Annotated in this window: 197 protein-coding genes, 3 tRNA genes, 1 pseudogene and 1 riboswitch (1 of these 202 only partly in view); of the genes and pseudogenes, 80 read left to right on the top strand and 121 right to left on the bottom strand. The window is 67.9% G+C overall.

Annotated features, from left to right (window positions below; all coding sequences use genetic code 11):
• Positions 1-327: the 3' end of an adenylosuccinate lyase gene (gene purB / locus AC3WQA_RS16315; RefSeq protein WP_492676081.1), read on the top strand. The gene continues 1041 nt to the left of window position 1, outside the view; the window shows 327 of its 1368 coding nt (coding positions 1042-1368); the start codon falls outside the window, past its left edge; it ends in the stop codon at positions 325-327.
• A gap of 82 nt (positions 328-409) precedes the next feature.
• On the opposite strand, the gene gstA is transcribed toward purB, so the two are convergent.
• Positions 410-1018, bottom strand: coding sequence for a glutathione transferase GstA (gstA, locus tag AC3WQA_RS16310; protein ID WP_492676080.1), 609 nt, complete (start codon positions 1016-1018; stop codon positions 410-412).
• Positions 1019-1164: 146 nt separating this feature from the next.
• Here gstA and AC3WQA_RS16305 point away from each other — a divergent pair, with 146 nt between their 5' ends.
• Positions 1165-1545 carry a winged helix-turn-helix transcriptional regulator gene (locus AC3WQA_RS16305; protein ID WP_492676079.1) on the top strand — a complete coding sequence of 127 codons (381 nt, stop codon included), beginning with the start codon at positions 1165-1167 and terminating at the stop codon, positions 1543-1545.
• A 70-nt stretch (positions 1546-1615) separates the two neighbouring features.
• Here AC3WQA_RS16305 and cysK read toward each other — a convergent pair whose 3' ends face one another.
• Together cysK and cysG (AC3WQA_RS16295) are read right to left on the bottom strand one after the other, a co-directional pair.
• A complete protein-coding gene (gene cysK, locus AC3WQA_RS16300; RefSeq protein ID WP_492676078.1) occupies positions 1616-2554 on the bottom strand; it encodes a cysteine synthase A in 939 nt (312 codons plus the stop codon).
• A 58-nt stretch (positions 2555-2612) separates the two neighbouring features.
• Positions 2613-4061, bottom strand: coding sequence for a siroheme synthase CysG (cysG, locus tag AC3WQA_RS16295; protein ID WP_492676077.1), 1449 nt, complete (start codon positions 4059-4061; stop codon positions 2613-2615).
• A gap of 320 nt (positions 4062-4381) precedes the next feature.
• On the opposite strand from cysG (AC3WQA_RS16295), the gene AC3WQA_RS16290 reads away from it, so the two are divergent.
• The gene (locus AC3WQA_RS16290) at positions 4382-5419 is read left to right on the top strand and encodes a LysR substrate-binding domain-containing protein (RefSeq protein ID WP_492676076.1); all 1038 of its coding nucleotides are present in this window, start codon (positions 4382-4384) and stop codon (positions 5417-5419) included.
• On the opposite strand, the gene AC3WQA_RS16285 is transcribed toward AC3WQA_RS16290, so the two are convergent.
• The 3 genes from AC3WQA_RS16285 to AC3WQA_RS16275 all read right to left on the bottom strand — a co-directional run bounded on the left by AC3WQA_RS16285 (position 5385) and on the right by AC3WQA_RS16275 (position 9911).
• Positions 5385-6263, bottom strand: coding sequence for a phosphoadenylyl-sulfate reductase (locus AC3WQA_RS16285; RefSeq protein ID WP_492676075.1), 879 nt, complete (start codon positions 6261-6263; stop codon positions 5385-5387). The two genes, AC3WQA_RS16290 and AC3WQA_RS16285, sit on opposite strands and share 35 nt — an antisense overlap.
• Positions 6260-7945: an assimilatory sulfite reductase (NADPH) hemoprotein subunit gene (gene cysI, locus AC3WQA_RS16280; protein ID WP_492676074.1), complete on the bottom strand. Its 1686-nt coding sequence runs from the start codon at positions 7943-7945 to the stop codon at positions 6260-6262. The genes AC3WQA_RS16285 and cysI overlap by 4 nt, the downstream gene beginning before the upstream one ends.
• A gap of 145 nt (positions 7946-8090) precedes the next feature.
• Positions 8091-9911, bottom strand: a complete 1821-nt coding sequence (locus AC3WQA_RS16275) for an assimilatory sulfite reductase (NADPH) flavoprotein subunit (protein ID WP_492676073.1) — start codon at positions 9909-9911, stop codon at positions 8091-8093.
• A gap of 158 nt (positions 9912-10069) precedes the next feature.
• Between AC3WQA_RS16275 and AC3WQA_RS16270 the strand changes: the two genes are divergently transcribed.
• From AC3WQA_RS16270 to pilH, 9 genes are all read left to right on the top strand, one after another.
• Complete coding sequence (locus tag AC3WQA_RS16270) at positions 10070-10819, top strand: sulfite exporter TauE/SafE family protein (RefSeq protein WP_492676072.1); 750 nt, start codon at positions 10070-10072, stop codon at positions 10817-10819.
• Positions 10820-10857: 38 nt separating this feature from the next.
• On the top strand, positions 10858-12066 hold the full coding sequence (locus AC3WQA_RS16265) for a JmjC domain-containing protein (protein ID WP_492676071.1): 1209 nt from the start codon (positions 10858-10860) through the stop codon (positions 12064-12066).
• A complete protein-coding gene (locus AC3WQA_RS16260) occupies positions 12063-12569 on the top strand; it encodes a DUF7931 domain-containing protein (protein ID WP_492676070.1) in 507 nt (168 codons plus the stop codon). Before AC3WQA_RS16265 ends, AC3WQA_RS16260 begins: the two co-directional genes overlap by 4 nt.
• Before the next feature lie 223 nt (positions 12570-12792).
• The gene (locus tag AC3WQA_RS16255) at positions 12793-15627 is read left to right on the top strand and encodes a 2-oxoglutarate dehydrogenase E1 component (protein ID WP_492676069.1); all 2835 of its coding nucleotides are present in this window, start codon (positions 12793-12795) and stop codon (positions 15625-15627) included.
• 81 nt (positions 15628-15708) lie between these two features.
• On the top strand, positions 15709-16908 hold the full coding sequence (odhB, locus tag AC3WQA_RS16250) for a 2-oxoglutarate dehydrogenase complex dihydrolipoyllysine-residue succinyltransferase (protein ID WP_492676068.1): 1200 nt from the start codon (positions 15709-15711) through the stop codon (positions 16906-16908).
• A gap of 143 nt (positions 16909-17051) precedes the next feature.
• Positions 17052-18476 carry a dihydrolipoyl dehydrogenase gene (gene lpdA / locus AC3WQA_RS16245; protein ID WP_492676067.1) on the top strand — a complete coding sequence of 475 codons (1425 nt, stop codon included), beginning with the start codon at positions 17052-17054 and terminating at the stop codon, positions 18474-18476.
• Between the two features lie 165 nt (positions 18477-18641).
• Entirely contained in the window at positions 18642-19238 is a 597-nt protein-coding gene (locus tag AC3WQA_RS16240; RefSeq protein WP_492676066.1) for an LOG family protein, read from the top strand.
• Between the two features lie 14 nt (positions 19239-19252).
• A complete protein-coding gene (locus AC3WQA_RS16235) occupies positions 19253-20248 on the top strand; it encodes an acrylyl-CoA reductase family protein (RefSeq protein WP_492676065.1) in 996 nt (331 codons plus the stop codon).
• A gap of 68 nt (positions 20249-20316) precedes the next feature.
• Entirely contained in the window at positions 20317-20682 is a 366-nt protein-coding gene (gene pilH, locus AC3WQA_RS16230) for a twitching motility response regulator PilH (protein ID WP_492676064.1), read from the top strand.
• A gap of 68 nt (positions 20683-20750) precedes the next feature.
• Here pilH and AC3WQA_RS16225 read toward each other — a convergent pair whose 3' ends face one another.
• From AC3WQA_RS16225 to AC3WQA_RS16135, 19 genes are all read right to left on the bottom strand, one after another.
• The gene (locus AC3WQA_RS16225) at positions 20751-21647 is read right to left on the bottom strand and encodes a DnaJ C-terminal domain-containing protein (protein ID WP_492676063.1); all 897 of its coding nucleotides are present in this window, start codon (positions 21645-21647) and stop codon (positions 20751-20753) included.
• A 90-nt stretch (positions 21648-21737) separates the two neighbouring features.
• The gene (locus AC3WQA_RS16220) at positions 21738-22175 is read right to left on the bottom strand and encodes an Hsp20/alpha crystallin family protein (RefSeq protein WP_492676062.1); all 438 of its coding nucleotides are present in this window, start codon (positions 22173-22175) and stop codon (positions 21738-21740) included.
• Between the two features lie 86 nt (positions 22176-22261).
• Positions 22262-24640 (bottom strand): TonB-dependent siderophore receptor, encoded by a 2379-nt coding sequence (locus tag AC3WQA_RS16215; protein WP_492676061.1) that lies wholly within the window; start codon positions 24638-24640, stop codon positions 22262-22264.
• Positions 24641-24731: 91 nt separating this feature from the next.
• Positions 24732-25709 (bottom strand): FecR family protein, encoded by a 978-nt coding sequence (locus AC3WQA_RS16210; protein WP_492676060.1) that lies wholly within the window; start codon positions 25707-25709, stop codon positions 24732-24734.
• Positions 25710-25717: 8 nt separating this feature from the next.
• The gene (locus AC3WQA_RS16205; protein WP_492676059.1) at positions 25718-26278 is read right to left on the bottom strand and encodes an RNA polymerase sigma factor; all 561 of its coding nucleotides are present in this window, start codon (positions 26276-26278) and stop codon (positions 25718-25720) included.
• Positions 26279-26312: 34 nt separating this feature from the next.
• A complete protein-coding gene (locus AC3WQA_RS16200) occupies positions 26313-27320 on the bottom strand; it encodes a VirK/YbjX family protein (protein WP_492676058.1) in 1008 nt (335 codons plus the stop codon).
• 139 nt (positions 27321-27459) lie between these two features.
• Complete coding sequence (gene gyrA, locus AC3WQA_RS16195) at positions 27460-30048, bottom strand: DNA gyrase subunit A (RefSeq protein ID WP_492676057.1); 2589 nt, start codon at positions 30046-30048, stop codon at positions 27460-27462.
• Positions 30049-30261: 213 nt separating this feature from the next.
• Positions 30262-31275, bottom strand: coding sequence for an S-methyl-5-thioribose-1-phosphate isomerase (gene mtnA, locus AC3WQA_RS16190; RefSeq protein ID WP_492676056.1), 1014 nt, complete (start codon positions 31273-31275; stop codon positions 30262-30264).
• Positions 31276-31307: 32 nt separating this feature from the next.
• A complete protein-coding gene (locus tag AC3WQA_RS16185; RefSeq protein ID WP_492676055.1) occupies positions 31308-31493 on the bottom strand; it encodes a PspC domain-containing protein in 186 nt (61 codons plus the stop codon).
• A 17-nt stretch (positions 31494-31510) separates the two neighbouring features.
• On the bottom strand, positions 31511-32578 hold the full coding sequence (phaC, locus tag AC3WQA_RS16180; protein WP_492676054.1) for a class III poly(R)-hydroxyalkanoic acid synthase subunit PhaC: 1068 nt from the start codon (positions 32576-32578) through the stop codon (positions 31511-31513).
• A 15-nt stretch (positions 32579-32593) separates the two neighbouring features.
• On the bottom strand, positions 32594-33586 hold the full coding sequence (locus tag AC3WQA_RS16175; protein ID WP_492676053.1) for a poly(R)-hydroxyalkanoic acid synthase subunit PhaE: 993 nt from the start codon (positions 33584-33586) through the stop codon (positions 32594-32596).
• A 189-nt stretch (positions 33587-33775) separates the two neighbouring features.
• A complete protein-coding gene (gene pnp / locus AC3WQA_RS16170; protein WP_492676052.1) occupies positions 33776-35872 on the bottom strand; it encodes a polyribonucleotide nucleotidyltransferase in 2097 nt (698 codons plus the stop codon).
• Positions 35873-36072: 200 nt separating this feature from the next.
• Entirely contained in the window at positions 36073-36342 is a 270-nt protein-coding gene (gene rpsO / locus AC3WQA_RS16165; protein ID WP_492676051.1) for a 30S ribosomal protein S15, read from the bottom strand.
• A gap of 162 nt (positions 36343-36504) precedes the next feature.
• Entirely contained in the window at positions 36505-37434 is a 930-nt protein-coding gene (truB, locus tag AC3WQA_RS16160; protein WP_492676050.1) for a tRNA pseudouridine(55) synthase TruB, read from the bottom strand.
• Positions 37435-37444: 10 nt separating this feature from the next.
• Positions 37445-37819: a 30S ribosome-binding factor RbfA gene (gene rbfA, locus AC3WQA_RS16155; RefSeq protein ID WP_492676049.1), complete on the bottom strand. Its 375-nt coding sequence runs from the start codon at positions 37817-37819 to the stop codon at positions 37445-37447.
• 187 nt (positions 37820-38006) lie between these two features.
• The gene (gene infB, locus AC3WQA_RS16150) at positions 38007-40817 is read right to left on the bottom strand and encodes a translation initiation factor IF-2 (protein WP_492676382.1); all 2811 of its coding nucleotides are present in this window, start codon (positions 40815-40817) and stop codon (positions 38007-38009) included.
• Positions 40818-40944: 127 nt separating this feature from the next.
• Entirely contained in the window at positions 40945-42450 is a 1506-nt protein-coding gene (gene nusA / locus AC3WQA_RS16145; protein ID WP_492676048.1) for a transcription termination factor NusA, read from the bottom strand.
• 100 nt (positions 42451-42550) lie between these two features.
• Positions 42551-43090 carry a ribosome maturation factor RimP gene (gene rimP, locus AC3WQA_RS16140; RefSeq protein WP_492676047.1) on the bottom strand — a complete coding sequence of 180 codons (540 nt, stop codon included), beginning with the start codon at positions 43088-43090 and terminating at the stop codon, positions 42551-42553.
• A gap of 194 nt (positions 43091-43284) precedes the next feature.
• Positions 43285-43361, bottom strand: a tRNA-Met gene (locus AC3WQA_RS16135).
• Positions 43362-43550: 189 nt separating this feature from the next.
• On the opposite strand from AC3WQA_RS16135, the gene tssA reads away from it, so the two are divergent.
• On the top strand, positions 43551-44597 hold the full coding sequence (gene tssA / locus AC3WQA_RS16130; RefSeq protein WP_492676046.1) for a type VI secretion system protein TssA: 1047 nt from the start codon (positions 43551-43553) through the stop codon (positions 44595-44597).
• Between the two features lie 99 nt (positions 44598-44696).
• Here the strand turns inward: tssA and AC3WQA_RS16125 are convergent, their stop codons facing one another.
• The 29 genes and pseudogenes from AC3WQA_RS16125 to tssB form a co-directional block, all read right to left on the bottom strand.
• Entirely contained in the window at positions 44697-45776 is a 1080-nt protein-coding gene (locus AC3WQA_RS16125) for a hypothetical protein (protein WP_492676045.1), read from the bottom strand.
• A gap of 55 nt (positions 45777-45831) precedes the next feature.
• Entirely contained in the window at positions 45832-56382 is a 10551-nt protein-coding gene (locus tag AC3WQA_RS16120) for a filamentous hemagglutinin N-terminal domain-containing protein (protein ID WP_492676044.1), read from the bottom strand.
• Positions 56383-56393: 11 nt separating this feature from the next.
• Complete coding sequence (locus AC3WQA_RS16115; RefSeq protein ID WP_492676043.1) at positions 56394-58436, bottom strand: ShlB/FhaC/HecB family hemolysin secretion/activation protein; 2043 nt, start codon at positions 58434-58436, stop codon at positions 56394-56396.
• Positions 58437-58709: 273 nt separating this feature from the next.
• A complete protein-coding gene (locus tag AC3WQA_RS16110; protein ID WP_492676042.1) occupies positions 58710-59033 on the bottom strand; it encodes a hypothetical protein in 324 nt (107 codons plus the stop codon).
• Complete coding sequence (locus AC3WQA_RS16105; protein ID WP_492676041.1) at positions 59030-62761, bottom strand: protein kinase domain-containing protein; 3732 nt, start codon at positions 62759-62761, stop codon at positions 59030-59032. The genes AC3WQA_RS16110 and AC3WQA_RS16105 overlap by 4 nt, the downstream gene beginning before the upstream one ends.
• A gap of 425 nt (positions 62762-63186) precedes the next feature.
• Positions 63187-64719, bottom strand: a pseudogene (locus tag AC3WQA_RS16100) (serine/threonine-protein kinase); the annotation flags it as partial.
• Between the two features lie 138 nt (positions 64720-64857).
• Positions 64858-65577, bottom strand: coding sequence for a PP2C family protein-serine/threonine phosphatase (locus tag AC3WQA_RS16095; protein WP_492676040.1), 720 nt, complete (start codon positions 65575-65577; stop codon positions 64858-64860).
• Positions 65574-67169, bottom strand: a complete 1596-nt coding sequence (gene tagF / locus AC3WQA_RS16090; RefSeq protein WP_492676039.1) for a type VI secretion system-associated protein TagF — start codon at positions 67167-67169, stop codon at positions 65574-65576. Before tagF ends, AC3WQA_RS16095 begins: the two co-directional genes overlap by 4 nt.
• 4 nt (positions 67170-67173) lie before the next feature.
• A complete protein-coding gene (gene tssM / locus AC3WQA_RS16085; protein ID WP_492676038.1) occupies positions 67174-70695 on the bottom strand; it encodes a type VI secretion system membrane subunit TssM in 3522 nt (1173 codons plus the stop codon).
• A gap of 4 nt (positions 70696-70699) precedes the next feature.
• Positions 70700-72013 carry a type IVB secretion system protein IcmH/DotU gene (gene icmH / locus AC3WQA_RS16080; protein WP_492676381.1) on the bottom strand — a complete coding sequence of 438 codons (1314 nt, stop codon included), beginning with the start codon at positions 72011-72013 and terminating at the stop codon, positions 70700-70702.
• Between the two features lie 37 nt (positions 72014-72050).
• Complete coding sequence (gene tssK / locus AC3WQA_RS16075) at positions 72051-73391, bottom strand: type VI secretion system baseplate subunit TssK (protein WP_492676037.1); 1341 nt, start codon at positions 73389-73391, stop codon at positions 72051-72053.
• Positions 73392-73433: 42 nt separating this feature from the next.
• Positions 73434-74876 carry a type VI secretion system-associated FHA domain protein TagH gene (gene tagH, locus AC3WQA_RS16070; RefSeq protein ID WP_492676380.1) on the bottom strand — a complete coding sequence of 481 codons (1443 nt, stop codon included), beginning with the start codon at positions 74874-74876 and terminating at the stop codon, positions 73434-73436.
• Positions 74877-74878: 2 nt separating this feature from the next.
• Positions 74879-75430, bottom strand: a complete 552-nt coding sequence (locus AC3WQA_RS16065) for a DUF6931 family protein (protein WP_492676036.1) — start codon at positions 75428-75430, stop codon at positions 74879-74881.
• Positions 75431-75443: 13 nt separating this feature from the next.
• Entirely contained in the window at positions 75444-77468 is a 2025-nt protein-coding gene (locus AC3WQA_RS16060; protein WP_492676035.1) for a type VI secretion system Vgr family protein, read from the bottom strand.
• Positions 77469-77831: 363 nt separating this feature from the next.
• On the bottom strand, positions 77832-78776 hold the full coding sequence (locus AC3WQA_RS16055; RefSeq protein WP_492676034.1) for a hypothetical protein: 945 nt from the start codon (positions 78774-78776) through the stop codon (positions 77832-77834).
• Complete coding sequence (locus AC3WQA_RS16050; RefSeq protein ID WP_492676033.1) at positions 78773-79285, bottom strand: hypothetical protein; 513 nt, start codon at positions 79283-79285, stop codon at positions 78773-78775. The genes AC3WQA_RS16055 and AC3WQA_RS16050 overlap by 4 nt, the downstream gene beginning before the upstream one ends.
• 107 nt (positions 79286-79392) lie before the next feature.
• Entirely contained in the window at positions 79393-80688 is a 1296-nt protein-coding gene (locus tag AC3WQA_RS16045; RefSeq protein WP_492676379.1) for a class I SAM-dependent DNA methyltransferase, read from the bottom strand.
• A gap of 95 nt (positions 80689-80783) precedes the next feature.
• Positions 80784-81080: a PAAR domain-containing protein gene (locus AC3WQA_RS16040; protein ID WP_492676032.1), complete on the bottom strand. Its 297-nt coding sequence runs from the start codon at positions 81078-81080 to the stop codon at positions 80784-80786.
• Positions 81081-81200: 120 nt separating this feature from the next.
• Positions 81201-81884, bottom strand: coding sequence for a hypothetical protein (locus AC3WQA_RS16035; protein WP_492676031.1), 684 nt, complete (start codon positions 81882-81884; stop codon positions 81201-81203).
• Between the two features lie 193 nt (positions 81885-82077).
• On the bottom strand, positions 82078-83058 hold the full coding sequence (locus AC3WQA_RS16030; protein ID WP_492676030.1) for an IQM protein middle domain-containing protein: 981 nt from the start codon (positions 83056-83058) through the stop codon (positions 82078-82080).
• A 437-nt stretch (positions 83059-83495) separates the two neighbouring features.
• A complete protein-coding gene (locus AC3WQA_RS16025; RefSeq protein WP_492676029.1) occupies positions 83496-84266 on the bottom strand; it encodes a hypothetical protein in 771 nt (256 codons plus the stop codon).
• A 233-nt stretch (positions 84267-84499) separates the two neighbouring features.
• Positions 84500-87244, bottom strand: coding sequence for a type VI secretion system ATPase TssH (tssH, locus tag AC3WQA_RS16020; protein ID WP_492676028.1), 2745 nt, complete (start codon positions 87242-87244; stop codon positions 84500-84502).
• 321 nt (positions 87245-87565) lie between these two features.
• Positions 87566-88603, bottom strand: a complete 1038-nt coding sequence (tssG, locus tag AC3WQA_RS16015; RefSeq protein WP_492676027.1) for a type VI secretion system baseplate subunit TssG — start codon at positions 88601-88603, stop codon at positions 87566-87568.
• Complete coding sequence (tssF, locus tag AC3WQA_RS16010; RefSeq protein WP_492676026.1) at positions 88567-90450, bottom strand: type VI secretion system baseplate subunit TssF; 1884 nt, start codon at positions 90448-90450, stop codon at positions 88567-88569. The genes tssG and tssF overlap by 37 nt, the downstream gene beginning before the upstream one ends.
• Before the next feature lie 12 nt (positions 90451-90462).
• Positions 90463-90966, bottom strand: a complete 504-nt coding sequence (gene tssE, locus AC3WQA_RS16005) for a type VI secretion system baseplate subunit TssE (RefSeq protein ID WP_492676025.1) — start codon at positions 90964-90966, stop codon at positions 90463-90465.
• A 13-nt stretch (positions 90967-90979) separates the two neighbouring features.
• Positions 90980-91780 carry a type VI secretion system accessory protein TagJ gene (locus AC3WQA_RS16000; protein WP_492676024.1) on the bottom strand — a complete coding sequence of 267 codons (801 nt, stop codon included), beginning with the start codon at positions 91778-91780 and terminating at the stop codon, positions 90980-90982.
• 280 nt (positions 91781-92060) lie between these two features.
• A complete protein-coding gene (locus AC3WQA_RS15995; RefSeq protein WP_492676023.1) occupies positions 92061-92564 on the bottom strand; it encodes an Hcp family type VI secretion system effector in 504 nt (167 codons plus the stop codon).
• A 194-nt stretch (positions 92565-92758) separates the two neighbouring features.
• Positions 92759-94255: a type VI secretion system contractile sheath large subunit gene (gene tssC, locus AC3WQA_RS15990; protein ID WP_492676022.1), complete on the bottom strand. Its 1497-nt coding sequence runs from the start codon at positions 94253-94255 to the stop codon at positions 92759-92761.
• 6 nt (positions 94256-94261) lie between these two features.
• Positions 94262-94780 (bottom strand): type VI secretion system contractile sheath small subunit, encoded by a 519-nt coding sequence (tssB, locus tag AC3WQA_RS15985; protein ID WP_492676021.1) that lies wholly within the window; start codon positions 94778-94780, stop codon positions 94262-94264.
• A 398-nt stretch (positions 94781-95178) separates the two neighbouring features.
• Between tssB and AC3WQA_RS15980 the strand changes: the two genes are divergently transcribed.
• The 16 genes from AC3WQA_RS15980 (at position 95179) to AC3WQA_RS15905 (ending at position 108558) form a co-directional block, all read left to right on the top strand.
• Positions 95179-96282, top strand: a complete 1104-nt coding sequence (locus AC3WQA_RS15980) for a Glu/Leu/Phe/Val dehydrogenase dimerization domain-containing protein (RefSeq protein ID WP_492676020.1) — start codon at positions 95179-95181, stop codon at positions 96280-96282.
• A gap of 264 nt (positions 96283-96546) precedes the next feature.
• Positions 96547-96816: an acyl carrier protein gene (locus tag AC3WQA_RS15975; RefSeq protein ID WP_492676019.1), complete on the top strand. Its 270-nt coding sequence runs from the start codon at positions 96547-96549 to the stop codon at positions 96814-96816.
• 11 nt (positions 96817-96827) lie between these two features.
• Positions 96828-97601 carry a glycosyltransferase family 2 protein gene (locus AC3WQA_RS15970; protein WP_492676018.1) on the top strand — a complete coding sequence of 258 codons (774 nt, stop codon included), beginning with the start codon at positions 96828-96830 and terminating at the stop codon, positions 97599-97601.
• The gene (locus AC3WQA_RS15965; protein ID WP_492676017.1) at positions 97589-98200 is read left to right on the top strand and encodes a LolA family protein; all 612 of its coding nucleotides are present in this window, start codon (positions 97589-97591) and stop codon (positions 98198-98200) included. Before AC3WQA_RS15970 ends, AC3WQA_RS15965 begins: the two co-directional genes overlap by 13 nt.
• Positions 98197-100575 (top strand): MMPL family transporter, encoded by a 2379-nt coding sequence (locus AC3WQA_RS15960; protein WP_492676016.1) that lies wholly within the window; start codon positions 98197-98199, stop codon positions 100573-100575. Before AC3WQA_RS15965 ends, AC3WQA_RS15960 begins: the two co-directional genes overlap by 4 nt.
• 126 nt (positions 100576-100701) lie before the next feature.
• Complete coding sequence (locus tag AC3WQA_RS15955; protein ID WP_492676015.1) at positions 100702-101523, top strand: CsgG/HfaB family protein; 822 nt, start codon at positions 100702-100704, stop codon at positions 101521-101523.
• Between the two features lie 241 nt (positions 101524-101764).
• On the top strand, positions 101765-102508 hold the full coding sequence (locus AC3WQA_RS15950) for a beta-ketoacyl synthase chain length factor (RefSeq protein ID WP_492676014.1): 744 nt from the start codon (positions 101765-101767) through the stop codon (positions 102506-102508).
• 103 nt (positions 102509-102611) lie between these two features.
• Entirely contained in the window at positions 102612-103157 is a 546-nt protein-coding gene (locus tag AC3WQA_RS15945; protein ID WP_492676013.1) for a COG4648 family protein, read from the top strand.
• A complete protein-coding gene (locus AC3WQA_RS15940; protein ID WP_492676012.1) occupies positions 103154-103513 on the top strand; it encodes a 3-hydroxyacyl-ACP dehydratase FabZ family protein in 360 nt (119 codons plus the stop codon). Before AC3WQA_RS15945 ends, AC3WQA_RS15940 begins: the two co-directional genes overlap by 4 nt.
• The gene (locus AC3WQA_RS15935) at positions 103510-104445 is read left to right on the top strand and encodes a lysophospholipid acyltransferase family protein (protein WP_492676011.1); all 936 of its coding nucleotides are present in this window, start codon (positions 103510-103512) and stop codon (positions 104443-104445) included. Before AC3WQA_RS15940 ends, AC3WQA_RS15935 begins: the two co-directional genes overlap by 4 nt.
• A complete protein-coding gene (locus tag AC3WQA_RS15930; RefSeq protein ID WP_492676010.1) occupies positions 104435-104890 on the top strand; it encodes an acyl-CoA thioesterase in 456 nt (151 codons plus the stop codon). The genes AC3WQA_RS15935 and AC3WQA_RS15930 overlap by 11 nt, the downstream gene beginning before the upstream one ends.
• Positions 104891-105017: 127 nt before the next feature.
• Entirely contained in the window at positions 105018-105731 is a 714-nt protein-coding gene (locus AC3WQA_RS15925) for a class I SAM-dependent methyltransferase (protein ID WP_492676009.1), read from the top strand.
• Positions 105728-106906 (top strand): beta-ketoacyl-ACP synthase, encoded by a 1179-nt coding sequence (locus AC3WQA_RS15920; RefSeq protein ID WP_492676008.1) that lies wholly within the window; start codon positions 105728-105730, stop codon positions 106904-106906. Before AC3WQA_RS15925 ends, AC3WQA_RS15920 begins: the two co-directional genes overlap by 4 nt.
• Positions 106903-107355, top strand: coding sequence for a hotdog family protein (locus AC3WQA_RS15915; RefSeq protein WP_492676007.1), 453 nt, complete (start codon positions 106903-106905; stop codon positions 107353-107355). Before AC3WQA_RS15920 ends, AC3WQA_RS15915 begins: the two co-directional genes overlap by 4 nt.
• The gene (fabG, locus tag AC3WQA_RS15910) at positions 107352-108080 is read left to right on the top strand and encodes a 3-oxoacyl-ACP reductase FabG (protein ID WP_492676006.1); all 729 of its coding nucleotides are present in this window, start codon (positions 107352-107354) and stop codon (positions 108078-108080) included. Before AC3WQA_RS15915 ends, fabG begins: the two co-directional genes overlap by 4 nt.
• A 37-nt stretch (positions 108081-108117) precedes the next feature.
• Positions 108118-108558 carry an excinuclease gene (locus AC3WQA_RS15905; RefSeq protein ID WP_492676005.1) on the top strand — a complete coding sequence of 147 codons (441 nt, stop codon included), beginning with the start codon at positions 108118-108120 and terminating at the stop codon, positions 108556-108558.
• Between the two features lie 188 nt (positions 108559-108746).
• On the opposite strand, the gene panE is transcribed toward AC3WQA_RS15905, so the two are convergent.
• On the bottom strand, positions 108747-109670 hold the full coding sequence (gene panE, locus AC3WQA_RS15900; RefSeq protein WP_492676004.1) for a 2-dehydropantoate 2-reductase: 924 nt from the start codon (positions 109668-109670) through the stop codon (positions 108747-108749).
• 264 nt (positions 109671-109934) lie between these two features.
• Here panE and AC3WQA_RS15895 point away from each other — a divergent pair, with 264 nt between their 5' ends.
• Positions 109935-112280 (top strand): catecholate siderophore receptor Fiu, encoded by a 2346-nt coding sequence (locus AC3WQA_RS15895; protein ID WP_492676003.1) that lies wholly within the window; start codon positions 109935-109937, stop codon positions 112278-112280.
• Between the two features lie 113 nt (positions 112281-112393).
• The gene (locus tag AC3WQA_RS15890) at positions 112394-113071 is read left to right on the top strand and encodes a Fe2+-dependent dioxygenase (protein ID WP_492676002.1); all 678 of its coding nucleotides are present in this window, start codon (positions 112394-112396) and stop codon (positions 113069-113071) included.
• Positions 113072-113232: 161 nt separating this feature from the next.
• On the opposite strand, the gene AC3WQA_RS15885 is transcribed toward AC3WQA_RS15890, so the two are convergent.
• Together AC3WQA_RS15885 and AC3WQA_RS15880 are read right to left on the bottom strand one after the other, a co-directional pair.
• A complete protein-coding gene (locus tag AC3WQA_RS15885; protein WP_492676001.1) occupies positions 113233-114246 on the bottom strand; it encodes an isocitrate dehydrogenase in 1014 nt (337 codons plus the stop codon).
• 157 nt (positions 114247-114403) lie between these two features.
• Positions 114404-115192: a tRNA threonylcarbamoyladenosine dehydratase gene (locus tag AC3WQA_RS15880; protein ID WP_492676000.1), complete on the bottom strand. Its 789-nt coding sequence runs from the start codon at positions 115190-115192 to the stop codon at positions 114404-114406.
• 103 nt (positions 115193-115295) lie between these two features.
• Here AC3WQA_RS15880 and AC3WQA_RS15875 point away from each other — a divergent pair, with 103 nt between their 5' ends.
• Positions 115296-115685, top strand: a complete 390-nt coding sequence (locus tag AC3WQA_RS15875; RefSeq protein WP_492675999.1) for a cytochrome c — start codon at positions 115296-115298, stop codon at positions 115683-115685.
• A 30-nt stretch (positions 115686-115715) separates the two neighbouring features.
• On the opposite strand, the gene AC3WQA_RS15870 is transcribed toward AC3WQA_RS15875, so the two are convergent.
• The 13 genes from AC3WQA_RS15870 to xerD form a co-directional block, all read right to left on the bottom strand.
• Positions 115716-116018: an Mpo1-like protein gene (locus AC3WQA_RS15870; RefSeq protein ID WP_492675998.1), complete on the bottom strand. Its 303-nt coding sequence runs from the start codon at positions 116016-116018 to the stop codon at positions 115716-115718.
• A gap of 10 nt (positions 116019-116028) precedes the next feature.
• Positions 116029-116904, bottom strand: a complete 876-nt coding sequence (locus AC3WQA_RS15865; protein WP_492675997.1) for a pirin family protein — start codon at positions 116902-116904, stop codon at positions 116029-116031.
• A gap of 13 nt (positions 116905-116917) precedes the next feature.
• Positions 116918-117976, bottom strand: a complete 1059-nt coding sequence (locus AC3WQA_RS15860) for an NADH:flavin oxidoreductase/NADH oxidase (protein WP_492675996.1) — start codon at positions 117974-117976, stop codon at positions 116918-116920.
• Positions 117977-118026: 50 nt separating this feature from the next.
• Entirely contained in the window at positions 118027-118896 is an 870-nt protein-coding gene (locus AC3WQA_RS15855; RefSeq protein WP_492675995.1) for an alpha/beta hydrolase family protein, read from the bottom strand.
• Positions 118897-118959: 63 nt separating this feature from the next.
• Positions 118960-119169 carry a cold-shock protein gene (locus AC3WQA_RS15850; protein WP_492675994.1) on the bottom strand — a complete coding sequence of 70 codons (210 nt, stop codon included), beginning with the start codon at positions 119167-119169 and terminating at the stop codon, positions 118960-118962.
• A gap of 303 nt (positions 119170-119472) precedes the next feature.
• Positions 119473-120399: a C40 family peptidase gene (locus AC3WQA_RS15845; protein WP_492675993.1), complete on the bottom strand. Its 927-nt coding sequence runs from the start codon at positions 120397-120399 to the stop codon at positions 119473-119475.
• 4 nt (positions 120400-120403) lie between these two features.
• Positions 120404-121129, bottom strand: coding sequence for a YggS family pyridoxal phosphate-dependent enzyme (locus tag AC3WQA_RS15840; protein WP_492675992.1), 726 nt, complete (start codon positions 121127-121129; stop codon positions 120404-120406).
• Between the two features lie 27 nt (positions 121130-121156).
• Positions 121157-122551, bottom strand: a complete 1395-nt coding sequence (locus tag AC3WQA_RS15835) for a replicative DNA helicase (RefSeq protein WP_492675991.1) — start codon at positions 122549-122551, stop codon at positions 121157-121159.
• Positions 122552-122820: 269 nt separating this feature from the next.
• Positions 122821-123270: a 50S ribosomal protein L9 gene (rplI, locus tag AC3WQA_RS15830; RefSeq protein WP_492675990.1), complete on the bottom strand. Its 450-nt coding sequence runs from the start codon at positions 123268-123270 to the stop codon at positions 122821-122823.
• A 220-nt stretch (positions 123271-123490) separates the two neighbouring features.
• Entirely contained in the window at positions 123491-123721 is a 231-nt protein-coding gene (rpsR, locus tag AC3WQA_RS15825; RefSeq protein WP_077483437.1) for a 30S ribosomal protein S18, read from the bottom strand.
• 14 nt (positions 123722-123735) lie between these two features.
• Positions 123736-124134, bottom strand: a complete 399-nt coding sequence (gene rpsF / locus AC3WQA_RS15820) for a 30S ribosomal protein S6 (protein WP_492675989.1) — start codon at positions 124132-124134, stop codon at positions 123736-123738.
• A gap of 157 nt (positions 124135-124291) precedes the next feature.
• Positions 124292-125089 carry a DsbC family protein gene (locus AC3WQA_RS15815; protein WP_492675988.1) on the bottom strand — a complete coding sequence of 266 codons (798 nt, stop codon included), beginning with the start codon at positions 125087-125089 and terminating at the stop codon, positions 124292-124294.
• Positions 125090-125168: 79 nt separating this feature from the next.
• Complete coding sequence (xerD, locus tag AC3WQA_RS15810; protein WP_492675987.1) at positions 125169-126071, bottom strand: site-specific tyrosine recombinase XerD; 903 nt, start codon at positions 126069-126071, stop codon at positions 125169-125171.
• Between the two features lie 18 nt (positions 126072-126089).
• On the opposite strand from xerD, the gene AC3WQA_RS15805 reads away from it, so the two are divergent.
• The 4 genes from AC3WQA_RS15805 to AC3WQA_RS15790 all read left to right on the top strand — a co-directional run bounded on the left by AC3WQA_RS15805 (position 126090) and on the right by AC3WQA_RS15790 (position 130157).
• Positions 126090-126611 (top strand): RDD family protein, encoded by a 522-nt coding sequence (locus AC3WQA_RS15805; RefSeq protein ID WP_492675986.1) that lies wholly within the window; start codon positions 126090-126092, stop codon positions 126609-126611.
• 80 nt (positions 126612-126691) lie between these two features.
• Positions 126692-127945, top strand: coding sequence for a polyhydroxyalkanoate depolymerase (locus AC3WQA_RS15800; protein ID WP_492675985.1), 1254 nt, complete (start codon positions 126692-126694; stop codon positions 127943-127945).
• Between the two features lie 54 nt (positions 127946-127999).
• Entirely contained in the window at positions 128000-129637 is a 1638-nt protein-coding gene (locus AC3WQA_RS15795; RefSeq protein WP_492675984.1) for an acyl-CoA dehydrogenase family protein, read from the top strand.
• Positions 129638-129668: 31 nt separating this feature from the next.
• Positions 129669-130157 (top strand): asparaginase domain-containing protein, encoded by a 489-nt coding sequence (locus tag AC3WQA_RS15790; RefSeq protein WP_492676378.1) that lies wholly within the window; start codon positions 129669-129671, stop codon positions 130155-130157.
• A gap of 120 nt (positions 130158-130277) precedes the next feature.
• On the opposite strand, the gene AC3WQA_RS15785 is transcribed toward AC3WQA_RS15790, so the two are convergent.
• Positions 130278-132449: a M4 family metallopeptidase gene (locus AC3WQA_RS15785; protein WP_492675983.1), complete on the bottom strand. Its 2172-nt coding sequence runs from the start codon at positions 132447-132449 to the stop codon at positions 130278-130280.
• 488 nt (positions 132450-132937) lie between these two features.
• The gene (locus AC3WQA_RS15780) at positions 132938-133264 is read right to left on the bottom strand and encodes a HesB/IscA family protein (protein ID WP_492675982.1); all 327 of its coding nucleotides are present in this window, start codon (positions 133262-133264) and stop codon (positions 132938-132940) included.
• A gap of 154 nt (positions 133265-133418) precedes the next feature.
• On the opposite strand from AC3WQA_RS15780, the gene asnS reads away from it, so the two are divergent.
• The 7 genes from asnS (at position 133419) to AC3WQA_RS15745 (ending at position 139667) form a co-directional block, all read left to right on the top strand.
• On the top strand, positions 133419-134831 hold the full coding sequence (gene asnS, locus AC3WQA_RS15775; RefSeq protein ID WP_492675981.1) for an asparagine--tRNA ligase: 1413 nt from the start codon (positions 133419-133421) through the stop codon (positions 134829-134831).
• 7 nt (positions 134832-134838) lie between these two features.
• The gene (locus AC3WQA_RS15770; protein ID WP_492675980.1) at positions 134839-135726 is read left to right on the top strand and encodes a hypothetical protein; all 888 of its coding nucleotides are present in this window, start codon (positions 134839-134841) and stop codon (positions 135724-135726) included.
• Position 135727: 1 nt separating this feature from the next.
• Positions 135728-136042 carry a hypothetical protein gene (locus AC3WQA_RS15765; protein WP_492675979.1) on the top strand — a complete coding sequence of 105 codons (315 nt, stop codon included), beginning with the start codon at positions 135728-135730 and terminating at the stop codon, positions 136040-136042.
• A gap of 31 nt (positions 136043-136073) precedes the next feature.
• Positions 136074-136862: an SDR family oxidoreductase gene (locus tag AC3WQA_RS15760; RefSeq protein WP_492675978.1), complete on the top strand. Its 789-nt coding sequence runs from the start codon at positions 136074-136076 to the stop codon at positions 136860-136862.
• A 234-nt stretch (positions 136863-137096) separates the two neighbouring features.
• Positions 137097-138563, top strand: a complete 1467-nt coding sequence (locus AC3WQA_RS15755; RefSeq protein ID WP_492675977.1) for an aldehyde dehydrogenase — start codon at positions 137097-137099, stop codon at positions 138561-138563.
• A 10-nt stretch (positions 138564-138573) separates the two neighbouring features.
• Positions 138574-139236, top strand: coding sequence for a carbonate dehydratase (gene can, locus AC3WQA_RS15750; protein WP_492675976.1), 663 nt, complete (start codon positions 138574-138576; stop codon positions 139234-139236).
• The gene (locus AC3WQA_RS15745; RefSeq protein WP_492675975.1) at positions 139233-139667 is read left to right on the top strand and encodes a RidA family protein; all 435 of its coding nucleotides are present in this window, start codon (positions 139233-139235) and stop codon (positions 139665-139667) included. The genes can and AC3WQA_RS15745 overlap by 4 nt, the downstream gene beginning before the upstream one ends.
• On the opposite strand, the gene AC3WQA_RS15740 is transcribed toward AC3WQA_RS15745, so the two are convergent.
• The 3 genes from AC3WQA_RS15740 to AC3WQA_RS15730 are packed head-to-tail and all read right to left on the bottom strand — an operon-like array spanning position 139642 to position 144363.
• The gene (locus AC3WQA_RS15740; protein ID WP_492675974.1) at positions 139642-141216 is read right to left on the bottom strand and encodes an FGGY-family carbohydrate kinase; all 1575 of its coding nucleotides are present in this window, start codon (positions 141214-141216) and stop codon (positions 139642-139644) included. The genes AC3WQA_RS15745 and AC3WQA_RS15740 overlap by 26 nt on opposite strands.
• A 7-nt stretch (positions 141217-141223) precedes the next feature.
• Entirely contained in the window at positions 141224-142765 is a 1542-nt protein-coding gene (locus AC3WQA_RS15735) for a glycerol-3-phosphate dehydrogenase/oxidase (RefSeq protein WP_492675973.1), read from the bottom strand.
• Positions 142762-144363 carry an FAD-binding oxidoreductase gene (locus AC3WQA_RS15730; protein ID WP_492675972.1) on the bottom strand — a complete coding sequence of 534 codons (1602 nt, stop codon included), beginning with the start codon at positions 144361-144363 and terminating at the stop codon, positions 142762-142764. Before AC3WQA_RS15730 ends, AC3WQA_RS15735 begins: the two co-directional genes overlap by 4 nt.
• A gap of 97 nt (positions 144364-144460) precedes the next feature.
• On the opposite strand from AC3WQA_RS15730, the gene AC3WQA_RS15725 reads away from it, so the two are divergent.
• On the top strand, positions 144461-145516 hold the full coding sequence (locus tag AC3WQA_RS15725; protein ID WP_492675971.1) for an AraC family transcriptional regulator: 1056 nt from the start codon (positions 144461-144463) through the stop codon (positions 145514-145516).
• Between the two features lie 155 nt (positions 145517-145671).
• Here AC3WQA_RS15725 and AC3WQA_RS15720 read toward each other — a convergent pair whose 3' ends face one another.
• Both AC3WQA_RS15720 and AC3WQA_RS15715 read right to left on the bottom strand, forming a co-directional pair.
• Positions 145672-146970 carry an MFS transporter gene (locus tag AC3WQA_RS15720; RefSeq protein WP_492675970.1) on the bottom strand — a complete coding sequence of 433 codons (1299 nt, stop codon included), beginning with the start codon at positions 146968-146970 and terminating at the stop codon, positions 145672-145674.
• A 63-nt stretch (positions 146971-147033) separates the two neighbouring features.
• Entirely contained in the window at positions 147034-148047 is a 1014-nt protein-coding gene (locus AC3WQA_RS15715; RefSeq protein WP_492676377.1) for a LacI family DNA-binding transcriptional regulator, read from the bottom strand.
• A 457-nt stretch (positions 148048-148504) separates the two neighbouring features.
• On the opposite strand from AC3WQA_RS15715, the gene AC3WQA_RS15710 reads away from it, so the two are divergent.
• Positions 148505-151747: a TonB-dependent receptor gene (locus tag AC3WQA_RS15710; protein ID WP_492675969.1), complete on the top strand. Its 3243-nt coding sequence runs from the start codon at positions 148505-148507 to the stop codon at positions 151745-151747.
• A gap of 435 nt (positions 151748-152182) precedes the next feature.
• On the top strand, positions 152183-154480 hold the full coding sequence (locus AC3WQA_RS15705) for a beta-glucosidase (RefSeq protein WP_492675968.1): 2298 nt from the start codon (positions 152183-152185) through the stop codon (positions 154478-154480).
• A gap of 229 nt (positions 154481-154709) precedes the next feature.
• Here the strand turns inward: AC3WQA_RS15705 and AC3WQA_RS15700 are convergent, their stop codons facing one another.
• Together AC3WQA_RS15700 and AC3WQA_RS15695 are read right to left on the bottom strand one after the other, a co-directional pair.
• Positions 154710-156110 (bottom strand): aspartate aminotransferase family protein, encoded by a 1401-nt coding sequence (locus tag AC3WQA_RS15700; RefSeq protein WP_492675967.1) that lies wholly within the window; start codon positions 156108-156110, stop codon positions 154710-154712.
• A 55-nt stretch (positions 156111-156165) separates the two neighbouring features.
• Positions 156166-156864 (bottom strand): MtnX-like HAD-IB family phosphatase, encoded by a 699-nt coding sequence (locus AC3WQA_RS15695; protein ID WP_492675966.1) that lies wholly within the window; start codon positions 156862-156864, stop codon positions 156166-156168.
• A gap of 130 nt (positions 156865-156994) precedes the next feature.
• On the opposite strand from AC3WQA_RS15695, the gene AC3WQA_RS15690 reads away from it, so the two are divergent.
• A complete protein-coding gene (locus AC3WQA_RS15690; protein WP_492675965.1) occupies positions 156995-157762 on the top strand; it encodes a MipA/OmpV family protein in 768 nt (255 codons plus the stop codon).
• Between the two features lie 70 nt (positions 157763-157832).
• On the opposite strand, the gene AC3WQA_RS15685 is transcribed toward AC3WQA_RS15690, so the two are convergent.
• From AC3WQA_RS15685 to nirB, 12 genes are all read right to left on the bottom strand, one after another.
• A complete protein-coding gene (locus AC3WQA_RS15685) occupies positions 157833-158159 on the bottom strand; it encodes a non-heme iron oxygenase ferredoxin subunit (protein ID WP_492675964.1) in 327 nt (108 codons plus the stop codon).
• Complete coding sequence (locus tag AC3WQA_RS15680) at positions 158156-158704, bottom strand: GNAT family N-acetyltransferase (protein WP_492675963.1); 549 nt, start codon at positions 158702-158704, stop codon at positions 158156-158158. The genes AC3WQA_RS15685 and AC3WQA_RS15680 overlap by 4 nt, the downstream gene beginning before the upstream one ends.
• A gap of 95 nt (positions 158705-158799) precedes the next feature.
• A tRNA-Ser gene (locus AC3WQA_RS15675) sits at positions 158800-158892 on the bottom strand.
• Positions 158893-158963: 71 nt separating this feature from the next.
• Positions 158964-159167: a carbon storage regulator CsrA gene (csrA, locus tag AC3WQA_RS15670; RefSeq protein ID WP_492675962.1), complete on the bottom strand. Its 204-nt coding sequence runs from the start codon at positions 159165-159167 to the stop codon at positions 158964-158966.
• Between the two features lie 247 nt (positions 159168-159414).
• The gene (gene alaS, locus AC3WQA_RS15665) at positions 159415-162054 is read right to left on the bottom strand and encodes an alanine--tRNA ligase (protein WP_492676376.1); all 2640 of its coding nucleotides are present in this window, start codon (positions 162052-162054) and stop codon (positions 159415-159417) included.
• 60 nt (positions 162055-162114) lie between these two features.
• Entirely contained in the window at positions 162115-162606 is a 492-nt protein-coding gene (locus AC3WQA_RS15660; RefSeq protein WP_492675961.1) for a regulatory protein RecX, read from the bottom strand.
• Positions 162607-162665: 59 nt separating this feature from the next.
• Positions 162666-163703: a recombinase RecA gene (gene recA, locus AC3WQA_RS15655; RefSeq protein WP_492675960.1), complete on the bottom strand. Its 1038-nt coding sequence runs from the start codon at positions 163701-163703 to the stop codon at positions 162666-162668.
• Positions 163704-164096: 393 nt separating this feature from the next.
• Positions 164097-164603, bottom strand: coding sequence for a CinA family protein (locus tag AC3WQA_RS15650; protein WP_492675959.1), 507 nt, complete (start codon positions 164601-164603; stop codon positions 164097-164099).
• 78 nt (positions 164604-164681) lie between these two features.
• Positions 164682-165548 carry a uroporphyrinogen-III synthase gene (locus AC3WQA_RS15645; RefSeq protein ID WP_492675958.1) on the bottom strand — a complete coding sequence of 289 codons (867 nt, stop codon included), beginning with the start codon at positions 165546-165548 and terminating at the stop codon, positions 164682-164684.
• Positions 165548-166990 carry a siroheme synthase CysG gene (cysG, locus tag AC3WQA_RS15640; protein ID WP_492675957.1) on the bottom strand — a complete coding sequence of 481 codons (1443 nt, stop codon included), beginning with the start codon at positions 166988-166990 and terminating at the stop codon, positions 165548-165550. The genes AC3WQA_RS15645 and cysG (AC3WQA_RS15640) overlap by 1 nt, the downstream gene beginning before the upstream one ends.
• A gap of 19 nt (positions 166991-167009) precedes the next feature.
• Complete coding sequence (nirD, locus tag AC3WQA_RS15635; protein ID WP_492675956.1) at positions 167010-167360, bottom strand: nitrite reductase small subunit NirD; 351 nt, start codon at positions 167358-167360, stop codon at positions 167010-167012.
• A 4-nt stretch (positions 167361-167364) separates the two neighbouring features.
• Positions 167365-169935: a nitrite reductase large subunit NirB gene (nirB, locus tag AC3WQA_RS15630; protein ID WP_492675955.1), complete on the bottom strand. Its 2571-nt coding sequence runs from the start codon at positions 169933-169935 to the stop codon at positions 167365-167367.
• A gap of 294 nt (positions 169936-170229) precedes the next feature.
• Between nirB and mutS the strand changes: the two genes are divergently transcribed.
• Positions 170230-172833, top strand: coding sequence for a DNA mismatch repair protein MutS (gene mutS / locus AC3WQA_RS15625; protein WP_492675954.1), 2604 nt, complete (start codon positions 170230-170232; stop codon positions 172831-172833).
• Positions 172834-172856: 23 nt separating this feature from the next.
• On the opposite strand, the gene AC3WQA_RS15620 is transcribed toward mutS, so the two are convergent.
• The 4 genes from AC3WQA_RS15620 to AC3WQA_RS15605 form a co-directional block, all read right to left on the bottom strand.
• Positions 172857-174059 carry a response regulator transcription factor gene (locus AC3WQA_RS15620; RefSeq protein WP_492675953.1) on the bottom strand — a complete coding sequence of 401 codons (1203 nt, stop codon included), beginning with the start codon at positions 174057-174059 and terminating at the stop codon, positions 172857-172859.
• Between the two features lie 267 nt (positions 174060-174326).
• A complete protein-coding gene (locus AC3WQA_RS15615) occupies positions 174327-174854 on the bottom strand; it encodes a response regulator (RefSeq protein WP_492676375.1) in 528 nt (175 codons plus the stop codon).
• A gap of 130 nt (positions 174855-174984) precedes the next feature.
• Complete coding sequence (locus tag AC3WQA_RS15610; RefSeq protein ID WP_492675952.1) at positions 174985-175383, bottom strand: RNA-binding S4 domain-containing protein; 399 nt, start codon at positions 175381-175383, stop codon at positions 174985-174987.
• Complete coding sequence (locus AC3WQA_RS15605; protein WP_492675951.1) at positions 175380-176282, bottom strand: AEC family transporter; 903 nt, start codon at positions 176280-176282, stop codon at positions 175380-175382. The genes AC3WQA_RS15610 and AC3WQA_RS15605 overlap by 4 nt, the downstream gene beginning before the upstream one ends.
• Before the next feature lie 111 nt (positions 176283-176393).
• On the opposite strand from AC3WQA_RS15605, the gene AC3WQA_RS15600 reads away from it, so the two are divergent.
• From AC3WQA_RS15600 to AC3WQA_RS15575, 6 genes are all read left to right on the top strand, one after another.
• A complete protein-coding gene (locus AC3WQA_RS15600) occupies positions 176394-177524 on the top strand; it encodes a phosphotransferase enzyme family protein (RefSeq protein ID WP_492675950.1) in 1131 nt (376 codons plus the stop codon).
• A gap of 30 nt (positions 177525-177554) precedes the next feature.
• A riboswitch (TPP riboswitch) is annotated at positions 177555-177650 on the top strand.
• Between the two features lie 65 nt (positions 177651-177715).
• Entirely contained in the window at positions 177716-179872 is a 2157-nt protein-coding gene (locus tag AC3WQA_RS15595; protein ID WP_492675949.1) for a TonB-dependent receptor, read from the top strand.
• A gap of 1 nt (position 179873) precedes the next feature.
• Complete coding sequence (gene pnuC, locus AC3WQA_RS15590; protein ID WP_492675948.1) at positions 179874-180467, top strand: nicotinamide riboside transporter PnuC; 594 nt, start codon at positions 179874-179876, stop codon at positions 180465-180467.
• A 6-nt stretch (positions 180468-180473) separates the two neighbouring features.
• Complete coding sequence (locus tag AC3WQA_RS15585; RefSeq protein ID WP_492675947.1) at positions 180474-180752, top strand: 2-hydroxyacyl-CoA dehydratase; 279 nt, start codon at positions 180474-180476, stop codon at positions 180750-180752.
• 53 nt (positions 180753-180805) lie between these two features.
• Entirely contained in the window at positions 180806-181459 is a 654-nt protein-coding gene (locus AC3WQA_RS15580) for a DUF4124 domain-containing protein (RefSeq protein ID WP_492675946.1), read from the top strand.
• A gap of 152 nt (positions 181460-181611) precedes the next feature.
• A complete protein-coding gene (locus tag AC3WQA_RS15575; protein WP_492675945.1) occupies positions 181612-183219 on the top strand; it encodes a carboxyl transferase domain-containing protein in 1608 nt (535 codons plus the stop codon).
• Between the two features lie 17 nt (positions 183220-183236).
• On the opposite strand, the gene AC3WQA_RS15570 is transcribed toward AC3WQA_RS15575, so the two are convergent.
• From AC3WQA_RS15570 to AC3WQA_RS15545, 6 genes are all read right to left on the bottom strand, one after another.
• Positions 183237-183974 (bottom strand): hypothetical protein, encoded by a 738-nt coding sequence (locus AC3WQA_RS15570; RefSeq protein ID WP_492675944.1) that lies wholly within the window; start codon positions 183972-183974, stop codon positions 183237-183239.
• A gap of 93 nt (positions 183975-184067) precedes the next feature.
• A complete protein-coding gene (locus AC3WQA_RS15565; RefSeq protein WP_492675943.1) occupies positions 184068-184922 on the bottom strand; it encodes an FTR1 family iron permease in 855 nt (284 codons plus the stop codon).
• A 4-nt stretch (positions 184923-184926) separates the two neighbouring features.
• Positions 184927-185238 carry a cupredoxin domain-containing protein gene (locus AC3WQA_RS15560; RefSeq protein ID WP_492675942.1) on the bottom strand — a complete coding sequence of 104 codons (312 nt, stop codon included), beginning with the start codon at positions 185236-185238 and terminating at the stop codon, positions 184927-184929.
• A 155-nt stretch (positions 185239-185393) separates the two neighbouring features.
• Positions 185394-185708, bottom strand: a complete 315-nt coding sequence (locus AC3WQA_RS15555; protein WP_492675941.1) for a DUF6587 family protein — start codon at positions 185706-185708, stop codon at positions 185394-185396.
• Entirely contained in the window at positions 185705-187540 is a 1836-nt protein-coding gene (gene feoB / locus AC3WQA_RS15550; RefSeq protein ID WP_492675940.1) for a ferrous iron transporter B, read from the bottom strand. The genes AC3WQA_RS15555 and feoB overlap by 4 nt, the downstream gene beginning before the upstream one ends.
• Positions 187537-187788 carry a FeoA family protein gene (locus AC3WQA_RS15545; protein ID WP_492676374.1) on the bottom strand — a complete coding sequence of 84 codons (252 nt, stop codon included), beginning with the start codon at positions 187786-187788 and terminating at the stop codon, positions 187537-187539. The genes feoB and AC3WQA_RS15545 overlap by 4 nt, the downstream gene beginning before the upstream one ends.
• Before the next feature lie 121 nt (positions 187789-187909).
• On the opposite strand from AC3WQA_RS15545, the gene AC3WQA_RS15540 reads away from it, so the two are divergent.
• The 3 genes from AC3WQA_RS15540 (at position 187910) to AC3WQA_RS15530 (ending at position 191944) form a co-directional block, all read left to right on the top strand.
• Positions 187910-188704 (top strand): enoyl-CoA hydratase-related protein, encoded by a 795-nt coding sequence (locus AC3WQA_RS15540; protein ID WP_492675939.1) that lies wholly within the window; start codon positions 187910-187912, stop codon positions 188702-188704.
• A 178-nt stretch (positions 188705-188882) separates the two neighbouring features.
• Positions 188883-190871, top strand: a complete 1989-nt coding sequence (locus tag AC3WQA_RS15535; RefSeq protein WP_492675938.1) for an acetyl/propionyl/methylcrotonyl-CoA carboxylase subunit alpha — start codon at positions 188883-188885, stop codon at positions 190869-190871.
• Positions 190872-191044: 173 nt separating this feature from the next.
• Positions 191045-191944 (top strand): hydroxymethylglutaryl-CoA lyase, encoded by a 900-nt coding sequence (locus tag AC3WQA_RS15530; protein WP_492675937.1) that lies wholly within the window; start codon positions 191045-191047, stop codon positions 191942-191944.
• A gap of 74 nt (positions 191945-192018) precedes the next feature.
• Here the strand turns inward: AC3WQA_RS15530 and lpxK are convergent, their stop codons facing one another.
• The 14 genes from lpxK to AC3WQA_RS15460 all read right to left on the bottom strand — a co-directional run bounded on the left by lpxK (position 192019) and on the right by AC3WQA_RS15460 (position 205291).
• Positions 192019-193023: a tetraacyldisaccharide 4'-kinase gene (gene lpxK / locus AC3WQA_RS15525; RefSeq protein ID WP_492675936.1), complete on the bottom strand. Its 1005-nt coding sequence runs from the start codon at positions 193021-193023 to the stop codon at positions 192019-192021.
• A 7-nt stretch (positions 193024-193030) separates the two neighbouring features.
• Positions 193031-194809, bottom strand: coding sequence for a lipid A export permease/ATP-binding protein MsbA (gene msbA, locus AC3WQA_RS15520; RefSeq protein WP_492675935.1), 1779 nt, complete (start codon positions 194807-194809; stop codon positions 193031-193033).
• The gene (locus AC3WQA_RS15515; protein ID WP_492675934.1) at positions 194806-195237 is read right to left on the bottom strand and encodes an ExbD/TolR family protein; all 432 of its coding nucleotides are present in this window, start codon (positions 195235-195237) and stop codon (positions 194806-194808) included. Before AC3WQA_RS15515 ends, msbA begins: the two co-directional genes overlap by 4 nt.
• Before the next feature lie 4 nt (positions 195238-195241).
• A complete protein-coding gene (locus AC3WQA_RS15510) occupies positions 195242-195892 on the bottom strand; it encodes a MotA/TolQ/ExbB proton channel family protein (RefSeq protein ID WP_492676373.1) in 651 nt (216 codons plus the stop codon).
• A gap of 104 nt (positions 195893-195996) precedes the next feature.
• On the bottom strand, positions 195997-198315 hold the full coding sequence (locus AC3WQA_RS15505; RefSeq protein WP_492675933.1) for a DNA internalization-related competence protein ComEC/Rec2: 2319 nt from the start codon (positions 198313-198315) through the stop codon (positions 195997-195999).
• A gap of 451 nt (positions 198316-198766) precedes the next feature.
• Complete coding sequence (gene lolD, locus AC3WQA_RS15500) at positions 198767-199495, bottom strand: lipoprotein-releasing ABC transporter ATP-binding protein LolD (protein WP_492675932.1); 729 nt, start codon at positions 199493-199495, stop codon at positions 198767-198769.
• Positions 199488-200729 carry a lipoprotein-releasing ABC transporter permease subunit gene (locus tag AC3WQA_RS15495; protein WP_492675931.1) on the bottom strand — a complete coding sequence of 414 codons (1242 nt, stop codon included), beginning with the start codon at positions 200727-200729 and terminating at the stop codon, positions 199488-199490. The genes lolD and AC3WQA_RS15495 overlap by 8 nt, the downstream gene beginning before the upstream one ends.
• A gap of 107 nt (positions 200730-200836) precedes the next feature.
• Entirely contained in the window at positions 200837-201274 is a 438-nt protein-coding gene (locus tag AC3WQA_RS15490; protein ID WP_492675930.1) for a protein YgfX, read from the bottom strand.
• Complete coding sequence (locus AC3WQA_RS15485) at positions 201246-201494, bottom strand: FAD assembly factor SdhE (RefSeq protein WP_492675929.1); 249 nt, start codon at positions 201492-201494, stop codon at positions 201246-201248. Before AC3WQA_RS15485 ends, AC3WQA_RS15490 begins: the two co-directional genes overlap by 29 nt.
• Before the next feature lie 97 nt (positions 201495-201591).
• Positions 201592-202374: a succinate dehydrogenase iron-sulfur subunit gene (locus AC3WQA_RS15480; protein ID WP_492675928.1), complete on the bottom strand. Its 783-nt coding sequence runs from the start codon at positions 202372-202374 to the stop codon at positions 201592-201594.
• Positions 202375-202394: 20 nt separating this feature from the next.
• Positions 202395-204182, bottom strand: a complete 1788-nt coding sequence (sdhA, locus tag AC3WQA_RS15475) for a succinate dehydrogenase flavoprotein subunit (protein ID WP_492675927.1) — start codon at positions 204180-204182, stop codon at positions 202395-202397.
• A 5-nt stretch (positions 204183-204187) separates the two neighbouring features.
• The gene (sdhD, locus tag AC3WQA_RS15470; RefSeq protein ID WP_492675926.1) at positions 204188-204601 is read right to left on the bottom strand and encodes a succinate dehydrogenase, hydrophobic membrane anchor protein; all 414 of its coding nucleotides are present in this window, start codon (positions 204599-204601) and stop codon (positions 204188-204190) included.
• On the bottom strand, positions 204598-204993 hold the full coding sequence (gene sdhC, locus AC3WQA_RS15465) for a succinate dehydrogenase, cytochrome b556 subunit (RefSeq protein WP_492675925.1): 396 nt from the start codon (positions 204991-204993) through the stop codon (positions 204598-204600). The genes sdhD and sdhC overlap by 4 nt, the downstream gene beginning before the upstream one ends.
• An 88-nt stretch (positions 204994-205081) precedes the next feature.
• Positions 205082-205291 (bottom strand): DUF1674 domain-containing protein, encoded by a 210-nt coding sequence (locus tag AC3WQA_RS15460; protein WP_492675924.1) that lies wholly within the window; start codon positions 205289-205291, stop codon positions 205082-205084.
• A gap of 91 nt (positions 205292-205382) precedes the next feature.
• Between AC3WQA_RS15460 and ygfZ the strand changes: the two genes are divergently transcribed.
• Positions 205383-206180 (top strand): CAF17-like 4Fe-4S cluster assembly/insertion protein YgfZ, encoded by a 798-nt coding sequence (gene ygfZ, locus AC3WQA_RS15455; protein WP_492675923.1) that lies wholly within the window; start codon positions 205383-205385, stop codon positions 206178-206180.
• A 462-nt stretch (positions 206181-206642) separates the two neighbouring features.
• Positions 206643-207077, top strand: a complete 435-nt coding sequence (locus tag AC3WQA_RS15450; protein WP_492675922.1) for a cell wall hydrolase — start codon at positions 206643-206645, stop codon at positions 207075-207077.
• A 98-nt stretch (positions 207078-207175) separates the two neighbouring features.
• Here AC3WQA_RS15450 and AC3WQA_RS15445 read toward each other — a convergent pair whose 3' ends face one another.
• Positions 207176-207757, bottom strand: a complete 582-nt coding sequence (locus AC3WQA_RS15445; protein ID WP_492675921.1) for a glycine zipper 2TM domain-containing protein — start codon at positions 207755-207757, stop codon at positions 207176-207178.
• 173 nt (positions 207758-207930) lie between these two features.
• Here AC3WQA_RS15445 and AC3WQA_RS15440 point away from each other — a divergent pair, with 173 nt between their 5' ends.
• From AC3WQA_RS15440 to phbB, 7 genes are all read left to right on the top strand, one after another.
• A complete protein-coding gene (locus AC3WQA_RS15440; protein ID WP_492675920.1) occupies positions 207931-208704 on the top strand; it encodes a TatD family hydrolase in 774 nt (257 codons plus the stop codon).
• A 110-nt stretch (positions 208705-208814) separates the two neighbouring features.
• A complete protein-coding gene (locus AC3WQA_RS15435; protein ID WP_492675919.1) occupies positions 208815-209339 on the top strand; it encodes a MarR family winged helix-turn-helix transcriptional regulator in 525 nt (174 codons plus the stop codon).
• 11 nt (positions 209340-209350) lie between these two features.
• On the top strand, positions 209351-210880 hold the full coding sequence (locus AC3WQA_RS15430) for an efflux transporter outer membrane subunit (RefSeq protein ID WP_492675918.1): 1530 nt from the start codon (positions 209351-209353) through the stop codon (positions 210878-210880).
• Positions 210877-212070, top strand: a complete 1194-nt coding sequence (locus AC3WQA_RS15425) for an HlyD family secretion protein (RefSeq protein WP_492675917.1) — start codon at positions 210877-210879, stop codon at positions 212068-212070. The genes AC3WQA_RS15430 and AC3WQA_RS15425 overlap by 4 nt, the downstream gene beginning before the upstream one ends.
• A 54-nt stretch (positions 212071-212124) precedes the next feature.
• Entirely contained in the window at positions 212125-213678 is a 1554-nt protein-coding gene (locus AC3WQA_RS15420) for a DHA2 family efflux MFS transporter permease subunit (protein WP_492675916.1), read from the top strand.
• Between the two features lie 126 nt (positions 213679-213804).
• The gene (phaR, locus tag AC3WQA_RS15415) at positions 213805-214305 is read left to right on the top strand and encodes a polyhydroxyalkanoate synthesis repressor PhaR (RefSeq protein WP_492675915.1); all 501 of its coding nucleotides are present in this window, start codon (positions 213805-213807) and stop codon (positions 214303-214305) included.
• A 67-nt stretch (positions 214306-214372) separates the two neighbouring features.
• Complete coding sequence (gene phbB / locus AC3WQA_RS15410) at positions 214373-215128, top strand: acetoacetyl-CoA reductase (RefSeq protein ID WP_492675914.1); 756 nt, start codon at positions 214373-214375, stop codon at positions 215126-215128.
• A 67-nt stretch (positions 215129-215195) separates the two neighbouring features.
• Here the strand turns inward: phbB and AC3WQA_RS15405 are convergent, their stop codons facing one another.
• Positions 215196-215954: a hypothetical protein gene (locus AC3WQA_RS15405; protein WP_492675913.1), complete on the bottom strand. Its 759-nt coding sequence runs from the start codon at positions 215952-215954 to the stop codon at positions 215196-215198.
• 173 nt (positions 215955-216127) lie between these two features.
• Between AC3WQA_RS15405 and AC3WQA_RS15400 the strand changes: the two genes are divergently transcribed.
• From AC3WQA_RS15400 to AC3WQA_RS15335, 14 genes are all read left to right on the top strand, one after another.
• A complete protein-coding gene (locus AC3WQA_RS15400; protein ID WP_492675912.1) occupies positions 216128-217534 on the top strand; it encodes an FAD-dependent oxidoreductase in 1407 nt (468 codons plus the stop codon).
• A complete protein-coding gene (locus tag AC3WQA_RS15395; RefSeq protein ID WP_492675911.1) occupies positions 217527-217934 on the top strand; it encodes a DUF3293 domain-containing protein in 408 nt (135 codons plus the stop codon). Before AC3WQA_RS15400 ends, AC3WQA_RS15395 begins: the two co-directional genes overlap by 8 nt.
• A gap of 65 nt (positions 217935-217999) precedes the next feature.
• Positions 218000-218635, top strand: a complete 636-nt coding sequence (gene ccmA / locus AC3WQA_RS15390; protein WP_492675910.1) for a cytochrome c biogenesis heme-transporting ATPase CcmA — start codon at positions 218000-218002, stop codon at positions 218633-218635.
• A gap of 99 nt (positions 218636-218734) precedes the next feature.
• Positions 218735-219421, top strand: a complete 687-nt coding sequence (gene ccmB / locus AC3WQA_RS15385; RefSeq protein WP_492675909.1) for a heme exporter protein CcmB — start codon at positions 218735-218737, stop codon at positions 219419-219421.
• Positions 219422-219424: 3 nt separating this feature from the next.
• Entirely contained in the window at positions 219425-220183 is a 759-nt protein-coding gene (locus AC3WQA_RS15380; protein ID WP_492675908.1) for a heme ABC transporter permease, read from the top strand.
• Complete coding sequence (gene ccmD, locus AC3WQA_RS15375; RefSeq protein ID WP_492675907.1) at positions 220180-220389, top strand: heme exporter protein CcmD; 210 nt, start codon at positions 220180-220182, stop codon at positions 220387-220389. Before AC3WQA_RS15380 ends, ccmD begins: the two co-directional genes overlap by 4 nt.
• 22 nt (positions 220390-220411) lie before the next feature.
• Positions 220412-220888, top strand: coding sequence for a cytochrome c maturation protein CcmE (gene ccmE, locus AC3WQA_RS15370; RefSeq protein ID WP_492676372.1), 477 nt, complete (start codon positions 220412-220414; stop codon positions 220886-220888).
• A gap of 90 nt (positions 220889-220978) precedes the next feature.
• The gene (locus tag AC3WQA_RS15365) at positions 220979-222967 is read left to right on the top strand and encodes a heme lyase CcmF/NrfE family subunit (protein ID WP_492675906.1); all 1989 of its coding nucleotides are present in this window, start codon (positions 220979-220981) and stop codon (positions 222965-222967) included.
• Complete coding sequence (locus tag AC3WQA_RS15360; RefSeq protein WP_492675905.1) at positions 222964-223506, top strand: DsbE family thiol:disulfide interchange protein; 543 nt, start codon at positions 222964-222966, stop codon at positions 223504-223506. The genes AC3WQA_RS15365 and AC3WQA_RS15360 overlap by 4 nt, the downstream gene beginning before the upstream one ends.
• The gene (locus AC3WQA_RS15355) at positions 223503-223961 is read left to right on the top strand and encodes a cytochrome c-type biogenesis protein (RefSeq protein ID WP_492675904.1); all 459 of its coding nucleotides are present in this window, start codon (positions 223503-223505) and stop codon (positions 223959-223961) included. The genes AC3WQA_RS15360 and AC3WQA_RS15355 overlap by 4 nt, the downstream gene beginning before the upstream one ends.
• Positions 223958-224983, top strand: a complete 1026-nt coding sequence (locus AC3WQA_RS15350) for a tetratricopeptide repeat protein (protein ID WP_492675903.1) — start codon at positions 223958-223960, stop codon at positions 224981-224983. Before AC3WQA_RS15355 ends, AC3WQA_RS15350 begins: the two co-directional genes overlap by 4 nt.
• 3 nt (positions 224984-224986) lie before the next feature.
• A complete protein-coding gene (locus AC3WQA_RS15345) occupies positions 224987-226162 on the top strand; it encodes a homoserine O-acetyltransferase family protein (RefSeq protein WP_492675902.1) in 1176 nt (391 codons plus the stop codon).
• Positions 226163-226216: 54 nt separating this feature from the next.
• Complete coding sequence (locus AC3WQA_RS15340; protein WP_492675901.1) at positions 226217-226798, top strand: cysteine dioxygenase family protein; 582 nt, start codon at positions 226217-226219, stop codon at positions 226796-226798.
• Positions 226799-226823: 25 nt separating this feature from the next.
• A tRNA-Leu gene (locus AC3WQA_RS15335) sits at positions 226824-226909 on the top strand.
• 184 nt (positions 226910-227093) lie between these two features.
• On the opposite strand, the gene AC3WQA_RS15330 is transcribed toward AC3WQA_RS15335, so the two are convergent.
• From AC3WQA_RS15330 to AC3WQA_RS15315, 4 genes are all read right to left on the bottom strand, one after another.
• Complete coding sequence (locus tag AC3WQA_RS15330; RefSeq protein ID WP_492675900.1) at positions 227094-228359, bottom strand: threonine/serine exporter family protein; 1266 nt, start codon at positions 228357-228359, stop codon at positions 227094-227096.
• On the bottom strand, positions 228356-228805 hold the full coding sequence (locus AC3WQA_RS15325) for an NfeD family protein (protein ID WP_492675899.1): 450 nt from the start codon (positions 228803-228805) through the stop codon (positions 228356-228358). The genes AC3WQA_RS15330 and AC3WQA_RS15325 overlap by 4 nt, the downstream gene beginning before the upstream one ends.
• Before the next feature lie 165 nt (positions 228806-228970).
• Positions 228971-229333 carry an endonuclease domain-containing protein gene (locus AC3WQA_RS15320; RefSeq protein ID WP_492675898.1) on the bottom strand — a complete coding sequence of 121 codons (363 nt, stop codon included), beginning with the start codon at positions 229331-229333 and terminating at the stop codon, positions 228971-228973.
• A 246-nt stretch (positions 229334-229579) separates the two neighbouring features.
• Positions 229580-230527, bottom strand: coding sequence for an SPFH domain-containing protein (locus AC3WQA_RS15315; RefSeq protein ID WP_492675897.1), 948 nt, complete (start codon positions 230525-230527; stop codon positions 229580-229582).
• Positions 230528-230686 lie beyond the last annotated feature (159 nt).

Raw genomic sequence — 230686 nt, 5'->3', positions numbered from 1 at the left:
GTCGCCTTCGGCCACACCCTGGTCGCGCTGGAATCGCTGAAGAAGGGTCTGGGCAAGCTCAGCGTGAATGCCGACCGCCTCGCTGCCGACCTCGACGCCAGCTGGGAAGTGCTGGCCGAGGCCGTGCAGACGGTGATGCGCCGCTACGGCCTGCCGCAGCCCTACGAGCAGCTCAAGGCGCTGACCCGCGGGCAGGGCATCACGAAGGCATCCATGCGCGAGTTCATCAGCAAGCTGGAACTGCCCGCCGAAGCGAAGCAGCGCCTGCTCGAGCTCACCCCTGGCAGCTACATCGGCCTGGCCGAAGGTCTGGCGCGGGAGATCTGAAACTCCTGCTCCCCGCAGGGCGGGTGTTGCTGCTTTGCTCCCTCTCCCCCGAATCATTCGGGGGAGGGTTCCAAGCGCCGGCCTACTTCAGCAAGCCTTCCGCCTTCATCGCCGCCTGCACCGCAGGCCGCGCGGCCACGCGTACCTGGAATGCCTGCAGCGCCGGGAAGCCGGACAGGTCCAGCCCCACGTGGGCCGCCCAGTTGGTGACGGTGAACAGGTAGGCATCGGCCACGCTGAACTGCTCGCCGAGCAGGAACGGCTGCTTGGCCAGCGCCGCCTCGATGATCTGGTAGCGGCGCGCGAGGTAGTCCTTGCGCTCGGCGCGGGTGGCGTCGGACGTGGCAGGATTGAACAGCGGGCTGTAGCTCTTGTGGATCTCGGAGTTGATGTAGCCCAGCCACTCCTGCAGGCGATAACGCCCCAGCGTGCCGTGGGCAGGCGCGAGATGACCGGCCGGCCGCTGGTCGGCCAGGTACTGCACCACGGCCGTGCCCTCGGTCAGCACTTCGCCATCGTCCAGCGCCAGCGCCGGCACGTAACCCTTGGGGTTGATCTGCCAGAAGTCGGCGCCGCCCTCGGTGTGCTTGGCGCCGAGATCGACCTTCTCCAGCTGCAAGGCGATACCGGCTTCCTCCGCCACGATATGCGAGGCAAGCGAGCAGGCGCCCGGCGAGTAGTAAAGCTTCATGCGATGACTCCTTGGGATGGGGACGCAGGCGCAGACTTGGGCGCCTGACCCGTCCATGCTAGCCAACCAAGGTTACTCATGGATACCATCTAACCAACAGTTAGCCCTAGAATGCGGTAACTCCCCGGTTACCGAAGACCACCCGCATGGGCCTGCCCGTACGCAAGAGCAGGGTGCTGCCGCCGCCCGCCTGCCCGCTCACCGCCAGCCTCACCCTGCTGCGCGGCGCCTGGGCGCCCAACGTGATCTGGTACCTGAGCGGCGAGCCGCGACGGTTCGGCGAGCTGCGCCACGACATCCCGCGCATCTCCGCCCGTGTGCTCAGCGCCCGCCTGCGCGAGCTGGAATCGCGCGGCATGGTCAGCCGCCGCCTGCTGGACACCTCGCCGCCCTCCGCCGAATACGCGCTCACCGCGCTGGGCCGCGAGCTGTTGCCGGCGATCCAGGCGCTGGCGCAGGTAGGCCAGAAGCTGATCGCGCAGTGCGAGGGCAAGCACGCCAGCCCGCCGCAGCGACGCCGGGCCTGAGCAACCGCCACGCGGTCAGGCCGGGCCGCAAGACGACCCGGCTTGAGGCACGGCGGCGGATGAAGCTTCGTTACACCTCGTCCGACCCCTCGTTGACGCCTTCGAACAGGAAGGTCGACAGATAGCGTTCGCCGGTGTCGGGCAGCATGGCCAGCAGCACCGAGCCGGCGGGCGCGCTTTCGGCCACCTGCAGCGCGGCGGCCAGGGTGGCGCCGGAGGACAGGCCCGCGAAGATGCCTTCCTGCTGCGCCAGTGCACGCGCGGTGTCGCGGGCCACCACGTCGTCCACCCCCAGCAGCTGGTCGACCACCTTGCCGTTCAGTACACCGGGCAGGAAATCCGGCGTCCAGCCCTGGATCTTGTGCGAGGCCCAGGCCTTGCCGGCGAGCAGCGAGGCAGCGGCGGGCTCGGCGCCGATCACTTTTACCTCGGGGCGGGCCACCTTGAGCACTTCGCCCACGCCGGTGAGCGTGCCGCCGGTGCCCCAGCCGCTGACGAAGTAGTCGAGCCGGCGGCCGGCGAAGTCGCTGATGATTTCGGCGGCGGTGGTCTGGCGGTGGTAGGCCGGGTTGGCCGGGTTGTCGAACTGGTTGGCGAGGAACCAGCCGTGCTTGTCGGCCAGCTCCTGCGCCTTCGCCGACGCGCCGCTGCCGCGCAAGGCGGCCGGGGTGAGCAGCACCTTGCCGCCGTAGGCGCGGATCAACTTGCGCCGCTCGATGGAGAAGGAATCCGGCAGCACCGCCACGAAGGGGTAGCCGCGCGCCGCGCACACCGCCGCCAGCGCCACGCCGGTGTTGCCAGAGGTGGATTCCACCACGGTCTGACCGGGCTTGAGCACGCCGCGCTGCTCGGCATCCAGGATGATCGCCAGCGCGAGGCGATCCTTCACCGAACCGGCCGGGTTGAAGGCCTCCACCTTCACGTACAGCTCCACGTGCCTGGGCACGAGACGATGCAGGCGCACGATGGGGGTGCGGCCGATGGTGTCGGTGATGCTGTTGTAGATCATGGGTGGCTCCGGTTGAAAGGCCGCACGCGAGTTTGCGCGCGGCGGTGCTAAGGCGAGGTCAAGCGCGCCGGCGCAGCTGGCCAGCGGCGCGGGAGGGATGATGTCCGGCCAGGGGCTCGCCCAGCGGCGGCGCGCCGAACCAGGCCAGGCGCTCGGCCAGCGCGGCCACCTCGCCCACGATCAGCAGCGCGGGCGAAACCACGGCGTGCGCGGCGGCGCGTTCGGGCAGGTTGGCCAGGGTGCCGGTGACCACGCGCTGGTTGGCGCGCGAGCCGTTCTCGATGAGGGCGAATGGCGTGGCGGCGGCGCGGCCATGGGCGATCAGCCGCGTGCGCAGCCGCTCCAGCCCGGCAACGCCCATGTAGATCGCCAGTGTCTGGTGCTCCTGCGCCAGCGCCTGCCAGTCGAGGCCGTCGCCTGATTCGCGGCAGTGCGCGGTGACGAAACGCACCGACTGCGCGTGGTCGCGATGGGTGAGCGGCACACCGGCATGCGCGGCGCAGGCCAGCGCGGCGGTGACGCCGGGCACCACTTCGTAGGGAATGCCGTGGGCGCGCAGGAACTCCAGCTCCTCGCCGCCACGGCCGAACACGAACGGATCACCGCCCTTCAACCGCACCACGCGGCGGCCGGCGCGCGCATGTTCCAGCAGCAGCGCATGGATTTCGTCCTGCGTGACGTGATGGTTGCCAGCCTGTTTGCCCACCTCGATGAACTCGGCATCGCGGCGCGCCAGCTCCAGTACTTCGGCGCTGACCAGATGATCGTGCAGGATCACGTCGGCCTCGTTCAGCGCGCGCAGCGCGCGCAGGGTGAGCAGGCCGGGATCGCCGGGGCCGGCGCCCACCAGCGCCACCGAACCGCCGGCGGCGACACGCGGCGCGCGCAGCGCCTGCTCGGCGGCGGCGGCAGCCGGCGCATCCTGGCCCTTGCGCAGCAACTCCGCCACCGGGCCGCGCAACAGCTCCGTATAGAAGCGGCGGCGTTCGGCCAGGTCGGGATAACGACGCCGGATACGCTTGCGCAGCCGCGCGGCCAAGCGGGCCAGTGGGCCCAGCGAGTGGTCGAGCAGGGTTTCCAGTTGCTCGCGCACCAGGCGCGCCAGCATCGGCGCGGTGCCGCCGCTGGAGATCGCCACCACCAGCGGCGCGCGGTCGATCACCGCCGGCACCTGGAAACTGGAGAGTCCGGCATCGTCCACCACGTTGACAAACACGCGGCGCAACTGGGCCAACTCGGCCACGCGCGCATTCAGCGCGCGGTCGTCGGTGGCGGCCACCACCAGCCACACGTAGTCGAGCCAGTGCGGCTCGAACTCGCCGGCATGGTGGGCAAGGCGACCGGCGCGCGCCAGCGCGGCCAGCGGCGGCGCCAGCGTGGGCGCCCCCACCGTCACCTGGGCGCCGGCCGCCAGCAGCGCCGCCGTCTTGCGCGCGGCCACCGCACCGCCGCCCACCACCAGCACGGCGCGGCGGGACAAGTCGGCAAACAGCGGATAAGGCCTCATGGATGGCAAGCACCGGATCGAAACGATGGCAGCCACGCTACGCAGCGCGGCGCACCGGGGGAAATGACTTTACGCAAGCACATATGCCGCATCGGCATGTAGACTTGGCTCGTCATTCAAGACACCGTGAGCTGCCAATAGCATTCGCACGTTTATCCGTATAGACGTCCGAATGACGTTGCTTATAGACTAACCGTCATGACCACCGTCGACGCCATCCAAACACCCAGCACCGGCGCATGCAGCGCGGCCCGCATGCCGCGATGTCTTCGCCTGTCGCGCGCGCTGCCACGTCCCTTCGCCGCCCCCGCTGGATCGTCATGACCCTCACCCAACTGCGCTACCTCATCGCCATCGCCGATTGCCGGCTCAACATCACCGCCGCCGCCGAGCACGTGCACGCCACCCAGCCGGGCATCAGCAAGCAGCTGAAGCAACTGGAGGACGAGCTCGGCCTGCAGCTGTTCATCCGCAAGGGCAAGAGCCTGGACTCGGTCACCGACGCCGGCGCGCGGGTGATCGAGCGCGCCCGCATCATCCTGGCCGAGGCGCGCAACATCCGCTCCATCGCCGCCAACCTGCGCAACGACGCGCAGGGTGCGCTGCGCATCGCCACCACCCACACCCAGGCGCGCTTCGCCCTGCCCGCTTCCATCGCCGCGCTGAGCCGCAACTATCCGCAGGTCAGCGTGCACCTGCAGCCCTGCGGCGATGCCGAGGTGCTTGGCCTGCTGGAAAGCGGCCGGGTGGATCTGGCCGTGGTCAGCACCTCGGGTGCGGCCCCCACCGGCGGCGTGGCGCTGCCCGCCTACCGCTGGAGCCGCGTGGTGCTGGTGCCGCGCGAACACCCGCTGGCCAAGCTGGGCCGCGCGCCCACCCTGGCCGAGCTGGCGGCGCAGCCGCTGGTGAGTTACGACTCTTCCAAGCGCCCGGAATCCTCGCTGCGCCGCGCCTTCGCCAGCGCCGACCTCGAACCGCAGATCGCGGTGACCGCCGCCGACGCCGACCTCATCAAGACCTATGTGCGCGCCGGCCTGGGCGTGGGCGTGCTGGCCGAAATGGCACTGCGCCCGGGCGAGGATGCCGACCTGTGCGTGGTGGCCGCCGACGCGCTGCTGCCGCTGTGCACCACCTGGATCGTGCTGCGCCGGGACAGCGTGCTGCGCGACTACACGCTGGACTGGATCGTGCAATTCGCGCCGCACCTGGATCGCAACGATGTGCGCCGCCAGCTCACCCTGGGCATCGCGCCAGAAACCCCGCCCAGCGTGCCGCATTGGCGCGACCGTGTGCAGGAGGAATACGTCACCGCGGCGCCGCCGGTCAAGGCAGCTCGTGCAGGCCACACTCGCGCTTGAGGCCGAAGAAGCGGGTGTCCTCGGCATCCATGCCAGGCTCCCAGCGGCGCGTGGTGTGGGTGTCGCCAATGGAGACATAGCCCTGTTCCCATAGCGGGTGATAGGGCAAGCCGTGCCGCTTGAGGTAACGCCCCACGTCACGGTCGCTCCAGTCGGCGATGGGATGCAGTTTCCAGCGGCCTGCACCTGAATTTCGAAGATGCGCTTTCCCGGCGCCGCTTCCAATCGGCGCGTCCGGCACATGTCCGGACGCGCCTCCGTCCAGCGCGCCTGCGCGCGCCGGACGCGATGAGCCATCCATGACTCGTTCGCCGCCATGGGTTTCAGCCGATGGACTGGGACGCCACTGGACGAAGTCAACGGCACGCCGGCTGCGCGACTGGCTGCGGCGCAGGCCGGCGAACCAGCCATGCACCTCCAGCTCGGCCAGCGCGCGCTGCATCGGCTCCACCTTGCGCAGGTGGTTGTAGCGCTCGATGCCCTCCAGGCCCTGCTCCCACAGCTTGCCGTAGCGTGCCTCGGCCCAGGCGCGATCGATGGTCGGGCGATAGACCTTGAGGTTCAGCGCCAGCCGCTCGCTGAGCGTGTCGACGAACCGGTAGGTTTCGGGAAACAGGTAGCCGGTGTCGATCAGGATGACCGGGATGGTCGGCGCCTGGCTGGCCAGCAGGTGCAGGGACACCGCCGCCTGCGCGCCGAAGCTGGACGAGAGCGCGTGCGCGCCGGGCACGTGATCCAGCATCCAGCGCACCCGCACCTCGGCAACCTGCCCCGCCAGCCAGTCGTTGAGGCGACGCAGGGCGGCGACATCGTGGCCATCGACGGGGAGCCGGGGGGCGTTCACGCCGCTGCCTCCGCCGCGCCCGGCTTCGGCGCGATCACCCCTGCGCGCAGCAGGAAATCGCCGAAGTATTCGCCTGCGGCGCGCTCGCCGGCGTAGCGGGCGAACAGGCCTTCCAGCGTTTCCAGGATGGCGGGCTCGTCGATGTTCTCGCGATAGACCTGGTTGAGCCGCCGGCCCTGGAAATCCGCCGCCAGGCGCAGGTCATAGCGGCCGATGGCGCGTCCCACCAGCGCGATTTCGCCCAGGTAGGGCCGCGAGCAGCCGTTGGGGCAGCCGGACAGGCGCAGCAGGATGGGCGCGTCGAGCAGGCCGTGGCGATCCAGCGCGGCCTCCAGCCTGGGCAGCAGTTGCGGCAGGTAGCGCTCGCTCTCGGCCATCGCCAGTCCGCAGGTGGGCAGCGCCACGCAGGCGATGGCGTGGCGGCGGATGCCGCTGTGGCGGCGGTAGCCGTCCATCCCGTGCGCGGCAACGATGGCGTCGATGCGCGCGCGGTCGGCCGCCACCACGCCGGCGACGATGAGGTTCTGGTTGCAGGTGAGCCGGATGTCGCCGGTATGCACTCGGGCGATTTCGCGCATGCCGCTCAGCCAGCGCGCCTCGGCGCCGTCCAGCAGTCGACCGGATTCCACTTGCAGGGTGAGGTGCCACAAGCCGTCGTGGCCCTCGACCCAGCCGTAGCGGTCGCCGTTGTGCTCGAAGCGGAACGGCCGCGCCGGTTCCAGCGCGAAACCCGCGCGCCGCTCGATCTCCGCCTTGACCTTGCCCAGCCCATGCGTGTCGATGGTGTACTTGAAGCGTGCGTGCTTGCGCTCCTCGCGATCGCCCCAGTCGCGCTGCACCGCGATGGCGGCCTCGGCCAGCGCGATCACCTGCGGTGCCGGCACGAAGCCGATGGTGTCGGCCAGGCGCGGGTAGGTCGTGGGATCGCCATGCGTGGCACCCATGCCGCCACCGATGGCCACGTTGAAGCCGATCAGCTCGCCGCCTTCGACGACGGCGACGAGGCCCAGATCCTGCGCGAACACGTCGATGTCGTTCTGCGGCGGGATGGCAAGGCCGATCTTGAACTTGCGCGGCAGGTAGGTGGGGCCGTACAGCGGCTCGCTTTCGCTGGCCGCCGCCGCAGCGTCGAGTGGTTTGGCATCCAGCCACAGCTCGGCATAGCCGTGCGTCTTCGGCTTGAAGGCGTCGGACAGGCGCACCGCCCAGGCATAGGCCGCGGCATGCGCGCGCGACTCGACCGGATTGGTGTTGCACACCACGTTGCGGTTGACGTCGCCGCAAGCGGCGATGGTGCTGGCCAGCGCGGCATTGATCGCGGCGATGGCGCTCTGCAGGTGGCGCTTCCTGATGCCGTGCCACTGGAAGGTCTGCCGCGTGGTGATGCGCAGGCCGCTGCTGGCGTAGTCGCTGGCGACTTGGTCGAAGGCCAGCCACTGCGCAGGGGTCATCACGCCACCGGGCAGGCGCGCGCGCACCATGAAGGCATAGGCCGGCTCCAGCTTCTGCTTGCGGCGCTCGTCGCGGATGTCGCGGTCGTCCTGCTGATAGCTGCCGTGGAACTTCAGCAGCTTGGTGTCGGCCTCGCTGATCGCGCCGGTGACCGGGTCGGCCAGCCCTTCGGCGATGCCGCCGCGCAGGAAACGGCTGGCGCTCTTGATGTGTTCGAGATGGGAAGGCATGGCGATGATGGGGCTCTTTCTAAAAGTGCTGCCATGGGTGGCAGCTGCTTGATTTCCGCGTTAATGCACGGACGCACGAATGCCTAAAGTGTGGCCATGGATGGCCGCTCCTTGATCCTCGCGTTCAAGGAATTACGCATAGGCATCAATACACATCACGGGCGTAGCGTCCTTCCTGCAGCAGCTCGGCCAGCCAGCCGCGCGCATCCTCGGCGGACAACCCGCCATGCGCCACGGCCACCTCGACCAGCGCCTCGTGCACGTCCTTGGCCATGTGCGTGGCGTCGCCGCAGACGTAGAGGTGCGCACCTTCGCGCAACCAGGCGTACAGCTCGCGCCCCTGCGCCTTGAGCTTGTGCTGCACGTAGGTCTTGGCGGCCGCGTCGCGCGAGAAGGCCAGGTCGAGGCGGTTGAGCGCGCCATCCTTGAGCGCCTGCTGCCACTCCGCCTGGTAGAGGAAGTCCCGCTCGAAATGGCGGTTGCCGAAGAACAGCCAGTTGCGCCCCGCCGCGCCCACCGCCTGGCGCTCTTGCACGAAGGCGCGGAACGGCGCCACGCCAGTGCCGGGGCCGATCATGATGAGGTCGCGGCTGGCATCGGCCGGCAGGCGGAAGCGCTCGTTGGGCTCCACGAACACCGGCACGCGCGTCTCGTCGCCAGTTGCCGCGAGGAAAGCCGATGCCGCACCGAGGTGGGCGCTGCCGTGCGCCTGGTAGGCGACCACGGCCACGGTGAGATGCACTTCCTCCTCGCCCACCACCTTCGGGCTGGAGGCGATGGAATACAGCCGCGGCGTCAGCGGGCGCAGCGCGGCCACCAGTTGTTCCGCGCTCCAGTCCACCGGATAGCGGCGCAAGAGGTCGATGGGCTGATGGGTGTCGAGCAGGTCGGCCAGCGCCGCGCGCTGCTCCGGCTCCAGCGTGCGTGCCAGCGCCTGGTCGCCACTGGCGGCGGCATGCGCGGCCAGCAGCGGGCGGCTCAGCTTGGTCAGCTCGCGCTCCTGCGCCAACCAGCGCGCGAGCGGCAGGCGGCGTCCCTCGTGCGTCACGTCCGCCGTGCCGTCCAGGCGCAGGGTACGCAGGAAATCCTCCACCAGCGCAGGCGGATTGCGCGGCCACACGCCCAGCGCGTCGCCCGGCTGGTAACTCAGGCCCGCGCCCTGCAGCGAGAGTTCGAGATGGCGCACCTCGCGCTCGCTGTCGCGCGAGACGATGCGCTGGTTTTCCAGCACCTCGGCAGCAAACGGACGGTCGCGATCGTGCTGTGCGGTACTCACCGCATGCAGCGGCACCGCCCGCACGCCGGCGCCGACCGCCGGCACGCCAAGCAGCGCGCGCGTTTTCTCCAGCACGCCGTCGCTCCAGCTCGCGCAGGGCGCCTCGAAATCCACGTCGGCCTCGCCCAGTGGGGCGAAGCGCTGCGCGCCCAGCGCCGCGAAACGCGCGTCGAGCCGGCGACTCACCGCGCAGAATTGCGGATAGCTGGAATCGCCCAGGCCCAGCACGGCGAATTTCAGCTGCGGCAGCTGCGGCGCACGCTTGCCGGTCAGGAACTCCACGAAGCCCAGCGCGTCGTCCGGCGGATCGCCGTCGCCCTGACTACTGATGATCAGCGCCAGGCGGCGTTCCTGCGCCAGCTCACGCACGGGATAAGCGCCGGTGCGCAGCAGTCGCACCTCCAGCCCCGCCGCCCTGGCGCGCTCGGCCAGGCGCTCGGCCACCCGGCGCGAGTTGCCGGTCTGGCTGCCGTAGAGCACGGTCAGCAATTCGCCCGCCGCCGCGTTCGGTGCCGCCGCCGCGCCGGCCGGCAACGCCATGCGGGCGGGCTGCGCCGCCAGCGCGGCGCTCCACGCCGAGATCCAGTACAGGTCGGCAGGCGGCAAGCCATCGGTCAACTGATGCAGCAGCAGCAACCGCTCCGCAGCCAGGGCCGGCGCCGGCAAAATCGGTCTAGTGGCAACGCTCACGTGATTTCCTTTGGACGTCCAGCCGTCCGTATGGTCATGCTAGGCAGGTGCCATCCGCGGCGGAAACCATTTGTGGCCATGTACATATGCACGGCGCTTATTTCCGGCCGCGCCATGGCGCGTGCTGACATGCGCATGACACAATCACGCCGATGCCGATGAGCCCACTGCCGGAATTCTTCACTTTCGCCTTCGTGGGCGTGCTCGCCCAGCTGGTGGACGGCGCGCTGGGCATGGCCTATGGCGTCACCGCCGCCGGCCTGCTGCTGGGCCTGGGCATGCCACCGGTCATGGCCAGCGCCAGCGTGCACTACGCCGAGACCTTCACCTGCGGCGCCTCGGGCCTCAGCCACCTCGCCGCCGGCAATGTGCGACGGCGGTTGTTCCTCGCGCTCGCCATCCCCGGCGTGATCGGCGCCCTCGCCGGCGTCTGGCTGGCCGTGCACCTGCCGCCGTCATGGATGCGCGTGGCGCTGACGCCGTATCTCCTGGGCATGGGCCTGTTCCTGCTCCTGCGCGGCGCGCGCACGCCCGGCGAACGCACCGAGCCGCCACGCGGCACCACCGCGCTCGGCGCCGTCGCCGGCTTCGTGGACGCCGTCGGCGGTGGCGGCTGGAGCGCGCTCACCGCGACCACGCTGCTTGCCCGCGGCCTGCAACCGCGCGTGGTGATCGGCAGCGTGCACCTGGCCAAGTGCGTGGTGAGCATCGCCGCCAGCGCCGCCTTCCTGGTCGGCATCGGCACCGGGCACGTCGTCGCCGTGCTCGGCCTGATCGCGGGCGGCATCCTCGCCGCGCCGTTCGGCGCGTTCTTCATCAAGCGCATCCCGCCTCGTTTCGCCACGGTGCTGGCCGGGCTCGCGGTGCTGGCACTGGGCATCAACAATGCGGTGCGATTGCTGACCTGAGTCGCTTGACAGCGCAAACGCGCCGGTACAATGCGCGGATGAAACGTTCGCCGACCTCCCGCAAGACCACGCCGCCCATCGAAGTGCGCGGTTCCGCCCGCCTGCCGTTGGGCATGCCGCCGGCGCACTTCCTGCGCGACTACTGGCAGAAGCACCCGCTGCTGGTGCGCCACGCCTTCCCGGGCTTCGTGCCGCCGATCACGCCGGAGGATCTCGCCGGGCTGGCCTGCGAGGACGGCGTGCTGTCGCGGCTGATCCGCCACGACGCGGCGCGCGAGCACTGGCAGGTGAAGACCGGCCCGCTGGACGAGGCCGATTTCGCCAAGACCGGCGACGCCGACTGGACCTTCCTGGTGCAGGACGTGGACAAGTGGGACGCCGATGTCGCCGCCCTGCTCCAACCCTTCGCCTTCCTGCCCAGCTGGCGGCTGGACGACATCATGATTTCCTACGCCGAGGCCGGCGGCGGCGTGGGCGCGCACGTGGATCAGTACGACGTCTTCCTGATCCAGGGCCTGGGCACGCGGCACTGGGCCATCAGCACCGATCCCGACGCGCCCAAGGGCTTCATCCCCGAGTTGGAGCTGAAGCAACTGGCGCAGTTCGAGCCCACCCACGAGTGGCTGCTGGAGCCGGGCGACCTGCTTTACCTGCCGCCGGACGTGCCGCACGACGGCGTGGCCATCGGCCCGGCCTGCATGACGATCTCGGTGGGCATGCGCGCGCCCTCGCAGGCGGAGCTGACCGGCGACCTGGCCGACTATCTCGCCGAACGCCTGCCCGACGAGCGACGCTACGCCGACCCCGACCTGGCCCCGGCCAAGGCGACCGGCGAGATCGATGACGCCGCGCTGGCACGCCTGCGCACCGCCCTGCCCTTCGCCGCCGCGCTGGACGAGGACGCCTTGCGCGATTGGTTCGGCCGCTTCATCACCCGCTACCGCGTGGCGCAACATCCGGCCGCACCCAGTCGCGCCATGAGCGAAACCAGCCTGCGCAAGCAGCTCGCCGACGGCGCGCGCCTGCTGCGCCATCCGTGGTCGCGTCTGGCGTGGAGCCGGGGCAAGGCCGGCACGGCCCTGTACGCCAACGGCCACGCTTGGCCGGCGCCCCTGGCCCTGGCCAGACAGCTGTGCGCACAGCGCGAAATCACCCTCGGCGCGACCCCCTCGGCCCCCGCCCTGGCCTTGCTGCTGGCGCTGGTCAACGAAGGCCACCTGGTGGTCCGCAAGGCGCGCCGTCGATGAACACCGCCGCGCCGGCCAACGACGGCGGCCGCCGCGCCATCGACGGCCGCGAGGCGCTGGCCGCCGCGCGCCTCGCCCTGCTCGCGGCCACCCGCTACCGGTTGACGCTGCACCTGCCGCTCCTGGCCCGCGACGATTACGGCAGCGAGGCCGAACTGGCCGAGCTCAAGCGCATCGCCACCGCCGGCCGGCGCGCGGACATCCGCATCCTGCTGCACGACCCCGCCGCCGCGCTGCGCGACGACCACCGGCTCATCGCGCTGTTCCAACGCCTGCCTGGCGCCATCCAGATCCGCACGCCGGTGGAGGACGTCGACCGCCAGTGCACCAGCGCCTGGCTGGTGAGCGATGGCGGTGGCTACCTGTTCCTGCCCGAGGCCAGCCAGCCGCAGGGCCGCATGGCGCTGGCCGATCGCGCCGCCCAGGCGCCGCTGCAGCAGAAATTCGACGATATATGGGAGCGCTCCAGCCGCGCCAGCGCGCTGCAGGCGCTGAATCTGTAGCGCCAGCTGAACGCGTGAACGACACCCTCTTCACCCGTACATGCCGGCAGAGACGGCATCATGCCGGCCGCAACCGGAACTGGGCGGTTTTTCGCGCCCCATCGCACGGTTTCCGGGTTGCCGCATCGCAACAGCCCAAGGCTATAATTAACGGGATTTTTCGTCGGCGATCCACGCTGGGGATGAATCGCCGCAAGCCCCTCTCTCCCCAGCCGGTGGTGACGTGAGTACCAACCTGATCCGCGAGTTCCTCGAATCCTCCCAGCTCGCCGGCGGCAACGCCGACTACGTCGAATCCCTCTACGACGCTTGGTTGACCGATCCTTCGTCGGTATCGCCCCAGTGGGGCCAGTATTTCGAAGGCTTCAAGGGCCGCGAGGCCGGCGACGTGCCCCACGGCGGCGCCATCGCCCGCATCGAGGCCGCGCAGAAGCAGCGGCATTTCGCCGCAGCGCCGCTGGACGACGCCCACGCGCGCAAGCAAGCCGGCGTGCTGCGCCTGCTCACCGCCTACCGCTCGCGCGGCCACCTCGCCGCCAAGCTCGATCCGCTGAATCTCACCCAGCAGATGGAAGCGCCCGACCTCGGCCTCGCCTTCCACGGCCTCAATGACGCCGACCTCAACACCGAATTCGACTGCGGCACCTTCGCCGGCGGCGGCCAGCGCCTCAAGCTCGGCGAACTGTGGGCGCGCCTGAAAAAGGTCTACACCAGCGGCCTCGGCGCCGAGTTCATGCACATCAGCGACCACGCCCAACGCAACTGGCTGTACTCGCGGCTGGAACAGGCCAACGGCAGCGCCGGGCTGGATGCCGCCGGCAAGCAGCGCGTGCTGGACGGCCTCACCGCCGCCGACGGCCTGGAGCGCTACCTGCACACCAAGTACGTCGGCCAGAAGCGCTTCTCGCTGGAAGGCGGCGACAGCCTGATTCCGCTGCTCGACGACGTGGTGCGTGCCGCCGGCGACGACGGCATGAAGGAAGTGGTGATCGGCATGGCCCATCGCGGCCGCCTGAACGTGCTGGTCAACATCCTCGGCAAACCGCCGCGCACCCTGTTCGACGAGTTCGAAGGCCGCTTCGACCATCCGGACGACCCGGCCCACTCGGGCGACGTGAAGTACCACATGGGCTTCTCCGCCGACGTCAAGACGCCCAAGGGCGGCGTACATGTGGCGCTGGCCTTCAACCCCTCGCATCTGGAAATCGTCAACCCGGTGGTGGCCGGTTCGGTGCATGCGCGCCAGGTGCGCCGCCGCGACGGCGCGCGCGAGCAGTCGATGGCGGTGCTGATCCATGGCGACGCCGCGCTGGCCGGTCAGGGCGTCAACATGGAGCTGTTCCAGATGTCGCAGGTGCGCGGTTTCAGGACCGGCGGCAGCCTGCATGTGGTGGTGAACAACCAGGTGGGCTTCACCACCTCCAATCGCGAAGACTCGCGCTCCACGCTGTACTGCACCGACCTCGCCAAGATGGTCAACGCGCCGGTATTCCACGTGAACGGCGATGACCCGGAAGCGGTGATCGAGGCCACCCGCCTCGCCTACGCCTTCCGCAAGACCTTCCGCAAGGATGTGATGGTCGAGATCGTCTGCTACCGCCGCCACGGCCACAACGAGGCCGACGAGCCCTCGGCCACCCAGCCGGTGATGTACCAGATCATCAAGCAGCGCCCGCCGGCACGCGAGCTGTATGGCAAGCAGTTGGTGACCGAAGGCGTGATCGCCGACGGCGAGGTGCAGAAGCGCTTCGACGCCTACCGCGACCGACTCGAAACCGGCCTGCCGATGACCGAGCTCGACCCGGCGCCCCAGCGCGACATCCACATCGACTGGGCACGCTATCTCCACGGCAAGCTCTCCGACACGGCCGACACCACGCTGCCCAAGACGCGCCTGCTGGAGCTGGCCCAGCAGCTGCTGGACATTCCCAAGGATGTCACCCTGCAATCGCGCGTGGCCAAGATCTACGACGACCGCCGCAAGATGGCCGCCGGCACACTGCCCGCCGACTGGGGCTTTGCCGAAAACCTCGCCTACGCCAGCGTGATCGACGCCGGCCACAACCTGCGCCTGGTCGGCCAGGATTCGGGCCGTGGCACCTTCTTCCATCGCCACGCCGTGCTGCACGACCAGAAGGACGGCCACACCTTCATGCCGCTGGCCACCATCCGCGCCGGCGCCGACGTGGAAGTGGTGGACTCGCTGCTCTCCGAAGAAGCCGTGATGGCCTTCGAATACGGCCACGCCACCACCGATCCCGACACGCTGAGCATCTGGGAAGGCCAGTTCGGCGACTTCGCCAACGGCGCGCAGGTAGTGATCGACCAGTTCATCAGCTCCGGCGAATCGAAGTGGAACCGCCTGTGCGGCCTGGCGCTGTTCCTGCCGCACGGTTACGAAGGCCAGGGCCCGGAACATTCTTCCGCGAGGCTGGAGCGCTTCCTGCAACTGTGCGCGAAGGACAACATGCAGGTCTGCGTACCCACCACGCCGGCGCAGGATTTCCACATGATCCGCCGGCAGATGCTGCGCCCGGTGCGCAAGCCGCTGATCGTGATGACGCCCAAATCGCTGCTGCGCCACAAGCTGGCGGTGTCCACGCTGGACGAACTGGCCGGCGGCAGCTTCCAGTTGGTGATCGGTGAACACCGCGAGCTCACCGCCAAGAAAGTGAAGCGCGTGGTGTTCTGCGCCGGCAGGGTCTACTACGACCTGCTGGAGGAAGCCGAGAAGAACAACCTCGGCGAGGTGGCGATCGTGCGCGTGGAGCAGCTGTATCCGTTCCCGCGCGCCGAGGTCTGCGAACAGATCGCCAGGTACAGCGCCGCCAAGGAAGTGGTGTGGTGCCAGGAGGAGCCGATGAACCAGGGCGCCTGGTTCCAGATCCGCCATCACCTGCAGGCCTGCACGGCGACCAAGCACAGCCTGTCCTACGCCGGCCGCGCGCGTTCGGCAGCGCCGGCCGCCGGCCACCACAACACCCATGTTGCCGAGCAGGCCGCGCTGGTCGAACAGGCGCTGGTCGGGCCCATCGGTACCGACTACGCCGCAGAGTAAGCTTTCCCTCTTCATGCGGCCATGGATGGCCGTTTTCGATTCTTGCGCTCCAGGGCGAGCGCACCAACCCAAGGGCCCGTCATGTCCATCGAAGTCAAAGTCCCCGTCCTGCCCGAGTCGGTCTCCGACGCCACCATCGCCACCTGGCACAAGAAGGCCGGCGATGCGGTGAAGCGCGACGAGAACCTGGTCGACCTGGAAACCGACAAGGTGGTGCTGGAAGTGCCCGCGCCGGTCGATGGCGTGTTGAAGGAGATCCGGCACGAGGTCGGCGACACGGTGAACAGCGAGCAGATCATCGCGATCATTGAGGAGGGCGCCGCGGCCGCCGCGACGGCACCGGCTGCCGCCGCTCCGGCGTCCGCACCCGCGGCTGCAGCGCCCGCCCCCGCCGCGTCGAAGTCCGCCGCCGAACTTTCGCCCGCCGCACAGCGCGTCGCCACCGAGAACAAGGTCGACACCTCCGCCATCGCCGGCACCGGCCGCGACGGCCGCATCATCAAGGAGGATGTGGTCAACGCCGGCGCGCGTCCTGCCGCCGCTCCCGTCGCTGCACCGGCTGCGAAGCCCACGCCGGGTTCGCGTCCGGAAGAGCGCGTGCCGATGACCCGCATGCGCGCGCGCATCGCCGAGCGCCTGATGCAGTCGAAGAACTCGATCGCCATGCTCACCTCGTTCAACGAAGTGAACCTGGCCGAAGTGGTGAAGATGCGCAAAGCCCTTGGCGACGCGTTCCAGAAGGAACACGGCGTCAAGCTCGGCTTCATGAGCTTCTTCGTCAAGGCCGCTGCCGAGGCGCTGAAGCGCTACCCGTTCGTCAACGCCTCGGTCGACGGCAACGACGTGATCTATCACGGCTACCAGGACATCTCGATCGCCGTGTCCACCGACAAGGGCCTGGTCACGCCGGTGCTGCGCGACGTGCAGGACATGAGCTTCGCCGACGTCGAGAAGGGCATCGCCGACTACGCCGTCAAGGCGCGCGCCAACAAGCTGTCGCTGGACGACCTGCAGGGCGGCACGTTCACCATCACCAATGGCGGCACGTTCGGCTCGCTGCTGTCCACCCCGATCGTCAACCCGCCGCAGAGCGCGATCCTCGGCATGCACACGATCAAGGAACGCGCCATCGTCGAGAACGGCCAGATCATCGCCGCGCCAATGATGTACATCGCGATCAGCTACGACCACCGCATCATCGACGGCAAGGACGCGGTGCTGTTCCTGGTCGACATCAAGAACCAGCTGGAGAATCCGCAGCGCATGCTGTTGGGGCTGTAACCGCTTGAGCCCCTCTCCCGCCGGGAGAGGGGCTGGGGGTGAGGGTCCGCTGATACCGTAATGCCTCACCCCATCCGAACCCTCATCCGGCGCTTCGCGCCACCTTCTCCCGGCGGGAGAAGGAAAGAGCAAAGAGGAAAACCATGAGCGACAAATACGATGTCATCGTCATCGGCGCCGGCCCGGCCGGCTACGTGGCCGCGATCCGCGCCGCGCAGCTGGGCCTGAAGACCGCCTGCGTCGACGCGTTCACCGGCAAGGATGGCAAGCCGGCACTGGGCGGCACCTGCCTCAACGTGGGTTGCATCCCGTCCAAGGCACTGCTCGATTCTTCGCGCCAGTTCTGGAACATCGCGCACAACCTGCCGGTGCACGGCATCAGCGTGGGCGACGCCAAGGTCGACATGGGCACGTTCATCGGCCGCAAGGACAAGATCGTCAAGCAATTCACTGGCGGCATCGCCCAGCTGTTCAAGGCGAACAAGGTCACGCCGTTCTTCGGTACCGGCAAGCTGTTGAAGGGCAACTCGGTAGAGATCACCGCCGCCGACGGCAGCAAGCAGACGATCAGCGCCACCAACGTGATCCTGGCCTCCGGCTCCATTCCGATCGAACTGCCGTTCGCCAAGTTCGACGGCAAGGCGATCGTCGACAACGCCGGCGCGCTGGACTTCACCGAGGTGCCGAAGCGCCTGGGCGTGATCGGCGCCGGCGTGATCGGCCTGGAACTGGGCAGCGTGTGGAAGCGCCTGGGTTCCGAAGTCACCATCATCGAGGCGCTGCCGGAATTCCTCGCTGTCGCCGACGTCGATGTGGCCAAAGTCGCCGCCAAGGAATTCGCCAAGCAGGGTCTGAACATCAAGCTCAACGCCAAGCTCAACAAGGCCGAGGTGAAGAAGGACGGCGTGCACCTCACCTATACCGACAAGGATGGCGAGCAGCAGCTGGTGGTCGACAAGTTGCTGGTCGCCGTGGGCCGCCGAGCCTACACCACCGGTCTGCTGGCCGACGACACCGGCGTGAAGCTGGACGAGCGCGGCCGCATCGTGGTCGACGAGCACAACCACACCGGTGTCGATGGCGTGTGGGCGATCGGCGACGCCGTGCGCGGCCCGATGCTGGCGCACAAGGGTTCCGAGGAAGGCGTGGCGGTGGCCGAGTGGATCGCCGGCAAGGCCGGCCACGTCAACTTCGACACGATTCCGTGGGTGATCTACACCGAACCGGAAATCGCCTGGGCCGGCAAGACCGAAAAGGAACTGAAGGACGCCGGCATCCCGTACAGGGTCGGCAGCTTCCCGTTCGCCGCGATCGGCCGCGCCGTCGCGATGAACGAGGCCATCGGCCAGGTGAAGATGCTCGCCCACGCCGAGACCGACCGCATCCTCGGCGTGCACATGGTCGGCCCGGGCGTGTCCGAGCTGATCGCCGAGTGCGTGGTGGCGATGGAGTTCAAGGGCTCGTCCGAGGACCTGGCGCGCATCGTCCACGCCCACCCGACGCTGTCGGAAGCCGTGCACGAGGCCGCGCTGTCGGTCGACAAGCGCTCCATCCACAAGGGCAACTGATCGCCCGGTGCCCAGCCAACACGGCCCGCTCCTGGCAACAAGGGCGGGCCGTTTGGTCTGCCACCGCCCCGTAGGAGCCCGCTTGCGGGCGATGTCTTTGCGACCCCCGATTCCCGGCAGATAAAGCATCGCCCACCAGCGGGCTCCTACAAAAGAGGAATATGCATGCCCCAGCCCACTGCCCTCTGCGTCTATTGCGGCTCCAACAGCGGCAAGCATCCCGAGTACGCCGAGCAGGCGCGCGCCTTTGGTGCCGAGATGGCCAAGCGCGGCATCGCACTGGTGTACGGCGGTGGCAACGTGGGCCTGATGGGTATCGTCGCCGACGCGGTGCTGGCGGGCGGCGGCAAGGCCATCGGCGTGATCCCGCGCCAGTTGGTCGACCGCGAGGTGGCGCACCAGGGCCTCACCGAACTGGTGGTGGTGGACACCATGCACCAGCGCAAGACGCGCATGTTCGAGCTGGCCGACGCCTTCGTCGCCCTGCCCGGCGGCTTCGGCACCATGGACGAGATGTTCGAGATGCTGACCTGGGCGCAGCTCGGCCTGCACCGCTACCCCTGCGCCTTCCTCGACGTGCGCGGCTACTACCGCGACCTGCGCGCGATGATGGATCACATGGTCGGCGAACGCTTCGTGCGCCCCGGGCAACGCGACAGCGTGTGGTTCGGCGAGGAGATCGACGCACTGTTCGACTGGATGCGCGACTACGAAGGCGGCTACCAGCCGAAGTGGATCGACCGCGACAGCGTGCACGCCTGAGCAGGAGCAAGCGCATGACCACCTTCCGTGCCTTCCGCATCCACCATGACGGCGCCGGCCATCACGCCGGCATCGAAGAGATGGCCACCGACGCGCTGTCGCCCGGCGAGGTGCTGGTCAAGGTTGCCTATTCCTCGGTCAACTACAAGGACGCGCTAGCCGGCAGCGGCCAGGGCCGCATCCTGCGCCAGTACCCGCTCAACGGCGGCATCGATGTGGCCGGCCACGTGGTCGCCTCGACCGATCCCGCGTTCAAGGAAGGCGACGCGGTGCTGTGCACCGGCAGCGGGTTGTCCGAGACGCGCGACGGCGGCTATGCACAGTACGCACGTCTGGACGCACGCTGGACGATCCCGCTGCCGCAAGGTCTTTCATTGCGCGAGAGCATGATCCTCGGCACCGCCGGCTTCACCGCCGCGCTGGGCCTGCTGCACATGCAGGACAACGGCCAGACGCCGGCCCACGGCCCCATCGCGGTGACCGGCGCCAGCGGCGGCGTGGGCCAGCTCGCCATCGACATCTACAGCCGCGCCGGCTACGCGGTGCACGCGATCAGCGGCAAGGCCGACCATTTCGATGTCCTGCGTTCGCTGGGCGCGGCCGAGTGCATCGACCGCCACGCGCTCGCCTTCAGCGGCAAGCCGATGGATTCGGCCCGCTTCGGCGGCGCGCTGGACAACGTCGGCGGCAGCATGCTCGCTGGCCTGCTGCCGCTGATCGCGCCCTACGGCAACGTGGCGCTCTGCGGCAACGCCGGCGGCATCGCCTTCGACAGCACGGTGATGCCCTTCATCATCCGTGGCGTCAACCTGCTCGGCGTGGCCTCGGCCGGCACCGCGCGCGCCATGCGCGAACGGGTGTGGGAGCAACTGGCCGGTGACTGGAAACCGCGCCACCTCGAGCGCATTGCCAGCGCCGAAATAACTCTCGACGAACTCTACACGGTGTTCCCGCGCATGCTTGCCGGCGACTCCTTCGGCCGCACCGTGGTACACATCGCCGGCCCTTGACGGGCGCAACTTGGAAGCTTCGCCGCAGAAGCATAGAATCCACCGAAACCTACAAGGACCCTCCGCTCATGGCACGCATCCTGATCGTCGACGATTCCCCGTCGCAACTGCTTGGCATCAAGCGCATCGTCGAGAAGCTGGGCCACGAGACACTCTCCGCCGAGGACGGCGCGCAAGGCGTGGAAGTCGCCAAGGCTGAAAAACCCGACCTGATCCTGATGGACGTGGTGATGCCCAACCTCAACGGCTTCCAGGCCACCCGCACCATCAGCAAGAACGCCGATACCGCGCACATTCCCATCATCCTGGTCACCACCAAGGATCAGGAAACCGACCGCGTCTGGGGCATGCGCCAGGGCGCCAAGGCCTATGTGACCAAGCCCATCCGCGAGGAAGAACTGATCAAGGCGCTGCAGGAATTCCTGCCCGGCTGAGGCCGCTCCAACCCCGCGTACAGAAACGGCGCCGCGAGGCGCCGTTTGCGTTGCGGCACCCGCCGCGCCTATGCCCGCGGATCGAAGTGCTTGAACTCCTTGCGCAGCGCCTCGAAGGCGGCGCGCTGCTTGTCGGTCTCCGCCGCCGGCACGCGTATCGACAACTCCACCAACTGGTCGCCCGGTGTCGGCCCCGGCATGCCGCGCCCCTTCAGGCGCAGCTTGCGGCCCGACTGCGAGCCGGGCGGGATGCGCAGCTCCACCGTACCAGCCAGGGTCGGCACCGACACCGTGGCGCCCAGTGCCGCTTCCCACGGGCTGATCGGCAGCACGTGCAGCACATGGTGGCCATCGAGCTTGAAGCGCTCGTCGTCGCGGATGGCCACTTCCAGCAGGAGGTCGCCTTTGGGGCCACCGCCACCGCCGGCATGGCCCTGCCCGGACAGGCGGATCACCTGGCCCGGCTGGATGCCGGCGGGGATCTTCACCTCCAGCACGCGCTCGCTGGTGCCGTCCTGCAGGTTGAGTCGCGTGCGTCCGCCGCTATAGGCCGTCTGCAGGTCGATCTCCACCCGCGCCTGTGCATCGCTGCCGCGCCGCGGGTGCGGTTGGCCACGCCCGCTGCCGCCACGGCCGAACAGGCTTTCGAAGAAATCGCTGAAGTCGCCGCCGTTGCCGCCAAAGTCGAAGCTCTGTCCCTGCCCCGGGTTCCAGCCCGGCGGCGGCCGAAACTGCTCGCCGCCGCGATAGCCGCCAGCACGCAACTGGTCGTAGGAGCGGCGTTTTTCCTTGTCCAGCAGCACTTCCTGTGCCTCGTTGGCGGCCTTGAATTTGTCCTCGGCGCCGGCTTCCTTGTTCTTGTCCGGATGGTATTTGCGCGCCAGCTTGCGATAAGCCGTCTTGATCTCGGCCTCGCCCGCATCGGGCTTCACGCCCAGGATCTCGTAATAGTCTTTGAATTCCACGGCCGCTCCCGACTTTTGGCATCGTCAATCAACAGACGGCCCACGGCGGATCATCGTCCGCCGTGGGCCGTCACCGCAACCGCCACCAAATCAGTGGTCGGTCTGGATGTTGATGCGGCGAGGCGTGGTTTCCGCGCGCTTGGGTATCGAGATTTCCAGCACGCCAAACTTGCCGCTGGCAGCGATGCCATCGGCATCGGCGCTGTCGGGCAGGCTGAAGCGGCGATGGAAGCTGCCGTAGCGGCGCTCCTGCCGGCTGAAGCGGCCTTCTTCCGCGGCGCGCTCACCCTTGATGGTGAGGATGCCCTTGTCCATGCTCACCTCGATACCCGCCGGGTCGACGCCCGGAATATCGGCAAAGATCACGAAGCGTTTGTCCTCCTCGCGGATGTCCACCAACGGCGCCCATGCACTGGTCACCACGTTGGACTGGTCGTTCTCTTCAGCGCCCAGCAGGCGCTCGAACGCCTGGCGGAACGCCTGCATCTCGCCGGGTACGCCCCAGCTCACATGACGGGTCATGCTCATGGCCATACTCCTCACGTCGTTTGCGGCGCCACCGCCGCCTGGCACCGAAGATAGGTGCACGCCGGCACGATTCAAGGCTGTGACCGTCAGAAATCCAGGCTACCACTGAGCAGCACTTCGCGCCCGCGATGCAACGGCACGAAGGTTTCGTCGAACTCGGCATCGCGCAGGTCGCGATCGAGGAGGTTGCGCACGCCCAGCGTCACGCGCCAGGGGCCGCCACACCACGATACGTTGGCATCCACCCGCGCCTGCCCCGGTATGGCGAAATAGGCGGAGCCGTCGCCGAATTCGCCACGGCTGGCGCTGCGCGCCAGCACGCCGCCGGCCACACCCCAGCCGCGCAGCGCGCCGTGCTGGAAACGGTAGCTGGCCCACAGGTTGAAGCGCTGCCGTGGCGCGCCGGTGGGCGGCGAGCCGTCGTGGTTGCCGACGATCGCGTGGGTATAGGCACTGCTCAGGTCCAGGCCCGGCAGCAGGCGTCCGTTGAACTCCAGCTCCAGCCCGCGATTGTCCTGTCCGGGGCCAGGCACGCCGTAGTATGGCGGACGCGCCGAGCTCAAATCATTGCGATGGTCGAGCATGCTGCGGTAGACGGCGACGGTGAGCATGGCGCGCCGGTCGAACAGCATCAGCTTGCTGCCCGCCTCCAGCTGGCGCGAATGCGTGGGCGACAACGGCTTGCCGCCCTTGCCGAGAATCTGATCCGGCTGGAAGCCGCTGGTGGCGCTGGCGTACAGCGACCACGCCGTGTTGAGCCGGTACAGCAAACCGGCATTGGGCACCCATTGCGCACGCCGCTCGTCCAGTCGATGGCCGGCGGCGTCGACCGTGGCGAGCTTGTAGCTCTCCCGGCGCAGCGCCAGCAGCACACGCCAATGTTCGCCCAGCGCAAGCTGGTCCTGCAGGAACCAGGCGCGGTTGGCCGTCCAGGGGTCGCCCGGCGCGTACAAGGTCACCGTGGGTGACGTAGCCGCACCGACTACCGTCGACACGGGCGGCAACGGCGGGCCGGCGTAGAGGTTGTAGCCACCCTGCGGCAGTGCGCTGAACACATCGTCGACGCGCCCCGACAGTGCCCGCGAGTAATCGAAACCGACAACCGCCACATGCCGGATCGCGCCATGGCCAAAGTGCGCCATGAGGTCGTTCTGCATGGTGTAGTAAGCGTCGCCGTAACGGTATTTCTCGGCCAGCGGAAAGGCATCGCCGTTGGGCGAGAAGCCACCCAGATTCCAGGCCTGCACGCGTGAATCCTGCCGCACGTACTGCGCGCGACTGCGCAGCGTCCAACGCGGGCCGAAGCGATGTTCGAACGCATAGGAAACCCGGCTGCTGCGAAACAGCGAGTGGTCGCCGGGGTTGCCGGTCATGAACCCCGGTGATGTCGTGCTGCCGAGATCATGGCCCAGCATCACCGCGTAGTCGGGGATCGGTTCACGCCGCAGCAATTGCTGCACCGACAGCACCAGGTGGTTGCGGTCGTCCTGCCAGCCCAGCGAGGGGGCGAGGTAAGCGTCGCGCTGACCGCGTCGCCCCTGCCGCGTGCGGTCGGCGTATTCGCCGGCGGCAATCAACCGGTAACTCCACTGCCCGCTGTTGCCCAGGGGGCCGCCAAGGTCGAGACCCAGCCGGCTGTCGCCGTACTGGCCCAGGCCGAAGTCGAGCCGGCGCACCGGTTCCGCCGTCGGCTGCTTCAGCACCAGGTTGACCAGGCCGCCGAAGTTGTTGTTCACCGACACGTCGCCCACGATGGCCTGCGGCCCCTTCAGCACTTCCACCCGCTCGATGCCGATGAGTGGCGGCTGGGCGCCGTAGGCGGAGATGCTGTTGGGCAGGCCATCGAGCATGCCGTTGCCCACCTGGAACCCGCGCACCAGGAACACCGGCAAGGCATCGGCGCCATCGAGTGACAACACGCCGGCGACGTTGCGCACGGCATCGGCCACCGTGTTCGCCTGCTGCGAATCAAGCAGCTCATGCGGCACTTCGCTCACCGCCGCGGGCAGGTCGAGCAGGCTGGTATCCACCCGCGTGGCGCCGCGCCCCAGCTCCACCAGATACCCCGCCTGATCGACCACGCCGGTTGCGGTCACCGGCGCCAACTGGCGCACCGTCGGCGACGCGGGCGTGGCCGGCACGGCTGCGCGTGCAGGCGTGGGCGCGGGCTTCACCACCACGGTGTCGGCATCGACGAAACTGGCGACCAGCCCGGTGCCTTGCAGCAGCTGCGCCAGCGCCATCGTCGGCACGTAGTCGCCCTGCACGCCGCTGGTGTGCAGGCGCGCGACCACGCCACCGGCGGTTAGCACCTGCACGCCGGCCTGCCGGCCGAAGGCGATCAACGCGCCGGGCAGCGCCTGCGGCGAAATCGAGAAATGGCGCTGCGTCGCCTCGGCGGCGTGGCCAGGCACGGCAGCAACAGCGAACACAGCCATCGGCAACAGCAGGCCGAATCGGCGCATGGCATCCATACATCCGCACGGAAAGTCGCCAGTGTCGCATGCTCCCGCCGCGAATGCAGCTGCGGCGGAGCGGCTCACGATCCCTCGTGCGTCAGCGTTTCGCCGCGGCGGTATCCAGCGACAGCGTGGTGGCCTGCGCACTCTCGCTCACTTTCAGCGGCAGGACATCCGGCAAGGCGCGCAGCCAGCCGTCGATGGCGTCCGTGCGCACCGAGCCGGTGAAGCGCAGCGCGCCGGCGGCAACGCCGTCCAGGCGCACCGGCCGCGCGCTGTAGCGGTTGATGCTGGCAACCACCACGTCCAGCGGTTCGTCGACGAAAGCCAGCCGGTGGTCGCGCCAGGCGGTGGCCTGTTCCGCCGTGGTGGTGCCCAGCCGCAGCGCCTTGCCCGCCATATCCCAGTCCACCCGCTGGCCGGCCTGCGCATCGACGCCACCGTCCGCGTCGCTCACACGGACCTTGCCGTGGGTGACCGCCACCGCCACCTCGCCAGCGCCGCGGCGCACGTCGAAGGCGGTGCCGATGTCGCGCACCGAGACGCCGCCCGCCGCCACCTCGAAGGGGCGCCGCGCATCGTGCACCACCTGGAAATAGGCCTCGCCCGATTCCAGCGTCACCTGCCGCTGCCCGCGCCCGAAACGCACGCTGAGCCGGCTGGCGCCGCCCAGTGCCACCTGGCTGCCGTCAGCCAGCACGATGTCGCGGTTCTGACCGGTCGCGCTGACGTACACCACCGGCGCAGCGGCGGCGCCCTGGTGCCCCCACAGCAGCACGCCGGTGCCCAGCACCACGGCCAGCGTGGCCGCCGCCGCAGCCAGTGGCAGCCAGCGCCTGGGCGCCACGGCGGCGGGCGCGAACTCAGCCATGAGCCGGTCGCGGGCCGCCGCATCCAACGCCCCAAGCCGGGCGCCAAAGGCGCTCACGCACTCGAAGGCTGCCAGGTGGCGCTCGTCCTGCGCGGTCCAATCCAGCCACTGCTGCACGCTGGCCTCGGCGGCCTGCGGGTCGCGCAGTCGCGCCCACCAATCGGCGGCGACCTGCAGGATGTGAGGTTCATGGGTTTGTGGCATTCCGGCCATCACGGCATCTCCCGGTCTTCGACCCGCGCGCGGCAATGCTCGATGGCGCGGGCCACGTGGTAACGCACCATACGGGTGCTGAGTTTCATGATTTTGGCGATCACTTCGAAATCGCGGCCGTCGATGGCGTGCAGCACGAAGGCGCGGCTGGTCTTGGCCGGCAGCTCGCGCAGCGCCGCCTGCAACTCGCGCCATTGCTCGCCGGCGGAGACATGCCGCTCGGGCAGCGGAGCGCGGTGCAGCTCAGGCGCCGGCTCCAGATCGAGCGACTCTTCGCCGGCCACCGGTTCGCGCAGCTTGCGCGAGCGCAGGCGATCCACCGCGAGGTTGGCGGCAATCCGAAACAGGAAGGCGCGCTTCGAGTCGACCTCGTCGGGATGCTCCAGCCCCAACATGCGCAGATAGGCTTCCTGCGCCAGCTCCTGCGCGTCGGCAAAGGAGCCGAGCCGGCACTGCAGGAAAGCCAGCAGTGCGCGATGATGGTCGCGGAACAGCGTCGCCACCTGCTCCGGGTATCCGGCGGGCTTCGCGTTTCCGGTCAGCGGCTCCAACGGGCTCATGGCGTTCCTGTACATGGTCAAGCAACGGCGGCGGTCATGCGCACAGCCGCTGGCGTTCCGGCGACACCTGCAGTGCGTCCTCCAGGATCTGCTCCGCCGCCACGCGCAGCGCCTCGCGCTTGCGGAAGGCGCTGCGATGATGGCTGGGCACCTCCGCCTCGCTCTTGCGCTCGGCCTGCAGCGGCAGTTCGAACCAGCCGCCGTCGATCGCCCGACCCTGCTGCTCCTGCCAGAAGGTATCGTAATCCGCCACGAAGCGGCGACGCGCATTGCGCAATGGGTGCGCCGTATTGGCCACCGCCAGCAACCGCACGATGCCCCACTGCCGCACCAGTACCCGCGCCAGCGCCAGCATCAGGCACTTTGGCCGCAGCCCGTGCATGTTGCGCGTGAGCTCGCGCACCAGCTCGCGCGACTCCTCACCCGCCGGGCCTTGCAGGCAGCCGATCACCAACGTGGGCGCGTCGTCGACCACCGAGACGACCAGGCGATAAAACGCGTGGCCCTGCTCGTCGCCGAGCTGGAGGCACAGCTCGCCCTCGCAGCCCATCACGATGGGCGGACGCAGGCTGAGGATCAGCCGGCTGCCATCCTTCATGAGCAACTGGCCAAGCAGCGCCTGCCCTTCCACGTAGACGGCTCGCAGCAGGTGGTCAGGCATGGCCTCGCGCACGAAGCCGTAGTGTCGGCTGATCGCCTGCAGGCGCTGGCGGCGGCTCCAGTCGAGGTTGATGAAACGGTGGAAATGCCGCTCGAGCACGCGTGGATCGCGGCGCCGATAGGCATGCAGCAGCGGGTCGCTGGCAATCAGCGCGAGATAGTCCACGTGTTGCCGCGACATCAGCAAGCTGCGCACGAGGTACTTGGCCGCAAGCCAAGTGCGCCGCGCAGCGTGACCGCGCCAATCCCGCCGCCCGCGCAGCGAGGCCAGCAGCCGCTGCCACGCCATCGCCGGCAGACGCTGGCGCCTGGCTGGCTCAAGGCGCGCCACCGGCTGGGCGACACCAGCGGCAGCCTGCGATGGGGCAATCCTTCCGTTCAAGTTGGGGCATCCTTTTCGATCGATTCCCCAGCAAGACGGCGCAGGCACCCAAAAATGAAATGCGCCGACCGTTACGCCATCGCCAAAAACGAAAGCCCCGAACCAGTCGGGGCTTTCGCGGCGGCAACGCGACATCGCGTCAGGCGTCGCCAGCGCCCTCGGGCGGTACGGCAGCCACGGTCACATCGGCCTCCTCGCCCGCATCCTCCTCGGCCTCCAGCCGCACCACGCTGACCAGCGCCTCCTCGGCCGGCAGGCGGATCAGGGTGACGCCCTGAGTGTTGCGGCTGAGCTGGGAGACTTCCGCCACGCGCGTACGTACCAGGGTGCCCTGGTTGGAGATCAGCATCAGCTCGTGCGCCTCGGTGACCTGCACCGCGGCAACCAGCGCACCGTTGCGTTCGGAGCACTGAATGCCGATCACGCCCTGGGTGCCGCGGCCCTTCTTGGGGAACTCGTCGAGTGCGGTGCGCTTGCCGTAGCCGCGTTCGGTGGCGGTGAGCACGTCGCCCTCGGCCGCCACGATCAACGACACCACAGCCTCGCCCGTGGCCAGCCGCATGCCGCGCACGCCGGTGGCGGTGCGCCCCATCGAGCGCACGGTGTTCTCGTCGAAGCGCACCGTCTTGCCGTTGGAGGCGAACAGCAGGATGTCGCTGTTGCCGTCGGTCAGTTCCACGTTGACCAGCGCGTCGCCCTCGTCGAGCTTGATCGCCTGCTTGCCTTTCTGCAGCTGGAAGGCGAACTCGGTGAGCGGAGTTTTCTTCACCGTGCCGTGGCTGGTGGCGAAGAACACGTAGCGGTCGTCGGTGTACTCGCGCACCGGCAGCACCGCCTGCACCTTCTCGCCCGCCGCCAGCGGCAGCAGGTTGATGATCGGCTTGCCGCGCGCGCCGGGGCCCGCCTCCGGCATCTGGTAGACCTTGAGCCAGTACACGCGACCGGTGCTGGTGAAGGTGAGCAGGGTGTCGTGGGTGTTCACCACCCACAGCTGTTCCACCACGTCCTCATCCTTCAGCGCCGAGGCCGAGCGGCCCTTGCCACCGCGCTTCTGCGCACGGTAGGTGCTGGCCGGCTGGCGCTTGATGTAGCCAGTGTGCGACAGGGTGACCACCATGTCCTCGGGCGCGATCAGGTCGAGGACGTTGAGGTCTTCCTGCGAATGCTGGATCTCGGTGCGGCGCGCGTCGCCGAATTCGTTCTTGACCGCTTCCAATTCCTCGCGGATCACCGCGAGCAGGCGCTCGGGGTTTTCCAGGATCTCGATCAGGCCACGAATGACGGTGAGGATCTCGCGGTATTCGTCGGAGAGTTTTTCCTGCTCCAGCCCGGTCAGGCGATGCAGGCGCATGGCGAGGATTTCCTGCGCCTGCACCTCGGAGAGCTGGTAGCCCTCGGCCTTGAGGCCATCGCGCGGATCCATATCCTCCGGCCGCGAGGCCTCGGCGCCGGCGGCGGCAAGCAGCGCGCCCACCATCCCCGGCTGCCACTTGCGCGCCAGCATGCGCTCGCGCGCTTCGGCCGGCGACGCCGAGGTCTTGATGAGCTCGATCATCGCGTCGATGTTGGCCAACGCGACGGTCAGGCCTTCGAGGATGTGCGCGCGGGCGCGCGCCTTGCGCAGTTCGAAGATGGTGCGCCGGGTCACCACCTCGCGGCGATGGCGGATGAAGGCCTCGAGGATCTCCTTGAGGTTCAAGGTACGCGGCTGGCCGTCCAGCAGCGCCACCATGTTGATGCCGAAGGTCACCTGCAGCTGGGTCTGCTGGAACAGGTTGTTCAGCACCACGTCGGCCATCGCATCCTTGCGGATCTCGATGACCACGCGCATGCCATCCTTGTCGGATTCGTCGCGCAGCTCGCTGATGCCTTCGAGCTTCTTTTCCTTGACCAGCTCGGCGATCTTCTCGATCAACCGCGCCTTGTTCACCTGGTAGGGCAGCTCGTGGACGAGGATGGTTTCGCGGCCGTTGCTCTCGGTCTCGATCTCGGTCTTGGCGCGCACCAGGATGCGCCCGCGTCCGGTGCGGTAGGCCTCATGAATGCCCGACGAGCCGTTGATGATGCCCGCGGTGGGGAAATCCGGCCCCGGAATGTAGTGCATCAGGTCGGCGATCGACAGCGTCGGCTCGTCGATCAAGGCGATCGTGGCGGAAACCACTTCGGTGAGATTGTGCGGCGGCACGTTGGTGGCCATGCCCACCGCGATGCCGGCCGAACCATTGATCAGCAGATTCGGCACGCGGGTGGGCAGCACCAGCGGCTCATGTTCGCTCTCGTCGTAGTTCGGGCCGAAGTCGACGGTGTCCTTGTCGATGTCGGCCAGCAGTTCCTGCGTGAGGCGCGACATGCGCACCTCGGTGTAACGCATGGCCGCCGCGTTGTCGCCGTCGACCGAACCGAAGTTGCCCTGACCGTCGACCAGCATGTAGCGCAGCGAGAACGGCTGCGCCATGCGCACGATGGCGTCGTAGACGGACGCGTCGCCGTGCGGATGGTATTTACCGATCACGTCGCCGACCACGCGGGCCGACTTCTTGTAGGGCTTGTTCCAGGCGTTGCCCAGCTCGTTCATCGCGAACAGTACGCGGCGATGCACCGGCTTGAGTCCGTCGCGCACATCCGGCAGCGCGCGGCCCACGATCACGCTCATCGCGTAGTCGAGGTAGCTCTGGCGCATCTCGTCTTCGATGTTGACGCGGATGATTTCTTTGGCGAGTTCTGCCATCAATCGGCTTCCCTGATGAACGAGGAGGAACGCGCCGCGCGCATGCCCGCGGACGCGTGAAAATCAACCGGTCGAGTGTAGCACGAACGCACTCTTCGCGCCTCGCGAAAAGTGGAAATTAATCATTGCGTTTCAAGGCGTTGCACGAACACCCCGGCAAGTTCGCCCGAGCTGCGTCGCGGACTTCCGCGCAGCGCGGGGAAAACGCGGATTTCAGGCGTCGAACAGCGCCCGCATCGCGGCCTCGGTCGGATGCTCGATCACACCACGTTCGGTGACGATGGCGTCGATCAGGCCACCCGGCGTCACGTCGAACACCGGGTTCCAGGCCTGCGCGCCCTCCACCACCACGCGGCGACCGCCGATGGCGAGCAGTTCCGCCGGGTCGCGCAGCTCGATCTCGATGGCCTCGCCCGAAGGCGTGGCCATGTCCACGGTGGAGGACGGCGCCACCACCATGAACTTCACGCCATGATGCTTCGCGACAATCGCCAGCTGGTAGGTGCCGATCTTGTTCGCGGTGTCGCCGTTGGCGGCGATGCGGTCGGCACCAACGATCACCCACTGCACCGCGCCCGACTTCATCAGGTGCGCGGCCGCCGAATCGGCGATCAGTTTCGCGGGGATGCCGTCGCGCACCAGTTCGTACATGGTGAGCCGCGCACCCTGCTGCCACGGCCGCGTCTCGCCGGCGAAGACCTGCGCAATGCACCCTTGCGCCACGCCGGCGCGGATCACACCCAGCGCGGTGCCGAAACCCGCGGTGGCCAGCGAGCCGGTGTTGCAATGGGTGAGCACGCCGGAACCCGGCGCGATCAGGGCGGCACCGAGTTCGCCCATGGCGCGATTGGCGGCCAGGTCCTCGTCCTGGATCGCCTGCGCCTCGCGCTCCAGCGCGGCGGCGTCGGCACCGGCATGGATGCGCGCCTTCATGCGGTCCAGCGCCCACATCAGGTTCACCGCGGTGGGCCGCGCCGCGCGCAGCATCGCCAAGGCATCGTCCAGCGCAACGCCCTGCCGTGCCGCCAGCGCCACGCCCCAGGCCGCGGCGATGCCGATGGCCGGCGCGCCGCGCACGGCCAGATCCTTGATCGCCCGCGTCACCTCGGCGACGGTGCGGCAGTCGATCCAGCGTTCCTCCTGTGGCAACCGTCGCTGGTCGAGCAGGCGGAGATGATCGCGGTGCCATTGCACGGCGCGGACGCGGTCGTAACGTTCGTAATCCATCGAGAGATTCGTGTGGTGAAACAGGGGGGAAATCAGGGCGAATCCGGCATCACCAGCCAGAGGATCAGGTAAGCCAGCACGCCGGAGCCGCCCAGCAGGACGAAGACGATCCAGGCCACGCGCACCAGGGTCGGGTCCCAGCCGAGGTATTCGGCGATGCCGCCGCAGACGCCGGCCAGCGTGCGATTCTGCCGCGAGCGACAAAGCCGTTTTTCCATGATCGACCTCCTCGGGGTCAGTCGCGCGCGCGCAGCCACTGGTGGATGGCCGGCGCCACCTCGCGCTGCGCGCGGCTGGAGACGTAGATGCCGATGTGACCGCCCTTGAACGGCAGTTCGGTGTAGTCGGTGCTGTTGACGCGCCGGCCCAGCGCGCGCGAGGCATCGGGCGGCACAAGGTGATCCTGCTCGGCGTAGATGTTCAGGATCGGCAGCACCAGGCGGCGCAAGTCCACCTCGTAGTCGCCGATGAACAGGCCGCCCTTCACCAGCTTGTTGCCTTGGTAGAAGTCCTTGATGAACTGACGGAAAGCCTCGCCGGCGAGGTCGGGCGAGTCGAAGATCCAGCGCTCCATGCGCAGGAAGTTCTCCAGCTCGACGGGCTTGTCCAGGATGTCCACCAGGGCCACGTACTTCTGCTGGTTGAGGCGCACCGGCTTGAGCGTCAGGTAGACCCAGTTCATCAAGTCGGCGGGCACGTTGCCCATGGTGTCGACGAAGCGGTCGACGTCCATGTCGCGGCACCAGTGCGAAAGCATGTTGTCCGGCGTCTGGAAATCCACCGGCGTGACCATGGTGACGATGTTCTTGACCTTCTCCGGATGCATCGCGCCATAGCACAGCGAGAACGCGCCGCCCTGGCAGATGCCGATGAGGTTGACCGCGCCCAGTCCATGCCGGTCGCGCAGCACATCCACGCAGCGATCGAGGTAGCCGTTCAGGTAATCGTCCAGCGTCAGCCAGCGGTCGGCGCCGTCGGGATAACCCCAGTCGATGAGATAGACGTCCTCACCCTGCGCCAGCAGGTTGCGCACCAGCGAGCGATCAGGTTGCAGGTCGGTCATCCACACCGTGTTGACCAGGGCGTAGACGATCAGCGTGGGCGTCTTCGCGGTGGGCGCGCGGTCACCCTGCAGGTGCCAGAGCTTGAGCTTGTCTTCGGCATACACCTGCTCGCGCGGCGTGTTGGCATAACCCGGCTCGCGCATGCCGCGCAGCTGGCTCATGCCGGCGCTGAGCTTGCGCTGGAAGTTGCCGATTTCCTGCATCAGCTGCGCGGGATCGAGTTGCAGCGGTGTGTCCATGGCGGTGCCCTCTAGTCAGCGTTTGCGCGGATGGTCGGCGGCTGCTGGCCGGGGCCTGGCGGCCGTGCCGGCGCGTTTGGCCGTCGATTTCGGCGTAGGCGCAGCCGTGTTCGACGGTTCGCCCCGCGCGGCCAGCTCGCGCCTGAGCGCCACCACCTCGCGGCGCAAGGCGAGGATCTCGCCCGCGGTATCCGCGCTGCCCTGCTGCTTGCGCAGCTCGCGGCGCACCTGCTGCAGACGTTCGCCCAGCGAGGCGACTTCCTCGCGCGTGGGCATCCCCAACTCACGGCACCATTGGCTGGTCTGGCGCTGCTGCAGCTGGCGCACGCGCATCTGGCTGTTGACCATCTCGCCATAGGCCGCACGGAATTCGTCGGAGAGCGCGACCTCGGCGTAGGCATCCTCGGCGGCGTCCACCCACAGGTCATACAGCGCCTTCAGCGAGGCAATCGGCGCACTCGCGGCGTCGCGCTGCGCCAGCTTCGCCTGCAGGCGTTCGAGGCCTTGCGCATTCGCTTGTTGGATCAAGGTCTGGTAGCGCGCGTTGGCTTCCAGCGCCGCCTGGATCGCACTGGCCAGCTCCTGCTGCTGCATCAATTGCTCGCGCTGCAGGCCGAAGGCCGGCACCGGCCCGTTCGCCGTGCCGGGCATGCTGAGGCCATGCGCCTGCACCGATTGCAACCAGGCCTGCCATTGCTGCACGAAGCCCTGCGCGGCGGCGTTATCGATCCCGTTGAAGGCCTGGGTGAAGGGCTGGTTGCCGGAACCGGCCCAGGCCCGCAACAAGGTTTGCCAGTCCGCGCCCGGCTGGCTGGCGCCCGCCGCCGCCACGCCCTGCATCCAGTCGAAGCAGCCCTTGAGTCCCGCCAGCGTGCGATCCAGTGCCTCGTTGCCGGCAGGCGGCGGCGCGGCGGCCAGCGGCGGCTGCAACTGGCGCAACCATGCGTCCCAGGATTGCTGGGCCAGCACCTGCCAATCCCTGATGAAATCGCCCGTCTGTCCGCTCATCGCGCATCCTCGTCGGCAACATCCGCATCCTAGCAAATACCCGTGCCGCGAAAGGTGCACCATCCATGCGTTCACCCCTGACCGCAAGAATCACATGGACGGCCATCCATGACCGCACTCCTCACAACGCACGAGGCCCGGCATGGCCGGGCCTCGTGCACGTCGCATGCGTCGGGCGACGCGGCTGGATCAGCCCTCGCCCTCGGCCACCGCCTTCATGGACAGGCGGATGCGGCCCTGCTTGTCCACTTCCAGCACCTTGACCTTGACGATGTCGCCTTCCTTGAGCTTGTCGGACACCTTCTCGACGCGCTCGTTGGAGATCTGCGACACGTGCACCAGGCCGTCCTTGCCCGGCATGATGGTGACGAACGCGCCAAAGTCCATCAGCTTGGCGACCTTGCCCTCGTAGATGCGGCCCGGCTCGACGTCGGAGACGATCTGCTCGATGCGCTTCTTCGCCGCCTCGCCCGCATCGCGGTTGACCGAGGCGATGATGACGGTGCCGTCGTCGTTGATGTCGATGGTGGCGCCGGTTTCCTCGGTGATCGAGCGGATGGTGGCGCCGCCCTTGCCGATGACTTCGCGGATCTTGTCGGGGTGGATCTTGATGGTGATCAGACGCGGCGCGTACTCGCTCATCTCGGTACGCGCGGTGCTGAGCGCCTTGGCCATCTCGCCGAGGATGTGCAGGCGACCGCGCTTGGCCTGGGCCAGCGCCACCTTCATGATCTCCTCGGTGATGCCGTCGATCTTGATGTCCATCTGCAGGGCGCTGATGCCATCGGCGCTGCCGGCCACCTTGAAATCCATGTCGCCGAGGTGATCCTCGTCACCCAGGATGTCGGACAGCACGACGAAGTCGTTGCCTTCCTTGACCAGGCCCATCGCGATGCCGGCCACCGGCGTCTTCAGCGGCACGCCGGCATCCATCATCGCCAGCGAGGAGCCGCACACGGAGGCCATCGACGAGGAGCCGTTGGACTCGGTGATTTCCGACACCACGCGCAGCACGTAGGGGAACGACTCCAGCGAGGGCTTGACCGCCTGCACGCCGCGCTTGGCGAGGCGGCCATGGCCGATCTCGCGACGCTTCGGCGCGCCGAAGCGACCGGCCTCGCCCACCGAGAACGGCGGGAAGTTGTAGTGGAACAGGAACGGGTCCTTGGACTCGCCGGCCGGCGCATCGATGATCTGCGCGTCGCGCGTGGTGCCCAGGGTGACCGTGACCAGCGCCTGCGTCTCGCCACGGGTGAACAGCGCGGAGCCGTGAGTGCGCGGCAGCACGCCCACGCGGGCGGTGATCGCGCGCACGTCGTCCAGCTGACGGCCATCGATGCGCACCTTGCTCTTCAGCACGCCATCGCGCAGGTTGTGGTACTCGATCTCCTCGAACGCATCGGAGATCTCGCCCGCGCTCCAGTTGCCGGCAGCGGCCTGCTCGGCCACGGCGGCCTTGACGTCGGCCTTCAGCGCGGCGATGGCATCGCGGCGCTCCAGCTTGTCGCGGATCTGGAAGGCCGCGGTCAGGCGGTTGCCGATGGCGGCATTCAGCGCGGCAAACAGCGCCTCGTTGCGCGCCGGCGCCTCCCACTTGAACGCCTTGCGGCCAGCCTCGGCCACGAATTCGTTGATGGCCTTGATCGCAGCCTGCATCTGCTGGTGGCCGAACACCACCGCGCCCAGCATCACGTCTTCGGAGAGCAGCTCGGCCTCGGACTCCACCATCAGCACCGCACCGGCGGTACCGGCCACCACGAGATCCAGCTGCGAACCGGCCAGCGCGGAAACGTCGGGGTTCAGCAGGTATTGGCCGTTGGCGTAACCCACGCGGGCGGCGCCGATCGGGCCCTTGAACGGAATGCCGGCCAGGGTCAGCGCGGCGGAGGCGCCGAGCAGCGCCGGGATGTCGCCGTCGACCTCGGGGTTCAACGAAACGACCTGGGCGATCACCTGCACTTCGTTCTTGAAGCCTTCCGGGAACAGCGGGCGCACCGGCCGGTCGATCAGGCGCGACGTCAGCGTCTCTTTCTCGGTCGGGCGACCTTCGCGCTTGAAGAAACCGCCAGGGATGCGACCGGCGGAGTAGAACTTTTCCACATAGTCGACGGTGAGCGGGAAGAAGTCCTGCCCTTCCTTCGCCTTGGCCGCCGCGACCGCGGTGACCAGCACGACGGTGCCGCCCATGCTGACCATGACCGCGCCGGAAGCCTGGCGGGCGATTTCGCCCGTCTCCAGCGTGACTTCGTGATTACCGTACTGGAATGACTTGGTTACTTTCGCCATGTTGATTTCCTGCCTCTTTGAAGGAGGCGGCCACGGGCGGCCGCCTCCTGATCTTCGCGTCCGGAAACGAACGCGGTGGCTGAACGAGTGCGGCCAGCAAGGGCCGCTGCCTGACCTTCACATCCGTCAACGCGCGCAAGTCCCAAGCCCGCGGCCACACATGGCCACGTCCCGCCTGCGCCCGCGGACGAACGCGGGAATCAACGGCGGAGGCCGAGGCGCTCGATCAAACCCTGGTAACGGCCAAGGTCGCGATCCTTGAGGTAGGCCAGGAGGTTCTTGCGGCGGTTCACCAGCTTCAGCAGGCCGCGGCGGGAGTGGTGATCCTGCTTGTGCGACTTGAAGTGGTCGGTGAGGTGATCGATGCGGGCCGACAAGAGCGCCACCTGCACTTCGGTGGAGCCGGTGTCGTTCGGCACGCGGCCGAAGTCAGCGATGATCTTGCCGGTCTGTTCTGCGGTAAGAGACATGTGTGTACCTGTTTCCTTGAAAAGGCGATGCGAAGCTTGCGTTTGCGCCACCGTGATGACGCAAGCGCAAGCTTCGCCTTGATGAATGAAACAACGGGAATAACTTGCTCATTCTACCGTTGACGGCCCGCCTGCAACAAGGGCAAGCCAACGACGCGGGCTTCACGGTGGCGGCAGGTTGAACCCGCGCTGGATGCGGCTGCGGCCAGCCTCGTCCAACGTCAGCAGCGCCAGCAGGGCGCCGTCGGCGGCATAGGCGGCATAGCGGCCCGCCGGGCGCGTCACCACGATGGGCTGGCCGTGCACGATGGCCGTGGTCTGCGCCTCGTCCAACTGCAGCGCGGGCCAGTCCGCCAGCCCCGCCGACAGCGGCAGCAGATGGGCCAGCAAGGCCGCATCGCCCTGCCTGGCAGCCTGTTCCAGTTCGGCCATCGTGACCATGACCGGTGTCCGGAACGGCTCCACCCACAGGCGCCGCAGCGTGGTGAGGTGGGCGCCGCAACCCAGCGCCTCGCCCAGGTCGACCGCGAGCGAGCGCACATAGGTGCCCGAACCGCACTCCACCTCGAAGGTCAGGCTGTCCGCGTCGAACGCCAGGAGCTCCAGCCTGAACACCTCCACCTCGCGCGGAGGCGCCGTCACCTCATCGCCACGCCGAGCCTTGACGTACAGCGCCTCGCCATCCTGCTTGAGCGCGCTGTACACCGGCGGCACTTGGGTGATGCGGCCGCGCAGCGGCGCCAGTGCGGCCTCGATGCTTGCCGCATCCAGCGCCGGCAGCGGACGCTCGCGCAGCAGCTCGCCCTCGCGGTCGGCCGTGGTGGTGGTGATGCCCAGCCGGCACGTGGCGCGATAGGCCTTGCGGGCGCCCAGCAGGTTGCCGGCAAGCTTGGTCGCCTCGCCAAAGCACAGCGGCAACAGGCCGGTGGCCATCGGGTCGAGTGCGCCGGTATGACCGCCCTTGGCGGCGCGGAACAGCCGGCGCACCGCCTGCATGGCCTGGGTGGAGCTTTCGCCCTCGTGCTTGTCGAACAGCACGATGCCGTGCAGTTCGCGCCAGGCGATGCGCGGGAGCTTGCGATTGCGGTGCATGAAACGCGGGCTACGACTCGCCGGATTCGGCCGGCGTGGCGGCGCCCGTGTCCCGCAGCAGGGCGTCGATGCGCTCGCCCTTGTCCACCGAATCGTCGTACTTGAAGCGCAGTTCCGGCACGCGGCGCAGGCGCATGCCGCGCGACAGGCTGCGGCGGAACTCGCCGGCCAGGGTATTGAGCGCCTTCACCGCCGCCACCGATTGCTCGGGCAGCAGTGCAGTGACCCACACCGCAGCGTAATCGAGGTCGCGGCTCACTTCCACGTCCGACACGCTGCACGAGGGCAGGCCGTGGTCGCGCACGGCGGCATGCACGAGCAAGCCGATTTCGCGGCGCAACTCGGCGCCTACACGGTCGGTACGTTTGAAGTCGCGGGAGGGCATGAAGTGATCGGAATCCGTATCGAATAGCTGGAGAGCAAAAGCTCCGTTACTTATGCCTTCTGGCGTGCAGTCCTGCACGCCAGAAGGCTCGGCAAGCCCGGCATGCGCCGGCCCCGCCTCCGTCTGGCCATGGCCAGACGAGCGGCCATCCATGGCCACGCCCGCACCCTGCAACGCCCTGCGGGCGTTACAGGGTGCGGGCCACCTCGATGCGCTCGAAGCACTCGATCTGGTCGCCGACCTTGACGTCGTTGTACTGCTTCACGGCGATACCGCATTCCATGCCGTTGCGCACCTCGTCGACCAGGTCCTTGAAGCGGCGCAGCGATTCCAGCTCGCCCTCGAACACCACGGTGTTGTCGCGCAGCACGCGGATCGGCTTGCTGCGCTTGACGTGGCCTTCGGTGACCATGCAGCCGGCGACCGCACCGAACTTGGAGCTGCGGAACACCTCGCGCACCTGCGCGATGCCGATGATTTCCTCGCGGATCTCCACGCCAAGGAGGCCGGAAGCCGCCTGCTTCACCTGGTCGATCACGTCGTAGATGATCGAGAAATAGCGCACATCCAGGCCGGCGGTATCGATCACCTTGCGCGCCGAGGCGTCGGCACGCACGTTGAAGCCGATCACCAGCGCCTTGGAGGCCGCGGCCAGCGTGGCATCGGACTCGGTGATGCCGCCGACGCCTGCGGCGATCACGTTGACCTTGACGTTCTCGTTGCCGATCGCGCCGAGTGATTCGCGCAGCGCCTCGACCGAGCCTTGCACGTCGGCCTTGACCAGGATGTTGAGCGTCTGCTGGCCAGTGCCCTGGCCCATCTGCGCGATGATGTCCTCAAGCCGGTTGGCCTTGCTGACCATGCGCGTCTCGCGGCGCTTCTGCTGGCGCTCGGCGGCCACCTGCTTGGCCAGCTTCTCGTCGGCCACCACCACGAAGTCGTCGCCCGCTTCCGGCACGCCGGAAAGGCCCAGCACCTGCACCGGGATCGACGGGCCGGCTTCCTGCACGGTCTTGCCGGTCTCGTCGACCAGCGCGCGCATGCGGCCGTATTCGATGCCGCAGACCACGAAGTCGCCGCGCTTGAGCGTGCCCTGCTGCACCAGCACGGTAGCCACCGGGCCGCGACCCTTGTCCAGGCTGGATTCGATCACCACGCCCGAGGCGGCGCCATCGACCACGGCGGTCAGCTCCATCACCTCGGCCTGCACCGAGATCGCGTCGAGCAGCTCGTCGATGCCCATGCCGGTCTTGGCCGACACCGACACGAACGGCGTGTCGCCACCCCACTCTTCCGGGATGACTTCCAGGTTGCCCAAGCCTTGCCTGACGTGGTCGGGGTTGGCGGAGGACTTGTCCATCTTGGTCAGCGCCACGATCAGCGGCACCTTGGCGGCGCGCGCGTGCTTAACGGCTTCAGCCGTCTGCGGCATCACGCCGTCGTCGGCAGCCACCACCAGCACCACGATGTCGGTGGACTGCGCGCCACGGGCGCGCATCGCGGTGAACGCGGCGTGGCCCGGGGTGTCGAGGAAGGTGATGACGCCCTTGGGCGTCTCCACGTGGTAGGCGCCGATATGCTGGGTGATGCCACCGGCCTCGCCTGCCGCGACCTTGGTGCGGCGGATGTAGTCGAGCAGCGAGGTCTTGCCGTGGTCGACGTGACCCATGATGGTGACCACCGGGGGACGCGCCAGCTTTTCGCCGTCCATCTCCACGCTTTGCGTGTGTGCGGCCAGTGCGGCCTCGGCGTTGTTGGCGTTGGCCTCGACCACGGTGTGGCCGAGCTCCTCCACCACCAGCACGGCGGTGTCGTGGTCGATGGTCTGGTTGATGGTGGCCATCACGCCCATCTTGAACAGCGCCTTGACCACCTCCGAGCCCTTGACCGCCATTTTCTGCGCCAGTTCGGCGACCACGTTGGCGTCGCCCACCACCACCTCGCGCACGACGGCGGCGGTCGGGCGAGTGAACCCGTGCGTACCGGCGGCACCGCCGCCACGAACGACGTCGCGTGCGGCACCCTTGCCTGGCTTGCCGCGTTTGCCGCTGGAGCGGCGTGCGCGGTCGGCTTCGCTCAGGTGCAGTTCGCCGGCGGCAAAACGCTTGCCGCCGGCCACGTCGTCACGGCCACGACCATGGCGCGCCTTGCCGCGCGCGTCGGTACCGGTACCCGTACTCGTGCCTGCTGCTGCGGCTGGTGCGCGCGCGGCGGCCGGCGCGGACGCCGGAGCGGGCGCCGGCTTGACCAGCTTCTCGCGCTTGCGCGGCTCATGCACGCGCGGCACGATCATGCCCAGTTCGCGTGGATCAATGCGCTGCACCGTCGACGCTGCCTCGGCAACGGACTCCTCGACTACCGGCTCGTCGACAGCGACGGGCGGCGACGCCACGATGCCCTGCGACTCGCCCGCCGGCACGGTGCCGACGACGACCGGCGTCGGCACGGGCTCGGCCGCCGCAACCTCAACCTGGCGCCGATGCTCGGCCGCCTCTTCCCGCGCATGCTGCGCGGCCAATTCATGCTCCTGCGCTTCCTGCTGGCGGCGCTGCTCGGCCGCGTGACGATCCTGCTCTTCCTGCCGACGCTGCTCGCGCGACTCGGCCAGCTTGCGCACGGCCTCCTCGCGTTCGGGCTCGGCGCTGGCTTCCTCGGCGATCACGCTGCGCTTGACGTAGGTGCGTTTGGCACGCACTTCGACGTTCACCGTCTTGGCGGTGCTGGCGGCGCCGCGCCCGCCCGGCGTGGTCACCTTCAGCTCGCCCACGGTGCGGCGGCGCAGGGTGACCTGACGTGGCGCACTGTCGACGGTTTCCGCGACCGGCTCGCCCTTGCCGTGATTGCGGCGCAGGAAGCCCAGCAATTTCACCTTCTCGGTGCTGCTGATGACCTGCTCCGGATCGGAGAATTTCATGCCCGCCCCGCCCAGTTGGGCAAGCAGCTTGTCGACCGGCATGCCCAGCACCTGGGCGAGTTGTTTGATCGTGACATCCGACATCGTGTTCATTCTCCGCCGTTCCCGCGCTTGTCGTGCGCACAGCACCCGCCGTGCGTACCCAGCCATCCGTGGTGGAAGGCCGTCGGCCTTCCTCGGCGCGCCCGTCCAGGGGCGCCGCCGTCCGCGGTCAGCCGCCCTTCTCCAATTGCTCGATCATCGGTGCGCGCGCCGCCATGATGAGCGCGGCCGCGCGCTCCTCGGTCATGCCCTCGATGTCGATGAGGTCGTCCACCGCCTGGTCGGCGAGGTCGTCCACCGACACCACACCACGCGCGGCCAGCGCATAGGCGGTGTCCTCGTCCATGCCCTTGAGCGCAAGCAGCTCTTCGCTGGGCTGGTGTTCGTCGACACCCTCTTCCACCGCCAGCGCCTCGGTAAGCAGCGCGTCGCGGGCGCGAGCGCGCAGTTCCTCGACGATGTCCTCGTCGAAGCCCTCCACCGCCAGCAGCTCGGCGCTGGGCACGTAGGCGATTTCCTCGACGCTGGAGAAGCCTTCCTGCACCAGGATGTTGGCGATCTCCTGATCCACTTCGAGCTTGTCCATGAACAGTTGCAGCGCAGCCTCCTGCTCGGCCTCGCTCTTGGCGGCAACCTGATCCTGGGTCATCACGTTGAGTTGCCAGCCGGTGAGCTTGCTGGCCAGGCGCACGTTCTGGCCACCGCGACCGATGGCCTGGGACAGCTTGTCCTCGGCCACCGCGATGTCCATGGAGTGCTTTTCCTCGTCCATGATGATGGACTGCACCTCGGCCGGCGCCATCGCGTTGATGACGTACTGGGCCTGGTTCTCGTGCCACAGGATGATGTCGACGCGCTCGCCGTTGAGGTCGTTGGAGACCGCCTGCACGCGCGAACCGCGCATGCCGATGCAGGCGCCGATCGGGTCGGTGCGGGTGTCGTGGGCCAGCACGGCGATCTTGGCGCGGTCGCCCGGGTCGCGCGCGCAGCCCTTGATCTCGACCAGGCCCTGGCCGACTTCGGGCACTTCCAGCTTGAACAGTTCGATCATGAATTCCGGCGCGGCGCGCGACACGAACAGCTGCGGCCCGCGCACTTCGGATTTCACCTCATACAGGTAGCCACGCACGCGGTCGCCCACACGCACCGATTCGCGCGGAATGGTCTTGTCGCGCGCGATGAAGGCCTCTGCGTTGCCGCCCAGGTCAAGGTAGATGTTGCCGCGCTCCACGCGCTTGACGATGCCGGTGATCAGCTCGCCCACGCGATCCTTGTAGGCATCCACCACCTGCTGGCGCTCGGCCTCGCGCACGCGCTGCACGATCACCTGCTTGGCGGCCTGCGCGGCGATGCGGCCGAACTCGGCGTTCTCGATCTGCGTCTCGATGTACTCGCCCACCTGGGCTTCGGCGCGCTCGTCCAGCGCGTCCATCAGGCGCAGCTGGTAGAACGGCGACTCCATCTCGCCGTCATCGGCGATGATTTCCCAGCGGCGGAAGGTCTCGTAGTCGCCGGTGTCGTGGTCGATGGCGACGCGGATGTCGGGATCTTCCTCGGGGTAGCGCTTCTTGGCAGCCGAGGCCAGCGCAGCCTCCATCGCCCCGAAGATCACCTCGCGCGGCACGCCCTTCTCGTTGGCGACCGCGTCGACCACCAGCAAAAGCTCTTTGCTCATTTCTACTACTCCATCGGCGCCGTCGTGGCGACCGCCAGGTTTTGATTTACGTGTGCATCCGTTGAACGACGGTATCCGCGAACCGCCATTCGCAGTGAATTCATTTCTTCTTGGCTGGCGCCTTGCCGGGCTTGGGCTTGGGCGCGTAGCCCAAGGCCACCCAGTCCGGCACCACGTTGGCGCTTTCCACCTGGCCGTGGTCGAAGGCGAAGGCCTTGCCCTCGGCCTCCAGCGCAATGCGCTCGCCATCCACCGCCACCAACTTGCCGCGCAAGCGGCGGCGCCCGTCCAGCGGCGTGCGCAGCAGCACCTTCACATCCTGCCCGAGCACGCGCGCGAACTGCGCAGCGGTGAACAGCGGGCGATCAATGCCGGGCGAGGAAACCTCGAGCACGTAGTGGCCGGGGATGGGATCTTCCACATCCAGCAAGGCGGACAGTTCGCGACTGGCCGTCTCGCAATCCTCGATGCCGACTTCGCGGCGCTGGCCGTCCGCATCCGGAGCCGCGCTCCCGGCGATGTCCAGATAGACGCGCAAGGTGCCCTGCCCCTGCGCGGGGAAGAACTCCACGCCAAGGCACTCCAGGCCAAGATCGGCCAGAACCGTACTGAAGCGTTGTGCCAGTGCCTGCGTGTCCATCGTTGCCATCCAGATCGCGAAAACAAAAAATGGGCGCGAACGGCCCATTCCCTGCTCCTGAAAAACCGGAGCGTTCCCGCCAGTGTCCTGCGCCAGGGCCGTTGCCGCCATCGCGGCGACGCGCATGACTGCACCGCATCCTTGCGCCCAACAAAAAAGCCTCACGAGGAGGCTTTCTTGTCCAAGAAAGAGTCTGGTAGCGGGGGCAGGATTCGAACCTGCGACCTTCGGGTTATGAGCCCGACGAGCTGCCAGACTGCTCCACCCCGCATCAGAGTCCGCACAGTGTACAGACACCACCATGCCAGCGCAACGATTGCGTGCGACGCTACTCCAGTTGGCATTGCCACGCTGGAATGCAACACCCACGAGACGTCGTGAGCCACTGGCTCGAGGCCCGATCAGAGCCAACGTCCCGGGTTTGTGATGTACCATCGCGAGCTTGCGAACAAGGGGAAACATGATGGCTCGTCACGATCTGGAAGCGCTGTGCTCGCCACTGGCCGACGACGCGCCCTGCGGGCCCGACCTGGAGTACGACCCCGAGTTCCAGACGCTGGAGCGTGAAGCCACGCCCAAGGCCGAGCGGGCGGTTGGTGACAGCGTGAAGGCCGCCGAAGAACCCGACTGGGACAAGGTCGCCACGCTGGGCGAGTCGTTGTTCGGCCGCAGCCGCGACCTGCGCGTGGCCATGTGCCTGACCTCAGCCTGGACACGCCAGCAAGGCCTCGCCGGCTGGGCCGATGGCCTCGCGCTGATCCACGGCCTACTGGAAAACCTCTGGGACAACGTGCATCCGCAGCTCGATGCCGAAGACGACAACGACCCCACCGCACGCGTCAACGCCGTGATGCCGCTGACCGACATGCAATCCGCCCTCGGCCTGTTCCGCAGCACGCCCTTCGTGCAATCGCCCCGACTCGGGCGCTTCAGCCTGCGCGACCTGCGCATCGCCGAGGGCTCGCTCAAGGTCGCGGCAACGGACGACGGCACCTCCCTGCCCAGCCTCACCGACATCGAAGCCTGCTGCCTGGATTGCCCGGAAGAGCAGTTGGCCACCGCCGCCGAGGCCGTGGCCAGCGCCATGGCGCACGCACGCGCCATCGACACCCTGTTCACCGATCGCATCGGCACCGCCGGCCCCGATTTCAAGCCGCTGCTTGGCGAAGTCTACGAACTGAAGAAGTTCCTCGACGCGCAGACGGCCAAACGCATGCCAGCCGCCGACGCGGCAGCCGCCGAGGACGCCGATGCGCCGTCCGCAGGCGACGCTGGCTCCGGCAACCGGGCTGCCGCCAGCCGCGGCATCGAGTCGCCGCAGGACGTGATCCGTCGGCTCGACGAAATCTGCGACTACTACGCCAGGCGCGAACCCTCCAGCCCGATCCCGCACCTGCTGCGCCGTGCCCAGCGACTGGTGGGGCTCAACTTCATCGATCTGATGAAGGAACTGGCGCCCGGCGGCCTGTCCGAATTCCAGGTGATTTCCGGCACCGGCGACGAGTGAGCCGCTGCGAGCCGCAGGCTGCTGTGGCTCGCCGGTTGATCCCGCCCTTCCCCGGGTCTTCGCCGGCGCTTCAGCCCTTGCCCTGCGGAACAGGCATCGTCAATCGCTGCCGCGGCAGAGCTTGGCCTGCCTTGCGACGAACAACGAATGGATGGCCGGATTCCAGCTCATGGTCAGCCCGCCAGGCAGGCCGACGGTGATGCCGGCATCGGCCGCCTGCGTGACCGGCCCTGTCGTCGCCTGCTCGCCATCACCAAAGTGCGCCGAGGCGGTGATGGTGTAGCTCACCGGATTCGGGCAAGCCGAGACATCCACCAACTGCGGCACGGCAACCCCAGGCTGCGCCGCCACCGACAGGCTGCCGTGGGCGAGCGCCACCTCCCCATCGCTCCCGCCCGCGCGACAATGGGCGCTCAGGGCGTAGTCGACCCGCACCTCCGGCCGCGGCGCCAACTGCAGCGCCGCCAACGCCTCGGGAAGCTTGGTGCAACCGAGCAGAAAGGCCTTGCGCTGTGGCACTACGTGCAACACATAGCCGCCCGGCGCAAGCGCGGCGCGACCGGCCAGCTTGAGCGCCAACCGCTGCGGCGACGCCGCCGTGATGACGGGCTGGCTGGCTGCCGGTTGACCTTGCGCATCGGTCAGGCTCACCGCGGGATTGGCGCACTGGGGATCGAGCAAGTCGCTGCCGGTCAGCACGAGATCCAGCGGCTCCGTGCCGGGATGGATGACGAACAGCGGTTGATGATCGTCCGTCTCCACGGCATCGATCACCGGCGCCATGCCCTTGCCGGACGCATTCTGCGCGGCGAGCCGTTGCACATTCAGCGCCAGTGCGGCGACCAGGGCCTTGGCCTCCTCGCCGCGGCACCCCGACACCACCGCCAGATAAGCCTGGGTGCGTTGGGCAGCGGCAGCCGCACGCCTGGCCTGCGCCTTGGCGGCTTCGCCGAGGATCTCCACCGGCTGCGTCACGTTGCTACCCAACTGGCCGCGCAGGGCTTCACCCATCTGCACCAGCTGCTTCGCCACGGGAGCCAGCGCCAGGTCGGGCCGCTGTCGCGCCTGCGCCATCAATGCCTGTTGTGCCGTCTCCAGCTGCGACAGGACGAAATCGCCGGTCGGGCGCGCGGCATCCTGCGCCGGCAACCGACTCGGGCAGGCGATCAGGCCGGCCATGAGCAAGCCCACGCAAGCCGTCAAAGGACGCGGAATACGTCGTGCTGACATCGACTCAATCATCCGCCGGACAATCCGCCGTGGCCGGCTGCCCCGGCTGGCAAGCCTGCTGGTCGGACGGCAGCAGGATGCCGGAAGGCACAACACCGAACGAACGGTAATTGGCGTTGATGATACCGGGGTCGATATAGGCGTCGCCGTGGTTGTTGCCATTTTGCGCCTTGCCGGTCAACGACGAGGTAGGCACGTTGACGCTGGGCGCACCCAGCACCGGCAAGATGTTTCCTTGCGCATCCACCGCGTAGAAATAGGCCGGCACCACACCCAGGTGGGAAACCGTCTGGTCACCCGTACCGACGACATAAATCGGCGCCACCAAGGTGCCAATCGCCCCCGTCGCCGACCATGTGCCCACGCCGTCATACGCCCCAGTGGTGCCCTGCTGCAGCAGATCGCCACCATTCACGCCCAGATACAAGGCCGACGTCCCAGCGTTCACGGTGTAGGTACTGCCACCGACGGAGGCCAGCGTCAGCGTCTGCGCATCGGTGAAACTGAAACCGGCAGGCGAACTGAAACCACCGAGCACGGCCACGTGATTGCCCATGAACTGGTTGGCCGAACCCAGCGTGGTTGGGCCAGCGGCGCCGCCGGTCAAGGTGGCGGCGGTGATCGATCCACCGGCACTGCCGTCGATGGCCCCGGCGGAATGCAGCGTCACCAGCGTACCGGACAGGCTGCCACCGATACCAAGAGCCCCACTGGTCGTCGTGAGCGCAACGCTGGCATTGCCGTTCACCGCGCCGACCACCGTCAACGCCTGCGCGTTCGTCAGGCTGAAGCCGTTCGCGCTGAAGTTGCCCAGCGTGCCGATCTGGTTCGCACCCGTGAGTGTCGCTGCGCCGCTCGCGCTGCCGGTCAGCGTGCCGGCCGAAATGGTGCCGCCGTTCTGCACGATGGAGCCACCCGCGCTATTCAGCGTGGCGGCCTGGCTGGCCGTGAGATCGCCGCCGAGCTGGATGCCGGAGGCGCCACTCAGGCTGACGTTGCCACCGGACACCGTGCCCGTCGTAACCAGCTGACCACCCGCGGTCAACGCCACGCTGTTGCCGTCGCCATCAAGCGCAGACGCGACGGTGAGGTCGTTCTTGTCAACCAAGGCGATATTCAAGCCTTGGAGGGTCACCACCCCTACGAAGTCATTGCCCGAATCGGTCAGCGCAATATTGCCGCCTGCTTGCAGCGTGGTGGTTCCCTGGACGCTCACCGCCCCGCTGCCTTGCTGGATCGAACCGGTGGTATCGACCGCCAGGTTCGAGCCGACGGCCAAACCGCCGAGCGTGGTCACGGCGCCCGGGTTGGAGACAGTGATGTCGAGCGAACCGGCGGTCGAACCATCCACGGCAAGATTGCTGTTGGCGGTGATCGCCGCGATGCCGGTCAGCATGCCGGCGATGCCGGACGATCCGGTGCCCGCCAGGTGGACACTCGCCGCCGTGGTGTAGCCCGTGTAATCCAGCGTGCCGTTGCTGCCGGCATCGAGGTTGCCGGACAGCGAACCGTCGCCGCCGGAATGTATGATGAAATGGCCGCTGCCGGTGTCGGTCAAATTGCCGATGCCCGTAAAGCCGCCAGCGAGATCGGTCGCCGTACCTTGGTTGCCGCCGCTCAAGGCCCATGCCTGATTGGCCGCGATAAGCGTACCGGTGCCGCTGTCGGCGATCGCCTCGAACGAGGTCCAGTTCACCGTGCCGTTGCTGCCGGCGCCCACGCCGCTCAGCGTGTAGGTCTGGTTCGCACCCTTGATCGTGTCGGTGTTGGCGCTGCCCGTGACCTTGGTCACGCCCGTCCATGTGCCGCCGATGCCCGTCGTCAAGCCGTTACCGGCGGACAGGTCGAAGCTCACCGCGCTGCCGTAGCCGCTGTAGTCCAGCGTCGACGCCGCCAGGTTACCGCTCAGGCTGCCGGACGTGCCGAAGTTCACCGTACCCGTCGCGTCGATGAGGTTGCCGATGCCGCTGAAACCACCGGGCAACCATGCCGACACCGTGCCGGCGTTGCTGCCCGTCAGGGTATAGGCCTGCCCGCTGGCCTGCAGCGTGCCGACGCCGCTGTCGGCGATCGCCTCGAACGAGGTCCAGTTCACCGTGCCGTTGCTGCCGGCGCCCACGCCACTCAGCGTGTAGGTCTGGTTCGCACCCTTGATCGTGTCGGTGTTGGCGCTGCCCGTGACCTTGGTCACGCCCGTCCATGTGCCGCCGATGCCCGTCGTCAAGCCGTTACCGGCGGACAGGTCGAAGCTCACCGCGCTGCCGTAGCCGCTGTAGTCCAGCGTCGACGCCGCCAGGTTGCCGCTCAGGCTGCCGGACGCGCCGAAGTTCACCGTACCCGTCGCGTCGATGAGGTTGCCGATGCCGCTGAAACCACCGGGCAACCATGCCGACACCGTGCCGGCGTTGCTGCCCGTCAGGGTATAGGCCTGCCCGCTGGCCTGCAGCGTGCCGACGCCGCTGTCGGCGATCGCCTCGAACGAGGTCCAGTTCACCGTGCCGTTGCTGCCGGCGCCCACGCCGCTCAGCGTGTAGGTCTGGTTCGCACCCTTGATCGTGTCGGTGTTGGCGCTGCCCGTGACCTTGGTCACGCCCGTCCACGTGCCGCCGATGCCCGTCGTCAAGCCGTTGCCGGCGGACAGGTCGAAGCTCACCGCGCTGCCGTAGCCGCTGTAGTCCAGCGCCTGCGCCGTCAGGTTGCCGCTCAGGCTGCCGGACGCGCCGAAGTTCACCGTACCCGTCGCGTCGATGAGGTTGCCGATGCCGCTGAAACCACCGGGCAACCATGCCGACACCGTGCCGGCGTTGCTGCCCGTCAGGGTATAGGCCTGCCCGCTGGCCTGCAGCGTGCCGACGCCGCTGTCGGCGATCGCCTCGAACGAGGTCCAGTTCACCGTGCCGTTGCTGCCGGCGCCCACGCCGCTCAGCGTGTAGGTCTGGTTCGCACCCTTGATCGTGTCGGTGTTGGCGCTGCCCGTGACCTTGGTCACGCCCGTCCACGTGCCGCCGATGCCCGTCGTCAAGCCGTTGCCGGCGGACAGGTCGAAGCTCACCGCGCTGCCGTAGCCGCTGTAGTCCAGCGCCTGCGCCGTCAGGTTGCCGCTCAGGCTGCCGGACGCGCCGAAGTTCACCGTACCCGTCGCGTCGACAATGTTCTCGAACGACGCCCAGTTCAGCGTGCCATTTGTGCCGGAGTTGGCACCCGTCAGCGTGTAGGTCGCACCGGTACCCGTGATCGTATCGCTGTTGCTGCTGCCCACGACCGAAGTCACGCCACTCCAGCTGCCGCCAATGCCGACGGCCGAATGGCCTTGCACGTTGAACGTCACCGCACTGGCATAGCTGCTGTAGTCCAGCGCCTTGGCCGTCACGTTGCCGGTGACGCTTCCGCCCGTGCCGAAGTTGATCGTGCCCGTCGTGTCGGTGATGGTGCCGATGCCGCTGAAGCCACCGGGTAGCCATGTCGATACCGTGCCGGTATTGCTGCCGCTCAAGGTGTAGGTCTGCCCCGCGCCATTGAGCGTGCCCGTACCGCTGTCGGCGATCTTCTCGAACGAGGTCCAGCCCAAGCCGGCTCCGTTGCTGCCCGCATTGAGGCCCGTCAGCGTGTAGGTCGCACCGGTGCCCGTGATCGTATCGCTGTTGCTGCTGCCCACGACCGAAGTCACGCCACTCCAGCTGCCGCCAATACCGACGGCCGAATGGCCTTGCACGTTGAACGTCACCGCACTGGCATAGCTGCTGTAGTCCAGCGCCTTGGCCGTCACGTTGCCGGTGACGCTTCCGCCCGTGCCGAAGTTGATCGTGCCCGTCGTGTCGGTGATGGTGCCGATGCCGCTGAAGCCACCGGGCAGCCATGTCGATACCGTGCCGGCGTTGCTGCCGCTCAAGGTGTAGGTCTGCCCCGCGCCATTGAGCGTGCCCGTACCGCTGTCGGCGATCTTCTCGAACGAGGTCCAGCTCAGGCCGGCTCCGTTGCTGCCCGCATTGAGGCCCGTCAGCGTGTAGGTCGCACCGGTGCCCGTGATCGTATCGCTGTTGCTGCTGCCCACGACCGAAGTCACGCCACTCCAGCTGCCGCCAATACCGACGGCCGAATGGCCTTGCACGTTGAACGTCACCGCACTGGCATAGCTGCTGTAGTCCAGCGCCTTGGCCGTCACGTTGCCGGTGACGCTTCCGCCCGTGCCGAAGTTGATCGTGCCGGTCGTGTCGATGATGGTGCCGATGCCGCTGAAGCCACCGGGCAGCCATGTCGATACCGTGCCGGCGTTGCTGCCGCTCAAGGTGTAGGTCTGCCCCGCGCCATTGAGCGTGCCCGTACCGCTGTCGGCGATCTTCTCGAACGAGGTCCAGCTCAGGCCGGCTCCGTTGCTGCCCGCATTGAGGCCCGTCAGCGTGTAGGTCGCACCGGTGCCCGTGATCGTATCGCTGTTGCTGCTGCCCACGACCGAAGTCACGCCACTCCAGCTGCCGCCAATACCGACGGCCGAATGGCCTTGCACGTTGAACGTCACCGCACTGGCATAGCTGCTGTAGTCCAGCGCCTTGGCCGTCACGTTGCCGGTGACGCTTCCGCCCGTGCCGAAGTTGATCGTGCCGGTCGTGTCGATGATGGTGCCGATGCCGCTGAAGCCGCCGGGCAGCCATGTCGATACCGTGCCGGTATTGCTGCCGCTCAAGGTGTAGGTCTGCCCCGCGCCATTGAGCGTGCCCGCGCCGCTGTCGGCGATCTTCTCGAACGAGGTCCAGCTCAGGCCGGCTCCGTTGCTGCCCGCATTGAGGCCCGTCAGCGTGTAGGTCGCACCGGTGCCCGTGATCGTATCGGTGCCGCCGCTGCCCGTGACCGACGTCACGCCCGCCCACGTGCCACCGATGCCCGTTGTCGTGCCGGCGCCGTCGGACAGGTCGAAGCTCACCGCGCTGGCGTAGCTGCCGTAGTTCAGCGTCGACGCCGTCACGCTGCCGCCAATCGTGCCGTTCGTGCCGAAGTTCACCGTGTTCGCTGTCGCGCTGCCCGTCAGGGCGCCGCCGGTGCCAAGGTTCACCGTGCCCGTCGTGTCGGTGATGGTGCCGATGCCGCTGAAACCGCCCAGCAGCCACGTCGATACCGTGCCGGTATTGCTGCCGCTCAACGTGTAGGTCTGCCCCGCGCCATTGAGCGTGCCCGTACCGCTGTCGGCAATCTTCTCGAACGAGGTCCAGCTCAGGCCGACTCCGTTGCTGCCCGCATTGAGGCCCGTCAGCGTGTAGGTCGCACCGGTGCCCGTGATCGTATCGGTGCCGCCGCTGCCCGTGACCAACGCCACGCCCGTCCACGTGCCGCCGATGCCCGTCGTCATCCCGGCACCGTCGGACAGGTCGAAGCTCACCGCGCTGGCGTAGTTGCTGTAGTCCAGCGTCGACGCCGTCACGCTGCCGCCAATCGTGCCGTTCGTGCCGAAGTTCACCGTGTTCGCTGTCGCGCTGCCCGTCAGGGCGCCGCCGGTGCCAAGGTTCACCGTGCCCGTTGCGTCGGTGATGGTGCCGATGCCGCCGAAGCCACCCGGCAGCCACGTCGATACCGTGCCGGCGTTGCTGCCGCTCAAGGTGTAGGTCTGCCCCGCGCCATTGAGCGTGCCCGTACCGCTGTCGGCGATCTTCTCGAACGAGGTCCAGCTCAGGCCGGCTCCGTTGCTGCCCGCATTGAGGCCCGTCAGCGTGTAGGTCGCACCGGTGCCCGTGATCGTATCGGTGCCGCCACTGCCCGTGACCAACGCCACGCCCGTCCACGTGCCGCCGATACCCGTCGTTGTCCCGGCACCGTCGGACAGGTCGAAGCTCACCGCGCTGGCGTAGTTGCTGTAGTCCAGCGTCGACGTCGTCACGCTGCCGCTCAGGCTGCCCGCCGTGCCGAAGTTCACCGTGCCCGTTGCGTCGACGATATTCTCGAATGACGTCCAGCCCACACCACCGCCGCTGCCCGCATTGGCGCCGCTCAACAGGTACGTCTTGCCGCTGCCCTTGATCGTGTCGGCGCCGCCGCTGCCGGTGACCGTGGTCACGCCCGTCCACGTGCCGCCGATGCCCGTCGTCGTCCCGGCACCGTCAGACAGGTCGAAGCTCACCGCGCTACCGTAGCTACCGTAGTTCAGCGTCGATGCCGTCACGCTGCCGCTCAGGCTGCCCGCCGTGCCGAAGTTCACCGTGCCCGTTGCGTCGACGATATTCTCGAATGACGTCCAGCCCACACCGCCGCCGCTGCCCGCATTGGCGCCGCTCAACAGGTACGTCTTGCCGCTGCCCTTGATCGTATCGGTGCCGCCGCTGCCCGTGACCGACGTCACGCCCGTCCACGTGCCGCCGATACCCGTCGTCGTCCCGGCGCCATCGGACAGGTCGAAGTTCACCGCGCTGGCGTAGCTGCCGTAGTTCAGCGTCGACGCCGTCACGCTGCCGCTCAGGCTGCCCGCCGTGCCGAAGTTCACCGTGCCCGTTGCGTCGACGATATTCTCGAATGACGTCCAGCCCACACCACCGCCGCTGCCCGCATTGGCACCGCTCAGCAGGTACGTCTTGCCGCTGCCCTTGATCGTATCGGCGCCGCCGCTGCCGGTGACCGTGGTCACGCCCGTCCACGTGCCGCCGATGCCCGTCGTCGTCCCAGCGCCATCGGACAGGTCGAAGTTCACCGCGCTGGCGTAGCTGCCGTAGTCCAGCGTCGACGCCGTCACGCTGCCGCCAATCGTGCCGTTCGTGCCGAAGTTCAGCGTGCTTGCCGTCGCGCTGCCCGTCAGGGCGCCGCCGGTGCCAAGGTTCACCGTGCCCGTCGCGTCGGTGATGGTGCCGATGCCAGTGAATCCACCTGGCAGCCACGTCGATACCGTGCCGGCATTGCTGCCGCTCAACGTGTAGATCTGCCCCGTGCCCTTGAGTATGCCGGCGCCGCTGTCGGCGATCTTCTCGAACGCACTCCAGTTCACCGTGCCGTTGCCACCGGCATCCACGCCCGTCAGCGTGTAGGTCGCGTTGCTGCCTTTGATCGTGTCAGCGCCGCCACTGCCCGCAACCGTGGTCACGCCCGTCCACGTACCAACGATGCCCGTCGTCGTCCCGGCGCCGTCGGACAGGTCAAAGCTCACCGCGCTGGCGTAGCTGCCGTAGTTCAGCGTCGGCGCCGTCACGCTGCCGCTCAGGCTGCCCGCCGTGCCGAAGTTCACCGTGCCCGTTGCGTCGACGATATTCTCGAATGACGTCCAGCCCACACCACCACCGCTGCCCGCATTGGCACCGCTCAGCAGGTACGTCTTGCCGCTGCCCTTGATCGTATCGGCGCCGCCGCTGCCCGTGACCGTGGTCACGCCCGTCCACGTGCCGCCGATGCCCGTCGTCGTCCCAGCGCCATCGGACAGGTCGAAGTTCACCGCGCTGGCGTAGTTGCTGTAGTCCAGCGTCGACGCCGTCACGCTGCCGCCAATCGTGCCGTTCGTGCCGAAGTTCACCGTGCTCGCCGTCGCGCTGCCCGTCAGGGCGCCGCCAGTGCCAAGGTTCACCGTGCCCGTCGCGTCGGTGATGGTGCCGATGCCAGTGAATCCGCCCGGCAGCCATGTCGATACCGTGCCGGCGTTGCTGCCGCTCAACGTGTAGATCTGCCCCGTGCCCTTGAGTATGCCGGCGCCGCTGTCGGCGATCTTCTCGAACGCACTCCAGTTCACCGTGCCGTTGCCACCAGCGTTCACGCCCGCCAGCGTGTAGGTCGCGTTGCTGCCTTTGATCGTGTCAGCGCCGCCGCTGCCCGCAACCGTGGTCACGCCCGTCCACGTACCAACGATGCCCGTCGTCGTCCCGGCACCGTCGGACAGGTCGAAGCTCACCGCGCTGGCGTAGCTGCTGTAGTCCAGCGTCGGCGCCGTCACGCTGCCGCCAATCGTGCCGTTCGTACCGAAGTTCACCACGCTCGCCGTCGCGCTGCCCGTCAGCGCGCCGCCGGTGCCAAGGTTCACCGTGCCCGTCGCGTCGGTGATGGTGCCGATGCCGGTGAATCCGCCCGGCAGCCATGTCGATACCGTGCCGGCGTTGCTGCCGCTCAACGTGTAGGTCTGCCCCGCGCCCTTGAGTGTGCCGGCGCCGCTGTCGGCGATCTTCTCGAACGCACTCCAGTTCACCGTGCCGTTGCCACCGGCGTTCACGCCCGTCAGCGTGTAGGTCGCGTTGCTGCCTTTGATCGTGTCAGCGCCGCCGCTGCCCGTAACCGTGGTCACGCCCGTCCACGTACCAACGATGCCCGTCGTCGTCCCGGCACCGTCGGACAGGTCGAAGCTCACCGCGCTACCGTAGCTGCTGTAGTCCAGCGTCGGCGCCGTCACGCTGCCGCCAATCGTGCCGTTCGTGCCGAAGTTCACCGTGCTTGCCGTCGCGCTGCCCGTCAGCGCGCCGCCGGTGCCGAGGTTCACCGTGCCCGTCGCGTCGGTGATGGTGCCGATGCCAGTGAATCCGCCCGGCAGCCATGTCGATACCGTGCCGGCGTTGCTGCCGCTCAACGTGTAGGTCTGCCCCGTGCCCTTGAGTGTGCCGGCGCCGCTGTCGGCGATCTTCCCGAACGAAGTCCAGCTCACCGTACCGCTGCTGCCCGTATTGGCGCCCGTCAACGTATAGGTCGCATTGCTGCCTGTGATCGTCGCACTGGCACCAGTGCCTGCAACGTTGGTCACACTGCCGAAGGCGATGCCATCACTGGTTTTGGTGGAGACATCGAAACTGGACGCCCCGGCAACCTTTGCCGCATCCGCCGCGATGAACCCGGTGAACGTGATGCCATCCGCATTGCCGGCATTCAAGCCAGTGAGGTTGAATACGGCGCTGCCCAAGCCCGTGATCGCTCCGGTGCCGGACGCACTCCCGGTGGTGCCCGAAAGCGACGCTCCGACGAAGGTCAGATTGGCCAGATTGGTGAGCGTGCCGTTAAACGTGATGGATGTCGTCGCCGTCAACGTCAGCGAATGGCCAGCCGCATCCACGGCGCCATCCGTCCAATTGATGCTGCCGGACCCCGTCCCGGTACCCGCGGTTGCATCGACCTTGACCGACCCACCTGCCAACGCCGTCTGCAGATCCGCCGTCGTCAAAACCGATGTCGATGCACTGCCGCCATCACACACACCCACCGAGCACGATGCCGTGCTTGGCCCCGTGGCGCTGATGGTCAGGTCGGTCGGGTCGAGCAGCAGGACACCTGCCGTGCCATGCGGTGCCAGGCGATCCGCGGTGCCTTGAAACGACAGGTAGTCCTTGCCGGAAACCTCGACAAACCCACCGTTGCCCGAGTCGTCGCCACCACGGGTAGCGATATGGCCGCGATACCAGGTGCCGTGATCGGACCAGACCACGACCTTGCCGCCATCGCCCGTCCGCCCGGCACTCGCGTTGATGCTTACGTTGCTGTCGACCTCGGTATGCGCGGCATTCTGAACCAGCGGATTGGCGCCATGTTCGTCGCCGCCAATCAATATCTCGCCACCGCCGCGAGCACCGGATGCATCCAGCACCCCGTCAGTCAGGCGAACGTCTTGATCGGAAAGTACGCGGATATCGCCGCCATGCACGCCACTCGCACTGATCGTGCCTGAATTGACGGTATTGCCGCCCGTGCCGATCAACCGCACCACGCCGCCGTCGGTGCTGATGCCGTGGGCGTCGATCATGCCGCTGTTGTTCACGAGGTTGGTGAACAGATCCTTCGCGGCGGCCGCCTGCAGCACCACGGTGCCGCTTTCGGAACGCAGCGTGCCCTTGTTCGCCACCGCGGCTTCGTCGGTGTCGAGCCGGCGCTGCAGGGCGCCGGTGATCTGCACGCTGACCAGGCCGTCGCCGTCGAAATCCAGCACCGCCTTGTCGGCGCCGTCGAGGTTGATGCGGCCGTAGTTGGCCAGGATCAGCCCGTCGTTCTCCACCTTGCCGCCGACCAGGCTCACCGAGCCGCCGCTGGCGGCTTCGATGGTGCCGTGGTTGACGATGCCGGCGCTGCCACCGTGGGCGTCGAGGTTGAAATGGTTGGCGAGGAAGTCGCTGGGCGTGAGATCCAGCGTGCTCGCCACCAGACCGCCCACATTCAGCTGCGCGCCGCTGCCGAAGATGATGCCGTGGGTGTTGATGAGGAAGACCTGGCCGTTGGAGCTGATATGGCCAAAGATCTGGCTGGGGTTCTGGTCGAGGATGCGGTTCAACGCAATGGCGTTGAACGATGGCTGGTTGAACAACACCGAGGCATCCTTGCCCAGATTGAAGCTCTGCCAGTTCAGCGCCAGCAGGGTGGACTGCTGGTTGATGACGGTGTTGGCGCCATCCTGCGTGATGGTGCCGGAACCGCCGACCACCACGCCGCCGATGGGCGTGGTGATGGGCGAGATGCCACCCGGCGCCACCGCCGCCATGGCACTGCCCACCAGCGGCAGTGAACCCAGCGCCAACGACAGGCCGAGCGCCAGCCGGTGCCGATGCAGACTGTCGAGCAGGGAATGCCCCTTGGCGTCGACCGCGACGACGGATGCCCGCAACGTGTTGCCCGTGATCTTGTTCATGGTGGTGTCCGTCAGAACGTGAGGCCGAAGCGTGCGTAAACGTGGTACCCGTGGCGATCCGAGGCGTTCTGGCTGCCCAGCGGCACCGCGCCGTCGAAATGGAACTCGAGGTGGTGCCAGAACGGCAGGCGGAAGATGAAGCCGGCGCCGATGCCGCTGTAGGTCACCGGCACAAGCCCGGTGGCGCGCTCCCTGGCAACCGGAAAACCGCGTGCGTAATCGAGGAAGGCCTCGGTTTCCAGCAGCTCGCGCCACGGTCGTCCGTGGAACGGCGAGGTCTTGTTGCTGAAGAACGGCGCATCCACGTGGTATTCGAGCGAGGTGTAATAGCCGCGCGCGCTCAAGGCATCGGCGATCGGATAGGCCCGCACGCTGTCCGGGCCGCCGATCACGAACTGCTCCAGCGGTGCCAGCACGGCGTTGCTGTACTGCCCGGAAAACTTCAGGTAAAGCCGCTGGGTTCTGCTGAGGAACTGCAAGCGGGTGTAGGACATCCGCAGCGAGGTGAAGCTGTGCGAGTGATCGGGGCTGACCAGGTCGGGGCTCCGGGAATTGTCGTTGATCGACTTGCGCACGCTGGCCTGCAGCAGGTCCACGCCGTTGAAGCGCCGATCGGTGTGCTCCACGCCAAAGCCCAGTTCGGCAACGTCGAAGCGCTCGTCGGAGAGCGAGAAATTGAACCGCGCCATGTCCAGCTTCGATTCCTCGCGGATGAAGTGCAACGTACCCATCATCTTGAGATCTTTGTCGTTGACGAACTTCCAGTCCGCCCCGCCGAAATAGGCGGAGCTTGGCCCCTTCACGTTGAGCCGGGCGAACTGCCCGGAATTGATCCGCAGATCGCTGCGGGTGGCGCCCACCACGGCGCTGAGGCCCGGCACCACGACGGTCGGCGCGCGATAGGCCAGCGAACCGAACACGTTCTGGCTGGGGTCGACGGCGTAGTCGACACTGGCTGCCAGGCTGTCGCCGATGCCCAGCGGGTTGTTCCAGCTGATGCCGGCCTGGGCACGGTAGCGTCCGGTCGTGGCGGTGCCGTAGTTGTTGCCGCCCAGAGTAATCGTGTACGGTCGCGGCGCTTCGCGCGCCACCATCACCAGGTCGGTGTCGCCGGTGACCTCGCCCGGCTGGAAAGTGGAGGTCACCGTCACCCCGGGCAGGTCGCGGTCGTACAACAGCGCCGTATTCACGTCGCTATCCTGCAAGGCCTTGCCACGCAACTTCTCGGCTGGCGCGGCGATCACGCTGGCACGATAACGATGGTTGCCCTTGACGATGATCTTGCCGATGCGCCCTTCCAGCACCTGAATCTGCACGATCTGATCGGCGCCGACGGTCTGCGCCGGCAGAAAAGCATGCGCCACGATGAAACCGGCCTTGCGGTAACGGTCGGTAATCGCATCCGACACACCCTGCAACTGGCTGAAATCAAGCTTGACCGCCTCGCCGCCACCACCACCGAGCTTGTGGAACTGGGCGTCGGCAAAGGCCTGGATGCCACCCGACGTGATGCCGGCGGCCTTGTGCTCGCCGACGCCATCCACATGGAAACCGCGCACCGCGATCTGCTGCGTCTGGGCCGCGCCGACGTCACGCTCCCGCAGCGGCGGTACCACCCGGTCGGACGGCGCAGCGGCCACGGTCGGCGCAGCCATCACCGGAGCAACTGGTGCGGCAGCTGGCGCCACAGGAGCTGCGGCTGCGACCGTCGCCGTCGCCGGCGCGGCAGGCACATGCACGGTGTAAGCCACCACCTGCTGTGGCAGGTAAGCATGGGCGTTGGGATAGCCCGCCTTGTGCAAGGCCTGGGTGATCCGCTCGGCCACGGTCTGCAGCTGCGCGCTCGTCAGGCCAGCCGGACTTCCGGCGGCAGCCAGCGCCTGCTGGTATTCGCGGTCGATGATGCCCTGGATATCCGGCTTGGCGCCGGCATCCGTCGCTGCCGGCACGCCACTGACCAGGATTTGCGGCAGGCCGACATCCGCCGCTTGCGCCCAGGCGTCTCCTGTCCCCAACGCCAATGCCAGCGCGGCTGCCAGACAAACCTTGTGCACGGCCATTCCCCTTCTGCCCATAGTCGGTGACGGACGGTTGGAGCAGACAAGGCTCCGAACCAGTCAGGGCCCGAACGGCGAGACAACACCCCGCGCCGACCAACCTGGCCGGCACACGGGCATCAAAACGTTGAAACGGGCTATCCCGCCAGTGCAGTGCGCAAAGCCGCGAAAAAACCGGTCACCCGACGCCATCCGCTCCAGGCCGGAGCCCGTGGCTGCCCCAACGGCGCGGCGTGGCGGTCAGGGACGCGGCGCGCGGACCGGGCGGCCTCACGGCGCGGCGACCAGCCAATAAACCAGCACGGCGCACACCACCAGCCCCAACGCGAAAGCCAGCCACGGCTTCCAGGCAATGGCCGCCGGGCTGGCCGTCGCGACAGAGGCGGCCATCGCGACCGGTCGTGGCGGCACGGCCAGCGGCGCCTGCTGGCCGCCGCGCAAGGTATTGCGGGCAGTGATGCCGTAACTGTCGCTCAGCGAGCCAAGCAATTGGCGACGGCGCAGACGGTATTCGTCGCGGCTGATCCGGCCGCTGTAATGGGCCTCGTCCAGCACGCGCAACCCCTGATTGGCTCGCCGCTCACGCTCGCTCATTTCAGCTCCCGCAACACACGGAATCCGACATCTTTCTGTGCGGCGCCATTATCACTCCGTTGGCTGTCCACCGTGCAATCGGACCAATAGCTGTTGTAGCTGCCGCCGCGCACGGCCACGCCGCCGCCGCTGCTCACCCACTCCCACACGTTGCCGGTCAGGTTGACCAGACCCCACGGGTTGGGCTCGCGGCCCAGCGCGGAAATCGGCCCGGCGCCGCCGTCGTCGCCGCCCGAGGGCGGGATGCAGTTGCTGTCCGGCGATTGTTTCCAGCCGTGTCCCGCCTGCGCCGCGTGCATCCACTCCGCATCGGTAGGCAGTCGGTAGGCATACCCGCTGGTGCTGCTCAGCCACTGCAGGTAGGCCTTGGCCTGGGTCAGGCTGATATTGCTGGCCGGCAGTTGCGAATCGCTCCCCGCGATGGCCGTGCAGGCGTGGCTGGCACGGCAGTAGCGATTGAATTCGCCCACGGTAACCTCGACGCGCGACATGGCATAGGGCTTGCCACCCGCCATGCCCGGCACCACCACCAGCGCCGGCCCACGCCCGTCCGCGCCCAGGCTGTCGGCGCAGGCGCGGCCCTTGCCGACCAGCTCCGGGCGGGCGCAGGGGTCATTGCCGCTGGCGGACGGCGTCGCCGCTGGCGCCCCGCCGACCGCGGTGCTCGGCGCGGTCGCCGTGCCAGTTGCCGGCTTGCCAGGTGCGGTTCCAGTGGCACTTTTGCCGGGTGCGTTGGCGGCAGGAGCCGCCGGCGCCGTCGGTGCGGCCGCCGGAGTCGGCGCGGGAGTCGCCGGCGTACCGGCACCGGGTTTGAGGCTCTCCAGCAAAGCGGCCAGGTTGCCTTGCGCCAGATGCCCATGCTGTTTCAGGTTGGTTTCCAACTCCGCCAGGCCAGTCGCATCGACCTTGCGCGCGGCGGCAAGCTCGCCACGCAGGCGCTGGTAATCGGCCTCGGCCAGCGGCTTGCCGCCCGCCTTCAACAAGGCGCCGGCGAGGTCGTAACGCTGCTGCGCGTTGCGCAGGTCGCTGCGCGTGCCCAGGGCTTTCTGGCCCTGCGCCAGCACGGTGGCCGCCGCTTGGTACTTGCCGTGCTGGAACTGTTCGTCGGCCTGGCCCAAGTAGGCCTGCGCCACCAGTTGCGGGCCATCCTTGGCGAGGAAGGGATTGCCCGGTTGCAGGGTGCGGATGCGCGCGAGCGATTCCAGCGCCTTGCCGGCGTCGCCAGCCGCGGCGGCACGATGCAAGGATTCGATACGGCTGGCCACCTCGGCGGTGGCGGCCTCCTGATCGAGCTGCGCCTGCACCTGGCCTTGCAACGTGGTCAGCTTGTCGCGCTGGGCCAGCAGCGGGGCGGACTTGGGGGCGTATTGCAGGCCGAAGTTCACCAGCGCCAGATCCTGCGGCAGATGCATCGCATCGGTCTGCTGGCCGGCCACGGTGGCGATGGCGCCGGCCAGTGCGTTGGTCAGGCGCAGGGTTTCGGGCGACTGGTCGCCATGCAACACGGCCATGGCCGCCGCCACCGCCTGCTGCCAGCTGGCGCTGGCTTCCGGCTTGGCCAGCAAGGCGGCCAGCGCGCTGCGCGCCTGCGGGATGTTCCGCGTCGTCGCGGCCGGCGCCGCGACCGGCGTGGTCGCCGCCACCATCGCTGCCCATTGCGCGGCACGCTGCTTGAGCCGCGCCGAATCGGGGAACAAACGGGTGGCCAGCGCCAATCGCTGCTTCGCCTCGTCCAGCCGGTCGGCGCCCAGCGACTGCCCCACGGCAATGTCGTACTTCAGCTCCAGCTCGGCGTTGTGCAGCAGCTCGCTGCGCGGGTCGATGGCGCGGATGTGGTTGAGCGTGCTCACCGCGTTGTCCGGCTGATCCTCGAAGATCGCACCGGCGGCGATGCGCTTGGACAGTTCGGTATCCAGCTCGTTGAGCAGGTCGTTGCGCTGCTGGGTCAGCTCGGTGCGCCGCGCATCCAGCTTGGGCGAGTAGAGCTTCAGCTGGTCGCGCAACTGGAACACGTGCTGGGCGGCGGCATAGCCATAGCGATCCTTGGCCGGGTTCCAGTAGGTATCGATGCGCGCCAGCAGAAAGGCCTGGATGGCGTCGCCTTGATCCAGCACCACGCGCTGGCGGTCGTCCTTGTCCAGGCCATCCAGCGCGGCCATCGCTTGATCTTCGTTGAGGTAGTGGCGCGGATTGGCCAGCGAGAAACCGGCGATCACCTTGGTGAGATGGTGCTGGTGCAGATAGCTCAGCGTGCCCCAGCTGCCGCCGCCCACCACCACCACGGCCACCGCGCCATAGCCCAGCAGCGGCAGCATGCGCTCACGCAGGCCCACGTGACGCAGGCCCTCGATGAACTCGCTGGCGCTCTGCAATCGCTGCGCCGAGCGGAACGCCACCGCGTCGCACAGCGCCTTGTACTGGCGTTTGGTGAGGCCGGGTACCGGCGGCGGCTTGCGGCCCTCCTTCATCGCCACTTCGGCGCTGGCCTTGTCGAAGGGGTGCTTGCCGGTGAGCAACTCGAAGGTGACGCAACCCAGCGCATAGATGTCGTCGGCGGGCGTGGGCTCCTTGCCTTCGATCATTTCCAGGCTGGCGTAGGCGGGGGTGAGCGCGCCCAGCGAGCCGGCATCGAACACCGTCTCCTCGCCGGTGGCATCGCCCAGGTGCTTGGCCGCGCGGGCGATGCCGAAGTCGAACACCTTGGGCACGCCATCCTGCGTCACCATCACGTTGCCGGGCTTGAAGTCCGAATGCACCACGCCGGCCGCATGCGCGCGCTTGAGCGCCCAGCCCATGCCCTCGATCAGCCCTCGCGCCTGCGCCAGCGGCATGCCGTGGTAGGCGCGCTCGCGGATCAACGTGCGCAGGTCGGTGCCGTCGATGTATTCCATCGTCATGTAGACGATGGTGCCGTCCTTGTCGAAGTCGTACACGCGCACGATGTTGTCGTGCGCCAGTTGCTGCGCGCGGCGCGACTCGCGCTGCAGCGCAATCAGCGAATCGGGATGGCGGCGGAACTCGTCGTTCAACACCTTCACCGCGACGTAGGGGTCGCGGTCGCGCGCCTCCACCTTGCGCTCGTCGCGGGCGAGGTAGACCACACCCATGCCGCCGCGGCCGATCTCGCGCTCAAGCAGGAAGCGCCCCTTGAGCAGCATGCCCACGCTGGCGAATTCGCCGCCGTCGGCCTCGGCCACCCGCTTCCAGCTGGAGCGGTTGAAGCTGCTGCTGGACGAGGTGCCTTGCGTGCCCGTGGCGCCGGTGATCTGGGCGGTATCGCCGGCAGGCGGCGGCGCGGAGGCGGGCTGCACCACGGTCGACTCGGCGGCGCCGGCGGGCGGGCGCGAGGCCGGCTGCACCTGGGTGATGTCGGCTTCGTCAAGTGGCTGACGCGTGGCCGGCTGCACCATGGTGACGTCGGCATCGACGTCGCCGGGAGCCGCGCCCGCGCGTGGCGGCGGGCTGACCCGGGTCGCGTCGTCAAGGGCCGGGGGCGCCGCGGCGTCGGCCGCCTGGGCGTCCGGCTGCAGGCTGCGCAGCTTGGCCGTGAGCGCCCGCGCCAGCGCGGCATCGAGACTGCCATCGGCGACCAGCGCCTCGACCAGCGTCAACTCGTCGCGCCAAATCTCGGCCGGTTGCGCGCCGCGCTGGGTCAGCGCATCGAACAACCCTGGTAGCGAGAGTCGCTTGGCTTGGTAATCGGCAATCAGTTCGGCAAGGGCGGTCATGGGCAAGGATCGGATAGGTCGGTTCCGTGGAATGACGGGGCCGCATCGTGCGAATCGACCGCGCCCACGCGGCACGGCATCCGGTGGTCGGCGTGTGCGGCGCGTCGTCAGTGAATGGTGATTTCCTTCATCGCCCGCAGCTGCGCCAGGCGGGCGCGACGCAGCAGGCCGCGCGCTTGCAGGTTACCCGGTTCCAGTTGCAGCGCGGATTGCGCGTTGGCGATGGCGGCGGAGTAACGTTGCTGCGCGAAATTCTGCTCGCCCTCGCGCAGCATCGCGGCGATGGCCAGGCGCATCCGCGTCACCGCTGCCTCGTCGGCACGCACGGCGGTGGCGTTGGTGGCCGCCGCTGGCGCCGCCGCGCCGGATGCCGTCGGGATGGCGGCGGCCGGCGTGACAGCGGCGACGGGGTGATCCAGCGCCTGCTTCTCCTTGTCCACGGCATCGCGGCGCAGATCCAGTTGCGGCAGGAACATGCCCAACTGCGCAGGAATGGCGAAGAGGCGTTGCGCCGCGGCGTAGTCGTGCCGCCCCCGCGCCGGGTTCCAGTAGGCGTCCACCCGACCCAGCAGATAGGCCTGCACCACATCGCCGTGGGCCAGCATCATTTTTTGCCGCTCGCCGGGGTTGAGGCTGGCCAGCGCCGCGGCGGCATCGGCTTCGTTGGCATAGGGCTGCGCCGCGTTCGGCGCGAAGCGCGCGACCACCGCGGCGATCTGGCGCGTCTGCCACTGGGCATAGCCCACCGCACCGGCCACCGCGAGCAACAGCACGCCAGCCAACGCATAGGCCAGCGGCCGCACCACGCGTTCGCGCACGCTGATGTCGCGCAAGCCTTCCACCAGGGCACCGGCATCCTGCAGGCGCTGTTCGGTGTGGAAGGCCACCGCGTCGCACAGCGCCTTGTACTGGCGATGGGTGAGGCCGGGCACCGGCGGCGGCTTGCGCCCCTGCTTGAGCGCCACTTCGGCGCTCTGCTTGTCGAAGGGATGGCGGCCGGTGAGCAGCTCGAAAGCCACGCAGCCCAGCGCGTAGATGTCGTCCGCCGGCGTGGGCGCCTTGCCCTGGATCATCTCCAGGCTGGCGTAGGCGGGAGTGAGCGCGCCCAGCGTGCCGGCATCGAACACCGTCTCCTCGCCCACCGCCTCGCCCAGGCGCTTGCCGGCGCGGGCGATGCCGAAGTCGAACACCTTGGGCACGCCACCCTGGGTCACCATCACGTTGCCGGGCTTGAAGTCCGAATGCACGATGCCGGCGGCGTGGGCGCGCTGCAGCGCATTGGCCATGCCGACGATCAACGGACGCGCCTTGGCCAGCGGCATGCCATGGGCGGCCTGCTCGCGGATCAGCCCACGCAGGTCGCTGCCGTTGATGTACTCCATCGTCATGTAGACGATGGTGCCGGCCTTGTCGAAGTCGTACACGCGCACGATGTTGTCGTGCGCCAGTTGCTGCGCGCGGCGCGATTCGCGCTGCAGCGCGATCAGCGAATCGGGATGGCGGCGGAACTCGTCGTTCAGCACCTTCACCGCGACGTAGGGGTCGCGGTCGCGCGCCTCCACCTTGCGTTCGTCGCGGGCGAGGTAGACCACGCCCATGCCGCCGCGGCCGATCTCGCGCTCCAGCTGGAATCGCCCCTTGAGCAGCATGCCGACGTCGGCATGCTCGCCGCCCTCGGCCGCGGCCAGTTGCTCCCAGCTTGACGGCGTGGCGCTGCCGGCGGAGGTGCCCGGTTGACTGCCGGTGAACTGCCGGGTGCCGGTGGCCGCCGGCCGCGAAGCCGGCAGCACCACGGTAGCGTCGGGCGCTGGCGTGGGTGTCGGCGCAACCGTCGAACGGAGGACGCTCACCCGGGTGGCGTCGGCGTCAACCACCGCCTCCTGCAGGCTGCGCAGGCGCGCGGCCAGCGCCTCGGCCAGCTCGGGGTCGAGCCGTCCATCGGTAGCCATCGTTCCGAGCAGGGTGAGTTCTTCGCGCGCGGTCGCGTCGGGCACGGCGCCACGGCGAGTCAGGGCTTCGAACAAGTGGGGCAAGGGCAAACGCCCGGCATGGCACTCGGCGAGCAATTCGGCCACGGAAACTGTCGTCGGCATGCTTCAGTCCTGCAGGCGCACGATCACGGCCGAGATATTGTCGCGGGCGGCGCGCTGCAAGGACAACTCGAATACCCGCGCCAGGAGCGCTTGCGGCGCGGGGTTCTCGCGGCTTTCGCGGTCGAGTTCCTCGTCGCCCATTTCCTTGTTGACGCCGTCGGAACACAGCAGGAATTGCGTGCCGGGCTGGTTGCTCGCCACCACCCAGTCCATGAACAGGCGCTCCTCCGCCCCCACCGCGCGGCTGAGCACGCCGGCGCCCGGCTGTGGCGCGCCGCCACCACCACCGAACTGGGTGACGTCGTCCTTCATGCCATGCACGTGGTCGCGGGTGATCTGGCGCAGGCGGCCGTCTTCGTTGCAGTAGGCACGGCTGTCGCCCACCCAGCCACACAGCATGAAATCCTTGTCGTGCACCAGCACCACCACGGTGGAGCCGATGATGTCGCTGCCGCGTTCGCGCGCGGTGGCGATCAGGTCGGCGTTGACCTGCTGCAGGCAGTCCTCGATGGCCTCGATGAAGTCGAACACGCTGCCACTGCGCGGCAGGCGGGCGAGCCGTTCCACGATCATCTGGCTGGCGTAGTCGCCGGCGGCGTGGCCACCCAGGCCATCGGCCACCACCCACAGGCCGACGTCGTCGCGCACCAGGATGGAATCCTCGTTGTGGCGCCGCACCTTGCCGGTTTCGGTGCGACCGGCGGAAAGGTAGTGCAGGGTCATGTCGGCACCTCGATCACGGCCAGCGGCCAACTCGCCGCATCCGGGCCCAGCCCAACGGCACGGGCTACATGCGCGCAAGCCGCCATCGGCGTTGGCAGGGCCAGCGCCTCGGCCAACAGTGGCGAGGCCAGTTCCGCCAGCGCCCGCGTGGCCAGCAGCAGCAGGCGGTCGCCGGGTTCGATCTCGCAGACGACCTCGTCGCAACTGAGCTGTCCGGGCGAGCCCAGCCCCGGCGCCACCGGCGAGGTGCGGCTGAACAGCAGATCGTCCAGCTCGCCGCCCAACCCGGCCCCCTCGACCGGCGCCGCCTCGCCCGCGCTGGCGAACAGCGAACGCAATCGCCCCGCGTGCCAGTGCCAGGCGCTGGCGCTGCCAATACGCAAGAGATCGGCCCAACGGCCGGTGACGTGCACGGCGATCACCGCACCGTCTTCCTGCACCGATCCGGCCGGTTCGGCCGCCATCGGTTGCAGCCGACTATGCAAGACCAGCAAGCGCGTGCGCAAGGCCTGCATGCCGGCGACGAAATCGCTGGGCACGAAGCGCCCCACCAACTCGCTCACGGCTGCCGCCGCCTGCCGCCGCGGATCGGGCGTGCCGTCGTCGGCGACCACCACGGTGAGCGCACAGTCGTGGCGATGCAGCGCCCTGGCGCCACCACTGTCCACGGCACGCACCGTGGTTTCGGCGGTGCTGGGCACCACGGCGGGCGGCGGTGGCGCAAGGTTGCCGAGCAGGTCGGACAGATCGTCGGGCAGGCGCACGGCGGGCGGCGCGACGGGGGCGATCAGGGGTGCGGCCACGGCCGGGGCCGTTGCCTGGGCAGCCGCTGGCGCGCTCACCGGCGCCGGCGCAAACGTTGGCACCGATGCCACTGCAGGTACGCCTGCTGCCGGCCATGGCGCATCGGCACAAGCCACGTCGAGCATGCCGGCATAGCTGGCCGGCTCGGGCAGGCCGCGGGTGACCAGCGCGCTGGGCGGCATGCGCGGCGCCCCCGTCGTCCACCACAGCGCCAGCCCCGGCACGACCTGCATCTGCTGCCACAGGCTGACGAGGAACCCACCGTCCACGCCACCCAGCGGCAAGGGCAGCCGCCAGTGGTCGGCGGCGTGCCAGTCGAGGCGCGGCACGCTGATGTGCAGTTCGGTGACCGGGCTCAGCGGGTCGGGCAACGCCGTCACGCGCGCGTCGAAGGCATCCACGCCGAGGCCGCCCTGCCCTTCACCGTGCACGCGCTCGGCGGCGGCGAACCAGGCCTGGTTGCGCAGCACCTCGGCGATGGCGGCCGGGCCGTCCAACGGCGCCGCCAGGGTCATGGGAAAACAGCGCCCCACGCGGTCGCTGGCCGGGCCGGCAATGCCGGCCCAGGCCTGGTTGCCGCAGATGCCGGCTGGCAACACGTAGCGCCAAACTGCGCCTTCGCTCCAGGCAGCCGACCAGGCCTCGCCCAGCCGCGCGCGACTGGCGCTCACCGCCTGCTCGAAATGCCGATCCCAGACCTCGGTGAACGCCGCCGGCAGCCGGCGTTGCACGAAATCGCCAGTGGCCGGAAGTTTGCCGAAGAAACCCGTCCCCCTCGGATCTGGCATACGGCTATCCCCCGCACCGGAAGCGTTGCACCTCGGTATTCAGGAACGGATTCTTCAGGTTGCTGGCCTGGATGGTGAACCGCGCCGTCTTGCCGCCGAAGTTGAAGGTGGCCACGTAGTTCAGATCGGATTGCTTCTGCAGGTTGGCTGCCTGCAGGGCGCGGAAGAAGGCCCAGTCGCCCTGGTAGTCGAAGGTGCTGAGCAGATTGCCGGCGGTGTCCCAGGCCGATACCGCGACGCGCCCCGGCTGCGGGCCGGGCCATTTCATCGCCATGCGGGTGGCGCCACCGGGCTGGTAGACGAACTTCTGCCCGTCGACGTCGAACTCCAGCTTGCCGATGCCCGGGTCGAGCAGCGGCGTCTGCACGGTGAAATCCACTTCCGGCTGGTTGCCGCTGCGGAAGTACATCTGACGGATGTCGTCGGCCATCTGCGCTTGCGCCAGCACACCCGGTGGGCCGGCCACCGCTCCGGGGCCGGTCTTCCACTGCCAGTTGCGGCCGCTGGTGTCGATCAGTTTGGCCAGCACCTGCTTGTTGAAGCTGTCGAAGCTGCCGCCGTTGCCGAACAGCTCGCCGAAGTTCTGCAGCGGAATCTCGCTGCGGCTCGCCGGCGCGAACGGGTAACGGCCGTTGACGAAGCCGGCGCAGTCCTTGCCCACCGCCTGCTGGAACTGGTCCGCCAGCGCGCCCTTGGTGCCGCTGGCCACCAGCGTGGCGCTCTTGCCGGTCAGCTGCGTTACCCAACCGGACACTGGCGGCGGCAGTTGCGCGGCCTGCTGCTGGGCTTGCAGCAGCTGCGGATTGGGCTGGCCAGCCGCGTTGCTGAAGTCGGTCATGGTCAGCAATGTCTTGCCGAGCTGGTCGATCACCTGCAGGGTCTGGTCGATCGGCGCGGCACCGGGCGCGCCGGCGCTCAGCTGGTCGAGCGTGGCGAAATGCGCGGTGATGGCTGCACCAGGCTGTGCGGTCGGCGCGGCAGGCGCCCCACCGGCACCAGCCAAAGCCCGCGCCAACGCGTTCGCCGTGAGCTTCTGCGTCGCCTTCTGTTCGGCCGCCTTCTGCGCGCCGGCCAGCGCCTTGTCGCCGGCATCCTGCGGCGGCGCCTTCAGCATGTCGCTGGTGTTGTCGCGCACCACGTTGAGCAGGGCCTTGAGCGGCGAGCTGGGGCCGGAGAGCTTGGCGGCGATGGCGCTGGCATCCTGGATGCTGGTCACCGGCTGCAATTGCAGGTCGGCGAGCAGCGCATCCCAGTACTTGATGTAGTCCTGCTCGTACAACGTCAGCACCTGCTGGGTCAGCTGCGCCTTCTTCAGGCCGTCGATGGTGGTGGCGCCAAACACCCAGTCGTCCTTGGCGAACTGGTCGACCGCCTGGGCCACGCCCTTGCTGGCCTCGTACTGGAACATCGGCTGGGTGTACAGCGCCGGGACGGGCGCGGACAGCGCCGCGCCGCTCTGCCGGCGGAACACGTTGCCCAGGAGGCCCAGCGCCTTGTCCAGTTGCAGCGGCGGGTAATCCGAGCTGCCGGCGCCCAGCTTGAGATTGCCGTAGACCAGGGTGGTCAGGTCGGCGGTGCGCAAGGTGCTTTGCGCTTGCGCCACCAGGGTCTTGTCCAGGCTGATCGCACGCAGCCGGCCCGGCTCGGCGAGCAGCGCGTGGAAGTGCTTGGCCAGCGCCTGCTGCAACACCGCCTCGCCCGGGAAGATGCGCTGCCATTCGATGTCGGCCAGCGCACCCAGTTCGTCGACGTTGAGATGCCTGGGCTCGCCCAGCATCAGATAGCCCTTGAGGTAGTAGTACAACGCCTGCGGATCGCCCGCGTTGCCGGTGAGGCCGCTGCGGAACTGCGCGGCCACGCCGGGCAGCAGCAGGCCGTTCAACTCGCGCAGGTAGGCGCCCTGCACCTCGTCGCCCACCGCGTTGCCCTGGTACAGGCCAAAGCGCATCGACAGCGGTACGTGGCCGCGGTATTTGTCCGCCGCCTCGCGCACCGCGGACAGGCCCTCCAGCCGCTCCAGCACGCGCGCGAAGAACTCCTTCTGGGTGCCGGCGCCGTCGATGTCGCTCTTGGCCGGGTAGCCTTGCAGCGCTGTGCCTACCTGATCGAGATAGGCGCGGTTGTGCCGGTAGCTGCTGCCGAAACCGACCAGGAGCAACGCGGTGAGCAGCAGCACGCCACCCCAGGAGATCGCCTGCAGCAGCGCCTTCTGCCGCTCCAGCGCCGGGTTGGTGCCGGCGAAACCCGACTCGCCGAACAACACTTCCTTCAGCAGGCGCTCCACGAAGAAGGTGCGCCGCTGGGCACCCGGTACGTGCAATTGCGCCGCGTCCACGCCGAAGGTGCGCGCCACCGCGCCCATCATGCGGTCGATCGGCGTGCCCTCCTGGGTGCCCGAGGTGAGGTAGACGCCGCGCAGCAAGGGCGGCGCGGCATAGGTGTGGCCGCTGAATACGCCATCGACGAAGCGCTGCGCAATGGCGCGTAACGCGGTGAGCTGCTGCGGGAAGGACAGGATGGCCGCGCGCCGGTTGCGGTCGCGCTCGGCATGCAGGCGATCGAGCAGGCGGGTGTCGAGCTGCGCCAGCAGTAGGTCGAACTCCTCGCCGAAGCGCTTGGCGGCGCTGCCATCCATGGTGGCCTCGATGGGGAAGGAGAAGCCCCACACCTGACTGCGCTGCTCGGGGCTCAGATCCTCGAAGAATTCGCCGAAGCCGGCCACCAGGTCGCACTTGGTGAAACTCAGGTACACCGGCACGCCGATGCGCAGGTGCTCGGCCAGCTCCTCCAGTCGGCGCCGGATCGCCTGCACGTGGTCGGCCAGCCCGGCCTCGTCCAGCGTAAGCAGATCGGACATGCTCATCGCGATCACCACGCCGTTGATCGGGCGGCGCTTGCGGTATTTGCGCAAGAGTTGCAGGAACTCGCCCCACGCCGAGGCATCGGCGGCGCGGTCGGAATCCTGCATGGTGTAGCGGCCGGCGGTATCCAGGAACACCGCCTCATCGGTGAACCACCAGTCGCAGTTGCGGGTGCCGCCGACGCCGCGCAGCGCTTCCTTGCCGAAGCGTTCGGAGAGCGGGAAATTGAGCCCGGAATTCTGCAGCAGTGTGCTCTTGCCCGAGCCCGGCGGGCCGATCACCACGTACCACGGCAGCGCGTACAGGTTGGCGCCGCGGCGCGTCTTGCGCAGCGTGTCCACCGCTTCCTGGAAGCGCTCCTGCAACTGGGCCCGTTCAGCCGCGCTGCGCTGGTCGCGTTCGCCCGTCGCCGCACCCTGCCCGGCCAGCTCGCCGGACATCTGCTTGGCCTTGCCGCGCGCACGCCAGTCGCGAATCAGCAAAACCGCCAGCCACACCGCCACGATCAGCACGATCAGCAGCAGCCGCGCGACCGCGCCGGCCAGGGGTTGCGTATCGCCGATGCCGAGGTAGGGGCCGCCCAGCCAGATCAGCAGCGACAGCAGGGCGATGCCGACGAGCGCGATGAACCAGCCGGATTTCAACAAGCTTAGGAACTTGGCCACTGGTTCAACCCTCCGGGATGTACATGAGCTCCACGCGCCGATTGCGCGCGCGGTTGGCCGGCAGGTTCGGCGGCAGCGCGATGGGCTGCGAATCGCCCGCGCCGCTGGCCTCCAGCCGACCCGGGTTGTCCAGGCCGTCGCCGAGCACCTTGAGCACCGCATTGGCCCGTGCGGCGGAAAGCGCGAAGTTGTCCTTGAAGCGCAGCGAATGGATCGGCTGGTCGTCGGTGTGGCCCACCACGATCACCCGGCCCGGCACCTGGTTCAGCGCGGCGGTGATCTTGTGCAGCAGCGGCAGCTCGGCGTCGGCCACCTCCACGCCGCCGGAGGCGAACATGCCGGTGGCGGACAGCCGCACCAGCTCGTGGCCGCCCCCCTGTTCGATGATGGCCAGCTTGCCGGCCTGCTCCTCGGGCGCCAGCAGCTGCTTGAGCGTGGGATGCGCCGGCGGCGGGCTGACCTTGTCCATTTGCACGGCGGCCGGCGGGGTGGCGCTTTCCAGGCCGATCTGCGCCAGCTGCGCGCTCACCGGCGCGGACAGCGTATTGAGCCGGGTGTGGAAGTACAGGAAGGCCACCACCAGCACGCAGGCGGCGGCGGCCACCACCACCCACAGCGGCACGTAGCGGATCAGCGGATTGCGCTTGTCCTGAATGCCGCGCCAGTGCGGCGCCAGCTCCTGCGCGGCGGCGGCGCGCTGCGCGCGGATGCGGCGGTAGAGGTCTTCCTGGATGTCGGCCAGCTTGGCGCGGCCGCCGGATTCGATCAGGTAACGCCCGCCGAAGCCCAGCGCCAGGCTGACGTACATGAGCTCGATCAGGTCGATGTGGCGCGAGAAGTCCGCGCACAGGCGCTCCAGGATCTGGAAGAACTTGGTGCCGCCGTAGGTTTCGCCATGGAAGACGGTGAGCAGGGTTTGCCTGGCCCAACCGCTCTGCTCGCCCCAGGGCGCGTTCAGCACCGCCTCGTCGAGCAGGGTGCACAGCACGTAGCGCGCGGCCAGCGTGGTCTGCTGCACGATGCCGGCCTGCTGCGCCTGCGCCTCGAAACGGCGCACCTGGCTCACCACCTGTTCGCGCAGGTGCAGCGCATCGGGCGGCGTGGCGCTGTGGCGCAATTGCACCGACAGCAACAGCAGGGGGCTGGCGATGCGCACCAGCGGATTGCTGCCGCCGCCGAGGAAGGCATTGATATCGGCCGGTGCGACGGCGGCCGGCCGCGCCGCTGGCACGGGCGCAGGCATGGGTGCCGGCGGCGCGGCGGCCGGCATCGGCGCGGGCGCCGCGCCGCGCGGGCGCACCACGGTGGCATCGCGCATCGGATCGTCGTCGAACGGGCCGCGTGGAGTATTCATGTCAGCCGCCCCTGATGGCCCACAGTTGCAGATCCAGCCCGGCGAAGCCGTTGCCGAAATGGAAGGCGATACCGCCGGAGGTCTTCAGCTCGCGCCACATCGCGGCGTGGCGGTCGAACTCGTAGTAGAGGTAACCGGCGTTGTAGGGAATCTGCCGCGGCGCCACCGGCATCGGCGTCACCGGAATGCCCGGCAGCTGCAGGTTCACCAGGTCGCGGATCTTCTCCACCGGGCCGATCTTGGATTGCGCGGGCAACTGCCGGCGCAGTTCCTCCGACGGCACATCGGCCTTGGCCGCGAGCACGAAGGCGGCGTTGTCGAGCAAGGTGAGGTCGGGCACCACCGCCACCCACACGCCGTACTTGCGCTCCTGCAACGGGATCGGCGTGGCGTTCTGCTCCAGCACCGCGCTGAGGCTCGCGCGCAGCGCGGCGATCAGCGGCTCGTAGCTCTCGCGCAGCGCTTCGTGGCGATACGGCGGCAACATGCCGAGGCGCTTGCCGGGCGCGGTGAAGGTGGCCAGCTCGCCAGCCATCGCCACCAGCGTGCGGTAGAGCTCTTCGGGATGCAGCAGCGGCGCCGCTGCCAGGTGCGCCACCAGCGGCTGGTAGCGATTCACCACCTGCAGCAGCAGGAAGTCGGAGATTTCAGCGGCGCCGCCGCGGTCGGTCAGCGCGACGCGGCTGGCCAGCGCCTCGCCGCGCTGGTGCAGCAGGCCCAGCAGTTCGGTGAGGAAGGTCACCAGGCGCGGCACCGCCTGGCAGGCCAGCGCGGTGGGCATGAAGCCGTCGTCCAGCGTCACCCGGCGGTCGGAGCGGCATTCCACGATGCGCGCCAGCGGCATCTGGGCCAACCCTTCCAGCGGCTGCGATTGCGGCAACAGGCGCGAACTCATGCCGCCCACCTCCAGCACCGTGGTGCCGTCGGTGCTGCCGGAGGCATCGCGCACCTCGGCCTCGCGCACACGGAAGCGGAAGAGCTTCTCCGCCGGCGCCTCCGGCCGCCCGCTGTCGGGCTGGGTGGGCGAGCGCAGCGGCAGGGTGAGGTAGACGGTCTGGTCGCGCCAGTTGGCGTCCACTTCCAGCGGTGGCGGCAGCGGGTCGTCGCCCGGCATGGCGAAGGGCGTGCCATCGGGGAAGATGCCGCGCGCACGCTTGATGCCCAGCTTGCCGATGGCCAGGAGGTCGGCCTCCAGCTCCAGCTCGGCGAAGCCCCAGGCATAGGGCCGCAGGCCGCCGGCGCGCAGCTCCACGTAGCGCTCCAGGTAGCGCTCCTGTTGCTGCATGTGCTGTGGCCGCAGGAACAGCCCTTCGCTCCAGACCACCTTGTTGTGCTGCGTCATGCTGCTTGCTCGCTCATCGTTGATCCTGCCCGTGATGCGCCATCAGCGGCGCGCCTGTTCCGCGCGCCGGGCCGACTTCAGCCGCGCCAGTTGCTCTTCGTAGGCACGCGCGAATTCATCGCCGAACAGCCGGCGGAAGCATTCGTCGGGGTTGCCCATCAGTTCTTCGAAACCTTCGCGGTAATGCTCCCAGTAGCGGCCCTTGCCGCCGAAGGCCGCGCGCTTGCCGCCGCTGTCGACCTCGCGCTCGTAGCGGTCGGGATTGAAGTGCACCAGCAGCGACTCGAACGCCGCACGCACGCCGGCCAGCATCGCCATCTGGTGGCAGCGGATGTCCTCGAAGGCGTCGCGGAAGGCCGCGCTGCCGGCGAGGAAGGCCGGGCCGGTGGGGGCGAGGATCTTCTGCACCGCCTCGTCGGGCGTGGGAGCGAACTTCAGCGGGTTGTTTTCCGAACGCTGGATGATGGTCACCGGCAGACGGAAGGTGTTCTTGATCTCGGCGCGCGCGCGCAGCACGTCCATCACGCCGTCGGCCACCACCAGGAGGATCTGCTCCAGTTCGGGCGGCAGGCCTGCCACGCCGGTCGCAGCCAGCGGCGACGGCACCGCCGATACGGGGATCGGCGCCGGCGCGGGTGCCGGAACCATGGCCGGCACCTCCGGCAGGATCGGGGCGGCGGGCGACGCCGGCGGCGTGAACGGCGCGGCCTCGGGTGGCCGCATCGGCGCGGCGGCGGGCGTACCCGGCGCGCCAAGGCCGTCGAGCAGTGCATCCCAGTCGTCAGGCAGGGACTGGGCCTGGCGCTGCACATCAGTGATCGGCGGACGGAAGTGGTCGGCGGTGCTGGCCGTGTGGTTCCAGCTCGGCACCGGCACCGGCGCCGACGCCGACGACGGAATCAGCGACTCGGGCGCCGCCCCCGCATAGGGCGCGTCGAGGAAGCTGAGCGGATCGAGCTCGGCGCCCGTGGTCGGCGCCACGCCGGGAATCAGGCTCGCCGCCGCCGCGGGCGGCTGGCCCGGCGCCAGCAGGTCGGAGAGGCCAAAATCCAGCGGATCGCCCGGCCCCATCGCCGCCGACAAGGGCGCGGGGGCGAACGCGGGCGCATAGCCCGGCGCGGCCGCCGGCGCCGGGGTCGACGCCGGCATGGCGGCCAGCGCATCGGCGGCCTGCAATTGCACGGAAATCTCGAAGGTATCGATCTGCAGCCGGTCGCCGTCGTTCAACGCGGCCGGCTCGCCCTTCACCAGGGGCGTACCGTTGTGCAGCATGCCGTTGGTGCTGCGATCCTCGATGAAATAGATGCCGTTGAGCCCGCGTACCATGGCGTGGATGCGCGACACGCCGGGCGCGCCAAGCACCCAGTCGCAATCCTCGGAGCGGCCGATGCTGCCGCCGCCTTCGGCAAAGGTTTTCTGGCTGCGGCTGCCGAACTGGGCGGCCTGCCGGCCAAGTACCGCCATCGTCAAGGTCTGTGTCGGCACGCTCACGCCCCTTTCGCTGCGGCGCCGTCGCCGGTGGCGAGCAGGCTCATGGCGCGGTCGAGGAACTGGGCGCGCCGCGGCACGAAGTGGTCGGTCTCCAGCGCTGCCATCAGGTTGATCGCCGCCACCGTGGCGCAGGCGGTGAGGTGTTCGGGCGGCGGCACCGGGGTTTGCTGCGCAGCGGGCGCCAGGCTGCCGCCAGACCAGCCGGCCGCCGCGGCCATCCATGCGCCCAGCGACTTGTAGCCGCCCGAGCTGGCGAACTCGAACGCAGCGCGGCGATTGCTTTCAGTGGGTTCGCGCACCCATTTCTCGGCCAGCGAGGCGCCGGCCTTGTCTTCCAGCCCCAGCGGCTGGTCGCGCGCGCACTGGCACAGCCACGCTACCGCGTAGCGCTTGGGCAGCAGGCGCGCCAGGAGCTTGAGCGCATCCTGCGGCTGCTGCGCGTCCAACAGCGACTGCACTGCGGCCTGCGCGCTCATCTCCGGTCGCAGTTGCGCGCCAGCTTCGGGCGACAAGCCCATCTGCACCGATGCCTGGAGTATTGCCGACATGCCCGCCTCCCCCTCAACCGATCATGGTGATGGCGCCGCCCAGCTTGGCCATGGCGTCGGCACTGAGCTGCAGCATCGCCCCCTTCACCGTGGTCATCGCACCGCCCTCGACGTTCATCATGCCATCGGAATGCACCTTCACGCTGGCGCCGCCGCCGATGTCCACCGTGGCCTGGCCCGCCATCTTCACCGTGGCATCGCCGGTGATCTTGATGTTGACGCCCTTGATCTCGATGTCACCCGAGGCCTTCAGCGTGATGCTGGAGGCGCCGCAGACCAGGTCGATCTCGGTGCCGGCGTCGAGCTTGAACTTCTGGCCGATGGTGGTGGTGCCGTTCTGGGTGACGTCCAGCTTGTCATCCTTCTGCACGGTGACCGACCGATTGCTCTGGATCGTTTCGGTCTGGTCGTTCTCCACCGTAAGCTTCTGGTCATGCTTGACCGTGGTGGTCTGGTCGTTCTTGACGGTGATCGTCTCGTCGTGATCGATGGCTACCACGTGATCGTTTTCCACCTCCTCGTGCATGTCCTTCTGCGCGTGGATGAAGAAATCCTCCTCGCCCTTCTTGTCCTCGAAGCGCAATTCGTTGAAATCCGCCGTGCCGCCAAGCAGGCTGCGGCTCTTGATGCCGCTCTGGGTCTTGTTGTCGGGCAGGCCGTAGGGCACGGTGTTCGCGGCGTTGTAGACGCTGCCGATGATGAGCGGCCGATCCGGGTCGCCTTCGAGGAAGCTCACCACCACTTCCTGGCCCACACGCGGAATGCTCACCGCGCCCCAGCTCTTGCCAGCCCACGGCGAGGCCACGCGCACCGGGCAGGAGCACTTCGCCTTCGGCTTGTCCGGCATGTTCCAGTGGAAGTTCACCTGCACCCGGCCATACTGGTCGACGGCGATGTCCTCGTCGGTTTCGCTGCCGGTGACGATGGCGGTTTGCAGGCCGTCGATCCGCGGTTTCACCGTGGCGAGCGCACTGCGGAACGGGATCTTGCTGGGAATCGCCCAGAACCGGCACTGGAATTCAAGGTGATTGCCGCTGCCCGATGCGCGGCCACCGCTCTGCAGATAGCTCTGGGTGGCCGTCAGCAGATATTCCTGATTGAGATCCGTGCGTGAATAATTGCTGAGGGTGAACAGGTTGCCGGCCTCCGCGCCACAGGCGTCGGTGGTGCCGTGACAACTCGAACGCGCGGCGGTCAGCGCCTCGGCCCGCACGCTGGCATAGTGCTGGCCCAGGCCGGCATCCCCGTGCGCACCGGGAAAATCGAAGCTGCTGTGGGTCGGCGTCGGCTGGTTGCCATCGCTGGTATGCGTTGAAAGCAGCGAGGCCTTGGGCGTGAGCGGGTTGTAGTCGGTGAGTTTGACCGTGGCGCCATCCACCCCGCGCGTCGATTCGAAGGTCGCGATCGTTGCCTCCCGGCCCAGCGACCCACCGGCACCGGCCGCAAACGGCACCTTCTTGAAGGTGGCCGCCGCCGAGTGCGCACCCACGCCATCGGCCAGCACCATGGTGTGCTTGCTGCTGTCGTGGGTGAAGTAATAGTAGATGCCCTCCTGCTCCATCAGGCGATCGATGAAGGTCAGGCAATCCTCGCGGTACTGCACGCAGTAGTCGCGCTTGACGTAGTTGCCGGTGAGGCTGTTCTTGACGTCGGTGTAGCCGGATTCCTCCAGCAGTTGCTGGATGATCTGCGGCACCGTCATCTCGGTGAAGATGCGGCAGTCGAGGATCTGCCCCAACAACCAGGGCTTGGGCACCAGGGTGACCGCATATTGCGCATATACCAGCGTGTCGATGGTGGCCACGCCAGTCTGCGAAGCCTCGCACACCATGCCGTTGAAATGCCGCTTGAAGCCGTTCTCCAGCGACAACGTCACCGTCATCGACGAACCCAGCAACGCGGTCAGGTCGATGCTCGCATCCTCGCTCTCGAACCGCAGATCGAACCGGAACAGCTTGCCCAGTTCCTCGCTCGCGTTCATCCCGATGAAAAACAGGTTGTCGCACTGGCCGGAGGTGATGGTAACGGGGTCGCTCATGCGCCATTGCTCCCGGGAGATGTCAAGGGATGGCCACATTGGCCCTTCATGGAGGAAACACCGAGCCGCAGGCCTCGCCCTGCATGGGCAAGCGGCATCGAGCGGACGCCGGACGGCGCAACCGTCCCGCCGCCCAGCGAACACGCTGGCGCGGACAACAGGCGGACAGACTGTCGGTACAGGCAGATCGCAGGCGGCATGGTGACTCCTTCTCACCTGTAATGCGCAATCGGCCGCCGCTTCGAGTCATCCGCCGTGAATTTCGTCGATCACGCCGCCAAGCGCTTGCCCGCCTTGGCTTTTCGAGCGCCGCCACGGCGCCGGTTCGATCGAAGCGAATAGCCGCCACCGTCAGCCTGACAACTAGCGAATGGAAAGGATATGTATTACCCCTTGGGAATCCGTCTGCGCTGCCGACACGTCGCTGGCTCGACCGATCACCGCACGTCCATCGCTGCCGCAAAAGGCGATCAAGGCTGGCTGAGGCGCGGGCTTGCCCGATGCCCTGACACTGACTTGCACCTTTGCCACGGGCTTGTTGTCCACGCCCACCGGCACCGCATACTGCCGAACCTCAAACGAGCGATTGGTAGCCGCATGTCCGAGCAGCTCCGCAAGCCTGCCCGTGGCAAGGCAATACGAAGCCAATGGAAGCTTCGCGGCCAATTGATGGAACGGGATCAGCGCATAAGCCGGCCGCGCCGCATAGGTCAATGCCAGCACGTGTTGGCCGCCTCTGCCCAGCGTCACGCCGATATCGCGAGCCACTTCCCACTGGGCCAGACTGCCATCCTCGGACGGCTGGATCGCTCCCAGCGCAACCAGCTGATTGAAGGCAACTTCATGCCCCGCAACCGCGCTGACAAAGGGCGGCGTTTGTGCGACCGCGAAAGGGTCGAGTCGCGCATCGCGAAGGAGCGCGCTGATATCGGTTGATCCCACGAATGCCGAGACATGGCTGGTCACGGCCACGGGTGTTCCGTCGACTGCGGCCCGCAATTCGGGAAACTGTCGTTCGGGATAAGACTCGGCCTCACCCAGCCAACCGAATCGCGGCCCGTGAATGACGATACGACCAAGGTCGCCGGGCAGCACGTCCGCCGTTACCGACAGGACTATCGTGTCCGCATGCAATGCGACGCGCGCCGCCATCACGCGGACACTGCCCGATGGCGACGACTGCATCCCGGGCAGCATGACGCCGTTACTCGCATCATTCGCCAACGCTTGGGGCAGCAGCAGGGTCAAGCCTGCGAAAAGCAGGGCCACACGAACTGCATGGAGATACTGGCGCAAATTGCCGCTCACTTTACGTACCTGAAAACGCGTGGCGCATCGGGTCGCCAAAAACGCAATTCAGCCGGCCCGTAAACCTGGCCGCCAGGATGGGACGCCGTCCACATGTCGTTTTTCTGCGTCCAAGCGTGATGTTGCTTGTTGATACGCGCCGTGGTGGCATCGGCCTGATCCATCGCGAAAGTCGAGTAGATCGCCATGTGATTTGGCCAGAACAGGATGTCGCCGTCTTGCCTGCGTTCGTTGGCACCCAGTTCACGAAAGCGCCCGGTCTTGTGCACGTAGGCAAGAAATGTTCCGGTGGCCTGGTACTCGTAGGGAAAACCGGCGGCGGCATATATGAGCCAGGTGGATCCGCTGCAATCGCCGCCCACACCTTTGACCGAATGCGCGCCCACCAACGAATACTGCGTGCCCTTCCACGCCGCAGCAGCCTTCGTGATCCGAAACCCGTCGGCAACCGAGATGTCCTTGTCGTTGGTTTCACTTGACGCCGAGCTACCCGCGGTCGTTGCAGCCATCAGAACGTTCCTCCACGACAAGTGGCCTTTTCTTCGAATTTCGGGCGTTTTTCAGCGCGGCTATTCCCGCCCGGTTGCCGTTTCGGCGGCGGATTCGGGCGGCGGTCTCACGCTGCTTCGGTTCTACCGCCACGCCGCGCCAGCACCACCCAACTGCGCACCGGCTGGCCGAATTCCTTGCGCAAGCTGTCCTCGGCAAGGTGAATGTCGACAAAGCCCGCGCGTTCCAGCGCGTGCATGGCGTGGCTGCGCGAGTGCCGGTAGCGCCCGCTGGCCGTGAGGGTCACCTGATCGGCGTCGCCCTCCTCGGCCTCCAGCGAAAAGGCCAGCCGACCGCCCGCGCGCAAGGCCGCGTGCGCCGCGTCAAGCACCGGTCCAAGTTCGCCGAAATACACCAGGGTATCGGCGGAGACCACCACGTCCCAGGCAGCCGGCGCGCCCTGCAGGAAGGCCGTGAGCTCGGCCACTTCCAGTGCATCGTAACCGCCGCGCTGACGCGCCTTCTCCACCATGCCGCCGGACAGATCCACGCCCACCAGTTGGCGCGCGTAGGGGCGTAGCAGCGGCGCGCAAAGGCCGGTGCCGCAGCCGGCATCGAGCACATCAAGCACGGCTGTCGCCGGCGGTAGCACCTGCGCCAGCGCGTCCGCCAGCACCTGCGGCGCGCGGTAATCCAGGTTTTGCAGCAGTTGCTCGTCGAAGCTGTCGGCGAAGCGATCGAAGGTGTCGCGCACGTAGGCATCGTCCGCGCGCTGCGGCGCCGCGGAACCACCGCAGGCGGCCAGCATGTGGCGCGGGATCGGGTTGGCCGGATCGCGCGCGATCCAGTCGCGGTACACCTGCGTGGCCTCCTCGGTGCGGCCCAGCACGTACAGCGACACGCTTTGCGCTTCCAGCGCCTGCACGTAGCGCGGTTCCAGCGCATAGGCACGACGGAAACACTCGACCGACTGCTCGATGTGCTCGATATCCTGGGCATGACTGCGCAGGAACAGGCCGAGCAGGTAGTGCCCCTGCGCATAGTTCGGCGCCAAGCGCAGCAACTGCTCGTAAGCCTCGAAGGCCGCCTGCGTCTGTTCCTGCGCCTCCAGCACCACGGCCAGATTGCTCAGCGCATGGTGATGCTTCGGGCTGCAGTCCAGCGCCTTGCGATAACAGGCCTCCGCCTCGCGCAGGCGGCCACATTCCTTGTGGATGTTGCCCAGGTTGTTGTGCGCATCCGGGTGCCTTGGCGTGATCCTGAGCGCGGTCTGGATCAGCTCCACACCCTCATCGCTGCGCCCACGCTGGTGGCACAGCACGCCGAGGTAATGCAGCGCATCGGGCTGCGCCACGCGTGCATCCAGCACCTCGCGGTAGAGTTGTTCTGCGACATCGAGGTCATCGGCCTGATGCGCCTGCATGGCCTGCTGCAAGAGGCCTTGCCAAACCGGCAACACGGCACGCGCAGCCGCCGGGCGAGCGCCAGTTCGCGGCGCATGCCGCTTCTCCCGCCCACTCACGCGATCAATACCGTGAAGCAGCCCAGCACGATCGTGCCGCCATGCGCGCAGGAATCCCCCATGCGCGCAGCCGGCATGCCACCGATCAGCACCGTGGGCGAGCCCATGACGATACTGTCCGGCGGCCCCACGCACACGGCCATGTCGCTGATCCGCGCTGCCGGCAAGCCGCCGATCAGCACGGTTGGCGCACCCGGCCCGGTGATCGGCCCGCCCACATGGGGTATTGGGGGCACCCCCGGCGTAAGCATCGGGCAGACGTGCATGTCGGTGAGACGGGCGGCGGGTTGCATGACGGTTTTCTCACTCCCAGCAAACAGAATACTGCACCGTACCATCCCTTCAGTGCGCAATCGCTCGGGGATTCGTGTCATTCGCCGCCGCAACCGGCGCCGCCTGTCATGGCACGACGCTCAGGACATCAGGCTCGCCATCAAGCGTGCCCGCGAAAGCGACGGCACCTGCTTGATGCCGCCGACGCACCACCGGCGACGCCCGGCGGGGTTGATCCATCCACCATCGTTTACGTTGAACATCAAGATCGAGTAGAACGCGCCACCGGTTGTCACCAGTGCGATCACGTTTGCCGTGGCCACCCCGGCGCCGCCGAGGTTGGCTTGCGCTGCCGCCAGTTCACCCGGATTCCAGGCACCAGCGGGATTGAAACCGGTGGCGTTCGCCGGAAGGTTCTGGGCGAAGTTCTGCTTGACCGTCCGGTTCGCCACGGCGTTGCCATCGATGGTCCCAACATGGAATGCGCTCATCACCCCACCGTAGGTGCCGCGCACGATCAGGCAACCACTCATGTAGCCCGTCAACACGTCGTTGCCGCCGATAGCCGCGTGGGCGATGCGGCCCGGCGCGTAGTCCAGCCATGTGTGCGGCACATTCGCCCCCATTGCCAGCCCCAGCGTCGCCCCCGCCTGGATGTGCAGCAGCATGGGATCAACCGCGGCACGATGGCCATCCAACCCGTCGTAACTGAGATTTCCGGCCAATCCGACACTGGCGACAAAAGCCCCGTTGAGCGGCCCGATGGCATCCTGCGGCTTGTTCCACAGGAAGCGGACACCGCGCCTGAAATAGTTTTCGATCATGCCACCACCCACCTAACCCATGCGGAAACTGATTGAATTCAGCTAATTACCACAACTTCGTTTTGACGCGCCCGTCCACCTCGCTCGCACGGACAATGAAACAAAATCATTTTCTCAAAACATGTTTCAACCCACAAATCAAACCAACCACTCACGATACCCATCCGCAGATGACGTGTCGTTATATGGCATATTAACCAGCGACCCCATCAGGCCAAGTCGCGCGGCTTACTATGATTTGCGCTCCCGTGAAGTTGGCGGCCGGCCCAGGCTGAATGCGCCTCACCACAACATCATCTATGTTTGCGCCATACAGTCGAAGCCGATGCAACAGGTTTCGCATCTGCTGAATTCCCGGGTGATAATGTCCACTGTCATTTTCAACGTGAACCACACGACCCGCGACAATTCGCATGCGACCCGCCGAATAGGCATTAGCCCCGCCAATCAGTGAAGAATGCTTGAACCAAAAGGCGTTTTTGTCAAAACCAGCGTAAATATGCCCGCGCGAATTCATGACAAAATGAGTTTTTTGGTCATTCGACTCGCTCTCTACGTTGTTCGTCGAATCATATATGGCATTGGTATTGGCAGCCGGGCTCCAGCGCCAAGCAACCCCACCACGGAAGCGCAGCTTGTATCGACGCTGCAGATGAGCTTCCTGCAAAAAAATCGCCACCTCGCCAATACCCCTGACCTGTTGAATCTGCAATTGATCCGGCCCTGGAGCGTCAGCAGTGCCGCCATGGCTACTCTTTACAAATAGCGGCTCCAAGCTTGTCATCGCCTCCGCAACGGAATCCATGTGGGTATGATTCATCAGCAAATCGCCGGAAATCATCTTCAACGCGGAAATGGCGGATCGACGGTCATCATGGCCGCTCACCTTGCGATCGCTCGGCAACCCATGACCCGTCGTATGATCCAGCGGTTGTCCCTTGTTCGCAGGAACCTTATTCAGCTTGTTCAACCAGAAATCGCAGGCCTTGACGAGAAAAAACAGGGTTTCTATCTGCACATCCTGGAAGTTGACATCATTGTAGTGTGCAACCAAGGCATCGATGACGCCCAAAGCGGTGTCCGTTACGCGCCATGTGGACGGCATGATCCCGCTGACCGTACTATCGGAACGCCAGACATCGTTAGTTGGAAAGCTATCGTATGGTATGGGCATGAAATCACCGTAAAAACAGTACTGAAACCAAGCACCGTGACCAAGCGCAGTCACTTTGCGCCGACCGCTGAGTATTCAAGACGAAAATACGCTTGAATTCGCCTTTTTATTAACGCAAAAATTATCTCTGGCACCTTTTCTCGACAGACACCTTTTACTCGGACAGAAATTGTCCTTGACACCTTTTACTCGCCCTCACTCCACTCTCCAATGCGCAATCGCCCGGCGCCCTCTGTCACGCGTCCCCTTGCGCGACGCGCCATTCACCGGCGGAAGCGGTGCTTGGGAATTGTCCCTAACACCTTTTTCGATTCAGTTACTTCCAACAAGCGAGGAAGCACTCAAGTCATAAGTGAACCTGATCCCGTTTTTCGCCGACCCCACTCAATTCGCTCCCGTCGACAGATTGCTCCTGGTGAATTTTCGTAGAGCGAATTTCACAGGCGGCTAGCATCTGTGTATTCGAATTTACCCTTGCCTTTGGAATCAGGAACAAAATCCCAAACACCATTCAGAACCAAGCTGGTAGAATTGTCTTTTTTAACTGGCAAAACAACATTTGAAGAACCATCCAAAAATGCCTGCTGCGGAACATCACTGGCGCGCGCACTCGGCGCCACTATACCAATTTCCGCACCAAGACAAGCGTTGCCCACCAACGAAGACAGACCATAGCTCGGCGAAGTCATAAGAGACTTCAATGTCAAAACCCCTCTTTTTGAACTTTTTATTATTCTCAATTCATCATCCATCGGCTTACTTATATATTTAATCCTTTCGCTCTCCGGAGCCTCAAAATTAATACAAAGCAATTGCTCAGTCATCTCTGCCATCACCGGCGTCCCAAAAATTACTTCAAGCCACTGCAAGTTACTCTCGTCGAATGGCTCAAACACTCTGATCGGCGGTGTATGGTGAGTTGATTTTGGCGTCGATAAATCTATCAATACCGTGTCGGGCGGAAACAACCGACTTGGCTTCCAGTACTCGACCTGCTGGGGTTTCAGACCAGAACTCAAGTTTTCGTAGTAACCAAACTCTGATGCTACTGCGGAAAATTGACCGTAACGTGAAACGGTACTGCAATAGTATCCCGGCGCCGGATCGACGAAATTGAATTCATTCTTGCAACCATTCCATCGCCACTTTGACCCTGAATTATCGAAACCTTTTACAAGTTTGCTTGAATCGAGCAGCCCGTTGGTCATGACGTGAGATCTTTTTGTCCTTCGACCGACTCGACAGTCGTAGATAAATTTACAACTGCTGTCGGCCAACTGTACGATCTGATCGCTCTTGCTCAGCGACACGGATCGCACCAGGTGTGTGAAAGAGCTTTTAGCTCCTTGCCATGCCGCTATAGACATCTCCCTTCTCCTTGCAATAACCGATTCAGAGTCACTCAACGAAAACGTGGCCAGGTTTACTTATAATAGGCACCTCAACCAAACGCGTACGAAAACCCAGCTTCGTCCGCCCCAACCTTCACCCCCGATACCGGCACGCCCTCGATCATTCGGTTCAGGAATTCGCGACTGATATCCGGCAGCATGGTGTTGGTGAGAATGGCGTCGATCATGCGGCCGCCTGATTCGCTCTCGGTGCAGCGACTCACCACCAGCTTCACTACGTCGTCGCCGTACTCGAACGGGATCTTGTAGCGCGCCTCGATGCGCTTCTTGATACGGCCCAGCTGCAGCTTGACGATTTCGCCCAGCATCTCCGGGCTCAGCGGGTAATACGGAATCGTCACCAACCGCCCGAGCAGCGCCGGCGGGAAAACCTTGAGCAAGGGCTCGCGCAGCGCCTTGGCGATGCCTTCGGGCTCGGGCATCAGCTCCGGGTCCTTGCACAGGCCGGCGATCATGTCGGTGCCGGCGTTGGTGGTGAGCAGGATCAAGGTGTTCTTGAAGTCGATCCGGCGGCCTTCACCGTCTTCCATCATGCCCTTGTCGAACACCTGGAAGAAGATTTCGTGCACGTCGGGGTGAGCCTTTTCCACCTCGTCCAGCAGCACCACCGAGTACGGCTTGCGGCGCACGGCCTCGGTGAGCACGCCGCCCTCGCCGTAGCCGACGTAGCCGGGAGGTGCGCCCTTGAGGGTGGAGACGGTGTGCGCCTCCTGGAATTCGCTCATGTTGATGGTGATGAGGTTCTGCTCGCCGCCGTACAGTGCCTCGGCCAGCGCCAGCGCGGTTTCGGTCTTGCCCACGCCGGAGGTGCCGGCGAGCATGAACACGCCGATCGGCTTGTTCGGGTTGTCGAGGCCGGCGCGGCTGGTCTGGATGCGCTTGGCGATCATCTCCATCGCATGATCCTGGCCGATCACGCGCTTGCCCATCAGCTTGGCCAGGTTCATCACGGTTTCGAGCTCGCTCTTGACCATGCGGCCGACCGGAATGCCGGTCCAGTCAGACACCACCGAACCCACGGCCACGTAATCCACCGTGGGCAAAATCAAGGGGCGCTCGCCCTGCAGTTCGGCCAGTTGCGCCTGCAGGCCCTTGAGCTGCTCCAGCGCACTGGCGCGCTCGGCATCGCTGAGGCTTGCCGGCGCTTCCGGGGCGGCAGTGACATCGGCCTTGGCGTTGACCGCTTCCTCCAGCTTGCTGCCGGTGCCTTCCACCGGCGCGGTGTCACCGCGCAGCTTCGCGCGCAGGGCAAGGATCTGCTCGACCAGTACCTTCTCGGCCTGCCAGTCAGCTTCCAGCTTCTCCAGTCGCTCCTTTTGCACGGCGAGCTTTTCGTTGGCGCCAGCCTCGCGCTCGGCCACGTCCACGCCCACGGTCTTCTCGCGGTGGATGATGGCCAGCTCGGTTTCCAGCGCCTCGATGCGCTTGCGGGTGTCGTCCACCTCGGGCGGCACGGCGTGCTGGCTCACCGCCACGCGCGCGCAGGCGGTGTCGAGCAGGCTCACCGCCTTGTCCGGCAACTGGCGCGCGGGAATGTAGCGGTGCGAGAGCTTGACGGCGGCTTCCAGCGCCTCGTCGAGGATCTGCACGCGATGGTGCTTCTCCATCGTGCTGGCGACGCCGCGCATCATCAGGATGCCCTTCTCTTCGCTGGGCTCATCGACCTGCACGGTCTGGAAGCGGCGGGTAAGCGCGGGATCTTTCTCGATGTGCTTCTTGTATTCGGCGAAGGTAGTGGCACCGATGGTGCGCAAGGTGCCGCGCGCCAGCGCGGGCTTGAGCAGGTTGGCGGCGTCGCCGGTGCCGGCCGCGCCGCCGGCGCCAACCAGGGTGTGGGTTTCGTCGATGAACAGGATGATCGGCTTTGGGCTGGACTGCACCTCCTCGATCACCGAGCGCAGGCGCTGCTCGAACTCGCCCTTCATGCTGGCGCCGGCCTGCAGCAGGCCGACGTCGAGCGTGCGCAGTTCCACGTCCTTGAGCGAGGGCGGCACGTCGCCGCGCACGATGCGCTGGGCAAAGCCTTCCACCACCGCGGTCTTGCCCACACCGGCCTCGCCGACCAGGATCGGGTTGTTCTGGCGGCGGCGCATCAGGATGTCCACCACTTGGCGGATTTCGTCATCGCGACCAACGATGGGATCGAGCTTGCCGCTGCGCGCCTGCTCGGTGAGGTCGACGGTGAACTGCTTGAGCGCTTCCTGCTTGCCCATCTGCGCCGGGCTCATCGCGCCGCTGGCCTCGCCCGGCACGCCGGCCCCGCCCAGCTTGAAGCCGTCGCTGGCGTTTTGGCCGTCCTCGGGCGAACCGGCCACCACTTCGGCGAACTTCTCCATCAAGGCCTCGGGCTTGATCTTCTCGAACTCCTTCGAGACGCCGAGCAGCGTGTTGCGCAGGTGACGCATGCGCAGCACGCCCACCATGAGGTAACCGGTGCGCACCTGCGCCTCGCCGAACATCAGGGTGGCGAACACCCAGCCGCGCTCGACCGCTTCCTCCACGTCGCTGGAGAGGTCGGAGATGGAGGTGGAGCCGCGCGGCAGGCGATCCAGCGCGTCGGTGATGTCGCGCGCGAGGTTCGAGGGGTTCAAGTTGAACTGCTTGACGATGCGGTGCAGGTCGGAATCCTGCAATTGCAGAATCTGATGCACCCAGTGCACCAACTCCACGTAAGGGTTGCCGCGCAACTTGCAAAACACGGTGGCGCTCTCGATGCCCCGATACGCCAGCTTGTTGAGCTTGCCGAACAGCGCGCTGCGACTGATCTCTGCCATGAAACTTACCCCTTGAAAGTGGCGATGCCGCCCTACGGCGACAGACGGACGGAGGTGAACGCGCCGCCTGCCGGCCCGGCTGACGGTTTGCCGTGCGCACTAAGGCGCCACGGTTACTTCAACTAGTGCGATTTCGGTCGATGTTTTCGGTCATGCTTCATCCTCCGCGCGCGGCCTCTTGCCGAGGCGGGCCACGTACATGGCGTTGGCCATGCCGGAGCCCACATCCTTTGCAGCCGACTCCAGGCGCGCCGCATGGCACTCGGACGCAAGGAGGACAGGGGTGAACCGCCGGTGGTCGAGTTCAATGCCCACAGGCCCCTACCCCACCGGCTGCAGCACGACCTGATCCGCGTCCGCATCCCGCCGCGGCTCACCCATCCAGGTGGAGAGCCCCATGCGGCCCGACTGGCCAAGTTTGGTGCCCGGCACGTCCGTGCGCTGGAGCACCAACTGCACGTCGAAAGCCTTCTCCTCGCCCACGTAGGTCTTCACCGCGGCCACCAACTGGCGCAATGCCTCGCCGCCGGGCAGAAAGTTGTTGAACTGCGCGCGCGTCAACGGGCCGAGACGCAGGCGAAAACGCTGCTGCGAACCCCATACGTACTCGCCGATCACCGCCGTGAGGCCCATGCCGGCGACCTCGGGCGAGCTGCCCAGGCGCAGGTGCGACTCCTGCGGCAGGCGCATCCAACTGGCCACGAACTCCAGCACGCGCACCGGAATGCCGAAGAAATGCTCCAGCAGGCCGCGCAGCCCCTCCGCGTTGCGCGCCTGGGCAGCCAGGCGGCCAGCGAAGAAGCGCTTGTACTGGTCAGGCAGTGCGTCGCGCGACTCCAGACCTCGCGTGGACAGGCCCGCCAGCGCCCCCACATACAGGCGGAAGCGGTCTTCGCCCGGGCGATCCAGTTGCACGGTAGGCCGGGCGCTGGCCCATGCCCGATAGAACAAGCTGAGCAGGCGATGGTGAAAGATGTCGGCGAACGCGACCAGCGTGCTGTCTTTGGCGTTGCGCTGGCGATCCATCGCATATTCGGTGAGGTGCAGCGGCAGTGGGCCGTGCGGGCCGAACAGGCCGAGGAACAGCCCATGCAGGCGCGCTGGTCGGTCGCCGGAGGCAGGCTCGTAGCGATCCAGCCCGCGCGGCGCGAAAGCCAGCGACGGCGTATGGCACAAGCGCACGGCGTCCTCCGCCGGCTTGGCCGATTCGCCCAGCCGTGGACGCTGCGGATAGGCGCACTCCAGCCAACGCAAGGCCTCGAAAAAATCGAAGCGTTCCGGCTGCTCCCGCAGCGCCCGCTCGAGCCCCGCCAGGGCCGACGTTACAGGATCTGACGCTTGCCGAGCCGTGCCGGCCATCGGGCCACCTCGTTGCGTTCCAGCGTGCGCAGCACGGTTTCGGTGAAGGAGTTCACCGACACATGCCGCGTGAAGAAATGCTGTATCACTGCGCCGAGCAGGAAGGCACCGGTGCCCTCGAAGGCGCCGTCGTCGCAGGTCAGGGTGATTTCCAGGCCGCGACCGAAGCTGATCGGCCCGGGCACGGGGATACGCCGCACCACCGGCCGCGCGGCCACCGACTTCACGCCCTCGATCTGGCGCCGCGCACTGGCGTCGAATTCGTCGCAATACAGCGTAAGCATCTCGCGCAGCGCATTGGCGCCGTCGGCATCACCATCCCCCAGCAGCGAGAGGTAATTGAGCTGCAAGTGGCTGACCAGCCGCCACGCGGTTTCGCCGTTGGCATTGGGCGCACGTGGCTTGGTGGGGCCGGCCACGCAGCGAATCGCCGTCACCGGCGCCCCGGTATCCAGGGTGAAGTCGGTGCGCGATTTGCCCACCGGCATCTGCAGCGGCAAATCGCGATTGGTGCACATCAGTTGCATGCCCAGCTGGCGCAGGCGGCTGGAATACGGCGCATCGACGGCATCCACCAGCGCGATAAACACCTCGGTGCCGATATAGCTGGAACGGGCGCCCTGCCGCTTCTGCCGGGTCGACAGCAGCCGCGGCTCGCGGCGCAGGGTGTAGAACGCCTGGGCGCCGTCATGCCAGACCCGCTCGTCGCAGCCGTAGAAGGGCTGGAAGCGCTGCTCGGGCTCCTGGCTGTCGCCAAAACCCTCGACGTGGCTGAGGCTGTGCACCTCGAAATCCATCGGCCGCGTGCGGTCGGCCAGCACGTGGTATTCCGTCTGCCCCTGCCGCAGGTGAATGCGGTCGGCACGCCGCGGAAACAGGTTGATCGCCGGCGTGCAGAACAGCCGGAAATTGCCGGCATCCACCGCGTTGTGCAGGCGTGTCACGCTGCGGTCGAACAACGCCACGATCTCGAATTCGCTGGCCTGCACGCGCGACAGCACGCCGCGCAGGCCGCTGAACACGGTAAACAGGAAACGCTCCGGACAGGCGAAGTATTCCTGCAGCAGGCGGTAGCCGCTGAACGAACGATCGGTATACGGCAGCAGCGCCTCGTCGTCGGCAAAGCCCTTGTCGCGGATATGGCTCGCGTCGAGGAATTCGCTCACCAGGCCGCCGGCACCCGGCGCCCGCAGCACGAAGCCCACGGCGTTGCCCAGCAATTGCTCGTACAGGCGTTTGGGCAACTCATCGGCGCCGGCGATGAACAGCGGCAACTCGTCCAGCGCCAGCATCTGGGTCTGTACGCCAGCGGTGACCGTGAATTTCAGCCGCAGGCCGGCGCGCACCGTCTTGCCGACGGGCAAGCTCACCCCCGCCGCGGCCAGCGCGGCCGGCGTCTCGAAGTACTTGGCCTCGGTCAGCTCCAGTGGCCACAGCTTCACTTCGTGGGCAGTGCGGTATTCGCAGGCGGTGCGCTCGTCATGCCCAATCAGCCCCATCAGCGCGGTATTGCGCGCCACTGTGACGCCGGCGGCCAGCGCACTCTCCTTCGCATCGGGCTGCAGTTGCACCACCGCCATCGAAGGCACCGGCGCAAGGTAGTGCGGGTAAACCATCTCCATCAGGTGCTGGGTGAACAGCGGGTGCTGCGCGTCCAGCTTCAGCTGTACGCGCGCGGCAAGAAAGGCGAAACCCTCGAGCAGACGCTCCACGTAGGGGTCGGCGCACTCGAAACCCTCCAGGCCCAGCCGACCGGCGATCTTCGGGTACTCGCGCGCGAACTCGCCGCCCATTTCGCGGACATGCTGCAATTCGCGGTTGTAGTAACGCAGCAGGTTCGGGTCCATGCGCAGGATCTCTCAGCCGAAGCTCTCGGACACGTTGAACTTGCCGGTTTCCAGATCCACCTCGGTCTTGAGGTAGAGGTTCAGCGGAATCGGCTGCGCCCACATTTCCGAGGCGATGTTGAACACCAGCGACTGCTGGTCCATGCGCCGCGTATCGGTCTGCACGGTCACCTGCAAGGTGTTGGCGGTCAGCCGCGGCTCGAAAGCCAGCAGTGCTTCACGCAAGTGGCGTTGCAACGCCTCGGCCTTGATGCCGGACAGCGCCGCACCGGTGAGATCGGGGATGCCGAAGTTGAGTACGGAGCTGGCCACGGCCGGGTAGTCCGCCAGCAGTTCGTCCTCGCCCAGGTTCACGCAGTTGAGCAACCAGGAGATGTCGCGTGTCACGCAGTCGCGCAGCCGTGTGGCCGAGATCACGCGCCGCTCGCGGCTCTCGTCGGCCTTGCCGGGCTCATCGTCGGTGAGCCGGTCGAGCAACGAGGGTTGCAGGCGTTCCTGGGTGGTGAGCTCGGCCATCGCGCCGCCCCGCTCAGCCGTCGTCGCCGAAACTGATGCAGCGCACGTCGAGCAACGGATATTCGCCCGTATCGGTGGCGAGCATGCGCTGGCCGAGGCCGGCAAAATATCCGTCGCCGCGTTCGATCCATTCGGTGCGCCGCGCCAGCACCACATCGCTTTCGGCCGAGCGTTCCGAACCGGGATAACGACACGGCACGAAGCCCACCGCCTGGCCACCGTTGCTCCAGGTGACGCGCACCGGCGACCACACCTTGTCGCGCAAATCCTCGGGGGCGTCGAACTCCAGCTTCTTCAGCCGTGCGAACGGCACCCATGCATAGCCGCTTTCCACGATCAGCTCCAGGCAGGGCCCGAAGCGGGGGTCGGCGTCGGCGATCCACTCGAAGGGCTCGCCATCGATGCGGCCCGAGGTCGCCTCGGCACCGTCGAAGGCCTGCTCGCGCAGCGGCAGGGCTTGCGCATGGCGCCCATCCTCCCCCAGTTTGAGCGCTTGCAGCAGCAGCGCCAGCCACTGCGCCGGCTCGCCGATCACGGTGGGTTGTTGGCGACCTTCCATCACCGCCACGCGTTGCAGCTCACCCACCAAGGCACGCTCGTAGGCCGTGGTCATGAGGTTGTTGAGCGGGTCCAGCTCGCTGCTGACCTTGAGCTGGTTGCGCGCACGTTCCCACTGCCCCAGCACCGCCATCAGCTGAAACAGGAACACACGCGACTTGGCGTCCGCCGGATTGCTGCGCACGCGCGCCGTCAGGCTCTGCAGCGCCTCATCCAGACGGCCGTCCTTCAACAGGTTTTCGGGAGTGCTGTCCACGTATCGGGCATCCGGGCAATGAAGGGGATATCTGCCGCGCGGACACACCCACGCGCAACCGCGCCGGCGCCAGCAGGATGTCGAGCCAGCGCTGTTCCGCGTCAGCTCGGCGCGCCGAGTCCGACGTCTGTCCGGACTCGGCTACGCCGATCAGGCACGGGCGTGCCCGGCCGGCGAACGATCCCTCCGTGGATCGCGCCACGCCAGCCCGCGGACTCGCCGCGAACCGGTGTGGCCCAAGGATGTGCGGGCGCCCGGAGCAAGCCCGGGCGCACCGACATCAGGCGCTGGCCACTTGCTGGATGTCGAAGGTGAAGTCCTTGGTACCGCCGTCCTTGCCGCCCTTGTCGTCCTGCGGCTGGAACGAGTACTTGAACTTGCCGAAGTGCAGGGTGATGTTTTCGGTGAGCTTGTCCTCGCCACCGCTGCCACCGGTGGACACCGACGTGACCAGGATGCCTTCGCTCAACTCGATGGTGAGGAAGTCGGTCTGCTCGCCGGTGGCGTTGGTGACGTACAACCAGGCCTGCTCCACGCGCCCGCCGGTGCAGCAGGCATTGATCAGCGCGTTGGAGCAACCGTCCACATACTTGGTGATGGAGATGTCCTGCACATGTGCCTTGCCGCCGCTGGCCGCACCCGCGCCGGTGTGCAGGTCGCCGGTGTTGCTGACGCCCCACGACCAGGCCAGGATCGGCACCTCTCCCTTGTGCTTCTTGTGGTTGGACGCACCCTCGATCTTGACCTTGCCCGAGCCGAACTTGATGTGCATGTCGAAAGCCATGAACCTTCTCCTCGATCGCCTGTTGATGAATATATCCGTCCGGCCTGGGCATGCCCGCACCGGTTACCGCTTGCTGCCGCCACTTGTTCCACGGCGCCGATCTCGGGACGCCTTGCAACAGCGCGCCCGGCGACACCGGCGCGCTCCACACCCGGAGCGGACGCGGCCGACGGCCGCATCCGCCAAGGTTTCGATCAGGCCTTGGCCGCCGACGGCAGCCGCGACACCAGCCGCAACGACACAGTGAGACCTTCCAACTGGTAGTGCGGCTTCAGGAAGAACTTCGAGGTGTAGTACCCCGGAGCACCTTCCACTTCCTCCACCACGACCTCGGCAGCCGACAGCGGCTTGCGCGCCTTGGTCTCCTCGCTGGAATTGGTCGGATCGCCGTCGACATACTGCATGACCCAGTTGGTCAGCCAGCTCTGCATCGACTCGCGGCTGGAGAACGAACCGATCTTGTCGCGCACGATGCACTTCAGGTAATGCGCGAAGCGGCAGCAGGCGAACATGTACGGCAGGCGGCAGCTCAGCGCGGCGTTGGCGGTGGCGTCCGGATCGTCGTACTCCTCCGGCTTGGCCAGCGACTGCGCGCTGATGAAGGCGGCCATGTCCGAGTTCTTGCGATGCACCAGCGGCATCAGGCCCATCTTGTCCAGCTCGGCCGAACGACGGTCGGTGATGGCGATTTCGGTGGGGCACTTCATGTCCACGCCGCCGTCGTCACTGGGGAAGGTGTGCACCGGCAGGCCTTCCACCGCGCCACCCGACTCGATGCCGCGGATGCGCGAGCACCAGCCGTATTCCTTGAAGGAGCGGTTGATGTTCACCGCCATCGCATAGGCGGCGTTCTGCCAGGTGTACTTGGACGAGTCGGCGCCCGAGGTGTCCTCCTCGAAGTCGAACTCCTCCACCGGGTCGGTGGCCGCGCCATAGGGCAGGCGCGCCAGCGTGCGCGGCATGGTGAGCGCAAGGTACTTGGCGTCGTCCGACTCGCGCAGCGAGCGCCAGGAGGCGTACTCGGGCGTGGAGAAGATCTTGGCCAGGTCGCGCGGGTTGGCCAGCTCGTTCCAGCTGTCCATGCCCATCAGGCTGTGGTTGGCCGCCGCGATGAACGGCGCATGCGCGGCCGCCGCCACCTGGCTGACACCGGCCAGGAGTTCCACATCCTGCGGGCTGTGATCGAAGTAGTAGTCGCCCACCAGGCAGCCGTAGGGCTCGCCGCCGAGCTGACCATATTCTTCTTCGTACATCTTCTTGAAGATCGGGCTCTGATCCCACGCCGTGCCCTTGTAGCGCTTCAGCGTCTTGCCCAGCTCCTTCTTGGAGACGTTCATGACGCGGATCTTGAGCTGCTGGTCGGTCTCGGTGTTGTTGACCAAGTAGTGCAGGCCGCGCCAGGCGCTTTCCAGCTTCTGGAAATCCGCGTGGTGCATGACCAGGTTGAGCTGCTCGCTGATCTTGCGATCCAGCTCGGCCACGTAGGCGTTGATGGTCTGGGTCACGTCGTCGGAGACGATGTCGGCCTTGTTCAGCACCTGCTCGGCGAGCGTGCGAACGGCGGATTCCACCTCTTCCTTGGCGCGCTCGCTCTTGGGCTTGAACTCCTTGTTCAGCAGTGCGGCGAAGTCGTCGGGCACCAGGGTCTGTACGCTGGCGCCACTCTGTTCGGCAAGATTCTCGGTAGCCATGGTTGCTTACTCCCCGTCCTTGCCGGCATCGCCGGGCTTGGGTGCCGACACCAGCGACTGCAGCAGCGCCGGATCGTTGATGGCCTGGGCGATCAGTTTCTCCGCGCCCGCCTTGCCATCCAGATAGGTGCCGAGGTTGGCGAGCTGGGTGCGCGCCTCCAACAGCTTGGCCACCGCGCCGACCTTGCGGGCCACCGCGGCGGGCGAGAAGTCGTCCATGCTCTCGAAGCTGATGTCCACGTTGAGGTTGCCCTCGCCGGTGAGCGTATTGGGCACCGCGAAGGAAACCCGCGGCTTCATCGACTGCAGGCGGCTGTCGAAGTTGTCCACGTCGATCTCCAGCGCCTTGCGCTCCTCGATCGCCGGCAGTTCGGCGTTGTTGGCGCCGGAAAGGTCGGACATCACGCCCATCACGAACGGCACCTGCACCTTCTTCTGGGCGCCGTACACCTCCACGTCGTACTCGATCTGCACGCGTGGGGCGCGGTTTCGCGCGATGAACTTCTGACTGCTCTGCTTGGCCATGCGTAGTCTCCCGGAACGTGGATACTGCCTGAGCGCAGGGCCTTGGCCCGCCCTGCACCGACGATTGCCGCGAAAGGTGTACGCCCCTCGCCGAGCCATCCCCCGAAGCCGCCAACCAATCCTCCGCGCCAAGCCTTCCGACCTGTCGCGACACGGGCACCGCCGGGTTACCTCTCATCTACCCAGTGCGCAAGGACAAAGGAAAGACAGGCACGCCACCCTGATTTATTTATCTTTCATTCAGGTTTACAAGTCCGCCTCGCCCTTGTTGCGACGCGACACGGCAAGCCGGAATGGCGTACTAGAATGCGCGGCTTGCTTGATCGTTCCGGCGCCCATCGCCTGATGCCGCCACCCCTGGATGCCTGCGGGCACCCCTCCACGGAGTCGCTGTTCCCATGATCTTCGAAACCATCGCCAACACGGGGCACGAGGAAGTCGTGTTCTGCCACAACCAGGACGCCGGCCTGAAAGCCATCATCGCGGTCCACAACACGGTGCTGGGCCCCGCGCTGGGTGGCCTGCGCATGTGGCCGTACAAGACCGAACAGGAGGCGGTGAACGACGTGCTGCGCCTGTCGCGTGGCATGACGTTCAAGAACGCGGTGGCCGGCCTGAACCTGGGCGGCGGCAAGGCGGTGATCATCGGCGATCCCTCCAAGGACAAGTCCGAGGCGCTGTTCCGCGCGTTCGGCCGCTTCGTCAACTCGCTCAACGGCCGCTACATCACCGCCGAGGACGTCGGCATCGACGTCAACGACATGGAGTACGTGTTCCGCGAAACCGAATACGTCACCGGCGTGCACCAAGTCCACGGCGGCTCGGGCGACCCCTCGCCGTTCACTGCCTACGGCACCCTGCAGGGTCTGATGGCCACGCTGCAGTTCAAGCATGGCAACGAGGACGTGGGCAAGTACAGCTACGCCGTGCAGGGCTGCGGCCACGTCGGCGGCGAGTTCATCAAGCTGCTGCGCGAGCAGGGTGCCAAGGTATTCGTCACCGACATCAACAAGGATGCCGTGCAGCGCTGCGTGGACGAACTGGGCTGCGAGGCAGTGGGCCTGGACGAGATCTACGACGTCGACGCCGACGTCTACTCGCCCTGCGCGCTGGGCGGCACGGTGAACGAGCAGACCATCGACCGCATCAAGGCCAAGATCATCTGCGGCCCGGCCAACAACCAGCTGGCCACCGACGCCATCGGTGACGAGCTGACCCGTCGCGGCGTGCTGTACGCGCCCGATTACGCGGTGAACGCGGGCGGCGTGATGAACGTGTCGTTGGAGATCGACGGCTACAACCGCGAGCGCGCCATGCGCATGATGCGCACCATCTACTACAACCTGGGCCGCATCTACGAGATCAGCAAGACCCAGAACGTGCCCACCTACAAGGCCGCCGATCGCCTCGCCGAGGAACGCATCACCTCGATTGGCAAGATCAAGCTGCCGCACATGGGCAGCCACGGCCCGCGTTTCCAGGGCCGCATGCGCGGGCAGTAAGCCACCCCGCACGAAACGCGCGAGGGGCCGCCGCGAGGCGGCCTTTCGTTTGCCGCCCTGCTGAAAGTCAGGGCCGGGAGGGCGACCGGGCTCTGCTACAATGCCCCGCTGATGCCCGTTCAGCATTCGTTCCACAGGGGGACGCGGGCCGGCGTCGTCGAGCCCATCCAGGCAAGCGCTCCCGCAGCGCCGCCGCAGACTCGCGCGGAACGCCCGCCCCGGAAGGCTCCACGACACGAATGGATCAACGAGAGCAGTACAGACATGAGCACCCTGCTGGCAACCGGCATCAACGACGCAGACATCCTCGAGCGCTTGCGCGAGGTGTTGCACGACACCTTCGAGATCGAACCGGCGCACGTGGTGCCGGGCGCCCAGCTGTTCACCGATCTCGGCCTGGACAGCATCGATGCGGTGGATCTGGCGATCCAGGTGCAGGAAATGACCGGCATGCGCATCAAGCCGGAAGACTTCAAGAACGTGCGCAGCGTGGGCGATGTGGTAGCCACCGTGCGCGGTCTGCTCGCCCGCTGAGCCGCCACGCCATGCCGGACGCCCAAGGCCGCCTCGACGCCTGCGCGCTGATCCCGATCTACAACCACGGCAGCACCATCGTGGCCACCGTGCAGGCGCTGCGCGCGCACGGCCTGCCGGTAATGATCGTGGACGACGGCAGCGACGCAGCCACGCGCGCCGTGCTCGATGCGCTGGCGCGCGACACCGACGAGGTGCAGCTGCTGCGCCTGCCGCACAACCAGGGCAAGGGCCGCGCGCTCACGGTCGGCCTGCTCGCCGCGCGCGAGGCCGGTTACAGCCACGCACTGCAAATCGATGCCGACGGCCAGCACGACACCGCCGACGCGCCACGCTTCCTCGCCGCCGCGCGCGCGCGGCCCGAAGCGCTGATTTGCGGTGCGCCGATCTACGACGCCAGCGTGCCGCGTGGGCGCCTGCTCGGCCGCTATGTCACCCACGTCTGCGTGTGGCTGGAGACCCTGTCGCTGGCGATCCGCGATTCCATGTGCGGCTACCGCCTCTATCCGCTGGCCGCCACCTGCGCCGAGATCGAACACAGGCCACCGCCCGCGCGCATGGATTTCGACACCGCCATCGCCGTGCGCCTGGTCTGGCGCGGCCTGCCGGTGGTGAACCTGCCCACGCGGGTGACCTACCCCGCGCACGGCCTGTCCCATTTCCGCCTGCTGCGCGACAACCTGCGCATCAGCGCGATGCACACGCGGCTGTTGCTGGGCATGCTGCCCCGGCTGCCGCGCCTCGTGCGGCGCCATTTCCGCGGAGACGACGCATGCGCCGTCTGATCGTCCTGCTCCTGCTTTGCCTGGTCACGCCGCTGGCCTCCGCGCAGGGCAACGACACCCTGCTGCAGAACGTGCTGGCCGAGCTGGGCAAGCATCAGGCCGTGCGCGCCGAATTCAGCCAGGTGCGCGAAAATCCCGCACTGGCCAAGCCACAGCAGAGCCGTGGCCGGCTGCTGTTCGTGCTCGGCCACGGCATGTTGTGGCAAACCCTCACGCCCTATCCCGAAACGCTGGCGCTCACCGGCAGCCATACCGCGCGCATCGATACGGACGGCCGCCTGCAGCGCGTGCGCAGCGAGCGCGGCGTGAGCCAGGTGTCGCAAATGCTGCAGGGCATGCTGGGGGGCCACCTCGACGAGGCGCTGCGCCAGTTCAAGGTGGAAGCCAGCGGCACGCGCGCACGCTGGACACTGCGCTTCGTGCCCAAACAGGAGCGCATGGCGCGCGTCCTGGGCAGCATCACGCTCGATGGCGACGGCTATCTGCAAGGCATCAGCATCGTCATGCAGGGCGGCGCACGCACCACGATCCGCTTCAGCAACACCCGCGACGCCGCCGCGCTGGACGCACTGGAAAAACACGCGCTCGGGGCACCATGACACCGGCCCCGCTCAAGCTGCGTGCCGGCCTGTTCGCCGTCGCCACCGTGCTGGTGGCGCTGCTCGGCGCCTGGTTGCTGTTCGGCCGCGGCAAGCTGCCGATCCAGACCGACCTCCTGGCCATGCTGCCGGCCACCGAACAGAACCCGCTGGCCGAGGCGGCCGTGGAACGCCTCGCCCACGCCAACGGCGACCGCATGGTGCTGCTGGTGGAAAACACCGACGACGCGCGCGCCAAGAACGCCGCCCGCGCGCTGGGCAACACCCTGGCGAAGAGCCCGGCGTTCGACCGCGTCACCGCCGAGTTGCCGCCGTTCGACCTCTCCCAGATGCTGGTGCCCTACCTCGCCCATCGCGACTGGCTGCTCACCGGCGCCGACCGCGCCGCGCTGGCACGGCCCGGTTTCGATGCGGCCAAGGCGCTGGCGCAGCGGCTGAGCGAACCCTTGGTCGCCGACGTGGGCGTGTCGCTGGCCGACGATCCCTTCGGCTGGCTGCAGCACTGGCTGGGCCAGCAGCCGTGGAGCCGCTCGCCGCTACTGCCGGAAGACGACCTGCTGGTGACGCACCAGGGCGACACCAGCTACGTGCTGGTCACCGCTACGCTGGCTGGCTCCGCCTACGACGACGCCATCCAGCACCGTGCGCTGGCCGCGCTGGCACAGGCCGAGCGCCAGGTCGCGCACGACTATCCCAGCACCCGGCTGCTGCGCACCGGCGCGGTGTTCTACGCCGCCGCCGCCCGCGCCGGCGCCGAACGCGACGTGCACAAGGTCGGCTGGATCTCGACCATCGGCATCGCCCTGCTGCTGCTGGGCGTGTTCCGCTCACCGGGGCCGCTGCTCCTGGCCTTCCTCTCCACCGCGGTAGGCGTGATCGCGGCCACCACGGTGAGCCTGCTGGTGTTCGGCCAGATCTACCTGCTTACGCTCGTGTTCGGTGCGGCGCTGCTGGGCGAGGCGGTGGACTACTCGATCCAGTACCTCACCGCGCGCGCCAATGCCGGCCGCGCGTGGCAGGCCGACAAGGGCTTGCGCCAGGTGCGCGCCGCCTTGCTGCTGGCGCTGGCCACTTCGCTGCTGGGCTACGCACTGCTGGGCCTGGTGCCCTTCCCTGCGCTGCGCCAGATGGCGGTGTTCGCCGTCACCGGCATGGCGGCGGCATGCGCCAGCGTGTTCTGGCTGCTGCCCGCACTGCTGCAGCGACCGTCCCGGCCGATGACTTCCGCCCTGGTGCACGGCGCGCACCGCCTGCAGCTCGCGCTGGCCCGGCCCACGCGCGGCTGGCGCGGGGCGCTGCTCGCCGCCGTACTGCTGCTGATCGCCCTGCCCGGCTGGCGGCACCTGCGCGCGGACGACGATGTGCACCAGCTGATCGCCCAACCCGCCGCGCTCACCGCACAAGAAACGCAGATCCGGGACATCACCGGCGTGGGCAACGCCAGCCAGTTCTTCCTGGTACAAGGCAAGGACATCGATCAAACCCTGCAGCACGAGGAAGCCCTCGATACGCGCCTGCAAGACCTGGTCGACGGCGGCCAGCTGGAAGGCTGGCTGGGACTGGCCGGCATGGTGCCATCACCGGCGCGGCAGGCGCGCGATCACGCCTTGCTGGCGAAGCTGTTCGACGCCCCCGCACGCTTGCGCCAGACCCTGGCCGACGCGGGCTTCCGCACCGAGGCCATCACCACGTACCTCGCCGCCTGGCCGGGCACGCCGCTGCCACTCGACGCCTGGTTGAAGACGCCGCTCGCCACGCCCTTCCGTCCACTGTGGATGGGTTGTACCAAGCAAGGCTGCGCCTCGTTGGTACTGCCGCAGGGCGAGGCCGGCGACGGCGTGCTTGCCCACGCGGCGCAGGGCCTGTCCGGCGTCGAGCTGGTGGACAAACCCGCCAGCGTGTCGGCGCTGTTCGGTCGCTACCGCGGCTACGCCAGCGCGTGGTTGCTCGCAGCGATACTGCTGGTCGTGCCGGTGTTCGGCTGGCGCTATGGCTGGCGCCGTGCGCCACGCGTGCTGGCGCCGCCGGTGCTGGGCATCGCGCTCACCCTCGCCGCGCTGGGTTACCTGGGTCAGGCGCTGACGCTGTTCCACTGGATGGCGCTGATGCTGGTACTGGGCGTGGGCGCGAATTACGCGGTGTTCCTGCATGAGGGCGAGCCGCATACCGCCGATAAGCCGGGCGCGATGTACGCCAGCGTGCTGCTTTCGGCGCTCACCGCGCTGTTGTCGTTCGGTCTCTTGTCGCTTTCTTCGCTGCCTGCGCTGCGGGATTTCGGACTGACGTTGTTGCTGGGGATCGCGTTCACCGCGTTGCTGGTTCCGGCCAGCCGTTATCCTGACCCGGATCAAGCGCTGCAAGCCCGAAGCGAATGACGATAGACTGGCTCCGCCTTCCGGCGGTGCCGGCATGTGCGCCCAATGAAGGGGAAAACCAAAGCACCGGGTACCTGCGCCCTTTCGTGTCTTTCGTTCATCAACTTAATGTACAAGGAACCGTTCATGAAACAGAAACTCTCGCGCCTGGCAACCCTGGCGCTGCTTCCGCTGACGATCTCCGCTTGCGCCACCATGCAAATGGGTGGCGACAACACGGTGGCCACTGGCAGCGCTGCCGGCGCCAGTTCGCAGAACGCCAACACTCAACTCGAACATTGTGCATCACCGCTAGGTACGATCGCGCTCGACGAGCACACCCAGGACAACTGGTATTACATTCTCACTACCCAATACCAGCTCCCCGGCACCGCACCGGTGCTGCGCCTCATCATCCAGCAATCCAACTGCTTCATGGTGGTCGACCGCGGCGCCGGCCTCAATGCGGCCATGCAGGAGCGTCAGCTGCAGCAATCCGGCGAGCTGCGCCAGAACTCCGACTACCACAAGGGCCAGATGGTGGCAGCCGACTACACCCTCGTGCCGTCGGTGACCTTCTCCAACAGCAATGCAGGCGGCGGCGCAGCAGCGCTGGCCGGACTTATCCCCGGTGTAGGCGGTCTGGTGGCCGGTGCTGCTGCCGGCGGCATGCACTCCAAGTCGGCAAGTACCATGCTGATCCTCGACGACAACCGCTCCGGCGTCCAGGTGGCCGCTGCCTCGGGCAGCGCGAAGAACATCGATTTCGGTGGCTTCGGCGCTCTCTTCGGCGGTACTGCCGCGGGAGGACTGGGTGCGTACACCAACACGGCGCAAGGCAAGGTGGTCGTTGCCGCCTTCGTCGATTCGTACAACAACTTGGTCAAGTCCGTGCGCAACTACAAGGCCCAGCACATCGACGGCGGTCCGGGCACGGGCGGCTCACTGAAAGTGCAAGGGTCGAACTGACCGACTTACACCTATACGCCACACCCAAAGCCCGGCGACCTGTCGTCCGGGCTTCCTTCGCCTGACAGCACGACATTTTTCACCCCCTACATGTAACATGCGCGTGCCCGTCGCCATATGACACCCGCATGCGCAGGCCAACTCCGTTAGCGTTGCCCGCCACCTGTTCGCCCCATCTGCACACCCCCCGCTTTCCGGCACCGCCCGCTATCGCACGCTTTCGCCTCGAAAAGGGGGAACGGTGATCGCGTTCCGCCTCGACGGCTGGCGCGCCTGGGCACCAAAACTGGAAACTCCAGAAGACTGGCGGGCATGGGCGCAATCGCCACACAAAGTGGCCGACGATGGCATGGCACAACCAGCCTGTGCCTTCCTTCCCGCCATGCAGCGCCGTCGCCTGAGCCGCTTGGCACGTATGACGATGCAGACCGCGTGGCCGCTATGTGGCGAAAGCGAACAACTTCCCTTCGTGTTCGGCTCGCACCATGGCGAGACGTCGCGTACGCTGGCGCTCTTATCCGACATCACCGATGGTTTGTCGCTATCGCCCACATCCTTCGGTCTGTCGGTACACAACGCGATAGCGGGGCAATGGTCGATCCTGCGCGGCCAACACGGCGAGTCCACCGCCATCGCTGGCGAAGCCGACAGCTTCGAGCACGCCGTGCTGGAAGGCGCGCTGCAACTGCAGGCCGGCGCGCCCGCCGCGCTGGTGGTGGTGGCCGAGGAGCTGCCGCCGCCCGCCTACGCGCCGTGGATCGCCGACGTGCTGTTCTCCTACGCGCTGGCGCTGCGCCTCGCGCGCAGCGAGGCGCCCGACTGGCAACTGCAGCTCGCTCGCAACGACGAAGATGCCCCATCCTGCGCGCTGCCGCATGCATTGGATTTCCTTCGTGCTCTGCTCACGGGCGACAACACCATCCAACACACCTGCAAGTCACGTCGATGGCAATGGCAACGCAACCATGGAGCCGATGTGCCATGACCGCCAAGCGCGCTGCACCCGAGCCCACAAGCGCCCAACCCGATATCGGCGTACTGCGCCGAAAGAGCACTAGCGCCGCCTACGTCGCCAGCCGGCCGGCCACATGCGCGGGCTGACCAATGTGCTGCTGTCGCTGATCGGGATCGCCTATCCGTTCCTGGTCTACTTCGGCATGGAAACCGTACCGCCGCCGCTGTTCGCGCTGGCGCTGGCCGCGGCGTGGCTGCTGCGCGCGCCCTTCCTGTGGCGCGAGCCCGGTGGACGCTGGATGCTGGGGGTGGCGCTGGCCTACTGCGCCCTGCTCGCGGTGAGCGGCGAATCCGCCCTGCTGCGCTGGTATCCGACCCTCATCAGCCTGTTCCTGCTGTTCACCTTCGGGCTCAGCCTGATCATCGGTCCGCCGCTGGTGGAGCGCATCGCCCGCGCGCGCGAGCCGGATCTGCCGCCGGCCGCCATCCCCTACACGCGCAAGGTCACCTGGGTGTGGGTGGGCTTCTTCGTGTTCAACGCCGGCATGTCGGCGGCACTCACGCTGTGGGCGCCGCTGGCCTGGTGGACGCTGTACAACGGCCTCCTCGTGTATTTCATCATGGGCCCGCTGTTCGTCGGCGAATGGCTGCTGCGCAAGCGACTGCGGGCGCGGGCATGAGCGCGCGACCGACCCGGCCCGAGGTGCTCGGCGTGCAGTGCGACGGCGAGCAGTGCTCGCTGCAGCTCCGCGTGCCGGCGGAACTCGCCTACTTCCCCGGCCACTTCCCGCGCGCACCCGTGCTGCCCGGCGCCGCGCAGGTCGGCTGGGCGCTGCAACTGGCCGCCGAGCATCTGGGCACGCCCATCCCTTGCCGCACGATGGAGGCGCTGAAATTCCAGCGCCTGCTGCAACCGGGCGATCGCGTGACGCTCACGCTGCGGCTGGATCGTGCGCGCGGCAAGCTGCACTTCGCCTATGCCCAGGGCGAGCTCGCCTGTTCCTCCGGCCGTCTCGTGCTGGAGCCGCCGGCGTGAACGCGACCACTGCCCACTGGGCGACCCAGCGCGAACGCGGCAACCTGCTGCTGATGCGCTTCACCGCCTGGCTGGTACGCCGCTGCGGGCGCCGCCTGCTGTCGCCGCTGCTGCACCTGATCGTGCTGTATTTCTTCCTCACCGGCCGGCGCGCGCGGCGCAGCATCCACGACTACCAGGCGCGCCTGGCGGCGTGGAGCGGCCGTGCCGAACTGCGCCCCACCAGCCGCCGCGTGTTCGCCCAGTTCATGGCCTACGCCGACTGCATGCTGGATCGTCTCGACGTGTGGCGCGGCGCCCTGCGTCTGGATGAAGTGCAGGTGCTCGACCCGCATGGCGTGCGTCCGCAATTGCACGGCAAGGGTCGTGGTCAATTGCTGGTGGGCACGCACCTGGGCAACCTCGACGTGTGCCGTGCGCTGGCCGAGCTGGGCGAGCAGGTGCCGCTCAACGTGCTGGTGCACACCCGCCACGTGACGCATCTCAATCGCCTGCTGGGCGAAGCCGGCGAACAGCGCCTGCGGCTGATCCAGGTGGACGCGCTGGATGCCGCGCTGATGCTCGATTTGTCACAACGGCTGGAACGCGGCGAATGGCTGGCGATGGCCGGCGACCGCGTGCCGCTGCAGGAAGGCCGCCGCGTGGTGGTGGATTTCCTGGGCCGCCCCGCACCCTTCGCGCAAGGGCCATGGCTGCTGGCCGGCCTGCTGGCCTGTCCGGTGAACCTGATGTGCTGCGTCAAGCGCGCCGGCCGCTACGAAATCCATCTGGAGCGTTTCCTCGACACCCCCGCCTGGCCACGTGGCCAGCGCGAGAAGGTGATCGCCGACTGGGCACAGCGCTACGCCGCACGCCTCGCGCAGTGGTGCCTGCTGGCACCGCGGCAGTGGTTCAATTTCTACCCCTACTGGGAGGCCGACGATGCGCGCTAAAGGCGTGTTGCAGGTGGCTGTCGAGCTGGTGGTGCCGTTCTTCGACGTGGACAGCCTGCACGTGGTGTGGCACGGCCACTACGTGAAATATCTGGAAGTGGCGCGCTGCGCCCTGCTCGACCGCATCGATCACAACTACACGCAGATGAAGGCCGCCGGCTACGCTTGGCCGGTGATCGACCTGCAACTGCGCTACGCCCGCCCGGCGCGCTTCGGCCAGCGCATCACGGTACGCGCCGACCTGGTGGAATGGCAGAACCGGCTGAAGATCCACTACCAGGTGCACGACACCGACCGCGGCGATCGCCTCACCCTGGGCAGCACCGTGCAAGTGGCGGTAAGCCTGGCCGATGGCACGATGCAGCTGGTGTCGCCGGTGTGCTTCGTCGAGGCGGTGGAAAAATGTATTGCGTCAACGACTCCCCCAACACTCCACGCCACGTGACTGGCACCCCGTTCGCCCTGAGCGTAGGCACGTAGCGCCAGAGTCGAAGGGCCATTCCGGCAGCGCTTCGACTCCACTTGCTGACGCAAGCTACGCTCAGCGCGAACGGTGACTTGAAGAATCCACTATGACCTACGCCAGCCCCACCTACGTCGCTGAAACCCGCCTCGGCTTCCGCTTCCTCGCCACCTACACCTGGCAGCACCACGTGTTGCGCGTGGCGATCAACGACCTGAAGCGCATCGCCGGCGAGCCCACGCCGCGCGGCGGCGTGCTGCTCGACGTCGGCTGCGGCCAGGGCCGCTCGTTCCGCCTGCTGATCGATGCCTTCGCACCGGCGCGGCTGATCGGGCTGGATGCCGACCCGTACAGCCTCGAACTCTCGCGCGCCGAAGCACGGCGCGAAGGCATCGCCGCCGAGCTGATCGCTGGCGACTGCGCCCGCATCGAGCTGCCCGACGCCAGCGTGGATACGCTGTTCTGCCACCAGGTCTTCCACCACCTGGTGGAGCAGGAAAATGCGCTGGCCGAATTCTGGCGCGTGCTGAAACCCGGCGGCACCCTGCTGTTCGCCGAATTCACCAAGGCCTATATCGACAGCTGGGTGATCCGCTGGTTTTTCCGCCATCCCATGCACGTGCAGAAGAGCGCCCCCGAATACCTCGCCATGCTGCGCGCGCAAGGCTTCGCCTTCGACGAGGCGAACGTCTCCCTGCCCTACCTGTGGTGGAGCCGCGCCAGGGACTTCGGCCTGCTCGAACGCTGGGGCCTGCGCGCACCGCCGCCGCCCGGCCAGCGTGAGGAAACCCTGGTGAATGTGGTGGCGCGCAAACCCGCATGAGCGCCGCCTATCTCCACGCGCTGGGCGTGATCTGCCCGCTGGGCGCCGGCAAGGCTGCCGTGGCCGCTGCGCTGTTCGCCGGCGCTGCCGCCTTGCGCGCCGAGGCCGGCTGGATTCCTGGCGTCGCGCCGCCGGTCGGCGCGGTGCGCACGCCGCTGCCGGCCATCCCCTCCGCCCTCGCCGCGAACTGCGACAACCGCTGCAACCGGCTGCTGCTGGCCGCCGCGCAGGAAATCCATGCGGACGTCCAGACGGCCATCGCCAGGCATGGCACGAAACGCATCGGCGTGGTGATCGGCAGCAGCACCGGCGGCATCGAGGAAGCCACCGCCGGTCTGGCCGCGTATCGTCGTGACGGCGACTGGCCCGCCGATTACCGCTATGCCCAGCAGGAGCTGGCCGGCCCTGCCGAGTGCCTTGCTGACTGGCTGAACCTGGCCGGCCCCTGCTACACCATCTCCACCGCCTGCACCGCGGGTGCACGCGCGCTCATCAGCGCACGACGGCTGCTGGACAGCGGGTTGTGCGACGCCGTGCTCTGCGGCGGCGTGGACGCGCTGGCGCGGCTGCCGCTGAACGGCTTCCACGCGCTGGGCGCGATGGACGCCGCGCCCTGCCGCCCGTTCGCCGCTGACCGTTCCGGCATCAACATCGGCGAGGCCGCCGCGCTGTTCCTGCTGACGCGCGAACCCGGCCCGGTGGTGCTCGAAGGCACGGGCGCCAGCTCCGACGCCCACCATATGTCCGCGCCCGACCCCGAAGGCCTCGGCGCCATCGCCGCGATACGGGACGCGCTGCGCGATGCTGGCCTCGCCCCCGCGCAGATCGACTATCTCAACCTGCACGGCACCGCCACCACGCACAACGACGCCATGGAAGCACTGGCCGTGGCCGCCGTATTCCCGGCAGGCGTGGCGTGCTCCTCCACCAAGGCGCTCACCGGCCACACGCTGGCCGCCGCCGGCGCGCTGGAGGCCGCGTTCTGCTGGCTCAGCCTGATCGATGGCCGCCTTCCTCCGCAGCGGGATGGCGGCGCACTCGACCCGACACTCCCAACCCTGCGCTTCGTCGAGGCGGGCACGCGCCTGCCCAGCGGACGACCGCGCCACCTGATGAGCAGTTCCTTCGCCTTCGGCGGCAACAACGCCTGCCTGATCCTGGGGGATGCGCCATGAGCTGGCCCATCGCCGAACTGATCCCCCACGCGGGCGCGATGATCCTACTCGACACCGTGCTGGAACACGGCCCCGAGCACGTGCGCTGCGGCCTGCGCGTGCCCTCACGCGGCCTGTTCCACGACGCCGACGGCCAACTGCCCGCCTGGGCTGGGGTGGAGCTGATGGCGCAGGCCATCGCCGCCTGGGCCGGTTGCCAGGCCAAGGCCAGCGGCGAGCCGGTTCGGTTGGGCTTCCTGCTTGGCACGCGCCAGTACGCATGCAACGTGGCCGCGTTCGCACCCGGCAGCGAGCTGGTGGTCGAGGCGCGCCGCGAATTCAGCGACGCGACCGGCATGGGCGTGTTCGCCTGCCGCATCGAGGGTCAATGCGTCCTCGCCGAGGCCAAACTCACAGTGTTCAGCCCACTCGACGCCAGCCCCCTGTTCCAGCCGGATACCGCCCCATGACCGACACCATCCTCGTCACCGGCTCCAGCCGCGGCATCGGCCGCGCCATCGCCCTGCGCCTGGCGCAGGCCGGCCACGACCTCGTCCTGCACTGCCGGGCGAAACGCGGCGAGGCCGAGGCGGTGCGCGTCGAGATCGAAGCCCTGGGCCGCGCCGCCCGCGTGCTGCAATTCGACATCGCCGACCGCGCCGCCTGCCGCGCCGCGCTGGCAGCCGACCTCGAAGCACACGGTGCACCCTATGGCGTGGTGCTGAGCGCCGGCCTCACCCGCGACGGCGCCTTCCCCGCGCTCTCCGACGACGACTGGGACAGCGTGCTCACCACCAATCTGGACGGCTTCTACAACGTGCTGCACCCGCTGATGATGCCGATGATCCGCCGCCGCGCGCCCGGCCGCATCGTTGCCATCACGTCGGTTTCCGGCCTCATCGGCAACCGTGGCCAGGTCAACTACAGCGCCTCCAAAGCCGGCCTGATCGGCGCCGCCAAGGCGCTCGCCGTGGAGTTGGCCAAGCGCCGGATCACCGTGAACTGCGTGGCGCCAGGCTTGATCGACACCGAGATGCTGCACGAGGACGTGCCGGTGGAGGAGATCCTGAAGGCCATCCCCGCGCAGCGCGCCGGCACGCCGGAGGAAGTCGCCGCCGCGGTGGCCTTCCTGATGAGCGCCGAAGCCAGCTACATCACCCGCCAGGTGCTCGCCGTCAACGGCGGGTTGTGCTGATTCATCCCGTTCCACCCACCCACAGGAGTCGCACCGCATGCACGCCAAAACCCTCACCCTCGCCGCCCTGCTCGCCGCCGCGCCGGTCGCCAGCCACGCTGCCGACAAGGTGGTGCACCTGCCCTTCGACAACGCGGTGAAGGCCGCCACCGCCAGCGGCAAACTGGATGGCAACGTGAAGTTCTACCTCGCCGGCACCACGCCCGCCGGCCAGCTCACCGTGGTCAACGACAACGTGGACATCACGCGCAAGACCAACGCCTTCGGCAAGAAAGACCAGGTCACCTGCGACTGGGCGATGCAGTCGGCGCTGATCGCCCTGCAGGACGACGCCAAGCGGGCCGGCGCCAACGCCGTCATCGACATCAGCGGCGACTGGAACGGCAGCAGATACAGCGACAGCCAGAACTACGAATGCCACGTGGGCTTCCTGATGTCGGGCGTGTCGCTGCGGGCCAAGTTCGCCAAGATGCCCTGAGGTTGCGCTGGGGCCGAGGTGGCGTCCGCGCCCGCCTCCAAAAGAGCAACCGCGACGTTACCCATGCCCGCAAAGGGTGGCCTGCCCTTTGCGGGCTCGCCGAACCTGATGACGCCGGGCCGGGCTGCGCGGGTCAAACCCAATGTGTTTGACCCGCGTGCGATCCATCCGTGGATCGCATCGGCCGCTCAGGCGGCCGATCGCACCTCGTAGGCCTTCAGGTGCGTGTAGGCCAGGCGCAGCAGCGGCGTCGCCACGCCATGCGCCTGCGCGCGCTCGAGCAGGTCGCCGATCACGTGGTCGGCTTCCACCCGGCCGCCGCGTTCGAGATCGCGCAGCATCGAGGCGCTCAGCGTCGATCCCGCTTCGGTCAGCATCGCGCTGGCCCGCTGCAGCGCCTTGGCTGAAGGCTCCCGGCCGCAGGCTGCCGCCGTGCGGCGGCACTCCTCCAGCAGGGCCAGCGCCGCCTCGCTCCCGCCCGGCGCGGCCACGATATCGCCCACCGCCGCGCGCAGCAGACAGGTGATGCCGGCGAGGCTGGCGAGGAAAAACCACTTGTCCCACATGTCCTGCAGCACATGCGTGCTGGCACGGTCGTCGAAGCGGCCGCAGGCCATCGTCGCCGCGATGGCCTCGAAGCGCGCCGAGGCGCTGCCGTCACGTTCGCCGAAGCACAGGGTGTGCATGGTGTTCAGATGCCGGATGCCGCCCTCGTCGTCCAGCGTGGCCGCGATGGAGCACATGCCCCCCAGCACGCGCGCCGCACCGAAGCGCGCGTCGAGCAGATCGAGCTGACGCATGCCGTTGAGCACCGGCAACACGGCGGTGTGTTCGCCCACCGCCGGCGCCACGTCGGCGATCGCCTGCGGCAGATCCCAGGCCTTGCAGCTCAACAGCACCAGATCGAACGGCTCGCGCAAGGCGCCGGCCGTGAGCGTGGGCGGCGCTTCGATGACGGCATCGCCGCAGGCGCTGTGGATGCGCAGCCCATGCCGCGCAAGTTGCTCCGCGCGCCGCTCGCGCACCAGAAAAGTGACGTCGCGCCCCGCCTCGAGCAGGCGCCCGCCGAAATAGCCGCCAGTGGCGCCGGCCCCCACGACCAGAATCCGCATGCTTCGTGCTCCCCGGCGCAACAGGCACCGGCATCCCCGCAGGGTAGCGCGGCAGGAGGGGCTTGCCGAGTCGCTTGCCGGGAGCACGGCTGCCGCGCGCCGTGCTCTTTCCAGACGGCGGCAGGTTTCGTCCTTGCATTTGTTGCGAATCATTCGCATTTGAATTAGCATAAAACCGTTGCGCCCAGTGGTGCCGCGGCGCCCGCCCGCGACGCGCCGTCCCTGCCTCCCGCCCTTTTCAGGCCCTGCCATGGAGCCGTTCCGATGTCGTTCGTCAAAAGCCGCAAACACCCGCTGGCCCGCCACCTCGGCGCCCCTGCGCTGAGTGTCGCCTCGCTGGTCACCAGCCTCGCGTTGGCGCCGCCGGCGATGGCCGCCGATGCCGCAGCCGATGTGGCGCAAACCGCCCACGCCAAGCGCCTCACCGGCGTCACCGTCGAAGGCACGGTGGTGCCCTACAAGGTCGACCAGGCCGTCTCCCCCAAATTCACCCAGCCGCTGCTGGACACCCCGCAGACCATCACCATCATCAGCAACGAACTGATCCGGGATCAGGGCGCCACCACGCTCACCGATGCGCTGCGCAACACGCCAGGCGTAGGGACGTTCTTTGCCGGCGAGAACGGCTCGACCAGCACCGGCGACGCCATCTTCATGCGCGGCTTCGACACTTCCGGCAGCATTTTCGTGGACGGCGTGCGCAACCTCGGCACGATCTCGCGTGATGTGTTCGACACCGAACAGGTCGAGGTGACCAAGGGCCCGGACAGCACGAAATATGGCCGCACCGCGCCTTCCGGCACTGTGAACATGGTGAGCAAGCAAGCCTTGACCGGCAACGCCGTATCCGGCTCGCTGTCCTGGGGTAGCGCCGACCAGCGGCGCGCCACCGCCGACTGGAACCGGCAGTTCACTGAGCACGCCGCCTTCCGCCTCAACGTGCTGGCGCAGGACAGCGGCGTGCCCGGCCGCCACGAGGTGAAAAACAAACGCCATGGCGTGGCGCCCGCGCTGGCCTTCGGGCTGGGCACCCCCACCCGCGTCTATCTCGACTACCTGCACGTGCAGCAGGACAACGTGCCCGACGGCGGCATCCCCACCATCGGCCTGTCCGGCTACTCCTCGCCCGACCCCACACGCCCCTTCATCGGCGACGCGCGCAAGGTCGATCCCGACCATTTCTACGGCACCGACCAGGATCACGACCACGTCGTCGAGGACATGTTCACCGCGATCGTGCAGCACGACTTCTCGGACGCCATGGCGCTGCACGACACCCTGCGCTGGGGCCGCACGCACGAGGATTACCTCTTAACCTCGTTCACCGCCACCGCCGCCAACCTCAAGACGCCGAACCCGAGCGATCCCTCGAGCTGGACGCTGGCACGCAGCAACCCGAACTTCAAGAATCAGACCAACCGCATCTCCGCCAACCAGCTCAACCTCACCGCCGACTTCGCGACCGGCGCCATCACGCACAACGTGAGCACCGGCATCGAACTGAGCCGGGAGACGCTGGACACGATCACGCTCACCGCACTGGGTGGAAGCACCTGGCCCGCGGCCCATCTGTACGCCCCGAATCCCGATGTCGGCAATGCGCTGGCCTACGGCCCCAACGGCGGCTGGACGCACGGCAAGACCGATACGGCCGGCGCCTACCTGTTCGACACGCTGAAGTTCGGCGAGCGCTGGCAGCTCAACACCGGTGCTCGCCGCGACCATTACCGCACCGACTTCAGCAGCGCCGTCGCCTGCGGCGGCAAGAACGCGCCGGCCTGCGGCAGCCTGCCCGCCAACGCCATCGTGCCCGGCCTGGATGCTGGCAAATCCGGCAACCTGACCAGTTGGCAGCTGGCCGTGATCTACAAACCCACGGCGGACGGCAGCCTCTACGCCAGCCTCGCCACTGCCGCGCAGCCGCCGGGCGGCAACAGTCTGTCGTTCAGTCCGCTCGCCAACAGCATGGACAACCCCGCGTTCGCCCCCGAGCAAGCCCGCACCGCCGAGCTGGGCACGAAGTGGAACCTGTTCGACGAACGCCTGCTGCTCACCGCCGCGTTCTACCGCACCACCGTCGGCAACGAGCTGGAACAAGACCCCACCACGCTGGTCTGGTATCCGATCGACCACAAGCGCGTGCAGGGCGTGGAACTCACCGCCGTCGGCCAGATCACGGAGAACTGGGCAATCAACGCCGGCTTCACCAGCCTGCGCACCCACACCAGCAGCGGTGCGCTCGGCAGCGCCACCAGCAGCTCGGCGCCCGCCGCCGACGACCCCAATGTGCTGGCCTACACGCCGAAGAGCGCGTTTACCAGTTGGACCAGCTACCACCTGCCGTTCGGCCTCGTCCTCGGCGGCGGGGCGCGCTACACCGGCGCCATGCAGCGCGGCAGCGACGGCGCCATCGGCACGCCGGCCCACATCGCGGGCTACTGGGTGGTCGACGCCATGGCCAGCTACGCCGTCAACAAGCACCTCGACCTGCAGCTCAACCTCACCAACCTGCTCGACAAGCACTACGCCGCGTCGATCAACAAGAGCGGCTACCGCTACATCCCGGGCACCACGCGCGCGGGCACGCTTACCGCGAACTTCCGCTTCTGACGCCGCCGTCCCCGCTTGCGGGGTTCATGGGATGACTTGCGCCGCGCCGTGGCCAGCTTCCCCTGCAGGCAAGGGAAACCCACCGTCAACGCCACCTTTCGAGGCATCCCGCCATGCTGCTGCACCTCCCCAACGTTCTCCACCATGACCAGGTCGCGCAATTGCGCCGGGCACTCGATGCCGCCGACTGGGTCGACGGCCGCGAAACCGTCGGCGCGCAGGGCGCTCAGGTCAAGCACAACGAACAACTGCCGGGTGCCTCGCCGCTGCGCCGGCAGCTGGGGGAAACGGTATTGGCGGCGCTGGCGAAGCATCCGTCGTGGCATGCCGCGGCGCTGCCCCTGCGCACCCTGCCGCCACGCTTCAACCGCTATCAGGGCGGCGGCACCTATGGCATGCACGTGGATGGTGCGGTGATGGCCCTGCCCAACGGCGAACAGTTGCGCAGCGACGTCTCCTGCACGCTGTTCCTGAGCGAACCGGATGAGTACGACGGCGGCGAGCTGATCGTCAGCGACACCTACGGCGAGCACGAAGTGAAACTGCCCGCCGGCGACGCTATCGTCTACCCATCCAGCAGCCTGCACCGCGTCGCCCCGGTGACCCGCGGCGCGCGGGTGGCGTCGTTCTTCTGGGTGCAAAGCCTGGTGCGCGACGACGCCCGTCGCCGCCTGCTGCTGGAACTGGACGGATCGATCCAGCGCCTCCGGCACACCGACGCCGATACGGCCGCCCTGCTGCAGCTCACCGGCATCTACCACAACCTGCTCAGGCAATGGGCGGAAAGCTGACCCGGCCGCCCTGGCAATGCACCAGTGCGACCAGCCACGCGTGGTCTTCTGTCGTGCCGACGCCGAGCCGCCGCTGACATGTCAGCCGGCCACGCCGCGGACATCGGCGCCCACGAAAAAGCCGCGGCGGGCCGCGGCTTTTTTGCGTGCGCAGGGGAAACTCAGCCCTTGACGCGCTTCGCGATCGCCTCGCCGAAGCTCGCGGTCGAACCCTTGCCGCCGAGGTCCGGCGTCACGCTGTCGCGGTCGTTGGTCATGGTGTCGCGGATCGCGGCGCGCAGCTTGTCGCCTTTGTCCACCATGCCGAGGTGGTCGAGCATGTCGGCGGCAGCCAGCAGCAGTGCGCAGGGGTTGGCGATGCCCTTGCCGGCGATGTCCGGCGCCGAGCCGTGCACGGCCTCGAAGATCGCCGCATTCGCGCCGATGTTGTCGCCGGGCGCCAGGCCGAGGCCGCCAACCAGGCCGGCGCAGAGGTCGGACAGGATGTCGCCGAACAGGTTGGTGGTGACGATCACGTCGAACTGCTCGGGCTTCATCACCAGCTGCATGCAGGTGTTGTCCACGATCATCTCGTTGAACTCGATCTGCGGGTATTCCTTGGCGACTTCGCGTGCCACGTTGAGGAACAGGCCCGAGGCGGTCTTGATGATATTGGCCTTGTGCACCGCCGTGACTTTCTTGCGGCCCTTCTTCACCGCCAGCTCGAAGGCGTAGCGCACGATGCGCTCGCTGCCCTTGCGCGTGTTGCGGATCATCGAGATCGCGGTCTGGCCGTCCTCGGACAGCGACTGGCCCTCGGACAGGTAGGCGCCCTCGGTGTTCTCGCGCACTGTGATGATGTCGATGTTCTCGAAGCGCGCCTTGGTGCCGGGGAAGGAAACCGCCGGGCGCACGTTGGCGTAGAGGTCGAAGTGGCGGCGCAAGGTGACGTTGACCGAGGTGAAGCCGCCGCCGATCGGCGTGGTCAGTGGGCCTTTCAGCGCCACCTGGTGCTCGGCGATCTTGTCCAGCGTGGCCTTGGGCAAGAGGTCGCCATGCTTTTCCAGCGCGACCATGCCGGCGTCGACGAAATCGTAGGTGAGGCCGCAATCGAGCGCGTCGAGCACGCCTAGCGTGGCGGCCATGATCTCCGGGCCGATGCCGTCGCCGGGGATCACCGCGATGGTCTTGCTCATGGGGAAACTCCTTGGGGAAGTGTGCCGCCCGACGAAAGCCAAAGCGGACAAGGTAGCCGCCGATTATCCGCCATCCGTGCCTGCACGGCCAGCGGCGGGGCCTCGCAAGACGTTGAAAATCCTCGCACGCAGCATCGCGCAAGCTCGCACGGAGGCGTCACGACGCGGCCAGCAGCTTCTCCAGCACCTTGCCCACCGCCGCATAGGCGAAGGCACCGGTGACGTGGGTGGCCGCGCCCAGACCACCGCCGCAGGCGAGGTTCAACGCATCCCCATTCGGTGGACGGTTGCCGCAGACGCTGCCGTCGGGTTGCGGGTACTGCACATTCTGCAGCGAGTACACCGCCGACACGCCGAAGTAGCGATCCGGGTTGCGTGGAAAGTTGAAATCCGTGCGGAGCTTCTTGCGGATCAGGCTGAACATCGCGTCGTGCTCGGTGCGCGAGAGGTCGCGCACGCGGATCTGGGTGGGATCGGTGCGGCCGCCAGCCGAGCCCACGCTGACCATGGGCAGTTTGCGGCGGCGGCACCAGGCGATCATCTCCAGCTTCACGCGGAACGCATCGCAGGCGTCCAGCACGGCGTCGTAGCCGCGATCCAGCAGTTCATCCAGCGTACTGGTGGTGAGGAAACGCTCGATGGCGTCGACGCGCAGCGCCGGATTGATCGCGTGCAGCCGCGCGGCCATCACGCCCACCTTGGCTTTGCCGAACTCGCCATCGAGCGCGTGCAACTGGCGATTGGTGTTGGAAACACAGATTTCGTCCGCGTCGATCAGGGTGAGCCGGCCCACGCCCGAGCGCGCCAGCGCCTCGGCCGCCCACGAGCCCACGCCGCCCACGCCCACCACGCAGACGTGGCCTTGCGCGAGCTTCGCCACGCTGCCGGCGCCATACAGGCGCTCGATACCGGCGAAGCGTTCGTGCGGAAAAGGGGTTTCGCTCATCGCGGTATCCATGGATCGCGCCCGGGCCGGCGCCAAGTGCGCGATTTTATCGCGCCACCGCGCGCGTTATGCTCGGCGGGTTGTCCTTCGGCGAGAACCCTCGATGCGCGCTGTCCTGTTGATCCTGCTCGGCCTGGCCATCGGTGTGCTCGGCACCGCCAACGTGATGAACGTGCTGGCCGCACGCAACCCCATGCCCGAGGCGGTGATGCACACCATGGGCTACCACGTCGGCGCGCTGAAGCAGGCGATGAAGGCACAGAAGTGCGATGCCGCGACGATCCAGCACCATCTGCTGCGCCTGCAATCCACCGCCACCGACATCCAGCCCACCTTCGGCATCGCGGACAAGGCCTTCGCCGACGATGCGGACAAATTGCAGGCCCGCCTGCAGCAGGCCGCCGTATCCGCGCCCGCCAGTTGCGCGGCATTGGCGGCGGTGCTCAAGCCGGTGGGCGAAGCCTGCCAGGACTGCCACCAGCAATACCGCTGAAGCCGGCCTCACCCCACCGCGCGCCGACCGTCAGAAACTCAGCTTGCCGCGCAGCATCTGTGCGTACATCACCCAGTCGCCCAGCAGGCTGTAGACGGGATGGCGGAAGGTTGCCGGGCGGTTCTTCTCGAAGACGAAGTGGCCGACCCACGCGCAGCCGTAGCCGACCACCGGCAACAGCCACAGCAGTGCCCAGCACCCGCTGGCCAGCGCCAGCAGCAGTACCAGCAGCACCAGGGTGCTGCCGATGAAATGCCAGCGTCGGCACAACCGCTGGCGGTGCTCGCCGAGGTAATGGGGGTAGAACGCACGGAAGCTGGCGAAGTCGCTCATGGATACGCGATCAGCCTGGCGGCAACGGGATGAACTCGGCCTCGTCGCCGGGCACCTTCGGAAAGCGCCCCTCGCGCCAGTCGGTCTTGGCCTGCTCGATGCGCTCGTGCGTGCTGGCCACGAAGTTCCACCACAAGTGGCGCTCGCCATCCAGCGACGCGCCGCCGAACAGCATCAGGCGGCAGGCGCGGCGGGCGCGCAGGCTCTGCTGCGCATCGCCGAACTGCACGGCCATCTGCCCGGGGGCGAGCACCAGCCGGCCCCATTCCAGCTCGCCGTCGAGCAGGTGCACGCCGCGCTCCAGATGCTCGCCAGGCCAGGGCAATTCGGCATCGGCCTCCAGCCGGACTTCGGCGAAGAACATCGGCGAAAACACCTTGACCGGCGACGTCATGCCCCAGCCGGTGCCGGCGATCAGGACGAGATCGACGCCGTCCCAACGCATCCGCGGCAAGGCTTCAGCGTCGTGGTGGTGGAACTCGGGCGCCATCTCGGCCTGCGCGCGCGGCAACGCCACCCACACCTGGATGCCATGCAGGCGCCCGCCAACGGCCCGCGCTTCCGGCGCCGTACGCTCCGAGTGCGTGATGCCACGCCCGGCAGTCATCCAGTTCACCGCGCCCGGATGGATGTCGGTGCAGCTGCCCAGGCTGTCGCGGTGACGGATCGCGCCCTCCAGCAGCCAGGTCACCGTAGCCAGGCCGATGTGCGGGTGCGGGCGCACGTCCATGCCACGCCCGGGCGGAAAGTCCACCGGCCCCATGTGGTCGTAGAACACGAACGGGCCAACGTGACGCGCCGCCAGCACCGGCAGCAGGCGGCGCACCATGAAGCCGTCGCCAAGATCGTGCGTGCGGCCATCAACGAGAATCGGTGGTTCGTTCATCCATTGCTCCCCTTCACCAGGCCCGCTGATATTGCACGGGCGCGGCCAGCGATGCACCCAGTTCGGCCGCCGCACGGCGTGGGAAATATGGGTCGCGCAGGCTCTCGCGTGCCAAAAGCACCACGTCCGCCTCGTCGCACGCCACGATGTCGGCCGCCTGGCGCGCCTCGGTGATGAGCCCCACCGCGCCGGTGGCGATGCCGGCCTCGCGGCGGATGCGCGCGGCGAACGGCACCTGATAGCCCGGCGCCACCGGTATCACCACGCCGGGCACCACGCCGCCGGAGGACACATCCACCAGATCCACGCCCAGCGGCCGCAGCACGCGCGCCAGTTCCACACTCTGCGCCGTGTCCCAGCCGCCATCGACCCAGTCGGTGGCGGACAGGCGCAGCCACAGCGGCAGGTTGCCGGGCCACACCTCACGCACCGCCGCCACCACCTCGCGCACCAGCCGGGTGCGGTTGTCGAAGCTGCCGCCATAGGCATCCGCGCGGTGGTTGCTGAGCGGCGAGAGGAACTGGTGCAGCAGATAGCCATGCGCAGCGTGCAGCTCGATCAGGCCAAAACCTGCCGCCAGCGCGCGCTGCGCGGCGGCACGGAAATCGGCCACCACCTGCGCGATGCCGGCCGCATCCAGCGCCGCGGGCACATGCCAGTGAGCATCAAACGGCAGGGCCGAGGGCGCCAGCGTGGGCCAGGCGCCCTGATCGACTGAAAGCGGGCCGCCGCCCTCCCATGGCCGCTGCGTGCTGGCCTTGCGGCCGGCGTGCGCCAGCTGCACACCGGCCACCGCGCCTTGCGCCGCGATGAAGGCCGCGATCGGCTGCCAGGCGGCAAGCTGGGCATCGTTCCACAAACCGGTGTCGCCGGGCGAAATGCGCCCTGCCGCCGTCACCGCCGTGGCCTCGGCCAGCACGGCTCCTGCACCGCCCACGGCGCGGCTGCCCAGATGCACCAGATGCCATGACCCGGGCACGCCGTCGACCGCCGAGTACTGGCACATCGGCGACACCACGAGGCGGTTGCGCAGGGTGAGGCCGCGTTGGGCCAGGGGTTCCAACAATTGCATCGCGAGGCCTGCCGGAGAAAACCTCACTGTGCCGCGTCACCCGAACGGCTTCAAGGTGCGCGATGCCCTGCCGTGGCAGCCGTCACACACCACTGCGCGATACGCGCGGCGATGGGCGTGGGCGCCTTCATCCAGCCGAAGTGGTCGGCGCGCGCCAGGCCAAGTTCCGCAGCCGCCACCAATTCGTGGCGGCTCGGCGCCTGCGGCATCTTGCCGAGCAGCCAATCCAGCGAGGCGGCCGGACCCAGCCAGTCGTCGGCCAGCCGCAGCGCAAGCACGGGCAGGCGCAACTCGCCTAGCCGCTGCTCGAAATCCAGCGCCATCGCTGCGGCGGCGTAACGCCCACTGCGGCCACTGCGCGACCAGTCGGCGATGATGCCACGCGCCTCGTTGCCGCCAAAGCCGATGCGCCGCCCGGGCAGGTGCCCGCAAGCACCCGCAAGCGGCGCGGCCAGCAGATAGGCCAGGCGGATCAGCGCGCCGTGACGGAAGCGCCGCCAGTACGGCGCGCCGCTGGCCACCAGGGCGATGCCACTGGCCGCCGCCGGATGCGCTGCGGCATACAGGCAGGCCAGTTGCCCGCCCAGGCTGTGGCCGCCCAGACGCAGTTGCGCCTGCGGCCAGCGAGCGCGGGCAGCAGCCAGCCCCGCCGGCAGGTCGAACTGCAACAGCTCGCGATAGCCCCAGTCGCAACGCCGGCCGGCCCGCCAGTTGCTGGAACCGATGCCGCGCCACTCATGCAGCGCCACCGCCACGCCGCGTGCCGCCAGCGCCTCGGCCAACGGCAAGTAGTGCCGCGCCGGCATGCCCATGGCGGGCAACCAGTAGAGCAGTTCACGCGCCTCGCCGACGGGCGCCACGCAGAGCAGCTCCGCGCGCGCGCCGTCGGCCATGGCCAGCGAAGCAATCGAGGTTTGCATCATGGAGCGGCAGCGAAAGAAAAGGGCCGGCTTGCGCCGGCCCTTTCCGCGGCCACGCAACCATCAGCCCGGAGCGACTTCCTCGGCTTGCAGGCCCTTCTGGCCCTGCACCACCTTGAACGTCACCTTCTGGCCTTCCTGTAGGCTCTTGAAGCCCGTGCCGGTGATGGCACGGAAATGCACGAACACGTCAGGGCCGTTCTCGCGGCTGATGAAGCCGAAACCCTTGGCGTCGTTGAACCACTTGACGGTACCCGTTTCACGATCCGACATGACTCACTCCGATCCAAACCAGTGCTTTGAGACAAGCCGACCGATCGGCCGGCGGCTTACTGGGCATGCCGGGGTCGGGTGGAACGACATGAAACCTTCAGGCTCCATACCGGGCTCGCACGTGGCCAAGCAGACGCAGCGGGCCAAGCATAACGGAATTTCGCGCACGGATGCGAGATGTCAAGCCCACCATTTCGACCCGTCCGGACGCTGGCCTTTGGACGGCCGTGCCAACGAAAAAAAGCCGCCTTGCGGCGGCTTCAAGATCCCGTTGCAACCATCACCGGAGCCAAGGCTCCCCATTCAACCGCTGTGCCCGGCCAGCACCAGCATACCTTCCGGCCGTTTGGCGCCGACGAAGCGCTTGGCCCAATAGGCCTCGTCCAAACTGGAAACCTGCACTGTCTTGCCGCTGGCGGGCGCATGGATGAAGCGACCGTCGGCGATGTAGATGCCCACGTGGGTGATACCACGATGACGCCCCCCGGTATGGAAGAACACCAGGTCGCCCGGCTTCATGTCGCCGCGCTTCACCTTGAGCCCGGCGAGGAACTGCGAGGCCGAATTGGCCGGCAACTGCACACCGATGGCATGGGCAAACACGTAACGGACGAAACCGCTGCAATCGAAACCGGTATCCGGATTGCGTCCACCCCGCACGTAGCGCACGTCGCGCAAGTGCATGGCCAACGCCAGCAGGGACTTGCGCAGGTCGGTGAGGCTTTCGGCCGGGCTGGCGGCGACATCGGCGGCATCCGCTTGGGCGTCGTCGGTCACCGGCGCCGCCAGGCTGACCGGCGCCAGCTTGCCAGCGGCGAAGGAGGACAGGCCAGCGGTGAAGTCCAGCGTGCGCGGCGAAGTCGGGGCCGACGTCAGATCAAGAGCCTGGGGCGAAAACACCGAAGCTGGGGCCGTGGCAGCGATCGTGGCGGTCGGCGCGGCAGCGCGACTGGCGGCATGCACGGGTACAGCGAACAGCAGCACGGAAAGGAGCGCGGCAATACCGGTCAATCGCTGGCTTGGCATGAGGCGGTAACCCTTCGATGGTTCTCGGAGGTGCCGCCTGGCGTGCAGGCGACGTGACGAAGGATTGACCTTAACAAGAAGAGGCTGCCGGGTTGTTGGATCGGGGTTAACTGAACCCCGTCGTTTCGAAGCCGAAAATTCCGGCGCACCGTCAAAAACAATCATGTATTTCAATGGCGTGCCCGACAAGGCCTTCGTCGCCACCCACTTAACGCGGGGCTTCCGGCCAATAAAAAGCATCGGAAGTCTGCCGCCTGCCGAAGATCGCGGTGCCAATGCGCACTTCGGTGGCGCCTTCGGCAATGGCCAGCGGAAAATCGCCGCTCATGCCCATGGAGAGGCGCGGGATGTCGTGGCCCCGGGCGATGGCGGCATCGCGCAATTCGCGCAACTGGCGGAAGCAGGCGCGGATCGCCGCGGGCACCTGGGTGTGGATGGCCAGGGTCATCAGGCCGCGCACGCGCAGGGTGTCGTATTGCCCCAAGCGATCCAGGAAGTCGGGCAACTCGGCCGGCGGCAAGCCGTACTTGCTCTCTTCGGTGGAGGTCTTCACCTGCACCAGCACATCCATGGCACGGCCTTCCGACTGCAGGCGACGGTGCAACGCCTCGGCCAGCGCCATCCTGTCCAGCGACTGCACCTCGCTGGCGTAACGCGCCACGTCCCTGACCTTGTTGGTCTGCAGGTGGCCGATCATCACCCAGTCGATGCCCATGTCGGGCAGCGCGCGCGCCTTGTCGCAGATCTCCTGCACCTTGTTCTCGCCAAAGCGCCGCCAGCCCAGCCCCACCGCCTCGCGCACCACGTCGGCGCCGAAGGTCTTGGAAACCGGCAGGATGGCAACATCCCGCGGGTCGCGGCCTGCCGCGCGGCAAGCCTCGTCCACGCGACGGCGGATATCCGCCCAGTTGGCGGCCAGGTGTGCGTGATCCATGAATCCAGCCTCCGGGGAGTTTCGCTGCTACTCGAACCCGCCCACGAAGGAATCGGAGGCGTAGTTCTCGAACTTGGTGTAGTGGCCGAGAAAGGTGAGTTTGACGGTGTCGGTGGGGCCGTTGCGCTGCTTGCCGATGATGATTTCGGCCAGGCCCTTGTCCGGCGATTCCTTGTTGTAGTACTCGTCGCGGTAGATGAACATGATGACGTCGGCGTCCTGTTCGATGGCGCCCGACTCGCGCAGGTCGCTCATCATCGGCCGCTTGTCGGCGCGCTGCTCCAGCGAACGGTTGAGCTGCGAGAGCGCGATCACCGGCACGTTGAGCTCCTTGGCCAGCCCCTTCAGCGAGCGCGATATCTCGGAGATTTCAGTGGCGCGGTTTTCCTTGTTGCCGGGCACCTGCATCAGCTGCAGGTAGTCGATCACGATGAGCCCGAGGCCGCCATGCTCGCGGTGCAGGCGGCGCGCGCGCGAACGCAGCTCCACCGGCGACAGGCCGGGCGTGTCGTCGATGAAGATCTTGGCCTCGGAAAGGATGGTGATGGCGTTGGAGACGCGCGGCCAGTCCTCCTCGGCCAGATCGCCGTTGCGCAGCGCCTGCTGGTGCACGCGCCCCACCGATGAGATCAGGCGGAACGCCAGCTGCGAGGCGGACATTTCCATCGAGAACACCACCACCGCCTTCTTCGCGCGCAGCGCGGCGCTCTCGGCGATATTGAGCGCAAACGCGGTCTTGCCCATCGAGGGACGCGCCGCCACGATGATGAGGTCGGAAGGCTGCAGGCCCGAGGTGAGATTGTCCAGGTCGGTGAAGCCGCTGGTGATGCCGGTGAGCTGGCCCTTGTTCTCGTAGCGCTCGGTGAGCAGACGGAAGGCATCCTTCACCGCCTCGCGCATCGAGACGGAATCCTTCTTGCCGCGCGCGCCGGATTCGGCGATGTGGAACACGCGCTGCTCGGCGCTTTCCAGCACCTCGTGCACGCTCTTGCCTTCGGGGCGGTAGCCGTCCTCGGTGATCGAGGTGCCGGCGTCGATCAGCTGACGCAGCACCGATTTCTCGCGCACGATCTCGGCATAGGCGGCGATGTTCGCCGCGCTGGGCGTGCCGTTGGCCAGCTCGATCAGATAACTGGCGCCGCCGATCATCTCGCCCAGCCCGTTGGCCTCGAACCAGTCGCCGAGCGTCACCGCGTCGCAGGGCATGCCCTTGTTGGCCAGCTCGTTGATGGCGCGCCAGATCAGGCGGTGGTCGCGGCGGTAGAAGTCGTCCTCGGCCAGCCGATCAGCCACCTTGTCCAGCGCGTCGGGCGCCAGCATCAGCCCGCCCAGCACCGCCTGCTCGGCGTCGATGGAATGCGGCGGCACGCGCAGCGCCTCGACAGCTGACGCGGGGGACTTGCGTTCGGGCACGAAGGACATCGGGCTTAACCTCGGAAAACAAATCGACCGCCGCACGCGGCATGGGACGCACCCCCCATGATGCGCGGCGGCGTCTCATCGGTCGAGACGAATTCCTGTGGAAAAGCTGGGGAAAATTGGGGATAAGTGGCCGGGAGCAGGAACCGGGGGTGGGCAAGGGCGGGCTGCGGCAAGCGCGCGATGCTTTTGCGATTCCCCGCTTCCTGCTCCTATCAACGAAACGGGCGCCCGAAGGCGCCCGTTTCGTTGGCGGATCGCGCCAGCGCGACTTATTTCTGCGCCACCACGATCACCTTGACCGAGGCCTGCACATCGGCATGCAGGTGGATCGCCACCTCGTGCTCGCCACAGACGCGCAGCGGGCCTTCGCCCAGGATCACTTCGCCCTTGTGGACGGCCTGGCCGATGGCCTGCAACGCCTCGGCGATGTCGCGCGGGCTCACCGAGCCGTACAGCTTGCCCTCGGGGCTGGCGTGCGCCTCGATGGTCACCGACACCTCGGCCAACTTGGCCTGGCGTGCCTGCGCATCGCTCAGCATGGTGTTGGCGCGGGCCTCATACTCGGCGCGACGCTGTTCGAACTCGGCCAAGTTGGCCGCGTTCACGCGCACGGCCTTGCCCTGCGGGATCAGGAAGTTGCGGCCATAGCCCGGCTTCACGACGACCTTGTCGCCGAGGTCGCCAAGGTTGCGCACTTTCTGCAGAAGGATGAGTTCCATGGGTTCTACCTTTTCGTTAGCACCGGTGTGGCCCGGCGCAGCCGTGGACGGGTGTCCGAATATTCACGCTCTCTCCCCTGCGGGGAGAGGGTTGGGGTGAGGGGTCGGGCTTGCCTGGATGGCTACGCCGAAGCGGACTTCAGCCGGCAATCGCGCAAGCACCTTCCCCCTCATCCGCCCTGCGGGCACCTTCTCCCCGCCGGGGAGAAGGGAACACGCATCAAACGTCGTGGTTGTCGGTGTACGGCAACAGCGACAGGAAGCGGGCGCGCTTGATGGCGGTCGCCAGCTGGCGCTGATAGCGCGCCTTGGTGCCGGTGATGCGGCTGGGCACGATCTTGCCGTTCTCGGTGACGTACTGGCGCAGGGTGTTGAGATCCTTGTAGTCGATCTCCTTCACCTTCTCGGCAGTGAAGCGGCAGAACTTGCGGCGGCGGAAAAACTTGGACATGGTCGGGGATCCTCTCACTCGTCGCTGTCGTTGTCGCGGCTATCACCCTCATCATCGCGGCGGCGCGACGAACGGGCGTCATCCTTTTCCTTGCTCTTCAGGATGAAGGACGGCTCGATGTCGGCGGCGTCGCGCTTGATGACGAGGTGGCGCAGCACGGCGTCGTTGAAGCGGAAGCCCGACTCCAGCTCGGCGAGGGTGTTCTGGCCCACTTCGATGTTCAGGAGCACGTAGTGCGCCTTGGCCAGGTTGGCGATGGTGTAGGCCAGCTGGCGGCGGCCCCAGTCTTCCAGGCGGTGGATCTTGCCGCCTTCGGCTTCGATCAGCGTCTTGTAACGCTCGATCATCGCGGGAACCTGTTCGCTCTGGTCAGGGTGGACCAGAAACACGACTTCGTAATGACGCAGGGTCATCGGGAATCGACTCCTTGTGGATGCGGCCTTGCGGCCTCGCAGCCTCCCGCCGGGTGCGGTGAGGCAAGTGTCCGCCACACCCCTTTGCGGGTGGACAGAAGCGGGATGGTAAGCGGAACGGGGGGTACCACGCAAGCGCTTGAAAAACCATCAACCCTCAGCCGCCCTCTTCCAGCATCTTGAGGAGCTGCGCCGGAGTGAGGTAACCGCCCACCTGGCGACCGCTGGGGGTGAAGATGGCCGGCGTGCCGGTGATACCCAGTTTCTCGCCCAGCTCAAACTCGGTACGCACCGGATTCGCGCACTTGGCCGGCTTGGGCTCCTGCCCATCGAAAGCCTGGGTAAGCGCCGTCTTGGGGTTGGCCGCGCACCAGGCCGACACCATGGCCAGATAGCTCGGCGTGGGGCGGCCCGACGAATCGGTGACGCCGGCGCGCGGCCAGGCGAGGTAATCCACCGCGATGCCGGCCTTGTTGTAGGCCTCGATATGCTCGTGCAGCGCCTTGCAGTAGGGACAGGTGATGTCGGTGAATACGGTGACCCGGTACTTCGGCTGGGCCGGCGCATAGCTGACGTGCGCGCTGGCCGGCAGCTTGGCCAGCTCGGCCTTGCGGAAAGTGGCCCAGGCGGTGTCGTTCAGGCTCTTCCTGGCGCCCAGGTCGACCAGATCGCCACTCATCAGGTACTTGCCGTCGGTGCTGACGTAGACCAGTTGGCCCGAGGCGATCACCTGGTAGAAACCCGGGATCGGCGCGCGGTTCACCACGTCCACCCGCACCCCCGGCGCCAGGCGCAGCAGCGCCTGCTGCACCAGCTTGAGCGCGCCAGCATCGACACCACCGCCCAGCACGGCACTCGGCGCCGGCACCGCCACGGCGACAGGGCCGTTGTCGGCCGCACAGGCCACCAGCGCAAAACCACCGACGGCAAGCGCCAGTACGAACTGCTTCAACATCGCCCACCTCACGGGCCGCAAAAGTGCGGCCAAACGGCGATTTTCGCACAGCCGGCCGGCGCGGTCATGAACCGGCGTCTCAACCGCGCGGATGGTGCTGCGCGTGCAGGCGCTTCAGGCCTTCCTTCGCCACCAGGGTGTAGATCTGCGTGGTACTGAGCGCGCTGTGGCCCAGCAGCATCTGCAGCGCGCGCAGATCGGCACCATGGTTCAGCAGGTGGGTGGCGAAGGAGTGCCGCAGCACGTGCGGGGAAATGCGCTTGGCCGGGATGCCGACCGTGAACGCGTGACGCTTCACCAGCGTCCAGAACATCTGCCGCGTCATGCCTTCGCCGCGCCGGCTGAGGAACAGCGCCGCCGGCTGGCGCACCTTGGCAAGCACCGGACGCACGACGGCGAGATAGCGTTCGACAAAGCCCAATGCCACCTCGCCCACCGGCACCAGGCGATCCTTGCCGCCCTTGCCGGTGACGCGCAGCACGCCCTGGCGCGGATTCAGCGCGGCCAGCGGCAACTCCACCAGTTCGGAGACGCGCAAGCCGGAGGCATACATCAGCTCCAGCATGGCGCGGTCGCGCAGGCCAAGCAGGCTGTCGACATCCGGCGCGTTCAGCAGCGCCTCGATCTCGCGCTCGGCCAGCGCCTTGGGCAGGCTGCGCGGCAGGTGCGGCGGCTCGATCAGGAGGGTGGGATCGTCGAACCCCGGCTGCTCGCGCACACGGAAGGCGTAGTAGCGACGGAACGTCGATTGCCGCCGCGCCAGTGAGCGCACGGACACCCGCTGGCTGCCGTGGTAGTCGGAAATCATCGCGCGACTGGCCGTGGTCAGCGTCGCCCCGCGCGCGGCCAGCCAGCGCGCCAGCGCTGCGAGATCGCCGCGATAGGCCGCCAGCGTGCGCGCGGCCAGGCCATCTTCCGACCACACGCGTTCGAGGAAGGCCTCGATGCTCATGGCATCGGCTTGGGCGATACTGGCGGGCATGTCCTTTTCCATCCTGCGATGCTGGGCATCGCGCCGCATGAACGCAAGCCGATGACGGATCTCCTGCCCTGCCCGCCGTGGCGCCGCCTGCTCGCCCTCGTCTACGACCTGCTGATCGTGCTGGCGATCATGATGACGGTAGGGCTCGCCTGCCAGCTGGCCGCCGGTGGTCAGCTGATCGCCACCGGCGCGCATGTCGCGGTGCCGGCCTGGTATCCGCTGCTGCAAGGCGTGGTAGTGGCGGCGTACTTCATCGCCTCGTGGCGGCGCGGCGGGCAAACCGTCGGCATGCGGCCCTGGCGCATCCGGGTGCGCCGCCACGATGGCGCCGCGATCAGCCTGCGGCAGGCGGTGCTGCGCCTGCTGGTGGGCGCCGCGCCGCTGTTGCTGCTGGCGCTGGCGCCGCGGCTTGGCCTGCGGGTCACGCTGTGGGCCACCCTGGGCGCATGGGCGCTGGAGTTTGCCGTGGCGCTGTTCGATCCGCGCCGGCGCGCCCTGCACGACGTCGTGGCTGGCACCGAAGTGCAGCGCATCGACTGAAATCATGCTCGATTGCGGCATCGCAGCACGGCGCAGCCATCCGCGCTAAAATGGCGAATCTTTCGCCAGCTGGCCGTCCCATGCTTTACCAGATCCACGAATGGCAACGCGCCTTCCTCGGCCCGCTCAGCCACTTCGCCGACGCCAGCGCACAGATGCTGAACGACGCGAACAACCCGTTCGCCTCCTGGCCCGGCACACAGCGGCTGGCCGCCGGCTATGAATTGATCCATCGCCTCGGCAAGGACTACGAGAAGCCCCGCTTCAACATCCACCAACTGGAAGCGCACGGCCACCCGATCGCGGTGATCGAGCGCCTCGCGCTGGATACGCCGTTCTGCCAGCTCAAGCGCTTCAAGCGCTTCAGCGACGATCCGGCCACCATCGCGGCGATGAAGGACGACCCCACCGTGCTGGTGGTCGCGCCGCTCTCCGGCCACCACGCCACCTTGCTGCGCGACACCGTGCGCACGCTGCTGCGCGACCACAAGGTCTACATCACCGACTGGGTGGATGCGCGCATGGTGCCGGCCGAGCACGGCACCTTCGGGCTGGACGATTACGTGCAACTGGTCGAACGCTTCATCCGCGAGGTCGGCGCGGCGAAGCTGCACGTGATCTCGGTATGCCAGCCCACGGTGCCGGTGCTGGCGGCGGTGGCGCTGATGGCCGCGCGCGGCGAGGCCACGCCCAAGAGCCTCACCATGATGGGCGGCCCGATCGACCCGCGGCGCAGCCCCACCAGCGTCAACAACCTCGCCACCACCCAGCCGCTGTCCTGGTTCAAGGGCAACGTGATCCACACCGTGCCGCCCAACTACCCCGGCCACGGCCGCGAGGTCTATCCGGGCTTCCTGCAGCACGCCGGGTTCATCGCGATGAACCCCGGCCGCCACCTGAGCTCACACTGGGACTACTACCAGAACCTCCTGCGCGGCGACATGGACGATGCCGAGGCTCATCGCCGGTTCTACGACGAATACAACGCCGTGCTCGACCTGCCGGCGAAGTTTTACCTGGACACCATCGCCACCGTGTTCCAGCAATTCCTGCTGCCGCGCGGGCTGTGGGACGTGGCTGGCGAACGGGTGAACCCCGCCGCCATCACGAAGAGCGCCCTCCTCACCATCGAAGGCGAGCTGGACGACATCTCCGGCCTGGGCCAGACCCAGGCCGCGCACGACCTGTGCAGCAACATTCCGGCCCAGCGCCGCGCGCACCAGGTGATCGAGGGCGCCGGCCACTACGGCATCTTCAGCGGGCGACGCTGGCGCGAGCTGGTCTATCCGCAGGTGCGCGAGTTCATCCGGATGGCTGACCGCGCCGGAAAGTAACCGGCGCACGCCACCCGCGTCATACTCGTGCCCCGGCCCCAACGGAGCACGCGCATGTCCTTCCTGCAAGCCGCACCGCAACTGCCGCACCCCTGGCACGGCGAACGCCTGCTGCATGATCTCCTGGAACGCGCCCTGCCCGCCGCGCGCCGCGCCGCACTGGAAGCCGATCTCGGCGCGCTGGGCGATTACGCCCTGATGGCATGGCGGCGCGCCGCCGTCGCCGCGCGGCGCCAGCCGATACTCACGGCATGGGACGCCTGGGGCCAGCGCGTGGATCGCATCGAGCTGACCACGACCTGGCAGGAAGGCCCGGACATCGCCACCCGCCATGCGGTGCTTGCCAGCGGCCACGAGAACCACGAACACGCGCGACTGGAAGAATTCGCGCGGGTCTACCTCTACCACGTGGCCAGCGAGTTCTACACCTGCCCGCTGGCGATGAGCGACGGCGCGGCCACGGCGCTCAAGGCCTCCGGCAACCACGCGCTGATCGAACGCGCGTTGCCGCATCTCCTATCCCGCGACCCGGCCACGTTCTGGCTCAGCGGCCAATGGATGACCGAGACGCACGGCGGCTCGGACGTGGGCCAGAGCGAAACCGAGGCGCGCATGGGTGCCGACGGCCAGTGGCGGCTGTACGGCCGCAAGTGGTTCAGCTCCGCCGTGGTGGGCGAGGCCGCGCTCGCCCTGGCGCGCCCGGCGGGCGCGGCCGGCGGCTCCAGCGCACTGGCGCTGTTCTACGTGGAGACGATGGACGGCGACGCGCGCAAGCCCGAACTCGTCATCGACCGCTTGAAGGACAAGCTGGGCACGCGCGAGCTGCCCACCGCCGAGATCCATCTCGACGGCCTGCCCGCCTGGCCGGTGGGCGAGCTCTCCGGCGGCGTGCGCCAGATCGCGCCGATGCTCAACGTCACGCGCACCTGGAACGCCATCTGCGCGGTGGCGCACATGGCGCGCGCCTTGGCGCTGGCACAGGACTACGCGATGCGGCGACAGGCCTTCGGCCGGGCGCTGATCGAACTGCCCCTGCATGCGCAGACGCTGGCGGACATGCAGGCCGAGTTCGAAGGCGCCTTCGCGCTCAGCTTCGAACTGGCGCAGCTCCTGGGACGGGTGGAGTGCGGCAGCGCCGCCGGCCACGAGCGTGCCCTGCTGCGCCTGCTCACGCCGCTCGCCAAATTGTGGACAGGCAAGCTTGCCGTGCGGCTGTGCTCGGAAGCCATGGAATGCTTCGGCGGCCAGGGCTACATCGAGGACACCGGCCTGCCGCAGCTCGTGCGCGACGCACAGGTGTATCCCCTCTGGGAGGGCACCACCAATGTGCTGGCGCTGGACGCGCTGCGTGCGCTGGGCGCCGACGGCACCGGCGCGCTGCGCGAGGCCGTGGCCCACTGGCTGCGCGGCGGCGACCCGCATGCCGCCTTCGCCATCGACAGCGCGCTGGATAGCGCCGTCCGCCGGCTTGACCCCACCGTCGACCGCGCCCAGCGCGAGGCCGCCGCACGCGGTATCGCGCTGACACTCGCGCGCTGCGCCGCCGCTGGCCTGCTGGCACGCCAGGCCAGTTGGGCGCAGGCTCGCGGCGATGCGCGCCCGGCGGCCGCCTTGCGCCGTTTCCTCGGCCACGGCCTGCTGCGGCTGGCCGATACCGACGCGAATGACACGGCGCTGCTGCTGGGCGGCTAAAATGGCACGTCCCCACTTCGGCGCAGCGACCATGCAGCACCTTTCCATCGTCACCACCGGCGGCACCATCGACAAGATCTACTTCGACGACAAGTCGGACTACAAGATCGGCGCGCCGCAGATCGGCGACATCCTCGGCCAGCTCGGCGTGGCCTTCCAGTTCGACGTCATCCCGATCCTGCGCAAGGACAGCCTGCACATCACCGCCGAGGATCGCGCACTGATCCGCTCCACCATCGAGGCGCAGCCGCACCGCCATGTGCTGGTCACCCACGGCACCGACACCATGGTGGAAACCGCGCGCGTACTGGCGGGCATCCCCGGCAAGACCATCGTGCTCACCGGCGCGCTGAACCCGGCGCGCTTCCAGGGCTCGGACGCGGTCTTCAACATCGGCTGCGCGGTGGCCGCGGTGCAAACCCTACCCGCAGGCGTCTACATCGCCATGAACGGCCGCGTGTGGGACCCGGCCAAGGTGCGCAAGAACCGCGCGGAAAACCGCTTCGAAGCCGCCGACTGACCCCTGCGCAAGCCGCCACCGCGCGCGTGCCGTTCCACAAAAAAACCGGCCGAGGCCGGTTTTTTTGTGGAACGGCAGGGATGGCCGCGCCGGTTGCCCGGCGCAGCCCCCACGTTCGTATCAGTTCACCGTTTCCGTCAGCGTCACGCCGGAGAACGTCTGGTACGCACGCACCTTGATGTAGTAGGTGGTGGTCGTCGTCGGCGTGAAGCTGCAGCTCTCGTTGTTGCCGGTCAGGTACGGACGGCAGCTGTAGGCGCTGGTGGTCGGCGCCGAACCCGCCCGCACGTACAGATCCGCGTCGCCGGTACCGCCGGAGATCGCGAACTTCGCAGTCTGGCCGGCCTGCACCGTCTTGGTGTAGGTGGCGGACCAGTTGCTGGTGGACACCGTCGGCAGGCTCACCGTGGTGGTACCGCCGCTGCCGCCACCCGTGCCGCCGGTGGAGTAGCTGGCCTTCACGGTCACGCCCGAGTAGGTCGAGTAGCCGTGCACCTTGATGTAGTACTTGCCGGCCTGCGGCGCGGCCACGGTGCAGCTCTCGCTGTTGCCGGAGACATACGGGCGGCAGTCGTAGCTGGTGGTGGTCGGCGCGCTGCCGAACTTGGTGTACAGGTCGGCATCGCCGGTGCCACCGGAGATCGACATCACCAGGTTGCTGGCGCCGGTCGGCACGGTGACGAAGTAGTCGTTGTCGGCACCCGTTGCGCCCGACACGCCGGTGACCGCCACGTTGTTCTGCAGTTCGGTGACCGTGCCGCCACCCGTCCCGCCGCCAGTGCCGCCACCGGTGCCCGGGCAGGTCACGCCCACCGCGGTGAAGGCGACGATCACGTCATTGGCGTTGTAGCCCAGGTCGGTGGCCGCCGACTCCACGCCGCAGGCGCCGGAGTTGAAGGTGGAAGTGGCCGTCCAATAGCTCTTGTTGGCCAGCGCGAAGGACTGGAAGGCCTTCTTCACGTCCCAACCCGAGGTCTTGGCCAGCAGGCAGAACGCCTTGTTGTAGACGCCGCTGGAGTAGTGCACGTCGAGGCTGGAGGTGTAGTTGGCCGCGTTGTCGATCGAGCCGCCGTCCTGGGTCGGGTTGCACATGTAGCGCAGCGCGTTACCGATGCCGGCACTGGTCTTGACGATGTCCGCGCCGACCAGGAAGTCGTTCGCGCCGCGGTCGTAGAACTCGGCCGCTTCGCCGGCCATGTCCGAGAAGGCCTCGTTCATGCCGCCGGACTGGCCGCTGTACTGCAGGTTGGAGTTCTGCTCGGTGTAGCCGTGGCTGATCTCATGGCTGGTCACGTCCAGCGACACCAGCGGGTAGAACGTGCTGGCGCCGTCACCGAAGTTCATCGCGGTGCCGTCCCAGAACGCGTTCTCGTAATTCGACTTGTAGTGCACGTTCATGCGCAGCTGCATGTTGAGCGGCGCGGCGCCCATGTAGGCCGTGTACATGTCATGCACAACGCCACCGAAGTGGTGGGCGTCGTTGACCGGCGAGTAGGCGCCGTTGATGGCGTCGGTGTCGCTGTTGGGGCAGGCGAAGCTGACGATGCTGCCGCCACTGGTTCCCTGGTGCAGGTTGTAGGTGACCACGTTGGTGTTCTGCAGTGTGCAGGTGCTGCCCGACTGGGTCACGTTCAGCGCCGGGTAGTCGGTGCCGTACATGTACTTGCCGATCTTCTGGTTGCCGCCCGGGCCGGTCGCGGTGGCGTCGGTCAGGCCGTTCCAGCTCTGGAGGACGGCGCCGGTGTTGGCGTCGATGATCGCCGTGGGACGCGTGGGCATCGTGCCGTTGACGAAGTACGAGACCAGGTAGACCAGGTGCGCCGGGCCGTTTTCCTGGGGATAAACGTAGAGATCGGCCTTCTGGTTGGCCATCGTCACGCCGCCGGCCAGCATGGTGTGCGCATGCGCCTTGAGTGCGGCAATGGCCTTGGCGGCATCCAACTTCGGCGTTACCGACGCCAGTGCGAACTGGGCATCGGGCGCCAGCTCGCCGGTGGCGCGCAGGGCCTGGCCCTGTGCGTTCTGCACCACGGCCACGCCACGGCCATAGACCGGCACGCCGCGATACATCTGCTGCTGGCGCACCACGTGCTGGCCGCCGGCAACGGCAACCGCGCTGCGCGGCGCCAGGGTCGAGGCAGGGCCAAGGTTGAACCTCGCGGCCAGCGTGCTGGCCGGCGCGGCACCCAGGTTCTGCGCATGCACAAGCTGGGTGGTGGCGGCCGTGGCTACCGAAGCCGTGGCCATGCCGATGGCGGCCACCAGCAGTTTGAGACGGTAAGGATTGGACATTCGTAAACTCCTGAGACTTTTTTTACGGGTGCGCCTAGCCGATGCGGCCGGTCGGACCCCATGCAAGAATTTCCGTGCGCGGCACGGTCCCCAAATGCAAAGCTTGTCAGGCGACCCCGAATGAGTCCGAACCCGGCTGCACTCCCCCCGGTAATCCTTGCGTGGCAGCTCGCGAACTCGTTACGGCTTGGCGACGCGATGCGCCGCCCAGGATCACTCGCCACCTTCCCCTGCGGCGAATCAGTGGACGTTATTCCTTGCGCACATCAGTCGCAAGAAATTTTTTTCCTAGGAATCGGGACGCCGTTCGCACCGCAAGATTCTGTCGTTACATGGTGCACAGCACCTTGCAACAAGCGCGGCGGCATGCATTCCCGGATCGCGCGCACTCCACCACGTCGCCGGACGCCCTTGTCGACGGCCACAGGAAGACGGCGATTTTTCACTGGCGCGCCACCCGCACCGGGCGCAAAGGGGAAAGGCCGGTTTCAGCCGACGGTGAAACTCTCGCCGCAACCGCACTCGCCGGTGGCGTTGGGGTTGTGGAACACGAAGCTGGCACCGAAACCCTGGCGTTGGAAGTCGATCACCGTGCCATCCAGCAGCGGCAGGCTCTTGCTGTCCACCAGGAGTGGCACGCCGTCGATCTCCAGCACGGCATCGTCCGGGTTGCGCGTCGTGGCCAGGTCGACCACGTAGCCGAAGCCGGAACAGCCGGTGCGCTTCACGCCGAAGCGCACGCCGGCGGCCGCGGGCGAGGCGGCGAGGAACGCACTCATGCGTTCGTTGGCGGCGGGAGTGATGGTGATGGTCATGGCGACGAAGCTCGGCAAGGCAAAAAGCAGCGGCGCAGCGGTCGCGGCGCGGGCGGCAGCTACATTATCATGCCGGTTTGCCCCCACGCGCCGCGACCCGCGCGTCCCACCTTTGAACTGCGCCCGTGTGGCGCCAACACAGGAGTTTGCAACGATGAGCGCGGCCACCACGGCATGCAGTGTAAAAAAGGCGCTTTCCGGCCAGATCGACGCCGGCAGCGCGGTGACCGTGCGCGGCTGGGTGCGCACGCGCCGCGACTCCAAGGCCGGCCTGTCCTTCGTCAACGTCACCGACGGCTCCTGCTTCGACCCGATCCAGGCGGTGGTGCCGGCCACCCTCGCCAACTACGAGAGCGAAGTGAAGCACCTCACTGCCGGCGCCGGCGTGATCGTCAGCGGCACGCTGGTGCCGTCGCAGGGCAAGGGACAGAGCTTCGAGCTGCAGGCTGACAGCGTGCAGGTCACCGGCTTCGTCGACGATCCGGAGACCTACCCGATCCAGCCCAAGCAGCACTCGATGGAGTTCCTGCGCGAAGTCGCCCACCTGCGCCCGCGCACCAACCTGTTCGGCGCGGTGACCCGCGTGCGCCACACGATGATGACGGCGATCCACCGCCACCTCACCGAACAGGGCTTCTTCTGGGTCAACACGCCGATCATCACCACCTCCGACGCCGAGGGCGCCGGCGACATGTTCCGGCTGTCCACGCTGGATCTGGCCAACCTGCCGCGCACGCCCGACGGCAAGATCGACTTCCGCCAGGACTTCTTCGGTCGCGAGGCGTTCCTCACCGTGTCCGGCCAGCTCAACGTCGAGGCGTACTGCCTGGCGATGAGCAAGGTCTATACCTTCGGCCCCACCTTCCGCGCCGAGAATTCCAACACGGCCCGCCACCTGGCCGAGTTCTGGATGGTCGAGCCGGAGATCGCGTTCGCCGACCTCACCGCCGACGCGGACTGCGCCGAAGCCTTCCTCAAGGCGATCTTCAAGGCCGTGCTGGACGAACGCGCCGATGACATGGCGTTCTTCGCCGAACGCGTGCAGCCGGACGCGATCACCCGCATGGAAGCATTCATCGCCAAGCCCTTCGAGCGCATCGACTACACCGACGCGATCGAGATACTGAAGAAGTCCGGCGAAAAGTTCGAATACCCGGTGGCCTGGGGCATCGACCTGCAGACCGAGCACGAACGCTACCTGGCCGAGAAACATATCGGCCGCCCGGTGGTCGTCATGAACTACCCCGAGGCGATCAAGGCGTTCTACATGCGTCTGAACGACGACGGGAAGACCGTGGCGGCGATGGACGTGCTGGCGCCGGGCATCGGCGAGATCATCGGCGGCAGCCAGCGCGAGGAGCGGCTGGACTACCTCGACCGGCGCATGCTGCAGTTCGGCCTGAACCCGGCAACCTATTCGTGGTACCGCGACCTGCGCCGCTACGGCACCGTGCCGCACGCCGGCTTCGGCCTGGGCTTCGAGCGCCTGCTGGTCTACGTCTGCGGCCTCGCCAACATCCGCGACGCCATCCCCTACCCGCGCGCCGCGGGCACCGCCGAATTCTGAAGATCCCATGACGCCACGCCTGCCCGCCCTGCTCGCCCTGCTCGCCACGTTCGCCGCCGGCCTCGCGCTGGCCGGCTGCCACACCGTGAAGGCCGTCGTGCCGACCACCCTGGTGCCGCCCAACCTGCGCACGGCGCAGAACACCGGCGACCCGATCAAGCAGGCGCGACAGCGCCTCGACGACGCCACGCCCTGCTGCACCAGCTACGCCGACTTCTCCTACCAGAACCTGCTGCCTTGGCAGCCGCAGAAGTTCACCCTGGGGCCGGGCAGCAGCGTCGCCAGCCTCGACGGCACGCACAGCTACTTCCTCGCCTTCCGCCTGCCCAGCGGCGTCAAGCTGCCGTACCGCATCGCCTTCAAGTCCGCCCTGAGCGGGCGCTGGCTGAAATCCAGCTACCTGTTCGCTCCCACCGTGGTGCTGCTGGACGACGGCTTCCAGCCTATTGGCACCAGCCAGGACATCGACCTGTGCGAGTACATGGGTTGGAGCGACGAGACTTCCGGCGCGCTGGGCAGCTACACGGTCACCAGCGCGCAGGCGCGCTATCTCCTGGTCTACAGCTCGGCCGCGCAACAGCAGGGCAAAACCTACTGGGAACAGTCCCCCGCTGCCTTCAACAGCAACAGCAAGGCCACGCTGAACATGAACTCCAGCGGCAGCTTCAGCGTGCCGCACGGGCCGGACGGCACGCTGTGGGTCGGCATGATGGACAGCACCTACGCCAAGGCGGTGGACAACGCCGTCTGCAAGAAGGCGGAAAAGGGCGACGGCGTGCTGAACACCCTGCGCACCTCGCTGCCCGCCCTGCCCTGGAGCGGCGGCAACGCCAGCGGCAAGCCGGCCGACGGCAAGTCGGCCGGCACCAGCGACCCCGCCGGCAAGGGCAACTGACGTGCTGGCGCTTTACCTCGGCCTGCTGCTCGCCGGCCTCGCGCTGTTCGTGCTCTCCTACGTGGCGCCATTCCGCGCGGCGAAGCTGCTGCGCCTGCGCTATCCGCAGCACTGGCAGGTAGTGGTCGAATCCGCCCGCGGCAAGGTCGGCGCCCTGCAGGTGTGGATGCGCATGCAATACGTGCTGCGCTCGCCCGCGCTCGCAGCGCTGGACGACCGCGACATCCTGCGCTGGCGTGCCGTCTGGCGCTACAGCCAATGGATCGGCTGGCTGTGCTGGCTGGCCGCGCTGGGCCTGCGGCTGCGCTGGGGCTGACCTCAACCCACCCTCTCTCACGGGAGTCGCCATGCAACTGCAACTGGACGGTCGCCACGCGCTGGTCAGCGGCGCCTCGCAAGGCATCGGCCGCGCCTGCGCCATCGAGCTGGCCCGGCTCGGCGCCAACATCACCGTGCTGGCACGCCGGGACGAGGCGCTGCAAACCCTCCTCGCCGAACTGCCGCGCACGCACGCCGCGCAGCAGCACGACCACCTCGCGCTGGACGTGAGCGATACCGAAGCGCTGCGCACGCGCGTGCAGGCGCTGGCCGCCGACGCGCCGGTGCATATCCTCGTCAACAACAGCGGCGGCCCGCCGCCGGGCAACGTGCTCGATGCCACGCCGGCGGCCTTCCTCACCGCACTGCAAGCCCACCTGTTCGCCTGCCACACGCTGGCGCAAGTCGTGGTACCCGGCATGCGCGCGGCAGGCTGGGGCCGCATCGTCAACATCATTTCCACCTCGGTGCGCGAACCCATCCCCGGCATCGGCGTCTCCAACACCACGCGCGGTGCGGTGGCGAGCTGGGCCAAGACCTTGGCCGGCGAACTGGCACCCCACGGCATCACCGTCAACAACGTGCTGCCCGGCGCCACCCGCACGCCGCGCATCGAGCAGATCGTCGCCGCGCGCGCCGACAAGACCGGCAAGTCCATCGACGAGGTGCAGCAGGCCATGCAGGCCGAGGTGCCGATGCGCCGCTTCGCCGAACCGGCGGAAATCGCCGCCGCCGTGGCCTTTCTCGCCTCGCCAGCGGCCAGCTACATCACTGGCGTCAGCCTGCCGGTGGATGGTGGGCGACTGCGCAGCCTGTAGAGAGGGCCGGGACTCGGGGAAGCGTAGCGCGACGATCCGGTCAGACCACGTCAAACGCGGGCCGCAAATCAACGCCAGCTCGCATGCCAGGCATCGACATGCAGCCAGGCGTGTCTGCCGATGCGCAGCAAGTTCGCCACAAACGATCCTCTCGGGTTCCGAGCCCCGTATTCCGCGTCCCACGTACCCCCGCGTCCGGTGCAATGATCCGCGTCACGGCGTAAGCTTGTCCGGATGCCCGACTCCCGCCTCGCCAATCTGATCGACGGCCGCTTGCTGCCGCCGCGCAACGACGGTTGGCTCGACGTCTTCGAGCCCGCCACCGGCGAGGCCTTCACCCGTTGCCCCGACTCCGACGCCATGGATGTCGCTGCCGCCGTCACTGCCGCGCAGCGCGCAGCGCCGCGTTGGGCGGCCACCCCGAACGATGAGCGCGCGCGCCTGCTGCAGCGCCTTGCCGACCTGATCGAGGCGCGGCTGGACGAATTCGCCGCGCTGGAATCGAAGGACAGCGGCAAGCCGTTGGCGCTGGCCCGCAGCGTGGACATCCCGCGCGCGGTGAGCAACCTGCGCTTCTTCGCCGCGGCCGCCACCACGTGGGGCAGCGAATCGCACGCGATGGCGCTGGGCCAACCGGATCAGGGCGCGATCAACGTCACCCTGCGCCAGCCGCTGGGCGTGGTGGGCTGCATCAGCCCATGGAACCTGCCGCTGTACCTGTTCACCTGGAAGATCGCGCCGGCGCTGGCGGTCGGCAACACCGTGGTGGCCAAGCCCTCGGAAGTGACCCCCTGCACCGCCGCCTTGCTCGGCGAACTCGCCATCGAGGCGGGCTTGCCGCCCGGCGTGCTGAACATCGTGCACGGCCGCGGCCCCACGGTGGGCCAGGCCATCGTCGAGCATCCGGCGGTCAAGGCGATCTCCTTCACCGGCAGCACCGCCACCGGCGCGCACATCGCCGCAGCCGCCGCCACGCGCTTCAAGAAAGTCTCGCTGGAACTGGGCGGCAAGAACCCGGCCATCGTGTTTGCCGACGCCGACCTCAGCGATGAAAACCTCGACGTCATCGTGCGCTCGGGCTTCGCCAATCAAGGCGAAATCTGCCTGTGCGGCTCGCGCCTGCTGGTGCAGCGTTCGATCTACGAAGCCTTTCGCGAGCGCTATCTGGCGCGCGTGCGCGTATTGCGCGTGGGCGATCCGAACGACGACGCCAGCGACCTCGGCGCGCTGGTGTCTAGGGCGCATTACGACAAGGTGCTGGCCTGCCTCGCCACGGCACGCACCGAAGGCGGCCGCGTGCTGTGCGGCGGCGAGGCGGTCAGCGTCCCCGGTCGCTGCGAGCGCGGCTGGTTCGTCGCGCCTACGGTGGTCGAAGGCTTGCCGAACACGGCCACCACCAACCAGCAGGAAATCTTCGGCCCGGTGGTGACGTTGATCCCGTTCGAGGACGAGGCCGAGGCGCTGGCCATCGCCAACGGCACCGGCTACGGCCTGGCCGCCTCGCTGTGGACGCGCGATCTCGCCCGCGCACACCGGCTCGCCGCGCGGCTGGAATTCGGCATCGTCTGGGTCAACTGCTGGATGCTGCGCGACCTGCGCACGCCCTTTGGCGGCACCAAGCATTCCGGCCTCGGCCGCGAAGGCGGCGCGGAGGCGCTGCGCTTCTTCACCGAGCCCAAGAATGTCTGTATCCGCTACTGAAGGAAAACCGATGAATTCGATCAAAGACCTGCTCGCCAACAACCGGCGCTGGGCCGCCGAAACCACGGCCAGGGAGCCGGATTTCTTCGAGAAGCTGGCGCAGCAGCAGGCACCCAAATACCTGTGGATCGGTTGTTCCGACTCCCGCGTGCCGGCCACGCAGATCGTGGATCTCCCACCCGGCGAGATCTTCGTCCACCGCAACGTGGCCAACGTGGTGGTGCACACCGATCTCAACGCGCTCAGCACCATCCAGTTCGCGGTGGACGTGCTCAAGGTGAAGCATGTCCTGGTGGTGGGCCACTACGGCTGCGGCGGCGTGGGCGCGGTGCTCAAGGAATCGCGCCTGGGCCTGATCGACAACTGGCTGCGCCATATCGGCGATGTGGCGATGAAGCACCCCGACAAGCTGGGCAGCGTCACCGATTTCGCCGTGCGCCACGCGCGCCTGTGCGAGCTGAACGCCATCGAGCAGGCGGTGAACGTTTGCCACAGCACCATCGTGCGCGAGGCCTGGGATCGCGGCCAGCCGTTGGCCGTGCATGCGTGGATCTACGGCCTGGACAACGGCCACATCACCGACCTCGGCCTGGATGTGCGCGGCATCGAACAGCTGCCCGCCGCCTACGAAGGCGTGCTGGCCAGCCTCGCCCAGCGCTGGGCCGCGCAGTGAGCGACGTCGTACGCACGGATACCGCGCCGGCTCCGGTCGGCGCCTACCCGCACGCACGGCGCGTCGGCAACCTGCTGTTCCTCTCCGGCGTGGGCCCGCGCCAGCCGGGCACCAACGCGATCCCCGGCAACGTGTCCGATGCTGACGGCAAGCTGGTCGCCTACGACATTGCCGCGCAGTGCCGGCAAGTGTTCGCCAATGTGCGCGCCGTGCTGGAAGCCGCCGGCGCGCGCTGGGGGGATCTGGTGGACGTCACCGTGTTCCTCACCGACATGGCGCGTGATTTTCCCACCTACAACGCGCTGTACGCCGAGTATTTCGCCGGCGTGGACGCCTGCCGCACCACGGTCGGCATCACCGCCCTGCCCACGCCCATCGCCATCGAGCTGAAATGCGTGGCGGCGCTCAGTCCAGCTTCGGATAACCCGTGATGCGCTGGATTTCGGCGTAGAGCGGCGCGAGGCGCGCGTACATGCGCCGGTACACCCGCGTGTACAGCGCCTCGTACAACAGCACGTTGGCGCGCTCGGGCTCGAAGACGCGCGCCACGCGCGTCATGTCCGCCACCGCCGCAGGAAAATCGCGGTGCAGGCCCAGGCCCACGGCGGCGTCGATGGCCGCGCCCAGGCCCGAAGTTTCGTAGACGTGCGGCCGTGACGTCGGCAGGTTGAAGATATCGGCGGTGAGCTGCACCGCCGCGTCGGACTGCGAGCCGCCGCCGGAAACGCGCAGCTCGCGCATGGCCACGCCGCCACGCCGCTCGATCCGCTCGCGGCCATCGCGCAGCGCATAGGCCAGGCCTTCGAGAATGGCGCGATACAAATGCGCGCGCGTGTGCACATCGCCAAAGCCGATCACCGCGCCCTTGGCATCGGGGCCGGGATGGCGGATGCCCGGCGTCCAGAACGGTTGCAGCATCAGCCCCAGCGAGCCGGGCGGCACGGCGGCCACCAGTTCGTCGAACAAGGCTTCGGCAGACACGCCGGTCTGCGCGGCGGCGAATTGTTCGGCCTGGCCGAACTGCTCCTTGAACCAGCGCACCATCCAGTAGCCACGAAAAATCTGCACCTCGCTGCTGTAGTGGCCGGGCAACGCGGCCGGATACGGCGGCACCCAGGGCAGCGCTTCCACATAGCGCCGCGTGGTCACGTTCACCGTCGCCGTGGTGCCGTAGGAAAGCGCGCCAATCGTGGGTTCCAGCGCACCGGCGCCGAGAATTTCGCAGGCCTTGTCGGCCGCCGCCGCGATCACCGGCAAGCCAGCCGGAATGCCGGTGGCAGCAGCAGCCGCCGACGTCACCTGCCCCAGCGTGGCACCCACCGGCAGCAGTTCGGGCAACTGCTCCGGCGTGATCGCCAGCGCCTGCCATTTCCAATCGACACGGCTCGCCCAGCGCTGCTGCTTGAAGTCGAATGGCAGATAGCCCACCTGCGCGCCAATGGAATCGACGTAGCGCCCGGTGAGTTGAAAGTTGAGCCAGCCCGACAGCAGCAGGAACTTGTGCGTGCGCTGCCACAACGCCGGCGCGTGTTCGGCCAGCCAGTTGGCCTCCGCTTCGCGTTGGAAATAGCCAATGGTGCCGGCTACGCCGGCCAGCTTGAACGCCGCGCGCCACCACGGCGCGATGGTCGGCACGCGCGTGGCCTTGCGCTGATCCAGCCAGGTGATCGCCGCATGCAGCGGCTGCCCGGCGGCGTCGACCGGCAACACGGTGCCGCGCTGGGTGGTCACCGCCACGCCGCGCACTGCACTCTTGAGCGCGCCATGGTTGGCCCACAAGGCCTGGCAGGCCTGCGCGGCGCCCCGCCAGAAGCCTTCGGCACTGTGCTCGTGCCAGCCCGGTTCGCGCACTGCGTAGTCATCGAAATGCACCTGCGCCTTGCCGACCAGTGCGCCGTGCAGATCGAACAGCAGCGCGCGCACGCTTTGCGTGCCGCAGTCGATGGCCAGTAGCAGCTCGGTACGGGTCGAAGTATTCACGCGGGACTCAACGATCAGGCGAAGGCACACTGTAGCTGCGCCGGATGATGGCGCGATAACGGCGCACTTCCGCGCGCCAGCGCCGCTCATCCCAGCCCAGCTCCTGCCGCGCGATCTCGCCCACGCGCGGCAGGATGGCGGCGCCGCCCTCGCGCAGCAGCAGGCCCAGCCGGGTACGCCGCAGCAGCAGGTCGTCGAGATGGCGCACCTGTTCGTGGCGCGCGGCGTGGCGCAGCTCGGCCCACGGCGTTGCCGTGCCGGGCACGGCGTCCAGCTCACCCGCCTGCGCCACCGCCAGCACGTTCGCCGCCGCCACGCCGTAGCGCGCCAGCAGGCGTGCGCGCGACGCGCCATCCGGTGCCGCCAGCGCCGGCACCGGCGCGACGTGGGCGAACAGCGGGCCAGCTACCGATCGGCCTGCGGCGGGCAGGCGCGTGACCAGCCGTGCCAGCGCATCCAGCGCTTCGGCGCGGAAGGTGGTGAGCTTGCCGCCGGTCACGGTGAGCAGGCCGTCTTCGTCGATCACCAGCTCATCGCGTTTTTCGCGCGAGGGTTCGGCCTGCCCGCTGGACACCACCGGGCGCACGCCGGCGAAGGTCGACAACAGATCGCCCTCGCCCAAGCTCAGCTCGGGAAATTGCCACGCCAGCGCCTCGAACAGGTAATCCAGCTCGTGCCGCGTGATGCCGGGCTCGCGCCACAAATCGCCGGATTGATCCTCGTCGGTGGTGCCCACCAGCGCCGCGCCTTCCCACGGGTAGGCGAACACCGGCCGGCCATCGCGCGGGTGGCGAAAGGCAATCGCCTGTCCCAGCGGCAGGCGCCACAGCGGAAACAAAAGGTGACTGCCGCGCAAGGGGCGCAGCTTCGGCGCGCCGCCGATGTCGGCGCGCAAACCATCGGCCCACGCGCCGGCGGCATGCACCACGACGCGCGCACGCACATCGCGCCGTTCGCCAGTTGGATCACGCATCCGCACGCCGACGACGCGGCCATCCTCGCGCAGCAGCGATTCGACGCGGTGATAGTTCAGCGTGCGTGCGCCCAGCGCGCGTGCCTCCTGCAACACGCGCAGCACCAGACGTGCGTCGTCGGTGGTGGCGTCGAGATAGGTGGTGGCGCCCAGCAACCCTTCGCGGCGCAGGTGCGGCGCCAGCCACAAGGCCTCTTCGCGGTCGTGGTAGCGCCGCGAGCGCTGGCCGGCAAAGGCGTCATACAACCACAGCCCCGCGCCCAGCAGATGGCGCCCCGGCGCACGATGCGCGTAATGCGCCATCAGGAAGGATTGCGGCGCCACCAGCCCCGGCGCCTCGCGCAGCAAGCGGCTACGCTCATGCACCGACACGCGGGTCAGCCCGGGCTGGCCCTGCAGCAGGTAGCGCAAGCCGCCGTGCACCAGCTTCGACGAGCGCGAGGAGCTGCCCCAGGCGAAATCGCGCGCCTCGACGAGGGTGACGTCGATGCCGCGTCGCGCTGCTTCCAGCGCGATGCCGGCGCCGGCGATGCCGCCGCCGATCACCACGAGCTCCACTTCCCGCATCGCGCTCATGCGTCACCGAACAGGTTGCCGGGCGCCATCACGCCGGCGGGATCGAACTGGCGGCGCGCGGCGGCCAGGGCGGCCATCCCCGCCGCGCCCTTCTCGGCGGGCAGCCACGGCGCATGATCCTTGCCCACGCCGTGCTGGTGGCTGATCGTGCCGCCATGGGCCGCGATGGCCGCCGACACCGCCTGCTTGAGTGCCTGCCAGCGCGCATGGCTCGCCGCGAAATCCGCCCCGGCCCGGAACACGAAAGTGCTGTAGATGCTGGAACCCTGCGGGTAGACGTGCGAGAGGTGGCTATAGCCGTGCACGCGCTCGCCGAAGGCGGCCAGCGCGTCGCGCCCCGCCGCCTCCATCGCCGCCATCAGCGGCGCCACGCGCGGCCAGTCGCAGGCGGTTTCCATGGTGTCCACCGCGTAGCCCGCCGCCCACAGGCTGTTGCGCAGGTACACGCCGCGAAAGCGGTTGGCGCGCCACTTGTCGCCCAACAGCGTGCCGGTGGCGACACCGCCATACGCGCGCACGATCGCCGCGGCCTGCCGGCGCATCGCGCGCACCTGCGCCGCCGTGCCGGTGAAGCCGGCCAGCAGCAGGCACTTGTCCGCGCGTGCGCCGCGCAGGGCGAGGTAACGCTCCAGGTAGCCGATGGCGCGCGCATGGCCGGCAAGCTGCAAGGTCGTGCGCGTTTCCAGCGGGTTGGCCAGGCGCAGCATGGACAGCCCCAGCCGCGCCTGCGCCAGCGCCTGCACCGCCGCCTGCGCCCGCGTCCAGTCCGGCAGGAACACGCCGACGAAGCGCTCCACCTCCGGCAGGCGGCGCACCCGCACCGTCGCCTCGGTCAGCACGCCGAAGCGGCCTTCCGAACCCAGCACCCATTCGCGCAGATCCGGCCCGGCGGCCGAGGCCGGGCAGGTCGGCAGCTCCAGCGCGCCCTGCGGCGTTTCCAGGTGGCCGCCGGCGAACAACTGCTCGATGCGCCCATAGCGCGCGGATTGCTGGCCGGAGGAGCGCGTGACGATCCAGCCGCCCAGGGTCGAATACTCGAAACTCTGCGGAAAGTGGCCCAGCGTGTAGCCGTGGGCGCGCAGTTGCGCCTCCAGATCCGGCCCGCTCACGCCGGCTTCGAAACGCGCCAGCTGCGCTTGCGGATCCAGCGTGAGGAGCCGCGTCAGGTGCGCCATCGACAGCGCCACCACCGGCTTGTCGCCCACCGGCGTGAGGTGCCCCACCACCGAGGTCGCGCCGCCGCAGGGCAGCACCGCGACGCCTTGCGCCGCCGCCCAATCCAGCAGCGTGCGCACTTCTTCGCGCGAGGCCGGCGTAGCCACCCCGTCCACCACGCGCCCCGGCACGCCGAAACGCAGCCGCAGCCAGTCTGCACACGATTGGCCGAAGCTCGCCGCCAGCCGCGCCGCCGGTGAGACATCCAGCAGCGGGTGCGGCGGCAGCCGACTGGGCTGCGCCGCGATGGCGGCGAGCACCGTCGCCAGCTCCGCATCGCGGGGCGGCTTCCCCGGCCCGATCGCCTCGCCAAGAAAGACCAGCGCCTCCGCCTGCAGCGGCAGCTCGACCGTCGTATCACCCCAGCCGTTCCAGCGTCGCATCCTCATCCCCCGCCAGCACACCGGCAAGCATTGTCCGCCAACGGGGTGTGCGCGACTTGTCGATGGCCGCCAGGGCGCTTGTGCGAACATGCCAGGCATGCCGTCTGCCGCCGCCTCGATCCCGCCCCTGCCCCTTGCACGCGTCGCCGGGCCGTATGCGCAAACCGCCGTCGACACCGCCGCCGCGCAAGGCCTGCCACCCACGCGACTGGCGGCAGCGCTGGGCCTGCCTGCCGATGCGCTGCCGCCGGTGGGCGACTCCCTCGCCGTGGCGACCTATCTGAAGCTGCTCGATGCCGCCGCCGAACTCTGCGGCGACCCCTTGTTCGGCCTGCACGTGGGTGAACGCGCGCGGCTGTCGACCTTCGCCAGCTACGGGCTGGTGCTGTGCGCCTGCGACAGCTTTCGCGCCGCCGCCCGGCAGACCATGCGCTTCGAAGGGCTGGCCCACGACCTCGGCCGCTCGCACATCGAGGAGCACGGCACCATCGCGCACTACCGCTGGTCGTCGCCCTGGCTGACGCCATCGTCCAGCCGACACCTGGCCGAAAGCGTGATGGCCGGCATCCTCGGCTTCGCCAACTGGCTGGCCCACGCCCACCTGCCGGTGATCGACGTGGCCTTCGCCCACGCCGCGCCGGACGCCACTCTGATGCCGGCCTACGAGCGCCTCTTCGGCGCCCCGGTGCATTTCGACGCGCCGTATACCGGCGCGCGTTTTCCGGCCAGCGTGCTCGATCGCCCCGTTCCCAACGCCGATCCCAGCCTGTTCGGCGTGCTGGCCAGCCACGCCGAACGCCTGCTGGCCGCACGTGCGCAGCCGACGACGCGCGGCATCGCCGACGCCGTGCGCGCGCAGATCGCGGGAAACCTGGCGCAGGACCGCGCCCGACTCGCCGACGTGGCTGCCGCGCTGGGCTGCACGCCGCGCACGCTGCAACGCCGGCTCGCCGAAGCCGGCACCAGCTACCAGCACGAACTCGACGCCATCCGCCGCCAATTGGTCGAGCCCTATCTGCGCGACCCCGCCATCACCCTGACCGAGGTCGCCTTCCTGCTCGGCTATCGCGAGCAAAGCTCGTTCAACCACGCCTTCCGTGACTGGCATGGCACCACCCCGGCCGCCTGGCGACAGCACCAGATGTCACGTTAGGCCGGGGCCGGCGACCTCGCCGATTTCCTTGTGCGTCTTCTGCAGCCCGCGCGGGCCTTCGAGGAAGTGTGCGCCCTTCTTCGGCCACGTCTGGCGTCACGCCGGGCCGACGGAACGCCGTGGCGGCATCTGGACGCGAGCCGCAGCCGCTCCGCTCAGCGCGCGCCGCGCAAGGGCAAGATGGCCCAGGCGCTCAGGGCACCGAAAGCGGCAGCCACCACGAACAATGCCGCGTAGCTGCCGCCGCTCGTTGCCAGGATGGCTGGGGCCAGCGCCGGCATCAACGATTGCGGCAACACGCTGGCGATGTTGAAAATGCCCAGGTTTCGTGCAGCGTGCGTTTCGCGCTGCGGCAGTACGTCAGTGACCAACGCGAGATCAGCCGCCAGATACACGCCCTGCGCGACGCCAGCCAAAGCCATCGCCGCGAGAAACCGGGGATACGAGGCAGCGCCAGCAATCGCGAGCAGTGCCAATGCGTAAACCAGCGCAGCGCCTGACACGAAGACCTTGCGCAGCCCGAGCACATCGGACAATCCACCCCCCAGGACACCAAAGACCGCCACTGCGCATGACTGCACCAAGGTGGCCAGGAAGATCCGGTGCGGTACCTCGGCAATCGCGCAGCCAAGCTGCCGAACCAGGTAAAACTCCTGATAGGTCATCAGCAGCGCGACGCCAGCGTAAAGCAGGAACCGGCTGCTCCAGACCCAGGCGAAATCGGGGAAACGCAGCGGGTTCACCCAGAAGCTGCCGAGAAATTCGCGCCATCCGTAGCGCGGGCGCTGCGCCACGGTCAGCCGGTGGTCGGGCAGAACCCACGCCAGGGCCAGCGCGCCGGCCATGGCCATCCCGGCCGGCACCAGGAACATCGCGGGCGTGGACTTCGCGAGAGCCTCGACCAGGAAGGTTCCGCAGGTCATGCCCAAGGGCAGGCTGGTATTCACGACGCCAGACACCATGCCGCGCTGCGATGCCGGGATCTGATCGGCAAGAATCGCCGCCAGCGCAGCCAGTTGCGCGTTGTAGGCAAGTTGGGTGAAGCACCAACCCAGCAATAGCTGCGGAACCGATGCAGCCATCGCTGTCATCGCCAGCCCCACCGCCCCGCCCAGCGCACCGGCAACCAGCCAGGGCCGGCGCATGCCGAGGCGTGAAGTCGTGCGATCGGAGAGGTGACCGAAGAACGGGTTGCCGAACAGCGCCACCAATGCGCCCACGCCCACCACCAGCGACAGGCTGCCAGTCGCATGCTCCGGTGCCAGCTCGCTCACCCGCATCGCCAGGCCCAACAGGATGGGAGGCAGCAAAGCCATCCACAGGCCGGTATAGGCCAGGCCGTAGACAACAATGAACGGCCAGCCAATGCGACGCAGGCGCGGAACCGCATCCAGCGGCGTACCGGTCTGCGCAGGCAGGCAGCGCGTTGCCGCTTCAACCTTCTCGTCGATCACCGTCGCTATCCCCTGTGGTCGGACTCGGGTTCGCCAGAACCAGGAGTCGGCACAGGGCAAATATTATGGTTTCCCGGGGGCGGCGGTCGATGCGCGCAGATGCACCTGATAGGGCACGCGCGCCTGCTGGCGCGTGGCGGGGTCACGAATCGACTGCAACAGGCCCTCGACCGCCAACCGACCCAACTCGCGGCACGGCTGGCGCACCGTCGTCAATCCAGGCGAAATCAGCCCCGATACCGGCGTATCGTCGAACCCGCATACCGACAGGTCGCCGGGAATGGCCAGCCCTCGCTCGTAGGCCACTCGCATCACACCGCACGCCATGTCGTCGTTCGCCGCGAAGATCGCCGTTGGCGGGCGCCGCCGGTCGAGCAACACCCGGGCACCGGCCACGCCGGAGGCAAACGCAAAATCCCCATCCACCACCAGCGATTCGTCATAAACGATGCCGGCCTTGCGCAGTGCATCGCGATAGCCGCTGAGCCGCCAGGTGTGTGCACCGTGCCCTTTCAGCCCGGCGATGTGGCCGATCCGCCGATGCCCGAGCGAAATGAGGTGTTCGACGATCTCGGCTGCCGCCCGGCGCTCGTCGAAACCGACATCGATGCGCGACTGACGCAGCTTGGAGGATATCGTCGCATACGGCAGGTTCAGCTCGTCGAGGCGCTGCAGCAACTTGGCATTGTTGGCGTGCGGGGGAACCAGCACCAGCGCGTCCGGCCGGTGTGTCGCCACGAAGCCGTCAATGCGCGCAGCCAGGTCGTCCGCCGCGTCGAACGGGTGCAGCACCGCGTTGTACTGCGTTCCATTGCAGGCCTGCAGCACGCCCACGATCAGTTCCATGGTGTAGCTGGAACCGGCCATCGGATTGTCGTACAGGAGCGCGATCAGGTACGAGCGCTTCCCCGCCAGGCCGCGCGCCGACGCATTGGGCACGTAGTCGAGCGCACGGATGGATGCCTCGATCCGTGCACGCAACGTAGCGCGCACGCTTAGCTGGCCATTGATGACGCGGGATACCGTCTTGGTGGATACGCCGGCATGCGCAGCGACGTCTTCGATTCTCACAGGCATGGCTGCCCTCGTGTGGCTTGCGGCAGCCATGCTACCTCAGGCGCAGGCCCTGCAGGAACCCGGATTTCGTCCATTTCGCCAACAAAATACCAGCGCTGGTATTTTCTGTTGACAGCGCTTGTACATTTGATTAGCTTGCAACACGCGTCGGTGCGCCGAGTCGCGGATCGCGGCGCAAGGTAGCGTCAGGGGAGGTAATGGTGATTGCACCGGGCAACCGTTCGCGGTGTGGCTTGCGGCGGCTTTGTCGTCACCTTCCAGCGCGGGCGCAATCACCTTCCGGCAAATCGAAGTAGCCACCATGGCATGCAAACCTCCCGCCCGGGTCGACGACCAGCCGCGGCAGGCGAATGGCCTGGCATCCAGGCAGCAGGCGGAAAAGTCGGCAGCGAGAGACGGCACAAATCAGCCGGGCGTTCACTGAACATTGGGGAGAACCGAAGTGAAGAAGCAGACCATGAATCCGCAGGCAGGCAAGGCGCAGCAACCGCGCCTGCTGTCCTTGGCGATCGCGATGACCTTGCTGGCGGCAGCGCCCCTGCACGCGCAGTCCGCAACGCCGGACGCCGACCAGACCACGCAAGCCGCACCCGCCACGAAGAAAGCAGCGAAGGCGGAGACCAGGAACAATGCCGCCGCCACAGCGGACGAGAAGAACGCGAAGCAGCTCACCGGCCTGACCGTCAACGGCTACTCGTCGAGCCTCAATCGTGCGCAGAACATCAAGCGCTACGCCGACACCGTGGTCGACGCGATCTCGGCGCAGGACGCCGGCTCGCTGCCCGACCTGTCGGTGACCGAGGCCCTGCAACGCGTGCCAGGCGTGGCTGTCAGCGCCTTCGGCGTCGCCGCCGACCCGGACCATTTCTCGATCCAGGGTTCGGACATCAGCCTGCAGGGCCTGCCCTACACCAGCACGCTGTTCAACGGCCGCGAGGTGTTCTCCGCCGGCGGCGGCCAGGGACTCAACTTCTCGACGGTGTCGCCCGAGCTGATCGGCTCGGTGGTGGTGAGTAAGAACCAGACGGCGGACATGATCGAAGGCGGCATCGCCGGCTCGATCAACCTGAACACGCGCATGCCCTTCGACAGCAACAAGGATACCCAGGCCTCGGTCACCCTCGGCGACTACTGGGGTGACCTGGCCAAGAAGGGCACGCCGCAGATCGCCGGCCTGTTCAGCCAGAACTGGAAGACCGGGATCGGCCGCTTCGGTTTCCTCGCCAACGTGGCCTACGACCGCATCGACCAGACCGACAATGCGATCTCCGTGGTCGATTACCAGCGGCGCTGCAATGGCTGCGACCTGCCGGGTGGCAGGACCGACGCCTTCCCCGGCCTTGCGCCCGGCGAATACCGCTACGTGCCGGTCGGGGGCGACCTTCGTCACCAGGACGAAACCAGCACGCGCTTCGGCCATGCGCTGGCCCTGCAGTGGGAAAGCCCGGACAAGACCTGGCAGGCCGCGCTGACGTGGAATCGGGCATCGGACTCCGAAACCACCTTCGAGCACACCCTCCAGGCATCGACGGATGGTTGCAACGGCCAGACGCTGGCCGGTTGTGCCGTGCCGCTGGCGGGCACCACGCCGGTGTACGACTCCATCGGCGTATTCCAGTCCGGCACCATCTCGGGCGACCCGGCCGCATCGACCTTCCTGCCGTTCACCTATGGCGGCGTGCCGACGCAGCTCGATACCGCCGGTTTCAAGCGGCGTTATGTGACCAACGACTACGCCTTCAACCTGAAGTGGAACGTCAATGATCGGCTGCACCTCAGCCTGGACGCGCAGGACACCCATTCCGATTACTCGGATTCCTACTACTACATCCGCCAGATGACCCAGGCGAACTGGTACGTCGCCACGCACGGCGACAACGTGCCCACGATCAACCTGTTGTCGCCCAATCCCAACGAAACGACGGCCCAGTATTTCGCCAACCCCAACAATACCTATTGGTCAGCAGCACAGGATCACCAGGAGAAATCCTGGGGCAACCAGCGCGCCTTCCGCCTGGACGGCAGCTTCGACGTGGACAAGGGTCCGCTGGACAACATCCAGTTCGGCTTCCGGCACAGCGATCAGGAAGAAACGCTGTATTCCTCGCCGTACAGCTACTTCTGGGACATCAGCACGCCCTACGCTGGCGGGAATGGTCTGGCGGTCACGGCCGCAAACACACCCGCCTACGTTTCCCCGTACCACGTCAACCTGCCGGCCTTCGGCGACGGCGATTTCGGCGTGGTCGCGCCCTTCTTCAACCTGAACCCGCAGTCGCAATTCTGGCAATCCGTCGCCGCGATGAAGCAGATCAACCAGCAGTCGCTGGCCATCAACCCGGGCTGGAGCTGGTGGAGCCCCTACTACACCAACTACGAACGCGACCAGTACGGCTATACCTTCGTGCCGGGCACGCATTACCTGCCGCAGGAAATCTCCTCCAACGGGGAGAAGACCAACGCCACCTATCTCCGCCTGAACTTCAGCAACGGCAACCTGGATTTCCTGAGCGGCCTGCAAATCAGCGGCAACATCGGCGTGCGCTACGTGCATACCCAGGACGATGCCGCGGGCTACATGCTGCTGCCGGACATGAAGCAGGCTCTCGGCAACGCCACCGTCGCGCAGTATTGCCAGGGCGTAACGAAGAACGGCACCCAACCAGCCTCGCCAGGCACATTCTGCGCGCTCACCTCGGCGCAGCAGCAGCAATACGTGACCTTTGCCAATGGCGGGTATAGCCCGATAAAGGCCAGCAACGGCTACGGCAACTGGCTGCCCAGCTTCAATCTGTCGATCGGCTGGACGGACGACCTCATCACCCGTTTCGCATTCTCCGAGTCGATCTTCCGACCGGCGCTCAACCAGCTGGAAGCGGGCCAGTCGATCAGCGGACTGCTGCCTTACGGCACCAATGGCAGTACCGAACCGACGGTGGGCAACGGCTACAACGGCACGAACCCGTACCTCAAGCCCATCACGGCGCACAATTTCGACCTGAGCCAGGAATGGTATTTCGGCAACGCCGGTTCGCTGACCGGCATGCTGTTCTGGAAGCAGTTGAACCACACCATCCAGTACATCACCAACGTGGTGGACACCTCGGTGACGAACAACGGCGTGACCTATCCGGAGCAGTACACGGCGGGCCTGGCCAACCTCGACCAGAAAGGCAGCGTGGGCGGGGCGGAACTGGCCTACCAGCAGAAATTCGATTTCCTGCCTGGCTGGCTGTCCGGCTTCGGCGTGCAGACCAACTACACCTACATCAAGCCGCATGGATTGGCCTTCGGTGTGGTCAACTACTGCCCCGCCACGTATCTGCCGGCCACGCAGTGCGTCAACCAGCGCAAGCTGCCGCCCGGCGAATTGTCCCGCGATACCTTCAACTTCACCGCGTATTACGAAAAAGGCCCGCTGTCGGCACGACTGGCGTGGAACTGGCGCTCGCAGTTCCTGATCACGGGCCAGGAGGCGGATTATCCGTTCCTGCCGGTCATGGCCGCCTCGCAGGGCCGGCTGGACGGCTCGGTGATCTACGCACTGACCCCGCACGTCAAGGTGGCACTGCAGGTGGCCAACCTGTTGAACTCGACGTTCAAGAGCCGCGAGATCATCGACACCAACGGCACCACCGTGCCCAAGGGCTTCTTCCGCGACGACACCCGCTACAACCTCAGCCTGCGCGCGGACTTCTGACCAGTCCGGTGCAACAGGCTCCCGCCATGGCGCAGGCCGGACCACGTGCCATGGCGGGACGGCGACACAACATGGCGAGTTCCCCGGTTGCCGCCATTCCCGCGAAAGCGGGAGTGGCGGCCTTGTTCGCTTGCCTGCTGCTCACCGCGTCCACGGCAACGCCGCGAACGGTCACTTCTGGACAGGCACTGAGGGCGACGGCATGACGCCACTGCACTCGCCATCCACCCTTGACGTGCAGCTCTGGGCGCAGCTCCTGCCGGGTGCGCCGAAGGTCTGGCGGCACGCACTGTCGCACGCATGCGCGTGCTCAAGAGCGGCCACGCCTTCACCGACATCGAACCGCAATCCGTACCTGCCGAAACCATGAGTTTGCCGTCCCCCACCCGCGATGAGCATGCTTCCAGTCTGTTCCGCAAAAACGAAGGAAATGTCATGGCACCTCACAAGACCCGCATAGTTTCCTTCATCGGCATGGCGTTGCTGGCCTTGGGCGGAACGTGCACCGCGGCGACCACTGGCAACGACGCGCACCCCTGGATGAATCCCGCACTCACGCCCGACCAGCGCGCCGATCTCGCGCTGAAGGCGATGACGCAGGACGAGAAGTTCCGCCTGCTCCGCGTCGATTTCGGTGATACCGAGAACGGCCACGTGATGGCGCTCGGCGCACTGGGTTCGGCCGGCTACGGCCCGGCGATCGCGCGGCTCGGCCTGCCCGCCATCCAGGAAAGCGATGCCGGCCTCGGCGTGGCCAAGCCGCACCAGCTCGGCGCCACCGCCCTGCCCTCGGGCCTGGCCACCGCGGCCAGTTTCGACCCGGCGATCGCCTATGCCGGCGGCGCGATGATCGGCGACGAGGCGCACCGCCGCGGCTTCAACGTGATGCTGGCTGGCGGGGTGGACCTGGTGCGCGATCCGCGCAACGGCCGCAACTTCGAATACGCGGGCGAGGACCCGCTGCTGGCCGGGGTGATCGTCGGCCATGCGATCGCCGGCATCCAGAGCCAGCATCTCGTCTCCACCATCAAGCACTACGCGCTCAACGACCTGGAAACCGACCGCACCACGCTGAACGCGAACATCGACCGCGCCGCGGCGCGCGAGTCGGACCTGCTCGCCTTCGAGATCGCCATCGCGATCGGCCACCCGGGTTCGGTGATGTGCTCGTACAACCGCATCAACAGCGTCTACGCGTGTGAGAACGACTGGCTGCTCAACCAGGTGCTGAAGCACGACTGGCACTACCCCGGCTTCGTGATGTCGGACTGGGGCGCGGTGCACAGCGCCGCGAAAGCCGCGCTGGCCGGGCTGGATCAGGAATCGGCCGGCGAGACCTTCGACAAGGAGGTGTACTTCGACCAGCCACTGGGCGCCGCGGTCGCGTCCGGCGAAGTGCCACAGTCGCGCATCGACGACATGGCGCGGCGCATCCTGCGCAGCCTGTTCGCCGCTGGCGTGATCGACCATCCCGCCACGCAGGCGCCGATCGACTTCGCCGCCGACCGCAAGGTGGCGCAGCGCGCCGAGGAAGCGGGCGCGGTGCTGCTGCGCAACCAGGACGCGCTGCTGCCGCTGTCCGCCGCGCAGTCCGTGGCGGTGATCGGCGGCCACGCCGACAAGGGCGTGCTGACCGGCGGCGGGTCCTCGGCGGTGCAGTCGCCGCAGGGCAACGCGGTGCCCGGCCTGCCACCCTTGGCATGGCCGGGGCCGCGCATCTACCAGCCGTCCGCGCCGCTGGTCGCCATCAAGCAACGTGCACATGGCACGGTGAGCTATGCCAGCGGAGAAGACATCGCCGCCGCCGCGAAGCTCGCGGCGCAGTCGAGGGTCGCGGTGGTGTTCGTCGAGCAGTGGGCGGCGGAAAGCTTCGACACGCCACACCTCGCGCTGCCGGGCAACCAGGACGCGCTGGTGGAAGCCGTGGCCAAGGCCAACCCGCACACCATCGTGGTGCTGGAGAACAATGGCCCAATCGCCATGCCGTGGCTCGACCACGTCGGTGCGGTGCTGGAGGCGTGGTACCCCGGCGCCGCCGGCGGCGAGGCCATTGCGCGGCTGCTGTACGGCGAGGTCGATCCATCCGGCCGCCTGCCGCTGACCTGGCCACGCGACGAATCGCAACTGCCACGCCCGACCATCCCCGGTGCCGGCCTGACGTCCATCGGCCTGCCGCCGCAGGGCCAGCCGGCGCAGGACGTGGACTACAACATCGAAGGCGCCGACGTGGGTTACCGCTGGTATCAGCGCAAGCAGCTCACACCGCTGTTCCCGTTCGGCTACGGCCTGAGCTACACGCACTTCGACTACAGCGGCTTCGCGCCGCACGTGGCCAACGGCAGGATCACCGCCTCGTTCACCGTGACCAACCGCGGCTCACGCACAGGCGTGGACGTGCCGCAGCTGTACGTGACCCTGCCCGGCTCGGGCGAAGTGCGGCGACTGGCCGGCTGGTGCCGCATCAGCCTGAAGCCCGGCCAGTCCGCGCAACTCACGATCACCGCCGACCCACGCCTGCTGGCGAAGTTCGACGGCAGGAGCCAGCACTGGCAGCAGCCCGCCGGCGACTACCAGCTGCAACTGGGTCATTCGGCAACGTCCTTCCAGGGCAGCGGTCATATCGCCCTGACGGCGGCCGTGTGGCCGGTGGATGCGCATCCAGTCGCTACCCCGTCGCTGTGTACCGGGGACAAGCGCGTCGACAACGAGCACGGAGGAAAGGTGAAACGCTGAATGGCAGTAGGCCCGCCGCAGAATCGTGCGGACGGTTTTCGCGTCGATGGCTTGCGAAATTTCCAGCCAGTAAGCCTTTTTGCCACAGGGACGGCCAAGCGGATCCTTGCCCGCTCTGCAAAGCCGGGCCATCCACGCCCCTTCCCCGCCTGTCAACAGGAAGATGGCGAAAAGCACAAGGCCCGGCGGTCGCCCGCCGGGCCTTGTGCTTGTACCGGGCAACCGGGGATCAGCCCTTCTTGGCCTTGGTCAGCAACTGATCCAGCAGGCTCATCGCCAGGTCAATCTCTTCGTGCGTGATGTCCAGCGAGGGCGCGAAGGTGATCACGTTCTTGTACCAGCCGCCCACGTCGAGCACGAGGCCGATCTTCTTGCCGTTGTGTTCGAGGTCGCCCGCCAGGCCGATGTCGACCATCTTGTCGAGCAGTGCCTTGTTCGGGGTGAAGCCGTCCTCGGTGCAGATCTCAGCGCGCAGCGCAAGGCCGAGGCCGTCGACGTCGCCGATTTCCTTGTGCTTCTTCTGCAGCCCGCGCAGGCCTTCGAGGAAGTGCGCACCCTTCTTTGGCACGGTGGTCTCGTAGTCCAGCTCGTAGCCCATCTTGATGACTTCGAGGCCGAGCGAGGTGCCCAGCGGGTTGGAGTTGAACGTGCTGTGGGTGGAGCCAGGCGGGAAGATCGTCGGGTTGATGAGTTCCTCGCGCGCCCACAGGCCGGAGAGCGGGTTCAAGCCGTTGGTGAGCGCCTTGCCGAACACGATCACGTCCGGCGTCACGCCGAAGTTCTCGATCGACCACAGCTTGCCGGTGCGCCAGAAGCCCATCTGGATTTCGTCGGACACCATCAGGATGCCGTACTGGTCGAGCACCTTCTTCAGTCCCTTGAAGAAGCCCGGCGGCGGGATCACGTAGCCGCCGGTGCCCTGGATCGGCTCGACGTAGAACGCGGCGTACTCGCACTGGTTGGTTTTCGGATCCCACACACCGTTGTATTCGGTTTCGAACAGGCGCGCGAACTGGTGCACGCAGCTGTCGGAATACTCTTCCGGCGTCATGCCCTTGGGGCGGCGGAACGGGTACGGGAACGGCAGGAACATCGCTCGCTCGCCGAAGTGGCCGAAGCGGCGGCGGTAGCGGTAGCTGGAGGTGATCGACGAGGCGCCCAGCGTGCGGCCGTGGTAGCCGCCCTCGAAGGCGAACATCAGGCTCTTGCCGTTCTTGTAGTTGCGCACCAGCTTCAGCGAATCCTCGATCGCCTGCGCACCGCCCACGTTGAAGTGCACGCGGCCGTCCAGGCCGAACTTCTTCTTCGCATCCAGCGCCACCGTCTTGGCCAGCTCGATGCGGGTCTGGTGCAGGTACTGGCTGGCCACCTGCGGCAACACGTCGATCTGCTTCTTCAGCGCATCGTTCAGGCGCTTGTTGCCGTAGCCGAAGTTGACCGCCGAGTACCACATCTGCAGGTCGAGGAACGGCGTGCCGGCGGTGTCGAACATGTAGCTGCCTTCACCGTGGCGGAAGATCTTCGGCGGGTCCACGTAGTGCACGGTGTCGCCGAAGGAGCTGTATTTGGCCTCGTCGGCGAGCAGCTGCGCGTCGTCGATGAAACCGACGGCGTTCTTGTCGATATTCATGGGTTCGATCCGGGGAACGGTTGCGGGAAGAGGACGGCGAAACCGCGGCAGCCGCTCAGGCCGCGGCGGCTTCGCGTTGGTGCAGATGCGGCACGAGGCTGCCGTCGAGCAGGCGCGGCAGGTAATCCACCGCGTCGTCGAAGCCGGTGATCGGCATGTAGGGAATGCCGGCGGTGCGGCAGTGTTCGATCAGGCGGTGCTTGGCGAACACGAAGTCCACGCGGTCGGCGGCACAGAAGTCGGAGGCGCCGTCGCCGATCAGCAGGGTCTTGCTGCCGGTCTTGCGCGCATCCGCCACGCAGGCGCATTTGCAGGTGCCGCTGCGGCAACCCTCGGCCTTGAACGGCGAGGTGAGCCGCCACTGCCCAGGCTGCATGGCCGGCGCGAGATGGTTGGCGGCCAGCGGCAGGTCGGCCAGGCCGTAGCGACCGAGGATCTGCTCGATGGCGTAGTCGAGGCCGTCGCTGACGATACGGATGGGCACATGGAGCTCGCGCGCCTTGGCCACGAAACCGGGGAAGGCGTGGTCGATCCACAGCTCGCGCAGGTGCTCGTCCAGCTCGGTGCGGGTCATCTCCAGCAGGCCCACCTGGCCGGCCATGCACTCGCGCGAGCCGATGCGGCCGGCGCGCCAATCCTGCTCCAGCGCCTCCCAGCCCGGCCTGCCATAACGGTCAAGCAGCGAATCGATCACATCCTCGACGGAAATGGTGCCGTCGAAGTCGCACAGGATGGCCCACGCGGAAACAGGCACGACGGCGCACTCTCGATCAACGATGCCCGGCACGGTAGGCTGGCTGTCTTTCGGCGCCCTTTCCCTGCCCCCGGTAAGCCGGACGTCGAGTCAGCCGTTAACCTGTGCGTCCCCATCCACAAACTCGCCGATGCGCTTCGCCCACCACCTGCTGCCGATCCTGCTTTGTCTATTACCGCTGCAGGTGATGGCCGCCGATGGCGCGCCCACGTGGTCCATCGGCGCCAGCATGCAGCGCATGCCGAGCTGGGCCGGCGCGCGCACGCAGCGCAACGACCCGATTCCGTTCGTGGACATCGAACTGCCGCAGTACGGCTTCCAGCTCTCCAGCGAAACGGGCCTGCAGTGGGATTGGCTGCGCGGCGCGCACCTGCATGGCGGCCTCTACGGCAACTTCCAGTGGGGCCGCGACCACGACGATCTTGGCGCGCTGGCCGGCAAACTGCCCACGCTGGCGCCACGCCCCACCGCCGGCGGCTACCTGGAGTGGGACTTCACCCCGCAACTGGATGCCGGCGCGCACCTCAGCCACGATCTCACGGGGCGCGGCGGCTACCTCGAGCTCTATGCGGAATGGGATCCACCACGGCTTGGCCTGCTGGAGCAGTCGCTCACCCTGCGCTGGCAAGCGATGAACGGCGCCGCGATGCGGCGTTTCTTCGGCATTGCGTCCGGCTCGGCATCGGCGCTGGGCGTGGCGGTCTGGCAGCCAGGTGCAGGCCAGCAGCTCGCCGCCCTGGAATACGCGCTGTTCCTGCCCATCGGCAAGCACACCGGCATCGCCACCTCGCTGGAGTTCGGCCGCCTGCTCGGCAACGCCGCCGCCAGCCCGCTGGTGCGCCGGTACGGCTCGCGCAACCAGTCCAGCGAGACACTGGCCTTCGTCTACCACCTTTGAAAAGGTGGCCATGGATGCCGTGTTTGATTCCAGCGGGCGGGGAAGACCGCTCATACTCACCCGCCTCGCGTCATCGATCGTCGCGTGTCCAGATCGCGCCGTCTTCCTCGCGCAACGGGAAGCTCGCGATGGGTTCCACCGCCGGCGGACGCGTCACCGCGCCGCTGCGCAGGTCGAAGCGCGCGCCGTGGCGCGGGCACTCCACCTCGAAGCCGAACACCTCGCCACCGGCGAGGTCGCCACCGTCGTGGGTACAGGTGTCTTCGATGGCATAGAGCGCGCCGTCGATGTTGTACACCGCAATCGGCGTGTCGCCATCGAACACCAGCTTGTATTCGCCAGGCAGGAATTCACTGCGCGTACCCACCCGCACCCAGCCTTCGCTTTCCAGGCTCATGCCGCCACCCCGTCGAGCGCTTTGCGCAGCACCTCGAAGCGCAGGTCGTCGCGACGCGGAACGCCGAAACGCGCGTCGCCATAGGGGAACGGCTGGTATTCGCCCGTGCGCCGATAGCCGCGCCGTTCGTAGAAGGCGATCAGTTCCGTGCGCTGCACGATCACCGTCATGTGCATCGTGCGGCAATGCCAGTCCACGCGCGCGATGCGTTCGGCCTCGGCCAGGACCGCCTTGCCCAAACCGCCGCCCTGCTGCGCCGGGGCGACCGCGAACATGCCGAAGTAACCCTCCCCATCGTGTCGCGCGATATGGCAGCTGGCGAGCAGGCAATCCTCGCGCTCGGCCAGCAACACCTGGCTATCCGGCGAGTGGAGCAGGGCCGCCACCCCGGCGGCGTCAGTACGCTGGCCATCCAGCAGATCGGACTCGGTGGTCCAGCCACGACGGCCGGAGTCGCCGCGATAGGCGGACTCGACCAGGGCGACGATGGCAGGGATGTCGGCAGCAACGGCCGAGCGGAAACGGAGAGCGACGGATTCGGTCATGTGTGGATGGTAAGGCGAGCCGTGAATGATGGCGACCCTGTGCAGTCTCTCCGCCAGATACGCAAAACGCCCCACGAGGGGGCGTTTTGCGTATCTGGCGGAGAGAGAGGGATTCGAACCCTCGATAAGGCTTTTGACCCTATACTCCCTTAGCAGGGGAGCCCCTTCGGCCACTCGGGCATCTCTCCGGGTTTGGTGTCGCTGCGAAGCCGACAAGGATAACCAACTGCCCGCTCCGCGTAAAGCCCAAGGGCAACGATCAGTGTTGCTCGTCGTCGCCGTGGCTGGCACCGGACTCGTGTTCGCCCTTGATGCGCTGGTAGATCTCTTCGCGGTGAACGGCAACGTTCTTGGGCGCATTGATGCCGATACGCACCTGATTACCCTTTACGCCCAATACGGTGACGGTCACCTCGTCGCCGATCATCAGGGTCTCACCAACCCTGCGGGTCAGAATCAACATGGTCACTGCTCCATCAATTCCTGGTTCCAGACCCGCGATGGTGACGCCTCACCCCTGAACCACCACCACCGCAGCTCGACTTTGACCCGCCGAAGGCCATCTTGCCTTCCCGGTTCTCCTGCAAACACCTGTCGCGTCGATCATGTTGTCGGACACGAACCGTGCTTGCAGGCATTCGAAGGATACTACCCAGCATCCTTCGCTCGCACAAGCTCGCGAACCCGCTTACACCCGGCAGCAGGCGTGTTCAGCCTGACAACTGCGCGCCAACCCACATCGGCAGACCGGCCAGCACGGCCGGCAGTGCGGGGGCATCGTCGCCGCCACCCTGGGCCATGTCCGGGCGGCCGCCCCCCTTGCCGCCGATCAGCTTCGCCACGTGAGACACCACATCGCCGGCCTTGACCTTGCCCAGCGCGGCGCCATGCACGCCGGCCACCAGGGATACCTTGCCGTCGGTGGCGCCAGCCAACAGCACCACGCAATCGCCAAGCTGCTGCTTGAGCTGATCCACGCTGTCGCGCAGCGATTTGGCATCGAGGCCTTCCAGTCGCGCGGCTACCAGCTTGATGCCGGCCACCTCCTGCGCGGCGGCGGCGAGATCGGCGGTGGCGTTGCCGGCGGCCTTGGCGCGCAGGGATTCCAGCTCGCGCTCCAGCTTCTTCTGCTTGTCGATGAGCTGGTGCAGCTTGTCCACCACCTCATGCCCGTTGCCGGACAGCAGTTGCGCAACGTCGTTCAGGCGGCGCTCCTCGTCGGCCACGTGCGCCAGCGCGCCGGCGCCGGTGACGGCTTCGATGCGGCGCACGCCGGAGGCCACGCCGGACTCGCCCACGATCTTGAACAGGCCGATGTCGCCGGTGCGGCCCACATGGGTGCCGCCACACAACTCGGTGGAGAACTCGCCCATCTTCAGCACGCGCACTTCGCTGCCGTATTTCTCGCCGAACAGCGCCATCGCGCCGAAGGCGATGGCGTCGTCATAGGCCATCTGGCGCACCTGAGCCTGCGCGTTGCCGCGCACCTCGGCGTTGACCAGCGCCTCGGCCGCAGCCAGTTCCTCGCGGCTCACCGGTTTGTGGTGGGCGAAGTCGAAGCGCAGGCGCTCGGGCGCCACCAGCGAGCCCTTCTGGGTGACGTGGGTGCCCAGCACCTTGCGCAGCGCGGCGTGCAGCAGGTGGGTGGCGGAGTGGTTCAACACGATGGCCTGGCGGCGCGCGGCGTCGACCTGCGCGTCCAGCACGTCGCCGGCCTTGAGCGGCTGCGCGCCCTGCCAGCTGCCGACGTGGCCGAAGAACACCCCGCCCATCTTCAGCGTGTCGGCCACGGCGAAGCGACCCGCGCCGTTCGACAGCGCGCCGGTGTCGCCCACCTGGCCACCGGATTCGGCGTAGAACGGCGTGCGGTCGAGGATCACGTAACCCTGCTCGCCCTCGACAAGCTGCTTCACCTCGCGGCCGTCACGCACGATGCCCAACACCTTGCAGCCAGTCGCCGCCAGCGTCTCGTAGCCGAGGAAGGCGGTGGGCGCGAGCTGGCTGGCGAGTTCCGCCGGCATCTGCCCCTTGGCCTCGAACTTGCCTGCGGCGCGGGCGCGCTCGCGCTGTTCGTTCATGGCCTGCTCGAAGCCGGCCATGTCTACCGCGAGGCCGCGCTCGCGCGCGATGTCGGCGGTGAGGTCGACCGGGAAGCCGTAGGTGTCGTAGAGGCGGAAGGCGTCGTCGCCGGGGATGGTCTTGCCCTGGAGCTTGCCGGCGACCTCATCGAACAGGCGCATGCCGTGCTCCAGCGTCTCGCCGAAACGCACTTCCTCGGTGCGCAGCGCGTCCTCCACAAAGGCCCGCTTGGCCGCCAGCTCGGGATAGGCCACGCCCATCTCCTCGACCAGCGGCTGCACCATCTTCCAGAAGAAGTCGCCGCGCACGCCGAGCATCCAGCCGTGGCGCAGGGCGCGGCGGATGATACGGCGCAGCACGTAGCCGCGGCCTTCGTTGGAGGGCAGTACACCATCGACGATCAGGAAAGAGCACGCGCGAATATGGTCGGCGATCACGCGCAGCGACTGGTTGGCGAGGTTTTTCTCGCCGGTGAGTTCGGCGGCCACCTTGATGAGGTGCTGGAACAGGTCGATCTCGTAGTTGGAGTGCACGTGCTGCAGCACGGCGGCGAGGCGTTCCAGGCCCATGCCGGTATCCACGCAGGGCGCTGGCAGCGGCGCGAGCGTGCCGTCGGGCGCGCGGTCGAACTGCATGAACACCAGGTTCCAGATCTCGATGTAGCGGTCGCCGTCCTCGTCGGGCGAGCCGGGCGGGCCGCCCGCCACGCCGGGGCCGTGGTCGTAGAAGATCTCGGTGCACGGGCCGCAGGGGCCGGTGTCGGCCATCTGCCAAAAGTTGTCCGAAGCGTAGGGCGCGCCCTTGTTGTCGCCGATGCGCACGATGCGCTCCGCCGGCACGCCGACTTGCTTGTGCCAGATGTCGTAGGCCTCGTCGTCGGTGTGGTAGACGGTGACCCAGAGCTTGTCGGCGGGCAGCTTGAACACGCCGGTGAGCAGCTCCCACGCCCAGGCGATGGCCTCGCGCTTGAAGTAGTCGCCGAAGGACCAGTTGCCCAGCATCTCGAAGAAGGTGTGGTGGCGCGCGGTGTAGCCCACGGCGTCCAGGTCGTTGTGCTTGCCGCCAGCGCGCAGGCAGCGCTGCACATCGGCCGCGCGCACGTAGGGCAATTTCTCGCTGCCCAGGAACACGTTCTTGAACGGCACCATGCCCGAGTTGGTGAACAGCAGCGTGGGGTCGCTGGATGGCACCAGCGAGGCCGAGGGCACGACGGTGTGTTCCTTGGAACGGAAGAAGTCGAGGAAGGTCGAGCGGATGTCGGCCGTTTTCATGGGTGTCTGGGTCATGGGCGTCGCGTGTTGGACAGGTGACACGCCATGGCGCGGCCGCGCTCAACTTTCCTCGTCGGCCTCGTCCACTTCGGCGTGGGTCGCATATCTTACCGTGGCGGCGGCAAAGCCGCGGCGCAGCAGGAATTGCGCCCGCTTGCCCGTCTCGGTGCGGTCGGCGGCAGGCCGTGAGCCGTAGTGGCGGCGCAGCTGATTCAGGGCGCTGGCTTTCCAGTCCACCTCAGCCTCGTCCAGCAACTGGCGGATCGCCGCATCGGCGAGGCCGTGGGTTTTCAGCTCCATGCGGATGCGCGCCGGCCCATAGCCTTGCGCCACGCGGTTGCGCAGCAGCATGCCGGCGAAACGCTCGTCGTCCTGATAGTGCTGTTCGCCCAGGCGATCCAGCGCGGCTTCGGCTTCTTCGCCTTCGTAGCCGCCCTGCCCCAGCTTGCGGCGCAGCTCGCGCCGCGACTGCTCGCGGCGCGCGAGCAGTCCCAGCGCCTTGTCGTAGGCACTGGGCCGGGGTTTGTCGGCATGCTCGCGGCGACGGTTCAAAAGCCCCCCTCACCCCAGCCTGCTCCCCCTGGCATGCCGGGGGAGCGGGCGACCAGCAATCACGCCTCTTCCATCGCCTCGGCGGCCAGCGGCAGGCCGCTGCCGCCGGCGCTCACCAGGAGGCGCGCGCGCAGTTCGGCGTCGATCTCGTTGGCGATGGCGGGGTTGTCGCGCAGGAACTGGCGCACGTTTTCCTTGCCCTGGCCGATGCGGTCGCCCTTGTAGCTGTACCAAGCGCCGGACTTGTCGATCAGGTTCTGCGCCACGCCCAGCTCGATGATCTCGCCTTCGCGCGAGGTGCCCTCGCCGTAGAGGATCTCGAACTCGGTCTGGCGGAACGGCGGGGCGACCTTGTTCTTGACCACCTTGACGCGGGTTTCCGAGCCGATGATCTCGTCGCCCTTCTTCACCGCGCCGATGCGGCGGATGTCCAGCCGCACCGAGGCGTAGAACTTCAACGCGTTGCCACCGGTGGTGGTTTCCGGGCTGCCGAACATCACGCCGATCTTCATGCGGATCTGGTTGATGAAGATCACCAGGCAGCCGGATTTCTTGATGTTGGCGGTGAGCTTGCGCAGCGCCTGGCTCATCAGGCGGGCGTGCAGGCCGACGTGGGAGTCGCCCATCTCGCCTTCGATTTCGGCCTTGGGCGTGAGCGCGGCGACCGAGTCCACCACCACCACGTCCACCGCGCCCGAGCGCACCAGCATGTCGGCGATTTCCAGTGCCTGCTCGCCGGTGTCGGGCTGGGACACCAGCAGGTTGTCCACGTCCACGCCCAGCTTGGCGGCGTAGCTGGGATCGAGCGCGTGCTCGGCGTCGACGAAGGCCGCGGTGCCGCCGTTCTTCTGGCAGTTGGCGATCACCTGCAGGGTGAGTGTGGTCTTGCCCGAGGATTCCGGACCGTAGATCTCGACCACGCGGCCACGCGGCAGGCCGCCCACGCCCAGCGCGATGTCCAAGCCCAGCGAACCGGTGGACACGGTGTCGATCGCTTCGTTGACGCGGTCGCCCATGCGCATCACGGCACCCTTGCCGAACTGCTTTTCGATCTGGCCGAGGGCGGAGGCGAGCGCCTTGCGCTTGTTGTCATCCATCGTCTTGGTTCCGGTTGGGCTGTGAATGGAGGGCATCATGCCCGGATCGCGTCTCACGGGCTGCGATCTATAGAGCCTGTTTACGATCTCCGCATGGCCCGCGTTGCCTTGCGGTGGCCGCCAGGTGGTGGCGCGTGGCGCAGCGCCTGCCTGGCTGGCAGGCCAAGCCGCGCGCTGCCGCATGGCGGCCACCGCAAGGCAACCCGAAGGGCCGGGTCTGTTTGCCCGCATACCGGCGTCATCACTCGGTCGTGGACGGACGTGGACGGACGTCCACTCCTTCGTTCTTCCTTGGTCTGCACGCAAACAGCTCCCGGCGCGGGTCATGCGGAGATCGTAAACAGGCTCTCAGTATCCCACACCGGTCAAGCCCGTCAGCCGGCCCGCGGCGCTTCACTCCGTCAGGGTTTTCCGCAATCCGGCGAGCGCCGCGGCCACGGTCTGCCGGCGCACCGCCTCGCGGTCGCCGTCGAAATGGAACAGCCGCGCATGGGCGTAGCCGCCGCGACGTTTCCAGGCGATCCACACCGTCCCCACCGGCTTGTCCGGCGTGCCGCCGCTGGGGCCGGCGATGCCGGTGACCGCCACCGCCACGCCTGCGCCGAAACGGGCCAGCGCGCCGGAAACCATTTCCAGCGCGGTTTCCTCGCTTACCGCGCCGGTGTGTTCCAGCGTGCGCGGATCCACGCCGAGCAGCGCCTGCTTCGCCTCGTAGCTGTAGGTGACCACGCCGGCATCGAACCAGGCCGAGCTGCCGGGCAAGTCAGTGCATGCCTTGGCGATCCAGCCACCGGTGCACGACTCGGCCGAGACCAGCATCAGCCGTCGCTGCTGGACAGCGACCGCCACCTGCTCGGCCAGCTCCGTGAGCGCGGCGTCGGTGGGCGCAGAGAAAGTCATGCGGGGGAAACTCCTGGGGCGATGCATCGATGGGCAATCGTTGGTTCTACCCTTTCGGCACGGAGATGCCAAGCCCGATCAGGGTGCTGTCTGCGGATGCCGGGAGTGCAACGCGCCGGTCAACGCCTGCGTCAACGGCTTCATGTAGTAGCTGCCGGAGGGAATCGCATGGACATGCACGCCGTGCCGCGACAAGGCCTCGGCCACGAGAGGACCGACGGCAGCCACCACGGTGCGGGACAGTGCTTCGCCCAGGCTTGCGCCCTGTCCCCTGGCCTCCGCCAGGCGAAACAAGCGCTCCACCTGCTGCAGGCTGGTGAACGCCATCGCGTCGATCTCGCCCCGGCGCATGCGTTCGACCAGATCCAGCACATCGGCGTCATCGGCCGCGTCGGCATAGCGATAGGGAGCCACCGGCAACGCCACTGCGCCCGCCTCGGCGAGAAAGGCCATCAACGGCGCATTGGGTTCGCTGCCGTACAGCTGCACGCCGACGCGCCGACCGCGCAGGTCGAACTCACGCAGGCAGGCGATCACGCCGGGCGTGGTGGCCGGTTCGGCGACCACGTCGGGCCGCAGCCCCAGTTCGCGCAGCACGCGGCCCGGCTTGGGGCCGCGCGCAACGATGCGCACCTGGCCCAGGCGTTCGACAAAACCCTCTCTGAGGTCGGGTGCATGCTGATCGATCATGGCGAGCAGGCGGTGCAGGCCTTCGCCGGTGAACAGCAGCAGGTCGTCGCAACCGCCGCCGATGAACATGCGCAGCCAGTCGAGCACGGGCGCGGGATCCGGCGCGTCGCGGATATCGACCAGAGGGCAGCGCAGCACGCTGGCTCCGCGTCGTTCCAGCAAGGCCGCGAACACATCGAGTTCGCGCGACTCGGGAACGGCGATGCGGCGCCCGGCCAGCGGCAATATCCCGGTACCGGCGGGCGGCATCGCCATCAGGCCAGCTCGGCTTGCGCGCTGCGTTCGTGCAGCCCGATCCGGGAACTCCCGTCCACCAGCTCGCCGAACCACGCGTGCTCGCGGGCATAGGCCGCCACTTCGCCGATGATGAGCAGCGACGGCGTGGCGACGGCGTGGGTCCTGGCCAGCCTCGGCAGCTCGCCAAGGGTGCCGGCGATCACGCGCTGCTGCGGCAGGCTGCCGTTTTCGACGATGGCTATCGGCGTCTCTGCCGAGCGGCCTTGCATCATCAGGCGGTCCACCAGCACATCGATCCTCTCCACGCCCATGTAGATGGCAAGCGTCTGCCGCGGATCGCCGAGCGCGCGCCCGTCCAGCGTATCGGTGGCCTCCTTGCCGTGGGCGGTCAGCAGGCAGATCGAGCGCGCATGGTCGCGATGAGTCAGCGGAATGCCGGCATATGCTGCACACGCCACCGCAGCGGTGACGCCCGGCACTACTTCGCAAGCGATGCCATGGCGACGCAGGAAAGCCAGCTCCTCGCCACCGCGGCCGAACACGAAGGGATCGCCGCCCTTCAGGCGCACCACGCGCCGGCCTTCGCGCGCATGCGCCAGCATGAGCCGGTGGATCTGCTCCTGCGGCATGTGGCGGCCGCCGCAGCGCTTGCCCACGTCGATGCGCTCGGCATCACGCCGCGCCATCGCGAGAATCCCGGCACCCACCAGCTGGTCGTGCAGGATCACGTCCGCTTCGTTCAGCGCACGCAAGGCCTGCAGGGTGAGCAGGCCCGGATGGCCAGGGCCTGCACCAACCAGCACCACGGAGCCCTTGCGCCGCGGCGCGCCCTCGTCGCGCAAGGCATCGAGCAGTGCCTGCTCCGCCTCCGGTGCCCTGCCGTTGCGCAATGAGGACAGCACCGGCCCATCGTGCAGCCAGTCATAGAACTCGCGCCGGCGCGCCAGGTCCGCCCGCTGCCGGACGATGCGCGCACGATGGCGTTGCGCCAGCGTCACCAGCGCTCCCAGTGCGTTGTCCAGCAGGCGCTCCAGGGTTTCGCGCACGCGGCGTGCCAGCGCGGGCGCTGCGCCTGCCGTAGAGATGGCCACCACCAGCGGCGAACGGTCAACCACGGCCGGCACATGGAAGCGCGACTGCGCCGCATCGTCCACCACGTTGGCAAAGATGCGCCGCTCGCCCGCTGCCACCGCCACCGCTGCGTTGAGTGCGCGATCGTCGGTGGCCGCGATGACCAGCCACATGCCATCGAGCCAGCCCGGCACGAACTCGCCGCGCAACCAGGCCAGCTGCCCCTGCCCGACCTGGCAAGTCAGCGATTCGTCCAGTTGCGGTGCACCTACCGTGACCCGCGCACCAGCATCGAGCAAGGCCTCGGCCTTGCGGCGCGCGACGGCGCCGCCGCCGACCACCAGCACCGGCAGACCCTTGAGGTCGGCGAAGAGCGGATACAGCTTCATCGATGGCCTCCCGTTCGACTCATGGCGCCCCGTGCCTGACCTGCACCAAGGCGCCCACGCATCGCACCTGCCACGGCGGCACGCTGTACTGCGGCGACTCCAGGCATTCCCCCGTGCGCAGATCGAAATGCTGCTTGTGGATGGGCGAGGCCACCACCACCCGTTCGCCCAGGTTGCCGACCAGCCCGCGCGACAGCACCGCCGCCTCCGTGCGGGGATCGACGTTGCCGATGGCGTGGAGCCCGCCGCCGCGGAGCCGGAACACCGCCACCTGCTCGACGCCGACCAGGGCGCATACGCCGGTGTCGGGCACGATCTCGTCGAGCCCGCATACGGACGTCCATTCGTCATGGGATGCGTTGCCGTTCATCGCTTCACTCCGTCTCGACCACAACCGGGATGCTGCGGAGCCGTCCATGCTTTTCTTCCACCGTCGCCGGGCGGATCTGCCCGCGCTCCGGCACGAAGCTCACCTGGCCGTCGCCCGCATCGCTGTTCACGAAATGGCGGAAGCGCCGGCGCACCTGCGGGTCGCTCACCGCCTTCTTCCACTCGCACTCGTAGCTGTCGATCACCTGCCGCATTTCCGCCTCGAGCTCGGCGACGATGCCCAGCCGGTCGTGGATGATCACGTCGCGCAGGTAGTCCATGCCGCCTTCGAGGTTGTCTCGCCACGTGCTGGTGCGTTGCAGGCGGTCGGCCGTGCGGATGTAGAACATCAGGAAGCGGTCGATATAGCGGACCAGGGTCGCGGTATCGAGGTCGCCGGCCAGCAGCTCGGCATGGCGCGGCTTCATGCCGCCGTTGCCGCAGACGTAGAGGTTCCAGCCCTTCTCGGTGGCGATGATGCCCACGTCCTTGCCCTGCGCCTCGGCGCATTCGCGCGTGCAGCCGGACACGGCGAACTTCAGCTTGTGCGGCGAGCGCAGGCCCTTGTAGCGGTTCTCCAGGTCGATGGCCTGACCCACCGAATCCTGCACGCCGTAGCGGCACCAGGTGGAACCCACGCAGGACTTCACCGTGCGCAGCGACTTGCCGTAGGCATGGCCCGATTCGAAGCCGGCGGCGATCAGCTCCTCCCAGATCAGCGGCAGCTGCTCCAGCCGTGCACCGAACATGTCGACGCGCTGCCCGCCGGTGAGCTTGGTGTAGAGGCCGTACTTGCGCGCGACCTGCCCGATCGCGATCAGCCCGTCCGGCGTCACCTCGCCACCCGCCATCCGCGGCACCACCGAATAGGTGCCGTCCTTCTGGATGTTGGCCAGGAAGTAGTCGTTGGAGTCCTGCAGCGAGGCGTGTTCCTGCTGCAGCACGAACTCGTTCCAGCACGACGCCAGGATGCTGGCCACTGTGGGCTTGCAGATGTCGCAGCCCAGGCCCTTGCCGTGCCGCGCCAGCAGCTCGTCGAAGCGGCGGATGCGCTCCACGCGGACTAGGTGATAGAGCTCCTGCCGCGAGTAGGCGAAGTGTTCGCAGAGGTGGTTGTCCACCGCCATGCCCTGGCGCTTCATCTCCACTTTCATGATCTGCGTGACCAGCGGCACGCAGCCGCCGCAGGTGGTACCTGCCCGCGTCGCTTGCTTCAGTGCGTCGATCGAGGTGGCGCCCGCCGCCACGGCATCGCACAGCTGTCCCTTGCTGACGTTGTTGCAGGAGCAGATCTGCGCCGATGCCGGCAGCGCGTCCACCGCGAGACCCGGCTTCGCCTTGCCGTCGGAAACCGGCAGGATCAGCGACTCGGGCGACTCCGGCAGCTCCATGCCGTTCAACACCATCTGCAGCAGCGTGCCGTAGTCGGTGGCATCGCCCACCAGCACGCCGCCGAGCAGGCGCTTGCCGTCTTCGGACACCACCAGCTTCTTGTAGACCTGCCGGTGCCCGTCGCTGAACTGGTAGCTGCGGCTGCCCGGCGTCGCGCCGTGCGCATCGCCGATGCTCGCCACGTCCACGCCCATCAGCTTGAGCTTGGTGGACATGTCCGCGCCGACGAACTCCGGCAACTCGGGCGCCTGCCGCCGGGTCAGCAATGCGTTCAGATGGCTGGCCACCACGCGCGCCATCTCGTAGCCCGGCGCCACCAGGCCGAACACCTTGCCGCCCCATTGCGCGCACTCGCCGATGGCGTAGACATCGCGGTCGCGCGTGCGGCAGAAGTTGTCGACCATGATGCCGCCGCGCTGCCCCACGCCCAGTTCGCTCTGCCGCGCCAGTTCGTCGCGCGGCCGGATGCCGGCGGAAAACACGATGAGGTCGGTTTCCAGATTGCTGCCGTCGGCGAAGCTCATGCGATGGCGCAGCGTTTCGCCATCGGTGATCTGCAGCGTGTTCTTGCCGGTGTGCACGACCAGGCCGAGATCCTCGATGGTCTTGCGCAGCATCTGCCCGCCGACGTCGTCCACCTGCACCGCCATCAGGCGCGCGGCGAACTCCACCACGTGCGTCTCCAGCCCCATGTCGCGCAGTGCCTTGGCGCACTCCAGGCCGAGCAGGCCGCCGCCTATCACGACGCCATGCCTGGAATCACCGCCCCATTGCGCCAGCGATTCCAGATCGTCCAGCGTGCGATATACCAGGCAGCCGGGACGATCGTTGCCCGGGATCGCCGGCACGAACGGCGTCGAGCCCGCGGCGATCACCAGCTTGTCGTACGGAATGACTTCGCCGTCGCTGGTGGTCACGCGCTTCATCGCGCGATCGATGCCTACCGCACGCGTGCGCAGGCGCAGATGCATGCCGGCCTGCTCGAAGAAGCCGGGTGTCACCAGCGAAAGATCCTCGGCGCTCTTGCCGGCAAAGAATTCCGACAGATGCACGCGGTCATACGCGGGCCGGGTTTCCTCGCACAGCACGGTGACGTCCAGGCCCGGCGGCTGCAGCGCCGCCAGTTCCTCCAGCAACTTGTGGCCCACCATGCCGTTGCCTACCACGACAAGCCGCATCGTCATCTCGATGACCTCCTCGTCCGCCCTTGATTGCTGCCTTGCAACACGTATGCCACGCGCAAAAGCCACGCAGGAATGCGGACTCGGGCGAGATGTCGAAGCCGTTTCCTGCCACGACGTGCACCAGCCACGGCCAAACACCCCACCACCTGCACCACCGCAGTGCAGCAATCGACTCGCAAGACCGTGGGCAGCGGCCGATGCCCCGCGCTCAACAACGCCGGGACGAACCGCTAAAGTGACTGCCTTTGGCCGGTGCTCCAGCGTCGGCACGCACCATCAGGACACCGCACAGGAATGGCCGACAACAGCACCGAACACACTCCGCTCATGCGCCAGTACCTGGCCGCCAAGGCCAAGCACCCGGACGTGCTGCTGTTCTTCCGCATGGGCGATTTCTACGAACTGTTCTACGACGACGCGCGCAAGGCGGCGCGACTGCTCGACATCACGCTGACCCAGCGCGGCCAGTCGGCGGGCCAGCCGATCCCGATGGCGGGCGTGCCCTATCACGCGGTGGAGAACTACCTGGCGAAGCTGGTGCGCCTCGGCGAATCGGTGGCGATCTGCGAGCAGATCGGCGATCCAGCACTGGCCAAGGGCATCGTCGAGCGCAAGGTGGTGCGCGTGGTCACGCCAGGCACGGTGACCGACGCCGCGCTGCTGGAAGAACGCCGCGACAACCTGCTGCTGGCGATCGCCGCCGGCGCGAAGGACGGCTACGGCCTGGCCTGGGTGGACCTGTCCAGCGGCCGTTTCCTGCTCAGCGAAGTGCCGCACGCCGAGGCGCTGGCGGCGGAACTCGCGCGCCTGCAGCCCGCCGAGACGCTGGTGGACGAAAGCGTGGCCTGGCCGAAGCTGGTCACCGCCCTGCCCGGCCTGCGCAAGCGCCCGCCATGGCATTTCGAGACCGATGCGGCGCGGCGCGAGCTCAACCGTTTCTTCGGCACGCGCGACCTCGGCGGCTTCGGCGTGGACGGCCTGCCGCTGGCGATCGGCGCAGCCGGCTGCCTGCTCGGCTACGTCGAGGAAACCCAGAAGAGCGCGCTGCCGCACCTGAGCGGCATGGCGGTGGAATCGGCCAGCGAAACCATCGCGCTGGATGCCGCCACCCGCCGCAACCTTGAACTCGATACGCACCCGAGTGGCCGCACCGAACACACCCTGCTCGGCGTGCTGGACGAAACCGTGACGCCGATGGGCGCGCGCCTGCTGCGCCGCTGGCTGAATCGTCCGCTGCGCTCGCGCGACGTGCTGCGCGGCCGGCACCAGGCCATCGGCACGCTGATCGACAACCGTCGCTACGAAGCATTGCGCGAGCAGTTGCGCGGCATTGGCGACCTGGAACGCATCCTTGCCCGCGTGGCATTGCGCTCGGCGCGGCCGCGCGACCTGTCCACCTTGCGTGACGGCCTGCTCGCCGCGCCGGTGCTGCGCGAGCGTATCGCCGACCTGGACAGCCCGCTGCTGCACTCGCTGGTCGAACGCATCGGCGACCACTCCGACAACGCCGCCCTGCTCGCCAAGGCCATCGTGCCGCAGCCGCCGGTGCTGCAGCGCGACGGCGGCGTGATCGCCGACGGCTACGACGCCGAGCTTGACGAACTGCGCCGGCTCTCCACCCACGCCGACCAATACCTCGTCGAGCTGGAGGAGCGCGAGAAAGCCGCCAGCGGCATCCCATCGCTCAAGGTGGGCTACAACCGCGTGCACGGCTACTACATCGAGATCAGCAAGGCGCAGTCCGGCAAGGCGCCCACGCATTACACGCGCCGCCAGACCACCAAGAACGCCGAGCGCTACATCACCGAGGAGCTCAAGCAGTTCGAGGACAAGGTGCTGTCTGCGAAGGAGCGCTCGCTTATGCGCGAGCGCGCGCTGTACGAGGCGCTGCTCGATACGCTGATCGAACGGCTGGAGCCGCTGAAGCAGGCCGCGGCCGCGATGGCCGAACTGGACGTGCTGGCCACCCTCGCCGAGCGCGCCGAGACGCTGGACTGGAGCGCGCCCGAACTCGCCGACGAAGCCGGCATCGCCATCGAGCGCGGCCGCCACCCGGTGGTGGAAAAGGTGCGCGAGGAACCGTTCGAACCGAACGACCTGCAACTCGCCGACGCCCGCCGCATGCTGGTCATCACCGGCCCCAACATGGGCGGCAAGAGCACCTATATGCGGCAGAACGCGTTGATCGTGCTGCTCGCCCACATCGGCAGCTACGTGCCGGCCGCGCGTGCGGTGATCGGCCCGATCGACCGCATCTTCACCCGCATCGGCGCGGGCGACGACCTCTCGCGCGGCCAGTCCACCTTCATGGTGGAGATGAGCGAGACGGCGAACATCCTGCACAACGCCACCGCGCAATCGCTGGTGCTGATGGACGAAGTGGGCCGCGGCACCAGCACCTACGATGGTCTGGCGCTGGCGCGTGCCGCCGCCGTGCACCTGGCCACGGCCAGCCGCGCCTTCACGTTGTTCGCCACGCACTATTTCGAATTGACGGAACTGGCCGGCGACTATCCCGACATCGCCAATGTGCATCTCGACGCCGTCGAACTTCACGATCAGAAGCGGGGCGAGCAATTGGTGTTCATGCATGCGGTGAAGGATGGCCCCGCCAACCGCAGTTTCGGTCTGCAGGTGGCCGCGCTGGCCGGGCTACCCAAGACGGTGATCGCCGAGGCGCGCCGCACGCTGGCGCAGCTGGAGCGCGGCATGCCCGCCACCGTCGCCAGGCCCGCCGACGCCTCGCCGCAGCTGGGCCTGTTCGCCCCCCCCGCCCCCTCGGCGGTGGAGCACGCGCTGGACGCCATCGACCCCGACGCGCTCAGTCCGCGCGAAGCGCTGGAAGCGCTGTATCGGCTGAAACACCTGCTGCCGGGACACCAGGAGCGTGGGCGGTAGAAACCAGGCCCCAGGCGCCCAGCTCAGGCACCATCTTTTGGCGGCGTGCCATCGGCGCGCGACGCGTGCGTGGCTCCTGCCGGATGCGCCGCGCCGACCGGTGGCTCCGCCGCCTTCACATGCGAGGGCGCCAGCACGCGCGCGCGCGAAGCCAGCCAGGCCAGGGCCGAGTGGGCCGGTGAACCTGTCGCCGGTGACGTATGGGCCGGCGCAACTGGCACGGGCGTGGGAGCTACCGGCACCGTCGCTGCCGCCGCAACCACCGACGCGACCGGGTGCGCCGATGGTACGGCGGCCACCGGCAGCCCAGGCAGCGACGCCGGCGACGGCACGGGTTGCGGCTGGGCCTCGCCGTGCGGCGCGGGCGCTACTGGCAGGGCGTGCGCCGCCAGCGCCGGGTGCGGCTCACGCATGGCATGCGCTTCAGGCGCAAGCGGCGGCGCGGGCGGCACGAGGCTGTCCACCACCGGCGTCTCGCGCGCCGCATGGAACTCGTGCACGGGTGGCGGCACGACGCCATTCAAGCCGCGCGGCACGGGCACGGCATGCGCTTCAAGCGTGGCCGGCATCGCCGTGGCGACGGGCTCCGGCATGTGCTGCGCCGGTGCCGACACCGCTGCGTGCAGCTCGTGCAAGCCATGCAGATCGTGCGGCTTGTGCTCACCGTAGGCCGCATCCGGCAGCGCGATATCCGGGATCGCATCCCACTCATCCTGGCTCACGCCGCCGGGAGGAACCACGACCTCCGCGTCCGGCGCAAACACCGGCGCCGTCTCCACGCGCGCCGGCAAGCGGCCGGCCTGCACCAGCTGGCGTATCCGCTCGAACACTTCCTCACGGCCAAACGGCTTCTTCATGAAATCGTCGGCGCCGTAACGCTGCACGTAGAACTGCTCGGTGGCCTGCACGTTGCCGCTGATCATCACGATCGGCACATGCGCGGTGGCCTGCTCGCGGCGCAGGGTACGCAGCACCTCGAAGCCGGACACGCCGGGCATCACGATGTCGAGAAAGACGAGATCCAGGCGCTCGCTGCGCGCCAGCGCCAGCGCGCTGGCGCCATCATCCGCCTTGAGCACCTCGTAGCCATCCTGGTTCAACATCTTGCCCAGCACCGCGCGTATCGTGGCGGAGTCGTCCACCACCAGCACGCGCGTGCTGGCCGCCGCGCGCACACGCGGCACATGGTGCCGGCGGTCGCCGCCGCCCACCAAGCGCTTGAACAAGCCAAATCCGGCCATGATTCCCCATTCCCCAGCCGGCACAGGCACCGGCGCCGGCCCAGTTTCCCGCGCCGATGCCGGCATGCGCAAGCGTCGCTTTGTCAACGTGTCGGCACCGGCGAAAAATTCGAGCATCGTCGCGCGGGCGCCGCCGGGCGGGACTAACAAGCTGTGCTGCGTGAAAACCAGGGCGTTGGCTGAACCTCATGGCCGCCGTTCCCGCGCAGCACGTCGCCGCCAGGGCGTTACGTACCGGCCGCCCGCCGAGGCTCAGGCGGACACGCCGGGCGCCGCCGCGTCGTCTCCACCGGGCAAGACGACCGGCGACACCTCGTGCGGGCGCGCGGGCAAGCGCTCGGCGCGCACCAGCGCATCGATGCTCGCTACCACCTCGGCGCGACCGAAGGGTTTGCGGATGAAGTTGTCGGCACCGAAACGCTGCACGTAGAACTGTTCGGTGGCCTGCCGGTTGCCGCTCATCATCACGATGGGGACGTCCGCGGTGTCCGGGTCGTGGCGCAAGGCGCGCAATACCACGAAGCCGCTGATGCCAGGCAGCACGATGTCCAGGAAAATCAGCTGGGGCCGCTCGGCGCGCGCCAGATCCAGCGCCTGCTCGCCATCGACCGCCGTCCGCACGGCATAACCATCCTGTTCCAGCAGACGCCCCAGCACCGCGCAGATGGTCGGCGAATCGTCCACCACCAGGATGCGCGTGCCCGGCGCCGCCTGGCTGCGCGTCTCCATCACCGCCTGCGCGCTGCCGAGCCAGCGCCTGAAGAACCCCGAGCCACCCATCATTGCCTCTCCCCATGTCGTGGCCGGCGCCAGCCGTCTGTCGCGGCCTGCCGAGCTTGCGCATGGTGCAGCACCGTGGCGATGCGATCTGCGACCCAGGGCACACGGCATGCCATCGCCGTCACGCGGCTCACTCGCCGCCGGAGTGATCCTTCCAGCGCCGCAGTTCCCGGCGGGCATGCTTGTCCGGCCGCCGCGCCGGCGCCTGCATGCCCAGCAGGCGCTGCTGCTCGCGGCGCGCCTCCCGCGCGGATCGGCTGGCTGCGCTCTCCAGGTACAGCGCCTGCGCCACACTGGCCGGGCCGCGCTGCGACGACAAGGCCAGTACGACGACCTCCAGCCGCTCCTCGCCCCGACCAATGCGCAGCGTGTCGCCCACGCGCAAGGTCTTCGCCGGCTTGCAGCCGGCATCGTTCACTTCCACCTTGCCGCCATCGATGGCCTGCCTGGCGAGGCTGCGTGTCTTGAAGAAACGCGCCGCCCACAGCCAGACGTCGGCGCGCAGCGCAGTGGCTTCGTCGCCAGTCATCGCGGCAACCACAGGTTGCCCAGCGGCACGGTGACCAGCGAAATCACGATGCCGATGCCCAGCACGGTGTTGGCCAGTTCAGGGTCGAGCCCGTACTCATCGGCAAGGATGGTGGCCGACACCATCGGCGCCATCGCCACCTGCAGCACGCCGACGGTGAGCGTGAGCCCACCCACGCCGGCGGCCGCGCCCATGGCCCAGCACAGCGCGGGTGCCAGCAGCAGTTTCCAGCCCAGCCCCCATGCCGCCGCGCCGAACTGACCCTGGCCACCCTGCAGGCGAAACTGCAGCCCCACCGAAAACAGCGCGAGCGGCGTCATGGTGTCGCCCAGTGGCTTGAACACGCCGTCGAACGCCGCCGGCCAGCCACCCACCAGCCCCACGCCCAGCGCCAGCAGCAGGGCGAGAAAGGCCGGAAAAGTGAGGATGCGCCGCACGATCTGGCGCGGCGCGGGATCGCGCCCCGCATAGACCGAGGCCACCACGATGGCCACCGAGGCCAGCAGTGGAAAGCTGCCGAGCTGGTCGGCCACCACCGCCAGCGTGAGCCCGGCCTCCCCGTGCAGGGCTTCGAGCATCGGATAGCCCATGAAGGCGGTGTTGCCCAGCCCGCACACCAGCACCAGCGCGCCGATGCGCCCGCGCGACCAGCCCAGACGCGGCCCGATCCACGCAAACAACCCCCAGGCGCCGAAAAAGGTCAGCCAGGTCGCCACCACCGGAAACCACAGCGTGGCGTCGATCCGCAGTTTCGGAATCAGCTCCAGCACCAGCGCTGGCAGCGCGATGTTGATGACCCACCAGTTGAGCCCATGCACGATGCCCGCCGGCGGGTTCGCCCAGCGGCGCACCACGGCGCCCAGGGCCAGACAAGTGAACAGCAGCAGCAAGGCGCTCATCGGGATGCGGGCAGTGGCGAAGGCCCCACATTATCAGGCGCGCGCGAAGCCGCCCCCACGGAAGCACGCGACGCATCGGCGATAATGCAGACCCAACCGCCAACCACCGCCATGACCGCCCCCAACCACCGCGTGCACGGCCTCGCCGCCGACGACGTCGCGCCCGACTGGCCACCCTTGACCACCGCCGAGCTCGCCCGCCTGCTCGACTGCTACCCGGCGCTGGCAGCACCGCGCGCCATCGCCTGGCATAGCCCGCGCCCGCTCGCCGCCGCCGCACTGGTGGACACGGCCGGCGGCCGCGTCTTCGTGAAGCGCCACCACGTGAGCGTGCGCAGCGCGGCCGGGCTCGCCGAAGAACACGCCTTCATGGCTCACCTGCGCGCACGCGGCGTGCCGATACCGGCCGTGCTGGTTGCCGCCGATGGCGCCAGCGCCGTCACGCTGGGCGCATGGGTCTACGAGGTGCACGCGCCCGCCGACGGCATGGACATCTACCGCGACACCATGTCGTGGGTGCCGCCCGCCGAACCGGCGCACGCCTGGCAGGCCGGCGCCATGCTGGCACGCCTGCACGAAGCTGCCGCGGGTTATGCCGCTCCCCAGCGCCGCGCGTCGCTGCTGGTGGCGCGCAGCGAGCTGATCGAGGCGGCCGATCCGCCAGCCATGCTCGCCGCGCACCTGTCCACGCGCCCCGACCTGGCCGCCTTCCTGCGCGAACGCGACTGGCGCGGCGAGCTGGCCGAAGCACTGGCGCCCGGCCATGCCAGCGTGCGGGCGCGCATCGCCCGCGAACCCCGGCAGTGGACGCACGGCGACTGGCACGTTTCCAACCTTTGCTGGAGCGGCGCCGAACCGGCGGCGCACATCGCCAGCGTGCTCGATTTCGGCCTCGCCGCGCGCACGTTCGCCCTGTTCGACCTCGCCACCGCCATCGAGCGCAACGCCATCGCCTGGTTGCGGGCCGACGACGACCGCGCCCGCCCGGACATCGCCCGCGCGCTGATCGCGGGTTATCGCGACGTGCGTGCACTGGATCGGGACGCGCTCGACCTCCTGGCCGATCTCCTGCCCATCGTGCACGTGGATTTCGCGCTCTCCGAAGTGGACTACTTCGTCGCCATCACCCGCTCGCGCGCCAACGCCGAAGTCGCCTGGAACGCCTTCCTGCGCGGACATGCCGCGTGGTTCCGCACGCCGCACGGCCAGGCGCTGCTCGACGTCATCCGTGCCGGTGCCTGAGCGGGCCAGCCGGCTTCGTGGTCTAATACGCCACTGAAGCGGGGGTGCCTGGCGTTGCCGGGCTGAGAGAGTCCCTTGGAACCTGACCCGGTTAGCACCGGCGTAGGGAGCTTGATCCGAAAGTCGCGCACCCCGCCCGGGGCAAGCCGGCTTGCCGTCGCTTCGTCCCCTCCCCAAGACGTAAGCCGACGATGACGTTCTCCCGCACTCCCCTGCTGCTTGCCCTGCTCGCCACCTTCGGCGCGGCGGTTCACGCCGACGATGCTCCGCAGACCACCGATCTCGCCCCGGTCAAGGTCAAGGCCAACGCCCCCGACGACCGCCACGGCACCGCCATCGACGCCTGGGGCAACGCCACGCCGCACGACACCCCGGCCACGATCACCGTGATCGCGCGCCGCACGCTGGACGCGCACGCCATCCGCACGCTGGGCGAGCTCGCCCGCGAGGATGCCGCGCTGGGCAACAGCTACGCGCCGGTGGGCTACTACCAGAACATTTCCATCCGCGGCTATCCGCTGGACTGGGCCACCGGCTACCGGCTGAACGGGCTCACCCTCACCGGCGAGCAGACGATGCCGCTGGAAGACAAGCAGCAGGTCGCCGTGCTGAAAGGGCTGGACGGGCTGGACGCCGGCGTGATGGAACCCGGCGGCGTGGTGAACTACGTTTCCAAGCGTCCTGCCGACGTGCACACCGTCACCGCAGGCACGGATTCGCACGGCTCGCGCTACACCGCGCTGGACGTGGGCGCCTGGCTCACTCCCCACTTCGGCCTGCGCGCCAACATGGCGTGGGAGGACACCCACTCCTACGTGCAGCACACCAATGGCCGGCGCAACTTCTACGCGCTGGCCGCCGACTGGCGCATCACGCCCGTCGCCACGCTGGAAGTGGACAGCGACTACCAGACCAGCGCCCAGCGCTCGGCCTCGGGCTACGAACTACTGGGCGGCAGCGTGATTCCGCCCCATCCCGATCCCACTCGCCTGTTGGGCTTCGAGCCGTGGCAGAAACCGGTGGGCATCCACGCCTGGAACAGCAGCGCGCGGCTGAACGTGGCGCTCAGCGACGCCTGGCAGTTGCGCCTGGCCGCCGGCCACAGCCGCAGCGTGATCCAGGACAACGTGGCCTTCGCCTATGGCTGCTTCTACCAGGCCGCCTGCGCCAACCTCGTCACCACCGGCGCCTATTTCGCGCCTGACGGCGGCTATGACGTCTACGACTACCGCAGCCCCGACGACACCCGTGTGAGCGACGAGGCGCGCGCCAGCGTGCAAGGGCATATCGACACCGGCAGCGTCAGCCACGACCTGAGCTTCGGCGCCAGCGACTTCCGCCGCACCATCGACCGCCGCGTGGAGGTGTACGACTACGTGGGCAGCGCCAATATCGCCGACGTCAACCCGCCCTACCTGCCGCCCTCGCCCAACCAGCCCGGCCCCTCCGCGCGCCGACTGGACAGCTGGCAGCGCACGCTGTTTGCGATGGATCGCCTGCACCTGGGCGACGACTGGCAGCTGATCGCCGGCACGCATCTGGTGCGCCTGAACGAGACCGCCTTCGACGACAGTGGCGCGCCCACGCGCACCACGCGGATGACCAAGGCACTGCCGCAAGCCGCCGTGCTATGGCAGCCCGCCGCGCCGCTCACCGTCTACGCCAGCTACAGCGAAGGCTTGGCGCTGGGGCTGGAAGCGCCCTACTGGGCCAGCAACGGCGGTGACATGCTGGGGCCACGCCTGTCGCGCCAACTCGAAACCGGTGTGAAGTACGCGCTGAACGATGCCTTCGACCTCAGCGCCGCGCTGTACCGCATCCGCCAGCCCTACCAATACGCGCAGCCGGACAACTCCACCGCCGGCTACACCTTCGTGCAGCATGGCGAAGAAGTGCACAGCGGCCTCGAATGGGGTGCCCACGGCAAGCTGAGCGAGCAGCTGCGTCTCGACGCCAGCGCCAACTGGATGCGCGCCCAGTCCCAAAACACCGGCACGCCCGCCTACGACGGCCACCAAGTCGCCAACGTGCCGCGCCTGCGCACCACGCTGTATGCCGATTACTCGCTCGCCGATCTGCCCAGCCTCGGCCTGCTCGGCGGCTGGCGCTACACCTCGCCCAACGTGGCCACGCCCGACGGTCGCATCCGCGTGCCGGCCTGGAACGTGTTCGACGCCGGCCTGCGCTATACCAGCGCCTGGCACGGTCACGCGCTGACCTGGCAACTGTGGGTGGACAACGTGTTCAACCACGCCTACTGGAGCGACACCGGCAGCGCCTGGGGCGACAGCTACCTGTTCCCCGGCGCGCCGCGACTGGCGCGGCTGTCGCTCACCATCGGCCTGTGACATGGGCTGGTTCGAACTCGCCGCCGCCATCGTCAGCGCCTGGGGCGTGTGGCTCACCGCGCGCCGCCGGCCGTGGTGCTGGCCGATCGGACTGATCTCGGTGATCGCCTACGGCGTCGTGTTCGTCGATGCCAGGCTGTATTCGGACGCCCTGCTGCAAGGCGCCTTCGGCGTGATGATCCTGTTCGGCTGGTGGCGCTGGCTGCGGCATCTGGGCGACGACGGCAAGGTGCGCATCGCCGCGCTGCCAGCGCTGCGGGCGAGCGTGCATCTTCTGCTGGGCGCCATCGGCGCGGTGGCGCTGGGCGCCTTCATGCACCGCTACACCGACGCTGCCCTGCCCTGGCTGGACGCCAGCCTCACCGCCGGCAGCCTGGTGGCGCAGTGGTGGCAGGCGCAGCGCCACACCGCCGCGTGGTGGCTGTGGATCATCGTGGACGTGGTCTACGTGGGTGAATACCTCTACAAGGATCTGCGCATCACCGCCGTGCTCTACGCCGGCTTCGTGGCGCTGGCGGTGATCGGGCTGCGCCAGTGGCGGCAAGCAGCCGTCCCGGCATCATGCGAAAATGCGGAGGTTCCTGCCGTCCATTGAAGCCGCATGCTCTCCAAATCCTACGATTTCCGCCAGTTTCAAGCCGAACTTGCCGCATTGGACGCCGCCAAGCCCCGCCCCGCCCCCATCGCCCCGACCAAGCCCGCCAGCGCCGCCGCGCGCATGGCGCGTGCCCGCGAGGAATTCCTCGCCCTGCGCGAGCGCCACAACCTCAGCGTGGCCGACGTGGTGGCGTTCTTTCCCGAAGAGGAAGGCATCGCCTACTTGCAAGGGCTGCTTGCAGTGCCAGCAGCCAAGCCGCGCCGACGCAAGGCCGGCACCTGAGCATTCAGCCACCCTAACGCCGACGCAACGGCGAATGGGCGCAAAATAGGCGCATGAACCTGCCCCGCCTCGCCCTGCCCTGTCTCGCCGCGCTCGCCCTCGCCGCGCTGCCGGCCCGCGTCGGCGCGCAGGACATCTACAAGTGCACGCAAGGCGGCCAGCTCACCTACACCGACCACCCCTGCCCCGCCGGCAAAGGTGAGCTGCTGCACCAGGCCGACAGCACCGAGACCATCGACCAGTACCTGCGCCTGGGCGAGGACACCAAGGCCGAGGCCTGGGCCAAGGCGCATCACCTTGAAGACCTGTACCGGCAGCGCCTGGCGCTGCGCGACGACCGGCTGAAGGCACAAGCCGAACAAGCCCGGCAGGATGCCCTGGCCGCACAACAGCAGGCCGAGCAGACCCGCGAACAGGCCGCCGCGCAGGCCCAGCAACAGGCGCTGGCTGCGCAGGCGGCGCAAAACGCGCAATTGCAGGCCGAAAACGCTGCCCTGCGCCAGCAGAACGCCAGCTACCAGTCTGCCCTGTCGCAACCGGTGTATGCGCCGGTGGTCTACGGCGGCATCGCCTACCCGCCGCACCGCGGCGATCATCACGGCGACCGCGATGACCACCACCATGGCGGCGACACGCCGCCGCCCGTCACCGGCCAGCTACTGTTCAAGAACTGCAACGCCAAGGCCGGCGGCCGGGTGGACTGCTGATCCATCGGCGGCATCGCGTACCGGCATCGCCGCGCCAGCCCCAACCCGGCAACGCACACCGGCAAGGCCATGCGGCCGCGCCCCTCGGCGTGCGGTCTCGACGCGCGGCGCACCCGCTATCATTTGCGGTTCCACCTCAACGGCCGCCGCGCATGAGCGTCATCGTCTCGCAGATCGATCCGCGTAGTCCCGAATTCCAGGCCAACCACGCCCGCCTGCGCACGCTCACCGAAGCGCTGCAGCACGAACTGGCGAAGAACGCCGAAGGCGGCGGCGCCAGGGCGCGCGCGAAGCACGAGGCCCGCGGCAAACTGTTGCCGCGCGAGCGCATCCGCGCCCTGCTCGATCCCGGTTCGCCTTTCCTCGAACTCGCTCCGCTGGCCGCGCACGGCATGTACGACGACGCTGCCCCGGCCGCCGGCCTGGTCGCCGGCATCGGCCGCGTGCACGGCCTTGAGGTGATGGTGCTCGCCAATGACGCCACGGTGAAGGGCGGCACCTACTTCCCGATGACGGTGAAAAAGCATCTGCGCGCGCAGGAAGTGGCGTTGGAGAACCGCCTGCCCTGCGTCTATCTGGTCGACTCCGGCGGCGCCTTCCTGCCGCTGCAGGACGAAGTATTCCCGGACAAGGAGCACTTCGGGCGGATCTTCTACAATCAGGCGCGGATGAGCGGCCTGGGCATCCCGCAGATCGCCGTGGTGATGGGCTCGTGCACCGCCGGCGGCGCCTACGTGCCGGCGATGTGCGACGAGACGGTGATCGTGCGCGAGCAGGGCACCATCTTCCTCGGCGGCCCGCCGCTGGTGAAGGCGGCCACCGGTGAGGTGGTCGACGCCGAGACGCTGGGCGGCGCGGACGTCCATACGTCCATCTCCGGCGTGGCCGATCACTACGCCGAGAACGACGCCCACGCACTCAGCATCGCGCGCGACATCGTGGCCTCGCTCAACCGCAAGAAAACCACGCCGCTGGCGCTCGCCGAGCCGGTCGAACCGAAATATCCAGCGGACGAGCTCTACGGCGTGATCCCCGAAGACACCCGCCGTCCGTTCGACATCCACGAAGTAATCGCGCGACTGGTCGACGGCTCGGAGTTCCACGAGTTCAAGGCGCGCTACGGCAAGACCCTGGTGTGCGGCTTCGCCCATATCCACGGCTACCCGGTGGGTATCGTCGCCAACAACGGCATCCTGTTCGCCGAGAGCGCGCTCAAGGGCGCGCACTTCATCGAGCTGTGCAACCAGCGCAACGTGCCGCTGGTGTTTTTGCAGAACATCACCGGCTTCATGGTCGGCAAGAAGTACGAACAGGCCGGCATCGCCAAGGACGGCGCCAAGATGGTCACCGCCGTGGCCTGCTCGCAGGTGCCGAAGTTCACCGTGGTGATCGGCGGCAGCTTCGGCGCCGGCAACTACGCGATGTGCGGCCGCGCCTACGGTGCGCGCTTCCTGTGGATGTGGCCGAACGCACGCATCAGCGTGATGGGCGGCGAGCAGGCTGCCAGCGTGCTCGCCACGGTGAAGCGCGACGGCATCGAGGCGGCCGGCAAATCGTGGAGCGCGGAAGAGGAAGACGCCTTCAAGGCGCCGATCCGCGAGCAGTACGAGCGCCAGGGCCACCCCTACTACGCCAGCGCCCGGCTGTGGGACGACGGCATCATCGACCCCGCCGACACCCGCCGCGTGCTCGGCCTGGCGATCTCGGCCTCGCTCAACGCACCGATCGAGCCGCAGCGCTACGGCGTGTTCCGCATGTAGCGCTGCCGGCGCGCTACTCAGAAGAACTCGTATTCCAGCTGGGCCAGCCAGGTGCGCCGCGGGGCCGCCGCGTTGATGCCCAGCAGCACGCCGAAGCGGTATTCCAGGTTGCCGCGGCTGTGCGGCACGTGCCATTCGCCGGCGACGATCGGCCCCGCCTGGTAGGCGCGGTCGTCCGGGCGGCCGTAGGCTTCGATACCCGGACGGAACGCCGGGGTCACCGCATAGGTGCCGGAGTAGCTGTAGCGGAACACGGTAGCGTGCGACGCGCCGCCGCCCACCTCGCGCTCCCAGATCAGGTTGACCCGGTGGTCGAAACGGCCGACCGTCTTTTCTATCAGCGGCCCAAACTCCAGCTCGCCGGGACCGCTGCCCTTCGGATGGCCGTAGGACGCGAGCAGGCCGACATCGGCCCAGTACTGACCCGGTTCGGTCAGCTGGAAGGTATTTTCGAATTCGTAGCCGACCAGCTTGCCACCCTCGCCCGGCGCGCGCTCGTACTTGGCCAGGTACAACTCGGTCTTCCACCAGCCGTTGAAGGCATGGGCCACCGAGAACTCGGCGGCGCGCTCGCCATCGTAGTTGCTGCGACCGTCACCCACGTCGAAGCCGCGCAGTTCGATCTCGCTCTGCGTGGCGATGACGTGCGGTGAGTACACGATGAAATCGTCAGCCTGCGCGCGCCCGGCGCACGCCAGCGATGCGGCGGCGAACAGCAGCAGGCAGGCGCGGGGATAAGGGGTATGCGGGGTCATGGAATGGCTTCCTCAGGGTACGAAAAGGTGTCATCGGGGCGCACGGCACCAGCCCGCGGCGCGATGCCGCGGGGTGTGGCTCGGGTGCGGGAGTCAGGTTCGGGTTGGCGAAGCGGCAGCCATGGCGGTATGGCCGGCTTGGGCGGGGGCCGGGCGCCCGGCCCAGCGCATGCCGCCCAGCAGGATCAGCAAGGTGGCGCCGTAGAACACCAGCTGGATGCCAGCCGGCGAGGCGTCGTAGCCGATCAGCACGCCCAAGGTCTTGCCGGCGAGCGAGCCGTTGGAAAGCAGCCAGGAGCTGTCCCATAGCTGCTCGCCCAGCGCCGGCAGCCGGTTGGCCTGCAGCAGGAAGCGCGCCGCGCTGGACGCCAGTCCCGCCGCCAGCAGCACCAGCATCGCGTTGGTGGCGCTGAAGAAGTGCTTGAGCGGGATGCGCAGCAGACCGAAGTACAGCGCGAAGCCGAGCAGTACGCCGCCACCCACGCCGAGCGCGATGCCGCCGGCCAGGGCCGCCGCACCGACGCCACCCATCGCCATCGAGTAGAGGAACAGCACCACCTCGGAGCCCTCGCGCAACACCGCCAGCGCGACCACCGCCAGCAGCAGGGTGAGCGAACTGGAGCCGGCCTTCACCGCCTGCCCTACCGCACTCATGTGTCGTGCCAGCTCGCGCGCATGGCGCGACATCCACACCACGTGCCAGCCGATCATCGCCACCGCGACAAGCAGCACGCTGGCATTGAACAGCTCCTGTCCCGAGCCACTGGCCAGCCGCTCGATGACGCCGGCGCCCAGCGCCACCAGCATCGCGCCGACCAGGCCCAGGCCGATGCCACCGGACACGTACACCCCGCGCCAGCGCACGCCGCGCGTGGCAGCGCAGACGATGGAGACGATCAGTGCCGCCTCCAGCACCTCGCGAAACACCAGCAATGCTACGCCAGGCATGGCATCACTCCACGATCAGACGGCCCTGGGCCGTGTCCTGGTGAAAGTCGCCAAAGAACCGGTAGCTGCCGGGCTTGAGCGGGCCAACGAAAACGTTGGTCGTACTGTTCGGCAACACGATCTTCTCGCGGCCCAACTCGGTGCTTTCAAATTCCTCGGGCGCGGCGTCGCGGTTTTCGACCACCAGCTTGAACTTGGTGCCCGCCGGAACCTTGAGCTCGGTCGGCTGGAACGCGTGGCCACGGATGGCGAGATGGAACTCGGGAACTTCGCTGGCATGCGCGGCGAAGCTCGAGAGCAGCAAGATGGCTAGCATGGGGAGACGGTTCACGCTGACGAGTCCAAACCGGGAAGGTGCGTGAATGATAACGACTCTCATCCAGATCCGCAATTTGTCACCACCCTCCACCCGGCATTTCGGTCGCGATCCAGCTGCGGCAAATCCGCGCAGGGACATATATGCGCGACCGCCTACTTCCGACGAGGACGAAAAACCAGCGGTAACGGCTCCACGCCGACCACCGCGTGCGCGGCAGCCGGCTTCTTCGGCCCGCAGGCGCCGCAGGTGCTGCAGCCATCGGCGCAATTGCCGGTGGCCTGCTTCGGCTGCAGCCGGCGGGCGAGTGCCTGCGCCAGGCGCGAATCGCGCTTGCGGGCAAACCGGATCGAGGCGGCCGCCAGCCAACGGTTGCTGAGCTGCGGCGCGAGCTTGCGCAGAACCACCAGCACGCTGGCCAGCACGATCAGGCCAAGGATGACGTATTGCGCCAGGAGTCCGTTGCTCATGCCAGTGCGCTCGCGATCTGGTAGACGAGGAAGGAGGCCGCATAGGCCATCACGAACTGGTAGCCGAAGGAGACGGCCACGATGCGCCAGGAGTTGGTCTCGCGCTTGATGACGGCCAGCGTGGACATGCACTGCGGCGCGTAGGCAAACCACACCAACAGCGACAGCGCACTGGCCAGCGACACGTGCGCAGCCAGCGCCGGCCCCAGTGCGCCGGCATCGCCGCCCACCGCATACACCGTGGCCAGCGCGGCCACCGCCGTCTCGCGCGCGGCAAAGGCGGGGATCAGCGCCAGGCTCATCTGCCAGTTGAAGCCGATCGGTGCGAAGGGGTACGCCAGCCAGCGGCCGAGGTGGCCGGCGAAACTGTAATCGATCGCCGGATCGGTGGCGCCGGCCGGCGCGCCGGGAAAGCTGGCGAGCACCCACATCAGCACGGTGAGCGCGAGGATCACGCCGGTCAGGCGCTTCATGAAGACCATGCCGCGCTCGTACAGGCCGATGCCCACGTCGCGCGCCTTGGGCAGGCGGTAGGACGGCAGCTCCATCAGCAGCGCGTGCTCGCCCCGGTCGCGGCGCACGCGCTTCATCACCCAGCCCACCAGCATCGCGCCGGCAATGCCGGCCGCGTACAGCGCGAACAGCACCAGGCCTTGCAGGTTGAACACGCCGAGCACGGCATGCGCGGGAATGAAGGCGGCGATCAGCAGCGCATACACCGGCAGTCGTGCCGAGCAGGTCATCAGCGGCGCCACCAGGATGGTGGCGAGGCGGTCGCGCGGATCGGTGATGGAGCGCGTGCCCATGATGCCGGGGATGGCACAGGCGAAGCTGGAGAGCAGCGGGATGAAGGAGCGCCCGGTGAGCCCCACCGACACCATCAACCGATCCAGCAGGAAGGCCGCACGCGGCAGGTAGCCGGACTCCTCCAGCATCAAGATGAAGAAGAACAGCACCAGAATCTCGGGCAAAAAGCCCAGCACCGTACCCAGACCGCCGAAGATGCCCTCGTTCACCAGTCCCTGCAGCGGCCCGGCCGGCAGCCACGCGGCCACCTGCCCGCCCAGCCAGCCGAAGCCGTCGCCAATCAGGTCGGTCATCGGTTTGCCCAGCGAGTACACCGCCTGGAACACCAGAAACATCACCAGCGCAAGGATGGCCAGGCCGAACACCGGATGCAGCGCCCAGCGATCCAGCGCGTCGTCCAGCGCGGCGGTGTGGCGCGGCATGGTCACCGTGGCGGCGAGCAACTCGCGCACCTGGGCATGCAGGTCGGCGCGACTGGCACCGTCATCGGGCTGCGCGAGCGCCGGCTCCGGCAGCTCGCCATCCACGCGCGCCACCAGCGCCCTGGCGCCGCCACGCTGCACGGCGACCGTTTCCACCACCGGCAGGCCCAGCCGGCGCGAGAGCCCGGCTACGTCGATTTCGATGCCACGGCGGCGCGCGGCGTCCATCATGTTGAGCGCCAGCACCACCGGCCGCCCCAGCCGCCGCACCTCCAGCAAAAAACGCAGGTGCAGGCGCAGGTTGGTGGCATCGGCCACGCAGACGATGAGGTCGGGCACCGCTTCGCCGGGGTAGTTGCCGGTGAGCACGTCGCGGGTGATCTGCTCGTCCGGGCTGACCGCATCGAAACTGTAGGCGCCGGGCAGATCCAGAATCTGCAGCACGCGGCCGGAGGGTGCGATGAAGCGACCTTCCTTGCGCTCGATGGTGACGCCGGCATAGTTGGCCACCTTCTGCCGGCCGCCGGTAAGCAGGTTGAACAATGCGGTCTTGCCGCAGTTGGGATTGCCCACCAGGGCAATGCGCAAGGCGTCGGCACTCATGCCGTCACCGCCTCGCCTACGCTCACGTTCACCCGCGCGGCCTCGGCGCGGCGCAACGCGAAGCGCGTGTAGCCGATCTGGATCAGGATCGGATCGCCGCCCAGCGGCGCCACCGCCGCCACGCGCACCCGCTCGCCCTCGACAAAGCCCAGGTCACGCAGACGCTGTGCAATCGCATCATCGGCATGGGCATCCGCCACGCCAGCCACCACGGCGGAACCACCTTTGGGCACATCGGACAGACGCACGGTTTCGCTCTCGTGCAAACAAGAATGGTTCGCATTGTACCCGAGCCCCGTTTTTGTTGCAGTGCTCAGGCGATGGCGCCGTGTCGCACTAAAATGGCGCTTTTCGTCGCAGGACTCGTCGATGACCACCGCCATCCAGATCGCCAACGACAACGGCGTGCGCACGCTCACCATGGATCGGCCCAAGGTGCACAACGCCTTCGACGATGCGCTGATCGCCGAATTGACCGCCGCGCTGGAGGCCGCCGACACCGATCCCACCGTGTGCGCCGTGGTACTCACCGGCAACGGCAGTTGCTTCTCCGCCGGCGCCGATCTCCACTGGATGCGCTCCATGGTCGGCGCCAGCGAAGAGGCCAACCGTACCGATTCGCTGCGCCTGGCGAGGCTCATGCGCACCCTGCAATTCCTCGCCAAGCCCACGATTGCCCGCGTCAACGGCGCGGCCTACGGCGGCGGCGTGGGCCTGGTGGCCTGCTGCGACATCGCCATTGGCCTGGCCGCCGCCAAGTTCTCGCTCTCCGAGGTGAAGCTGGGCCTGGTGCCGGCGGTGATCTCGCCCTACGTGGTGGCCGCCATCGGCGTGCGCCAGGCGCGGCGGCTGTTTCTCACCGGCGAGGTGTTCAGCGGCGCGCGCGCGGCCGAAATCGGCTTGCTGCACGAGGCGGTGGCGCCGGATGAGCTGGACACCGCAACGGAGCGCGCCATCCACCTGGTGCGCAAGGTGGCCCCGCTGGCCCAGCGCGAAGCCAAGCAACTCGCCTTCCGCATGGGTGGCCAGGATCGCACCTTCGCGGAAAAAATCGACGAGCTCAACGCCGCCCTGATCGCCCGTCTGCGCGTGGGCGAGGAAGGCCAGCACGGCCTCACCGCCTTCCTCGACAAGCGCGCGCCGCGCTGGGTGGCGGAAGGCTGACGCCAACCCACATTCCCCCATCCTTTCGTTCGCCCCGGACGTCGGCGCGCGGCGCCGGAGCCGAAGGGTATCCCGCGATGCGCTTCGACGCCGCTTGCCATCGCAAGCTACGCTCGGCACGAGCGAAGTTCGGCCACGTCTGCGGCACATCGCTGCTCAAGTCACCCAAGGAATCCGCATGTTCGAACGCGTACTGATCGCCAACCGCGGTGAAATCGCCTGCCGCGTGATCCGCACTTGCCGCCGGCTCGGCATCCGCGCCATTGCGGTGTACTCCGAGGCCGACCGCGATGCGCAGCATGTGCGCCTCGCCGACGAAGCCTGGCCCATCGGCGGCCCGCTGCCGGCCGACTCCTACCTGCGCATCGACGCCATCATGGAGGCCGCGAAGAAGAGCGGCGCGCAGGCGATCCATCCCGGCTACGGTTTTCTTTCGGAGAACACCGCCTTCTCGCGCGCCTGCAAGCAGGCCGGCATCGTGTTCATCGGCCCCGACCCCGAAAGCATCGAGGCGATGGGCTCGAAGGCCGCCGCCAAGCACCTGATGGCCAGGCACGCCGTGCCGCTGGTGCCGGGCTACGACGGCGACGAGCAGGACAACGCCTACCTGGCCGAGCGTGCGCACGAAGTCGGCTATCCGCTCATCATCAAACCCTCGGCTGGCGGCGGCGGCAAGGGCATGCAGATCGTGCGCTCCGACGCCGAGTTCCCCGCCGCGCTGGCCACCGCACAGCGCGTGGCCCAGGCCGCGTTCGGCGACGCCAGCATGCTGCTGGAGCGCTACATCGAAACACCGCGCCACATCGAGTTCCAGGTGTTCGGCGACCGCCACGGCCACGTCATCCACCTGGGCGAGCGCGAATGCTCGGCGCAGCGCCGCTACCAGAAGGTGCTGGAGGAAACGCCCTCGCCCTTCCTCACCCCCGAGCGCCGGGCGGCGATGGGCGCGGCTGCCGTGGCCGCCGCGCGCGCAGTGAACTACGTGGGCGCGGGCACAGTGGAGTTCATCGTCGGCCCCGCCGGCGATTTCCACTTCATGGAGATGAATACGCGCCTGCAGGTGGAGCACCCGGTCACCGAGCTCACCCACGGTGTGGATCTGGTGGAATGGCAGTTGCGCGTGGCCAACGGCGAAGCCTTGCCGCTCACGCAGGACGAGATCGTCTCCACCGGCCACGCCATCGAAGTGCGCCTCTACGCCGAAGACCCCGAGCAGAACTTCCTGCCCGGCTCCGGCAAGCTGCACACGTTGCGCCTGCCCACACCATCGGAACACGTGCGCCTCGACGGCGGCGTGATCGAAGGCGACACGGTGACGATCTTCTACGACCCGATGATCGCCAAGCTGATCGTGTGGGACGAAGACCGCCCGCGCGCGCTCACCCGCCTGCGCCAGGCGCTGGCGCAGTGCGAGATCGACGGCCCGAAGGCCAACATCGCCTTCCTCGAACGCCTCGCCCGCCACGGCGCCATCGTCGAGCACCGCATCGACACCGGTTATCTGGATCGCCACCTCGACGAGTTCGTGGTCGGTCAGCGCGAGCCCGACACCCGCACGCTGCTGGCCGCCGCCACCGCCGCCTTGATGTACGACGAGGCCGCCATCGCCACGAACCCTGCCGACCCACACTCGCCCTGGGCCAGCGCCGACGCCTGGCGCATCGGCCACGCCGGCAAGCGGATGGTCGCGCTGGCGCGCGGCGAGGCACGTTTCGAGATCGAAGCCTGGGGCCACGCCGGCGACTACCGACTCAAGCACGGCGACATCCTTTGCGAAGTGCGTGGCGCACGTTTTGACGGCGCCACGCTCAGCGCCCGCTTCGACAACGAGGCCGAGCGCCACGCCCTGCGCGCCGACGCCCGCCGCGTGCTGCTGCACGACGCCAACGGCCAGCGCTGGCGGCTTGAACGCGTGCCCGCCTATGCGTGGGAATCGAAGGACGCCGCTGGCGGCAACCAGATCATCGCCCCCATGCCAGGCCGCATCGTGCTGGTGAAAGCCAAACCCGGCGACACGGTCGAGCAAGGCCAGGAACTGCTGGTGATGGAGGCGATGAAGATGGAGCTGGCCCTGAAGGCGCCCCGCGCCGGCACCATCGAGAGCATGCACGCCACGCAAGGCGAGTTCGTCGAAGCCGACGCGGTGCTGGTGCGCTTCGCTTCTTAGGGCGGGCACCATCCACCGACTCTCATTCGTGGTGCGCGCAACGGGCGGTACATCCCAGCCGCACCGCACCGCACACGTAGGAGCCCGCTGGCGGACGATACTTTTGTTTTGATGCATCAGAGCAAGAGCATCGCCCGCCAGCGGGCTCCTACCTACCTCTAGCGGAGTTTCCCATGCCTCCATCCAACCACGTCCGCCTCGTCGAAGTCGGCGCCCGCGACGGCCTGCAGAACGAGAAGACCCTGCTGCCCGCCGACGTCAAGATCGCGCTGATCGACCGGCTTTCCGCCACTGGCCTGCAGACGATTGAAGCCACCAGCTTCGTCAGCCCGAAGTGGGTGCCGCAGCTGGCCGACGCGGCAGAGGTGTTCGCCGGCATCCGCAAGCTGCCGGGCGTGAGCTATCCGGTGCTGGTGCCCAACCTCACCGGCTACGAACGCGCCCGTGACGTCGGCGCCACGGAAATCGCCGTGTTCACCGCCGCCAGCGAAGCCTTCAACCGCAAGAACGTCAATGCCTCCATCGACGAATCCATCGAGCGCTTCGCGCCGGTGATCGAGCGTGCCAAGGGGGACGGCGTGGCGGTGCGCGGCTATGTCTCCACCGTGCTCGGCTGCCCCTACCAGGGCGAGGTGCCAGTGGCGGATGTGGTACGCGTGGCGCAGCGCCTGCACGAGCTTGGCTGTTACGAGATTTCGCTGGGCGACACCATCGGCGTAGGCACGCCAGCGAAGGCGCGCGCCATGCTGCACGCGGTGGCGCAGGCCGTGCCGATGAAGGCGCTCGCGGTGCATTTCCACGACACCTACGGCCAGGCGCTGGCCAACATCCTCGCCTGTCTGGAAGAAGGCGTGCGCGTGGTGGACAGCGCCGTCTCCGGCACCGGCGGCTGCCCATATGCCAAGGGCGCCACCGGCAACGTCGCCAGCGAGGACGTGGTCTACATGCTGCACGGCATGGGCATGGAAACCGGCATCGACCTCAACCTGCTGATCGCCACCGGCGCCTGGCTCGCCACGCAGTTGCACAAGGACACCGCCAGCCGGGTCACGCGGGCACGCACCGCCAGCTGAAGGCCGGCGGACGTTTTCGTCCCCGCCGCGCAGGCAGCCATCGGCGACCGCGCGCGGATTGCACGGCGCACGCCTCAGCGCGTCCGCGCCAGCTTGTCGACCGGCGTGCGAACCGGCAGCCGCGCCAGCACGGCGTCGACGAAGGCTGGCGGCAACTGCGCACGCACCGGCACGCGCCACCAGTGGGCTTGCGCGAAGGCGCGGCATTTCACGGCGTCCTTGTCGGTCATCAGCACCGGCAAGGCGTCGCTGAAGGCGAGCTCGGCGGCGGCGAAGGCGTGGTGGTCGGCGAAGGCATGTTCGATCACGTCGAGGCCGGCCTCGCGCAGGCTGGCGAAGAAGCGCACGGGGTTGCCGATGGCGGCCACGGCGTGCACGCGCTGGCCGGCGAAACCTGCCAGCGGCTGGCTGCGCAGGCCGTCCAGCGAGACCGCCGTGCCGCCCGCCAGTTGCATGGGGTATTCGCCCGCCTGCGGCACGCCGCTATTGCACACGCGAAAGCCCACCGCATCCAGCCGATGCAACGGTTCGCGCAAGGGGCCGGCGGGCAGCAGGTGGCCGTTGCCGAAGCGGCGTGCGCCGTCGATCACGCACAGTTCCACGTCGCGGGCGAGGCGGTAGTGCTGCAAGCCATCGTCGGCGATCACCACGTTGCAGCCCGCCGCCACCAGCAGTTGCGCGGCGGCGGGACGATCACGCCCTACCGCCACCGGCACGCCGCTGGCGGCGATCAAGCAGGGTTCGTCGCCCACTTCGGACGGATCAGGTGCGGCATCCAGCAGCAGCGGTTCGCGCTGCCTGCCACCGTGACCGCGACTGACCACGCCGGGATGCAGGCCGCGCTCGCATAGCTGCGCCGCGAGCGCGATGGTGAGCGGCGTCTTGCCGGTGCCGCCGGCGGTGAGGTTGCCGATCACGATGACCGGCACGGGCAGTCGCACGCTGCGCAGTACATGGAGCCGATACAGGGCGCGCCGCAGTGCGGTGAGCGCACCGTACAAGCCGGCCACCGGCCAGCACCACCACGGCACGCGGCCCTTGCCGTACCACGCTTCGACGAGGGCATCCACGCGCGCCACGGCGGCCTCAGTCGCTGCCGAAGCTGGCGTCGTGGAACTGCATGTGGTGCAGCGCGGCGTAGTGGCCGGCGAGCGCCAACAGTTGCGCGTGCGTGCCGCGTTCGACGATGCGGCCCTGCTCCATCACGGCGATCTGGTCGGCGCCTTCGATGGTGGAAAGCCGGTGCGCGATCACCAGCGTGGTGCGATGGCGCATCAGTTGTTGCAACGCTTGCTGGATCAGCCGCTCGGATTCGGTATCCAGCGCGCTGGTGGCCTCGTCCAGCACCAGGATCGGCGCGTTCTTCAAGATCGCGCGGGCGATCGCGATGCGTTGGCGCTGCCCACCGGAAAGGCTGTTGCCACCCTCGCCGATGGGCGTGTGGATGCCCTGCGGCAGACGCGCGATGAACTCCATCGCGTTGGCGGCCTCCGCTGCGGCGACGATCTCGGCCTCGCTGGCGCCGGCCAGCTCGCCATAGGCGATGTTGTTGGCCACGGTGTCGTCGAACAGCACCACGCTCTGCCCCACCCAGGCGATCTGCCGGCGCAGCGAGGCGAGCGTGTAATCCTGATAGCTCTCGCCGTCGAGCACGATGCGCCCGCCGGAGAGTTCGTTGAAACGCGGCAAGAGGCTCACCAGCGAGCTCTTGCCACTGCCCGAGCGCCCCACCAGCGCGGTGACCGTGCCCGGCGCGCAGTGCAGATCCACCCCGCGCAGCGCTTCGAAATCGTTGCGCGGGTAGGTGAGCCGCACATCCTCGAAGCGCAGGTCGCCACGCGTGCGCGCAAGCTCGCGCGTGCCCTGGTCGGTTTCGGGTGGCAGGTCGATGATCTCGAACAGATCATCAGCCGCAGACAGTCCGCGCTGCACGTTGGCCTGCACATTGGCGAGCCGGCGTAGCGCTGGCAGCATCATGCCCATCGCCGTGAGCACAGCCACAAACACGCCTGCCGACATGTTATCCAGCACTCGCGGCCGTGTGCCCATGAACACCAACGCAGCCAGCGCGCATGCAGCCACCAACTGGATCGTGGAACTGGATGCCGCATTGGTCGCCGCAATCTTCAAATTCAGCCGACGGGTGTGCCGGGTGACCTCACCGAAGCGCCCGCTCTCATGGGCCTGGCCACCATAGATACGCACCTCACGATGCGCACCGACCGATTCCTCCACGGTGCCCGTGACCGAGCCCATCGACCCCTGAATCCGGCGACTGATCTTCCGATAGCGTCGACTAACCACCGCAGCAATCAAAGCAATCATCGGCACCATCACCAACAGCACCGACGTGAGATAAACGCTGTTGTAAAGCATCACCGCAAGCATGGCCATGACGGTGAATCCATCGGTCACGACTGTTTTTATGGCGTCAGTCGCTGCTGATGCCACCTGTTCGCTGGTGTAGGTAATACGGGAAATCTGTTGCCCTGACGGCTCGGCACCGTAAAACGCAGCAGGAAGCCGCAGATAGGCATCGAAAACATCCTGCTGGATCGCCTGAACCACATGGCGGCCCATGTACGAAACACCGTAACTGCTGACAAAGCTGGCGACTGAACGCACAAGAAAAAGCGCGATAATCCAGATCGGCATCCAGAAAATCAGATACGGGTCTTTCTTCGTGAACAACTGGTCGGTGATGATCTTGAAAAGATCCGTGAAAATCGCCTGACCACTACCATCCGCCAGCATGGCAACTACTGAGATCAGGCCAACCACCCAGTAACGGCGGGTATATCCCAACAATCGCTTGTAGATGCGCCAGGAATCGGCATCCCAAATGGTGGTTCTCTCGTCACTCACCGAACCGTGTCCGGCTTGCTCGGCGTGGTGGCGATGGAGAGCTTGGTGAAGCCCAGTTGGCCCAGCGCGTCCATCGCGGTCACCACGCTCTGGTGCGACGACAGCGCGTCGGCGCGGATGGTCACCGGCTGATCGTGCTCGCCATTGGTGACGCGCGCGATCGCCTGCTTGAGCGCATCCACGCTCTGCCCCGGCACCGCATCGCTACCCACCCAGAAGTGGCCGTCGCGCTCGACCATGATGATGAGCGCCGGCGCGTTCATGTCGCGATCCTGCACGCTGGCGCTGGGCAGGGTGAGCTGCATGCGCGAGTGCTGGATGAAGGTGCTGGTGAGCACGAAGAACATCAGCAGCGTGAGCAGCACGTCGATCAACGGCACTACGTTGATCTCGAACTCATCGCCACGGCGGTCGTTGCCGATGCGCATGGCGTCAGCCCGCGTTCGGCGCAGCCGGCGTCGCCGCCCGGCGCGGTGTGGCGCGCGGGGCTGGCGCGGTCGGCAGGGTGAGGTCGTCCAGCAAGGCGGTGGCCTGTTTCTCCATCTCCACGCAGTAGCCAGCCACGCGCGAGCGGAAATAGCGATGCAGCACGTACGCCGGGATCGCCACGGTAAGGCCCGACGCGGTGCAGATCAGCGCCTCGCCGATACCGCCGGCCATCTTCGCCGGGTCGCCGATACCGCCGGCCATCACCTGCATGAACATGCGGATCAGGCCGATCACCGTGCCGAACAGGCCCAGCAGCGGGCCGATCAGCGCGATCGTGCCCAGCGTCGAAAGGTAGCGCTCCATCCGGTGCACCACATGGCGACCGGTATCCTCGATGCGCTCCTTGATGAGCTCGCGGCCGTGGCTGCGCACCGCCAGCGCGGCGGCCAGCAGCTCGCCCAGCGGCGAGCCTTCGGCGAGCACGGCGAGGTGCTTGGGATCGAGCTGGCCGCCGCGTGCCCACTGGCGCACTTCCTCGCCCAGCCCCGGCGGTAGCACGGCGCTGCGCCGCAACACCCAGAAGCGCTCCAGCACGATGGCCAGCGCGACCAGCGAGCACACGAGGATGGGCAGCATCGCCCAGCCACCAGCCATCAGGATATCGAGCACGTTGATTTCCGCCGGTCGAACGAAATGGAAGGAGCGCATCATAGCAGCCGCTCCGGCCGGTTCCGTGGCGGAGGCGGCGGTTCGGGAAATCAGGGCGTCTCGCGCCAGTAGCGCGGCTCGCGCCGCCGCCAGCGTGCCGTGACGCGGGCAGGTCCGGCAACGGGAAAGGCCAGCGCCAGCGCCCCGCTGTCGGCGGTATTCAGCACTGGCACGCCGGCAGCGGCATACCGCGCCAGCACCTCGGGCTTGGGGTGGCCAAACCGGTTGCGCCAGCCCGCCGAGACGATGGCCAGCGGCGGCGCCACGGCGGCGATGAAGGCGGGGTCGGAGGACTGCTTGCTGCCGTGGTGCGGCACCAGCAACACCGGCGACGGCCCCGCACCCAGCGCCGCCGCCACTTCCGGCTCGATCTTCTTCGTGATGTCGCCGGGCAGCAGCAGGCGCCCACCCGCGCCTTCCACCAGCAGCACGCAGGAACGATCATTGCCCTTGCCGGCGGCGCCCGGCATCGGATGCAGCAGGCGGAAACGCACGCCATCCCACGTCCAACCTTGCCCGGCCGCGCACCCCGCCATCGGCAGCGGCATGCGCTGCGGCTCGCCGGCGTAACGCAGCGCGCCGGGAAAGGCCGCCACCACGGCGGGCGCGCCGCCGGCATGGTCGTTGTCGGCATGGCTCACCAGCAGCACGTCCAACCGCCCCAGCCCGAGCGCACGGATCGACGGCAGCACCGCCGCCTCGCCCAGGTCGAAACCGGAGGGGTAACGCGCGCCGGTGTCGTACAGCAGCACATGCCCGCGCGTGCGCACCACCACCGCCAGCCCCTGCCCCACGTCCAGCACCCAAGCCTCGAACGCGCCGACCGCCGGCTTTTCCAGCGGCGGCCACAGCAGCGGCAGAAACAGCAGCAGTCCCAATCCGCGCAGCGGCACCCCGCGCGGCAGAAACAACCACAGCGCACCCAGCGTGGCCAGCACCAGCGCCCACGGCTGCACCTCGGGCAGGTACCAGTGCGCGCCGGGCCAGATCGCCATGCGTTCCAGCAACCACCACTGCGCATGCGCCAGTTGCCCCGTCAGGTACAACACCGGCGCCGCCAGCGGCGGACACACACCGAGGCAAATCACGCCCAGCAAGGCGCCGGGCACGATCACGAAACTCACGAAGGGCACGGCCATCAGGTTGGACAACGCGCCCACCAGCGAAGCCTCGCCAAAAAACCACAGCGTCAGCGGCAGCAGGGACACCGTCATCAACAACTGCCCGGCGCTCAGCTCATGCAGAAACGCACGCAGCCCACGCCCTCGCGATTGCAGGCACAGCATCAGCAGCGCCACGCCGGTGAAGGACAACCAGAAACCCGCCGCCAGCACCGCCAGCGGATCGCAAGCGAGGATCGCCAACATGGCCAACGCCAGCGAATGCGCACCACTGCCGCCGCGCCGCGAACAGCGCGCCAGCGCCACCACCGCGATCATCAACAGCGTGCGCACCGTCGGCAAGCCAAAGCCCGCCAGTGCGCTGTAGACGCCGGCCACCAGCAAGGCGCCCGCCGCCTGCGCCTGCATGCGCGGCAACCGCAGCGCCAAGCCCGGCCACAGCAAATACAGCGCGCTGGCCAGCCACACGCCGAACATGGCCGACACGCCCACGTGGAAACCTGAAATGGCGATCAGGTGCGGGATGCCGTTGGCCCGCGCTACCTCCCAGTCATGCTGGCTCAAGCCCCGCGTATCACCCACCGAAAAGGCCGCGAGCAGCGCCGCATCGTGCGGATCGCGCACACGCGCGGCAATGCCTTGCACGATGGCCGCGCGCACGCCGTCCACGCACCATCGCTGGCCGAGCCGCGCATTGCCTGCGTCCTCGCGCACGTAGCCGGTGGCCACGATGCGCCGCTGCAAGGCCATGCGTTCGGCGTCGCTCGTGCCGGGGTTGATGAGGCCGCGCGGACGCTTCAAGCGAAGCCGCAGTCGCCAGCGCTGACAAGGCGCCAGCGGCGGCGCCTGCTCGTACCAGGACACCATGCTGCGACCACGCAAGGGCACGGACCGACCGTCCAGCGTGGCACTATCGATCTCGAAGGCAAAGCGCGTGGCATCCTCCCGCACCTCCGGCAACTCGTCGATATGCCCCGTCACCACGAAATCGCGGCCTTCCAACGCACGCGGCAAACGCGCGTCCATCGCGCCGGCGCCAACGTGCATGGCCCACAGGGCGCCCACGGCGATGCATAGCGGCAAACGCCAACGCGGGAAGCGCCAGAAGGCCAGCGCAATGGGCAGCAGGAGCGGCAGCGACAACCACGCCGGCGGCAGCGCGGGCAGCCATTGCACGGCGAGCACGCCCAGCAGCAGCGCGGGAGCTGCTGTCGTTGTGCTGATGGGTGGGTGGCTGGATGGCACCATGCCTGCATCCCTCGGTACGGGGTTGAGGCTAGCGGGTTGTCGCTGCGGAATTGGACGAAAGGCGTGTAGGCGAAAGCCTCGCGAGGCACACGCTTGCAGCTTCTGGCGCGCACGATGCGCGCCTGCTCTTCCGGGCCCCCTGGGCGGCGGTGAGGCGGGGGCGGCGAGGCCGCGCAGCGGGCGAGGCCAAGGATGGCCTCGCCTTTTCGCGCGGACAGGAGTCCGCTCGAAAAGCCCGGCCACGGCTCACGAACTTGCCGGGCACGGATGCCCGGCAAGCGCCGCCCCGGGGTGTCGTTTCCTCTTGGTTACTTCTCCTTTGGACAAGCAAAGGAGACGTAACTCGGGCGTCCGAAGGACGCACGAAACGGTTTCGATGTCACGGACAACGAAAAAGACAGAAACCCCTCTCCCCTGCCCCTCTCCCGCAAGCGGGAGAGGGAAAACGAAGCTACCCGCGCACCGCCTCGCGCAACACGCCACCATGCAGCACCAGGGTGCGATCCATGCGCGCGGCAAGGCGGTGGTCGTGGGTGACCAGGACGAAGCTGGTGCCGACCTCGCGGTTGAGCTCCAGCATCAGCTCGTAGATCTGGTTGGCGTTGCCCTCGTCGAGGTTGCCGGTGGGCTCGTCGCCCAGCACGCAGGCCGGCTTGGTCACCAGCGCGCGCGCCACCGCGCAGCGCTGGCGCTCACCGCCGGAAAGCTCGGCCGGCTTGTGGTGCGCGCGCGCGCCCAGGCCTACCCGCTCCAGCAAGGCCGCTGCCCGCTTCGTCGCTTCGGCAATCGCCGTACCGCGGATCAACAACGGCATGCACACGTTTTCCAGCGCAGTGAATTCGGGCAAAAGGTGGTGGAACTGGTAGATGAAACCCAGCGAGCGGTTGCGCACGCGCCCACGCTCGGCGTCGGAGAGCGTCGACAGTTGGCGGCCGTCCACTTCCACCTCGCCGGCGGAAAGCGTGTCCAGCCCGCCGAGGATGTGCAGCAGGGTGCTCTTGCCCGAACCCGAGGCGCCGACGATGGCCATGGTCTGGCCGCGCTTGAGCTCGAAGCTCACGTCGCTGAGCACTGGGGTATCCAGCCCGCCCTCGGCATAGGTCTTGGCCACACCGCGGGCACGCAGCACAGGGGTGTTCGACGGCATCGGCGTGCTCTCGATCAACGTGTTCTCATTCATAGCGCAGCGCCTGCGCCGGCTGCGTGCGCGAGGCGCGCCACGCGGGATACAGGGTGGCCAGCAGCGCGAAGCCGAAGGTAATCAGCGCCACCCAGCCCACGTCGACCCATTCCAATCGGCTGGGCACTTCGCTGATGTAGTAGACGTCGGGCGAGAGGAACTGCACGTGGAAGACGTGCTCGATCACCTTCACGATGCCCGGCAGCTTCCACGACAGCAGCGAGCCCAGGCTCACGCCGAAGCCGATGCCGACCAGGCCCACCAGCACGCCCTGCACCATGAACATGCCCATGATGCTGCGTGGCGTCGCGCCCAGCGTGCGCAGGATGGCGATGTCGGCCTGCTTGTCGGTGACCAGCATCATCAGCATCGAGATCAGGTTGATGACCGCCACCAGGATGATGAGCGAGAGGATCACGAACATCACCTTCTTCTCCATCGAGATGGCGGAGAACAGGTTGCTGTTGGTCTGCTCCCAGGTCTGCACCTGGTAGACCTGGCCCAGTTGCCCAGCCAGATCGTGCGCCACCTTGCGCGCGTTGAAGAGATCGTCGAGCTTCAGGCGGATGCCGCTGGGACCGTCGAGGCTGGCCAGCTTCCCGGCATCCTGGATATTGACCAGAGCGAGGCCGGAATCGGCCTGCTCGACGCCCATGGAGAACAGGCCCGAGACATGGAAGCCGCGCATGCGCGGCACGCCGCCGAAGGGGGTGGCGCGAAACTCGGGCACCGCCATCACCACCTGGTCGCCCACGTTCACGCCGAGCTGGGCGGCGAGATCCGAACCCAGCACGATGTTCCAGCTGCCCGGAGTGAGCTGGTCGAGCCGGCCGTGGATCATGTGCTGGCCGATGTCCACCACGCCCGGCTCCAGCGCGGGATCGATGCCGCGCACCAGCGCCGCCGCCGGCGCGCGGCCCTGCAACAGCGACTGGATTTCCACATAGGGCGCGGCGCCCTTCACGTGCGGATTGGCCTCGGCCGTGGCCAGCGCGCGCCGCCAGTCGTGGATGCCTTCGCCGAAGCCGGCGATGGTGGCATCGGACACCGTGCTCAGGATGCGCGTCTTCAGCTGGTAGTCGAAGCCGTTCATCACGCTCATCACCGTGATCAGGGCGATCACGCTGATCGAGATGCAGACGATGGAGACGGCGGAGATGAAGGAGATGAACTGGTTGCGCCGCTTGGCGCGGGTGTAGCGCAGGCCGATGAAGAGTTCTAGCGGTCGAAACATGGGCGCTCGCGATGGGCTCGGCGGGCAGGCATGCCCGAAGAAGCCGGCATTATCCGGCATTCGCATGGACAGCGCAGGGGCGTGGAAAGTGTCCGCGCAGCGTGGATTCAGATGCGCGGCGTGGCGGGCGCGGCCTGCACCAGCGCCAGGCGCATGCGCAGGCGGCGACGGGTGTCGGCATCACTGTTGTCAGCGGCCAGCAAGAGCACATGCTCGCCGGCAGGCATGGCACGCAGGCGCAGCAGCACCCAATCGCCCAGCACGCGAAACGAAGCCAGCGTGGCCGGCGCATCGCTGCCGTCGGCGAAGTGCAGGCTCCAGTTGCCGTCAGCGTTCCAGCCAGTCGCACGCACCGGCGAAGCCTGCCAGCGGCGCACGACGCGCCACACCAACAAGACAATCCCGATGGGCAATGGCCTCTTCAACCAAGGCGGCAGTCCAGACAAGACGACGGCAAGAATCGCCAACACCGCCACCATCCACAGCAGGCGCGGCAGCCAGCGCGAGGGGCGGTACTCAAAGCCGATGGCGGGCGCGGATGTCATCGATGATCGCCTGCCAGTCCGCGCGCGGCGCCTTGGCGTGACCCATCACCCAATCCCACAGGTCGGGATCCTGCACGTCGAGCAGTTCGTCGAAGGCCTGCTGAAGTTCGGCACTGGCGCCGTCGAAGGCCTCATCCAGCCAGCCGCCCATCAGGGCGTCGAGTTCGCGCGTGCCGCGGCGGGTACGCCAGCGCAGACGCTTGAGCCGGGCTTGATCCATGGGTGCTCCATCCTCGTGTTCGGAGGCAAGTGTAACGGCCCGCCACAAACGCGACAGGCCGCGCAAGGCGGCCTGTCGCGCGATGCAGCGGGCGAGCTCAGGCGGAGCGACGCTCCACCATCAGCTTCTTGATTTCCGCGATCGCCTTGGCCGGATTCAGGCCCTTCGGGCAGGTGCGGGTGCAGTTCATGATGGTGTGGCAGCGGTAGAGCTTGAACGGGTCTTCGAGGTCGTCCAGGCGTTCGCCGGTGGCTTCGTCGCGACTGTCCACGATCCAGCGGTAGGCCTGCAGCAGGATCGCCGGGCCCAGGTACTTGTCGCCATTCCACCAGTAGCTGGGGCAACTGGTGGAGCAGCACGCGCACAGGATGCATTCGTACAGGCCGTCGAGCTTCTTGCGGTCTTCCGGCGACTGCAGGCGCTCCTTGTCGGGCACCGCGCTCTGCGTGCGGATCCACGGTTTGATCGAGGCGTACTGGGCGTAGAAGTGGGTGAGGTCGGGCACCAGATCCTTCACCACCGGCATGTGCGGCAGCGGGTAGATCTTGACGTCGCCGGCCTTGAGCCGGTCGATGGCGCAGATGCAGGCCAGCGTGTTGGTGCCGTCGATGTTCATGGCGCAGGAGCCGCAAATGCCCTCGCGGCAGGAACGGCGGATCGTCAGCGTGGGATCGATCTCGTTCTTGATCTTGAGCAGCGCATCCAGAACCATCGGGCCGCACGCGGCCAGATCCACCTCGAAGGTGTCGACGCGCGGGTTCTGCCCGTCGTCAGGGCTCCAGCGGTAGATGCGGAAGGTGCGCGGTTTCTTCGCGTCCTTCGCCGGCCAGTGCTTGCCGGGCTGGATCTTGGAATTCTTCGGTAGCGAAAACTCTGCCACAGTGGCTCTCCAGTCCGGAATTAGTAAACGCGCTTCTTCGGCGGCACCACCTCGACCTCATCGGTCAAGGTGAACATGTGCACCGGGCGGTAGTCGAAGCTGGTCTTGCCGTGCTCGTCGACCTTCACCAGGGTGTGCTTCATCCACTCGGCGTCGTTGCGATCCGGGAAATCCTCGCGCGCATGGGCGCCACGGCTTTCCGGACGCTGCTCGGCCGAGTGCATGGTGCCCACGGCCTGGTCGAGCAGGTTGGCCAGTTCCAGCGTCTCGATCAGGTCGGAGTTCCACACCAGCGAGCGGTCGGTGACCTTCACCTGCTGGAAGGAGTCGTACACCTTGTCGATCTTGGCGCAGCCGGCCTTGAGCGTCTCGCCAGTGCGGAACACCGCGGCGTCGGCCTGCATGGTGCGCTGCATGTCCAGGCGAACCTTCGCGGTGGGCAGCTCGCCGTTGGCGTGGCGCAGGCCGTCGAAGCGCGCCAGCGCCTTGTCCAGCACGCTGGCGGGCAGATCCTTGTGCGGCGCGCCGGGCTTGATGATCTCGGCGCAGCGATGCGCCACCGCGCGGCCGAACACGACGAGGTCGAGCAGCGAATTGGAGCCCAGCCGGTTGCCGCCGTGCACCGACACGCAGGCCGCCTCGCCGATGGCGAACAGGCCGGGCACCACGGCGTCGACGTCGTCGCCCTTCTTCTGCACCACTTCGCCGTGGTAGTTGGTGGGGATGCCGCCCATGTTGTAGTGCACGGTGGGCAGGATCGGGATGGGTTCCTTGGTCACGTCCACGCCGGCGAAGATGCGCGCCGACTCGGCGATGCCCGGCAGCCGCTCGTGGATCACCTCGGGGCCGAGGTGCATCAGGTTGAGGAAGGCGTGATCCTGGTGCTCACCCACGCCGCGGCCTTCGCGGATCTCGATGGTGATGGCGCGGCTGACCACGTCGCGCGAGGCCAGATCCTTGGCGCTGGGCGCGTAGCGCTCCATGAAGCGCTCGCCCTTGGAGTTGGTGAGGTAGCCGCCCTCGCCGCGCACGCCCTCGGTGATCAGGCAGCCGGCGCCGTAGATGCCGGTGGGATGGAACTGCACGAATTCCAGATCCTGCAGCGCCAGGCCCGCGCGCAGCACCATGCCGCCACCATCGCCGGTGCAGGTGTGCGCCGAGGTGGCGCTGAAGTAGGCGCGGCCATAGCCGCCGGTGGCCAGCACCACGCCCTGCCCGCGGAACACGTGCAGGGTGCCTTCGTTCATGTCCAGCGCGAGCACGCCGCGACACACGCCTTCCTCGTCGAAGATCAGGTCGGTGGCGAAGTATTCGACGAAGAACGTGGCGTCGTGCGCCAGTGCCTGCTGGTACAGCGTGTGCAGCATGGCGTGGCCGGTGCGGTCGGCGGCGGCGCAGGTGCGCTGCGCGGTGCCCTTGCCGTAGTGCGTGGTCATGCCGCCGAACGGGCGCTGGTAGATGTGGCCGTCCGCGGTGCGCGAGAACGGCACACCGTAGTGCTCCAGCTCGATCACCGACTGCGGCGCGTTCTTGCACATGTACTCGATGGCATCCTGGTCGCCCAGCCAGTCGCCACCCTTCACGGTGTCATAGAAGTGGAAGCGCCAGTCGTCCTCGCCCATGTTGCCCAGCGCCGCGGCAATGCCGCCCTGCGCCGCCACGGTGTGCGAGCGGGTGGGGAACACCTTGGTGACGCAGGCAGCCTTGAGGCCCTTCTCGGCCAAGCCGAAAGTGGCGCGCAGGCCGGCGCCGCCGGCGCCCACCACGATCACGTCGTACTTGTGCTGCTGAATCTTGTAGGCTTCCATCGAACTCAGACTCCCAGTGCAATGCGCAACACGGCCAGCACGCCGGCGAGCGCGCACAGCACGGCAAGAAACTTGATGGCCACCAGCAGGACGACTTCCTTCCAGCGGGTGTGCACGTAATCCTCGATCACCACCTGCAGGCCGAGCACGGCATGCCAGAACATGGTGACGACAAACAGGATCAGCAGCAGCGCGTTCCACGGCTTGGCCACCGCCGCCCGCGCGACGGCGTAGTCAGCGTGCAGCAGAGAGAGCACGGTGAACACGAACCACAGACCGAGCGCGATCAGCGCCGCGGCGGTGACGCGCTGCGTCCACCAGTGGCCCACGCCATGCTGGGCCGAGCCCAGACCACGCGCATGCTTCATCGGATGGCGCAGCTGGCTGCGCACATCATCGGTACCTACGCGCAGGTTCATGCAGCACCTCCTTGAGCGAGCACGCAGGCCCAGATGAGCACCGTAATCACAAAGCTGCCGATCACCGACAACCAGCTCGAGCGCACGAACTGGGGAATCCTGTAGCCTGCGCCGGTGTCCTGCACGAGGTGGCGGATGCCGTTGCACAGATGGTAGCCGAGCGCCCAGGTCCAGCCCAACAGCAGCAGCATGCCCGGCACGCTGCCGGTGCACACCTTGAACTGCGCGAAGGCAGCCTCGCCGGCGGCCAGCGCCAGGATGCCCCAGACCACCAGCAAGGTGCCCACGGCCAAGGCAACGCCGGTGGCGCGATGCAGGATGGAAGTCACCATCTGGATCTGCCAGCGGTAAACCTGCAGATGGGGTGAGAGCGGGCGGGGCGTATCTGCCATGGCGGCTATCCTGTGGTGGAATCGCTGGAACTTTCTGCCACACCGAACCGCGCCACGCAACGGCACCCACGCCGCCGCGCGGGGCGCATCAGAAATCGATACAGCGCCCGTTCTTTTCCCAATCGCCGTAGCGGGTGGGGTCGAGCGCCGGCTTTTCCTTTGCTTCCGTCCCCGCCGCCGGCGATGCCGGCACGGCCGCGGGCTCCGCGGGCGCGGAGGCAGGCATGGATTCGGATGGGCGGGAAAGATCGGTCATGGTCGTTGAATCGAGCAGCGGAAGGTTAATACTTGCGCCCATGCCACACAACCTTGACGAAGCTCAGCACGCTGCCCACACCCGCGCCGCGACCGCTTGCACCAACCACACGGCGACCACACATGACACCACCATGCCCACCTCCAGTCGCGCCGAAACCCTGTTGATCGAAGGCGCCGACGCGCTCACCTTCGCCCACGCACAGTTCAGCAGCGACGTGCGCGCGCTGGCTGTCGGCAGCTGGCAGTTCAGCGCCTGGCTCGACGCCCACGGCCGCGTGTGCGCGTTGTTCCAACTGGCCCGCCTGGAGGAGCAGCGCCTGCTGCTGCTGTTGCGCGGCGGATCGGCGGCCACGCTGGGCGATGCATTGCGTCGTTTCGTCCTGCGCAGCCGCGTCAACCTGCAGGCCGCGCCATGGCGCACGCTGGCCGCGGGCGCCGCCTTGCCCCTGCACACCCTGCAAGCGTCGCCACACAGCATCGCACTCGGCGCCGACACACACAGCCTGCGCATCACCGCCGACGGCGAAAGCAACGATCAGTGGCGCGCGCCACAACTGCTACTGGGCTGGCCATGGCTGCCGGCAGACGCAGCGGGAACCCTGCTGCCGCCTGCCCTTTCGCTGCATCGCCTGCACGCCGTCAGCACCAGCAAGGGCTGCTATCCGGGCCAGGAGATCGTGGCGCGCCTGCATTTTCGTGGCGGCAACAAGCGCCATCTGCACACCGTCGCGCCCTCGTGCGAGGTACGTCCCGGCGAGCGCCTGCGCCGCGATGGCACGGAGGTCGGCCTCGTGCTCGACGGTACCGCGATGATCGATGGACGCATGCATGCGCTGGCGGTGCTGCATGAGGATGTCGCCATGCCGGACATGGTCTTGCCGCTCGACGACAGGCTGACGCTGTCGCTCATGCATCGCTGGGAAGACTGACGCCCACGCATCGTCGCCACAGCATGAACAATCGTTCAGATTGACCGGTATTTCGCGCTATTTTTGCCTGCGGCGCAGCGTCGCGGCACTTGCCTCGCAAAAAAGCCGCCATTAGGCTCCGCCCACCATCACCGCGGCAGCCGCTCTCACTAGGCCGCCGATACACGCGACGAACCGGATGTTTCCGAATCGGCGCGACCTGGCCAACAAGCCAGATGGCACAACCGCTTCCATGCGGAACTTGTTGCAGGCAGCCCGGCACCTCCGCCACATCACGCTCCCCTGCAGACCCCAACTCGACCGGCAACACCCGTCGATCGACGCCACAATCCCGTGGCATTCGCGCACGCCACAAGTTTCGGCCGCGCGATTCATCCAGGTGGAACGGCCTGCCCGCCCGTCCATCGCAACGGCGCGCAAGACAGCACAACGTCTGCGCGTACAGCACGCTGGAGGCAGATCATGAAACTTTCCATGCTGTTATGGCTGACTTCGCTGATGCCCCAGCCCGTCGCCAACCAGGCCTGTCTGGCCACCACGGTGTATCTGGAAGCGCGCAGCCAGCCCACCATTGGCCAGCTGGCCGTGGCCGAAGTCGCCATGCGCCGGCGCGAGCGCGGCCAATGGGGCAAGACCGTCTGCGCCGTGGTGATGGCGCCGCACCAGTTCGCCACCACCACCACGCCGGGCTCGTTCGACATCGTCAATCCCGCGGCCTTCGGCAAGGCCTGGGAGATCGCCGGACGCAGCATCCACGACTGGCAACTGCCGGCCGCCGAGCGACGCATCGTCGTGCCGCGTGCCGACCATTTCGCCGCGGCATCCGTGGCACCGGCGTGGTCGCGCAACAAGCACGCCATCACCATCGCCGACCACACTTTCTACGCGGTCAACTGAGCACTGCCAAAAACGACCAAGGCCATCTTCCGATGGCCTTGGTCGTTTTTGGACGTCTGGACGTATGGACGTCCAAGCTCTTTCAACACGTCACGGCATCACTGGTTGCCGGCCACCACGCTCACGCCTTCCTGCACCTGCACGCGGTCGCCCGGGTCATGATCCATGCGCACCGTGCGGGTGACACCATTGAAGACGTACTGCACGTCGTAGGCCACGATCTTGCTGCTGCTGTTGGTGACCGTATCGCAGCGCCGTTCGACACTGGAGCTCGTCTGCGCCGTGTGATGCGCGTTCTCGATGCGATTGCCGGCGTAACCTCCGCCCACCGCGCCAGCCACCGTGGCCAGGGTCTTGCCCTTGCCGCCACCCACCATGTGGCCAAGCAGACCGCCCGCCACCGCGCCGATCGCGGTGCCGGCAATGTTGTGCTGATCCTTCGGCGGCTCGGTGTGGTTCACCACTTCGTTGTGGCAGACCTCCTTCGGCGTGTTCGTGCTCGAACGCACCGGCGTCACGCTCACCACCTTGGCGTATTGCGGGCCAACCGGCTGCTGCGCCGCCGGCTGCCCGTCCGCCCCTTGCGTGCCCGCATCGGCGCTGCGGTTGCACGCCGCCAAACCAACGGCGAGCGCCGCCACGATGGCTACGTTGAGTGCCTTGACGATCGACATTTTCATGAATGCTCTCCTGTGATTGCTGATGCGCGTCGCCCCCTGCGGGCACGTGGCGCCATTGAAACCGCAACAGCCTGAATACCGGCTAGACCATCGCCATTACAATAACTTCACAAGGTCACCGCAGCCGCCGCCGTACACGCCGACTTGCACGAAACGAGAGGTCGATCACGCCCATGCTCATCGACAGCCACGTCCATCTCGACGCCAGCGCCTTCGACGCCGACCGCGACGACGTGTTGCGGCGGGCTGCGGCGGCGGGCGTACGCCAGTTGGTGATCCCGGCCACCGACGCGGCAAGCTGGCCGCGCATCCATGCGCTTTGCGCGGCACAGCCGCAGACCCTGTTTCCGGCCTTCGGGCTGCACCCGCTGTTCCTGCAACCGACCGCTCCCACGCAACTCGACGACCTGCCCGACTGGTGCGTCAGGCACGACGCCGTGGCCATCGGCGAAACCGGTCTGGACTTCCATACGTCCGAACCTTCGCCCTCCCTGCAGCGCGCCTGCTTCGAGCACCAGCTGGCGCTGGCCCGCGAACTCGACCTGCCGGTGATCGTGCACGCCAGGCAGGCGCTGGAGGAGGTCACCCTCGCCCTGCGTCGCCATCCTGGCGTGCGCGGCGTGGTGCACAGTTTTTCCGGCAGCGCGGAGCAGGCGCGCCGGCTGGGGGAGATCGGCTTCCATATCGGCATCGGCGGCCCAGTGACCCACGAACGCGCGCAGCGCCTGCGCCGCATCGTTGCCGGCATGCCGATCGAACGCCTGCTGCTGGAAAGCGACGCGCCCGACCAACCCGACGCCGACCATCGCGGCCAGCGCAACGAATCGGCGCACGTCACCAACGTACTGCGCTGCGTGGCCACCCTGCGCGGCGAAGCCGAACCGGCCGTGGCTGCCGCCACCAGCGCGAACGCACGCCGCCTGTTCCGCCTGCCCGACCCTGCCTGACCACACCCATTCACCGTCGGCCACCCGTGGTGGGAACTCGCGCCAGGCACTTGCGCCACGCGCCAAGCCGCGCCACACTTTAGTTCACCAGTGAAATATGAATTGATGAAATGCAACAGCTCGGCAAATGCATCGTGATGATGGACGAAGGCGTCGGCCGCATGCATGCGGCCATGCCCGGCCTGCCCGTCGAGGCGGCCACGCTGTGCCGGCTGATGTCCATGGTCGGCAAGCGCATGGACGAAGGCCTGGAAGAGAAACTCAAGCCACACCAGCTGAACCACAGCGAATTCCTCTCCCTGATGATGCTGCACAGCCGGCCCGACGGCAGTTCCACGCCGGGCGAACTGTGCGAATTCACCTCGCAGGGCAACACCAACATGACGCGCATCGGCAACGCGCTGGTAAAGCGCGGCCTGATCTCGCGCGGCGCCAGCGCCAATGATCGCCGCTGCGTGCTGATGCGCATCACCGCCGCCGGCCGCCGCTTCGTGCAAAAGATGCTGCCGCCGATGTTCCCGCACACCGAGGCGATCTTCGCCGGCTTCAGCGGCGCCGAACGCCGGCAGTTCAGCCGTCTGCTGCGCAAGCTCGCCAAGAACCTCGACCAGCTCGACGCGCACGACGCGTCATGAAGGATGCCCCGATGACCTTCGCCCCGCCGCGTGCGGCCCTGGCCCTTGCCGTTGCGCTCTCGCTCGCCGGCTGCGCCTTTGCGCCACCCAAGCTTGCCCACCCCGAGCTGCGCGACGACGTGCCGCTGGCCGGCCTGTCCGTGCCCGCCCGCGCCGGTTGGCCAGCCACCGACTGGTGGCGCGGCTACGCCGATCCGCAGCTCGACGAGCTGATGGCGCGCGCGTTGCAGCACTCCCCCGACCTCGCGCAGGCGCAGAGCCGCGTGAACAGCGCCAATGCGGCGGTGAAGCTCGCCGCCGCGCAGGCCGGCCTCAGCATCAACGGCAGCGCGCAGGTTGCTCGCCAGCGCGTCAGCGGGCACGGCCTGATGCCACCCAAGCTGCTCGGTTTCACCTGGTACAACCAGGCCGACCTCGGCGTGCAGTTCCAGTACGACTTCGACTGGTGGGGCAAGCAGCGCGCCGCCATCGAGAGTGCGCTTGACCAGGCCCATGCCGCCGAGGCGCAGCGCGCGGCGGCCGCACTGACGATCCAGAATGCCGTGGCCGCCACCTATGTCGGCTGGCTCGCCGATGAGGCACGGCTGACGCTGGCCGAACAATCGCTGACGGTGCAGCAGCATCTGCTCACCGTCGCCGAGCTGCGCGTGAAGCAGGGTGTCGACCTGCCCGACAGCGTGCAGGAGGCGCGCGCGCGCATCGCCGGTGTGGAGCAGGCGCAAACCGCGCTGGAAAGTTCGGCTCGCATCCGCAAGGTGGCGCTGGCCGCCTTGCTCGGCGTGGCGCCCGCGCAGTTGCCGGCCCTGTCGCCGCGTCCGTTGCCGGCGGTGCGCGGCGGCCTGCCCGCCGATGCCAGGCTCGACCTGATCGCCCGCCGCCCCGATATCGCCGCCAGCCGCTGGCAGGTGGAAGCCGCGCTGAAGCAGACCGACGAGGCGCGCGCGCAGTTCTATCCCGACCTCAGCATCACCGCGCTGGCGGGGCTGTCCAGCACCAACCAGGCTGCTCCCGCGCTGTTCGGCGGCGGCGGTTCGGGCAACCTCGCCAACGTGTTCAGCCCAAGCAGCCGCGTGTTCGGCCTCACGCCGGCGCTGCACCTGCCCATTTTCGAGGGTGGCCGGCTCAAGGCGGCCTACGGTGTCCGTCGCGCCCAGCTCGACGACGCGGTGGCGCAATACGACGCCAGCGTGTTCCACGCCGCGCGCGAAGTGGCCAGCCAGGCGCTGGCGACCGAGCAGCTCGCCGCCACGCGCCAATTGCAGCAACAGCAGGTGGATGCCGACGCGAAGCTTTACGCCAACGCGCAGGCCCGCCTGCAGCACGGTGTGCGCGACGTCCGCGAAAGCCTCGCCATGCAGGCGCAACTGCTGCAACAGCAGGATCAGTCCATCGCCCTGCACGCGCAGGCGCTCGCCACCGACCTCGACCTCATCCACGCCCTGGGCGGCGGCTATCGCATGCCGCCGGACGCCAGCGCCGTCGCACCCGTCTCTTCCAACGCATCACCATCAAAGAACGCCAACCGGAGCCCCCGCCCATGAGCGCCACCGAGTCCGCACTGCCGCAGGATGCCAACGACAGCGGCCTCGCCGCGAAGGATCCACCCAAGCGCCGCCGCGCACTCCTGGTGACCGCCGCGGTTTTCACCGGCGCGGCGCTCGCCTGGTACCTCCTTTGGGCGTTCGTGTTCTCCACCCGCGAGAGCACCGACAACGCCTATGTCGGCGGCAACCTGGTCGGTATTTCCGCCCAGGTGCCGGGCACCGTGATCGCGGTGCTGGCCGACGACACCGAACACGTCGACGCCGGCCAGGTGCTGGTGAAGCTCGATCCCACCGATGCGGACGTGCGCCTGCGCCAGGCGAAGAGCGCGCTGGCGCTGGCGGTGCGCCAGGTGCGCGGGCAGACCGACAGCGCCAGCGGCTTCGACGCCGCCGTGGCGGCGCGCCAGGTGGAGCTGCAGAAGGCCCAGGCCGATCTCAAGCGCCACCTGCCGCTGGTCGCCGCGCAAGCCGAATCGCCCGAAATCGTGCAGCACCTGCGCGATGCCGTGGCCGGTGCGCAAGCCGCGCTGGATGCGGCGCAGGCGCAGGCCAAGGCCGCGCACGCCGCCGTCGCCGGCACCGACGTCGCCAACAATCCCGCCGTGGCGCAGGCGCGCGCGAACTTCCGCGCCGCCTGGATCGCCACCCAGCGCAACACCATCGTGGCGCCGGTGTCCGGCTACGTGGCGCAGCGCAGCGTGCAGTTGGGCAACAGCGTGGCGCCCGGCACGCCGCTGATGAGCGTGGTGCCGCTGCATCACCTGTGGGTGGATGCCAACTTCAAGGAGAACCAGCTGCGCCACATCCGTATCGGCCAGCCGGCGAAGCTCACCACCGACCTCTACGGCGACAAGGTCGTGTACCACGGCAAGGTGGTGGGCCTGGGCGCCGGCACCGGCAGCGTGTTCTCCCTGCTGCCGGCGCAGAACGCCACCGGCAACTGGATCAAGGTGGTGCAGCGCGTGCCGGTGCGCATCGCGCTGGACGACCAGGAGCTCGACCAGCATCCGCTGCGCGTGGGCCTGTCCACCGACGTCACCGTGGACATCCACGGCGACCAGGGCAAGGCGCTGGCCACCGGCCCCGCCCTGCCAGCGGCGGCAACCAGCGTGTACGACGGCGTCGCCGGCGCCGCCGACGCCGAGGCCGACAAGGTGATCCGCGCCAATCTCGGCAAGTCGCACTGATCCAGGCCGGTTCGCGACCCGCACCGACACTTCATCCTTCCGCGCGAGTTCCCCATGGCCGCCACGCCCGAGAATGCGACCCCGCTGCCGCCGCTGCACGGCAGCCGGCTGGCGCTGCTCACCATCGCCGTCGCCTTCAGCACCTTCATGGAGGTGCTGGACATGACCATCGTCAACGTGGCGGTGCCACACATCTCCGGCAGCCTCGGCGTGAGCCCGAACGAGGGCACCTGGACGATCAGTTCCTACGCACTGGCCAGCGCCATCATGCAGCCGCTCACCGGCTGGCTGGCACGGCGTTTCGGCGAGGTGCGCACCTTCGTCGCCTCGGTGCTGCTGTTCGTGGTGTTCTCGATGCTGTGCGGCCTGGCCACCACGATGCCGATGCTGGTGGTGTTCCGCCTGTTGCAGGGTGCCGGCTCCGGGCCCATGGTGGCGCTGTCACTGACCTTGCTACTCACCAACTACCCCAAGGAGAAACAGGGCATCGCGCTGGCGCTGTGGGCGATGACCGTGGTGGTGGCGCCGATCTTCGGCCCGATCCTGGGCGGCTGGCTCACCGACAATTTCTCCTGGCCGTGGATCTTCTACATCAACCTGCCGGTGGGCATTGCCGCCGCGGTCATCACCTGGGCGATCCTGCGCCAGCGCGAGACGAAGATCAGCAAGACGCCCATCGACATGGTGGGCCTGGTGCTGCTGGTGGCCGGCGTGGGCTGCCTGCAGTTCATGCTGGACAACGGCAACGACCACGACTGGTTCGCCTCGCCACTGATCCTCACCCTGGGCATCATCGCGCTGGTCTGCCTCACCTTCCTCGTGGTGTGGGAAATCCACGCCAGGCATCCAGTGGTGGATCTGTCGCTGTTCAAACAGCGCAACTTCACCGTGGGCGTGGTGGCGCTGACGCTGGGCATGTTCGCCTTCTTCGGCATCAACGTGGTGTTCCCGCTATGGCTGCAGCTCGACCTGGGCTACACCGCCACCTGGGCCGGGCTGGCCACCGCGCCGGTGGGCGTGCTGGCCTTCCTGTTCGCACCCATCCTCGGCAAGAACATGCACCGGCTGGAACTGCGCGGCGTGGTCACCTTTTCCTTCGTGATCTTCGCGCTCACCTCGTGGTGGTTCGCCAGCTTCGACTCCAACGCCTCGTTCGGCACGCTGGTGGTGCCGCGCTTCGTGATGGGCCTGGCGATCCCCTGCTTCTTCATCCCGCTGAACCAGATCTATCTCTCCGGCCTGCCCGTCTCGGAGATCGCCAGCGCCTCGGGCCTGTCCAACTTCTGTCGCACCATGGGCTCGTCGATGTCCACCGCGATCTCGGTGACGCTGTGGACGCACCGCAGCGAGCTGCACCACGCCAACCTCACCGAGAGCATCAGCCCCGCCCATCCCGCCGCCGCGCAGTTCCTGCAGGATCTTTCGCGCCACGGCATGCCGCACACGCAGAGCCTCGGCCTGATCGACCAGTTGGTCAGCCGCGAAGCGCTCACGCTGGCGGTGAACGATGTGTTCTGGGGCTGCGCGGTGCTGTTCGTGCTGCTCATCCCCATCCTGTGGCTGGCCCGGCCACCCTTCGGCAGCGCCGGCGGCGCGGTGGGGCACTGACGCCATGCTGCAGACCAGCGGTGCGCACATGACGGCAGGCCAGCCTTCGCGATGCAGACCACTTGGTGCCACCGGCCTGCCAGTGGTTCACTGGTGCGGCGCAATATCTTCTGCTAGTTTCTTGGCATGACCCAAGCCAAACGCACCATCAAGAAGTACCCGAACCGTCGGCTCTACGACACCGAAATCTCCAGCTACATCACGCTGGAAGAAGTCCGCCAGCTGGTGCTGGACAACGAGGATTTCGAGGTTCGCGACGCCAAGACCGGCGAGGATCTCACCCGTTCCGTGCTGCTGCAGATCATCTCCGAGCACGAGCAACAGGGGCAGCCGATGCTGTCGCCGCAGTTGCTCAGCCAGATCATCCGCTTCTACGGCGATTCGCTGCAGGGTTTCATGGGGCCGTACCTGGAGCGCAGCCTGCAGGTGTTCCTCGACCAGCAGCAGCAGTTCCGCAGCCAGTTGAACAGCCTGATGGGGCAAACACCCTGGACCACGCTGAACGACCTCACCGAGCGCAACCTCGCCGCTTTCCAGGCGATGCAGCGCGGGCTGATGGACACCGCATCCAAGGTGATGCCTGTCGCGCCGGGCCACGCCGCCCGCGGCGGCAAGAAAGCCAGCTGATTCACCCTGATGCCCCGACATGCCGCACCCTCCGGGTTGCGGCATGTCGCCGTATGGAGCCACCCGCATGCACCCTGTCACCCACGCCTCCCGCCTCGCCCTGGTCACCGGCGGCATCGGCGGACTGGGCACGGAAATCTGCCGCCAGCTGGCCGCCGCCGGGCGCCGCGTGGTCGCGCTGGACCTGGCCGCGCGCACCGAGCGCGTGGCCGCGTTCCACCATGAGGTGGCCGGCACCGGCATCGGCTTCGAGCCCGTCGACGTCGGCGACCACGACAGCTGCCGGCAGACGCTCGCGCGCATCGAGGCCGAGCACGGCGCCGTCGACATCCTGGTCAACGCCGCCGGCATCACCCGTGACGCCAGTCTGCGCAAGATGACGAGCGCGCAGTGGCACGAGCTGATGCACGTGAACCTCGACGGCGTGTTCAACATGTGCCAGCCGCTCATCGAAGGCATGGCCACGCGCGGCTTCGGCCGCATCGTCAACATCAGCTCGGTGAACGGCCAGACTGGCCAGTTCGGCCAGGCCAACTACTCCGCCGCCAAGGCCGGCGTACACGGCTTTACCATGGCGCTGGCACGCGAAACCGCGCGCAAGGGTGTCACCGTCAACACCGTCTCGCCCGGCTATTGCGATACCCCGATGGTGGCGGCCGTGCCCGCCGAAATCCGCGCGCAGATCATCGCTGGCATCCCGGTCGGACGGCTCGGCCAGCCCGCCGACATCGCCCGCGCGGTGTGCTTTCTCGCCGCCGACGACGCCGGCTACCTCACCGGGGTCAACCTGCCGGTGAACGGTGGCTATTTCATGAGCTTCTGAGGTCGTCCCGCCTTCCTCGCCTCAACCGTGGAAAGGCCTTGGACAGGGCGAAAGGGATCGCGCCGCCTCACCGAATCCAGTCGCTGCCGTCGCACTCGTCGAGAGTGCCGTCCCGCCTGAAGGAAACATGGCCGGCCGGACAGGCCTTGCCGTCCACCGACGTCGCCTCGGCGAGAACCGCCTGTTTCAGCCCGCCATCCGGCCAGAACTCGACATCGAATCCGAAACTGCGGTCGGCCGGCGCCAGCTTCAGCGTGCGGTACGTGGAGCCCGCACCGATCCATGCCCGGCTGATGCGGCCATTGGGGTGGAACTCGATCGGCCCGGGCTGCACGTGCAAGCCGCCCACGACCACCCCTTTCAGCAGTTCGCCGCGCTTGACGCCACCATTGGGATGGAACTCGATCCAGCGGTTGCCGGCGAACAGCATGCCCCGTATGGCGATCGGCGGTCCTTCGTTGCTGCTCATGTTGGCCAGCCGCCCCTGCGCATCGAAATCAACCTGGGTTCCTGCGGGCAGAGCGATGCCGTGGAAGCGCTGACCAGGCTCGGAGTCGAACCAGTCCAGATGGTGCCGCGCGCCCTTGGCCGCAGAAACCATCAATTGCGTGCCGCTCTTCAGCCAGTAGCCGTCCACCTTGCAGTCGCGGTGGAGAATGGCTTTGCCGGTCGCCTCACCCGTGCTGTTAAGGACCTCGACCTCGGTGCCTGCGGGGAAACGGAAGCCCATGACGGATTGCTCTGATTTGATCCGCTTCATGTGGCCCGGGAAAACGAGCCGGGTAGCCGTTGCCGGCAACGCGCAGGACAGCAATACCGTCGCCATGCAGCATGCCGCCAGCCACGGTTTCAGAGAAGTCGCGCATCCATATTTCATTCGCTCTCCACGGCCAGGCATGGCGCCACACGTCGTCGCGGTCATCGTACAGGCCCACGGCGAGGGATTGCAGTCGCGCGCTGCTTGCGGAACAGTGTCGCGATACCTCTACGGAACGCGACATGACGCAACGTCCTCGCATCACCCTGATCGGCGGCGGCCTGGTGGGCGCGCTGCAGGCACGGCAGTTGGCGCAGCACGGCTTCGACGTGGAGCTGTTCGAGAAACGCCCCGATCCGCGCCAGGCGGGTTTCCTTGGCGGCCGCTCGATCAACCTCGCGCTGGCCGAACGCGGCTTGCAGGCGCTGCGCACGGCGGAGCTGGCCGACGCGGTGCTGCAGCGCGCGGTGATGATGCGCGGACGCATGGTGCACGCGCCCGACGGCGGCAGTGCCCTGCAGCGCTACGGCAAGGACGACAGCGAGGTGATCTGGTCAGTCTCGCGCGGCGCGCTGAACATGCTGCTGCTGGACGCCGCCGAAGCCGCCGGCGTGCGCTGCCACTTCGGCCAGTCGCTGACGAGCGCGGACTTCGAGCATCGCCGCATCCGGCTCGCCGACGACACCGGCACCACGCGCGGGCACGACGCCGGCCTGCTGGTCGGCGCGGACGGCGCGGGCTCCGCGCTGCGCGCGGCGATGCACGCGCACGCGCCGCTGGGCGAACGCATCGAGCCGCTGGGCCACGGCTACAAGGAACTGGAAATCCCCGCCGCCGACACGCTGCCCGCCGCACTGGCGGCGCAGGCGGGCGGCCATGGGCGCTTCGCGCTGGAACCCAACGCGCTGCACATCTGGCCGCGCGGCGGCTACATGTGCATCGCCCTGCCCAATGCCGAGGGCAGCTTTACGGTCACGCTGTTCCTGCCAGCACAGGGCGCGCACCCCAGCTTCGCCACCCTGCCCGACGTCGCCGCGGCACGCGCGTTCTTCGATGCGGATTTCCCCGGCCTGCTGCCGCTGATTCCCCGTTTCGACGCCGACTTCGCCGAACATCCGGTGGGCACGCTCGCCACGCTGCACCTGGAACGCTGGCATCTGGGCGACCGCGCGCTGCTCATCGGCGACGCCGCCCATGCCATCGTGCCCTTCCACGGCCAGGGCATGAACTGCGGCTTCGAGGACACGGTGGAACTGACCCGCCTGCTCGCCGAGGCGCCCACCGACAGCGCCGGGGCATTCGCCGAATTCCAGCGCATCCGCCAGCCGAACGCCGAGGCCATCGCCCTGATGGCGCTGGAAAACTACGTGGAGATGCGCGACAAGGTGGCCGACCCGCACTACCTCGCCAAGCGCGAGCTGGGCGCCGCGCTCGCCGAACGCCTCCCCGACCACTACATGGCGCGCTACCGGCTGGTCACCTTCACCCACGTGCCCTACGCCTACGCGCTGGAGCGCGGCCGCGCGCAGGATGCGCTGCTGGAGGAAATCCTGCGCGCGACGCCGCGCGTGGCCGAGGTCGATCTCGACGCCGCCGCGCGGCTGCTGCAAGCACGCCTGCCGCCCCTGCCGGTACTGCGCCATGGATGAACTCCTGCTCGAAGCCTTCCGCGCCACCACCTACCTCGTCGCCATCGACACGCTGACCTGGGCCACCGTGCGCATCGACTTGCCGCCGCCGGCAGAACTCCTGGCCGTGGCGGGCACCCGCCCCTGGGGCATCATTACCGCCTGGAATCCGCAGGCCCGGCGCCGCGCGCCGGCGGAAAACCTCGCCGCGCAGCGGCAATTGCTGGCGGCCTTGCAGGCCCAGCCCGAAGCGACCGTTCTCCCCGCCATCGGCGTGGGCCCCAGCGGCTGGAGCGAGCCCAGCCTGTTCGTGGCCGGCGTGGCCGTATCCACGCTGGACGCCCTGGCCCGCGAACACGCCCAACTGGCCTACGTGCATGGCCTGGCCGGCAACCACGCCGAACTGCGCACGCTGGATTGAACCCGGTCGCGCGCGGCCGTGCACCGCATGGACAAGCCGGTCGCGCATTGCCGACAATGCGGGGAATGACCGCCGTCCGCACCGCGCCACCGCTGCTTGAAGCCCGCCAACTGGCCTTCCATCGCCAGGACGAGCCGGTGTTCGCGCCACTGGATTTCGCCCTCGACGCCGGCGAACTGGCCCTGGTCGAAGGCGACAACGGCAGCGGCAAGACCACCCTGCTGCGCCTCCTGGCCGGCCTGCTGCACGTCAGCGAAGGCGAGCTCCTGTGGCGCGGCGAGCCATGGCAACGCGATGCCTGCCTGGGCGAGGTCGTGTTCCTCGGTCACCAACTGGGGCAGAAACTGGAACTGAGCGCGCGCGAAAACCTCGCCTTCGCCCGCGGCCTGCATGGCTGCCGCGACGGCGTCGACATCGACGCGGCACTGGCCGACGCCGGCCTCGCCGGCTATGAAGACGAACCGCTGCGCCGGCTCTCCGCCGGCCAGAAGAAGCGTGCCGCGCTGGTTCGCCTGCAACTGCTGCCGGCCACGTTGTGGCTGCTGGACGAGCCCTACGCCAACCTCGACCGCCACGGCATCGCCCTGGTCAATCGCCTGCTGGAGCATCACGTGGCGGCCGGCGGCGCGGCACTGGTGAGCAGCCATGGCGCCGTGGGTTTCCACGGCGGCGAGCCCAAGCGGATACGCCTGCATGCGTGAGCCGCACATGACCGCGACGTGGGCACCATGCGTGAGCGCCCCTCTCGCCCCAACCCTTTCCCCCAACGCCGAAGTCGTTGGGGGAAAGGGAGGAAAATCATGAGCCGCACCTCGCTGCCGCGCGCCTGCGCCGCGATGCTGCGGCGCGACCTCCTGCTGGCCTGGCGCCGTCGGGGCGATCTGGCCATGCCGGTGTTGTACGCGGTGATCGTGGTCGTGCTGTTCCCCTTCGCGCTGGGGCCGGATCTGGCGCTGCTGCAGCGGATCGCTGGCGGGGTGGTGCTGGTGACCGTGCTGCTGGCCATGCTGCTGGCGCTGGATGCCATGTTCGCCAGCGACATCGAGGACGGTTCGCTGGAGCAGTTGCTGCTCGCGCCGCAGCCGCTCGCGCCGCTGCTGGGCATGAAGATCCTTGCGCACTGGCTTACCACCGCGCTGCCGTTGATCGTGGTGGCGCCGCTGCTGGCCGGCATGCTGCACCTGCCCCTGGCCGCCATGCCGGCGCTGCTGCTGAGCCTGCTGCTGGCCACGCCGCTGCTCAGCCTGCTCGGCGCGGTGCTGGTGGCGCTGACGGCCGGCACCCACCGCTCTGGTATGCTGCTGGCCTTGATGTTGCTGCCGCTTTGCGTGCCCGTGGTGATCTTCGCGGCCGGCGCGGTGGCAGCCGCCCAGCAGGGCCTGCCATGGCTGGCACCCGTCGCCTGGCTGGCCGCCGCGCTCATCCTCACCGTGGTGTTGGCGCCGCTGGCCTGCGCGGCAGCCCTGCGCCTTGCCCTGGATGCCTGATTGATGTCGAAGTGGATTCCGCTCTGGTTGCACAAGCTCGGCTCGCCGCCCACTTTTTATCGTTTCGCCGGGGCGGTGTGGCCGTGGGCGCTGGCGCTGGCGCTGGCGTGCGGCGCCGTCGGCCTCTACGGTGGGCTGGTGCTGGCGCCGGCGGATTACCAGCAAGGCGACGCCTACCGCATCATCTTCATCCACGTGCCCAGCGCGTGGATGAGCATGTTCGTCTACGCGGTGATGGGCGTGGCCGGTTTCGTGGCGCTGGTGTGGCGCATCAAGCTGGCCGAGGTGGTGGCGATGGAATCGGCACCGATCGGCGCGGCCTTCACCCTCATCACCCTGGTCACCGGCTCGCTGTGGGGCAAGCCGATGTGGGGCACCTGGTGGACCTGGGACGCCCGGCTCACTGCTGAGCTGGTGCTGCTGTTCCTGTATCTGGGCGTGATCGGCCTGTACCACGCCTTCGAGGATCGCCGCCAGGGCGCGCGCGCGGCGAGCTTTCTTGCCATCGTCGGCGTGGTCAACGTGCCCATCGTGCATTTCTCGGTGGACTGGTGGAACACCTTGCACCAGGGCAGCACGGTGAACCTCTTCGGCCACTCCAAGATGCCGTGGGAAATGCTGTGGCCGCTGCTGGTGGTGACGCTGGCGACCAAGTTCTATTACGCCGCCAGCCTGTGCCGCCGCGCGCAGGCGGATCTGCTCGCGCTGGAAGGCGGCAAGGACTGGGTGCGCGCGCTCGCCGCGGCGGAGACAGCCCGGTGAACGCGCTGCTGCATTTCCTCGCCATGGGCGGCTACGCCGCCTACGTGTGGCCGGCCTACGCGGTGTTCTTCGTGGTGCTCGCCGCCGACAGCCTGGCGCCGCGCCGGCGTCGCCGGCGCATCCTGCGTGAGCTGAATGCCCGCCTTGCGCGCCACGCCGCGCGCGTGCAGCGCGAATCCACCGATTCCACCACACCCACGCCCTGACACGGCCGCACCCTGCATGAGCATGAACCCCACCCGCAAGCGTCGCCTCACCATCGTGATCGTCGTGGCCAGCGCCGCCGCGCTCGCCATCGGCGTCGGCATCTACGCGCTGCAGCAGAACATGAATTACCTGTTCACCCCCAGCCAGGTCGAGGCCGGACAGGCCAGCGGCCATCGCAGCTTCCGCCTGGGCGGCATGGTCAAGGCCGGCTCGATCCGGCGCAGCGACACCTCGCTGGAGGTGCACTTCACCGTGGTCGACGCCGGCGGCGCGATGCCGGTGGAGTACACCGGCATCCTGCCCGACCTGTTCCGCGACAACCAGTCGGTGATCGCCACCGGTCACATGGACGGCGAGCACTTCGTCGCCACCGAGGTGCTCGCCAAGCACGACGAGACCTACATGCCCAGGGAACTCAAGGAAGCGATGGCCAAGGCGCATGCGAACAAGCAGATCGGCGAAGACGGCACGCGGGACGCGGGACGCGGAACCCGGTAAAGCCATCATGGGAGCTTTCATGCATCACCTGATTACCCCATTCGACAACCGTCGACGCAGACTCGTCGACGTCATCCCGAGTCCCGAACGATGACCCCAGAACTCGGCCAATTCGCCCTGATCCTCGCCTTCCTGCTCGCCCTCGCCCAGGGCGTGTTGCCGCTCATCGGCGCCTGGCGCGGCGACCGCGCGCTGATGGCGGTGGCGCGGCCGGCGGCGGCCGGACAGGCGGTGTTCGTGACGATGGCGTTCGTCATCCTCACCTGGGCCTTCCTGCACTTCGATTTCTCGATACGCTACGTCGCCGACAACTCCAACCTCACGCTGCCGTGGTATTACCGCGTCGCCGCGGTGTGGGGCGCGCACGAGGGTTCGCTGCTGCTGTGGATCTTCATCCTCAACCTCTGGTCGGTGGCGCTGGCGGCACTCAGCCGCAACCTGCCCGAGGTGTTCGGCGCGCGGGTGATGGGCGTGATGGGCCTGCTGTCGGTGGGCTTCCTCGCCTTCATCGTGTTCACCTCCGATCCGTTCAGCCGCCTGCTGCCGATGCCGGCCAACGGCGCGGATCTCAACCCGGTGCTGCAAGACCCCGGCATGGCGATCCATCCGCCCGTGCTGTACATGGGCTACGTGGGCTTTTCGGTGGCCTTCGCGTTCTCCATCGCGGCGCTGCTCGGCGGCGAGGTGGAGCAGGCCTGGGTGCGCTGGGCGCGGCCGTGGACGAACGCGGCCTGGGGCTTTCTCACCCTGGGCATCGTGGCCGGCAGCCACTGGTCGTACACCGTGCTGGGCTGGGGCGGCTGGTGGTTCTGGGACCCGGTGGAAAACGCCAGCTTCATGCCTTGGCTGGTGGGCGCGGCGCTGATCCACGCGCAGGCGATCACCGAGAAGCGCGGCGGCCTGCGCGCGTGGACGCTGCTGCTGTCGATCTTCGCCTTTTCGCTGAGCCTCCTGGGCACCTTCCTGGTGCGCTCGGGCGTGCTCACCTCGGTGCATGCCTTCGCCTCCGATCCACGCCGCGGCGTCTACATCCTCACCTTCCTGACCATCGTGATCGGCAGCTCGCTGCTGCTCTACGCGCTGCGCGCGCCCAAGGTGGCCGGCGGCAAGCCCTTCGCCATCGTCTCGCGCGAGACGGCGCTGCTGATCGGCAACCTGATGCTGGTCACCAGCGCGGCGATGGTGCTGCTGGGCACGCTGTTCCCCTTGATCGGCGATGCGCTGCATCTGGGCCGCATCTCGGTCGGGCCACCCTACTTCGGCCTGCTGTTTCCGCTATTGATGGCTCCGGTGGTGGTGCTGTTGCCGTTCGGGCCGTTCCTCCACTGGGGCAAGGCCGAGGGCGGCGTGATCCGCCAACTGGCGCTGCGCATCGGTACCGCCGCCGCAGCCTGCGTCATCGTCGCGCTGTTCTTCGCGCATGGTGCGGCGAAGGCCGTCGTGGGTGCGGCCGCCGCCGTGTGGATCATGGCCGGCGTGCTGCTGTACGCCTGGAAACGCCATCGCTCGGTGCCGCGTGGCCGGCGCTATCCGCCCGAGATGGCGGGCATGCTGCTGGCGCATTTCGGCATCGGTTTGTTCATGGCCGGCGTGCTGCTCTCCGAGGCGCTGGGGGTCAGCCATGACGTGCGCCTGGCGCCGGGCCAGAGCCAGACCATCGCCGGCTACGTGTACCGCTTCGACGGCGTGCACCGCGTCAACGGGCCCAACTACCGCGCCGACCAGGGCGTGGTCACCGTGCTGCACGACGGCGCCGTGGTGGCGGTGATGCACCCGCAGAAGCGCACCTATTCCGGCGAGCAGGTGCAGACCGAGGCGGCGGTCGACGGCGGCCTGCTGCGCGACCTGTACGTGGCGCTGGGCGAGCCGATGGATGCCGGCCACATCGAGGGCGCATGGGCACTGCGCCTGTACTACAAGCCCTTCGTGCGCTGGATCTGGCTGGGCGGGGTGTTGATGATGCTGGGCGGCTTCATCGCCGCCGCCGACCGCCGCTTCCGCGTTCGCCGCACGGCGGACGCGGCCGCCAGCCAGCCCACCACCGCGACGGCCAGGCTGCCGCAGGAGCAGCCGGCATGAAGCGTCTGCTGCCGTTCTTCGTCTTCATGGGCCTGGTCGGGCTGTTCGGCTTCGGCATCTGGTGGAACAGCTGGCACGACGCCCGCTACGTGCCCTCGCCGCTCATCGACAAGCCGGCGCCCGCCTTTGCCCTGCCCTACCTGGACGCGCCCGACAAGACCCTCACCAAGGCCGACATGCTGGGCAAACCCTATCTGCTCAACGTGTTCGCCAGCTGGTGCGTGGCCTGCGCCGAGGAACACCCGGTGCTGATGGCCGACGGCCGCACGCTCGGCATCCCCGTGCTGGGCTTCGACTACAAGGACGCGCCCGACGATGCCACGCGCTGGCTCGCCGAACACGGCAATCCGTACGACGCGGTGATCGCCGACCAAGCCGGCCGCACCGCCATCGACTTCGGCGTGTACGGCGCACCGGAAAGCTTCCTGATCGACGCCACCGGCGTGATCCGCTACAAGCACATCGGCCCGCTCACGCCCGCCGTGATCGCGAAGGAACTGCGGCCGCGGATCGACGCCCTCAAGCGGATGGCGCCATGAAGCTGCGCCCGCTGCTGCTGGCCGCCCTGCTCGCGCTGGCCGGCCCGGCGTCGGCCACCACTGGCGCGATCGACCCGCTGCCGTTCAAGGACCACGCGCAGGAGCTGCGCTTCCAGCACCTCACCAGGCAACTTCGCTGCCTGGTCTGCCAGAACGAGAACCTCGCCGACTCCAACGCCGACCTCGCCCGCGACCTGCGCCTGGAAGTGTTCCAGCTGATGCAGCAGGGCAAGAGCGACGAAGAGATCAAGCAGTACCTGGTGGCACGCTATTCCGATTTCGTGTTGTACAAACCACCGCTCAAGCCCGGCACCTGGCTGCTCTGGTTCGGCCCGCTGGCCATCCTGCTGGCCGGCGCGGGCGTGGTCGTCGTGGCGATCCGCCACCGCCACCGCAACGACAACAACGATCCAGCGGCCGGCAGCGAACCGGCCGACACGGGGGATGACTGGTGAAGATCGCGTTCTATCTGCTGGCTGCCGTCATGGTGGCGCTGGCGCTGACCTTGTTGCTGGTTCCGATCCTGCGCGCAGGCCGCCGCCAGGGTCGCCCGCACGGCAGTTTCGTGCTGGCGCTGGGCATCGCCCTCGTGCTGCCGGTCGGCGCCGGCGCACTCTACCTCGCCATCGGCACGCCGCAGGCGCTCAATGGCGTGCCCAAGGCCTTCGACCTCCAGCAGGCGCTGACCGACCTGCGCGCCCAGCTCAAGCAGCATCCCGACGACGTGCGCGGCTGGGCCGTGCTGGCGCAGGCCACCATGGCGCTGAAGCAGCCGGAGGAAGCGCGCGACGCCTGGGATCACGTGCTCAAGCTCGCCCCCGACACCATCGCCGCCATGCAAGGCTGGGCCGAGGCCGACATGGCCGCGCGCCCCGATCACCTGCTCGAAGGCCGCGCGCTCGATCTCGTGCACCGCGCGCTGGAGCTGCACCCGGACAGCCAGCAGGCCTTGTGGCTCATCGGCATCAGCCAGTACCAGCATGCGCAATACGGCGCCGCCGCCACCACCTGGCACCGGCTCGAACCGCTGCTCCAGCCGGGCTCCTCCGTGGCCCAGTCGGTGGCCGCGCAGATCGCCGACGCCGAGTCCCGCGCCGGCGTCCCGGCCGTGGCCGAACCCGCCGCCGCGCAAGGTGCCGCGCTGCACGTGGAAGTGCGCCTCGCGCCCACGCTCGCAAGCAAGCTCAAGCCCGGCGACCAGCTCTTCGTGTTCGCCCGCGCCACCAGCGGCCCGGGCATGCCGCTGGCGGTGGCCAAGCTCGATGCCGGCAAGCTGCCCGCCGCCACCACGCTCACCGACGCCATGGCGATGACGCCCGCACTCAGGCTTTCCTCGGTGGCGCGCGTGGTGGTGGAAGCACGCATCAGCCACGATGGCCAGCCCCTCGCCCGGCCCGGCGACCTCGAAGGCAGTGCCGGCATCGTCGACACCGACCGCAAGACCCCCATCGCCATCACCATCGACAAGGTGCTTTGAGCCATGCCTGAAGGAACGGCTGACGCCCGTCGCTACTGCGCGCTGCCCGCGCCCTTCGCGATGAAGCGCGGCGGCACCCTCGACGGCGCGCACGTGGCCTTCGAGACCTGGGGCCGGCTCAACGCCGCACGCGACAACGCCATCCTCGTGCTCACCGGCCTGTCGCCCAGCGCGCACATGACCTCGTGCGAGGCCGACCCCAGCCCCGGCTGGTGGGAAGACATGGCCGGCCCCGGCAAGGCCATCGATACCGACCGCTGGTTCGTGATCTGCGTGAACTCGCTGGGCAGCGACAAGGGCTCCACCTGTCCCGCCTCGACCAACCCCGCCACCGGCGAGCCCTACCGGCTCGACTTCCCCGCGCTCACCCTGGAAGACGTCGCCAACGCCGCCCATGCCGTGCAGCGGCACCTGGGCATCGAACAACTGGCCTGCCTGATCGGTTGCTCGATGGGTGGCATGGCCGCACTGGCCTACATGCTGCTGCACCCGGGCAGCGTGCGCGCCCACGTCAGCGTGGATACCGCGCCGCAGGCGCAACCCTTCGCCATCGCCATCCGCTCACTGCAGCGCGAAGCCATCCGGCTCGACCCGCAGTGGAACGGCGGCCACTACGACATCCAGGGACGGATGAGTGCCGCGAGCGCAGGAAGCGCAGGAGCGGCCGACATCCATGCCGACGGCTCGCGCTACCCCGACATCGGCATGAGCATCGCGCGCAAGCTCGGCGTCATCACCTACCGCTCGGCGATGGAATGGAACGGCCGCTTCGCGCGCATCCGGCTGGACGCCGAGCAGCGCGAGGACGAACCCTTCGGCTTCGAGTTCCAGGTGGAGTCCTACCTCGCCGCCCACGCCCGCCGCTTCGTGCGCAGCTTCGACCCCAACTGCTACCTCTACCTCTCGCGCGCCAGCGACTGGTTCGACATCGCCGAATACGGCGGCGGCAGCGTGCTGGCCGGGCTGGGCCGCATCTGCATCGAGCGCGCCCTGGTGATCGGCGTCAGCACCGACATCCTGTTCCCGCTGATCCAGCAGGAACAGATCGCCGACGGCCTGCGCGTAGCCGGCGCCGCGGTGGACTTCGTCGCGCTGGACTCCCCGCAAGGCCACGACGCCTTCCTGGTCGACATCGAAAACTACAGCCGCGCCATCGGTGGCTTCCTCGCCACCCTCTGAAGCCGGCCGCACCGGGTTAGGATGGCGTCACCCCAGGCTTATTGCGAGAGCACCATGCTCACCACCGAGTTCCCCGGCTGTAGCCAACTGATCGCCACCATCGACGACGCCGTCACCCAGGACAGCACGCAGGCCATCACCGACAGTCTGCGCCACAGCCTGTGCCGGCTGATCCGCAACGGCGACATCCGCCTGCCCGACTGCGTGCAGGAAACCGTCGCCGGCCGCTACGCACGCCGCGAGCTGTACCGCAGCGAGGAACACGGCTACTGCGTGGTGGCGATGACCTGGGGCCCGGGCCAGGGCACGCCGATCCACGACCACTGCGGCATGTGGTGCGTGGAAGGCGTCTGGCACGGCACGCTGGACGTGGTGCAGTACGAGCTCATGGAGGACGTCGCCGGCCACTGCCGCTTCCAGGCCGTGGGCTCGGTGCAGGCCGGCCCCGGCTCCGCCGGCAGCCTGATTCCGCCGCACGAATACCACACCATCCGCAACCCCAGCGACCACGACATCGCCGTGAGCCTGCACGTCTACTCCGGCAACATGACCCACTGCGCGATCTACCAGCCGCTGGCCGGTGACGCCGGCTACGAACGCTGCGAACGCCAGCTGGGCCTCGACCCGGTGCACTGAACCCGGCATAATGCGCGTCCCACATGCCGGTGTGGCGGAATGGTAGACGCGGCGGACTCAAAATCCGCTTCTGGCGACAGAGTGTAGGTTCGAGTCCTATCACCGGTACCAGTTGGCAAATCGGATATTCGCGCCAATGAAAGCCGCCAGCAGGCGGCTTTTGTTTTGCGTCGCAGGAACAGGGTGGCTCCGGCCGTTTTCTGCCCCCCCTGCACGCCGCGATCTTCCCGTCACGCACCCCGACAGCTCAGCCGCGCATGGAATCCACGGCGGGCGGAAACCTGCCGAAGGCCCGTCACAGCGTGCGGCGCGGCGACACCAGCAATTCGCCAAACAGCAGGCCACCCACCAGCGCCACCAAAAGGGTAAGCAGCAGCATGGCGGTATCCATGCCAAGCACGGTATCGCGTTCCAGCAGGTAGGACACGCTGCGGAACCCCACGCTGCCAGGCACCAGCAACAAGATGCCCGGCTCACGGATCACCGCGCCGGGGCGCTTGGCCAGCCGCGCATAGAGGTTGGCCAGCGCACTCACCGAGAGGCCGCCCAGGAACACGCCAAAGGGCGCGCTGGGCAAGCTGCCGGAAAACTCGCCGCCCCAGCGCGTGGCGAGGTAGCCCGCGATCACCGCCACGATCACCGCCGGCCAGTCGCGCCAGGCGGCGCGAAACAGCATGGCGAAGGCCACCGCGGCCACCAGCAGCGCGGGCCAGTCGGTCCAGCGCGGCAAGGCCGGCAAGGCGAAATCGCGCGCATGGATGCCCAGCGCAGCGCATACCGCGCTGGCAGCCAGCGCGCCAAAGGCCAGCTTGAGCATGGTGGAGGTCGCTCCGCCCAGACGCGCCATGCCCGACACCAGATGGCCGCTGGAAATCTCGCGCACCGCCGTGGTCAGCGAAAACCCCGGCACCAGGATGATGAGCGCCGCCAGCACCACCGACTTGATCGCCAGCGGCACCACGAAGGCGCTCACCACGATGGTGACGGCGGTGGCCACGATGGCGCTGATCGCATCGCTGGCCGCCGCCAGCCGCGGTCGCCCCGCCGCCAGCAGACTGATGCCGCCGATCAGCGTGCCGATCACGGCGGCCACCACCAGATCCACCCAGGAACTGTGCAGGAACAACGCGGCGATGCTCGCGGCGGACAGCCCGTAACTGGCGATGATGCCGGCCCACACCAGACGCGATTCGGGCGCGCCCAGCGCGCGCAGCAGACGGAAGCCTTCGCGCAAGCCCAACTCGCCGTCGATCACGCGGTCGGCGATCTCGTCGACCGCGCACAGGCGCGCCAGGTTGATGTCGCCGGCGGACAGCCGCATCACCTGGGTGGCCCGCGCCACGCCCACGCCGCCGGGTTCCCGCTCGGAGAAGGAAATGATGAGCGCGGTGGGGCTGCACCACACATCGGCCTGCAGGCCGAGCCGGTGTGCGCACAAGTCGATGGCCGACTCCAGCCGCGGCGCCGAAGTACCGTACTGGTGCAGCCGCTTGGCCAATTCCAGCAGGAAGGCGATGCGCTCATCCGGCCCCGCGCGCTCGTCGGCCGCCGGCACGCTCACGGGACGGCACGCACCTGCAGCGTGGTGCCGTCCACGGCCACCACCTCCACCGTGCTGCCGGCCGGCAGATCCGGCCCGCTCGCCAGCCACTGGCCGTCGCCCACGCGCACCTTGCCGCGACCATGCACGATGGCCTCGATCAGCTCATAGCGCTGGCCGATCATCTGCTCGCCACGGCGATTGAGCTGCTCCGCCCCCGGCGCGCGACGTTCGATGCGCGGCCGCAGCCAGCGCGCGTAGGCAAGGCAGGCCGCCAGCGCCAGGAACGCGAACAGCACCGCCTGCGCCAGCAGGCCCAGCCCGGGGAACAGCCACAGCAGCACGCCCATCGCCGCCGCGGCCAGGCCGATCCAGAGCAGGAAATACCCCGGCACCATCAACTCGCCCACGATCAGCAGCAGGGCGAAGATCCACCACAGGTAATGCGTCGCGATTTGTCCGAGCATCGAAAATTTCCCGTTGATTGGCGCAGACGCTTGTCGATCATAGGCCAGATTGGTGGCATGTCGATGGCGTGAAGCAGGCCCAGCCACCCTCTCCCCCGACCCCTCTCCCGCAAGCGGGAGAGGGGAGCAGTGCCACCACTCTCGCCGGCTTTCTCCCCCGCCCGTTTACGGGAGAGGGGCTGGGGGAGAGGGCGCTTCAACGAATTGTCGAATCCGCTCCAGCACCGCCTCGATCGCGTTCATCACCTCATGATTCCAGAAGCGCAGCACGGTAAAGCCCTGCTGCGCCAGCCACGCATCGCGTTCACGATCATAAGCGACTTGCTCGCCATGCTGGCCGCCGTCGAGCTCGATCACCAAACCGCATTCCATGCAGACGAAATCGACGATATAGGGGCCGAGGGGTTTCTGGCGCTTGAATTTCAGGTCGAGGAAGCGATGGGCGCGCAGGAAGTACCACAGGCGTTCCTCGGCGGGGGTCTGCGCCGAGCGCATGGCTCTGGCGTGATCGAGGCGGCTGGTGTGCATGGTCGCAAGCTCCGTTGCCCTCTCCGCAAGCTCTACTGCCCTCTCCCCCAACCCCTCTCCCGCCAGCGGGCGAGGGGAGTAAAAGCGCTGCCCTGCGTTCTCCTCTCTCCCGCTGGCGGGCGAGGGAGTAAAAGCGCCGCCCTGCCTTCTCCCCTCTCCCGCTGGCTGGCGAGGGAGTAAAAGCGCCACCCTGCTTTCTCCCCTCTCCCGCTGGCGGGAGAGGGGTTGGGGGAGAGGGTGCTTTCCTCAGCGCGGCAGCGCCGGCGCCGCTTTCGTCGCGGCCTGCTGCTGCCCCAACGACTCCTTGGCCAGCTCGGCGATGCCGGCCATCGCACCGATCACGCCGGTGGCTTCGATCGGCAGCAGCAGCATCTTCTGGTTGGGCGAGGCGGCCATCGCCTTCAACGCGTCGATGTAGTTGTTGGCGACGAAGTAATTGAGTGCATTGACGTTGCCGCTGGCGATGGCGTCGGACACCATCGTGGTGGCCTTGGCCTCGGCCTCGGCGGTGCGCTCGCGCGCCTCGGCGGCGCGGAAGGCGGCTTCCTTCTCACCCTCGGCGGCGAGGATCACCGACTGCTTCTCGCCCTCGGCCTTGAGGATCGCCGCCTGGCGGAAGCCCTCGGCGTCGAGGATGTTGGCGCGTTTCTCGCGCTCGGCCTTCATCTGCCGCGCCATCGCGTCCACCAGGTCGCGCGGCGGGGCGATGTCCTTGATCTCGATGCGGTTGACCTTGACGCCCCACGGATGCGTGGCCTCGTCCACCACGCGCAGCAGCTTGGCGTTGATGGCGTCGCGCTGGCTCAGGGATTCGTCCAGGTCCAGCGAGCCGAGCACGGTGCGGATGTTGGTCATGATGAGCGCCAGCGTGGCCTGTTCGAGCTGGGCCACCTCGTAGGCCGCCTTGGCCGCGTCCAGCACCTGGTAGAACACCACGCCGTCCACGCGCACCACGGCGTTGTCCTTGGTGATGACGTCCTGGCTGGGCACGTCGAGCACCTGCTCCATCATGTTCATCTTGCGGCCCACGCCCTGGTAGACCGGGATCAGGATGTGCAGCCCCGGCGTGAGCGTGCGGGTGTACCGGCCGAAGGTTTCCACCGTCCATTCGTAGCCCTGCGGCACGATGCGCACCATCTTCAGCACCGCGATCACGGCCACGACCACCACGAACAGCGCGACTATCTGTCCCATGAAACCACTCCTTTGCCGGTTGAGGAGGCCAGTATAGGGCAGCCCCCAAAGGCCTTGCGGCGGCGCCACGGCGCGGGCGCAGCCGGCCTCGCCAAGAATATGCCGGGCTGACCGGAGTCCAGCCATGACAGCGCCGTGTCAGGATGTCGCGATGCCGCG

The sequence above is a fragment of the Rhodanobacter sp. FW106-PBR-R2A-2-24 genome (assembly GCF_058789615.1).
This window is presented reverse-complemented; position numbering and strand designations above follow the sequence as displayed.

Coding starts and splice junctions, on each gene's coding strand:
- gstA (WP_492676080.1), bottom strand. CDS start 1,018: ATGAAGCTTTACTACTCGCCGGGCGCCTGCTCGCTTGCCTCGCATATC.
- AC3WQA_RS16305 (WP_492676079.1), top strand. CDS start 1,165: ATGGGCCTGCCCGTACGCAAGAGCAGGGTGCTGCCGCCGCCCGCCTGC.
- cysK (WP_492676078.1), bottom strand. CDS start 2,554: ATGATCTACAACAGCATCACCGACACCATCGGCCGCACCCCCATCGTG.
- cysG (WP_492676077.1), bottom strand. CDS start 4,061: ATGAGGCCTTATCCGCTGTTTGCCGACTTGTCCCGCCGCGCCGTGCTG.
- AC3WQA_RS16290 (WP_492676076.1), top strand. CDS start 4,382: ATGACCCTCACCCAACTGCGCTACCTCATCGCCATCGCCGATTGCCGG.
- cysI (WP_492676074.1), bottom strand. CDS start 7,945: ATGCCTTCCCATCTCGAACACATCAAGAGCGCCAGCCGTTTCCTGCGC.
- AC3WQA_RS16270 (WP_492676072.1), top strand. CDS start 10,070: ATGAGCCCACTGCCGGAATTCTTCACTTTCGCCTTCGTGGGCGTGCTC.
- AC3WQA_RS16265 (WP_492676071.1), top strand. CDS start 10,858: ATGAAACGTTCGCCGACCTCCCGCAAGACCACGCCGCCCATCGAAGTG.
- AC3WQA_RS16260 (WP_492676070.1), top strand. CDS start 12,063: ATGAACACCGCCGCGCCGGCCAACGACGGCGGCCGCCGCGCCATCGAC.
- odhB (WP_492676068.1), top strand. CDS start 15,709: ATGTCCATCGAAGTCAAAGTCCCCGTCCTGCCCGAGTCGGTCTCCGAC.
- lpdA (WP_492676067.1), top strand. CDS start 17,052: ATGAGCGACAAATACGATGTCATCGTCATCGGCGCCGGCCCGGCCGGC.
- AC3WQA_RS16240 (WP_492676066.1), top strand. CDS start 18,642: ATGCCCCAGCCCACTGCCCTCTGCGTCTATTGCGGCTCCAACAGCGGC.
- AC3WQA_RS16235 (WP_492676065.1), top strand. CDS start 19,253: ATGACCACCTTCCGTGCCTTCCGCATCCACCATGACGGCGCCGGCCAT.
- pilH (WP_492676064.1), top strand. CDS start 20,317: ATGGCACGCATCCTGATCGTCGACGATTCCCCGTCGCAACTGCTTGGC.
- AC3WQA_RS16220 (WP_492676062.1), bottom strand. CDS start 22,175: ATGAGCATGACCCGTCATGTGAGCTGGGGCGTACCCGGCGAGATGCAG.
- AC3WQA_RS16215 (WP_492676061.1), bottom strand. CDS start 24,640: ATGCGCCGATTCGGCCTGCTGTTGCCGATGGCTGTGTTCGCTGTTGCT.
- AC3WQA_RS16210 (WP_492676060.1), bottom strand. CDS start 25,709: ATGCCACAAACCCATGAACCTCACATCCTGCAGGTCGCCGCCGATTGG.
- AC3WQA_RS16205 (WP_492676059.1), bottom strand. CDS start 26,278: ATGAGCCCGTTGGAGCCGCTGACCGGAAACGCGAAGCCCGCCGGATAC.
- gyrA (WP_492676057.1), bottom strand. CDS start 30,048: ATGGCAGAACTCGCCAAAGAAATCATCCGCGTCAACATCGAAGACGAG.
- mtnA (WP_492676056.1), bottom strand. CDS start 31,275: ATGGATTACGAACGTTACGACCGCGTCCGCGCCGTGCAATGGCACCGC.
- AC3WQA_RS16185 (WP_492676055.1), bottom strand. CDS start 31,493: ATGGAAAAACGGCTTTGTCGCTCGCGGCAGAATCGCACGCTGGCCGGC.
- phaC (WP_492676054.1), bottom strand. CDS start 32,578: ATGGACACACCGCTGCAACTCGATCCCGCGCAGCTGATGCAGGAAATC.
- AC3WQA_RS16175 (WP_492676053.1), bottom strand. CDS start 33,586: ATGAGCGGACAGACGGGCGATTTCATCAGGGATTGGCAGGTGCTGGCC.
- pnp (WP_492676052.1), bottom strand. CDS start 35,872: ATGGCGAAAGTAACCAAGTCATTCCAGTACGGTAATCACGAAGTCACG.
- rpsO (WP_492676051.1), bottom strand. CDS start 36,342: ATGTCTCTTACCGCAGAACAGACCGGCAAGATCATCGCTGACTTCGGC.
- truB (WP_492676050.1), bottom strand. CDS start 37,434: ATGCACCGCAATCGCAAGCTCCCGCGCATCGCCTGGCGCGAACTGCAC.
- rbfA (WP_492676049.1), bottom strand. CDS start 37,819: ATGCCCTCCCGCGACTTCAAACGTACCGACCGTGTAGGCGCCGAGTTG.
- infB (WP_492676382.1), bottom strand. CDS start 40,817: ATGTCGGATGTCACGATCAAACAACTCGCCCAGGTGCTGGGCATGCCG.
- nusA (WP_492676048.1), bottom strand. CDS start 42,450: ATGAGCAAAGAGCTTTTGCTGGTGGTCGACGCGGTCGCCAACGAGAAG.
- rimP (WP_492676047.1), bottom strand. CDS start 43,090: ATGGACACGCAGGCACTGGCACAACGCTTCAGTACGGTTCTGGCCGAT.
- tssA (WP_492676046.1), top strand. CDS start 43,551: ATGATGGCTCGTCACGATCTGGAAGCGCTGTGCTCGCCACTGGCCGAC.
- AC3WQA_RS16125 (WP_492676045.1), bottom strand. CDS start 45,776: ATGGCCGGCCTGATCGCCTGCCCGAGTCGGTTGCCGGCGCAGGATGCC.
- AC3WQA_RS16120 (WP_492676044.1), bottom strand. CDS start 56,382: ATGAACAAGATCACGGGCAACACGTTGCGGGCATCCGTCGTCGCGGTC.
- AC3WQA_RS16110 (WP_492676042.1), bottom strand. CDS start 59,033: ATGAGCGAGCGTGAGCGGCGAGCCAATCAGGGGTTGCGCGTGCTGGAC.
- AC3WQA_RS16105 (WP_492676041.1), bottom strand. CDS start 62,761: ATGACCGCCCTTGCCGAACTGATTGCCGATTACCAAGCCAAGCGACTC.
- AC3WQA_RS16095 (WP_492676040.1), bottom strand. CDS start 65,577: ATGACCCTGCACTACCTTTCCGCCGGTCGCACCGAAACCGGCAAGGTG.
- tagF (WP_492676039.1), bottom strand. CDS start 67,169: ATGCCAGATCCGAGGGGGACGGGTTTCTTCGGCAAACTTCCGGCCACT.
- icmH (WP_492676381.1), bottom strand. CDS start 72,013: ATGCGCGATGCCACCGTGGTGCGCCCGCGCGGCGCGGCGCCCGCGCCG.
- tssK (WP_492676037.1), bottom strand. CDS start 73,391: ATGACGCAGCACAACAAGGTGGTCTGGAGCGAAGGGCTGTTCCTGCGG.
- AC3WQA_RS16065 (WP_492676036.1), bottom strand. CDS start 75,430: ATGTCGGCAATACTCCAGGCATCGGTGCAGATGGGCTTGTCGCCCGAA.
- AC3WQA_RS16060 (WP_492676035.1), bottom strand. CDS start 77,468: ATGAGCGACCCCGTTACCATCACCTCCGGCCAGTGCGACAACCTGTTT.
- AC3WQA_RS16050 (WP_492676033.1), bottom strand. CDS start 79,285: ATGGCTGCAACGACCGCGGGTAGCTCGGCGTCAAGTGAAACCAACGAC.
- AC3WQA_RS16045 (WP_492676379.1), bottom strand. CDS start 80,688: ATGCAGGCGCATCAGGCCGATGACCTCGATGTCGCAGAACAACTCTAC.
- AC3WQA_RS16040 (WP_492676032.1), bottom strand. CDS start 81,080: ATGCAACCCGCCGCCCGTCTCACCGACATGCACGTCTGCCCGATGCTT.
- AC3WQA_RS16035 (WP_492676031.1), bottom strand. CDS start 81,884: ATGATCGAAAACTATTTCAGGCGCGGTGTCCGCTTCCTGTGGAACAAG.
- AC3WQA_RS16030 (WP_492676030.1), bottom strand. CDS start 83,058: ATGCCCATACCATACGATAGCTTTCCAACTAACGATGTCTGGCGTTCC.
- AC3WQA_RS16025 (WP_492676029.1), bottom strand. CDS start 84,266: ATGACCAACGGGCTGCTCGATTCAAGCAAACTTGTAAAAGGTTTCGAT.
- tssH (WP_492676028.1), bottom strand. CDS start 87,244: ATGGCAGAGATCAGTCGCAGCGCGCTGTTCGGCAAGCTCAACAAGCTG.
- tssG (WP_492676027.1), bottom strand. CDS start 88,603: ATGGCCGGCACGGCTCGGCAAGCGTCAGATCCTGTAACGTCGGCCCTG.
- tssF (WP_492676026.1), bottom strand. CDS start 90,450: ATGGACCCGAACCTGCTGCGTTACTACAACCGCGAATTGCAGCATGTC.
- tssE (WP_492676025.1), bottom strand. CDS start 90,966: ATGGCCGAGCTCACCACCCAGGAACGCCTGCAACCCTCGTTGCTCGAC.
- AC3WQA_RS15995 (WP_492676023.1), bottom strand. CDS start 92,564: ATGGCTTTCGACATGCACATCAAGTTCGGCTCGGGCAAGGTCAAGATC.
- tssC (WP_492676022.1), bottom strand. CDS start 94,255: ATGGCTACCGAGAATCTTGCCGAACAGAGTGGCGCCAGCGTACAGACC.
- tssB (WP_492676021.1), bottom strand. CDS start 94,780: ATGGCCAAGCAGAGCAGTCAGAAGTTCATCGCGCGAAACCGCGCCCCA.
- AC3WQA_RS15980 (WP_492676020.1), top strand. CDS start 95,179: ATGATCTTCGAAACCATCGCCAACACGGGGCACGAGGAAGTCGTGTTC.
- AC3WQA_RS15975 (WP_492676019.1), top strand. CDS start 96,547: ATGAGCACCCTGCTGGCAACCGGCATCAACGACGCAGACATCCTCGAG.
- AC3WQA_RS15970 (WP_492676018.1), top strand. CDS start 96,828: ATGCCGGACGCCCAAGGCCGCCTCGACGCCTGCGCGCTGATCCCGATC.
- AC3WQA_RS15965 (WP_492676017.1), top strand. CDS start 97,589: ATGCGCCGTCTGATCGTCCTGCTCCTGCTTTGCCTGGTCACGCCGCTG.
- AC3WQA_RS15960 (WP_492676016.1), top strand. CDS start 98,197: ATGACACCGGCCCCGCTCAAGCTGCGTGCCGGCCTGTTCGCCGTCGCC.
- AC3WQA_RS15955 (WP_492676015.1), top strand. CDS start 100,702: ATGAAACAGAAACTCTCGCGCCTGGCAACCCTGGCGCTGCTTCCGCTG.
- AC3WQA_RS15945 (WP_492676013.1), top strand. CDS start 102,612: ATGCGCGGGCTGACCAATGTGCTGCTGTCGCTGATCGGGATCGCCTAT.
- AC3WQA_RS15940 (WP_492676012.1), top strand. CDS start 103,154: ATGAGCGCGCGACCGACCCGGCCCGAGGTGCTCGGCGTGCAGTGCGAC.
- AC3WQA_RS15930 (WP_492676010.1), top strand. CDS start 104,435: ATGCGCGCTAAAGGCGTGTTGCAGGTGGCTGTCGAGCTGGTGGTGCCG.
- AC3WQA_RS15925 (WP_492676009.1), top strand. CDS start 105,018: ATGACCTACGCCAGCCCCACCTACGTCGCTGAAACCCGCCTCGGCTTC.
- AC3WQA_RS15920 (WP_492676008.1), top strand. CDS start 105,728: ATGAGCGCCGCCTATCTCCACGCGCTGGGCGTGATCTGCCCGCTGGGC.
- AC3WQA_RS15915 (WP_492676007.1), top strand. CDS start 106,903: ATGAGCTGGCCCATCGCCGAACTGATCCCCCACGCGGGCGCGATGATC.
- fabG (WP_492676006.1), top strand. CDS start 107,352: ATGACCGACACCATCCTCGTCACCGGCTCCAGCCGCGGCATCGGCCGC.
- AC3WQA_RS15905 (WP_492676005.1), top strand. CDS start 108,118: ATGCACGCCAAAACCCTCACCCTCGCCGCCCTGCTCGCCGCCGCGCCG.
- panE (WP_492676004.1), bottom strand. CDS start 109,670: ATGCGGATTCTGGTCGTGGGGGCCGGCGCCACTGGCGGCTATTTCGGC.
- AC3WQA_RS15895 (WP_492676003.1), top strand. CDS start 109,935: ATGTCGTTCGTCAAAAGCCGCAAACACCCGCTGGCCCGCCACCTCGGC.
- AC3WQA_RS15890 (WP_492676002.1), top strand. CDS start 112,394: ATGCTGCTGCACCTCCCCAACGTTCTCCACCATGACCAGGTCGCGCAA.
- AC3WQA_RS15885 (WP_492676001.1), bottom strand. CDS start 114,246: ATGAGCAAGACCATCGCGGTGATCCCCGGCGACGGCATCGGCCCGGAG.
- AC3WQA_RS15880 (WP_492676000.1), bottom strand. CDS start 115,192: ATGAGCGAAACCCCTTTTCCGCACGAACGCTTCGCCGGTATCGAGCGC.
- AC3WQA_RS15875 (WP_492675999.1), top strand. CDS start 115,296: ATGCGCGCTGTCCTGTTGATCCTGCTCGGCCTGGCCATCGGTGTGCTC.
- AC3WQA_RS15870 (WP_492675998.1), bottom strand. CDS start 116,018: ATGAGCGACTTCGCCAGCTTCCGTGCGTTCTACCCCCATTACCTCGGC.
- AC3WQA_RS15865 (WP_492675997.1), bottom strand. CDS start 116,904: ATGAACGAACCACCGATTCTCGTTGATGGCCGCACGCACGATCTTGGC.
- AC3WQA_RS15860 (WP_492675996.1), bottom strand. CDS start 117,976: ATGCAATTGTTGGAACCCCTGGCCCAACGCGGCCTCACCCTGCGCAAC.
- AC3WQA_RS15855 (WP_492675995.1), bottom strand. CDS start 118,896: ATGCAAACCTCGATTGCTTCGCTGGCCATGGCCGACGGCGCGCGCGCG.
- AC3WQA_RS15850 (WP_492675994.1), bottom strand. CDS start 119,169: ATGTCGGATCGTGAAACGGGTACCGTCAAGTGGTTCAACGACGCCAAG.
- AC3WQA_RS15840 (WP_492675992.1), bottom strand. CDS start 121,129: ATGGATCACGCACACCTGGCCGCCAACTGGGCGGATATCCGCCGTCGC.
- AC3WQA_RS15835 (WP_492675991.1), bottom strand. CDS start 122,551: ATGTCCTTCGTGCCCGAACGCAAGTCCCCCGCGTCAGCTGTCGAGGCG.
- rplI (WP_492675990.1), bottom strand. CDS start 123,270: ATGGAACTCATCCTTCTGCAGAAAGTGCGCAACCTTGGCGACCTCGGC.
- rpsR (WP_077483437.1), bottom strand. CDS start 123,721: ATGTCCAAGTTTTTCCGCCGCCGCAAGTTCTGCCGCTTCACTGCCGAG.
- rpsF (WP_492675989.1), bottom strand. CDS start 124,134: ATGACCCTGCGTCATTACGAAGTCGTGTTTCTGGTCCACCCTGACCAG.
- AC3WQA_RS15815 (WP_492675988.1), bottom strand. CDS start 125,089: ATGTTGAAGCAGTTCGTACTGGCGCTTGCCGTCGGTGGTTTTGCGCTG.
- xerD (WP_492675987.1), bottom strand. CDS start 126,071: ATGCCCGCCAGTATCGCCCAAGCCGATGCCATGAGCATCGAGGCCTTC.
- AC3WQA_RS15805 (WP_492675986.1), top strand. CDS start 126,090: ATGCTGGGCATCGCGCCGCATGAACGCAAGCCGATGACGGATCTCCTG.
- AC3WQA_RS15800 (WP_492675985.1), top strand. CDS start 126,692: ATGCTTTACCAGATCCACGAATGGCAACGCGCCTTCCTCGGCCCGCTC.
- AC3WQA_RS15795 (WP_492675984.1), top strand. CDS start 128,000: ATGTCCTTCCTGCAAGCCGCACCGCAACTGCCGCACCCCTGGCACGGC.
- AC3WQA_RS15790 (WP_492676378.1), top strand. CDS start 129,669: ATGCAGCACCTTTCCATCGTCACCACCGGCGGCACCATCGACAAGATC.
- AC3WQA_RS15785 (WP_492675983.1), bottom strand. CDS start 132,449: ATGTCCAATCCTTACCGTCTCAAACTGCTGGTGGCCGCCATCGGCATG.
- AC3WQA_RS15780 (WP_492675982.1), bottom strand. CDS start 133,264: ATGACCATCACCATCACTCCCGCCGCCAACGAACGCATGAGTGCGTTC.
- asnS (WP_492675981.1), top strand. CDS start 133,419: ATGAGCGCGGCCACCACGGCATGCAGTGTAAAAAAGGCGCTTTCCGGC.
- AC3WQA_RS15770 (WP_492675980.1), top strand. CDS start 134,839: ATGACGCCACGCCTGCCCGCCCTGCTCGCCCTGCTCGCCACGTTCGCC.
- AC3WQA_RS15760 (WP_492675978.1), top strand. CDS start 136,074: ATGCAACTGCAACTGGACGGTCGCCACGCGCTGGTCAGCGGCGCCTCG.
- AC3WQA_RS15755 (WP_492675977.1), top strand. CDS start 137,097: ATGCCCGACTCCCGCCTCGCCAATCTGATCGACGGCCGCTTGCTGCCG.
- can (WP_492675976.1), top strand. CDS start 138,574: ATGAATTCGATCAAAGACCTGCTCGCCAACAACCGGCGCTGGGCCGCC.
- AC3WQA_RS15735 (WP_492675973.1), bottom strand. CDS start 142,765: ATGAGCGCGATGCGGGAAGTGGAGCTCGTGGTGATCGGCGGCGGCATC.
- AC3WQA_RS15730 (WP_492675972.1), bottom strand. CDS start 144,363: ATGCGACGCTGGAACGGCTGGGGTGATACGACGGTCGAGCTGCCGCTG.
- AC3WQA_RS15725 (WP_492675971.1), top strand. CDS start 144,461: ATGCCGTCTGCCGCCGCCTCGATCCCGCCCCTGCCCCTTGCACGCGTC.
- AC3WQA_RS15715 (WP_492676377.1), bottom strand. CDS start 148,047: ATGCCTGTGAGAATCGAAGACGTCGCTGCGCATGCCGGCGTATCCACC.
- AC3WQA_RS15710 (WP_492675969.1), top strand. CDS start 148,505: ATGAATCCGCAGGCAGGCAAGGCGCAGCAACCGCGCCTGCTGTCCTTG.
- AC3WQA_RS15705 (WP_492675968.1), top strand. CDS start 152,183: ATGGCACCTCACAAGACCCGCATAGTTTCCTTCATCGGCATGGCGTTG.
- AC3WQA_RS15700 (WP_492675967.1), bottom strand. CDS start 156,110: ATGAATATCGACAAGAACGCCGTCGGTTTCATCGACGACGCGCAGCTG.
- AC3WQA_RS15690 (WP_492675965.1), top strand. CDS start 156,995: ATGCGCTTCGCCCACCACCTGCTGCCGATCCTGCTTTGTCTATTACCG.
- AC3WQA_RS15685 (WP_492675964.1), bottom strand. CDS start 158,159: ATGAGCCTGGAAAGCGAAGGCTGGGTGCGGGTGGGTACGCGCAGTGAA.
- AC3WQA_RS15680 (WP_492675963.1), bottom strand. CDS start 158,704: ATGACCGAATCCGTCGCTCTCCGTTTCCGCTCGGCCGTTGCTGCCGAC.
- csrA (WP_492675962.1), bottom strand. CDS start 159,167: ATGTTGATTCTGACCCGCAGGGTTGGTGAGACCCTGATGATCGGCGAC.
- alaS (WP_492676376.1), bottom strand. CDS start 162,054: ATGAAAACGGCCGACATCCGCTCGACCTTCCTCGACTTCTTCCGTTCC.
- recA (WP_492675960.1), bottom strand. CDS start 163,703: ATGGATGACAACAAGCGCAAGGCGCTCGCCTCCGCCCTCGGCCAGATC.
- AC3WQA_RS15650 (WP_492675959.1), bottom strand. CDS start 164,603: ATGACTTTCTCTGCGCCCACCGACGCCGCGCTCACGGAGCTGGCCGAG.
- AC3WQA_RS15645 (WP_492675958.1), bottom strand. CDS start 165,548: ATGGCGATGCCGCCCGCCGGTACCGGGATATTGCCGCTGGCCGGGCGC.
- cysG (WP_492675957.1), bottom strand. CDS start 166,990: ATGAAGCTGTATCCGCTCTTCGCCGACCTCAAGGGTCTGCCGGTGCTG.
- nirD (WP_492675956.1), bottom strand. CDS start 167,360: ATGAACGGCAACGCATCCCATGACGAATGGACGTCCGTATGCGGGCTC.
- nirB (WP_492675955.1), bottom strand. CDS start 169,935: ATGACGATGCGGCTTGTCGTGGTAGGCAACGGCATGGTGGGCCACAAG.
- mutS (WP_492675954.1), top strand. CDS start 170,230: ATGGCCGACAACAGCACCGAACACACTCCGCTCATGCGCCAGTACCTG.
- AC3WQA_RS15615 (WP_492676375.1), bottom strand. CDS start 174,854: ATGGGTGGCTCGGGGTTCTTCAGGCGCTGGCTCGGCAGCGCGCAGGCG.
- AC3WQA_RS15610 (WP_492675952.1), bottom strand. CDS start 175,383: ATGACTGGCGACGAAGCCACTGCGCTGCGCGCCGACGTCTGGCTGTGG.
- AC3WQA_RS15605 (WP_492675951.1), bottom strand. CDS start 176,282: ATGAGCGCCTTGCTGCTGCTGTTCACTTGTCTGGCCCTGGGCGCCGTG.
- AC3WQA_RS15600 (WP_492675950.1), top strand. CDS start 176,394: ATGACCGCCCCCAACCACCGCGTGCACGGCCTCGCCGCCGACGACGTC.
- AC3WQA_RS15595 (WP_492675949.1), top strand. CDS start 177,716: ATGACGTTCTCCCGCACTCCCCTGCTGCTTGCCCTGCTCGCCACCTTC.
- pnuC (WP_492675948.1), top strand. CDS start 179,874: ATGGGCTGGTTCGAACTCGCCGCCGCCATCGTCAGCGCCTGGGGCGTG.
- AC3WQA_RS15585 (WP_492675947.1), top strand. CDS start 180,474: ATGCTCTCCAAATCCTACGATTTCCGCCAGTTTCAAGCCGAACTTGCC.
- AC3WQA_RS15580 (WP_492675946.1), top strand. CDS start 180,806: ATGAACCTGCCCCGCCTCGCCCTGCCCTGTCTCGCCGCGCTCGCCCTC.
- AC3WQA_RS15575 (WP_492675945.1), top strand. CDS start 181,612: ATGAGCGTCATCGTCTCGCAGATCGATCCGCGTAGTCCCGAATTCCAG.
- AC3WQA_RS15570 (WP_492675944.1), bottom strand. CDS start 183,974: ATGACCCCGCATACCCCTTATCCCCGCGCCTGCCTGCTGCTGTTCGCC.
- AC3WQA_RS15565 (WP_492675943.1), bottom strand. CDS start 184,922: ATGCCTGGCGTAGCATTGCTGGTGTTTCGCGAGGTGCTGGAGGCGGCA.
- AC3WQA_RS15560 (WP_492675942.1), bottom strand. CDS start 185,238: ATGCTAGCCATCTTGCTGCTCTCGAGCTTCGCCGCGCATGCCAGCGAA.
- AC3WQA_RS15555 (WP_492675941.1), bottom strand. CDS start 185,708: ATGAGCAACGGACTCCTGGCGCAATACGTCATCCTTGGCCTGATCGTG.
- feoB (WP_492675940.1), bottom strand. CDS start 187,540: ATGAGTGCCGACGCCTTGCGCATTGCCCTGGTGGGCAATCCCAACTGC.
- AC3WQA_RS15540 (WP_492675939.1), top strand. CDS start 187,910: ATGACCACCGCCATCCAGATCGCCAACGACAACGGCGTGCGCACGCTC.
- AC3WQA_RS15535 (WP_492675938.1), top strand. CDS start 188,883: ATGTTCGAACGCGTACTGATCGCCAACCGCGGTGAAATCGCCTGCCGC.
- AC3WQA_RS15530 (WP_492675937.1), top strand. CDS start 191,045: ATGCCTCCATCCAACCACGTCCGCCTCGTCGAAGTCGGCGCCCGCGAC.
- AC3WQA_RS15515 (WP_492675934.1), bottom strand. CDS start 195,237: ATGCGCATCGGCAACGACCGCCGTGGCGATGAGTTCGAGATCAACGTA.
- AC3WQA_RS15510 (WP_492676373.1), bottom strand. CDS start 195,892: ATGGCTGGTGGCTGGGCGATGCTGCCCATCCTCGTGTGCTCGCTGGTC.
- AC3WQA_RS15505 (WP_492675933.1), bottom strand. CDS start 198,315: ATGGTGCCATCCAGCCACCCACCCATCAGCACAACGACAGCAGCTCCC.
- lolD (WP_492675932.1), bottom strand. CDS start 199,495: ATGAATGAGAACACGTTGATCGAGAGCACGCCGATGCCGTCGAACACC.
- AC3WQA_RS15495 (WP_492675931.1), bottom strand. CDS start 200,729: ATGTTTCGACCGCTAGAACTCTTCATCGGCCTGCGCTACACCCGCGCC.
- AC3WQA_RS15490 (WP_492675930.1), bottom strand. CDS start 201,274: ATGACATCCGCGCCCGCCATCGGCTTTGAGTACCGCCCCTCGCGCTGG.
- AC3WQA_RS15485 (WP_492675929.1), bottom strand. CDS start 201,494: ATGGATCAAGCCCGGCTCAAGCGTCTGCGCTGGCGTACCCGCCGCGGC.
- sdhA (WP_492675927.1), bottom strand. CDS start 204,182: ATGGAAGCCTACAAGATTCAGCAGCACAAGTACGACGTGATCGTGGTG.
- sdhD (WP_492675926.1), bottom strand. CDS start 204,601: ATGAACCTGCGCGTAGGTACCGATGATGTGCGCAGCCAGCTGCGCCAT.
- sdhC (WP_492675925.1), bottom strand. CDS start 204,993: ATGGCAGATACGCCCCGCCCGCTCTCACCCCATCTGCAGGTTTACCGC.
- AC3WQA_RS15460 (WP_492675924.1), bottom strand. CDS start 205,291: ATGGGCGCAAGTATTAACCTTCCGCTGCTCGATTCAACGACCATGACC.
- ygfZ (WP_492675923.1), top strand. CDS start 205,383: ATGCCCACCTCCAGTCGCGCCGAAACCCTGTTGATCGAAGGCGCCGAC.
- AC3WQA_RS15450 (WP_492675922.1), top strand. CDS start 206,643: ATGAAACTTTCCATGCTGTTATGGCTGACTTCGCTGATGCCCCAGCCC.
- AC3WQA_RS15445 (WP_492675921.1), bottom strand. CDS start 207,757: ATGAAAATGTCGATCGTCAAGGCACTCAACGTAGCCATCGTGGCGGCG.
- AC3WQA_RS15440 (WP_492675920.1), top strand. CDS start 207,931: ATGCTCATCGACAGCCACGTCCATCTCGACGCCAGCGCCTTCGACGCC.
- AC3WQA_RS15435 (WP_492675919.1), top strand. CDS start 208,815: ATGCAACAGCTCGGCAAATGCATCGTGATGATGGACGAAGGCGTCGGC.
- AC3WQA_RS15430 (WP_492675918.1), top strand. CDS start 209,351: ATGACCTTCGCCCCGCCGCGTGCGGCCCTGGCCCTTGCCGTTGCGCTC.
- AC3WQA_RS15425 (WP_492675917.1), top strand. CDS start 210,877: ATGAGCGCCACCGAGTCCGCACTGCCGCAGGATGCCAACGACAGCGGC.
- AC3WQA_RS15420 (WP_492675916.1), top strand. CDS start 212,125: ATGGCCGCCACGCCCGAGAATGCGACCCCGCTGCCGCCGCTGCACGGC.
- phaR (WP_492675915.1), top strand. CDS start 213,805: ATGACCCAAGCCAAACGCACCATCAAGAAGTACCCGAACCGTCGGCTC.
- phbB (WP_492675914.1), top strand. CDS start 214,373: ATGCACCCTGTCACCCACGCCTCCCGCCTCGCCCTGGTCACCGGCGGC.
- AC3WQA_RS15405 (WP_492675913.1), bottom strand. CDS start 215,954: ATGGCGACGGTATTGCTGTCCTGCGCGTTGCCGGCAACGGCTACCCGG.
- AC3WQA_RS15400 (WP_492675912.1), top strand. CDS start 216,128: ATGACGCAACGTCCTCGCATCACCCTGATCGGCGGCGGCCTGGTGGGC.
- AC3WQA_RS15395 (WP_492675911.1), top strand. CDS start 217,527: ATGGATGAACTCCTGCTCGAAGCCTTCCGCGCCACCACCTACCTCGTC.
- ccmA (WP_492675910.1), top strand. CDS start 218,000: ATGACCGCCGTCCGCACCGCGCCACCGCTGCTTGAAGCCCGCCAACTG.
- ccmB (WP_492675909.1), top strand. CDS start 218,735: ATGAGCCGCACCTCGCTGCCGCGCGCCTGCGCCGCGATGCTGCGGCGC.
- AC3WQA_RS15380 (WP_492675908.1), top strand. CDS start 219,425: ATGTCGAAGTGGATTCCGCTCTGGTTGCACAAGCTCGGCTCGCCGCCC.
- ccmE (WP_492676372.1), top strand. CDS start 220,412: ATGAACCCCACCCGCAAGCGTCGCCTCACCATCGTGATCGTCGTGGCC.
- AC3WQA_RS15365 (WP_492675906.1), top strand. CDS start 220,979: ATGACCCCAGAACTCGGCCAATTCGCCCTGATCCTCGCCTTCCTGCTC.
- AC3WQA_RS15360 (WP_492675905.1), top strand. CDS start 222,964: ATGAAGCGTCTGCTGCCGTTCTTCGTCTTCATGGGCCTGGTCGGGCTG.
- AC3WQA_RS15355 (WP_492675904.1), top strand. CDS start 223,503: ATGAAGCTGCGCCCGCTGCTGCTGGCCGCCCTGCTCGCGCTGGCCGGC.
- AC3WQA_RS15345 (WP_492675902.1), top strand. CDS start 224,987: ATGCCTGAAGGAACGGCTGACGCCCGTCGCTACTGCGCGCTGCCCGCG.
- AC3WQA_RS15340 (WP_492675901.1), top strand. CDS start 226,217: ATGCTCACCACCGAGTTCCCCGGCTGTAGCCAACTGATCGCCACCATC.
- AC3WQA_RS15325 (WP_492675899.1), bottom strand. CDS start 228,805: ATGCTCGGACAAATCGCGACGCATTACCTGTGGTGGATCTTCGCCCTG.
- AC3WQA_RS15320 (WP_492675898.1), bottom strand. CDS start 229,333: ATGCACACCAGCCGCCTCGATCACGCCAGAGCCATGCGCTCGGCGCAG.
- AC3WQA_RS15315 (WP_492675897.1), bottom strand. CDS start 230,527: ATGGGACAGATAGTCGCGCTGTTCGTGGTGGTCGTGGCCGTGATCGCG.